The organism is Sporosarcina sp. E16_8 (genome assembly GCF_017347095.1).
Lineage (GTDB): Bacteria > Bacillota > Bacilli > Bacillales_A > Planococcaceae > Sporosarcina.
Genome location: NZ_JADPRZ010000001.1, coordinates 115,343 through 346,028 on the forward strand (window position 1 = coordinate 115,343; position 230,686 = coordinate 346,028).

The window sequence follows — 230,686 nt, forward strand, 5'->3', positions numbered from 1 at the left end:
AACGGATACTACTTTACCTGATTTCTCTATCTCACCGTCCAAATAGCCGACAAATTTGCCGATGAGCATACTCGCTTCAACTAGGCTGTTCGTTCCGCCTGCACTACCCATTACTTCAGATATATTACCTGGCGTCAATTCTTTTCTGTCATCCATAATGAAAATAACATTGCCATTATCATACTTGATGGACACAATCTGATTGATTCCTTCATTGACAACAGGTTTTCCATCTTCCCCTATCACCGGCTTTCCATCTTCACCAACCGCTAGTTCATGCCATTTGATCTCTTTGCCAACAAAACTGTTGTACTGAATCAGTTGTGACTGGTTTTGGGCTTCCGCGAATTTTTCAAATGACTTTGCCATGTTCATCGATTGTTCAAGTGCTGCCATTTGGGCCATCTGAGCGATGGTCTCACTTTCTTTCATAGGGTTCGTCGGGTCCTGGTTTTGCATTTGGGTGATGAGTAATTTCATGAAATCATCTTTCCCCATCACACTGTTCCCAGTTTGACGTTCTTCCTTTTTTTTGTTAGCTAGATACATGTCAGAATTTATTGGTTTTTGTCCTTCAATCGTCATTTGTTATACCCCCAGATCAATCATATATTCTTGGAACGTCATTTCTTCTTCATCTGTTTGTTCCTGTTGCTCGTCTGCTTCTTGTCCTTCTTTTCTGAAGTGCTGATTAAACGCTTGGTCACGATCGTTTTTCGTTGAATCCTGCAATGTTTGAGAAACATCGATTCGTTCTACTTGCAGGTTTTGTTGAAGAAATGCACTTCTAAGCTGATGCAACTGGCTATCGAGCATCTCTTTACCTAGTGCAGTGGATGCCAGAATCCGCGCTGTCATTATTCCATTTACCTGTAACAATTCAATTCGAACTTGCCCCAAATGTTCTGGATATAGTTTGATAAGCAGGCGATTCGTTCCACCAGTTTGACCGAAATTAGAACGTTTAAAAATAGTTTGCATTTCTTTCATTAAGGCTTCATTTCGTGCGTTATTACGATTTTCCACTTCAGTAAGTGTAAGTTCACCTTTAGCCGTTACCACAGTACCAAATGCGCTACTGGCAACTTGTTGCGATGCATCTTTGGTAGTTCCATCATCCGTCATTGTTCGCCCTGTTTCTACTGAAACGACAAATCGCGCGATATTTTTCGACTCCATCAATTGTACCATGACATTCTTCGCAGAGCTGCTGGAATTAAGTACTTTTTCGCAATGTTCACCCGCTGTAGTTAGATAATCTTGCAGCGTGAAAACGTGATGTTCCTGCTTCATTAACAAATCGGTTTTTGGCGCGACAAGTTCTGCTGTTTTTAACAACGTCAACAATTCAACCGCCTGTTGTTTTGGTATTCCGCCTTTTCCTTCAAGCGCATCCGACAATTGAGCGAAAAACTGAGAAGCCACTTTGTCAATGGCATTCAATACCGTCCAAAAGTCATTCGTATTAGCTACCGCTAACAGATCCTCTTCGTTAAGACCCGCTTCTTCCAAGAGTTGAAGTACACTTTCAACCAGATGTTTCGGTTCAATATTAAGTAGATCTGCAAGCTCTTCCAGATTACCTAGATTGGTAATCGATTCTAAATCACCTTCGCCATCTGTTAGGTCTTTAATAGCAGTCTCAAGCTCAACAATAGAAGTTGCATTAAAAATTGCCATAATCGATTCATCGGTTATCCCGCTGACAGGAAGTTCCTGTATAGGAGCGACAGTTAATGGGATATTTCCAGCGATACTACTGAAAATCGATCCAAATGAATTTGTTGTTGGCGGACCTGATTGCATATTATTCGACGAGGTTTTCATGTTCATTCCAGCCATTGCTTGTAATGATGCGATGTTCACTTATTCACCTCCCTTCAATAGTAAAGGTAATTTGTTTATTGCTTCGTCATCATCGTCATATATTTAGCTGCATCTTCAGGAGTCATTTTTTCGAGTATCGAAGCGAGAGTAGCAGATTTCAAGCTCGTCAATATCCTTATGGCTTCTGCATCACTCATTTTCGTAATGACAGGTGCGGACGATTTTGCAGACATTTGCTCAAACGTCTTTACGATTTCATTGAAATCTTGTTTGGAGTTATCTTTATCGCGCATCAGCACTGCAATTTCATCAAGGAGCTTTTCTTGTTCAATCAGCAATTTTTCATTTGCTATAGCTGATTTATCGAAATCTTGTTGGACCTTGAATAGTTGAGCTTCTTTCTCTTGAATTTCCGCCTGCATCGTTACAACACGCTCTTCAAGAACTAGATCACCAACAATTGGATCCTCTTCTTTTTTTTCAGTGACGAATGGCAAACTACCAGTCAACTCTTTCGCCTTGTCAAATACGTTGACATCTGCAAATTTCGCAATAATTAGAACGAGCGCCGTAGTGAATAACAACGGAATCAGTACCCAAAGCAAAAGTTTTTGGAATGTACCGCTTTTCTCCTCTTGTTCTACGTTAGATAGTTGTTCTGTTTGTTTAGTTTTTTTCACTAATTTATCACCTATTTTCTCTTCTTCGGAACTTCAGCGTCGACAATTCATCGAGCTGAATCGCTTCTAGCTGTTCCATTTCAGTACGATGATGTTCACGATCTTTTTCTTTCATCTTTTCAAACTTTCGAACTTCGAGCGTCTTTTCCAAAAGCTTATTTTCGTACCAATTCATTTTCGAGCGCGCTTGCATGACTTGCTGTTGCACTTCTGCAATTCTTTTCTCTAAGCTGCCGATGAAGCGCGAATAATAATGAATTTCATTAACCGAAAAACCGACCGCCATCTTGACCTGCTGTTCGGTAAGCGTATCTTCTTTCTTTTTCAACAACTCATACAGTTTAGTAGCCACTGTTTCGAATGCCTCAACTGATCCTTTAAATTCCACTTCAGTTGCGGTTTTTTCTTGTTCGCGAAATGTCAGTACTTTTTCAAAGCGGTAATTATAAGGTTTCATGCGCTACCGCCTCCTGCACCAAGTGACACCAGCTCAGCTATACTGTCTTCAATTAAAATATTATCTTTAAAGCCTTGTTTTAAAAAATTGGTAATGAGTGGTTCAAATTCAATTGCTTGATCAATTTCTTTAGACGTCCCGCGTTTATAAGCACCGATATTAATAAGGTCTTCGGATTTATTGTAGGTGTAATAAAGTTCGCGTAATCTTTCGGCTGCTTTTACATGCACTGGATCTGCAATGTGATTCATAAGCCGACTAACGCTTTTCAAAACGTTGATTGCGGGATATTGTCCTTTGTTCGCAAGTGTTCGATCTAGAACGATGTGACCGTCCAAGATTCCCCTGACCGCATCAGCAATCGGTTCATTCATATCATCACCATCTACAAGAACTGTATAAAACGCCGTTATGGATCCGTGCTCGTTGGTGCCTGTCCGCTCTAGCAATTTTGGCAAGATAGCAAAGACTGAAGGTGTATAACCGCGCGTAGCGGGCGGTTCCCCAACAGCCAGTCCTATTTCCCGCTGTGCCATCGCTACGCGTGTGACAGAGTCCATCATAAGCATGACGTTCATACCTTTGTCTCTGTAATACTCTGCGATCGCTGTTGCAGTAAACGCCCCTTTTATACGCATTAGCGCAGGCTGGTCCGATGTTGTAGCTACAACAATGGACCTGCTCATACCTTCGGGTCCAAGATCACGTTCGATGAATTCACGAACTTCACGGCCACGCTCACCAATCAATGCAATTACATTCAAATCTGCAGTCGTATTACGGGCAATCATCCCAAGCAATGTACTCTTTCCAACACCAGATCCTGCGAAAATCCCGACACGCTGCCCTTTTCCTACTGTTAACATGCCATCAATCGCCTTGACACCTACTGCAAGCTTTTCGCTAATTGGTGGCCGAGTCAGTGCATTTGGTGGGTCTTGTTCAATCCTAACAGTCGTCAACCCTCTCGGAAGGATGCTGTTATCGATTGGGTTTCCCATCGAATCAAGCACTTTCCCTACTAAATTCATACCTACCTTGATTTCAAGCGGTTTTCCCAAACTTTCAACAAGACACCCACTAGATATGTCACGGATATTCGTATAAGGCATTAGAATGACGATTTCTTCCTTGAATCCGACAACTTCTGCTTTAATAATCGAATCAGCCTTGCCTGTATGATTTAAATGGATATGGCAGACATCCCCAATAGAACTTTCAGGTCCTTGTGACTCAATCATTAAACCAACAACGCGGACAACACGCCCTAGCTTTTTGAAAGTTTTCACATTAGGTATGACCGCAATCAAGTCCTCTGCTTTTTTCATCGTCAATCACCACTTTCCATGATACCAATGAGTTTATCCCTTAATTCATTTAACTGTTCGTCAATACTGACAACAATCCGTCCATGATTAGTTTCGATATAGCACTCGGTTGATTCGAAATCATCATTTGCAAAAATAAGGAATGGTACATTCGGTGGGAAAATTGATGCAAGTTCAGAACGATTATCGGAAACAAGTTCAAAATAATCGAGAGAAACATACAACTTAATCTCTTTCATTTCACGTGTCTCTTTTAATGCTCTTTTTACAACTGATAAATAAACTTCATCATCGTCTTGGAGCGTTTGTCCAATAATTCGCTCTGTAGAAAGCATTGCAAGATCGAGAATGATGCGTTCCTGGCTTACAAGATATTGACGCGCATTTTCATAGGATAATTCCGTCGTTTCATTTGCAGTACTGATAGAAGCCGCCATATCGGATAATGACTTGCTATGCCCCTCTTCATAACCGACTTGAAACCCTTCATCATAGGCTTGTTGCTGAAGTGCCTTTTTTTCGTTCTGCCAGGCTGCTTGCATCGATAAGATATCTTCAGTAGCAGTTTGTCTTAGCCTTTCGATTAACTCTTTTTCCTGCTCGTTTATCGTGTTGGCCTCTTTTAACAAGCGGTCTCGTTCAACTAGTATGGAATCTAATGACAAAATCACTTCCGTGTCAACTTCCTGAGAAACCGAAAGGCTGCGGATGGAGATTTCTTTCGTTTCTCCTTCTTCCAATATTGTATTGAATGAACGAAATACGTTAGACAATGATGTCATCTCCTCCACCACGAGCGATTATGATTTCGCCGGCTTCTTCCAATCTACGAATAGTACTTACAATACGGGATTGAGCCTCTTCGACGTCTTTCAATCGTACAGGTCCCATGACTTCTATCTCTTCTTGGAACGACTCCGCCATCCGTTGGGACATGTTCCTGAACAAGACTTCTTTCACTTCTTCACTAGAAACTTTCAGTGATAGGATTAGATCTTCATTTTCACAATCGCGGATAATACGTTGAATTGAACGGTTGTCCAATGTAACAATATCTTCGAACACGAACATACGTTTCCGAATTTCTTCCGCGAGTTCCGGATCTTGAATTTCAAGTGCATCAAGAATCGTTTTTTCTGTTGTTCTGTCAACTCCATTTAGCACTTCGACGACAGCATCGATGCCACCCGTTTCCGTGTGATCTTGCGTTACAGTTGAAGATAGTTTCCGCTCAAGTACCGATTCGATTTCACTGATGACTTCCGGCGAAGTCGAGTCCATCGTCGCAATTCTTTTCGCGATATCTGCCTGCATTTCCTGGGGCAATGCAGATAAAATCATTCCAGCCTGTTCTGCCTCTAAGTATGACAAAATAAGCGCAATTGTTTGAGGATGTTCATTTTGAATGAAATTCAAAATTTGTGATGGATCGGCGCGTCTAGCAAAATCGAAAGGTCGTACTTGTAAGGATGATGTTAAGCGGTTGATTATTGCTTGCGCATGATCTTTACCAAGCGCTTTTTCAAGTATTGTTTTCGCGTAGCCTATACCACCTTGAGAGATATAATCCTGGGCAAGTGCTATGTTATGGAACTCTTCAATAATTTCTTCTTTCACGGATCCCTCAACTTTTTTGACGCCTGAAATTTCAAGAGTTAGACGCTCAATTTCGTCTTCATTCAAATGCTTATAAATTGCTGCTGATACTTCCGGACCGAGGGAAATGAGCAGAAGTGCTGCTTTTTGTTTCCCTGTCATCCCTTTTTGTTTCTTAACCACAGTTCATCCCTCCGTCATTCCTCGGCTATCCATGTACGCAATAGTTTGGCGAATTCTTCTGGTTTGTCTTTCGCCATCTTCTCAAGTTGTTTCCTACGGACAGTTCCTTCTGTTTCAAGTTCGTTATTAATGTCATCAATATCAAATGTCGCAAGTTGTTCTTCCATAACAAGTTCATCTTCCAACTCTTCTGCTTTTCGGCGGTTCCTAATGAACATAAATACAAGAATACCGATAATGAGAAGAAGTACCCCACCAATCACGTAAATCCACCATGGGATTACTGTCTTCGATGCAGAGATGTCAACCACCTTACCATTAAATGGTTGTACTGAAACAGCGATTTTTTCATTCAGTTCCTCCATCGTCAGCGCTCCGGCAGCTTCTTTATCGATGGATGTACGAATAATTGTCTCAATGATTCGTTGTACATCATCTTGCATTCCCGGTGGCATTGATGTTGGATCATCCGCAATTGGGGGTTCAACCATTACCTGAATTCCGATATCACGGATTTTGTAAGGACTTTCGACAATTTCTTTACGGATTTTGTTCACTTCGTTATTTACAGTTTCCTCTATTTTTTCATAATCGCCGTTAGAAAACGACCCTTCCACGAAGCCTGTTCTGTTGTCTGTTGGGTCTTCTCCTTCCGGAGTACCACCCGCGGCGCCTGGCCCATTTCCTGTAAAGGTCTCAGTGAGACGCTGTACACTTAGTGCAATCCCTTCCATACTTTCCTCGTCGACAGGCAATACAAGATTCTCTTCCCTGTTTTCAAGTTGGAAGTCGATATCTGTTGTGACTGAGACTACAACCTTGTCTTGACCCATCATTGTTCCAAGCATCATCTGTACTTGGCGTTGCAAATCACGTTCAATGGTCTTTTTAAGCGTCATTTGGTCCGTAATGCTAGGTCCGTAAGCATTATCGGAAGTTTTCAAATCAAAATACTCCGAGTACTGGTTCATGATTTGAATATCATCGGTCGACAGATTCGGTATGCTTTTTGATATTAGTTTATAAAGTCCAGTAATCTGTGGTTCAGTGAATTGGTGTCCCGCATCAGTTTTCAACATAATTGCCGCACTTGCCTGTTGTGTAGTCTCATTCAAGAAAACACTCTCTGTAGGCAATGTGATCATCACATCTGCATCTTTCACACCTTCGATTCCTTTAATCAGGTTCGCAAGTTCAGTTTGCATTGAAGCAAGTTTAATCATATTGAACTCGTTATCCGTCGTTCCAAATCCAGCATTTTCTGCAAAGAACGAGTAATCAATCATTCCTGAATTCGGATAACCTTCTGCTGCAAGAGACACCAGTAACGAATCTACGTTTTCACGTGGCACCAGTATCGATGTTCCACCTGGCGCAACCTTACTTTTAACCCCTTGAGCATCAAGTTGTTCCTTAATGCGCCCGATTTCTGCTCGGGATACCTCCGAATAGAGCGGCACATATTCCGTCCTTGATAGAAAGAACGTCAAGAAAGCGGCAATCAAAATAACGGCTACAGTAGTTCCGATATAAGTACCTTTTTGTTTTTTTGTACGACTTGACCAAAACGTTTGAATATCCGCTTTGATTTTCGTCAATCTTTCATTCATTGTAATCCCCCGGTCAGCTTACCTAATTCAAAAATGGACAACACAACTATCGCACAATAAAGTTAATCTTCAATCAGCCGGGGGTCTTAATCCCCCACTGTTTATTAGTTTAACCATTCGGGCTTTTACTGCCCGTTAATGCAAGATCAAACAGGCATTCTGATGATTTCTTGATAAGCTTCAATTACTTTATTCCGCACTTCCATCGTTGCATTTAATGCAATCGTCGCCTTTTGGGATGTAATCATAACATCATGAAGTTCGACATCTCCACCACGCACTAATTTCTCTGTCATCATATCTGATTCTGATTGTTTATTATTGACTTCTTGAATTGCATCTTTTAAATAGGTTCCGAAACTTTGTTGCGCCTCATAGGGTGTTGACGTTGGTTTCAGTTGATTTTCCATCTTAAGTACCCCTGCTGATTGTGCAGGATTAAAAATAGAGTGTATTGCCATTAAGGTAACCTCCTTCTATTATTATTATTTACCGATTTCAAGAGCTTTCATAAGCATTGACTTATTGGCATTAATCACAGTTACATTTGCTTCATAAGAACGTGTAGCGGACATCAGGTCTATCGTTTCCCGTAACGGATCGACATTTGGCATGGAAACATATCCTTCATCATTCGCATCGGGATGAGAAGGGTCAAAGACAAGTTTAAACGGTGTTTCGGTATCTTCTTTAATCCTAGAAACCGTAACGCCATATCCTGCTGAACCTTTTATTTGTTTACCCATCGAAGCATTTAACATCGATGAGAATTGCCCTTCTCGCGGTTGGAATGTAACCGATTTACGGCGATAGGCTTGCCATTCGCCATCAACCATTTTCCCGCGCGTTGTATCGATGTTCGCCATATTGGATGAAATAACATCCATCCGCATACGTTGCGCAGTCAATGCAGATGCGGACGTATTCAAACTATGGAATATCGTCAATGTCAGCGACCTCCTTTAATAACATTTTGTAACGAATTGAACTTTCCATTAATACGGTCGACAACTGCGTTATAGTAAATTTGGTTGGCCGCAAGGTCTGCCTGTTCTTTATCCATATCTACGCCATTTCCATCTTGCCGATACCGAAGATTTGAGTAATTAAAAACACCGGAATGCGTCGTATTAGTTTTGAAATTGATATGCCGCTCGTCTGTTTTATAAGCTTCAAACGACTCCGCTTTAGCATTTGCAAAAACTTCTTTAAAACTGACACTTTTCGCTTTATAATTCGGAGTGTCGATATTTGCTATATTCTGCGAAATCGTTTTAGCTTTTGTTGCAGAATAATCCAACCCTTGCTCCAATTGCGTTATCGTTGATCCAAATAAATTCACTGTTTTCACCTCTTGTTTCATCTATTGGTGAATCAAAATAGTATTCATTTCGCAGTACTAATCTAGTACTCTTAACACATACTTCTATTGTAGCGGATTTTGGTGAATCTTGTCTATAAGAGTAGGGTAATCTCTACTAGTCCGAAACAACCTATTTTAGGTTATTTTAGTTATTTTAATAAATTCTCCAGTTCCAAAGTCACCATTTTTCCATTACTTTTACATAATTCAAAATGATGTTAGTTAATTATTTTCGTACCATTATATAGTTAACAAAAAAAACACTTCTTTCCAAGTTCGGAAGAAGTGTTTTTTCATCTATTACATACTTATGATTTTTGTTTTTCAAGTTCTTCAAGGAATTTATTGTTAAGGACTTTGATATACGTTCCTTTCATTCCTAGGGAACGAGATTCGATTACGCCAGCACTTTCTAGTTTACGTAGTGCATTTACGATTACAGAACGTGTAATACCTACACGGTCTGCAATTTTAGATGCTACTAGAAGACCTTCATTGCCGTCAAGTTCATGGAAAATATGCTCAATCGCTTCGTGTTCACTATAAGAAAGTGAATTGATAGCCATTTGAACAACCGCTTTACTGCGTGCTTCGATTTCAATTTTCTCTGATTTCTCACGTAAAATTTCCATTCCCACAACAGTTGCACCATATTCCGCAAGAATCAAATCATCATCTTGGAAATCTTCTTTAAGTCTAGCCAAGATTAGTGTACCTAGGCGTTCACCGCCACCAACGATTGGAACAATTGTTGTTAAGCCGTCTTTGAAGAGTTCACGATTTTCAACTGGGAAGACCGTGTGTGAACTGTACACATCCAGATTCGAAGATGTTTCTCTTACTTCAAACAAACGATGTGTATATTCCTCTGGGAATTTACGATCAACGAACATTTGCTTCATGCGTTCATTTTCGATTTGATGGTGTATTTCTAAACCAAGTAATTTTCCTTTTCTGCTTACGATAAATGCATTACAGTCGATAACAGAACTAAGCTTCTCAGCCATTTCCTTAAAGTTTACTGGTTTTCCTGCCGATTCTTGTAGCATTGCGTTAATTTCACGTGTTTTTGATAATAAATTCATTTGTTTTTTTCCTCCTCATAATAGTTGCTATCGTTTAGTGAACATTCTAAAGGTTTTTAATCATTAAATAAACTAAAGCGTTTCAGTTAAAGTATAAAATGTGACAAATCTTTATTTTTTGCGATATCTTTCAGCTTTTCATCGACATACGCGGGTGTTATTTTGATTGTTGCCGGTCCGATATCAGCCGCTTCATACGATAATTCTTCGAGTAATTTCTCTAAAATTGTATGTAGGCGTCTTGCACCAATATTCTCCGTATCATCATTCACTTCAAATGCAATTTCAGCAAGTCGGCTGATTGCTTCGTCAGTAAAATCCAAAACAACATTTTCCGTATTGAGTAGTTTTTCGTATTGGCGGATAAGAGAAAAATCAGGCTCTTTTAAAATACGTTCAAAATCATTCTTCGTCAGCTTTTCAAGTTCAACCCGAATTGGAAAGCGCCCTTGCAGTTCCGGAATAATATCGGAGGGCTTTGACATATGGAACGCCCCTGCCGCAATAAACAAAATGAAATCGGTCTTTACTGTACCGTACTTAGTCGAAACAGTCGAGCCTTCAACTATTGGCAAAATATCCCGTTGAACGCCTTCTCGCGAAACATCAGCTGACGAACCACTTCCACCCCGACTTGCAATTTTGTCCATTTCATCAATGAAGATGATACCTGACTGCTCTGTAAGCTCGATTGCTCGTCTTGAGATTTCATCATGATCAATCAGTTTATCAGCCTCTTCTGCTTCAAGTGCGATTCGGGCATCTTTTACTTTCATCTTCCGTTTGACAGTCTTTTTCGGCATAAGAGAAGAAAGTGCGTCTTGCATATTCGCACCCATCTGTTCCATACCCGACCCTTGTAAAGCGTCAAACATGGATGGTTGCTGCGCAGAAACTTCTACAGTAACCATTTGCTCCTCAAGTTCTCCAGCTTTAAGGCTAGTCGCAATCTCAGAGCGTTTACGTTTAACTTCGGCTACTTCTGCATAATCAGGTTCTTCCTGCTCTGCTTTTTGGCCAAATAGCATTTCGAACGGGTTCTGCATTCCGCCCGTTTTCTTTTTTTCGGGAACAAGTAATTCAATCAGCCGTTCTTCCGCAAGAATAACCGCGTGCCCTTTCACAGCTTCACGCTGCTCTTCCCGAACAATTCGAACGCCCGCTTCTGTTAAGTCTCTTATCATCGACTCGACATCACGGCCTACATAGCCTACTTCAGTAAACTTCGTCGCTTCGACTTTCAAAAATGGAGCATTTACCAGCTTAGCGATTCTTCTCGCGATTTCAGTCTTACCGACACCTGTAGGGCCAATCATAAGTATGTTTTTTGGTATAATTTCACTTTTCTCGTCATCAGAAAGCAGACTTCTTCTGTACCTATTACGGATGGCTACAGCCACTGCACGCTTGGCTTTGTCTTGACCGATAATATATCTGTCGAGATGTGCAGTCAATTCCTTGGGTGTCAGCTCTTGTCTCTTTATCATTCGAGTACCTCCACAATAATATGATCATTTGTGAAAACGCATATTTCTGCAGCCGTCTCTAGCGCCGCTTGGGCAATTTCTGCAGCAGTGAGCGAATGCCCGCTATACTTTTTCAAAGCCCGGCCCGCCGCAAGTGCGTAATGGCCACCTGAACCGATTGCCAAAACACCATCATCCGGTTCAATCACTTCTCCTGTTCCAGACACGAGTAACAAACGCTCGTTATCCATAACAAGTAGCATTGCCTCAAGTTTCCGTAAAATCCTGTCACCACGCCATTCTTTCGCAAGTTCAACAGAAGCCCTTTGAAGGTTCCCATTGTACTCTGTCAGCTTGGCTTCGAATAATTCGAATAGCGTAAAAGCGTCCGCTACCGATCCCGCAAAACCTGCCAGTACCTTACCACCAAAAATTCGGCGGACTTTTTTTGCCGTATGTTTCATGACGACTGCGTTACCTACTGTCACTTGCCCATCGCCAGACATGGCACAAGACCCTTCATGGCGAATAGCAAAGATTGTCGTTGCATGGAATTCCATCAGATCATCCTCCTATGCTCGCGGATGCGTATTCATATATGTTTTCCGTAAATGCTCTTTTGTTATATGTGTATACACTTGCGTTGAAGATAAGTGACTGTGTCCAAGTAGTTCCTGAACGGTTCTCATGTCGGCGCCCCCTGCCAAAAGGTGGGTTGCAAAAGAATGGCGAATCATATGTGGATAGATTTTCGAGTGTAGTGAAGCGCGTTCCATCATCATGCTTAAGATATGGCGTACACCGCGATCAGTCAGTGGGTCTCCCCGTAAATTGACGAACAGCATGTCATGTTCTTTCTGTTTCATCAAATTCAGTCTGCTTTTCTCACGATAAGCATCCAGTGCAGATTGCGCAAAACTCCCGAATGGTACATATCGTTCCTTACGTCCTTTTCCCATTACCAAAACAATGCCAAGGTGGTCATCGATATCATGCATCTTAACAGATGTCAGCTCGCTGACCCGCATGCCAGTTGCGTAGAGTAATTCAAGGAGTGCATAATCACGCAAAGACTTTCTATCTTCCCCCTCGCAGGATGAAAATAAGGACTCCATTTCCTTTTCATAAAAAAAAGCCGGAAGCCGTTCTTCCTTCTTTGGGTGATGAAGAGAACGAAATGCGCTGTCGCTAATGCCGTACCTGTCATTCGAAAATTTAAAAAAGGATCGGATAGAAGATATTTTTCTAGAAATCGATGCTCTCGATAAACCCAAGTCATACAGTTCTGTAGCATAAAGTCTCGCTTCAGGATAAGTCACATCGTTCAAATCCGCAATTCCTTCAACTTCCAGGAACGACAGAAATGCATCAACATCTTTTTCATACTCTGATACTGTGTAAAATGAATAGTTCTTTTCTAAGCGTACGTACGAAATGTATTCATCACGGATGATAGAAGGTTGTACTGTCATACACTTCATTCCCCCAGAATAAAAAGCCTTTAAGTTATTAAAGTATTTCGAGTCATTTGAATAATAACACATTATTTACGAAACGCCATAGTAAAGCGAGTTGACTAATAGCCGAAAGATAGCGACTAATCCAGAAATTCGAAAGTCATCCACGATTCACTATACAATACATGTTGATCGTACGGCAACTATCAATTGCCAAGAAGTCTGACCTCTTTGGATTTGTTCGTGTTTCCGACACAATTTGTTCATATCCAGGACAAAAGCGCAGGTAACTGCCGTCTCAAAGCGCTTTAGTCTAGGCGTCAGTTCCCTAAGTTTCAACTTATTCACAGTATGAATCTTAATAATTTCCTAGACAATAAAAAGAAGAAGGCTAGGAATACTTCCTCTAGCCTTCTCCTTAAAAAAACAAATTATTCAGGATAGTGATACTAACTGAAACTCACTAATCGCTTTAAGCGCACGTTCCGCATGTTTCTCGGCACGTTCCAATTTGGTCCTAACGCGTTTACCAAGTTCCGGAAAAAGACCAAAGTTGATATTCATCGGCTGGAAGTTTTGCGGATTGGCTTCGGTAACATATCGCGCCATACTTCCAAGTGCTGTTTCGTGTGGAAAAAGGATTAGTTCTTTACCAAGTGCCAGATTGGCGGCGTTAATGCCGGCAATTAGACCTGAACCTGCTGATTCAACATATCCTTCCACGCCAGTCATCTGTCCTGCGAAAAAAACATTGGAGTTCGCCTTTAACTGATAAGTTGCATCAAGCACACGTGGCGAGTTAATAAATGTGTTGCGATGCATAACACCATAGCGGACGATTTCAACGTTTTCGAGACCTGGGATAAGGCTGATTACTTCCCTTTGTGCGCCCCATTTCATATGCGTTTGAAATCCTACGATGTTGTACAGAGTACCGGCAGCATCATCTTGACGAAGCTGAATGACTGCTTTTGCTAGTTTTCCTGTTACCGGATGTTCAAGTCCAACTGGTTTAAGTGCACCGAATAACAACGTCTGCGCACCGCGCTGGGCAACCACTTCCACCGGCATACATCCTTCGAAGTAGATTTCTTTTTCGAATTCCTTAAGCGGTACAATTTCTGCCGCCACAAGCGCATTATAGAAACGTTCGAATTCTTCCTCATTCATTGGGCAGTTTAAATAGGCTGCTTCACCTTTATCATAACGGGATTTCAAATAAACTTTATCCATATTGATTGAATCTTTTTCAATAATTGGTGCAGCGGCGTCATAGAAATATAGATATTCCTCGCCTGTCAGTTTACGTATTTGTTCAGCAAGTGCTGGTGAAGTCAACGGACCCGTCGCGATAATCGTAATGCCTTCTGGCAGTTCCGTCACTTCTTCATTAATAATTTCGATGAGCGGATGGTTTCGAATCGTGTCCGTAACATGGCCAGCGAACTCATGACGGTCGACTGCTAATGCCCCTCCAGCAGGAACTGCACAAGCGTCAGCTGCTCGAATAATGAGTGAGTCAAGCATTCTCATTTCTTCCTTGATAATACCAACTGCATTCGTCAAATTGTTCGCGCGCAATGAATTACTGCACACTAGCTCAGCAAATTTGTCTGTATGGTGTGCTGGCGTCTGTTTTACCGGTCGCATTTCATATAAACGTACATTTACTCCACGGCTAGCAATTTGCCATGCAGCCTCACTCCCTGCGAGGCCTGCACCTATCACATTTACGATGGGTGTCATCCCGTCACCTTCTCTCTAGTGTTCTTAAGGCGGTTCCGCTTTCCTCTTTTGTCTAGGCTCCAGGCGCCAGATGCTCGGGTCATAAGTCGTTTCAGCTGTGCGGCATAGTACGCCGCTTCGCCAAACCGTCTTATGCCTGTCGCGGGCCCACAGGATGTGGGTCACAAAGCCGTTGCCACACGATGTGGCAACGGCTTTGTTCATTTGTAGCGGCGCCCTCTGCTTTTCTTTGTTACTGCGTGTCTTCTTTATAATCACATTCTGTACATTGAATCTGTACGCCTTTTTTAAGTTTCTTTTCAACTAGTGGGCTTTCGCATTTCGGACATGGTCTTGTAATCGGCTTATCCCATGAAACGTATTCACATTCCGGATATCTATCGCAGCCATAAAAAATACGTTTTGTTTTACTTTTTCGTTCGACGACCTGTCCTTCTTTACATGTTGGGCAAGTCACGCCAATTGGTTTAATAATGGCTTTCGTATTGCGACATTCTGGAAAATCAGAACACGCCATGAACTTGCCGTATCGCCCCAATTTGTAAACCATTGCGGAGCCGCACTTCTCACAATCTTCGCCAGCTGGCTCATCTTTGATTTCAATTTTCTCCATCTCTGCATCTGCGATTTTCACATGCTTTTCAAAATCGCCATAGAAGTTGTCAATTACTTTTACCCATTTAATTAGACCATGCTCAACATTATCAAGTTCTTTTTCCATTTGAGCTGTAAATTCAAGATCGATAATATTAGGGAAGTATTGGTTTACGGCCTGGTGAACGATACCGCCAAGTTCTGTCGGAAGGAATCTTTTCGCATCCAGTACCACATATCCTCTTTTTTGGATTGTGTCGAGTGTCGGTGCGAACGTTGATGGACGACCTATCCCCTGCTCTTCAAGTGTTTTGACCAATCTTGCTTCTGAAAATCTTGGTGGCGGCTGAGTAAAGTGTTGTTTGGGATCGATGTCACTGAATTTTACTTGTTCGCCCTCTTCAAGCGGCGGGAGGATACGGTCTTTCTCCTCTTCTTTATCATCATCACCTTCAACATACACTTTCATGAACCCTTGGAATTTAACTTGCGAACCGTTCGCCCTGAACCGGACATCACCATTCACAAGATCGACTGCAACCGTGTCGAGTACCGCTGGCGCCATTTGACTGGCGACGAGTCGCTCCCATATAAGTTTATAAAGGCGTAGTTGATCCCGTGACAATACTGTCTTCATAGCAGCTGGTGGACGCATAACAGATGTCGGACGCACCGCCTCGTGGGCATCCTGCGTTTTTGCGGAACTTTTAGCTACTGGCTTTGATGTCGCTAGAAATTCTTGCCCATACATTGTTTCGATGAATGATTTTGCTTCCTCTTTCGCGCTATCGGCAATTCGAGTCGAGTCAGTTCTCATATACGTAATAAGACCAACTTGACCTTCTTTCCCGAGGTTGATCCCTTCATAGAGCTGTTGGGCAAGCATCATCGTTTTTTTCGCTCGGAAGTTCAGCTTTCGTGCCGCTTCCTGTTGCAGGGATGAAGTAGTGAATGGTAATGCTGGATTTCGTTTGCGCTCTTTTTTAACAACATTCGCAATATCGAATGTATCGCCGCTTAATTGGCTTAAGATTTCATCGACCTGCTGTTTGTCTGTAAGTTTCATTTTCTTCTTCGAATCGCCAAAGAATTCCGCTTCGAATGTGGTGTCGTCTTTTTCGAATTGACCGGAAATGCTCCAGTATTCTTCAGGGACGAATGCATTGATTTCATTTTCTCTGTCGATAATCATACGAAGTGCGACAGATTGAACCCGGCCCGCGGATAAACCTTTTTTCACTTTTTTCCAAAGTATAGGGCTGATGTTGTAACCTACAAGTCGGTCTAAAATGCGACGGGCTTGTTGAGCATCGACACGATCCATATCGATTGGACGTGGATTCTTAAATGATTCTTTAATTGCTTCTTTTGTTATTTCATTGAAGACAACTCGACAATCTGATTCGATATCTACGCCAAGTTGATTTGCCAAATGCCACGCAATCGCTTCCCCTTCTCTGTCGGGGTCAGCTGCAAGAAAGATTTTTTTAGCTTTTTTAGCTTCTTTTTTCAATTCTTGAAGAATCGGGCCTTTGCCGCGAATTGTAATGTATTTCGGCTCAAAATCATTTTCGGTATCTACGCCCATCTGGCTGCGCGGAAGATCACGTAAATGCCCGAGTGATGCACGCACTTTATATTTTTTCCCGAGATAGCGTTCAATCGTTTTTGCCTTTGCGGGTGATTCCACAATTACTAGGTAATCTGCCATTAAGTATATGCCTCCTTAAAGAGGTTTTGTATTTATTCATCAAAAGAGGTAGTTCAAAAAGTCCGGTAAAAATAGCCTCGGATTACAGGGGCAGCTTGCTCTATCGCTCCTTACGTATAAAAACATACGTTCCGATTCTTGGAGACTACGCTTCCTAGTACTCCTTGGCTCTTATTATCCTCCTCTTTGAAATTTAACTCAAAAGAATATCTGTTGCAAAATGTATACCAGTTTTAAGATTAAAGCAACCTTTTCAATGAAAAAGAGTTTTATTCAAACATTGAAAACGAGTGATTCGACGATTTGGAACCCATTCCACAACGGTCTCGCACCTTCATCTATCAACCTATTTGGCCCTGCTGACAATAGTGATGTGATGGGCCCGGGAACTGCATAGATATCTTTCCCGTGATCAAGTGCATGTTCGACCGTGCTCATCGTTCCGCTTTTATCTGCGGATTCGGTAACAACAATCACATCTGATAATCCGCTTATGATACGATTTCGCATTGGAAAAGTCCAACGTTCAGGACTTACATATGGTGGGTACTCTGTAATTAGAAGATGATTTAGTGCTATTTTTTCCGCGAGCGCATGATTCTCTTTCGGATAAAGATGGAACAATCCGTGCCCAAGTACAGCAATTGTTTTACCGCTGAATTTTAGTGCCGCTACATGCGCCATCGTATCAGCTCCTGTTGCTAATCCTGAAACGATAACGGCCCCATTTTCAACGAGTGGAGGAACGATAAGCGACATTGCTTCTTGTGAATAAACAGTTGCTTTCCGGGATCCAATAATTGCTACCTTAAATTGTTTAGCAAGTAATGTGTGGTCTCCTTTTGCATAGAGAACGACTGGAGGATCGATAAGTACGTGTAACTGGTCAGGGTATAAGGGATTTGAGAACGGGATTGGGGTGATTGCATTCCGCTCATATAACGCTTCGTAGGGGGTATCGGCGTTACGGTGTAGACTGTCTTTCAATTGACTTGCTTTTGATACTGAGATGTTTAGGATATGGGCAAGTTCAACAGCCTTGTAAACATATAACTTTTCGAGATTGGGGTCTATCTCAAAAAGCCTGTTTAATCTGTTTAAAGGCACTGGAAATACATAGTGAAGCGCTAGCAATCGCCTTTCGGCTTCTGTCAGTTCCATCGAATTCCTCCCTTATATAGTAGAAAAAAGATGCAGCGCATAAACTAGCACGCTGCATCTCTCATATTAATGTGTTTTACACTTTTCGTATAGACCTTTTTCTTTAATTACTTTAATTAATGTTTCGCCGATAACAGATGGCGTGTCTGCAACTTCAACGCCCGCAGCATTTAGTGCTTTGATTTTTTCAGCAGCTGTCCCTTTACCGCCAGAAATGATGGCACCAGCATGGCCCATACGTTTTCCTTCAGGAGCTGTTTGACCACCGATAAAGCCAACAACAGGCTTTGTCATGTTAGCTTTAATCCACGCAGCTGCTTCTTCTTCAGCAGTTCCGCCAATTTCACCAATCATAACAACCGCATATGTCTCTGGGTCTTCGTTGAATTCTTTTAGTACATCGATGAAGTTTGTTCCGTTAACCGGGTCTCCGCCGATACCAACAGAAGTTGACTGTCCGATTCCAGCATTCGTCAATTGAAGAACTGCTTCATACGTCAGTGTACCTGAACGTGAAACAACGCCTACATGGCCTTTTGTATTAATGTAGCCAGGCATGATGCCGATTTTACATTCGTCCGCCGTGATAACACCCGGGCAGTTTGGTCCGACAAGACGTGTTTTCTTGCCTTCCATGTAGCGCTTAACTTTGACCATATCAAGTACTGGGATATGTTCTGTAATACAGATTGTCATGTCAAGTTCTGCTTCTACTGCTTCTAGGATTGCATCTGCAGCAAATGGAGCTGGAACATAAATAACTGATACGTTTGCGCCTGTTGCTTTTACAGCTTCTTCAACTGTGTTAAAAACAGGAACACCCGCCGCTTCAGTTCCACCTTTACCAGGTGTAACTCCGCCAACAATTTTCGTTCCGTACTCTAGCATTTGTTCTGTATGGAAAAGTGCTGTAGCACCCGTAATTCCTTGTACGATAACTTTTGTATCTTTGTTAATAAAAATACTCATCGTTTGTCCCTGCCTTTCTTAACCTACTAGTTCTACAATCTTTTTAGCACCGTCTGCCATCGTATCTGCAGCGATGATGTTCAAACCTGATTCATTCAATAGTGCTTTACCTTTGTCGACGTTTGTACCTTCTAGACGAACAACAAGTGGTACTTGTAGACCTACTTCTTTAGATGCAGCAATAACACCTTCAGCAATAACGTCACACTTCATAATACCACCGAAAATGTTGACGAAAATCCCTTTGACATTCGCATCAGAAAGAATGATTTTGAACGCTTCTGTAACTTTTTCAGCCGTTGCACTACCACCAACGTCAAGGAAGTTAGCAGGTGAACCACCGAAGTAGTTAATCGTGTCCATTGTAGCCATTGCAAGACCTGCACCGTTAACCATACATCCGACGTTTCCGTCAAGAGAAATATAGCTTAGGTCAAATTTTGAAGCTTCGATTTCTTTTGGATCTTCTTCATCATAGTCACGAAGTGCTTGGATATCTTTATGACGGTATAGTGCACTGTCGTCAAAGTTGAATTTCGCGTCAAGAGCAAGTACATCGTCACCAGTTGTTACAACTAGTGGGTTAATTTCAACAATTGATGCGTCTTTTTCTACGAACACTTGGTAAAGTCCAAGCATGAATTTCGCTGCTTTGTTTACAAGGTGTGTAGGGATGTTCATTTTGTATGCCATACGACGTGCTTGGAATCCAGTCAAACCAACAATTGGGTCGATGACTTCTTTGAAAATCTTTTCAGGTGTTGCTTCCGCAACTTCCTCGATGTCCATTCCGCCTTCTTCAGAACCCATAAGTGTTACACGGTCTGTTGCACTGTCAAGGACAAGTCCAAGATAGTATTCTTTCTTGATATCAGAACCTTCTTCGATAAGAAGACGTTTGATTTCTTTACCTTCAGGACCTGTTTGGTGAGTCACAAGTGTCTTACCAATCAATTCTTTAGCATAAGCACGAACTTCATCAAGATTTCTTGCAATCTTAACGCCGCCCGCTTTCCCACGTCCACCCGCGTGGATTTGTGCTTTAACTACGATAATGTCTGTACCTAGTTCCTTTGCAGCTTTTACTGCTTCCTCAGGAGAGAAAGCAACAAGGCCGTTAGAAACTGCTACACCATATTCTCTTAGTAGCTGTTTGCCTTGATATTCATGGATATTCATCTTACATCCTCCATTCGTACTTCTAAGCTATTTAATTTACTGCCTTATCCATTGTAGTAAACATGTCAAACAATGTCCACAATTGAATTCCAAATGTAGAAATTTGTCGAATCTATTTCAAACTTCTTTTTTTATTTTCCCACCATGTTGACGGTCAATCTGATAAATATAGGCAAATACTTCGGATACCGCTTTGTACAATTCTTCTGGAATCGATTCATTAACATTCAGTTGCCCTAAAATTTCAACGAGGCTAGGATCTTCTTGAATGGGAATATTATTCGCCTTCGCTTTTTCCAAAATGTTTTCGGCGATTTTCCCTTTCCCTTTCGCGACTACTTTTGGGGCCCCTTCCGAAAATGGTTCATACGAAAGAGCGACTGCCTCTTTTCGGGTATGACGTTCATTTGTCATATGCGGAAGTCAACTCCTTGTCCATCGATTTTCATCGATTTCTTTTGTTTCTGCAGGATTTTTTCTTCCTCGATAAAGTTCTTAAAGAATACCCCAGACAATTTATAGCCCGTCGACTCAAGTCCAGCTTTCAACCTGTCCTGAAGAGGTCCTCCGCCAATCGATTTAAGTGTCTCATCTGCATTAAAAACGGTTACCATTACGACCCTATTCTGGACTTGCATATCGATAATCGTCTTGTCAATCGAGTCGAGTTCAAGATAAAAAAGAATCCGGGCAAAGTCAGCATCGATTTTTCCATCCTTTTGCATTTGTCCATTCCACTGCAATGTAGCTTCGATACGCTTACCGAAAAACTCAAGTGGTACTTGCATAATTAGTTGATGTTGCACACCGTTTTCCCCCGACTGAAGTAGCGGTCCATTCATCCTCGTGACGACGGTTTCTGCCGCATCGCGGAGAGCTGCCGATACAATTGGGTCATGTATAAGAGCGAGTAGCTGCGGTTTCAACATTTCCGCAAGACGTCCGAAATCAGGCTCTTTTCCGAGCAGACCCGCTTCATAATTGAGCCCAAAAGAACGCATGACTGTTTGGAGCGCATCTTTTACGGCTTTTCCATCAATCATCGAAGCAACGGCAACTTCTGCTGCGTGCACCGTTTTCTGGATAGCTGGGTTATCAGATAGTTCCGCCGTTTGCAGAAGCGCCGCTAACTTCTCAGTCCCTTGTTGACCGAGTAGAGCTAGCAATTGTTCTCTAGGACCTTCTACTAAAGGATTAGCTTGGAAAGGGGCTGCAACCGCATTTTTCGCTGTTATCCGCGTTAATGCCTGACTGAACTCTTGGACGAACTTCGTTGGCGATTGTGCAATCGGCTGTGCATTTGCAACACGGTCAATCATTGCCGTGAGCACCGTTTTCTGCTGTGAATTTGTCGCCGAATCGGATGAAATCAAAGCTTTTAAATTTTCCATTGGGACCTTCTGTTGGGCTGGTGAAGCCTCTCCAATTTGCTTTAGTTCTGTCAGCACCTGCTGCACAATCCGCGGCGACACTGAAGGCGCTTCGGGCGCGGTAGCAGCCTGCCTATTCATACTTGCGGCGAGAACGCCCTGTGGCCCTACTGAGACTGGTTGTGATGCTAGCAAAGCATTACTTGGACGTGCAGTGCCTTCTCCCGAAATCAATGAAGCAAGCACTTGCGGTAGGTTTGCAAGAGATGTCCGTTCCGGTAAAACACTTGCACTTTTCAGCATTTGCAGGATAGCAAAACGGTCTTCTCCGGGCGCAGAACGATCAAGTAATGTGAGGATCGATTGACCCAGTAGCGCTCCTCCTGTCGCCTGCGAAAAGGGCTTGGCCATCTTCTCTAGCGCAGTTAAAATAGCATCTTTGACCTGCGGCGTGACCGTGTTATCCAGGGCCAACGCATTTCGCAGCGAAGTCAAAACACTATGCAAACCTTCTTTCGTTTCGACTCCTAAGAGTGACCGAAAGATATTCTCAGTAAGCGGCAATTTCAGCTCAATCATCTTCTGAAGTGACGCAAGCGCTTCATTCCGCGCCGCTGGCGGTACACCTTTTAATAACGCTTCCGCCTCTACCAAACTATCCCGCGTCATCGGGATTTTGTTTTTCATGACGAACGCCAGCAACGCTTGCATTTCTGGCGTCTTTGGCAATTGCATCGCATCCATTAATCCACCGAGTTGACGTGCCTGACCTTCCGTAGCTCGAAGGGGTCCTGAAATGATTTTCAGTTGCAATTCCGGCTTAACTGCATTTACTTGAAAGTAGTAGGAGTCACCCGCCTTCATCGGGACCTCCAGTTTAGCGAATACCTTCTGACCCCCAATTTGGACTTCTGCCATTTGCCCAGGGAAAAGTTGCTTAATTTGCCCATGAACCATTTGACCTTCATTCAAGGCAAGCGGTCTATTCGGGACGGCGCTCGCCGCCTGACTTCCTGATACTGCCGCAGTCGGAAAATTCATCGGTTTCCCCTCCTTCCCTCCAACATTGATTTAACAGGTTCGAAAGTTGTACGGTGATGCTCACACGGTCCGTGTGTTTGAAGTGCTAGAACATGTTCCGCAGTCCCATATCCCGCATTTTTCTTGAAATTATACATAGGAAAGTCGTTATGTAAATTATCCATAATATCATCTCTTGTTGTTTTTGCAATTATCGATGCCGCAGACACAGCTAAACTCAACGCATCACCTTTAATGACCGATTCTGTAGGACAATCTGTAGCAAGTTTCATGGCATCCGCAATAACGAAATCGGGATTAACAGGAAGACCCTTTACCGCCTGTTCCATAGAATCCCTTGTTGCGGCATAAATATTCATTTCATCAATCATATGGGCGGATTGGATATGTGCGGAATAAGCGATAGCGACGCTTTTTATTTGTTCTGCAAGACGTTCTCGTTCTGCCTTTGATATAGCCTTTGAATCATCCAACCCAACAAGTTCCGGCGTATCGCGCGGCAGAATAACCGCTGCAGTGACCACAGGACCCGCTAACGGCCCTCTCCCCGCTTCATCAACCCCAGCAATCAACGCCCCTTCAAACGGCGCAAACGACTTATCAAACGCTTCTTTCAGCATATGATTGTGTTCTATTGCTTTCTGCTTTTCATACTTGCGTTTCCAGCGACTAAGTGCATTTTGCACACCGGTTCTTGAATCCTGTGCAAGCTCTTCCATCCAGAATTCCGGCTCTTTAACATGCGTCAGCCGTTCCGTAATTTCCTTTATCGTTTTCATTGAAATCACTCTCCATTAACAGACGACTTATCGATCCATCTCTTTGTTAGTATATCGGCTATCTTTGCCACTTTTCGACTCTCATAAAAGAAAAGGCCGATTGCCGCGGAATTAATTCCGTGCCGGCATCGGCCTAGTCATTTTGTGATTGTTGTGCTGTGAAGTCGAAGGTCAGTTTGCCTAGGTATTCGTTACGAATATCACGAACAACCAACTCTGCCACTTTGTCATAATCGATTTCCCCGCCAACAGTATACACTTTACGAAGTGAACCAATCTTTTCAAAAATCGGAAGGATTTCGTCCCCGACAGTTGTTAGTCCATATCTGTCTGTTAGCCTAGCTGGATAATTAGCCTCTAGGAAACGAAGGCCATACACTGCCAAGTCTTCCATATTGACGATTTTATCCTTAATGGCGCCTGTCAGTGCAAGCTTAAAGCCAACTTCTTTATCCTCGAATTTAGGCCATAGAATACCTGGCGTGTCTAGAAGTTCGAGCTCTTTTTCATATTTAATCCATTGCTGTGCTTTTGTAACGCCAGGCGTATTACCTGTTTTAGCAATGTTTTTCTTGGCGAGCCTGTTAATAAGTGTCGATTTTCCAACGTTAGGGATTCCCACGATCATCGCACGCATCGCGCCTGGTCGAATGCCTCTTGAACGCATTCTCTCCAACTTCGGCTCCAATATCTCTTTCGCAGCTTTTATAACTGTCTGAAGCCCTCTACCTTCAAATGAATTGATGGCAACTGCACGCATTCCTTGCGCTTCAAAATAGCGGATCCAGCGTGCTGTTTCCGTTTCATCCGCAAGGTCCATCTTGTTTAGGATAAGAAGTCTTGGTTTTTGATGAATGACTTCGTCAATCATCGGATTTCTAGAAGATAGTGGTAGCCTAGCATCGATTAATTCAAAAACGATGTCAACAAGCTTCAGTTTTTCGGTTACTTCTCGGCGAGCTTTCGCCATATGTCCGGGAAACCATTGAATTGTCATGTTGTTAGTTCCTCCCGTCAGTTAATAATACCAAAATCTTTAATCGGCCAGAAAACGACTTTTGTGCTCCCAATGATTTCATCGATGGCAACAGCTCCAATATGTCTGGAGTCTTTACTCTTTCTTCTGTTATCCCCCATGACAAAAACATGATCTGCCGGGACAGTTACACTGCCGACCTGTGTCTCTTCAAGCGTGAAATCTCCAGTCAATGGCGCGTCTGCCACTTCCGATTTGTATTGGTCAAGATAAGGTTCTTCGAACGGTTTACCATTAACGTATAAAACATCATCCCGATACTCTACCTCGTCGCCAGGAAGTCCAATTACCCTTTTTATGTAATCTTTCTCTTCAGGTGCATGAAACACAACGACATCAAACCGTTTAGGTTCTCCGATTGTATAACCAATTTTATTAACAATCATTCGATCGCCGTTCTCGAGTGTCGGCATCATTGAAACGCCATCGACAACGATTGGTGTAAAGAGGAAAACTCGGATGATTGCTGCAAGGCCGAATGCAATTAAAAGTGCCTTCACCCATTCCCATGTCTCATTTTTCTTCTTCTTTTCATCATTCATTGGCAAGGCCTCCTGCTTACTACTGTCTTTATTGTACAGTCTATTTATTTTTGAGGCAAAAAGAAAGGAGGCCGTTTGTGGGCCTCCTGCATTTTTTATCGAAGTTCTTTGATACGTGCAGCTTTTCCGCGCAATTCGCGAAGGTAGTACAATTTCGCGCGACGTACTTTACCACGGCGTATTACTTCAAGTAGTGTGATTTTTGGTGTGTTTACAGGGAATGTACGTTCAACACCTACACCGTTGGAGATTTTACGGACTGTGAATGATTCACTGATTCCGCCTCCACGACGTGATATAACAATTCCTTCAAATAGCTGAATACGCTCGCGCGTTCCCTCTACGATTTTTACGTGCAAACGAACTGTATCTCCTGCACGGAAAGCTGGATGATCAGAACGAAGCTGATCTTTAGTGATTGCTGAAATAATATGTTGCATAGTTAATCTCTCCCTATCCTCAGGTGCTCTTACACTTCTTGCCTTTGCAGCGGAACATCTGTCAGTATGTACTTACATAGAAGTACATACTAGATAATACCACAAAACACAAGTTGTTGCAAGGTCGTCTACTTATTTATTTTCTCGCTTTAATTGATGGAGATACTTACGTTGGTGTTCGGTAAGTGGTGCATCTTTCAGCAAATCTTTTCTGCGTTCAAATGTTCGAAGAAGCGACTGCTGTTCACGCCATTTATCGATTTCTGCATGATTGCCGGATAACAGTACATCCGGTACTTCCATTCCATTAAAATTGGATGGTCGTGTGTATTGCGGATGTTCAAGCAATCCTGTCGAAAATGAATCGAGTACTGGTGAATCAGCATTACCAAGAACATTCGGCAACAGTCGAACAACACTGTCAATCACAGCCATTGCAGCGATTTCTCCACCCGTTAGAACGAAGTCACCAATGGATATCTCATCCGTGACCAGATACTGGCGTATACGCTCGTCATAGCCCTCATAATGGCCGCATATGAACACGACATGTTCTTCAGCAGAAAGTTCTTCCGCTTTCTTCTGTGTAAATCGTTCCCCCTGGGGACACATCAGAATGACACGCGGTGGTTTTTCTAGCCCTTCAGATATAGCTTCGACTGCCGCAAAGAGCGGTTCGGGTTTAAGGACCATACCCGCTCCTCCGCCATATGGATAATCGTCAACTTTACGATGCTTGTTTGTAGAATAATCACGAAAATCGGTTACACCAAATGTGACTGCACCGTTCGCCTGCGCCTTTTTCATGATTGAGGAATGAAGAACTCCTTCAAACATTTCTGGAAACAGTGAAAGGACATCAATTTTCATCATGAAAGAAGTCCTTCCATCGGATCAATGATGATTTTCTTGCTAACTATATCAACTTCTTTAACGATGTCTTCGATATAAGGAATATAGTGAGGCTTGCCTTTTTCAGGCGTTACCGTCCACACATCATTCGCTCCGGTTTCAAGAATTTCAGTCACTTTACCTAGTTCGATACCTTCAGTCGTGAACACTGTACAACCAACGATTTCGTGGTAGTAGAATTCATTTTCATCCAAATCACCAAGTTGGTTTTCCGGTATCATAAAAATACCGTTACGATACTTTTCAACATCATTAAGATTTGGATGATTTTCAAATGTTAACAAATCAAAAGTCTTGTGCTGGCGATGACTTGCCACAGTTAAGTAAATTGGTGTTTTGCTGTCCGGCATGAACAAGGCAAGCTTGTTTCCGACCGTATAGCGTTCTTCTGGGAAATGAGTACGGGAGATAACACGGACTTCTCCACGAATACCATGCGTATTAACAATTGTACCAACGTTGAACCATTGCATAAAAATCACACCTTCCATTATTCAAAAAAATAATGCTTATATAGATATGTTGAGATAGAGAATCCTATTGAATCCGCTGCGGCGCTGGGGATGCCTCTCGCCATAAGCCGAGTAGCTTCGCTGCCAGTCTTATGGCTACGTCTACCCCTTTGAGGCGCCTTCGCTTAGTTGGTTTAGGCATTCAAGTGTTCAACTTATATAGACAAAAAAGGAAGGAACATAGGCTCCCTCCTTTTCTGTATCAATCTATAATATCGATATAAACCTTCTTGCCGTGGTGACTGCCTGCCGCTGAGTAAACAATGGTGCGTATCGCTTTCGCAACTCGCCCCTGCTTTCCGATAACTTTTCCCATATCTTCGGGATTAACAGATAGTTTATAGATGACACGATTATCGTGTTCATCCATTGCAATCCGTACATCCTCTGGATAATCGACTAACGGTTTAACGATTGTCTCAATCAGCTGCTTCATGTACACCCCTCCTGATTACTTACCGAGTTTAGCGTTATGGTATTTTTCCATGATGCCTTTGTCGGAAAACAGGTTACGGACAGTATCAGATGGTTTCGCACCTTCTTGAAGCCATTTAAGAGCTAGCTCTTCATTGATTTTCACTTCAGCCGGTTTTGTAAGCGGGTTGTAAGTACCAACCGTTTCGATTTGACGACCATCACGTGGTGAACGTGAATCTGCTACTACAATACGATAGAAAGGAGTTTTCTTTGCTCCCATACGTTTAAGACGAATTTTTACTGACATTTTTACTTGCACCTCCGAATAGTTTCACACAAGATAGTATATTATCAAGCTTTCTGTTGTTTGTAAAGTGTTTTTTCTTAACACCTTGAATTTCTTTCGAAAATCCGGGATTTTATTTAAAAAACGAATCCAATCCGGGCATTTTCATCTTCTTTTTACCTTTTTGTTGCATACCGGTCATTTGTTTGACCATTTTCTTCATGTCTTCAAATTGCTTTAATAGTCGATTGACATCTTGAATGGTTGTTCCTGACCCTTTTGCAATTCGCTTGCGACGATTTGCATTAATGATCTCAGGTGTATTGCGCTCCGCCGCAGTCATCGATTGGATGACTGCTTCAACGCGCCCCATTTGGCCTTCGTCAACTTTAGCATTGTCGAGACCTTTGATTTTATTGGCACCGGGCATCATTTTCAAAATTTCGTCGAGTGGTCCCATCTTCTTGACTTGCTGAAGCTGTTCCAAAAAATCATCGAGCGTAAATGATTGCGTCAGGAACTTTTGTTCAAGTTCCTTCGACTTCTCTTCATCGACATTTTCCTGCGCTTTTTCGATGAGAGACATGACATCGCCCATACCAAGAATTCGAGATGCCATACGTTCCGGATGAAACGGTTCGAGTGCATCCATCTTCTCGCCCATCCCGACAAATTTAATCGGTTTGTCTGTGACAGCGCGAATGGAAAGCGCCGCTCCACCTCGAGTATCCCCGTCGAGTTTCGTCAGGATAACGCCTGTTATTCCGACAGTATCATCGAAACTTTTAGCGACATTTACAGCATCCTGCCCCGTCATTGCATCAACGACAAGGAAGACTTCATCCGGAGTACTAAGGTCCCGAATATCCTTCAGTTCCTGCATTAGTAACTCATCAACATGTAGCCTTCCAGCTGTATCAATGATAACGACATCATGATGCTCTTTCTCCGCCTCTACAAGCGCCTGGCGTACAATTTCAACAGGTGAAATGTCAGTTCCCAGTGCAAACACAGGCATCGTCAACTGCTTACCAAGTGTTTCCAACTGCTGAATCGCAGCTGGTCTGTAAACGTCTGCCGCGACTAGAAGCGGCTTTTTATTGTGCCGCTTGCGAAGTACGCTTGCCAGTTTTCCCGTGGTGGTTGTTTTACCCGCACCTTGCAGACCTACCATCATAATGACGGTAGGTGATTTCCGTGCAAATTGGATTGGGTTCTGCTCGCCGCCCATTAGATTCGTCAGTTCATCTTTAACGATTTTAACAACCTGTTGACCAGGCGTTAGACTCTTCATGACGTCATGTCCGACCGCGCGTTCACTTACTGTTTTGACAAACTCTTTGACAACTTTCAAGTTAACATCGGCTTCAATAAGCGCAAAACGCACTTCACGCATCATTTCCTTGACATCAGCTTCGTCAATTTTACCTTTGCCCCTAATTTTCTGTAGCGTCCCTTGCAGGCGCTGGGCTAATCCTTCAAATGCCATGCACAGAGCCTCCTACTCATGATTTCTTAACGCACTTAACAATTCTTTGATTGTTTCCGATTTTTTATCTGTATCGGTTATGAGCTGCTCAAGATAATCCACAATTTCTGCTCGCTTCTGGAATTCCGAAAATAAATTCAACTTCATTTCATAATCTTCAAGCATCGCTTCCGTCCGGCGAACATTGTCATAGACAGCCTGACGCGATACGCCGTATTCACCAGCAATCTCACCGAGTGAAAGATCTTCCAAATAGTAAAGTTGCATATAAAGTCTCTGTTTATCCGTCAAAAGTGACTGATAAAAATCAAAGAGGAAGTTGATGCGTGTCGTTTTTGCAAGCGTCATACGCTTTGCCTCCCCGCTGTGTTCTTCCTAAGTCATCATAATATGACGACCTCGTGCTGTCAAGTCATTTTACTTGTCTGTATCACATTAAAAAGCGTAAACGCCTTGTTTAGGAGCGACAGACACAAACTACTAGACATTGAAGCCTAGGAGTTATCTTCTTGTTCAAGCCCATCCGCAAAAAGACCGTATACATACTTTTCTGGATCAAACGGTTGTAGATCATCCACACCTTCACCGAGTCCAACAAATTTAACAGGGATATTTAATTTTTTCCTAATAGCAAGTACGATACCGCCTTTTGCTGTACCATCCAACTTGGTTAAGACAATACCCGTAACATTCGTTGCTTCTTTGAATGTCTGCGCTTGGATCAATGCATTTTGCCCTGTAGTTGCATCGAGAGCTAGGAGTACTTCATGTGGTGCGCCTTCCACTTCTTTACTAATGACCCGGTGCACTTTTTGAAGTTCGTTCATCAAATTCACTTTATTTTGGAGCCTTCCCGCGGTATCGCAAATTAGGACATCCACTGACCGATTTTTTGCAGCACGGATTGCGTCGTACATGACCGCAGCAGGGTCAGACCCTTCCGATTGACGGATAACTTCTACTCCAGCACGTTCGCCCCAGATGACGAGTTGATCGATGGCACCAGCACGGAATGTATCACCGGCCGCAAGCATAACAGTCTTGCCCTCTGCAATAAGTCGCGCCGCCAACTTCCCTATTGTCGTCGTTTTCCCGACTCCATTAACCCCTACCATCAAGATAACAGTCAAACCATCTTCTTGAATGTTCAGCTCACTATCGAGGTCTTCGCCAGCTTGGTAGATTTCAACAAGTTTTTCAGAAATAACCGATTGTATGCCCGCTGTATCTTTAATATTTTTTCGCTGTACTTCAACTTTGAGTAATTCGATGAGCTCCATGACCGTTTCAAAACCTACATCGGCCTGCAACAGTAACTCTTCCAATTCCTCGAAGAATTCTTCGTCAATTACTCTGAAGCGCGCAACAAGATCATTCACTTTGGATGTGAACTGATTTCGTGTTTTTGATAAACCATCTTTAAATTTTTCAGTTACTGCTTCGTTCGTACCCGTGATTTTTTCCTTAAGCTTCTTAAAAAAAGACAACTGTAGTCACTCCTTTACATGATTGCTTCTTCCGGCACCTCGGAAATTTTGACCGAAATGACTCTGGACACGCCTGATTCCTGCATCGTGATTCCATAGAGCACATCCGCACCTTCCATCGTACCCTTCCGATGTGTGATTACGATGAATTGTGTCTTCTCTGAAAACTTCTTCAGGTATTTACTGTAGCGTATGACATTCGCTTCGTCGAGCGCAGCTTCGACTTCATCTAGAATACAAAACGGTACTGGTCGTACTTCGATGATTGAAAACAGCAACGAAATCGCAGTCAATGCACGCTCTCCACCTGATAGAAGGCTTAGACTTTGCAGTTTTTTCCCCGGCGGTCGCGCGACAATTTCCACACCTGTTTCAAGTAAATCACCAGGTTGCGTAAGTATCAAATCTGCCTCGCCGCCGCCAAACATTTCCTTAAATACATGTCGGAAACGGTTCTGGACAGCATTGAACGTCGTCAAAAACCGCGTGGTCATTTCAACGTCCATCTCACTCATCGCTTCGTGAAGTGTCATTTTCGCTTCTAATAAATCATTGCGCTGTTCATCCAAAAAGAGGTGACGTTCAGATACTTCTTCAAACTCCACAATAGCTCCCGGATTAACCGGACCCAAAACTGCCAGTTGGCGTTTTAAGGAGTCAACTTTTTCTCTGGTCTTCATTTCATCAAAATCATCCGCAATAATTCCATCTGCAAACAATCCGTATTCAGTTAGAAGCTGTTGCGTGACTGCTTCATATTTCACTTCGAGTCGTGATAGCACTATAGATACCGCATTCAACGCTGAGACAGTTTCTCCTGTACTACCTCGAAGGTTTTGAAGCGACGCACTTTTCTCTTCAAGTAAATTTGCAAGCTTCGTGCGGATTTCCCTGTCTGTCCTAATTGATTTCTCAACCAATTTCTTGTCAGCAGATGCCCTTTCAATCTCGGTTGCAATTTGTTCAGCGTTCAACTCTCCACCATTTTCGCTACCAGTGAAATACTGCATTTCATCGCGCAAGGAAGTCAATTTTACTTTGGCTTGGGTAGATGCAAGTTCCATTTCATCAATTGACACTTGCAGATGTGCTTTTTGTTCACGCAAAACAGCTATGCACTCCCGAAGCTCATTGTATCGACTTGTTAATGTGGCCTCTTCGTTCCGCCGATTAGTAGCTAGACGTTCAAGCGATTCCACTTTTGATTGAATTGCTTCTAGTTCACTTTTCACGCGTGTATGATTTTGATGTAATGCCGCCTTCTTTTCTAACAATTCCGATCCAGTACTCTCGGCACCGCGTCTTCCCATCTCAGTCGATGCTATCTCTATTTCCACCGATTTAATGGCGATATCAGTTTCACGAATACCTGATTCCGCTGCCGCAATTTCAATTTGCAGGCTATCTGTCATTTTACGAAACTGATCCACTTCGAATATCTGCTTTGCAACTCCCATTTTCGTGTCGCCGATTTTCTTAGTAGCGGACTCAATTGAATCAGCCATACGGGTTAATTGCAGTTGCAACGTTTCGAGTTCAGCTTTTCTTGTGAAGACGGATGCCTGTCCTTTGACTCCACCACCTGTAAGTGAACCGCCAGCATTCACAACATCCCCATCAAGCGTTACGACACGAAAACGATAGCCAAGTACTCCCGCAATGGCCGATGCCCCTACAAGCGTTTTTGCGACAATCGTATTGCCAAGTAGGTTTTCAGTTATAAGTGTATATGCGCCATCAGTCTGCACAAGACGATCGGCAGTTCCAATGTATTCGGGATGCTGTTCAACCGGGCGCAATGCGGCTGGTTGAATTTTTCGGGACTTCATCACGTCTCTCGGCAGGAATGTTGCCCGTCCGGCGTTCTTCGCTTTTAAGTAGCCGATTGCTTTTCTCGCTTCCGTTTCAGTTGCCGTCACAATATGTTGCATCGCACCGCCAAGTGCTGTTTCCACCGCTTTTATATACTCTTTTTCGACGGAAATAAGTTCTGCGACTGCGCCGTCAATACCGGCTAGTTTCCCTGACTTTTTCGCAACAAGAATCTCTTTTACACCTGAGTAGAAACCAGAAAAATCCGCTTCCATACTTTCAAGAGCACGGACCCTTCCATGCATTTCATGTTGCTTGTTAAGTGCTTTTTGCATGAGTTCCTGCTGTGATGCAAGTTCATCTTCAGTCTTCCGTAATACCTTTGATAATTCGCGATAAGCCGTATCTGATTCCTTCATTTTTCGTTTCAAAACAGTTAACGCATTCGCTTTCACAGACTTTTCCTGTGTAAGTTTTTCGTGACGTTCCTGCAAAATAGATGTCTGAAGTATAATTTTTTCGGATGAAGACTGTTCCCCTTGGAGACGCTCTTCCGCATGCTTCAAGTCGTTGCGAATCGTGGCTTCCTCGTTCAGTCGATCGATATAAGCCGATTTCAATTCATCAATTTCTTTTTCTGTCTCTTTGACGGAGCGTTTCAATATTTGAGAAATACCATCCATCTCAACTCTTGTTTTTTCATATTCTATTTCTGATAGTTGCTGCTTTTCACGGGCTGTAACAATTTTTTCCGTTAGTGTCGCCAACTCAGTTTCAGTAGTAGCAAGTTCAGTTCGGGACCTTTCAATCAACTGGTCCGCATTGCGACGTTTTTCAAGTGATAATAGACGTCTTCCTTCCCACTTCTCTGTCTCTGCACTTGTCACCACAAGTTTTTTTTGTAATGCATCCAGTTGTTCGTCCATTTTCGCAAGTTCTTTCTTTGCAAACTCGGACGCTTCCTCAGCTTTCCTTGATTCAGCTTCAAGGAAAACCTTCTTCTCCTGAAACTTTTCGGCTTCTTTCGACCTTTTAAAAATTTCATTACGGAGATTTCCTGCATCAAAGGTTAGCAGAGACACATCTGCTTCACGTGTCTCTTCCGAAAGTATTTTATGTTGTTTAGCAGCTTCTGCACTTTTGCGTAATGGCTCGATTCTCGATTCAAGTTCTTTTAAAATGTCAAGCACACGGTCAAGATTATCTTCTGTCTCGAATAATTTGTGTTCCGCTTTCTTTTTCCTCGTTCTATATTTCAGAACTCCCGCCGCTTCGTCAAAAATGCTTCGTCTGTCTTCTGGACGGCTATTTAAAATTTCATCTACGCGCCCCTGAGAAATCATTGAAAATGCTTCTTTCCCAAGTCCCGAATCCATGAACACATCATTGATATCTTTCAGCCGACACTGTTGGCCATTTAAAAGGTAAGCACTCTCCCCAGATCGAAAAACACGTCTGCTGACGCTGATTTCCGTATAGTCAAGTGGAAAAAGCCCTTTACTATTATCAAGAATAAGCGTCACCTCTGCAAAATTAAGTGATTTACGTGAATCACTCCCTGCAAAGATGACATCTTCCATTTTAGAACCACGGAGCGATTTCGCCGACTGTTCGCCAAGAACCCAACGAATAGCATCTGTAATATTACTTTTTCCACTTCCATTTGGACCAACTACAGCTGTAACACCAGGGACAAAATCTATCGCAATCCGTTCAGCGAATGATTTGAACCCCATAATTTCAAGTCTTTTCAAAAACACGATTAATTCTCTCCTTCAGCCTGCCGCCTCTTTAAATCTTGAATTGCATGGCGGGCTGCTTCTTGCTCGGCCTCTTTTTTCGATTTCCCGAGACCACTTCCAAGCTGTTGATCGCCAAGTCGCACGACAGTAACGAAACTCTTCGCATGTGCAGGACCTTTCTCTTCAACGATTTCGTACTGTAATTGACCATTGTTCGTCTGTTGAACGATTTCCTGAAGACGGCTTTTATAATCCATCACATGCGAAAAAGCACCGACACTAATTTTAGGGAAGACGACTCTTTCAAGGAATGGGATAACCGCCTCCATCCCTTGATCTATGTACAGAGCACCTATAAACGCCTCAAACACGTCAGCGAGCAATGCAGGGCGCATTCGTCCGCCGGTCTGCTCCTCACCCTTCCCCAGAAGGATAAAGCGACCTAACCCAAGTTCGTTAGAAAACTTAACGAGAGACGGTTCACAGACAATCGCTGCCCTCAGTTTCGTAAGTTCCCCTTCGGTCATATCAGGCTCAGTCGAATAAAGGAATCGGGACACACCTAATTCAAGGACTGCATCACCTAAAAATTCCAATCTTTCATTATCCGTGAAATTTTTTCTCCGATGCTCATTCACATAAGATGAATGTGTAAATGCATTGTACAGTAGTGAATTGTTTATGAAATGGACGTTCAATTCATTTTGTAATTCATCAAATTTGTTTCGAACCGCTACGGGTAATAGTGCAATTGCTTTTTTTCCTTTGAAGTTGTTTGTATGGGTCATCATCGATTCTGCCTTTCAGTACATAATGTTTATAATTTTACCCTTTTCAACGCCACAGTGCAAAAAAAGTTTGCTATAAACCCGAAAAAAGACACTTTCAATCCTTTCAAGTAGAAAGGATGAAAGAGTCTCAATCAGAATAGCAATTATTTCACTTTCGTTTCGATATGCGAAACTGCGTCACCGACAGTTGCAATCTTTTCAGCTTCATCATCGGAAATTTCCAATTCGAACTCATCTTCTAATTCCATTACTAATTCTACGACGTCCAATGAATCTGCGCCTAGATCATCACGGAAAGAAGCTTCCATTTTAACTTCACTTTCATCGACGCCAAGGCGGTCGACAATTACTTTAGTTACACGTTCAAGTACTGTTGACAAATTTGTCACCTCCTCTCAAGAAAAGTGGAAGCGCCTGGTCAGAGGCGACAGGCATAAGACGGGCCGGCGGAGCAGCGTTCTTTGCTGCATAGCCGGACCGACTTATGACCCGAGCCTCTAGGCGCTGGAACTGGACAACAAAGAAATGTGGAAGGCGTCGTTTAGATGCGGCAGACATAAGACAGATAAAGGAAGGCAGTCTAAGTGCGCGACGTCCTGTCGCAACGACTGCATGACCTGCATCCTGAAGGCCCAGCGGCGTACTTTGCCGCACGGGCGAGCTGGCTTATGACCGAGCATCTGACGCCTGGAACTGGACAATAAAGAAAAGCGTAGGCGGCCGCCTTGATGCGACAGGCGCTGGAGGGCTTGAAGATAAAGGCGCTTTTTGCCTTTATCAGCAAGACCGAAGCGACCCGAGCATCTGGCCGCCGGAGCTAGACAACAAAAGCGTGTAAACGCCTCTATTACATTACCATACCGCCATCTACATGAATCGTCTGACCCGTAATATAAACCGCATCCTCCGATAATAAGAACAAGACAGTACGTGCTACATCTTCGGGTCTGCCAAGCTTACCAAGCGGGATGACCGATAACATCTGACTCTTCACTTCTTCACTAAGTGCATCCGTCATATCCGTCGTAATGAAACCAGGTGCTACCGCGTTTACATTAATGTTGCGTGAAGCAAGTTCTTTTGCCGCTGTCTTTGTAAAACCGATGACGCCAGCTTTTGCTGCTACATAGTTTGCTTGTCCAGGATTTCCAGACACACCGACAATTGATGCAACGTTGACGATTCTTCCCGCGCGTTGTCTCATCATTTGACGCGTGACACCTTTTGTACAAAGAAAAACGCCTTTTAAATTGATATTAATGACATCATCCCACTCGTCTTCTTTCATACGCATGAGCAAATTGTCTCTCGTGATTCCTGCATTATTGACAAGGATGTCAATTGACCCAAACATCTCCAAGGTTTTATCGACCATGTTTTTAACATCATCAGCATTGGATACATCTGCCTGAATAGCAAATGCTTCTCCGCCCGATTCTATAATCAACTTAACGACGTCATCTGCTTTATCCTTACTACCACTGTAGTTGACAGCAACACGAGCGCCTTCTTTAGCAAGAAGCAGTGCAATTTCACGGCCAATTCCACGTGACGCTCCCGTGACAATCGCGGATTTTCCATCAAATCTACCCATTACGACCACCCTTTCGAAGCTTTGATTACAGTTTGTAATGTCTCTTCATTATAGACTGGGAATACCGTTGCACTCCGGTCAATCTTTTTAATGAGACCACTCAATACTTTTCCTGGACCACATTCGATGAAATGCGTAACGCCAAGGTCAAGCAATGTACGTACAGAATCTTCCCAAAGCACCGGGGAATAAAGTTGTTCAACAAGGAAGCCTTTTATATCATCGCGATTAGTAACGACAGAAGCATTCACATTAGCAACAACAGGAGTGGATGCATCCTTCATCTCGACCTCATCAAGCGCCGACCGCAGTTTTTCTGCCGCCGGTTGCATAAGTGAAGAGTGAAATGGTCCACTTACATCCAGAGGAATCGCTCTTTTCGCGCCCGCTTCTTTCAATTGGACACACGCTATCTCGACGCCTGCTTTCGTACCGGAAATAACAATTTGACCCGGACAATTCAAGTTTGCCGGTTGGACGGCAAAGCCATCTGCTGTAATGGCATCTGTTACTTCTTTTAACTTCTGCCCATCAAGTCCAAGAATTGCCGCCATTGCCCCTTCACCAGCAGGCACAGCCTCATTCATGTACAAGCCCCGCTTATGAACGACTGACACACCGTCTTCAAATGACATTACACCTGACGCAACGAGCGCTGTGTATTCTCCAAGGCTGTGCCCTGCCGTAAAGTCTGGCGTAACGCCTTCGTCTATCAATCGCGAAGCAATCATCGATCCGACCGTAAGAAGTGCTGGCTGCGCATTGTATGTCAGCGTCAGTTCATCTTGAGGTCCTTCTAGAATTAATTGACTAAGTTGGAAATCAAGTACATGATCTGCCTGTTCTAAGAACTGCTTACTTTTATCATACGTTTCCACGAACTCTTTTCCCATACCAACCGATTGTGAACCTTGTCCTGGGAAAATGAATGCAATCTTCGTCATCAATTTTCCACCTTCCTTATCGTTTCACGAATTGTTCCACAAACATCATACTCCACCATCGTTCTCGCTTGCCGAACGGCGTTCAATATAGCATTTGCGTTTGAAGAACCATGTGCTTTGATAACAGGTGAATTCAAACCAAATAAGCCTGCCCCGCCATATTCCGTGTAATCCATTTTGTTTTTCAGTCCGCGCAAATCATCTTTCACAAGTGCTGCAGACAGTTTTGATTTCAATGAAGCGCCATACACTTCTTTCAACATAGAGAAGAAAGCAGATGCAGTTCCTTCAAGCGTTTTGAGAACCATATTACCCGTGAATCCGTCTGTAATAACGACGTCCGCAACGCCTGTTAGCAAATCACGTGATTCGACGTTACCGACAAAATTAATGGGCGCTTTTGAAAGCAGGTCAAAAGCTGCCTTCGTCAATTCATTCCCTTTTCCTTCTTCGGTTCCGATATTTAGTAAGCCGACGCGCGGATTTACAAGCCCCCGTACCTTTTCGGCGTAGATACTTCCCATAACCGCATATTGTTCAAGATGAGATGGCTTCGCATCTGCATTTGCGCCAAGATCCAGCATGACAAATCCTTTTCCGTCAATTGTAGGAAGTGTCGGTGCTAAGGCAGGTCTCTCAATACCGTCAATCCTACCCACGATGAATAGCCCTGCCGCCATTAAAGCACCTGTATTGCCTGCAGAAACGCAAGCTGAAGCCTCGCCATCTTTAACAGCTTGAGCCATCCTTACCATTGACGCATCTTTTTTTCGGCGGATAGCACGAACCGGCTCATCGTCTGGTTCAATTTTTTCTGTACAGTGAATGACTTTTAGTCGGGCATGTTCCTTCAGATAAGGCGCCATTGCCTGTTCATCACCATAAATATGTATGCTTATATCATCGAATTCAGCGAGACTTTTAAGTGCGCCGGCAATAATTTCACCAGGCGCATGATCTCCGCCCATTCCATCTACAGCTATGATCATTTTAATTCCCCCTGCTTCCTATCAGTCGTCCGGTACATGTGAAATTCGCCAGTGAATACCGTTTCGTCATTGACCGTCGATGCGACCATAACTAATGTCCGCTTCTCTCCCAGACTTTCTTTCTTCACTTCTGCACGTGCAACAACTCTATCGCCAGCTTTCACCGGTTTCAAAAAGTTAATGGTCGACTTCACAGTCAAAGCAAGATCATCATTCATAACGGCGACAGCAAGCGAGTTTGCCTGGGCAAATAGATGATGTCCACGCGCAATTCCGTTACGCTGAAACACATGATCTTCGGTCACATCAAATATCGACAACGCCCTCTTATCGAGTTCCATATCAACGATATCCCCAAAGACTTCGTCGGAATGAAGGGACTTCACTTCTTCTTTCATCGTTCGGGACGCAACCGTTTTCAACCGTTCCCGCAGTTCAGGAATTCCACGCTCAAGCCTATCCAATCGGATCGTCTGGACACTTACAGTAAAATGTTCCGACAATTCTTCATCTGTCAAGAACGGATTTTCTTCAAGCAACTTTCCAAGCAGTCGTTGCCTTTCCTTTTTAGGCATTCTCAATCGTTTCACCTTCCGGATTAGCACTTGGTACTAATAGCAGTATATAAAAATAGGAAAAAGAAAGCAAGCACTGAAATGCGGAAGCGCCTGTTTAGCCCCGAAAAGCGCTGGAAGTCCACAGGAAAAAGGCGTACTTTGCCTTTATCCTGTGGACTGAAGCGACTCGAGGGGCTGACGCCTGAAGCTAGACAGCATTGAAAAGCGGAGACGACCGTTTTGATGCGACAGGCATAAGACAATTTGGCGAAGCGGCGCTATTTGCCGCGCAGCCGAAGTGGCTTATGACCCGAGCATCTGGGAGTCGGAGCTAGACAGCATTGAAAAGCGGAGACGACCGTTTTTAAGGAATGCAGCCTAAGTTCGCCACGTCCTGTGGCAACAAGGAGGGATGTAGTTCAATCCCTCCTTGTTGCATGACCTACATCCTGTAAGCCCGCGTCCCGCAGGCCCTCAATCAATCCTATCGCCACTAAGTGCACCCGATTCTTCAAGATGTGACCGAAGAATGCCGTATTCCGGCCCCTCCCAGAAATGGCGTGATTCCAACAATTGTTCTGCGTCTTTCCTTGCCGTTTCAAGTGCCCTGTAATCGTGGACGGGATCCGCCACTTTAAACTCTGGCATCCCGCTCTGCTTTTTCCCAAAGAAGTCGCCAGCACCTCTTAGTTCAAGGTCCTTTTCTGCTAAAACAAATCCATCATTCGTTTCTGTCATTGTTTGCATTCGCTCTTTTCCTTCTTCGGTCTTAGGATCAGCAAGCAGAACGCAATACGATTGGTCAGCACCCCTACCTACACGTCCCCTAAGCTGATGGAGCTGAGCAAGTCCGAAGCGCGTCGCATCGTAAATAAGCATGAACGTCGCATTTGGCACGTTGACACCGACTTCCACGACAGTCGTCGACACAAGAACATTGATTTTACCTTCACTAAAATCACGCATGATGGCATCTTTATCGTCCGAATGAAGACGGCCATGCATTAAACCGACTGTGTATTTACCACTAAAATGAGTCGAAAGCTGACTATGGACATCCACTGCATTTTGGACATCTAATTTGTCTGATTCCTCGATTAATGGACAAATAACATACGCCTGACGTCCGGCACTTAATTCATTTTCCATCTTCCGCAAAACGGGAAGAAGAGAATCCTCTTTCAACCAATGTGTTTCGATGAGTTTCCTACCAGCCGGCAACTCATCGAGTATGGAGACATCCATCTCACCGAAAGCCGTGATAGCAAGCGTTCGTGGAATCGGAGTTGCTGTCATGAATAAAACATCAGGATTCAATCCTTTATCCCGTAAAACACGCCGTTGTTCGACACCGAAACGATGCTGTTCATCCGTAATAACCAACCCTGGATTTTTAAAGATGACATCAGGCTGAATGAGGGCGTGTGTACCTATAAGCAAATCCACTTCGCCTGACTCAAGTTTTTCAAGCAAATCCCTTCTCGCCTTCGCCTTTGTCGAACCAGCAAGGAAAGCCACGGTAATGCCATGTGGTTCAAGCCATTCAGCAAGCGTAGTTGCATGCTGTTCAGCAAGGATTTCTGTAGGCGCCATAAGAGCCCCCTGAAATCCCGCCGTGATAGCAGCATACAAAGCGATTGCCGCAACGACCGTCTTACCAGAACCAACATCTCCCTGAAGGAGGCGATTCATCCTAGTCGGACTTTTAAGTTCCCCACATAATTCATTGACAACCCGCTTTTGCGCCCCTGTCAATTCAAATGGTAATGCCGCGATGAAAGTCTTTACTTTGGCAAGGTCATAGTCGATAACTACACCCTTCTCCGCTTCTTTTCGCGCTTTTTTCATGCCCAACATCTTCAGCTGGAACATGAGCAGTTCCTCATAGACAAAACGTCTTCTCGCATGTTTTACATCTTCAGGGCTCGTTGGAAAATGGATCATCTCAAGGCCATTTCCGATGCTCGGCAATCGATACATTTCACGAATATCAGTGGGTAATGATTCTGCGTGCTGACCGACAGCTGCATCCAGCGCGCTCCGCATGAAGCGTCTAAACGTCTTCTGATGCATTACACCTTTTAAGCTGTAGACTGGCTCAAAATCTGCTTGATCTGTTTTTGGGCCATCCTTAAAGTTACTCACATTGATTACTTGCCTGCCCCTGTCCCACTTACCGGTAACTGTAACAATCGTCCCAAGTGACAGACGATCTTTTAAGTAATGCTGATTGAAAAAAACCGCCTTCACAAGATGCCTTCCGGCAAGAAGACGGATTTGTAAACGGGATCTATTTTTCCCTAAAAAAAGAACTGAAGGCTCACTTTCGACTCTTCCTTCAATTGTGACTCGTTCATTATGTGGGGTTTCAGTCAAATCTTTCAACCTGAAGTCTTCATGACGATACGGGAACGTCATAAAGAGGTCTTGAAGCGTTGAAACTCCAAGTGCCTCAAGCTGTTCGCCGGCCGCTTTTCCGACCCCTTTTATCGTCGTGACAGAATCATGAATTGACAGTGTCACTATCTACCTTACCTTTACCAAATATCTTCGCTTCAAGTGCTTTTCCAGTTGGCGTAGCAGCCAATCCGCCTTTAGCTGTTTCCCGTAGCGCTGAAGGCATCGACTTACCTATTTTATGCATTGCTTCAATAACTTCATCTGTCGGAATTCGGCTAACTACGCCCGCTAGTGCCATATCTGCTCCAACGAGTGCTTTTGCCGCTCCCATTGCATTTCGTTTCACACACGGTACTTCGACAAGTCCAGCGACCGGATCACAGACAAGACCTAACATATTCTTCATAACAATAGAAAATGCTTCTGCACTTTGTTGTGGAGTTCCGCCCGCCATTTCGACGATTGCAGCTGCAGCCATTGACCCCGCTGAACCTGTTTCGGCTTGGCATCCGCCTGCCGCGCCTGATATTGATGCATTATTCGCAACGACAAATCCGAAAGCACCTGACGTAAATAGATAATTAATCATTTGTTCCCGTGTAGGATTCAATTTGTTTTTCACCGCAAACAAAGTACCCGGCACGATACCTGCTGCACCCGCTGTTGGCGTCGCACAAATCGTCCCCATTGCTGCGTTTACTTCATTCGTAGCGACTGCCTTACTAACAGCGTCCATGACTACATCTCCACAAAGGGATTTTCCTGATGCCATATACTTTTGAATAAGAACCGCATCGCCGCCCGTAAGACCAGATGCCGAATGTACACCCTGTAATCCTCTTTCTACCGCTTTTTCCATCACTGTTAAGTTATTGTCCATCTGTGCAATGATTTCTTCTCTTGTACGTTTTGTCATAAGGATTTCTTGTTCAATCATGATTTCTGAAATAGGCTTGTTCTGTGACTCGGCAAGTGCAACTAGTTCTTTAACGTTACTGAATAAAACGTCCATCTATGTTTTCCTCCTATTTTACTGCTCTTTAGTTTGCCAACGTTGAAACTTGCGTTACATTCGGCAATGATTCCAACTCATTTATCAGTGCAGCGTCGATCATTTGGTCGACTTCAATTACCATAAGGGCCATTTCCCCTTTTTCTTTCCGGTCAACTTCCATATGTGCAATATTTATATTCAGTTTCGCAATCGCGTTGGAAACGCTTGCAATAACACCTGAACGGTCATTATGAACGATGAGCAACGCTGGGTAATGACCTGATAACCTAAGCGGGAATCCGTTAAGTTCAACAACTTCCATCGTTCCGCCACCTATAGAAATTCCAGTCAGTTCCATAACACCCTGACTGTCCCCAATTACAAGACGGGCCGTGTTTGGGTGTACCGCCTCTTCCTCTTCGGGAATAAATTCAAAAGTCATTCCAAGTTTTTCTGCATCAGCAAACGCAGATTTAATACGCTCATCGAATGTATCATAATCTAATAATCCACCGATAATTGCTACATCTGTACCATGTCCTTTATACGTTTCTGCAAAAGAACCATAAAGATGAACCCGCGCCCATTCCGGCTGTCTGCCAAACAGTGTTCGTGCAACACGGCCGATTCTCGCAGCGCCGGCAGTATGTGAAGATGATGGCCCTATCATAACTGGTCCAATGATATCGAAAACTGATCTGAATTTCATAAACGCTACCCCCTATTAATAAGCACGTACTATTATTCATTTTACATGAGATTTGCTGTAAAGACAAAAGATGTTTTTCCTTGTCGACGCATTGAAAAAGCAGTGCGGCTTTCTACAGGCGCACTGCTCGTTACTTATTTATTCAACTGAAATGATATACGGATACAATGGTTGTTTTCCGTTATAAAGTTCAACTTCTACATGGTCAAAGTTATCCTCTACATAACTTGCTATTGCTGAAGCATCTGCCTCGCTAACATCTTCGCCATAAATGAGTGTAACAATTTCATCGTCTTCATTGATGATTGATTTCAACAGCGTTTTCATGACATTTTCAAGTGAAGGTGCAGATGTGATAATCTTACCTCCTGAAATACCCATGAAGTCGTTTTTTGTAATTTCAACGCCGTCAATTGACGTATCTCTTACTGCATGTGTAACTTGTCCAGTTTTCACGAACGAGGCAGCCTCAGTCATCGCTGCAACGTTTACACTCACTTCAGCTTCCGGATTGAATGCAAGTATAGCAGCAAGTCCCTCTGGTACTGTTTTTGTAGGAACGACTGCCGCCTCGATACCGATCACATCGGCCGCTTGCTGCGCTGCCATAATGATGTTTTTATTGTTCGGTAAAATGAGAACTCGTTCAGCCCCAACTGCTTCAATCGCCTTGACGATATCTTCTGTCGACGGATTCATAGTCTGCCCACCTTCAATAATGGCAGAGGCACCTACGCTTTTCAGTAATTCAGAAATCCCGGCTCCCATAGCAACTGTTACGACCGCGTATGGATGTTTTACAACTTCTTTTTTCGCCGCATTTTGTACTGAATAATTTTCTCCGACGATTTCGAGATGCTGCTGACGCATATTTTCAATTTTAATTTTAATAAGGGAACCGAATTTTTGCCCGTAACTAAGTGCGTCTCCCGGTTCTTCTGTGTGGATATGTACTTTCGCAACCTCATCATCAGAAATAACAAGTAAAGAATCACCGAATTGACTCAGCCCTTGTCGAAATTCGGATTCGTCATATGAATTCGTTTGCAGTTTATCATCCTCGAACTTCACCATGAATTCCGTACAATATCCGAATTCAATGTCTGCCGTATTCATGAAACCTTGGATAGTACGATGATGTTCTGCACTCACTAAATCATCCATAGACTCGACAACAGTTCTTGCTGGAAGTTCTTCGCCTTTCAAGCATGCCAAGAAGCCCTCATATACGTAAACGAGACCTTGTCCACCGCTATCAACGACGCCAACTTCCTTCAATACCGCCAATAAATCCGGCGTTCGTTCAAGTGAAGCATGTGCTTCTTTTACTACAGCTTCCATTACCTCAATAATGTCATCTGTCGACGCAGCTTTTTCAACTCCGATAGTAGATGCATCTTTTGCGACAGTTAAAATCGTTCCTTCTACAGGTTTCATAACCGCTTTATAAGCTGTTTCAACACCATACTTCAAGGCAGCTGCAAATTGTGCTCCATTGACAGTCGCTTCATTTTCAATCGCTTTTCCAAAACCACGGAATAACTGTGAAAGAATAACGCCAGAATTACCACGCGCCCCCATCAGCAATCCTTTCGATAACGCTTGTGCAGTTTGACCGATATGGGCAACAGCATTTTCTTCAGTTTCCTTCGCTCCTGAAGTCATCGATAAATTCATATTCGTACCGGTATCACCATCGGGTACCGGAAAAACATTTAGTGAATCAACATAATCGGCATTTTGATAAAGATGATGTGCACCTAACTTTATCATTTCCGCGAATTTCAAACCATCTATGGTCTTCATAGAAATTATTTCCTCCTTCTACAGGTTCGTCACTCGGACTCCCTGGACAAAAATATTAACAGATTTCACAGTCATGCCGACTGTCTTTTTCAATGTATACTTCACTTTTGATTGTACTTGGTAGGCAACTTCTGATATTTTAGTACCATATCCAACAATGACATACATATCGATATGCGTATCATCGCCAAGATTACGGACGATGACTCCCCGCGTGAAATTTTCTTTCCCAAGGATTTCAGTAAGGCCATCTCGGATCTGATGCCTTGAAGCCATTCCGACAATGCCATAACATTCAATAGCCGCCTCCCCAACCACTTGGGTAATGACGTCATTCGTAATATCGATTTTGCCGTATTCGTTCTTCACTTCGATTGACATGTGTAATCCCCCCGGATCCTTTTTCACTAACCCCATTGTACTATACCTGTTATAATAATAAAAGAAAGCGATTTTATGACTATTAAACGTGTAAAGGTAATTACCTTGAAAGATGTCACAAAAAAGGTTGCAACACGTTTACGCATATGATACATTATTATGGTATGCGAATAAAGAAGTAAATCACTTAATCAACATTCGCAAGGAGGTACTATTATGTCTAAAGAATGTGTTATCACAGGACGCAAAGCTCGTGCAGGCAATGCGCGCTCTCACGCAATGAACGCAACTCGTCGTACATGGGGTGCGAACCTTCAAAAAGTCCGTATTCTCGTTAACGGTAAACCTAAACGTGTATGGGTCTCTGCTAGAGCCCTTAAATCAGGTAAAGTTCAACGTGTGTAAAGGACTGTAATTAAAGTTTAAACGCCTAGGTGCTTAAACTTTAAAGAAATAAAACGCCGGGCTGAATTTCTTCAGCCCGACGTTTTTTCTTTTTTCCTTTTTTTATTCTTGGTGTTGCTTGCAGTAGCCTTTGGTGAATCATCTTTCTGAAAAACAACCATACACTTCCGTACGACTCCACTTACAAACTTTGGCATTGTAAAAGTATAAACCCGCAATTCCCCACTCCTTTCAGGAATCTGAACTCCTTACCATTAAGCATATGCCTTCATGGTACGAGATAGTACAGACTTCTTCAGTCAGTTCATTGCTAGTAAATAACGTCATGCCAGTTTCGAGCACTGCATCTACCATTTCGTATTTGAAACCGGTAAGTGTAAGTCCTGAAACAACCCCACCGAATGAGAAAAAGGATATGTATTTAAAACGCTCATCCGGCGTCACTTGATAGTTTCCAGGTGTAAGTATAGAAAGTTCATTCGTCCCATTACGAATTGAAAATGACGTATGGTTATGAGTTGTTTGAAGCCGGTATAGAAGATGAAGAGCTGATTCCATATGATCCAGCCTCCCTCCTGTAACCCCCGTCAAAATGACTCGCTCTGGACCGTAGGAAAGGGCACGTTCTACCGCAAGTTCCGTATCGGTCTCATTTTTCTCCGAACGGTATCGACCGATTATGCGGACCGCGGCGGCTATTTCATCGTATTCACTTTTCGTTACTGAGTCAAAATCCCCCACTGCTTCAAGAGGAATAATTCCTCTTTGCAGCAAGTGAAGCGCACCCCTATCCGCCCCGATGAACACCGTATCTTTATGATGAAATTCCGTCAAGTCGGCTATTTCTGAATCAGGCCCGCCCGCACAGACGACAGCAACCTTCATTTTCTTAGCGCACCTTCACCAGCAGCTTTTATACGGCGTAAAGCTTCTGCACGATCAGGTGCATTGTAGATAGCCGATCCTGCGACAAAAATTGTAGCGCCCGCTTCAACACAAGGAATTATCGTTTCTTCATTAATGCCGCCATCGATTTCAATTTCAATCGAAAGTCCTCGCTCACGAATAATATCGGCTAGCTGTTTCACTTTCGGTACGACAGAATAAATAAATTTCTGACCACCGAATCCCGGATTGACCGTCATAAACAGGACTAAGTCAATTTCATCTAGCACATGAAGAATCGTTTCAACCGGTGTATGCGGATTCAAAACAACGCCCGATTTCACCCCGTAAGACTTAATCAGCTGTAGCGTGCGGTGCAAGTGAGGGCACGCCTCTACGTGGACCGTAATATAATCAGCCCCGGCTTTTGCAAATTGTTCAATATATGCATTTGGATTTTCTATCATTAAATGGACATCAAGCGGTAATTTCGTTACTGGTCGAAGTGCCTCAACAACAATTGCCCCCATTGTAATGTTCGGAACGAAATGCCCATCCATAACATCGATATGGATGAGTTCCGCGCCTGCGGCTTCTACTTCTTTTACTTCTTCGGCAAGTTTTGAAAAGTCTGCCGCTAAAATTGAAGGTGCAATTTTAATCATGTTTTTCATACCTCGGCTTTCGGTCAAGTATTTCTTGCATGAACTGCAAGTAATGATCATAGCGATGACGCGGAATTTCTCCTGTCTCCACCATCTCTTTTACTGCACACTTAGGTTCTTTCAGGTGCAAGCAACCTCGGAATCTACAGTTTGGTGCAACTTCATCCATGTCTACAAAGTATCGAGACAGTTCTTCTTTTTCGATATGATCGAATTCCAGTGAGCTGAAGCCCGGGGTATCTGCGACAAGGCCACCTAATATCTCCAGCAACTCAACATGACGCGTCGTATGCTTTCCGCGTCCAAGTGCTTCTGATATTTCCCCTGTTTTCAATTCAAGCATAGGCAATACCGTATTCAACAATGTTGATTTTCCAACACCCGACTGCCCAGCAAGAACCGTAGTCTTCCCTTCAAAATAGGGAGTCAACAAGTCAGTCAACTTAGGGTCATCAATAAAAGTCTCGATAACGTCATAACCGATTTTCTTATAATACGCCGCTGATTCAGCTACCATTTTCAGTTCATCAGCATTCGCAAGATCTTTTTTCGTCAGGCAGATAATTGGTTTCACATCGAATGATTCGACGACAACAAGAAACCTGTCTAACAGATATTGACTGAATGCCGGTTCCACTATGGAGAATACGAGCAATGCCTGGTGAACATTCGAGATCGGCGGGCGGACAAGTTCATTGAACCGCTCATGGACTTCAGTGACTGTTGCATCATTATCTTCAACACGTACATAGGTCACGAAATCTCCGACCAGCGGATGAATACCACGGTTTCTGAAAACACCGCGTCCTCGACATTGAATGATTTCCCCATCATTTTCCACATAATAATACCCGCTGATTGCTTTTCTGATTTGTCCTTCTGGCATTCTTTCACCCCTTTTATTTGGTATCGTTGTAATTGACCACTTCCGCAAAGATTTTTTCAGAATCGCGCATAACCTTATACGCTCCGTTTTGGCCATCTTCCAAGGTAAGTGATATTGTTTTCTCCACCGTTTCCGTGATTGGAAACTCTTCGAAAATAGTCGTCATCTTATTATTCTTGTCCTGAATGTAAATACGAATAAGTTGTGGGACAGGAGCAGGCTGTTGCACAACTTCCGAGTTATTTCCATCATCCTCTTCATCACTTTCGTCACCGTCTTCCTCACGAGGGACAGCTTCAACAATGTCAGGGACATACTCAATTGTCACCTTTTGAACAATTAACTTATCAGGTTTTTTCGCCGGACCTTTAGAAACGACAACCTCGACTTTTCCACCTTTTTCAATTTCTGTTTTCCCATTTGGTGTTTGTGAAATGACACGCCCTTCAGACACAGTTGATGAATACTCTTTTCTTATATTTATTTGAAAACCCGATGACTTTTCATAATCATCTAGCCTACCCTCGTCATACCCTATTAGATTGTCAAGAATTTTCATTTCAAGTCCTTTGCTGACAGTAAACAGTAATTCTGTTTCACTTGGAATTACTTCCCCCGCATCCGGTTCTTGTCCAATGATTGTCCCCTTAGGCTTGTCAGAAAATTCTTCTTCGGATTCAATCGACTTAAATTGACCTTCTAAAGAAGCCATAGTTGTTTCGGCATTAGAACCAATGTAATCAGCAAGTAGGCTTTTTTCTTTACCTATACTAATATACAAGGTGATCTCAGAGTCAACAGCCCGTTTCTTCCCTGCCTCGGGAATCGTTTTAATGACTTCGCCTTCTTTAATATCATCAGACTGTAGTTCTTGGCTTATAAATGAATTGAAACCACTTTCTGTAAGCACATCCTTAGCTTCCGCTTCTTCCATTCCGGCCACAGTCGGAATAACAGCCTTTTTAGGGCCTAGCACGCCTGGGATAAGAGACAACACAAGTAGCAGGATAGCTACTCCAGCAATTCCACCAACAATGAACGGCCATTTCTTCCGTTTTTTCGGTGACGGCGGAGATTGTTCAAGCTTAACTGGCTCAATTTTCTTAGTCACTTCAACGCTATCAAACTTTGGCGTTTCACTAACGATTGGTATTGCTCGCGTGCGATCATCATCGAACAAAATGGCGAACCTCTGCTCATTAGCCCGTTCGGGTGACAATACAGTTAGCAAATCATCATACATTTCGTCTGCCGAATCATATCGATATGTAGCATCTTTCATAGTCGCCTTCAAAATAACATTTTCTAAACTTTGTGGAATTGAAGGGAATATCGATTTCACCGAAGGTGTTTCTTCTTGTAAATGCTTCAATGCAATCGCAACTGCAGTATCTGCTGTAAATGGCAATTCACCTGACAGTAATTCGTAAAGTACGATTCCTAATGAATAGATATCGGACTTTTTCGTTGCCATTCCGCCACGTGCTTGTTCGGGCGACAAGTAATGAACTGTACCAATGACTGAATTCGTCTTTGTATGGGCTGTTGCACTTAGTGCCATCGCGATACCGAAATCAGTGATTTTCGCATTCCCATCCGAATCCATTAAAATGTTCTGCGGCTTAACATCACGATGGACAATGCCATTATGATGAGCATTCGCAATTGCAGATACAATCTGTAGCATAATCGGCAAAGCTTGCTTTGGAGTCAAGGCCCCATTATCTTGGATAAACTTCTTCAAGGTTTGTCCTTCGATATATTCCATCACCAGATAATGCAATTCACCCTCCTCACCCACATCGAATATATCAACGATGTGCGGGTGCGTCAGACTCGTCGCAGAAAGTGCTTCACGTTTAAATCTTCTTTTTAATGACTCTTCATTCGCAAAATCATAATTAAGGACTTTTATTGCAACATCGCGGTCCAGGATGACGTCATGTGCTAGATATACTTTTGACATGCCGCCGTCGCCAATATTCTTTACAATTTCATAACGTCCACCTATTCTTGATCCAATCATGGATTAATCGCCTCCACTTCAGTCGAGTCGATTAGAATAACGGAGATATTGTCTTCCCCGCCCATCTTGTTCGCTAAATCCACAAGTTCTTCGGTCTTTTCTCGAAGCGCAGCGCCAGATAGAACAATGTCACTCATCGATTGTTGATTGACTTTATTGCTCAGACCATCTGTACAAATAAGCATGTACATGTCATCTTCCAGCTCAAGCGTATATAGATCCGGCACAATCGTCTTTTCCGAACCAATCGCTTTCATAATCCAGTTTCGTTGTGGATGAACTGCCGCCTCTTGCTCGGTAATTTCCCCACTGTCAAGAAGAGCATTTACGTAGGAATGGTCTCGTGTTACTTGGCGTACGCCTTGTCCATCGATTGCATATACACGGCTATCTCCAGTATGTGAAATAAGACAAGAACGTCCACGAATAAGGGCAGCTTCAAGTGTCGTTCCCATTCCTTTATACGCTTCATTTTCGTTTGCATGTGTGTAAAGTAAGTCGTTTACGTAAATGACTGCTTCCCGCAGCCACTGCGCCCAGTTATCTTCTGCTTCAAACTTTGAACTATCAAGTTCCATGAATTGCTCGCCAATTACTCTGACCGCTGTTGAACTGGCGTAATCACCCCCGAGGTGACCACCCATTCCGTCCGCTATCACAGCAAGCATAATGCCGTTCGGAAGTGTGTATACGGCCGCACTATCTTCGTTGACTGTTCTTTTTCTGCCGATATCCGTCAAGACTTCAAATCGCAACGACTATCCCCCCTTTTGCCTCGAATTCTTAGCTCAATTACCTTTTTTTCGGAAAGCTGCAACAAAAAAGCCGTCGCTGCCGAAGTGTTGCGGAAGTACTTGAAGAGTATTATCTTCGATCGCTAATTTCTCGTTTCCAGTGAGTTGTGGCAAAGGGATTTTTTCCATATCCTTATGACGTTGTAAGAACTGTTCAACCATTCCCTGATTTTCGGCATACTCCACTGTACAGGTACTGTAGACAATGACCCCGTCCGGTTTAATCAATTCACGGGCCGTATCAAGCAGGTCTGATTGAATCGACGTCAACGCATCGAAATCAGCTTGCGTTTTGTTGTACTTAATTTCAGGCTTTCTTCGGATAACACCAAGACCACTACAAGGAGCGTCGACAAGGATACGGTCGAACGATGACAACTCGTATAGTTCAGTTAGTTTCCTGCTGTCACCGCTTAATGCTTTGATTGACGTTAAGCCTAGGCGAGTCGCATTAGCTTCTATAAGCTTCAGTTTATGCTCATGTAAATCATGTGCGAAAACTTCCCCTTTATCATTCATTTTTTCAGCGATGTGAGTTGTTTTTCCACCCGGTGCAGCACACATATCAAGCACTTTCATACCTGGTGATACATTAAGAGCAAGGACAGGTAGCATTGAACTTTCGTCTTGAATCGTGATAAGCCCCTTTTTATAGGCTTGTGTATTTGCAGGATTGCCACTATCTGAAATGATACACTCCGGTACAACCTCGCCTTTTCTTACTTCAACGCCTTCTGATTCGAGTAAAGCAATGACTTCTTCTGTCGTAGCTTTTGCTGTATTGACACGGATCGTCATCGCTGCCGGATGGTTATTTTCATGTGCCATAATAGCTGCGTCTTCCTCACCAAATTGTTCAATCCAACGCTTGATCAACCATTCTGGATGACTCGTTTCGATAGAGGTTTTCAACGTACCGTCCTGCATTTCATCAAGTGAACGAACACCTTTGCGCAATACGGAACGAAGAATACCGTTTACAGTTGGCGCTATCCGTTTATGACCACGTCTTTTAGCAATTTCAACTGCTTCGTGAACAACTGCATGCGGAGGAATTTTTGTTAGATAAACGATTTGATATAACGATAACCGAAGAAGCTCTCGAACCCAGCCGTCCAATTTTCCACGGACAAATGGCTCAAGATAATAATCCAGTGTCATACGGTGTTGGAGCGTGCCATACGTCAATTCAGTTAACAAGCCACGGTCTTTCGTTTCAATGCCATACTTTTCAATTGTTCTATGCAGCAATAGATTGCTATAAGCTTGATGATCATTTATTTCCATCAATATTGAAAGGGCTGCGTCGCGGACGTTGCCGTTCCATATTTTCTTTTTCGGTCTAGTGTTCATTGAAAACGATCCCCTTTACTCCATTTAGATCCGGTTCCGCGAATAAATTCATCCGCTGGCATCCGTTTTTTACCGGCTGGTTGAAGATCCGTTAACGCTACAGCGATATCATCGCCTGCTTTTACAATAATACGATCACTTTCGATGGCAATAATTGTCCCTGGTAACGCACTGTCATTTGTATGGATTTTCTCACTCCACCAAATCTTGACGTTTTCATCTTGGAATACAGTATAGGCAACTGGCCAAGGATGAAGTCCACGGATCTTATCATAGATTGCTTTTCCACCTGTAGACCAATCAATCCGTTCTTGTTCACGGGAGATGTTACGCGCAAACGTCACGAGCGATTCGTCTTGAACTATTTGCTTATTTGTTTCGTTTAAAATAGATGGCAATGTCTCTTTTAGTAGTGCCGTCCCTGCCACAGATAGTGCCTTGAACATACTTCCAGTGTGATCCGTATCAGAAATAGGCACAGTCACTTGTGAAATGATATCGCCTGCATCAAGTTTTTCGACCATATACATGATTGTGACACCCGTTTCGGTTTCACCATCCATGATCGCCTGGTGAATCGGCGCACCGCCGCGATATTTTGGCAGTAAGGATGCGTGTACATTTATGCAACCAAGCCCAGGAACTTCTAACAGTTCCTTCGGTAAAATTTGGCCAAATGCTGCAGTCACGATTAAATCTGGTTTGAGCGCAATAATTTCCTCAAGCTCAGCGGAACCTCTCAGTTTTTCAGGCTGAATAATCGGCAGTCCAAGTCGCAGTGCTTCAACTTTTACTGGTGGAGGTGTTAAGACGCGCTTTCGTCCGACTGGTCTGTCCGGCTGAGTGACGACCGCCGCGATAGTATGTCCTTCATCAACGAGCATTGTTAGAACAGATACAGAAAACTCTGGCGTTCCCATAAAAACGATCTTCGTCATTGCAGCTCACCTCCACCGTTTTCCCCTACTATTTCTGCTTCTTCTAATTCAGAAGGATCGACAACACGAATAATTTTCGAATCAAATAACACGCCATTTAAATGATCAATTTCATGAAGAATAGCACGTGCTTCATAGTCTTCAGCTTCTAATTCATAAAGTGCGCCACTCCGTTCTTGCGCTTCAATACGGACGAAAAATGGTCTTTCCACTTCACCAAATAAATCTGGAAAACTGAGACAACCTTCTACTTCTATTTCGGATCCTCCGGTTGCTGTTACAACAGGATTTACCATTTCAATGACATCCTGTCCTTCGCCCATATCAACTATTGCAACACGAATAGCTTCACCAATTTGAGGTGCAGCAAGGCCAATACCATCCGCCGCCACCATTGTGTCGTACATATCATCTAACAGCTTTGAAAGTTTCTTATCAAATTTCACTACTTCTTTACATTGTTGTTGAAGAACCGGAGCCGGATGCTTCACAATTTCACGTATCGCCAAATCTATTCCTCTTTTCTGTGTTGTTCTCTAAGATGTTATACATCCTTGTACTGCGGATCGGGGCTGACATGGTGATTCCTTGTCTAGACTTCAGGCGCCACCCCCTCGGGTCATAAGCCGTTTTGCTGCGGGGGCTGAAGTACGCCTCCTCGTAAACCGTCTTATGCCTGCCGGGGCTGGACGGCGCCTTCCGCTTTTCTTATTAATAAATCGACGCGGGTTCTACATCAACGGTCATTATCAGTCCTGATTTAATCCAGTCCGTCCGGTAGTACTTAATGAGCTGTTGCAGCGTTTCTGTCAACTTCGGCTCTTTTTTGTATTTTATCAAACATTGGTAGCGATATCTATTGTTCACTCGACTGATAGCGGAAGCAGTTGGCCCAATGACAACTGTGCCCGCTGATAAGTTCTGTTTCAGGTAACCGGCACCTTTTTCTGCAAAGTCAGCTACTTTCAACAAATCCTCGTGCGAAAACTGAACAAGCGTGACAAAATAGAATGGTGGATAGCCATATTGTCTTCTGGCCGCCATTTCCATGTTATAAAAAGGTTCATAATGCTGTGCTTTCGCTAATTCGATTGCGTAATGTTCAGGGGAATAGGTCTGGATGAAAACCTCTCCAGGCAATTCGTGGCGGCCAGCTCGTCCACTTACTTGCGTCATCAGTTGAAAGGTTTTTTCAGCGGCACGGAAATCGGCTAAATGGAGTGTTGTATCTGCGGCAAGCACACCAACAAGTGTAATATTCGGGAAATCTAACCCTTTCGCAATCATTTGCGTCCCGAGCAGGATATCCGCTTGTCCTTCACTGAACTGCCTAAGAAGACGCTCGTGTGAACCTTTTTGCCTTGTTGTATCGACATCCATTCGAAGGACACGTGCTGTAGGAAATAGTTTCGCAATTTCTTCTTGTGCTTTTTGAGTCCCTGTTCCAAAGAATCGAATATGTTCACTCTTACATTCCGGACACACGAGCGGCACTCGTTCTTCGTGACCGCAATAATGGCATTTCAGTTGTTCGTGCGCCCGGTGATAGGTCAGCGAAATATCACAATTTGGGCATTCAACAACCGTACCGCAATCCCTGCAGAGTACAAAAGATGAAAAACCTCGCTTATTCAGAAACAGCACGATTTGTTCCCTTTTTTCCAATCGGATACGGATTGCTTCCGCAAGCGGCAATGAAAACATCGAACGATTTCCTGTTTTCAATTCCTCTCGCATATCAACGACTGTTACCGTTGGTAGTGCCTGCTCTTTTGGACGTTTCGTCAGTGTAAGCATTGTATACACACCCTTTGATGCACGTGCATACGATTCCAGTGATGGCGTTGCACTCCCTAGAATAACGGGACAATTGTAATATTCCGCACGTTTAATCGCAACGTCTCTTGCATGATAGCGCGGTGTATCGTCTTGCTTGTACGTCGATTCATGCTCTTCATCGAGAATAATGATACCAATATTTTCAAACGGGGCGAATACCGCCGATCTTGCTCCGACGACAACCTTTACTTCTCCCCGTTTTATTTTCCGCCATTCATCGTACTTCTCACCAGCAGACAAACCACTATGCATGACCGCCACAAGCTGACCGAAACGTTCCTTGAAGCGTGACGTCATTTGCGGAGTCAATGATATCTCCGGGACTAGAACGATTGCTTCTTTACCTTTATCCAAAACGCGTTTAATGGCACGTAAATAGACTTCTGTTTTCCCACTACCCGTTACACCATGTAGTAGGAACGTTTCTGCTCGTTGTCCATCTGCCGACGCTGCTATATAATCAACTGCGATTTGCTGTTCGTCTGTCAAATGTTCAGGTATAGCCGTATCTTTCAGTTGGGGTGCATCGGGTTCACGGTACACTTCAGCAAGTTCTTCGAAGGCTGCCCCTCTTTCTATGACAGTCTTCAGCACAGCCGGTTGAATTCCCGATTGTTCCATCAGTTGTTTCGCGCTGATTGTTTTCCTTGCATGTTCCAACATCCAGCGAAGTAATTCGGCTTGTTTTTTCGCATTCGAGTGACTAGAATCAAGCAAAGATTGCAGTGTTACCTCATCCGCCATTCGTATCATGCGCACTTTTTTCACAGCAGTTTGCTGTCCTACAGCTGTATCGACTGTGACAATCCCTTCAGCCGCATACCTTTTCAACATTTTCATCAATTCTGCTGAGTCTACTTCTTTCAACTGAATCCGTTTCCTACCTGCAAGAAAAGCTTTAAAATCAGCGTCTTCAATTCTTTCCGGGTCCTCAACGATGATGAACTTTTCATATTTAGCACGCATCGCAGCAGGTAACATCACTTGAAGTGCATCAATTTCATAGGACAACGTCTCAACCGCTAACCAGCGCGATAATTCGAGCAGTTCATGAGAAATGACCGGGTCCAAATCAATAAGTTCATCAATGGGTTTAATTTTGCCTAGTGCAAGTTCGCTTTTTTCTTTCAACCTTGTTACATAACCAAGCACTTTTCTTGGCCCGAACGGTACTTTCACTCTGGTTCCAGGTTCAATTACGGATTCCAATGTTTCTGGAACAAGGTAATCAAACGGCCTGTCGATTGGATAAGCTGATACATCTACAATGACTTCAGCGATCATTTAAATGATCACTTTCTTCTTTAATAATTGTTTCCAGTAGTAAAATAGCGAGTTCTTTTTTCGGCATTGCTAGGAATGGCTTGTGTGTGCCATTTTTCGAAAGAAGAGTTACAACGTTCGTATCCTTCCCGAATCCCGCATCCGGATCAGTCACGTCATTAATGATAATATAATCAAGGTTTTTACTTTTCAGTTTATCTATGCCATAACCAACTGCATTTTCGGTTTCAGCAGCAAAGCCAACAAGGATTTGATTTGTTTTCATAGAACCGATTGTTTTCAAGATATCAGTTGTCCGTTCAAGTTCAATAACTGAGTCGCCTGCTTGTTTCTTCATCTTTTGGGGGTGAATCTCTCTTGGACGATAATCCGCTACAGCAGCGGCTTTGATAACGATTGCCGCATCACCGAATTGTGTTCGAACGGCTTCAAACATCTCCGCTGCGCTCTCAATATCGATGACAGTTACTCCCGCTGGCTTGTCCAATCCGACAGGTCCCGAAATAAGGACTGTTTCAGCGCCGAGCATAGCTGCCGCTTCCGCCATTGCATAACCCATCTTGCCGCTTGAAAAATTCGATACATATCGGACCGGATCAATCCGTTCTCGTGTCGGTCCTGCCGTGATTACAACTTTTTTCCCGGAAAGTGGAAGGCATTTGGACGTTGTGAACCGTTCTGTTATCAGTGCTACAATCTTTTCGGGTTCTTCCAATCGCCCTTTTCCTACATAACCGCATGCCAAAAAACCTTCAGAGGGCTCGATGAATTTATAGCCATCTTTGTGCAACGTAGTAATATTTCGTATAACTGATTTATTTTCATACATGTGGACATTCATTGCAGGGGCAATCCAGACCTCAGCCTGAGTAGCTAAAAGTGTGGTCGTTACCATATCGTCAGCAATACCATTCGCCAGTTTACCAATTACATTGGCTGTAGCTGGTGCAACGACGACAAGATCAGCCCAATCCGCCAAATCAATATGCGCAATCACATGTGAATTCTTTTCATCAAACGTATCAAAAAAAACATCATTTCGTGACATCGCCTGGAATGTAAGTGGCGTGACAAATTCCTTTGCCGATTCAGTCATAATGACCTTTACGTCCGCTCCTGCCTGCGACAACTTACTTACAAGCGCAACAGCTTTATAGACCGCGATTCCGCCAGTTACACAAAGGAGGATTTTTTTATTCAACAACATGATCTCATCCCTTCTAAAATGACAAACTCCCAAAGAAAAACTCGTTTCTAAGGGAGTATCACGTTTACTTATTATGATATGAAAAGCGTAAGGAGCCGTTAAAAAATGAACGCAGCCTAAGTTCGCCACGTCCTGTGGCAACAGCTGCATGACCTACATCCTGTAGGCCCGCGACAGGCATAAGACGGACCGGCGAAGCGGCGTTATTTGCCCGGGAAGGATGCAGTTCAATCCTTCCTAGCTGGGCTGACTATCAGGGAACCCAGCCTAAGTGCGCCGCGTCCTGCGGCAAAGGCTGCGTAACTCACTTCCTGTGAGCCTCCGAGCGTCTGGCGACTGAAGCCTAGACACCATTTAAAATCGAAAACCCCACTGTTTTTTAAATACAAAAATAGCGGGTCCTATTAAACTTCGTCTTCATAGACGATTGAATCGTCCGATTTCTTTTTAGAAAGTACGCCCGCCGCTACTTCTTCAAGTGCTTTGCCGACATTTTTATTCGAGACATAAGAATTAAGAAGCTTAGTGCCTTCTTCTTGCATTTGACGCGCACGTTTTGAAGCGAGTGTTACAAGTGTGTATTTCGAGTCGATTTTTTCTTTTAGAGAATCAATTGATGGAGTTAACATTGTTTATTCCCCTTTCAGCATACCTAGATAGATTTTTTCTACACGTTCTCTGCGGCAATGTTCGGCAGTGACAATGGCATTGATGCGATCGCATGCATTTGCCACTTCGTCGTTTTCTACGACGTAATCGTACAAGTTCATCATTTCGAGTTCTTCACGCGCTTTCAATATACGTGATGCAATGACATCGGCTTCTTCAGTACCTCTTCCTACAAGTCTGTCTTCGAGTTCTGACAAACTTGGCGGTGCGAGGAAAATGAATAATCCGTCTGGAACTTTGGCGCGCACTTGTGCCGCACCGACAACCTCAATTTCGAGGAATACGTCTCTACCCGCGTCAAGTGTTGCATTAACATAATCAAGCGGCGTTCCGTAATAATTGCCTACGTACTCGGCATATTCAAGAAGTCTATCTTCCTCAACCAACCGTTCGAATTCAGCTCTTGATTTAAAGAAGTAATCGGAGCCATCCACTTCACCTTCGCGCGGACTTCTCGTCGTCATTGAAATCGAGTATTCATAATTCGTATCCGGTTGTGTAAAAAGCTCTTTTCGGACCGTCCCTTTGCCTACACCGGAAGGTCCAGACAGCACAATTAGAAGCCCACGTTGTTTGTACATGCAATCCCTCTTCTTATCTAATCTAATTTTACAATGGAGCTTCGGCACAATCACGCCGGCTCCGATCGTTATTGATCAAAACAATCTGTTCATATTATAACATATATGCTTGTTGTAGTGCTAAAATAGGGAAAAACGATTTGAAAGAGGAATCCTAATGGCATTTGATGGTTTATTCACAACGGCTATGGTGCAGGAGCTGCAAGTCTTGAAAAATGGACGCATCTCTAAAATTCATCAGCCGAACGCACAAGAAGTCGTATTTCTTATCCGTGCAGACGGTAAAAATCAAAAACTACTTATTTCAATTCACTCAGCGTATTCACGTATCCAATTGACAGAAGAAGCGATTACAAATCCTTCTGAACCACCTCTGTTTTGCATGGTTTTGCGTAAACATTTAGAAGGTGGGTCGATTACTTCTATCGGGCAATTCGGGACAGATAGGATTATCACAATAGACGTTAAAGCAAAAAATGAAATTGGAGACGATATTAACAGACGGTTGTATGTTGAAATCATGGGCAGGCACAGTAACTTGCTGCTTGTAGACCCCGACCGCGATATCATCGTTGATAGCATGAAACACTTACCGCCATCAGTGAATAGTTACCGTACAATATTACCGGGGCAACCTTTCATACCAGCCCCCCCGCAGGATAAAACGGATCCATTTGCGGTAACAGAAGAACAATTTAACGGGTTGCTACCAGAGCTAGAAAGTGCCCGCGAAGTCGTCCAACGATTTTCAGGCTTTTCACCAATTAATGCAGAAGAATTATTATTTCGCTTAAAAGATACTTCGGCCGCTGATAAATTCATCGTTTTCACATCACTGCTTGGGTCATTTAAAGGAATAGCTAGCACACCAAACATTTCGGAAATCGGGACAAAAACCGTATTTTCAGCGACGGCGCTGACACATGCTGATAAGACGATTGCGGAATACGAAACGCTAGGTGATTTGCTGGATAAAGTGTATTTCGCTCGGGCTGAAAGAGAACGTGTGAAGTCACAAGCTGCGGACTTAGAGCGTTGGCTCGACAATGAAGTTGCTAAACTGAATTTGAAAGTGAAGAAGCTCGTAAAAGAAAGAGAAGCTGCTGGAAAGCTAGATACTTTCCAACTTTATGGAGAATTGCTTACTGCCAATAGTTATGCCATTGATAAAGGTGCAACAGAAGCGACTGTCGCCAATTATTACGATGAAGGGACAACGGTAACCATCCCGCTTGATCCTAGAAAATCACCAATCGATAACGCGCAGCGGTTTTATTCAAGGTATTCAAAAGCAAAAACTGCTCTTATCATGATTGCTGAACAGCTTGAAAAAACGGCAGAAGATATCGCTTACTTTGAAATGATTAAACAGCAAGTATTACAAGCATCCCCTATAGACATAGCAGAAATACGTGAAGAGTTGGCAGAACTTGGTTTTCTGAAGGCTCGCAAGTCGAAAAAGAAATTAAAACCGAAAAAACCAGTTCCTGAAACATTTGTATCGTCTACAGGCGTGACTATTTCGGTCGGCAAGAACAATAAGCAAAATGACTATTTGACGTTCAAAATTGCTTCAAGGGACCAAACTTGGCTACATACTAAAGATATTCCCGGATCTCATGTATTGATTCATGATACGAATCCTGATGAAGAAACGATCCGTGAAGCGGCAGTCCTTGCCGCCTATTTCAGTAAGGCACGCGGATCTTCAGCCGTACCAGTTGACTACACCGAAGTGCGACATGTGAAAAAACCGAACGGCTCTAAGCCTGGTTTTGTTATTTACTTTGAGCAGAAGACGCTACTTGTTACACCTGATGAAGATGTAGTTATAAAACTGAAGAAGTGATAAAAGGCTATTCCATGATGGTGACATCCATCGTGGAATAGCTTTTTCCATTTTACAGACTGCTACTTTTTGGTATGGCATCACGCACGAGCTCCCGACAATTTACTCTGATACCTTTTTACTTTTATCGATTCGATTATACTCTGACAGTTGAATCACTCGAACATCACGGGTATTCAGCTCGTGGTAAATCCCCCTGCTGTCCTGGAACGAAATGTAGCGGTCTCGCTCGCTTTGAATCTGCTCTTCTGCTTTTTCTTGAGACTCCATATAGATAAACCTTCTGATATAATGATCTTCATCAAAGAAGTAGGTTACTTTGAATTCTTTCATACCATTTACCTCCTGATACGCTGAAAAATTCAGCCTGTCCATTTCCTTTCGTGCCTATTCTTCAACTTCAAAAAGAGATTTCAGTACTAAGTTGTAGATGGTTATTTTTTCATGCAATATTTTGACAACTGATTATTGCTATGGTTTGATTATAGAATAGATGGTCTTTTAAACTAGCCGTGTTGAAATAAATAATCTCATAGAGTCCACTGCGACGCTAAGGGACGTCTCCCGCCATATAAGCCCGACCGTTAAGGCGCCTTCGCTCAGTTTATATTTATATAGGTATCGTAGGCTCAATATAACTAGCTATTACTTCTTTTAGAAAGTAGGGAAAAACCTAAAATGACAATTCATACTGCCGAATTAAAAAACTTATCAATCGGATTACCGAAAATAATGAAATACGGTACGGATAAAGAAATGGATACCGGCATATGCAAAGAAGCGATTGAGATGGTCTTTTTATCAAAAGATGGCTTTCGAGGCGATGGTGTAGCAGACCTTCGGCATCATGGGGGGCTTGACCGCGCTGTTTGTGTTTATCCGCATGAGCATTATTCGTTTTGGGAACAAGAATTTAACAAGCCCCTACCACGTTCGGCTTTCGGTGAGAATATAACTGTTACCAATATGTTGGAGCAAAACGTTCATATTGGAGACATCTTTCGTCTTGGGGATGCTGTCATTCAAATATCGCAAGGCAGAATTCCATGTAGCACGATTACAAAGAGAACTGATATGCCTCCCCTTCTCAAAAGAATGGTGGAAACCGGTTTCACGGGTTATTTATGCCGTGTTTTAGAAGAAGGCTCTGTACAAAAAGATTCGAAAATTGCATTAGTAGAATCTCATCCAAAACAGGTGTCCATCCTTTTTGCGAACCAGATTTATTTTCATCATCCAATGGATATTGAAGGTATCCAAAAAGTATTAGACGTTCAAGAATTGGCTCTTGATTGGCGAGAGCGGTTGACCAAGCGATTGGAGACATTAACAAATTCAGTTTGAAATTTTTCTGGATGTTCTTATTTGAGTTACTAGAAAAAAAGCTATTCCACATGGATTTCACACCATGGAATAGCTTTTTAATTTATTTCAACAAACCAGCCTTCAATTTCCCATGCCACTTAAGCAAACTAGTCATCGACTCTTCATGAATGGCTCCTTTTTCTTGTGCGACTTCAGCAAGCGCACCGAAATCAGTCAGGCTCTTGTAAGTGAGTCCTGCAGAAGCGAATGTTTCATCTGCACTTTGCAGTTCGTATGTAAAGATAGAAACAATACCAGTCACTTCAATTCCTTCAGAACGTAGTGCTTCTGCCGCATTCAAGCTACTGCCGCCCGTTGAGATTAAGTCTTCGATAATTACCGCTTTATCTGCAACATCCACTTTGCCTTCGATTTGACGACTGCGACCATGTCCTTTTGCTTTTGAACGGATATACACCATTGGTAATCCGAGAATGTCCGCAACCCAAGCCGCGTGTGGAATCCCCGCTGTTGCTGTCCCTGCAATGACCGTTGTTTCAGGATAATTTTCACGAATTAATCCTGCAAGGCCTTGCGCAATCTTTTTCCGTCCAACCGGATCTGACATCGTCAAACGGTTATCACAGTAGATTGGGGACTCAATGCCTGATGCCCATGTAAACGGCTCTTCGGGGCTTAATTCAACTGCACCAACATGTAACAGAATTTCAGCAACCTCTTTTTTCACCATTGTTATTCCGTCCCCTTCCAAAGTGCATGTATGTTTTCGTATGCTGCACGCGGATCTGTTGCCCCCGTTATTGCCCGTCCAACCACGATATGTGTAGATCCTGCCAGACACGCTTCTTCAGGTGTCGCAATCCGTATCTGATCATGTGCTCCGCCATCTGCAAGGCGTATGCCAGGCGTCACTTTAAAAAAGGGTTTTCCGCAACTTTCTGCGATCGCTCTCGCTTCATGGACAGAACAAACAACACCGTCGAGACCTGCTTCTTTCGTCAGCTTTGCATAATGAAGGACAGATTCTTGAAGTGAAACGCCTATCAACTGCTCTTCCCGAACTTGACGCTCATCTGTAGACGTCAGTTGCGTAACTCCGATTAGTGATGCCCGTTTTAATCCAGCTGGCGTCCCTTTATCTAATCCTTCAAGAGCCGCCTCCATCATTGCCTTACCACCAGCTACATGAACATTCACTAGGTCAACGCCAAATCCCGCAAGCACTTCCATAGCGGATTTCACAGTGTTTGGAATGTCATGCAATTTCAAATCAAGGAACACATCATAACCTTGTTCTTTCAACCGAGCCACAATCGCAGGCCCTTCTTTATAATAAAGTTGCATGCCCACTTTGACATTGACGTCTCCATCAAAAGCACGTAGAAAGTCGAATGTCTTTTCAGCAGAATCAAAATCGAGCGCTATAATCGGGGATGTTTTCATAGACGATGACTCCTCCCTATCAGTTCAGAAATATGATTAATGCCAAGCTCGTCCAACTTAGCTGGCAATTGTTCAATGATCTGCGGACAAACAAATGGATTGACGAAGTTCGCAGTTCCTACTGCAACGGCACTTGCACCCGCGGACATAAAGTCGATAATATCAGCCACCTCTGTCACCCCACCCATTCCAATAATCGGAATGTTGACTGCTTTGCTCACTTCATAAACCATCCGAATAGCAACCGGTTTAACAGCTGGGCCAGACAATCCGCCTGTACCATTTGCAATAACCGGACGGCCTGTTTTCTGATCAAGGCGCATCCCAATCAATGTGTTAATCATCGTAATGCCGTCCGCCCCGCCTGCTTCAACCGCCTGTGCAATTTCCACGATAGTAGTGACATTTGGAGATAGTTTTACATAAACCGGAACTGAAGACACTTCTTTTACCGCCCTGGTCAGCTCTTTTGCAATTTCAGGATCCGTTCCAAATGTAATTCCTCCGCATTTAACGTTTGGACACGAGATATTCAACTCAAGTGCCTTAACGTTTGGAGCCTGAGAAATCATTTTCGCTACTTCCACGTAATCTGCTGTTTCAGTCCCCGCAACGTTCGCGATAATTGGCACATCAAACTGTTCCAGCCACGGCAACTCGCCTTCCAATACGCCTTTTAATCCCGGATTTTGCAGTCCAATCGCATTCAGCATACCTGAAGCTGTTTCTGCAACACGCGGCGTCGGATTGCCAAGCCTCATTTCAAGTGTTGTGGATTTGATCATTATCGCGCCAAGCAACGATAAATCATACAGTTGGCCATATTCTTTACCAAATCCGAAACAACCGGATGCGGGCATAATTGGGTTTTTTAATGATAAACCTGGTAATTCAATCGATAGTCTATTCATATTGCCACCACCCCCGCCGGGAATACTGGACCATCAGAGCATACTTTAATATATGCTTTTTCCGACCCTTCCGTCGTTTGACAAACACATGCGAAACAAGCACCGATTCCGCAGCCCATTCGTTGTTCGAATGACAGAAAGCCTTTTTTTCCTGCGTACATTTTTTCAATCGCTTCCAGCATCGGCATCGGACCACAGCTGTAATACGTTGAGAATTCATTGCCAAGTTCCTCCATAACTGTGGTCACGAAACCTGCCGTTCCACGCGATCCATCGACTGTCACGATATGTGTTTCGCCGAGTTTACTAAACTCTTCTTCGTAAAATACTGCATCCTTTGATTGGAATCCTAAGACATGCGTGCATTTCACGCCCTTCGCCGTCAATTGCTTCGACAGCTCATACAATGGTGGTACACCTATTCCTCCGCCAATTAAAATTGCAGTTTCTCCAGTTGCGGTTTCTTCAACAGGAAAACCATTACCTAGCGGACCAAGTACATCTACTTCATCGCCAGCACGTCTTTGTGAAAGGATTGTAGTCCCTCGACCTTCTGCACGATAGATAATGGTCATTTCGCCAGCATCTTGATCAATGGAAGCGATTGAAATTGGACGTCTTAATAGTGGTTCAAACGAGTCAGACACACGAATGTGGACAAACTGGCCTGGGGAAGTAATTTCCCCAACCAATTTACCGTTTAACTTCATTTCAAAAATATTATGGGCAATTTGCTGTTGTGAAGTGACCGTCATTCGATCTTGGATGATCATATAGTTCCCTCCACTTTCCCCATTTCCTCAGTTTGGAATGTCATTGATTCAATAACACGCAGCATTGCATCTGCCGTATCAAGTGAAGTGAAGCAAGGAATGCCATTTTCAACTGATTCACGGCGAATTCTAAAACCGTCACGTTCAGGCTGTTTTCCTTTTGTCAGCGTATTGATAACAATTTGTGCTTCTCCTTTTTGAATAACATCCAGAAGCGTTGGCCCTTCAGAACCAATTTTACCGATTGTCTTCACGCGGATGCCAGCATTCTCTAACACGGATGCAGTACCACCTGTTGCCAAAATACGGTATCCGATATCCGTAAAGCGTTTAGCAATGCTGACCATCTCTTCTTTATCTTTGTCAGCGACAGTCATTATTACTGAACCGTATTCTTTTATCTCCATCCCCGCTGCAACAAGACCTTTGTACAAGGCTTTTTCAAGCGTAGTATCTTTACCCATTACTTCTCCGGTCGATTTCATTTCAGGTCCAAGCGTGATATCTACTCGACGCAATTTCGCAAACGAGAACACCGGTACTTTAACGTAGACGCCAGATGGTGCCTGAGCAAGTCCATTTTTGTAACCTTGTTCGATAATTGATTGACCCAGAATGGCTTTTGTCGCAATGTTTGCCATTGGAATGTTCGTGATTTTACTTAAGAATGGAACCGTACGACTTGACCGTGGATTCACTTCGATGACGTAGACTTGCCCTTCTGAGATGACGAACTGGATATTGAGCAGACCTACAATTCCAAGTCCTTTTGCAAGGCGTGTCGTATAATCAGTGATTGTTTCCAATTGAGAAGCTGATAAATTTTGTGGCGGGAACACGGCAATCGAGTCACCTGAGTGAACACCTGCACGTTCAATATGTTCCATAATACCTGGAATTAACACGTTTTCTCCGTCGCATATACCATCGACTTCGATTTCAGTTCCTGTCAAGTAGCGATCGACAAGTACCGGATGATCCGGGCTAGCTTCAACTGCATGCTCCATGTAATAAAGCAGTTCTTCTTCATGATAAACAATTTCCATCGCACGCCCGCCAAGTACATAAGAAGGTCTAACGAGTACAGGATAACCGATTTCATTGGCAATCGCGACAGCTTCTGGTACTGAAACAGCTGTTTTTCCAAGCGGCTGTGGAATTCCGATTTCTCGCAATGCTTTTTCAAACTTATTACGGTTTTCTGCACGGTCAATATCTTCTAGAGATGTTCCTAAAATTTTCACGCCGCGAGCTTCGAGGCCAGCCGCTAGGTTGATAGCTGTTTGTCCACCGAACTGAACGATAACGCCTTCAGGCTGTTCTAGGTCAACGATATGCATAACATCTTCGATTGTCAGCGGCTCAAAGTATAATTTGTCCGAAATCGAGAAGTCTGTTGACACCGTTTCAGGGTTGTTGTTGATGATGATCGCTTCATAACCAGCTTCTTGAATTGCCCAAACAGAGTGGACTGTCGCATAGTCGAACTCGACGCCTTGACCGATACGAATCGGGCCAGAACCTAGAACGATAACACTTTTCTTGTCTGTTCTAATCGATTCATTTTCATCTTCGTACGTGCCGTAAAAGTACGGTGTATCCGATTCAAATTCACCTGCACATGTATCAACCTTTTTATAGACTGGAATTAGGCCATGCTCTTTACGCCAATCGTAAATCGCTCGCTCATCTGTGCTCCATAGTTCTGCAACTGTTACGTCAGAGAAGCCCATGCGTTTTGCAGTGCGCAACGTTTGATAGTCAAACGGATTTGCTTGTAAGACTAGTTCAAACTGGACGATTTTCTGGAACTTGCGTAAGAAAAAGGCGTCGATTTGACTCCATTCGTGAATCGTTTCAACTGTCGCGCCTCTGCGGAATGCTTCACCGATGAAGAACAAACGCTCGTCGCCTGCACGACGGATACGTTTTTCAATCCATTCGTCCGTCATTGTCGAACCATTTTTCAATGATAAGCCAAATTGTCCTGTTTCAAGTGAGCGCACTGCTTTCAAAATGGACTCTTCGAATGTACGACCGATTGCCATTACTTCGCCTGTCGCTTTCATTTGAGTACCCAAGTTTCGTTTAGCAGATTCGAATTTATCAAACGGCCAGCGTGGAATTTTCGTCACGATGTAATCGAGTGACGGTTCGAAACAAGCATACGTTGTCCCCGTAACTGGATTCATCATTTCGTCGAGCGTCATGCCAACTGCAATTTTCGCTGCAAGTTTCGCAATTGGATAGCCTGTCGCTTTCGATGCGAGTGCCGATGATCGGCTAACACGCGGGTTCACTTCGATAATGAAGTAATCAAAGCTATGTGGATCAAGTGCAAGCTGGACGTTACATCCACCTTCAATTCCGAGCGCACGGATAATTTTAAGTGACACATTTCGAAGCATTTGGTTTTCACGGTCTGTCATCGTTTGGCTTGGAGCCGCGACGATTGAATCGCCCGTATGAATTCCGACTGCATCGATATTCTCCATGTTACAAACGACGATCGCATTGTCCGCTGAGTCACGCATTACTTCATATTCAATTTCTTTATAGCCGGCAATCGATTTTTCCAGCAAACATTGTGTAGCTGGGCTATATTTCAAACCGCTTGTCACGATTTCTTCCAGATCTTCATCGTTGTAACACATGCCGCCGCCTGTACCGCCAAGTGTGAATGCAGGACGAACGATAACTGGATAGCCGATTCTATCAACAAAAGCATGTGCTTCTTCAAGGTTATGGATAATATCGCTGTCAGGAACAGGTTCACCAAGTTCATTCATTAGCGTCCGGAACAAATCACGGTCTTCTGCCTTATGGATTGCATCGAGCTTAGTACCAAGGATTTCAATACCTAATTCTTTCAATATTCCCGATTCATCCAGTTCAATCGCCATATTCAAACCAGTCTGACCACCCATTGTTGGAAGAAGTGCGTCAGGGCGTTCTTTACGAATGATGCGGCTGACGAATTCAAGCGTGATTGGTTCAATATATACTTTGTCTGCGATTTCTGTATCTGTCATAATCGTTGCAGGGTTAGAGTTTATAAGAATGACCCGGTAACCCTCTTCTTTCAATGAAAGACATGCTTGTGTTCCGGCGTAGTCAAACTCTGCCGCCTGACCAATAACAATCGGGCCTGACCCGATAACTAATATAGTTTCAATATCTGTACGTTTAGGCATTGAAATTCCCCTCTCGGCTGCTTGTTTTCATTATATCCATGAATCGGTCAAACAGATGTTTCGAATCTTCTGGTCCTGGTGACGCTTCCGGATGAAACTGTACGGAAAACGCTTCGTATTTCGTGCTTTTCACGCCTTCAACCGAGCCGTCATTTAGTGCTTTATGTGTTACTTCGAGATCCGTACCTACAAGTGATTGTTCATCTACTGCGTAGCCATGGCATTGTGAGGTCAATTCCGTCCTACCTGTAGTCAAATCTTTTACGGGATGATTGCCGCCCATATGACTGTTTTTCAATTTTACTGTACGTGCTCCACATGCAAGGGCTAACAACTGATGGCCAAGTCCAATCCCGAAGATTGGAGCTTTTCCTAGCAATTCTTTAATTACTTCAACTGTCCCTTCAACATCCAACGGATTCCCCGGTCCATTTGACAACACAATGCCATCTGGTGATAAAGAAAGGATTTCTTTCGTCGATGTATTATATGGAACGACGATAACGTCGCAATCTCTGTCATTTAATTCGCGTAATATACCATGTTTCATACCATAGTCGATCAGGATGATTCGCTCTCCGCGACCTGGGCTTGGATACGGTTTCTTCGTCGAAACGCGTGCAACAAGATCTGTTGGCAAGTTGTAAGATGCGACATGTGCAACCGTTTCCCCAACATTTACTTCTTCTCCTGCAGCAGTAAGAATCCCTTTTAACGCACCTTTGTCCCGCAGCAACCGAGTTAATTTACGTGTATCGATTCCTTGAATTCCAGGAATACCCTTCATCGTTAACAGTTCGCAAAGCGTCATGCTGCTACGGAAGTTCGATGGTTCGTCTGCTAGTTCACGAACCACTAAGCCGCTTGCCGCCGGCTCAATTGATTCGAAATCGTCCCGGTTAATGCCATAGTTGCCGATTAGCGGGTAGGTCATCACAATGATTTGTCCAGCTCCCGACGGATTTGAAATGGTTTCTTGATAGCCTGTCATACCTGTTGTGAATACTGTTTCACCGATTGAAGCTTCATCAGAACCAAAAGCGATTCCTTCAAAAATTGTTCCGTCTTCTAAAATAAGCATTCTTTTTTTCATCATTGTCCATCCTCCCAAACTACTTTTCCACCGAAAATCGTTTTAACTGGCCAGCCTGTGCATGTCAAACCATCAAATGGTGTGTTCTTACCTTTAGAGACAAATGTTGTGCGATCTATTTTTGCTTCTTTGTTCAAATTGAGTAACACTAAATCCGCAGTGGCTCCAACTTCGATTTTACCGTATGGTAAGCCGAATACATCAGCCGGTTTTTTCGTCATCCAATCGATGAGCTGTTGTAATGTCCATGTTCCTTTTTTAACAAAGTTCGTATAAAGAAGTGGGAATGCTGTTTCAAAACCAGTAATGCCGAATGGTGCTTTTGCAAAGCCAACAGCTTTTTCTTCTGCACTATGTGGTGCGTGATCTGTTGCGATGAAATCCAGTGTGCCATCGAGCAATCCTTCGCGCAGTGCTGCTAGGTCTTCTGTTCCGCGAAGCGGAGGATTCATCTTCCAATCGGCATCATCGCCAGGAATGTCCTCTTCCGACAGTAGAAGGTGATGTGGACTTACTTCAGCAGTTACATGAACTCCTGCTTTTTTCGCGTCGCGGATTACCCGAACTGACTCTTTCGTACTGACGTGACACACATGGTAATGAGCGCCAGCCGCTTCAGCCAGTAAAATATCACGGGCGATATGGACCGATTCTGCTATAGAAGGAATTCCGGGAAGACCCAGTTCTTTATTACGTTTGCCTTCGTGCATCGCACCACCGTAGATAAGCGTATTATCTTCACAGTGCGCAACAATTGCCATCCCAATTTCAGCTGCATCTTGCATTGCTTCGTACATCATTCCTGCCTGTTGTACACCGACGCCATCGTCCGTAAATGCGAAAGCTCCGTGTTCTTTCAGTTCAGTGAGATTCGTCCGTTCTTTACCAGCTTCCCGTATCGTAATTGAAGCGTATGGAAGGACACGAATTATGGACTTCTGTGCGATTAAGTCATTGACCAGTGTAAGATTTTCTTTGGTATCCGGTACAGGCCGTGTATTCGGCATTGCACAGATAGTCGTATAACCGCCTTTTGCTGCTGCCAGTGTTCCGCTTTCGATTGTCTCTTTATGCTCCCCGCCTGGTTCACGAAGATGCACGTGGACATCTATGAAGCCCGGTGCAAGTAAAAGTCCCTTGCCCTCGATTACTTCTGCGTTTTCTACTGGTAGCTGATGACCGATTTCTGTGATCTTATCACCCGTTATTTTCACGTCTGTTGTAACAAGTTCCCCGTCACCGTTTAGCATCTGAACCCCTTGAATAAGTTTCATCATGTCAATTCCTCCCTTTCAATACTGATTCCAATACGGCCATCCGTATGTATACACCATTTTCCATTTGTTTGAAAATCCGTGATTTCGAGCACTCGATTAATGGTTCTGCAATTTCCACGCCTCGGTTAAATGGTCCCGGATGCATGATGATTGCATTTTCCTTCATCAGCTGCTCGCGGGCTTCTGTTAGACCATATCGTTCATGATAACTTTCTCCTGCAAAAGTTATTTCTACCTCATGTCTTTCATGTTGAACCCGTAGCAGCATAACCACATCGCTATTTTTAATCACTTCATCCCAAGAATCCACACTGTCGAACTCACCTGCCCATTCAGCCGGGCAAAGGAATGTCACGTTTGCGCCAAGTGTGACAAGCGCATCTGCATTAGACCGCGCTACACGGCTATGTGTAATATCGCCTGCAATAAGTACGTTCAATCCTGTAAATGAACCAAACTCTTCTCGTATTGTGAATAAATCCAGCAATGATTGCGTAGGATGCTGACCTGAACCGTCTCCTCCATTAATGATGGAAACTGACGTTCTACCAATCAACTGATCATAGTAACCATCTTCTGGATGGCGGATAACAAGTGCATCTACACCGATTGCTTCGAGCGTTTTGACTGTGTCATAGAGCGTCTCTCCTTTTAATGTGCTGGAGAAGCTCGATTCGAATGGCAATACATCAAGTCCAAGTTTCCGCTCCGCCATTTCGAAGCTCATTTTTGTGCGCGTGCTTGGTTCAAAAAACAAGTTACTGACACTATATTTCCCAGGCAATTCTCGAGCTCCAAACTTTTTGAATGTATCAGCCCGATCAAGGATTGTCATTATTTCTACTTCAGTAAGGTCTTTCATCGAAACAAGATGCTGCATTCGGTTTGTCCTCCTTTTATCGAAATGTGGAAGGCGCCGCCCAGCCCCCACAGCAAAACGGCTTATGACCCGAGGGGTTGGCGCCTGGAGTCTAGACAACGACCCGAGTAGAAAAAACGTATACTTTCTTACATATGAAAAAACGAGCCTTCCCGATTGACGGAAAAGCTCGTTAAGTATGACAATCCAAACCCTACACTTATAGTGCAGAATGGGTGTCAAACGAACCTTTCCCTGACTCTCGGAACAGTGTTAAAAGGTTTTCTATTCTTTTTCATCAACTAGACTTTCATTTGTTCTTCCTGGCAAGGCCAAGTTGAGTATCACGCCGATAATTGCCGCTAGAGCCATTCCTTCAATTTGGAAATTTTCATTAAATTTGATGCTCGCACCACCGATTCCGATGACTAGGATGACTGAAGCGATAACAAGGTTTCGTTGGTTGCCAAAATCAATTTTGTGATCCACGAGCATGCGTAAGCCGGATGAAGCGATAATTCCGAACAAGAGAATCGAAACCCCGCCGAGCACCGCCGTCGGAATCGTCGCAATCAATGCCATCACTTTTCCTAAGAATGAGAAGGCTATGGCGAAAACAGCAGCTCCTAAAATGACATAGACACTATAGACCCGAGTAAGCGCAAGGACACCGATATTTTCACCGTATGTCGTTTTAGGTGGACCTCCTACAAGACCACTTATTAGTGTTCCAAGTCCATCACCTAGTAATGAGCGATTCAAGCCAGGATTTTTTATGTAATCTCTTCCAACGATTCGTCCAAGGACGAGTTGATGGCCGATATGCTCCGATATAGTGACAATCGCAATTGGCACCATAAGAAACAGGAGCGTAGGTGTAATGACGAAATCATAATCCACACCTGGAATTAGCATTTCAGGAAATTCAAACCACTTTGCTTCCACAACTTTTGTAAAATCCAATATTCCAATGAAAGCCGAGTAAATGTAGCCAACGCTGATGCCGATTAGTATTGGCATTAGGCTGATGATTCCTTTGAAAAACATGAGGCAGACAATAGCAGCCGCTAGTGTGACAATCGCTGCTGAGAAATGAAGAAGATTGTATACCCTGTCATCTCCAACTTGGATTGTACTTGCCATGCTGATTGCAGTTGGTGAAAGTGCCAGTCCAATTACGATAATAACAGGCGCTACTACAATCGGAGGCAATACTTTCATGATCCAATTATAGCCCGTTTTCCAAATGAGTAATGAAATGATTCCGTAGACAAGTGCCACAAACATACTTCCAATCATCGCACTGCCAATTCCACCCGTTTCAGTCGCGACTTGTATCGGAATGATAAAGGCGAAAGATGAGCCTAAGTACGCTGGTACTTGGAAACGCGTAACCAGGATAAAGACGATTGTTGCAATACCACTTGTTAGTAGGGCGATTGCAGGACTTAATCCGACGAGTTGAGGAACTAATATTGTTGCTCCAAACATGGCAAACATATGTTGTAAACTAAGTATAACCCACCTGGTTGGTGCTGGTTTTTCATGCACATCTAATACTTTTTCATCCATTGCCAATACCCCCGTGCGGACTACTTTATTTTGTATTTTTTATATTTATTCTGTTGAAATAAAGAATTCCATTAAATCTACTTCGGTGCTAGGGTTGCCTACCGCCCCAAGTAAGGCGCATTCGCCTAGTTTATATAAGCGTTGATTTGTTCAACTTATACCGCCTTCAACCGAATCACACTTTTATTTCGAATGAATCGACACGCTATCTTTACCATCCTTTTCTTCTACACTCACAACGACCCGCTCATCGCTTGATGTCGGAATGTTTTTACCGACGAAGTCTGGTCTTATTGGTAATTCACGATGGCCCCGGTCAACAAGTACTGCTAGTTGAATAGATGCCGGTCTTCCAAGGTCCATAACTGCATCCATCGCTGCCCGAACTGTTCTGCCTGTATAGAGAACGTCGTCTACCAAAATCACTTTCATATTTGTCACGTCATGCTTGATGTCTACCTGCTGGACGAGTGGTTCGTTATTGCCATGTTTCAGCATTAGATCATCCCGATACAGTGTAATATCAAGTTCACCGGCTTTAATCGATTTCCCTTCGATAAGTTCAATCTTTTCAGCAAGCCTGTTCGCTAAGAAAGCGCCGCGTGTTTTAATGCCGACAAGAATACACTCGTCAATTCCTTTGTTGCGTTCAATGATTTCATGTGCAATTCGTGTTACTGCCCTGCCAATTGCCTGTTCGTCTAGAATATTTGCTTTTTCAGTCATTTCAACATCCTCCATTTCCCTTGTCTACTTTGGTCTTTCGGTCAAATGCCCTCCAGGAGCCGGTCGGATTGGATGTTTTTCATATTATAAGCACAAGCCGCATGGCGACTGGAGCTAGACATAAAAAACCTCCCGGCCTTGGATGGCGGGAGGGTATACGTGCAGAAATAAATGTACATAGAAACTGCGCGCAGCAGTTTGACTGTACTTCCGTGCAACCTTCCCAGCCTCTCTGGACTGATTTTAAAGGTATCGCTATTCAATTGCTTCGTTCAGTATACATTTCACTCTTCCTTTTTGTCAACGCTTTTCCTAACTTTATCGACCAACTCTATAAAATCTTCAGGTAGGGGGCTGCTGAATTCCAAGTACTCCCCTGTTACAGGATGATCAAAACCGAGCGTTCCTGCATGCAATACTTGTCCGTTAAATTCAAGTGTTTTTTTCGGTCCATATTTCGGATCTCCAACAAGCGGATAACCAATATATTTCATATGCACGCGAATTTGATGTGTTCTACCTGTTTCTAATCTGCATTCCACAAGAGTGTAATCGCCGAATCGCTCCATTACTTTGAAATGCGTCACCGCATGCCTTCCTTTATCAACGATCGCCATATTCTGACGCTCCCGTGTGTCACGGCCGATTGGCGCTTCAATTGTTCCATTATCGTGTGGAATATGGCCATGGACAAGTGCAGTGTAAACACGTGTTACAGACCTTTTAACAAGTTGGTCTACTAACGACACATGCGCCTTATCATTTTTAGCGACCATCAAAAGCCCAGACGTATCTTTATCAATACGATGAACAATTCCAGGACGAACTACACCGTTGATGCCAGAAAGGTCCGTGCAATGGTGCATAAGCCCGTTGACAAGCGTTCCCGAAGGATGGCCCGGTGCAGGATGAACAACCATGCCACGTGCTTTATTGACAACGAGTACGTCTTTATCTTCATAAACGATATCGAGATCTAGTTCTTCCGCAACAACGTCAAGTTCTTCCAGTTCAGGTTCTTCCACCGTCACTGTATCTCCCAGTCTTACTTTATAATTCGGTTTCACTGTAATACCGCCAACAAGAACAAGACCATTCTTTAGCCATGTTTGAATTTGTGTACGTGACCATTCAGGATTGACTGCAGACAATGCTTTGTCTATACGGCTTCCTTTGTGTTCTTCAGTTATTTCAATTTCAGTTATTTCATTTTCATTTTCAATTTCAATTTTATCCATTACGACACCTTTTTCTTATTCTTTTTTTCATCCAAAATAATATGGATGATGATCATAATCACACCGACCGTTAAGGCTGCATCTGCAACATTAAAGATTGGAAAATCGTAGTTGATAACCGGGATTGTGACATCGACAAAATCGACAACTTCCTTGCGCCACAGACGATCGATAAAGTTACCAATCGCTCCACCAAGAAGAAACATTAAACTGACTCCAAAAAGCGGTTGCCCTTTCGCTTCTTTATGGAAGAAATAGATAATACCAATTGCAACGACAACTGTGACGATATAAAATAACCACATTTGTCCTTCAAGCATGCCCCAAGCCGCTCCCTTGTTACGGTGAGATAGAAGCCCTAAATAAGGATCCGCAATGCTAATTTTTTCGCCAAGTTCCATATTTTTAACGACTAGCCATTTCGTAAACTGATCCAAAATAATGACGAATGCCGCCAATCCGTAATAAATGAACAATCCAAATACCCCCGTCCGACAGATTACGTTCCATTTTAACACATCGACACCTATATGAGCGCGTTTCAACGCTAAATGAGTAATATAAGAAAAGCGCAAGGCGCCGTTAATCCCCGACAAGTAGGAGGCATGAAGTTCATTCCCCCCTGCTGGAAGTCTTGATGATAAAGGCGTACTATGCCTTTTCAGCAATAATAAAGTTAAAGGAAGGCAGTCTAAAGTCACGATGTCCTGTCGTAGGGCTGGCGTCTGGAGTCTAGACACTGATCCACGTAAAAACTTTATACTTTCTCATCTTTTAAAAAACCGCTGCAACCAGTCTTATATAAAGACAGCAGCAGCGGCTTACAGTTTGACAATTTTATGAATAATGCACTTTCACTACTTCTGCACAACGCGTACATAGTGTAGGATGTGTTTCGTCTGATCCGATTGTTTCAGAAATCGTCCAGCAACGCTCACATTTTTCGCCATCTGCATTTTCAACAAGAACACTTACAGTATCTAGTTTCAAAGTACCTTCCGGCATGTTAGAGATATCTCCTTCAACAAACTTCGAAACGATGAAGAATTGTGCGAAGTCGATATCGTCCGCTGCGAATACATCTTTCAGATTTTCAGGAACAGCAACTGTTACTTTCGCTTCAAGCGATTTCCCGATAACTTTACCATTACGTGCTTCTTCAAGTGCCTTCAGAACGTCATCACGTACAAGCATCAAAGTAACAAACCGTTCACGCAACGCCTGTGCTTCTGCTCCTAGATCTTGTGCTTCTGGCATATCTGTTAGCTGAATACTTTCTTCAGTCTTATGCTCGATAAATGCCCACATTTCATCTGTCGTATGCGGCACAATCGGCGTTAATAATTTCAACATCGTAATCAGCGTTTCATACATCACTGTCTGCATTGCACGACGATGTGAATGGTCTGCCCCTTCGATATAGACAACATCTTTCGCAATATCAAGGTAGAACGAGCTCAATTCGCCCGTACAGAAATTATTTACCGCATGGTAAACAGTAGCGAACTCATAGTTTTCATAGGCATTGCGCACTTCTTTGATTAAGTCCTGTAATTTAACATAGACGAATTTGTCGACTGTACGAAGATTTTCAAACGCTACTGAATCTGTAGCCGGATTGAAATCTGATGTATTCCCGTGTAGGAAACGAAGTGTGTTACGAATTTTTCTATACACTTCAGATACTTGCTTGAAGTTAGAATCAGAAACCCGCACGTCCGCTGTATAATCAACAGACGATACCCACAGGCGAAGAATATCTGCACCAAGTTGGTTCATTACCTTTGCAGGGATGATGACATTACCAATAGATTTACTCATTTTACGTCCTTCGCCGTCAAGAGTGAACCCGTGGCTTAGCACACCTTTATAAGGTGCATGGCCATTGATGGCAACACTTGTCGTAAGCGATGAGTTAAACCATCCACGGTATTGGTCAGATCCTTCAAGATATAAGTCAGCCGGGTAAACAAGATCATCTCGTTCTACTAGCACACCTTGGTGCGTTGAGCCTGAATCGAACCAGACGTCCATGATGTCCGTCTCTTTTGTAAACTCTCCGTTCGGGCTTCCTTCGTGCGTGAAGCCTTCTGGCAGTAAATCTTTTGCTTCTCGTTCAAACCAGACATTTGACCCGTTTTCACGGAACAGTTCCGAAACGTTTGCAATCGTTTCATCTGTAATGATTGGTTCACCGTTTTCAGCGTAAAATACTGGAATTGGAACACCCCATACACGCTGACGAGAAATACACCAGTCACCACGGTCGCGAACCATGTTATACAATCTCGTTTCGCCCCATGAAGGAGTAAATTTCGTATTTTTGATAGCGTCAAGTAATTCCGTGCGGAACGATTCGATTGAAGCGAACCATTGTGCAGTCGCGCGGTAAATTACCGGTTTTTTCGTGCGCCAGTCATGTGGATACGAGTGCGTGATAAATGATAATTTCTTAAGTGCGCCCACTTTTTCGAGCGCTTCTGTCACTGCTTTATTTGCATCTTCATAAAATAGACCTTCAAAGCCTGGTGCTTCATCAGTCATGACACCACGGTCATCGATAGGAGAAAGGGCATCAATGCCATAAGATTTAGACACGTAGAAGTCATCTTCACCGTGGCCTGGAGCTGTATGGACACATCCAGTACCCGCTTCAGCTGTAACGTGTTCGCCTAACATGACAAGTGAGTCACGGTCATACAATGGGTGCTTCGCAACAACACGGTCAAGTTCAGAACCTTTCAGTTCACGCTCAACAGCATGGTCTTCCCAACCAAGTTCCTCTGCAACAAATGTAAGCAGATCTTTAGCAATTAGGAATTTCTCTTCCCCAGCTTTAACAATGACATATACGAATTCAGGATGTACAGTAATTCCAAGGTTTGCAGGAATCGTCCAAGGAGTCGTCGTCCAGATTAAGAAGTTAACATCTTCGTCAATAATGCCCAGTCCATCTTTCACAGGGAAACTAACATAAATAGATGCTGATTTCTTATCTTGATATTCGATTTCTGCCTCAGCAAGTGCAGATTCACTTGATGGTGACCAATAAACCGGTTTCAACCCTTTAAAGATATATCCTTTTTTAGCCATCTCACCAAATACTTGAATTTGACGCGCCTCAAAAGCTGGTTTTAGCGTGATATATGGATTATCCCAATCGCCCCTTACACCAATCCGTTTGAACTGGCTACGCTGATTGTCAATCTGGCCAAGTGCATATTCCTCACACATTTTACGGAATTCTGCTACTGACATTTCTTTTCTTTTTACACCCTTGTTCACTAATGCCTGCTCAATCGGCAGTCCGTGTGTATCCCAGCCTGGGACGTATGGTGCGTGGAAGCCTGTCATTGATTTATGACGAACAATCATATCTTTCAATACTTTGTTCATGGCATGACCCATATGCAGGTCACCATTCGCATATGGAGGCCCATCGTGTAAGACGAAGAACGGGCGTCCCGCAGTTCGTTCCTGTACTTTTTTATAAATATCCATCTCTGCCCACTTTTCTTGCAGCAACGGCTCTTTGTTAGGTAAGTTACCTCTCATCGGGAATTCTGTTTTCGGCATTAGTAATGTATCTTTGTAATCCATGTTTTTTTCCTCCTTTAAAATTGAAAAGCGTAAGGCGCCGCACAGCCCCGACAGGCATAAGTGATAAGGAAGGCAGTCTAAGTGCGCGACGTCCTGTCGCAACAAGGAGGGATGTAGTTCAATCCCTCCCCACTGCATACCTGCATCCTGTAGACACAAAAAAATCCCCGCCCCTAAAAAGGGACGAAGAATTATTCTCGCGTTACCACCCTACTTGTAGCAAACGAATTTGCTACCACTCAGACACCATAACGGGGTGTTTCCGGGATTACGTAAATCATTCCGCAATCCGGCTCAAGAGTGATTTTCATTTCCAATCCGTTGACCGGGCTTCCACCACCCCCGGCTCGCTGTTCTCAGATTTGGAAGGTACTTTCTCTTTCATCGCCTGTTCTAAATATATGCCTATAAGTATATGTGTGAATTAAGACCAAAGTCAAGTTTCCTTACGAATCCAGGTCGGCTGCCATTTCTAAACGCTCCGCATCGATTTCATACTCAAGTAAAACATCCCAATCATCTGACTGAATCAGATCAAGTTGCGCTTCAATGAGCATTTTGAAACGTGTACGGAAAACCTTAGACTGTTTCTTAAGATCTTCAATTTCCACAGAAATTCTACGTGCGCGGGAAAGTGCCTCATTAACAATCCGGTCCGCATTTTTTTCCGCTTCCCTGACAATCAGTTTCGATTCTTTCATAGAGTTGCGACGAACGTCTTCAGCGGCTTCCTGTGCGATAAGAATTGATTTTTGAAGCGTTTGTTCTATTGAGTTAAAATGGGAGACTTGAGCTTCCGATTGTTTCAAATTGCTTTTTAATGTTTTATTTTCCTCAATAATATTTTCAAAGTCTTTCATGATTTGTTCCAAAAACTCATTTACTTCATCCTCATCATATCCACGAAACTTATTGGCAAATTCTTTATTATGTATATCAAGTGGTGATAAAGCCATTTAAAGCATCTCCCCTTTAACTTATTCATTCTCTATTATACATGTTAGGACTTCAGATAACAGTTCTTTTTCAAACTATTATCTGATAAAGTGAAACTTCAATCAATGGAGAAGTTCCATTCCATTGATTGTTAAGGAACTCAGATTACGAACGCCGCGTCCTGCGGCAACATCTGAGTGACAAACATCCTTTTAGCCCGAACCAATCGGGCTTTTACGGGCAGTTGCCCCCCACTTACGTTTCCATGCTGAGGTTAAAACTTAATACAGGGGGCTTATGACGTACAGGATGTACTAATGCCGACCTTGCCACAGGACGTGGCGATTTTAGTCGGCCTGCCAGTTAATGCGGGGAAAGTCATTCTAATTTCCCAACAATGAGCCGAATCTTATCTTTACGCGTTCTTCCTTCAATTGCAATCACTTTAAAACGCCCCGAACCTCTAATTGATAACATATCTGATTCTTGAAGTTCGAATGCAGGCTGATCCCTAACAGCCCAATTCACTTTCACTTTTTCCCCGTGCACAAGTGATGCCGCTTTTTGACGGGGAATAGTAACTAATGCCGCGGTTACTACATCGAGTCGTAATGAACTGACGATATGCATTTCCTCAGTCCATGTATCTGTCGTGACTATCCAGTCTTCCGGACGATTACTTTCTTCAACCGTGACTTTCGCTTTCCCTATTGATAAAAAATTAGCCTTCATATAATCCTTTAACTCATCCGCGACCGCAAACTGTACTTCATCATTAACCACTCGGATGTCTCCGAATTTCGAACGGTCGATGCCTAAAGACATCATCGAACCTAGGATGTCCTTATGATCCAGTTTTAAAAACTTAGAAGCATACTTCACATCAAACATAGCTATTCGATAATCCGCTGGTTCCGGCACAAAATAATCTGGATAGATAAGAACTCTTTTTCTTTCCGCTTCTGGAAAAGCTCCGTACAATCCGACCAACAGCATCGAACCACCCGCTAATGATTCTACAATGCGCTGTTGCCTAGGATCCAGAAACCCCGTTAATTTAGGAGAATAAGTATCCTCCACTTCACGTATCCAGCCAATCGACATTTCGATGAAAGGCTGTTCATCTTTTCTGAAATGCTGCAGTATTGTTTCCATTTCACAGGCTCCTTATAGAAAAATCCTCACATAAGTGAGGACAACATAATCATTTATAAAACCAAATCAAATATTGCTTCAACACCACTTGAGATAAACCTCAACGCGAATATGCCAACGATTGGTGAAATATCAATCATTCCAAGAGGCGGAATGAATTTTCTGAAAAACCCTAAATATGGCTCGGTAATCTTTCCAAGCATTATACCAAATTTCGTCTCACGCGAAGCAGGTACCCATGACATTAGTATATAGATAATAAGAAGTATTGAGTATATAGATATTGCTCCTAAAATGCCTTCTTTAATTAACTCTAAAATATTTTCCATTCTGTTTGGTACACCTCATTCAATTTCTATCGTTCAAAGTAATCGGAAATTGCACCAGCAACCTCCACATTTTCCGGCACGCAAAGGAAAATATCCGTTCCAATTCGCTGTATGTCTCCACCAAGCGCATAAACAGTACCGCTTAAAAAATCGACAATTCGAATTCCTTGATCACGCTCAATTCGTTGCAAATTCACAACAACTGCCCGTTTATTTTTCAAGTGCTCAGAAATATCTTGCGCCTCCGCATAGACTCGTGGCTCAATTAGTATGACTTTAGAAGACTTCTGAACACTTTGCAAGCTGACAACCGTTGCTGATTGTTGTGGTTCGCCAGCTATTTGCTTCCTCATTGGTGCCCTGCTACGTGGCTGTTCCTGCGCAGGGCGCTGTTCTTCCCGGCGTGGCTGTTCTTGTACTTCTTTTTCTTCATCGTCCAGGTAAAACCATTTCTCAAACTTGTTTTTAATGCTCATACGTCTCCCTCGCTTTCTGCTCCGACAAGTGCTGACCCGATTCTTACATGGGTTGCACCTTCTTCAATAGCGATAATGAAATCATTTGACATTCCCATGGACAATTGAGTACAAGGCGCGTGTGGCAAAGTTTTCGCTGAGATCCCATCTCGAAGTTCCCTTAATGAACGGAATACAGAACGTATCTTATCCGTATCCTTTGTGAATGGAGCCATTGTCATTAAACCTATAATTCGAACTTGATTATAAGCCGCCACTTCTTCAACGAAGCTATCAAGTTCAGCTGGCGTTACGCCTGATTTACTTGATTCACCTGAAACATTTACTTGAATGAAACAATCAACAACATGGTTGGCACGTTTATGGATTTCTTTAACCAAACTCATTCGATCAACGGAATGTAAATAGTCAATTCGATTGATAATTTCTTTCACTTTTCTGCTTTGAACATTACCTATGAAATGCCAAATGGCACCACTTTGTATCGTTTCCTGTTTCCCTAGAAGGCCTTCAGGACGATTTTCACCAAGATGTCGGATATGTTCCTCCAGCACTGAAGACGTTCTTGCTGTCGAAACTTCCTTCGTAACAGCAACGACCGTAATTTCAGATCTGTTTCGACCTATGCGGTCACAAGTTGCTTGTATATCTTGTTCGACTTTTTGTATTCGTTGTTGTAGATTCCCCATTTTCATCACTACTTTTCCTTAATCTTTCTCTTCATTGTACCAACCTAGGCTGAACATATCAATAATGAATCATTTTTCTGCATTCTTTTTGCCCACAAGCACAATATCTTTACCGATTGTTGTAATCTCTTTAAGATTGACTCGTTTGGTATCCTTGTCTTTTGTATCAAAAAAACTGTTCCGTTCTCCACCGCCGACATGTAAGGATTCAACTTTTCCAGTTACAGTGTCAATTGTTGCATCCTGGACGAATCCAAGGAGTGTCCCCTTAGTAGCGTCGATAACTTCTTTTTTTTGAATTTCTGAAAACCTCATAAAATCCCTCCTTACAATGAATATATGCACATAGGCGCAAGAAAAAACGCAATGCAGTTAGCGCATTGCGTTACATTTATCATTATTGTTCCATTCCTTCCCGAATGGTTTGAACTGCACTCTTCTCCAATCGGGAAATTTGGGCTTGTGAAATGCCGAGTTCCTTGGCAATTTCGGTCTGCGTTTGTCCCAAATAAAACCGTTTTGAAAGGATTGATTGCTGTCTTTCATCCATAGTAGATACTGTTTCTTTTACTGATACATACGTCAGCCACCGTTCTTCTGAAACCGTTTTGTCTTGTATCTGATCCATCATGAACACTGGATCACCGCCGTCACCATTCATAGGCTCATGAAGAGACATGGGATCTTGAATTGCATCAAGTGCAAACAGAATGTCGTCAGCAGGTATACCTGTCGCTTCAGACAAATCCGATATTCGCGGTTCTCTTTGATTATCATTAATGAACTGCTCTTTCGCCCTTATTGCTTTATATGCGGTATCTCGAAGCGATCTCGATACCCGTATTGAATGATGATCACGCAGATGTCTTTTAATTTCTCCGATAATCATCGGGACTGCGTATGTTGAAAATCGGACATTATGTTTCAAATCGAAGTTATCAATTGATTTAAGCAAGCCGATACAGCCGACTTGAAATAAATCATCCGCTTGTTCCCCCCTGTATGCGAATCTTTGGACTAGACTGAGGACGAGTCGCAAATTGCCAATGACTAGCTCTTCTCTGGCTGAATGATCTCCGCTCTGTAACCTGATAAACGTTGCTTTCATCACGTCGTTTGTGAGTAACGGCAATTCGGACGTATCTATTCCACAAATTTCAACTCTTGTACGCACCATTCGCTCTTCCTCCGCATTCTGTAGATGACTGTACAAGATAGTCTGTCCGCAGTCGTCCAGAATATGCGGGAATTCGCATCGCCAATTTCACCCATTATGCAATCGGATGATTCAAGCTTTCACGCAGTTCTGAGATGATTTTCTTTTCGAGCCGAGAAATATAGGATTGAGAAATTCCAAGCAGTTCCGCCACTTCTTTCTGCGTCATTTCCTCTTGTCCTGTCAAACCGAAACGGCATTCCATAATATAGCGTTCTCGTTCATCGAGACTCGTAATCGCTTCAATCATATGCTGACGTTCAATTTTTCTTTCGACATCATCGATGATAATATGCTCATCTGTGCCAAGAATATCCGATAACAGTAATTCATTGCCATCCGCATCTGAATTTAACGGTTCATCAAATGAAATCTCAGATCGCGTCTTGTTTGTTTTTCGAAGATGCATTAGAATTTCATTTTCAATACAGCGAGATGCATAAGTGGCTAACTTAATATTTTTATCGGTCTTAAATGTTTCGATTGCCTTTATAAGTCCGATAGCACCTATGCTGATGAGGTCTTCGATATGTGTATTTGTGTTGTCAAAACGACGTGCAATGTAAACAACGAGACGAAGATTTTTTTCAATTAACCTGTCACGCGCATTCATATCACCTTCCATAAATGCTTTGATTGTTATTGCTTCTTCTTCCCGAGTCAACGGCTTTGGAAGGGACTCATGACCTCCGATATAATATGTGCCGCTTTTCCGTTTAAAAAAGCTGGTGATTATCGACATCCATTTTCTAAATTTATACAGCATAAGCAGTTCCCCTCTCTCCATTTAATGACTCCATTGCGGATACATGCAAAATTGCTCCCGCGCCGTCCGGATAACGGCGGTCATTTTTTGTCACTACAATATAACCAGGTTGCAGCGCGCTATTTCCTTCTAAAACCCATTGTTTAAAACGAAAGCCAACTGCCCAAGACTGTCCTTGTACCGTTATTAATCGAATCAACCGTATTTGTTTGTGATAGCCATCAGGAAACCCCGACATTGAAGGTGTCCCCTGGGGATTCCAAGCAAGCAAAGGCTTCATCAAATCTTCTGGTATATGGTTTTCCAGCACCTTTAACGATACAAAATGGACAGGCGAACCAGACAATGGCTCCGTGCAACCGTTCCCCGAATCGATAAATACATCAACCTCAACATCTGCATCCCAAATCGAGAGTACGGAAGAAGCCCGAAGCGCAGATACATGGCGTGCAGTTCTAACATCAAGCCACTTTTTTTTCATGAAATAAAGGGAGACGTATGCGACAACTGCATAGATAAGAACTGTAAACGATGAACCGGCCATATGGATGCGGTATTGAAAAGCCGTTAGTAAACCACCAGCAAAAACCGCCCCTATCAAAACCATTGTTGCGGATTTTTTCCACAGCTCAAAATTCTTTCCAAAAGCGCAAATGGTCATGCAAATAAAAGATAAAACCACAACACTCACCGATGATGAAAAGATAACGACAGGCACTGCTCCCGCAAAAGAGGCGAACAATAGACGTCCGCGAGCGGCTTGTACGTTTCCTACTTTGTTGGCGAATGAAAGAATTGCATAATTGAATAGCATATTCACTCCGACAATTATTTCCCCGTACATAAGCCGCCCTCCCTGACAACAACGATAGCACCTATACCGTAAAATGTTTGTCGGAACTAGGGGCAGGCAAAAAAAAAAAATCGACAGGATTCGATTTTGGGTTTTGGATAATTTAGTTGGTTGGGTGAGAAGATATGATCGGTCGGTTGGGTTATATGATTGGTCAGCCAGGCTTTTTGATCGGTTGGCACGTTATATGATTGGTCCGTCATGCTTTATGATCGGTCGGCACGTTATATGATCGCTCAGCCACGCTTTTTGATCGGTTGGCACGTTATATGATCGCTCAGCCATCACATAACCCACCTCATACCGAACCTAACGTAAAAAAGCTTTCCAGAAAGTGCGATTGCACTTTCTGGAAAGCTTTTGATTTTTCATTATTAACGACGACGATTGCGTAAAAACGTCGGAATATCGAGCGTATCATCCTGTTGACTACTTTGAGGTTGGCGTGTCGGTTCCGGTTGTTGGAACTGTGGCGCTTCCTCTCTGCTACGCTCTCGCGTCGCAGGCTGTTGTGTTGGCGGTTGCTGCTCACGCGTTTGTGGACGACTAGCACCGAAGCCAGGGCTTCTTGCAGGACGTGCTACGGTAAGCTGTTCTTCACTGAAGCCTGTTGCAATGACTGTTACGATAATTTCATCCTTCAAGTTGTCATTGATGACAGAACCGAAGATCATATTCACATCTTCATCTGAAGCTGAAGCAACGATATCTGCAGCTTCTTGCACTTCGAATAGACTCAAGTTTGAACCACCTGTGATATTCATAAGTACACCTTTTGCACCGTCGATTGACGTTTCGAGAAGTGGGCTTGAAATAGCTTTTTTCGCCGCTTCAGCCGCACGATTTTCTCCCGTCGACATCCCGATTCCCATAAGAGCTGAGCCTTTATTAGACATGATTGTCTTAACGTCGGCAAAGTCCAAGTTGATAAGTCCAGGAACCGCGATCAAGTCGGAAATACCTTGAACCCCTTGACGTAGTACATTATCAGCTTCACGGAAAGCTTCTAGCATCGGCGTATTTTTATCTACGATTTCAAGCAATTTATCATTAGGTATAACGATAAGAGTATCCACAGATTCTTTCATAGATGTTATACCACCAATGGCCTGTGTCTGACGTTTCCGTCCTTCAAAAGTGAATGGTCTAGTTACAACCCCAACAGTCAGTGCACCCAGATCTTTCGCAATTTGTGCGATGACCGGAGCAGCCCCAGTACCTGTTCCACCGCCCATTCCTGCAGTAACAAATACCATATCAGATCCACGCAATGCTTCTTCGATTTGTTCTCTGCTTTCTTCAGCAGCTTTTTTACCAACTTCCGGATTCGCACCTGCTCCAAGTCCGCGTGTCAATTTACCACCAATCTGTAATTTCACTTCAGCCGTAGATAGGTTTAATGCCTGTGCATCAGTATTCACCGCGATAAACTCCACACCTTGCACACCATGTTCAATCATTCTATTTACAGCATTATTACCGCCGCCGCCTACACCAATTACTTTGATGACTGCTAACGCGTCAACATTAGTATCAAATTCTAGCATCGTCTCTCCTCCTAGTCCATTTCATACAATTGTTTATTGACTCATTCGAAAAAATTGTCAAAGACTTTCTTTGCTTTATCTAAAATACCAGGTTTCTTTTCTTTGTTCCGGTCTACTGACTTTTTCTTGTTGACCGGAGCCGGCGTATGATTATCAGAAGCCGAAACTGTCGCTGATTCTGGGACATGGCCAAAATAAGAATCTTGCATATGTGCATAGCGTATAAGACCTACCGCAGTTGAATACATCGGTTCTCTTACCCCGATATACTCCGGTGTATGGATACGGACCCTAGTTTTCAACACATGTCTTGCTAGTTGTAGGAGACCATCCATCTTCGTTATACCACCGGTCAATACGACTCCGCCTGGTAGATCATGCACGCCCATGCGGTACAACTCTTCCAGTACAAGATCAAAAAGTTCTTCAAGCCGAACACCGATAATTTCCGATATGTATCTTTGGCTGTATTGATCTTTTGAATCAGCACCGATGACAGGTACTTCAAAAAATTCATCATCCGATGCATCATCTGAAAAAGCATGTCCATACTGGTGCTTAATTTTCCTTGCCTGTTCAGTTGGCGTTTTCAATATAATTGAAAGATCTTTTGTAATATGATCCCCACCTACCGGTATGACCGCTGTCGCCATGAATCGGTTTTCGCCAAAAATGGAGACTGTAGTGGAACCTCCTCCGATATCGATAAATGCACTGCCGTGATTCTTTTCATCATTCGTCAGGGCAAACGTACCCGCAGCCAGCGGTTGCAAATAGATTTCTCGAATCACAAGACCTGCTCGCTCCACGCAGCGTAGTATATTATGAATAAGTGTTTTTGATGTAGTGATAAGCGTTCCGTCCATTTCGAGACGGACACCAATCATTCCTCGTGGATCCGTTATTTCATCATAATCGTCAACGATGAATTGTTTCGGAATGATATTAACGATTTCTCGATCAGGCGGAACTGACATGACTTGTGCAGATTTCATAACCCGATCGAGGTCATCATCGGTAATTTCACGATTTTCCGAGTTAACTGCTACAACTCCTTTGACGTCCTGTAACAAAACGCCATTTGCAGGAATGCCCAGAATGACTTCGCGGATTTGCATCCCAATCATTCTCTCAGCCTGCTCAACCGCTTTTCGGATAGATTGGACAGTTGCATCAATATCGATGATTGTCCCTTTCCGGATTCCCGCAGATTGAACATTGCCAACTCCGATTACGTGCAAGGATCCGCCATCCACTTCACCTACTAACACTTTAACCGACGAAGAACCTATATCAAGTGATACATATAATTCTGATTGGCTCAATTACTGGCACCTCCCAAATCAACTCTTAACTCCCATTCTATTGCATTGGGAGTGCATTGTCTAAATATTTTCGACATCTGTTATTCAAACCCCTTCATTAATGTGCATTTGTGTTGGTAACTTTACCCCGCTCTGTCCATTTAACAAGCAGAATTCTTCTAATAACAGCGATATTTTGGAATAACCTAACGCCAAATGCGAAAATTGCCGCAAGATATAAATCTACTCCTAGATGCACCCCCAAAAAGGCCAGTGCGGCCGCGAGTGCTATGTTGAAGAAGAATCCGGATATAAACACCTTATCATCGTATACTTGCTGTAAATGAGCCCTGATGCCCCCAAATAGCGTATCAAGGGCAGCGAGTACAGCAATCGATAAGTAATTGTCATATACCTGTGGAATTTGAATGTCTGATAATAGACCCAGCGAGATTCCGAGTACAAGACCAAGTAATGGTAACCACATAAGTCATTCCCCTTTCGGCAATTCCTCTAAAAACTGATTTTCCAACCTTTCCGGATAACCGCGGATTTCCACCGCCATTTCTGGTTCCCCAACTTCAAGAATTAAATCATCCAGATAAAAGTCATCATGAATCGCCGAGGCTACTAAATAATTGTATATTTTCTCACTATCTGCATAGGTCGGGGAAATGATTTTCATAGAAAAAGGCGGTGTTGAAACATTCAAGCCATTTACAGTCGTCATTCCATTAATATCTCTGATGGAGCTCAATATCGAATATCGTTTGCCATCAATTTCGAAAATGATGCTTTTAAAACGATTCAACTCATTGACAAAACGTGTGAGTAGATCTGGAGATATTCCGGTGATGGGCAAACCTAAGGCTACACTTTCAGCAGATGGCCGAACTTTGATAATAATCCCCGGCCCTTCAACGTCAGTAACACCCGCTTGCCGATAGAGCTTGTCCACTGTTTGAGTTAGAGCCCTTCCCGTGTTTTCTATATTTAACGATTTGTATGTAAGTATTGTCTTGTCCAACTCACGTATTTCAGAAAGTAATTCAGAGTGGAATCGCTTTTCGCTCGCCAAGTCTTGACGGATTGCCCAAATGTCCCTCGTATCTCGTTCTTTTGGGTTTTTCATCGAATTGAATTGGACGGCTGTCATAAACCCGACAAGGAGCAAGATCATTGTGAATCTCCAGTGTATTGTTTTTCTCATCCGTCCACCCCCCTACACTAATACTCAACTCTCATTGCGCAAAGCCGACAATCTGATATCCTTTGATTGTTCCGTAGTGACCACGATATTATCCCGAATAAGGCTATCGATCACACCACCTTTTAAATGTAAAGCTGATGAAAGGACGTTCATATCACCAATGGCTTCTATAACAAATGGTGCCGGATAAGTTCTTCCATCAACCATAATGACTGGCCCTGTGCATTTTATATACGTGTTTGATGTGATTCGGTGTCCATTTATCGCTAATCCTTGCGCTCCGGAAATCCTTAATTCATTGACGACCCGAAGAATATGACTTTCATGAACAATATAATCGTTCGGGTTCTGTTCAACGGGATCATAGTCGGCATCTTTCAAAGTAACCTTAACACCTTGTCCGATAGCAGGGATTACACCAAGCAGCAAGCGAAGATTTTTCGCCTCATCAACGAGGCTTGCATGATCCTTCTCCCCCATGGAGAAAGAACGTTCATACTCACGTATCTCTTCCTGCTTGGCGGCGATTTCATCGGTCAGTTCCTTATTTCGTTCCTGCTGAATGATTAGTCCTTCCCGGTAATCCTCTTCCTTGTTAAATGCAGGCGACCTAGTACTATCGATCTCCTGATTTATGCCGAGGGTTCGATATGAAAATGCGAGGATGAAGCCCAGTACTAGAAAGACAATCGAAAAAAGAATATTTCTTCCCCTCTTTTTGTATGCTTCATTCACCTTCTTCGTCAATCGGCTCCTCCTCCTCCTCTATTAACCCATATACCTTACTAAAAGGAGTGAAAAACGTCCCTACTTCCATGTCTATTATGCCTTTTTCATAGCTGTTCAATTGTGCTGTTACATCAGGATAATAAGCCATTTTTTCTGCGAACGTTGAGATGAATGCGCGGACCTCGAATCCATCGTCCATATAGACCGTAATACTATCTGAATCCTCTTCATCCTCTGCAACAATAATTTCTGAAATCAAGTGATAGACAGTGTCGTCCATTTTCAGCAACTGTGCTGTTATCCGCTTCCGCGTATCTGGATTCTTGAAATTATTCAAAATAGGCGATTCAGCCTCAGGCAACAACATGCCAGTTGGGAATGTTTCCCCACTTTCTAACAGTAAACTATATTGTCCACCGTCTTCAAGATAGGCAACCGTCTTCCATTCGGTAATTACGATTTCAATATTCCTAAACCATTCCCGTGACACTGACACCTTTTGTACGCCTTCGATTTTCTCCAGCGCTTCTTCGATGTCACCGGTGCTGAAGCTCCAAAGTGAGTTGTCTATTGTTAAACCACTTTGTTCTTCATAAAATGCCTGCTCATGGAGAACTGCACCGCTAACCTTAATCGTCTCAAGCTTACTAAGAGGTGATTGGAAATAAAGGATAGCTAGGAGCGCAACAACAAAAACAGTCAACATGAACAGGAATTTTTTATTCGTTTTTCTGCGACGTTTTTCCCGCAATGATGGAATTCGCTCCTCGATGTCAATGACTTTGTCCATTTTGCCCCTCCTCTATCAACTCGTTTTTCTACCCATTGTAAAATGCATGATGGTCCCAGCCGCTATCCACGTCGTCATCAGTGATGAGCCTCCATAGCTTATAAAAGGCAATGTGACACCCGTTACAGGCAAAAGCCCTGATACAACGCCGACATTCAAGAACGTTTGAAAAATGATCATCGAACCCATGCCTGCAACCATCAGAAATGAATGTCGTTCTTTCGTTCTGATTGCAATTCCGAAAGTTGATGCCAACAATACAGCAAATAGCAACAACACCAACGTCGCCCCAATGAATCCCGATTCTTCCGCGATAATCGAAAAAATGAAGTCATTTTGGGGTTCAGGCAAATAAAGATACTTCTGACGGCTATTACCGTATCCATGACCAACCAATCCTCCGGGCGCAATCGCAAACAACGACTGAATTCCTTGGAAGCCCTTACCAAGCGGGTCGCTCCATGGGTCGATATAAGATTTGATACGATCCAACCTGTAAGGCGCCGCGGCAATCAGTGCAACAAAAGCACCTATTCCAGCGAAACCAAGAAATGCGAAAAATTTTAGCGGGTAGCCTGCAATGAACAGAATAACGAACGCCGAGACAATCATAATAACCGCGGAACCAAGATCGGGTTGTAACATGATTAGAGCAGCAGGTAGCAGGATCAATCCGAAGTGGCTAAACCGGAAAATTCCTTTTCCTTGGATTTCATTCATACTGCACGCCAGTTTCCCAATGAGTGCGACTTTAACGAACTCAGCTGGTTGAATACTAAACGAGCCAAGTGCAATCCAACTTTGAGATCCATTCCTCACTGCGCCAACACCCGGAATAAGGACAGCAACGAGTAACAGGATCGTCATCCAATAAACAAACGTCCATGTTTTCGGACTGGATGTAAGAGGACTTTTCATAATTACAAGTGCAATGCCGATTGACACTGCCATATAAATTGCTTGTTTCACGATAAACGGCGAGGAGTCGGCATAATGGACCGCCCCCCAATATGAACCGGCGGAATGGACAAAAGCCAATCCGATGAATGATAAGGCTACGGCAGAAACGATAAATGACGTTTTCAACTTAGCTTCCAGTGAACGCATCCTTCCGCAAATTTGCTGAATCAAGTAAATAACTATATAAGTTGAAATACAGAACTCATTGATTTCACTGTGGCGCTAGGGGATGCCTCCGTTAGGCTTCTTCGCTCAGTTTACATAGAGAAAAATGCATGGTACCAGTTACCGAGACCGTTTGTGCCCTTCAAATTGTGGCAGCAGCTGGTACCACACACTGAGTACCCAAACACACACTGAACAATCTCCAGCAGCTAAATATCCCCATTAATACTTACAGTTCCATTACTGCATTGATAAATTGATCGCCCCTGGCTTCGAAACTTGGGTACTGATCCCAACTAGCACAGGCGGGTGATAGCAGGATAATATCCCCCGCTACAGTAAGCGGATAGGATTTTTGCACAGCTTCCTTCATATCTTCAGCCGCCATAATAATTTTGACGCCGCATGACGCTGCGAATTTTGAAAAATCCTCGGCTGTTTCTCCGACAGCGATGACAGCTTTTACATCGCTCATATGAGGCCGTAACTCTTCAAATGACTGTCCTCGATCCAACCCACCGGCAATTAGAATAGTCGGTATGTCAAACGCAGCTAACGCACTTTTCGTAGCCAGTGTATTCGTTGCTTTTGAGTCATTATAAAACTTCCGGCCTTTTAATTCTTTAACGAATTGCATGCGATGTCGAACACCAGTAAAGGAACTTAGCACGCTCTCAATTGCTTTTTTGTCACACCCTAAAAGGATTGCAGCCGCAGTTGCAGCAAGTATATTTTCGAGATTATGTTGGCCCGGCAACTTGATGACGGATCGCAATACATAAGGTTCCCCATTCCAGTATATTTTCTCATCATCGGCGGATATACCGGTTTCTTTCATGCCAGTTAAAGAAAAAGGGACTTTCACAGCAGATGAACAAGCCGCATGCTGTCGAAGCTTCGGCTGATCATCATTGTATATAAAGTAATCTTCTACCGTTTGATTTTTGGTGATGCCGTATTTTGCAATCGCATACGCTTCAGAAGTTCCATGATAATCGAGATGTGCATCATACAAATTCGTCCATATAGCGATTTTGGGTCGGAATGTATCTATCCCCATTAATTGGAAGGATGATGCCTCTAGGACGATAATGTCTTCTTCCGTAGCCTTTTCGGCAACCGTGCAAGCGACCGTCCCAATATTTCCCGCAATAAGTGGGTGCTTGCTACCAATATTAAGCATATGGTACAGCAACGTTGTTGTTGTCGTTTTACCGTTTGACCCTGTAATCCCCACAATCGGTGCTTCACTTATCCTGTAAGCAAGTTCAATTTCTGTCCACACCGGAATTCCTTTTCCGATTGCTTCCACAACTACTGAATTACTATAAGGGATTCCTGGATTCTTCACAATAATGTCATATCCCGCGTCAAGAATATCGGCAGGATGACCACCACATATAACTCGGATTCCTTTCAAACGAAGCTCTGCCGCCTCTTCATTGCCCACTTCTGGTGATGAATCATTAACCGTTACATGGGCACCAGCTGCATGCAAAAGCGCTGATGCAGCACAACCACTTTTCGCAAGGCCAAGAACAAGTATTTTCATTCCGTTAAACTGATTAGCATTTTTCACTTACATCACCTCCAACAAGACAGGGACTATTGCCGCCAAAAACGCGACTCCCCAAAAAACAATAACAATTTTCCATTCGGACCAACCTGATAATTCAAAATGGTGGTGAATGGGACTCATTTTAAATACCCGTTTACCCGTCGTTTTGAAACTTATGACTTGGATAATAACGGAAAGCGTTTCAATGACATAAACAATTCCAATGATGACAAGTAGGAATTCCTGTTTAATTAAAACTGACATCATCGCGAGTGCCCCACCTAGTGCCAAGGATCCCGTGTCCCCCATGAATACTTTGGCTGGCTTGACATTGAAAACTAAAAAACCAAGCATTGCTCCTGTAACCACAAACGCAAAGACTGCAATATCATGTTGGCCGTATATAAGGGCATGCACGCCAAAAGCAGCAAAGGCGATAGATGATGTCCCCGCAACAAGTCCATCCAGTCCATCAGATAGATTTACTGCATTGGAAAATCCTACAAGCCAAAAAATAAGGAATGCAACATAGAAAACACCCAGTTCAATTTCAAATTCTGTGAATGGTATTTGTACCGCAGTATCGAATGGTCCTAACTTCAATAGGAAGAATGCAGCAACTGCAACGATAATTTGGCCAATCAGCTTTTGAATAGAAGTGAGCCCAAGATTCCTTTTCAAAACGACTATAATAAAGTCATCTAGAAAACCGATGATGCCAAAACCTACAAAAACGAGCAACAAGACAATCGTCTGTGTCGTCAGCACGCCATATATGTATGAAAGGGCGAGCGTCGAAATGATGATTGATCCGATAAAAATAAGCCCGCCCATCGTAGGTGTACCAGCCTTTTTCTGATGGGTTTTAGGGCCTTCCTCCCGGATACTCTGTCCAAACTTCAATCTCCTAAGGGCTGGAATAATAACAAATCCCAATAGTATTGAAATGATAAACGCGACCGCAATGGCCGTCAATGTGGTGACAAGTGTCATAATATTTTTCTCCTTCTAACTTGTGATACAGCCACTTATTTATGCTGCATCAGACTTTGCATTTAAATGATTATTCAGTATAAACGTGGATAACATCATCAACCGTGATTAATGTTTCAGCAACAGGTAACTGGTATTTCACTTGTTCTCCAGAACCATGCCATTCGATACGATACGTATACAATTGGCTTGTGATTTTCCCTTTTGTCATTCCCGTCAGATCAGGGACTCGATGTGCTATTGGGTCGCCCCACCTGTATTCTTTTTCAATTTGCCCTTCCCTGCTCGTTATGCCGGCTAGCGGGGCGATTTCTTCAATAATTCGACCCACGATAGGCGCCGCTATTACGCCTCCGAACTGAATGGAGTTTTTCGGACTATCTATCGCTATATAGACAAGTAATTCTGGATCATCTGCTGGTGCAAAACCGATAAACGAAACGATATAATCGCCGTCTTTATAAACACCATCGACAACTTTTTGTGCAGTTCCAGTCTTTCCACCTACACGCAGTCCATCTGTGAACGCATTACGGCCGGAACCATTTGCAACAACTGATTCTAGCGCTTCCCTTACTTGCTTGGATGTTTCCTCACTGATTACCTGACGCTGCATTTCCGGACCAAATGATTGAAGCGTCTTTCCCTTATCATCTGTAATTTCCTTCACGATATACGGACGATAAAGATAACCGCCGTTTATCGCTGCTGCAACAGCTTGAACTTGTTGAATCGGCGTCACCGAAATCCCTTGACCAAATGCGGTTGTCGCCTGTTCCACAGGACCAAAGTTTTTTTCAGAAAATAGAATCCCTTTTGATTCGCCTGCAATTCCTGATCCCGTTGATTCTCCAAAACCGAAGTCCTTGATGTATTTACTTAACTTTTTAGGCCCTAATCTCTGCCCGATTTCAACAAATCCTGGATTGCATGAGTTTTCAACGACTTCGAGAAATGTCTGATCCTTATGTCCTTCTCTTTTCCAACAGCGCAATCTCGCTTTTCCGATCATTGAATAGCCAGGATCGTAAAAATGCTCCTTATCAAGGTCAATGACTTTTTCTTCGAGTCCAGCAGCAAGTGTTAGAATTTTGAATGTCGAACCAGGCTCGAAAGTCATCCAAACAGGTAAGTTGCGATTGTAAATACTTGGGTCTACGTTTTGATATTCCGCTGGGTGAAAAGTCGGTGCAGAGGCAATCGAAAGCAATTCGCCTGTTTTAGGGTTCATGACTATCGCAAGTGCTTGAGTGGCATCATACTTATCCATCGCCTGCAACAATTCACGCTCGACAACTTCCTGCATCCCCAAATCGATTGTCAACTCAACCGAAGCACCTTTTTCACCAGTTTTAAAACCGTCGTCCACATGTGGTAGCGGGATTCCTTTAGCATCCGTATATAAGCGGATCCTATCGCCCGTTCCTCGCAGAATTTCATCGTATGCGTATTCAATGCCTGCCAACCCATTACCATCATATCCCGTAAAGCCAACCAATCTCGATAGTAGCTCTCCGTTTGGATAATGCCTTGCAAAATCAACGCCTGTATATAAGCCATCTATTTGCAGAAGGGCTATTTCATCCGCTTGCTCTTTGGTAATATTTTTTCCTTCAGGCGCTATTTTAATCATAACTTCTCTTTTGGCCATTTTCTCTTCCAGTTTGGCTGCGTCTACATCTAGAATACTTGCAAGCGCAATCGCTGCACTTTTCACTTCACGGTTTTGAGATGGCATGAAATAAAGTGTCGGCGCCAATCTATTGCCGACAATTAGGCCACCATTGCGATCAACAATTTCCCCCCGCACTCCACCGAATGGGATTTCACGATCCCAACTCGCTTCCGCACGCTCTTTCAGCAATTCATGTTTAATGATTTGTACATAGAATAACTTTGCAACGACCATTCCAAGACAAATTAGAAATATGACAAATACTGCTCGTAACCTTTTTTTAGATTGCAATTGTATAAACGTCCGCAGCGGTTACACACCTCTCGTTTTTCTATCAACGTATGATGTGACATGGACGGCTATTCGTTAACCTCCTACAACGCTCTCTTCTTTGGTGTCTTCCTCTATGGGTTTATGGATCTCTGACGGCGACTGCAGCTTAATAACAACTGGATCTTCTAGTCCGATTACAGACCCTTTTGAAAGGCTTTGCTCAGTTACATAGCCATCGCCGTTAAGCCGTAAATCAAGCCCAGATAACATTTTATACGAAAGCACCATTTTTTTCGACCATCCAGTGAAATCAGGCAATGCGGTTACACCTTTTGTCTGCAATAGGACGACTGAGCCTTCCACGAGTTTCGTACCGGCATATGGATATTGTATATCGATTTCCCCACCCTCACCAATGATTTCAGGGACGAAGCCATCTGCCAACAATTTTGCAATTGCTTCAGTCGAATTTTTTCCAGTATAATTTTTTAGAACAGTTGCCTCAACTATGTCTTCTCCATTGGGTACGATGTTCATATAGCGTAAGCTGTTATCCATAATAGAGGTGAACAGTTTCGAAACCGGATCAGAACCGATTTCCCCAGCTTTCAGTTTCGGCTGCTGTACAAGTACATACGTTAACAACTGAGGATCTTCTGCCGGTGCCATACCGAGAAATGAATACAGATAATTCCCGTGTCCCGCTAAATAACCTCTCCCCGAAGGTTTCGGAATTTCCGCAGTACCTGTTTTACCACCTACTGTATAGCCATTAAGTGCAAACTTTTTACCGGTCCCATATTCAGACGTAACTGTCGAAGCAAGTAATTCCCTTACTTCTTTTGCGGTCTTTGCAGAAATCGGACTCCCATTTTCCTCTGGTTTCTGATCCTGTATGACTTTATCTGTATTCGGATCAGTAATTTTATCAATCACATATGGTTTCATCATAACACCATCATTAGCGATTGCAGTTGCCGCTTGCACCATCTGCATTAACGTAACAGTTGAACCTTGACCAAAAGATGTTGTCAATCGTTCAATCGGATACGTATCTAGAATTATTCCCGCCGCTTCATTAGGTAAATCAATTCCGGTCTTTTCTCCGAATCCAAACTTCCGTAAATACTCGATATATGTTTTATCGCCCATCCGTTCGAGTAAATAAGCCATCGATACGTTCGAAGAGCGTTGGAAGCCTTGCAAAAATGAAATATAACCCCAACCTGTAATATTGTGGTCGCGAATTGTATCACCGTAAAGTGTATAACTACCAGATTTATAGAAGTCAGTTGGAACCCATTTTTCTTCTTCAATCGCCGCAGCTACTGTGAACATTTTAGTTGTAGAGCCCGGTTCGATTGTTGTTTCAACAGCCTGATTCAACCAGTTCTCAGTAAGCCCTTCACGGGTAGATGGATGAAATGCGGGACGCTGACTCATTGCCAATATTTTGCCCGTCTTTGGATCCGCTACTACAGCCAGCATTTTTTTTGGTGAATATTCACTTTCAACACGATTCATCGCATCTTCCATGAAATTTTGAATAGTCTTGTCGAGAGTTAACTTAATTTCATAGCCGTCTTTGGCAGCGATAATTGCTTCTTCTGCTTTCGGTAACATGAAACCGAATCCATCTGATTTAAAATCTACTCTGCCGTCAGTACCGTTTAACTGTTTATTATATGTTTTTTCCAAACCCATTTTACCGACTGTGGATATATTACCTTTATCATCTTCTTCCTTCATCGCAAAGCCTATTAGATACGACGCAAATACGCCGTTCGGATAATATCTTTTTTGGTCTTCAATGAAATGGATTCCTGGCAGCTTCATCTTTTTTATCGCCAAAACTGTTTCGTGACTAATATCACGGCCAGCCTTTCCAAATTCCACTTGATATGTATCTGCTTTCACATTCGTCAGGCGCGATACAATTGCATCTTTTTCAAGGGGAATATAGTTGGCAAGCACTTCAGCCGTTTTTTTAATATCAGTGATATGTAATGGTTTTTTAGAATCTTTGCTTGCTTTTTCACTCAATACGGCGATGAGCCGGTAACTCAACGTATCAGAGGCAATTAGCTCACCGTTGCGATCGACAATCGTTCCCCTGTCCGCTTTCAATACCGATTCTCTCGCGTATTTCGACTCTGCAAGCGTCGCCATCACTTTTCCTTCCGCTTGTCCTGTTGCTTGAATGAATACTATTCTTCCAAACAAAAGGAAAAAGAGCCCTCCGTATACCAAAAACATCAGAAAGGCTCCCCATTGGAATCGAAACTTTTTTTTCATTGTCCAGACACAACCTTTACGTTGTTCTCGTTTGGATTCAAGCCAAGTTCCTTCGCTTTTTTCCATATCCGATCATATGTAGATTTTTCTTTCACTTGGATGGACAATTCCATATTTTGTTTTGTTGTTTCTGAAAAATCCCTGCCAAGCAATTGCACTTCCCTGTTTGTATAATTAATTTGGGATTGTGTATGTAGAATCATTGTTGAGAATAGGACTAGGATTGTTGCAAACAGCACGAACAGGAATTTCTCCCCGGCAGAAAAGACTTTTCGAGAAGGTCGTACTTGAGTCTGTTTTCTAGGAACTACTGGCGTTTCAACTTCACGTATAGCTGTCGACTGGAATTTTCTTTGTTCTAATGCCATTCACAAATTCCCCCTTTCATTTCTTTTCAACGATTCTGAGTTTAGCGGATCTTGCCCGCTTATTCTCTTCTATCTCTTTTTCACCGGGTACAATCGGTTTTCGAGTCACTAGCTTCAATATAGGTTCCATGCCTTCTGGTATTACTGGCAAGTTCGGTGGAAGATCTGGTAAAGAGGATGCTTCTTTAAATATCGTTTTACATAGTCTGTCCTCTAATGAATGGAACGTAATGACGCTAATACGTCCTCCTGGATTAAGCAATGTAATCGCATCCATTAAAGAGTCCTCGGCTGCACCAAGTTCATCATTAACGGCAATTCGAATAGCTTGGAACACTCTTTTCGCAGGATGTCCGCCCGTCCGTCTTGTTGCCGCTGGAATGCTTAGCTTGATCAATTCAGCAAGCTCGGCAGTGCTTTGGATTGGGGACTGCTGTCTTGCTTCTTCAACTTTACGCGCAACTCTTTTCGAAAATTTTTCTTCGCCATAACGGAAAAAGATGCGGACCAAGTCTTCATATGACCAGTCATTAACAACGTCATATGCTGTTAATAGAGCATCCGTATCCATACGCATGTCAAGTGGCGCGTCCAAATTATAGCTGAATCCTCGTTCAGCTGTGTCAAGCTGCGGCGATGAGACACCTAAGTCATAAAGAATGCCATCTACCCCGGTAATTCCAATTTCATTCAATTCTGATTTCAAATTTCTGAAATTTGAATGGACAAACGTTACTTGAGGAAGGTAATCCTTCAATCTTTCTTTCGCCACTTCAATCGCCGTTATATCTTGATCAAAGCAGATAAGTCTGCCTTCTGGTGATAACTTCTTAGCTATTTCTATGCTATGACCGGCTCCACCTAAAGTGCAATCGACATATATGCCATCATTTTTTATATTTAGGCCTTCGACGGCTTCATGAAGTAAAACTGTTGTATGGTTAAAAATTGGAACCGCCCACTTTCAAAAATTCTTTTTGTTTAAAAGTCAAAGTCGATAATATTTTCTGCAATTTCATTGAACGATTGTTCAGATTCATCATAATAGGCATCCCACAGTGCTTTAGACCAGATTTCAATACGGCCTGAAACTCCAATTACGACACACTCTTTTTCAACCTTTGCAAATTGGAGCAATGATGCCGGAATATTGATGCGACCTTGCTTGTCCAGTTCAACTTCAGTTGCTCCAGAGAAGAAAAACCTAGCAAATGCACGGGCATCTTTTTTCGTCACGGGTAAAGCTTTAAGCTTTTCCTCTAGACGTTTCCATTCATCCATCGGGTAACCGAAGAGACAGTTGTCCAGGCCACGAGTCAATACAAAGCCCTCTCCTAAATGTTCCCGAAATTTCGAAGGAACAATCAGGCGACCTTTTATATCGATAGTATGCTGATATTCGCCCATGAACATACTCTTCACCCCACTATATGAAATTAATGTACCACATCCCCCCACATTCCTCCACCTGTTTCCTAACATTTCTGCTTTTTTTACATAAAAATGTGTCAATAGTACTTGTTTCAGTGAGATTTTTCTGAATATGAAGAAAGACACCCTCGTAGCACAAATTGTGCTTGCAAGAGTGTCTTTCTAGTTCACCACTTATAAATAGATGATTTTGTGGGTCCCGTCCATTTCAAATGGTAATCCTAGAATATCCCGGATAAGGGTTGGTCCATAGCTATTCAAATAGGTGTACGGAGTATAAAGTCGTTCTTGCAACACACCTTCTGGGAACAATTCCCCTTCCAGAATGCCAAATGTGCGAAGTTCAGCGTCATGCTTCAGCAATACCGCTTCTTCTGCTTTTCCTTTAAGATAATCCAACTGTTTTAAGTGGAATCGAAGATTTTTATCGAGCAATTCTTGCATCATAGGTCCTTGCTGCTCTGCAAATTCAGCAATTTTATCATACTGCTGGCCCAATATTTTTTCCGTTTCATTCACAACCGAATCGAAACGTTCATCCTGTAACCCACTAACGAATTGCTCTCGTGCAGTCAATACCACTCCCGACATGACGTCATCAATCGTGAATGTTTTTTCGTCTAATGTATGCCTCACTTGTGGTGTTACCAATGTCATGGACATCCTTGGTACAATAATAGGCATTTTCATATCTAGATGATGGAACGCCTCTTTCAAGACTGCCCAATAAGCAATTTCTCCTGGCCCTCCAACGAATGCAAGTACCGGGAAGACCATGTCCTGCATCAGCGGTCTTGTCGCGACATTATTGCTTAACAGCCAAGGTTCTTCTTGAGCAATTCTGAGCATCTCGGCTTTTGAAAACCGGAGGCCTATACTGTCATTGACGAAAAAGCCATCTTTTCTTGAAAGAAGAACTCGACCCGTGTCATGAATATAGAAGAGATTAGCGGCATCCACTTCAGCGCCAATTGGAGAACCAAATCCTTTTTCTGCAAACAGATCTTCTTTGTTTGAAATTACTTCAGCAAGCAGCTCAGATTCTTCAATTAAATGAACAAAATAAGGTTTTTCGAGCTCCCGTAACTGTTTGGATGCTGAATCTATGAACAATAGACCTTCTTCTTTGAAAAGACCGTTCATAAGTTTTACAAAAAACTGTGTAAACGACTCTTCCTGCTCCACTGCACCTAGGACTTCATCCAACAAGTCTTTTGTATATGCGGTTTCGCCAAACTTGCCAAAAATGTCTTTTACTAACGATGCCATCACTTGTTTGTCATACTTCGCATCGGACGCCATCAGCTTCAGGACGAAATTTCCACGGTATTGATGCTTCGCCCCGCGGCCTTCCATTTCCGTATAGACATGGTTAATTTCATTCAAGTCATGATCCTCACCGGCGACCCAAAACACTGGGACAACAGGTACACCAAGCTTCTCCCTTTGCCTTTTTGCAAGCAGGATAACTGATATCGCTTTGTGAACAGAGTATAAGGGTCCCGTTAAAATACCCGCTTGCTGTCCTCCAACTACGGCAACTGCATTTTCCGCAAGTTCTTCAATATGCGTATTAGCATTCGCTGATATTCCAAAGGGCTCCATGAATGAACGGATTGTTTCTGCAAGCTGACGCCTTTCAAACGTACGACCTGCAAGTTCATTTAGCCTATCGGGATAAGAGCTTTCTTCATTTCCATAATCAAAAAAAGTATGTAAAAATTCTTTATCGTTATTATACGATTGCATCACTTGATTCTTTTCTTGTAATGCTAATGATTCTAATTCCATTATTCATGCCCCTTTGTAACTATCGGTATGAACAGAGTATAACATTTCAAGCTACAGGATTGAAAAATATACGCCTACACAATAAACTCCGATACCTATCTTACATACTCGACGATATTCATTACCATCCCAGTGATTAGAAGAATGACATAGGCGGCCAATAAAACGAGAAAGTAAAATCGCCATGTTTTCCTTAAGAGCCGGGCAATTTGGAATTCCTTAACTTTGCTGCGCTCAATGAAGGCGTAGAAAATGGCAATGATGATTGCAATCCCTATTATGTAAACCCATATTCCTTGTCCAAATACCGTCTGTGATACGACATAGACCGCTAGAAATAACAACGGGGTCGTAACGTCTGCCGCAAGCCCAAGAATGGATGCTGGAGCTTTACCTATCTTCCGCATAACAACCATGAAGGCCACCGTAACAATGAACGGAAACAAAATGATTATTCCTAGAAACACAGTCATTACTTCAATCATCGCTTTTCCCCTTTCCACTCAACAGCAAACAGCATTTGTTCATATGTCGCAAGAATTGGTAATGACTTGTTACGTCCATTCGCTTTTCGGATAACAGCAGTAACAATCGTCTCGATTTCCATCGGTCGGCCAGCTAAACGATCCACTAGCATCGAGGAGCGGTTTCGTGCGGTTTTTCTGCAGACATCCGCAACGTCTTCGTATGAGAGTATCAACCGCATTTCTGGAAACGCACTTATCAGCTCTTCATACAACCCATTGAAAAGTGTAAGGCAATAATCGTTTGTAAGTAACTCTCCATTTTTCACCTCGAGGATGGCTGTCAATGGATTGATCATGCAATTAATCAGTACCTTTCGCAGAAGGATCTGTTCCGCATCTGAATGGCGCCTTACTGGAAATTTGTCCGAATGTGCCTGTCCAATAAAATCGTATAGACTGTCGTCACCGTGGGCAGTTGCGATTGTTACCATTCCAACCCCATTATGCGAGACAGTTCGGTCATCTACCCGGCGCGCCCCATGCTCGACAGTCGCAAATGCAACATGCGGGAATCCACTATTTTTCACCAGTTCCAAATGCCCGATTCCATTCTGAACGAACAGGACAGGATTGATTATATGTGTTTCCTGCATTTCTGAAAGGAGGTCACGGAGACCTGCATATTTGACTGCCACAACCCAAAGCGCTGTAGCCGATAGATTTCGGATCTCCGTCGTCGCATGCACACGCAATATGTCTGTAGTAGTGTCTTGATTAATGCGTTGAATTCCTTCCGCTCGAATAAGTTCCGCTTGCTCTTCTCTTCTTACGAAGAACGTCACGTCGATTCCAGCTTCAGACAAAAATGATCCAAGCAGGAGTCCTATTGAACCTGCACCAGCAATGATTACCTCCATATATTTACCTCCTTCCTGAGAAAAGCGTAAGGCGCCGTCTAGACGCGACAGGCATAAGTCGATCCAGCGACGTGGCGCTCTTTGCCACATAGCTGGATTGCTTATGACCCGAGCGGCTGGCGCCTGAAGTCTAGACACTGTGAAAAGCGTAAGGCGCCTAAAAGGAACGCAGCTTAAGTGCGCCACTTCCTGTGGCAACAAGGAGGGATGTAGTTCAATCCCTCCCCACTGCATGACCTACATCCTGTTGGCCCCCGACAAGCATAAGTGAAAAGGAAGGAGTCTACGTACGCGACGTCCTGTCGCAACAAGGAGGGATGTAGTTCAATCCCTCCCCACTGCATACCTACTTCCTGTATGCACGAGGAGGCGCACTTCAGCCACCACAGCAAAACGACTTATGACCCAAGCGGCCTGCGCCTGAAGCTAGACACTATTCCGTTTCAAAGAATTATACTTGTTTTTCATTAATTGAAAAGGTCCACCTGAATTCAAGTGGACCCTTTTTTTGTTCTTTGTTTGATTATACAGGATATACTGGATGTTTTCTCGGTGGTTGTGGAACATCTTTTGTACTGTAGAAACGATATCTATCTGCAAGCACGCCTCTTAAGCTTGACGGAGCTACAATTTCATCAATAATCAGTTCAGATGCCAACTTATAAATATCGATTTCTTCTTTGTATTCCTTATGCTTCTCCTGAACGAATGCAATCCGCTCTTTTGGATCTTCAATCTCTTCGATTTTATTCGAATAGACTGCGTTTACCGCCGCTTCAGGTCCCATAACCGCAATTTGAGCAGTCGGTAACGCGATACAGACATCTGGTTCAAACGCTGGACCAGCCATCGCGTATAGACCAGCTCCATAAGCTTTACGGACAATAACTGAGATTTTCGGCACAGTCGCTGAACTCATCGCCATAATTAATTTAGCACCGTGGCGGATAATTCCCGCTCGCTCAACTTTTGTCCCAATCATAAAGCCTGGAACGTCAGCAAGGAACAATAGGGGAATAGAGAATGCATCACAAAGGTTAATGAATTTTGTCGCTTTGTCTGCAGAATCCACAAACAAGACTCCACCTTTTACTTTTGGTTGATTGGCAATGATACCGACCGGCTGGCCTTCGATTCTAGCTAAACCTGTAATAATTTCGCCTGCAAACAATTTTTTAACGTCAAAGTAACTGCCTTCATCAATCAATGCATCAATCGCTTCGTACATATCAAATGGCGCGTTTTGGTTTTCCGGAATGATCGCTTCAAGCGTCCGGCCTACTTTCGCCTCCACAGTTTCTTTTAAAGCAGGTTTCTCTGTAAAGTTTGCAGGGAAAAATGCTAGATAACGACGCGCTTCGGCAATAGCTTCTTCCTCATCTACCGCAAGAACGTCGCCACAACCACTAACTGAACAATGCATGCGAGCGCCGCCCATTTCTTCTAATGTTACTTTTTCACCGATTACTTTTTCGGCCATGCGCGGTGACCCTAAATACATCGAAGCATTACCTTCTACCATAATTACGATATCGCAAAATGCGGGTATGTACGCGCCTCCTGCAGCGGATGGACCGAATAGGATACAAATTTGAGGGATGAAACCCGATAATCTCACTTGGTTGTGGAATATCTTTCCTGCTCCACGACGGTTCGGGAACATATCCAGCTGATCTGTAATACGAGCTCCCGCTGAATCAACAAGATACAGCATCGGTACACGGTTCTTCTCTGCAATTTCTTGGATACGAATAATCTTCTCAACCGTACGGGCTCCCCACGACCCTGCCTTCACCGTTGAATCATTCGCCATCACGCAAACCGTTTGGCCGTTCACTTTCCCCATCGCCGTAACGACACCATCCGCTGGTAAATCCCCTGCTTCACAGTTGGCAAACCTGCCGTCTTCTGTATATTCCCCGTCATCGAAAAGAAGTTCCAATCGATCACGCACGAAAAGTTTGTTCTGTTCTTTCAACTTCTCATGATATTTTGGATGGCCTCCTGCAAAAATCCCCTGCAGTTTTGCTTCAAGTTTTTCATTGTAAGCCGTCTGTTGTGTTACTTTTGTCATTTTCAAAACCCCTTTCGTCAACCATTTCTACGCATTTCCCTTATGTCCTGCTCCAGGCGCCTCCGCTTTTCTATGTCTAGACTCCAGCGCCTAGCCCCTGGGCCCACACGAAGTGGGTCATGCAGCGGAGAGGGATTGAACTGCATCCCTCTTTGTTGCGACAGGACGTCGCGAACTTTAGGCTGCCTTCCCCTGTCGCTTTAGTCCTAAAGTTAAAGGCAAAAAGCGCCTTTCTCTTAAGGCCCTCCGACGTACAGGACGTACTAGTGCCGACGTTGCCACAGGACGTGGCGAATTTAGTTGGCCAGCGCTTTTCGGGTCTACCAAGGCGCCTCCGCTTTTCTATGCTTCGATTGTAGCTAGAACGTCTTCTTCGTTAACGAAATCGCCGACTTGTACATTAATCGCTGTAACTTTTCCAGCGGTTTCTGCTTCAATCGGAATCTCCATTTTCATCGATTCGAGTACGATGATAACTTGGCCGGCTGTTACTTCTTCCCCTACCGCTGCGTTTACTGTAAATACTGTACCTGCCATCGTTGCTTTTAATGCTGTCATTTTATTATTTCCTCCTTTTGTTTTGCGCTCCAAGTCGTTAAAACAGATGTCGAATAGTCACCTGTAAGGAATTCCTCAGATTTTAGAAAGCTATTAAAGAACGGTATATTCGTTTTCAAACCTTCAATTTCTACTTTCGAAAGAAAGTCCTCCGATTTTTGAATGGCTTCTTCCCGTGTTGCTGCGTGGACGATTACTTTTGAGATAAGTGGATCATAGAAAGGCGTCACTTTTCCACCCTCGACATATCCTGAGTCAATACGGATACCTATAGTATCTCCCCAGTCCAGCTTCTGTATCGTTCCTGGTGACGGCATGAATTTGATCGGATCTTCAGCATAAATACGGAATTCGATGGCATGGCCCGTCGACTTGATGTTCGTTTGATTAATCACAGGAAGCTTATGGCCTTTCGCAATTTCAAGCTGCCATTCGACGAGGTCAAACCCAGTCACTTCTTCAGTCACCGGATGTTCGACTTGTAGTCTAGTATTCATTTCTAAAAAGTAGTGTTCGTTATTTTCATCGACAATGAATTCGACCGTTCCTGCATTTTTATAAGAAACTGCTTTTGCCGCATCAACTGCCGCTTTATAAAGACGATGGCGCGCCTCTTCCGGCAAGTGTGGTGAAGGTGATTCCTCAATCACTTTTTGGTTACGTCGCTGTACTGAACAATTACGTTCAAACAAATGAACAACATTTCCGAAGTTGTCTCCGAAAATCTGCACCTCTATATGACGTGCATTCGCTACAAATTTTTCAAGGAAAACAACATCATCCCCAAAATAGGCTTTAGCGCGAGCCTTTACGGATTGAAATTGTTGACTGAGCGCTTGCTCATCTTCACAACGAACCATACCGATTCCACCGCCGCCAGCACTTGCTTTTAGCATAATCGGATAACCAATTTCAGCTGCAGCACGCACGGCGTCTTCCAAAGTTGCAATTCCCTCATCAGTTCCAGGCACGACCGGCACCCCTGCCGCTTTCATCGTTATACGTGAACCGATTTTGTCACCCATCTTATCAATCGTGTTCGCATCTGGTCCGATGAATTGGATGCCCACAGCTTGTACTTTACGTACAAATTCCGCATTCTCAGAGAGAAGTCCATACCCCGGATGAATACCATCCACTCCCGCACGAACTGCAATTTCGATTATATCATCCGCTTTTAAATAAGATTGTTGCACTTGTGCAGGTCCTAGCAAGAACGCCTCGTCCGCTTCTTTCACGAACGGCATGTCCGCATCCGCTTCCGAATAGACAGCTACAGTGGCTATGCCTAGACGCTTACAAGTCTTTATGATTCTAAGAGCGATTTCCCCACGATTCGCAATCAGTATTTTATCCATATTAATCCCCCAAACAATTTGATGTGTATTTCTCCATCCCCCTCTAGTTTATACGATGAATGAAAGCGATTTCAACCTTTGTCTGAAAAAAACATCTTTTCATGCCATTTCGACTAGTCCAAAGTCGTTTAGCAATACTACATAAAAACCGCCATACATGCGTAAGACATGTACAGCGATTTTTATGTAGTATTTTATTTTTTCGATAAAAACTGCGCCACCGCTTCATGGTGTGCATCACTTCCCCAAAGAATTGAGCATTGTCTTGATTCTTCAATCATTCGGTCACGAATAAAATCAGCCGTCCACTTTCGGATAGCAATCGTTTTATACGCCCGGTGGACAGCTGGATGATGAGCAGACATTTTGGCAAGAAATCGTTGAAGTCCTTCTTGAGTAGTGCCCTCATAAATTTCTGTTGCCCAACCCGCTTCAAGCATTTGATCAGCCGTATGCACCCCGGCTTCAGATAGAAGGCGTAATACGCGGTCATGCTTGCCATCTTTTTCAAACAGCAGCGTAGCGCCGCCCCACCCGGTTGTAATAGCAAGTGTTCCTTGAATGAAACCAGCCTTGGCAGCAGATGACATGACCCTGTAATCACAAGCCGTAGCAATTTCACAACCACCACCTACAGCAGCACCATTGACGAGCGCAATGACAGGCATCGGCAGGGTGGCAACCCTATATAATAGGCCCGCCATTTTGCTTAGCATTGGATAGGCCTCATCGGCTGTACGCAAGGAATGGAATTCAGACAAATCCCCACCCGAACAGAATGCCCGATCTCCCGCACCCGTAATGACGGCGTATTCAACATCTTCATTATTTTCAATACGATTTAGAAATTGTTCGAGTCCATCCATGACAGCATAGTTGATGGCGTTGCGCATTTCAGGACGGTCGATTGTAAATGTAGCAATTCCATTTTCGATAGCAATGTTGTAAGACATGTCGATTCCCCCATTGTATATAGTATGTTGAAATAATGATTCCCTTCAAATCCGCTTCTGCGCTCGGGGATGCCTCCCGCCATAAGCCTACGCTCAGTTTGTACATTTATCCAAACACTACACCCCGGTATTAGAAAAAATGGGTATAGAAAAAAGGCCACCGTGAGCCATGGTCTCACGGTAGCCTTCATAGGCAAATCTTACTTATTCGCCTACAACTTCTTTTCCTTTGTAATGACCGCATGATTTACAAATGCGGTGAGCCAATTTGATTTCGCCACAGTTAGTACAAGTAGTCATTCCCGGTACTTGCAATTTATAATGCGTACGGCGCTTGTTTTTAACTGTTTTGGATGTTCTTCTTTTTGGTACAGCCATCTGGGGCACCTCCTTACGTTCGCCTATTCGTCCTTGGATTCAAAGAACTTAGCTAAATCAGCAAGTCTAGGATCCACTTTCGTTTCCAGTTCCTTACGGAGTCTGGCATTGTACACCTCGTCGGTCGCATATGACCAGCCTTTTCCTTCAGCCTCTTGCATATCATCAGCATTTTCGCCGAAAATTTGAAGCGGCACTTCGAGGAGGACGAGCTCCTCAAATACAGGGGTCGGATCGACTACCTCACCCACAACAGGATGAATTTCATCATCTGCCGCGAGAGTCTCTTCATCCCAGCTGAACTGTTCGTCAGCTTCGATTACGAATGGTAATTCGACGTCTTCCCATGTTCGTGAACAGGGCAATGTCAACGTACCTTCAAGCCGGAATCGGCATATCAATTTCTTGGAGCCGATTGTACAACTTCCGGTCACTCGGACAGGCGTAATATTCCGGATTTCCGGATTCCGTTTTTTCACGGATTCAAGGTCGACAGCTTCGTCAAGCGGCATCGCACCTTGTCTGTATCTCTGCAATTGATGGATTGACCATTTCATGTCTATCACCTCAAGACAACAATGTTGATTATATAATGGGCGAAAAGGGATGTCAAGATATTTTCTTGTCACTTCGTCAGCCGCATAGGTATAATTAATATTCATTGTAGCAAAGGAGTGTCGAATTTGAAAGCTTCAGGAATTATAGTCGAATATAACCCGTTCCACAACGGGCATCTTTATCATGCGATTCAAGCGAAAATAACAACTGGGGCAGATATTGTTATTGCCGTCATGAGTGGTAATTTCCTTCAACGAGGGGAACCTGCCTTTGTTGATAAATGGGCCCGTGCGAACATGGCCTTGAGAAACGGCGTGGACATCGTTTTGGAGCTTCCTTACGCATTCGCAACATCTAATGCCCCAACCTTTGCCCGAGGCGCTATTCAACTACTGGACGCTGCTCAGTGCAGTGCCTTCTGCTTTGGCAGCGAGGATGGTGAAGTAGAATCTTTTGAAAGAAGTCTTCTTCTTCTAAAACAAGCCGGCGACAATTATGAACAAACTGTGAAAGATGCTGTCAGACGAGGAATCAGTTATCCGAAAGCGTTAAATGAGGCTTATATCATGGCTACCAATTCTTCAACAATTGTAGGACCGCTAGCCGACCTCTCAAAACCGAATAACATTTTAGGTTTTCATTACATGGAAGCTGCTGAGAAGATTTGCTCCGAAATGAAAGCTGTCACAATTCCGCGCATTGTCGCCCAGTACCATGACGACGCTGTAGCAGGTAACCCAATTGCGAGCGCAACGGGAATCAGAAAATCCTTTTTTGAATCAGATACTCTCGGGGCGATAATAGACTTCATGCCCGATACAGCACACGACATACTACACGGCTGGCACGCCGAAAATCAATCATTCGGAAACTGGTCGACTTTCTATCCCCAGCTCCGTTTCACAATTTTACGTGAAGGGCCTAAACGTCTCGCTGAGATTGCAGACATCACGGAAGGAATTGAGAATCTCTTGTACCGCGCTGCAGCAAATAACGGCACCTTTGAAGGCTTCATGAAGGATGTGAAATCCAAAAGGTACACTTGGACTCGACTCCAGCGCATGCTTACTCATATATTTACCGGGTTCACGTACGATATACGGAGCAGTATGAAAAACCCATCCTATCTACGTTTACTTGGAATGACCTCTTCCGGAAGATTATATTTGAATGAACATAAAAAAAGGCTGAAGCTTCCTCTTGTCAGCAAAGCAGCCGCCTTCTCCAATCCTTCACTTGATTTCGATATCCACGCAGCGGATATGTACGCACTTGGGATCGGCAACGGGACTTCTAGTTCCCGAATTGGAGTCGATTACACCACACATCCCATAATCGTTCAGTGAAGATATAAAAACAATCTCTAGGAGCACGAAGAAAAATGCATTGTACCAGTTACTGACACCACTCATGCACTTCGAATTGTGGAAGCAGCTGGTACCACACTCTGGGTACCAAAGCACACACTAAACAATCACCAGTAGCACGAAGAAAAATGCATTGTACCAGTTACTGACACCATTTGTGCCCTTCAAATTGTGGCAGCAGCTGGTACCACACACCGGCTACCAAAGCACACACTAAACAATCACCAGTAGCACGAAGAAAAATGCATTGTACCAGTTACTGACACCATTTGTGACCTTCAAATTGTGGCAGCGGTTAGCACCACACACTAGGTACCAAAGCACACACTAAACAATCTTTAGGAGCGTAAAGGACATGAAGATTTACTTCTCTTCCAGTGTCTCCAAATAATCAAGTGCATCATCTACGGTTTTCACCGGCACGATTTTCATTTTCGTGCCGATTTTCTCTGCCATGTTTACAGCTTCTTCGTAATTAGTCAATATTCCAGGATTTGCCGCCCTTACTTCATCAGGCAAATCATCTGCTGGTGCGAAGAATATTTCCACGTCTTGGCGGGATGCCGCAATAACTTTAAAATCCGCTCCCCCAATTCTTCCAACGGTTCCATCCTCCAACATTTCTCCAGTTCCAGCAATGTTATATCCTTTTGTGAGGTCTTCATCAAGCAGCTGATTCATAATTTCAAGCGTGAACATCAATCCCGCAGACGGTCCACCTATATCCGATGTTTTGAATTCGACTTCCGGCTTGGTCGTGAGTGTCCGATCCTCTTCAAAACGTACGCCGAGCCCTGCACGCCCATCACTATCGGGTATCTCTTTCAAGACAAGCGTTACATCGAGCTTCTTGCCATCCCTATCCAACGATATCTTTACCTCATCTCCCAATTTCTTATCTGCGATAAGTGTAAAGAATTGTCCCGATTCCTTCAGTTTCACGCCGTCAACCACATGAATCTTGTCTCCAAGTTCCAAGATACCATCTGCCGCTCCCCCTTCGAGGACCATCATGACAAATACACCATCATACTGAATATCAACAGGAATACCCGCTTTTTCAAAAGCAACTGTAATTGCATTAAACTGTGAACCAGTCATGAGTTTCTTCTGCCGGATTTTATATTCCTTATCATTTTCTCCATCTCTTCTTACATTTTCAGCAGGAAGAAGCTTCTTCTTATCGGTGAATTTTGATAAAACATAAGAAGCTGGTGTTGCTTTTAGTACGGAAATTGTCATAAGACTGAACGTCCCCTGATCGTTGTCATCTCCGCCTATCACCTCGACGAGTGGATCCAAGTCATAAGCTCCTCCCGGCTGCGATATATAAGAATCGAGCGGGTAAATGAACAAAATGGCTAAGATGACAAGCAAAACACCTATCATACCGAATTGTTTCTTTCTCATTTTAGGTACACCTCCGTTAATAGCCTGTACTTTCTTTACATATATATAAGTGTAGCACCAAAAAAAGACTGACAAAAGATTTATAACTAATTTTTCGTCATGCTTGGAAATCGAAAGGAGCCGAGTGCGTGGTCAACGGAATACATGCACGCCTATATCATATGATAAATCTTTCAGTCGTTTGGGGACTTATCATTCTGTTCATTTTACAGCCAAGCGTCGCACATGCCGGGGCCGAAGCTGGCGCACAGTTATTTATCCATGCACTGCTTCCTTATTTGCTGCCCTATATTATATTGACACAATGGCTTTTAAAAATGCCAATTCGTACACGGAAAGCACCGAAGTGGAAGCGTTTTTTGAAAGCATACGTACTCGGATCTTTTGGCGGATTCCCGGTCGGTGCCGTAACAGTAACCGAAATGATGAAAAACGGTGAATTATCTCAGAAGCAAAGCGGTCTACTTCTAGCTGCATGCCATGCACCCGGACCGATGTTCATCATTGGCTTCGTCGGAACAGAACTATTTGGAAATGTAGGCTCAGGGTGGAAGTTGCTTGCAGCCATCCATATCGCAAATATTATATTCTTTTTACTGGCAGTAGCTTTTCTGCACCGCGAAAGCGATTTAGATATACCTCTTTCGCAACTTCCGAAGAAAGTAAAAGGGGTACCGCTTCTTGACGCTATCAAGGAAAGTTCGACAATCATTATTCTTGTCGCAACGACCGTCATTTTCTTTTCTTCTCTCGGAACCGTGCTGTCAACAGTCTTTACTTCGGCATTCACTGTGGAAATGGGAATTTCAAAGACAATCGCCTTAGCCATTTTCGAAATGACATCAGGTGTTCAATCAGCAACAGATCATTTTTATGGCTTGCCGATTTTCCCTTTTCTTATCGCCGCAATCATTTCAATGAACGGAATGAGTATCCATATGCAAGTTTTTGTCATCGCAAAGACCTGCAATATCTCTATGACCCCTTACGTAATAGGTCGAATTTGGAGCGTCATTGTCGTTCCTATAATCTTCTACCTTATCTATTAAAAAATGGTTATGATGAAAATTCAATTTCATCATAACCATTTAACAATCAACGAGTTTGGTATTTCTTTTTCAATGCTTCTTCAACTTGCATCGGCACAAGTCCTGAGATTTCACCGCCGTACTTTGCCACTTCTTTGACAATACTCGAACTCAGGAACGAATACTGATTGTTGGTCATGATGAAAAACGTCTCGATACTCTCATCGAGGAATCTGTTCATGGACGTAATTTGCATTTCATATTCAAAATCGGAAACAGCACGCAATCCGCGAACAATTGCAGATGCTCCAACACTTTTGGCATAATCAACAAGCAATCCAGAAGACGACTCCACTTTCACGTTCGGAATCACAGACGTCACCTCTACAATAAGCGCCATACGCTCTTCAACAGTAAACAATGAGTTTTTTGACGAGTTATTCATCACCGCAACTCTAACGTCACCGAAAACCCTCGCTGCCCTTTTGATAATATCTAGATGTCCGTTCGTCAACGGGTCAAAACTTCCGGGCACAACTGCAATTTTCGACATTATTGAAACCTCATTTCTCATAAATAGATACAGCGCTATTTCCATACACTGAACTTTTTATCTTATTATAAATACCATACGCTTCTGGTAATTCCAATTGCTTTTCATGTTCACATACGATGACAGCGTTTTCAGTCAGAAGGTCCGCCACTACAAATTTTAGCGCTAAATCATAAAATGCTGTTTCCGCATACGGAGGATCGATAAAAAGAATCTTTGCTTTCTTCCCTTGCACCTGCAAAACGTTAACCGCATTTTTAGCATCCGTACATTGGATATGTAATTCTTCCGTAAATCGGCATTTTTCCGCGTTCGCTTTTATTATCTCACATGCTTTCGCACTTTTTTCAAATATGAAAGCCTCATCGATTCCTCTTGATAAAGCTTCGAGGGACAGAGATCCACTACCGCCGAACAATTCCACGGCAACTCCACCGTCAAAGTAGGGCCCTATTATATTGAAGACGGACTCTTTCACTTTATCAGATGTTGGGCGTGTATCTGTCCCCTGTAAAGATTTCAAGGGGATACCTTTTCTAGTTCCTGCAACAACTCTCACTTGTCGACCTCCTCTACCTGTGTTGACATTCTGACGATATCAATCGTATCTGCCGTTTTATCGATACCTAATAGGAACAACCGTTTAAACCAGCTCTCTTCAAAATAAAAATCACCTTCTAGCACTTCAAATGGCATCGTTACAACATCGTATCTTTGTTCATTGTAGACATAAAAAAGTTCTTTCTTGGGGAATCTAAAATTCCTAATACCGTTTTCAATGTAAATGGACCGCGCATTCGATTTGATGGTATAGCCCGCAAGGTTTAAGATCTTCTTCGCAGGATACAGGGTTTTTCCATCTATCAATAGGATTCGAATATCTGTAGTGCTTGTGCCATCAAACTTGATTTCTCGCGGATCTTCGATGAAAAACGGATGGGCAGCTGTATCATCATGAATATTTTTCATGAAGTACGATGTTTTAAAGCCAGTTACCTCTCCGACTAACGCGTCCAAAACAGATGCATTAAGCTCTTGCCCTGTCATATTATTCAACATTTCTTTGAATTCTTCAAGTTCCTTTACTGTAATTGATTCCGTAAGAACCTGATAAGCTTTACGTGATTTCCCAAGTCCTATTGGCGTCTCCCCTAAAATCGAAGCTACCAGTTCGGCCGTCATGCGTTCGTTTTCCGGTATTTTAAATCGTGCATACATACTTTCCCTTAGTAATCGGACAGATACTTTATCCACATCCACATTTTTCGAAACGATAAACCGCGTAGCATTAACCGCAGGACGTGTATCATCAATTACAATCGTTGAATGGTTGGCATCAATTGCTTTAAGTACGTTATCCACTTCCCCAAGTCGCTCAGTACTGCCGCTTTCTCCAAATACCGAAAACCTATCCCCAGCATAGAGTATGGGTAAATTATTCCGCTGCCAATAAAGATCCTTGACCTCACCATTGCCACGGAATAACGCATAATTGATGTTGGTCATTTTTTTAGTACCAACCCGCTCCAAGCCATTTACCCATAACCCACCAATCCCTGTTTCGTCAGTCATATGGAATAATGTGTACGAGGCAGAAGAACCATGTAGACCAGCGAACGGTTCATTGAATAAAGCTGTTTGTTTCATAGGGCCCTTTTTGGGTATTTCATACGAAATGGATTGACGTTCATTGTCCCCTTCAAGAAAGGCTATCGAATTCTCGTCCAATCGATTACAGGACGTTGCGTCCGCAAGATAACAAGTACGATTGGTGCTAGCTTTTGGCCATACAATCTCATGGCGTGCGTCAGATAAGCCGCTGAAGTGCTGGCGGACATGAAGGGCATCGGGACGATTTATTACTTCAATCTCTTGGGTGAACGTTGCAGCACTAAGCCCTTTGCTATCTGCGCCAACCGCTTGATAATAATGCATATAAATTAAAAGGCCGTTCACAATCAGTAAAAGAATCATACTCCTTACGATAAATTTCAAATCCTACCCCCCTTAGAATGGATTGATGAATGCGCCTTCGCGTTCACAATGGTATGATGAGTCTAGATTTACGTATTCAGAGAGGTAGTGTTATGTATGATATTAAACCAACGATTCATAGAGCTCGGCGAAGGATATGGAGACGTTTATGAACTATGTGAATTAATCAAGACAAATAGCGACCGCCTGCATAGGACATTCATCTTATCCTCAGAAACGCCATCAGGTCATGCACTGTCACTTGCAGCAGCCTTCGAACCTGCAAATGACGGTAAGTTCATGCCTATTTACATTTGCCGAGAAGGAATCATCCAGCAAGATACCATCAAATCGAAAAGAAGATTGCTCTTTGAAGAAACAGCGGAAAGAGTTGGTAGCACACCAGCTGTTATCGTGTTGAAAAACTCTTCAGTATTTGCTGAACGGGAGTTGTTCTTTCAATACACAATTGGTATTCTACGCATCAACAAACTGCTTCCCCCGTTAAGATAATTCTTATAATCCGGTTTTATAATCATATTCTTTCGCTTTATCCGGTTTGGCATTTTCATATTCTGTTTTCACAAATGGGCGGTATGATGGCAAAACCTTTTTTACAGATGGCAGACGTTCTATTTTTCCCATGACCGTATCGACATCCTCCATATTGCAATAAAGGACAACATACTTCATAGTACGTGATATATAATGGACATGACCGTATTTTCGAAATGATTTTGCTTGTTTCAAATGATGAAGATAGACAATAATACCTTGACGATCGATCATAGATTTCCCCTCTTTTCCTAACCCATACAATACCATAGGACTGAAAAGCCCTGCAACAAAAGAAAAGCGTAAGGCGTCGTGTAGCCCCGACAAGCGCTGGAGGGCCCCAGGAAAAAGGCGTTCTTTGCCTTTATATTCAAGAAGGAAGGCAGTCTAAAACGCCACTTCCTGTGGCTACGACTGCATGACCTACATCCTGTAGGCCCAAGCGACTCGAGGGGCTGACGCCTGAAGCTGGACAAAAAGAAAAGCGGAAGGCGTCGTGTAGCCCCGACAAGCGCTGGAGGGCCCCAGGATAAAGGCGCTCTTTGCCTTAATATTCAAGAAGGAAGGCAGTCTAAAAACGCCACGTCCTGTGGCAACGACTGCATGACCTACATCCTATAGGCCCAAGCGACTCGAGCATCTGGCGCTATAGCTAGACACTGAACATTGCTGACAACTTTTATTTTTTGCACTATAATAGGGGAAATAGAGCTGATTCATAAGGAGGCATCTAAATGGGTAGAAAAACAAATGTGGCTCTTACAGTAGGTGCGGCAGGCGTTGCCGCGTGGGCGGCTTCGAAAGTTGTCGCAAAACCGGTACCACGTGAAGGTAAAAAAGCACTTGCTTTCGATAAACCAGTCATTCTTGCCCACCGAGGTGGCCTAGCAGAAGCTCCTGAGAATACATTAGCCGCATTTTCAAAATCAGCCGAGCTTGGCGTGCATGGATTTGCGGTCGATATCCGGTTAACAAAAGACGAGGAAATCATCGTTTTCCACGATGATTTTGCAGATCGAACAACAGATTTCTCTGGAAGAATTGCCGACTATACCCTAAGCGAATTGAAAATGGCTGATGCAGGTTATCAGTTTGAAGACGAGGGCGGAAATCATTCTTATCGCGGAAAGAATGTAGAAATCCTTTCCCTTCGAGAGCTGATACAAAAGTTTCCGCATATGCTAATTGCTATCAATCTGAAAGATCCTCCTGATACATACGAAGGAAGCTTGATACCTTCCAAACTCTGGAGACTTCTTGAAGAGCTGGGTGCTGAAGACTGTGTCGCTGTTACAAGTTCATATGATGAACAGACTGATAGATTCAACTTATATGCACAAAATAAAGTAGCTACCGGTGCGGGTGATAACGAAGTAAAAAAAGCATATGCCTCTTTTACAAGTTTGTTTGGTCATCTCTATAGCCCGCGTGCCGACTTGTTCAGTATTCCAGAAAAACTGGGCGTATTTTCTCTTGGCACTGAAAGTTTCATCAAGTTTCTCAGCCAAATTAATATTCCCGTTTATTTTGAAGGCGTGAATGATAAAGAGTCATTCGTTAAACTTCTACATGTTGGAGCAGCAGGTTTCATCACAGATAGACCGTCTATCGCTATGAAAGTCGTGCAAGAAAACATAGCTGAATAAACGAAAACAGGTTGCACCCCATGTCGACTTTCCGACACGGATGCAACCTGTTTTTTAATGTCTAGACTCCAGGCGCCTGTTCTTGCTTTGGAAATCATAAAATCTCGTACTGTGGATAAACTGCGAAAGGCGATATTTCACGTCTAGACTCCAGCGCCTAGAGGCTCGGAGGCCCACAGGATGTGGGTCACGCAGACATTGCCCCAGGACGCGGCGTACTTTGGCTGTGTTCCTTTATTTGTCGGTCCGGCTAGGAAGGATTGAACTGCATCCTTCCCGGGCAAAGAACGCCGCTTGGGGATGCAGGTCATGCAGTCGTTGCGAACTTAGACTGCCTATCCTTTACCCGTCTTATGCCTGCCGCGGGCCTACAGGATGTAGGTCATGCAGCTGTTGCCACAGGAAGTGGCGTACTTAGGCTGCGTTCATTTGTAACAGGCGCTTCCGCTTTTGTTTTTAAGCCGAACACGAACAGCCTCCGCCAGTGCCGCAACTTCCACCACAAGATGAGTCGGAAAAGAATGCACTGCCAGCTGGAACTTTTACTTCATCCGAAACCGATTTAGCGATGATTGAACCAATTTCGTCAAATATATATTGAACGTCATTCTCAGCCAATCGAAGCGCCGCAACCCTGTCGTTCATATCAAGCTCACGTTTTTGAACTCGGATGCTTTTCATTACTATATTATGATCCGGATGGTATCTTCCGAATCGTTGGACTTCTTCATAACGTTCCTTCATTGTCGCGAACTCTTGAATTGATTTCACAAGTTCCGTGTCCGAATAAACATCATCATGGGCTTTACGGTATTCAGCCACCGCTTCAGAAGAAAGCAGCATTGCCGTTAGGTCTTCTGCATCTTCAATGATGGTGATCCATTCGTCTGTCATCATAGAATGATCCCCTCCAATCATCCATATATCATAACAGAAGAGATGGTATACATGCACCTATTCAATATTTATTTCTTTAATATCCAAAAATGTTTTTTCAGAAAGAGCACGTGCTGCTTCATCAAGATCAGAAAATGGTATCAGGCCATCAGCAGTGTGCTGCGATTTTTCATGACCTTTGCCAGCAATAAGGACGATATCACCCGGTGCTGCACAGAAAATCGCTTTCCGAATCGCATATTTCCGATCGAGTACAGCTTCAATCGACGAACACTCTCCTCCGAAGCCCTCCATAATATCCGAAATAATTGCTTTAGGATCTTCATTTCTCGGATTATCTGATGTCACAATGACACTTGAAGAATACAGAACAGCGAGTTCGCCCATCTCAGCTCTTTTTCCTTTATCTCGTTGGCCGCCGCAACCAAAGACTGTAATCAGTCTTCCGTAACATGAATTGGACAGCGTCTGCAATACCGCTTCGAGCGCATCTGGCGTATGGGCATAATCTACGTACACTTTTACACCATCGCGCTCTAATTGCTGCAATCTACCTTCTGGAAGCACCAGAAGTTCGCAGTGCACTAAAATGTCATCTAAGTAATAGCCAAGGACAAGAAGTGCACTAATTGCCGCTAATGTATTCATCCGATTATAATGACCCAGTATATCCGGATTCATTTTCAGTTCTGGGACTCGGACGTCAGCCGACGGATTCACCCCAAAATAAACCAGTGGAACAGTTGCATTTTTAACCATTTTCACACATTGTTGATCATCATTGTTAACAATGATTGTTTTCGCCATTTGGATTAAACGCTTTTTAGCATTAATATAAGCAGTTTTTCCACCATGTTCTTCGAAATGATCCGTACCAATATTCAAAAATATCCCTATATCGATGTCGCAATGATCTAAACGATTTGAAGACAATCCAAGTGAAGATGCTTCAAGAACAATATGACTAACATTTTCATCAACACATTTTTTTAGTAATGGATGAAGATATTCCGCGGGTAATGTTGTCATTTTTGGGCAATCATAGTCAATCTTAATGCCATCGATAAAAATGCCCGTCGTACCGATAACAGCCACCCGATTTCCAAATTTGCTTAGTAACTGACCGATGAAATGTGTGACTGTCGTTTTTCCATTTGTTCCAGTCACAGCGATCACCTTCATTCTTTTAGAGGGGTTACCAACTAATTGTGCACTTGCATGGGACATGAATTTTGTGCAATCCGAAACCGTAATGACAACAACACCAGCAGGTATTTCAGACAAATTCGTTCTATCAATAACAATAGCTGCAGCACCTTGTTCAATCGCTTTTTTAATATACATCGCACCATCGCTTTGATTGCCTTTCCTCGCTACAAACACAGATCCTTTCTTTACCCGTGAAGAATCCTCGGTTATTCCCGTGACAACAATCCTGAGTTCCCCGCCATTGACTGTACAAGGCCAGTCTTTTATAAGCTCCGTTAAAAACAGCACCACTCTCCCCTTCCCGAACATTTTTCTGTGAAAATGAATATATTGAGAGCGAACATACTTTATCGTATGAAAAGAACTCAATGAACGTCACGAAGAAAGTTGGGAGCTTATGATCATCCAGAAATTCGGTGGGGTAGCAATGAAAAATGAAGCAATGAGATTGAATTGCATTAACCATATAAAAGATGGACTGAATGAGTTTGGCGATGTCGTCGTAGTCGTATCTGCAATTGGTCGCTATGGCGATCCTTATTCGACGGACAGCCTTCTTCAGCTCACGGATGCCTTTTCATCTTCAGCAGCCGCAAGCGACCTTGCAGTGTCGTGTGGTGAACTCATTGCTGCTGCAGTTATGTCTGCTGAACTAACACGGGCTGGCGTCCCAAACACGGTCCTGCACGGCATCCAGACTGGTATAATGACTTCTGGAGAATTTGGTGATGCCACGATTGACCACATCGACCCTGCCACTATTTTTGAATTCCTTAAACAAACCCGTTGTGTCATTATTCCAGGCTTTCAAGGAATTGATAACAACGGGCATGTCATGACACTTGGAAGAGGTGGCAGTGACTTATCTGCAATCGCGCTTGCTGCAGCACTCCAAGCCTCCCATGTAGAATTCTTTAAAGATGTACCTGGCGTTATGACTCATGATCCGCGCAAAGTAGAGAATCCCCGTAAAATTGACCTGCTGACGTTGGACGATTTCATTCAACTTCTAGATTGTGAAAGACCCGTCATTCAAAAACGGGCTGCATTACATGCAATAAAAACAGCGACACCTCTTTATATAAGAGGTGTCGCCAGTACGGAGACGGGAACATGGATTATTCCGTGAGCAGCAATGAATTTCATTGCTGCCTTTTTTCTTCTGCAATCTCACGAATCATAACTTGTGTAAAATACTTTCCATATGCACCTGTCCCAAGATGCGTGACTTCTTTTTCAAACAGGACTTCACGGTGAGCGGGAGAATTAAGCCAACCATGGACCGCCTCTATTGCATCCACATAGTCAAAAGCAATATTTTCCCGGGCTTTACGATGTTCAATTCCCACTTCTTTTAACCTATCTGCAAGATTACCGGTCACAGGAGATTCATGGGAAAAGTAATTTTCATGCGCCATATCCTCACTATGTTTTCGCGCCACAACAGCTAGATCATAATCGCTCAAAAGTTCATTAAATCCATGATTTTTTCGATAAAGGTTAGTTAAATCGAAAATCTGACGCTCCATTGCCCGATCCACTTCCATCTGCATTGTTGACGATGGACGATTAGAACTGACGATTTCGCCCATATAAGCCATGTCATAGGGTTGGTGTAGAATTAGTGTAATTGGATCAATAAAACGAATCGCTTCCAATACCCCATCCACACCGTCAATATATAGCTGTGCATAGACATTTTCATATTCAATAAGCAATCTATTTTTCACATCTTCACTGTTCAATGTAAATGTATAGATACTTTCCCCAATTTGTACAGCCACTTCTGACTCAACAATCGTAAATCGATGGATGTCTTGCACATCCTGCCCAATCTCAAAAGGTTCAATATGGGAGGATAAATCTGCAGTATAAACTTGGTTTACTTTTCCTTCCCAAACACCTACCATTAACTCCTGTTTTTGTTCATATATCCACCAATCGTACCCATAGTTCGACGGCTCAATGCGGTCTGGTTTACCTATCTGTTCAAATAGACCGTCTACACTCTTACCAACAAGCAAGGATAGGCCAGTTTCAGGCCGCGCAGCTTGCTGTAGCGGCAAACCATCTCCGCTTCCAGGTACTGGAATGGCCGTTCCATGTTTCACAGGTGACTCAAGTGGTTTATTCTCTTTTACTCGATCATCCATAATATAAAATATCAATAGGACGATGATAAGCAAAAGTATTATTTTCCAAAGTACTTTCATTTTTCGACCTACTTTCGTGAGTACATAGTTTTGTCGGTTCTTTTAAGGTTAACACTACTTTATATATTGAACACATGAATACCTATATAAAACGAGCGCAGGCACCTTACAGGGGTAGCCAACCGAACAACGAAGAGTTCGGTTTGTATAATTTCTGCGTTCTTCGCAGAAATTATACAGTTAATGCCAAGAGGTTATTCTATATAGGCTTATCTAGCATAGGGCGGCAGGCACCCCCTTGCGCCGCAGCGGATTCAATAGGATATCTTTAATTAAGCATATATAACCGATGTCCTCTTTCATTATACTTCGTCATCCTGTTAAAAATGTTGAGTATTAACTTATTTATTAAATCATATGTTTCTTGACACAATGTTGTCATTGCAACTATTGGTGATTTGTTCTATTATAAATAGGTATAGGGAATTGGCTCAACGATATATAAGGAGGATATAAACTATGTATATTGAAGATACAGGCATCGAAAATATTGTTACCGACTTATCAATACTTGATGAAATCATGTTAAAACACGACCTAGTCCGCGCGGGTCAATGGGACTACGAACGGGCAACATTTGATAAGAAATATATGATCAAAGAAGGTACGTATTATTTGCGTGTATTCAGTTATACAACTGATGGCGATGTTGACACACGCCAAGCGACTATGATCCTTAAAAAACCGGTTGTCGGCAAGCATTACTATCCACATGGTGTTGAATATGGCGAAGGGGAACATTTCCCTGAAAGCTTACTTAAAGACTGTGTTGCAACATTGAAAGCAGTAAGTGCAGCACTAGAACCTTATAATCTTAAAAAGTAATTTTGCACTGAAGACTGGCGAACTCAATGTTCTCCAGTTTTTTTATAGCCATTTTGAAGTAAGACAACATCTTCTATACTTTACTACTCAATCAGCGATCCGTTGGTTATAATTGAAACAGCGAATTAATATGGAGGAGTGCCCATTGTCCAAATGGCTTACAAAACGTAATTTAATCATAACACTTACTTTAATAGTCATCATCTTGGTTAGTATGTTTATCTTGCCCGTTTCATTACCAATCATTTTCGCCCTGCTTACTGCGCTAATAATTGATCCCTTGGTAAGAGTGACTGAAAAGAAATTCAAATGGAATCGTAAAGTCTCAGTTATCTCAGTTTTCATTTTCATCCTCGCAATTATTACGTCCTTGTTCTATTTCACAGTCACACAATTGATTGGTAAAATTATTGATCTTACAATAGCAGCTCCCGGCTATTTTAATTCACTTTCAGGAATATGGATTGACAGTCAAAGTAAACTTTTACAATATACTGCAGGAATGCCCGAAGAGGTCGTCATTGGCGTCCAGAATGAATTTAAAAATGTCTTTGAATCAATACGCGAATCTATCCTTAATTTACTGAGCTATTCCAAAATTATGTCCCTTATGGCAGAGATCCCAAACTTCCTTGTCAGTTTTATCGTCTTCATAATTGCATTATTTCTATTTATGCTTGAATTGCCTGAATTAAAAAAGACACTATTCAGACATCTGACTACCTCGACAGCAGAAAAAGTTCGATTTATGATTACCAAACTTAATTCCGTAATATTCGGATTCCTGAAAGCACAACTGCTTGTCAGCTTCATCATTCTAGCAACCACTTTTGTCGGTCTCTTACTGATCATACCCAAATATGCAATTGTCATGTCGCTAGTCATTTGGATTATCGACATTATCCCTATTTTGGGTTCAATCATCGTTTTAGCGCCTTGGTCACTCTATATGTTTATCAGTGGTGATGTAGCGACCGGGACACAATTGGCCATTCTAGCAGCTGTCTTGCTGATTATACGACGAACTATAGAACCTAAAGTGATGGGATCTCAAATCGGCTTATCACCGCTCCCAACACTAATCGCCATGTTTATAGGACTGAAGCTATTCGGCTTCCTCGGGTTTTTTATTGGGCCATTAGCTGTCATTCTCTTTACAACAGCACGTGAAGCCGGAATCATCAAAATTAATTTTAGGATATAAAACAAAAAAACGTCTGTTGATTAACCAGTTACTTGCATAAAAAACGGGTGAATAGGGCTTGATATCCTCCATTTTGCTGAAAGTTCCTGCTCACTTTCAGCAAAATATTCATGACACGTTTGGCGAGGAATTGCAGTTCATTCCTCATTTGAGGGAAAAGTGTAGCGAATAGTTACCTGTCGCGTACCTACACTGTTCAAGTGAAAAATGCAGGTATGTTTGAAAGAAACGAATAGAAGACTTTCTATAGAGATTGTAAGTGCCCGAAGATACAATTTCGGGCACTTTTGCACGTTGTACAATGTTCTTCTTGCTTACTTTTAGCAAAGTTTAGGCATCTAGTCATGTAGCACCCAGTTTGTGGAGTGGTTATTTTTAGTTAATCAACAGACACACAAAAAAACGCTTTCACAAATGTGAGAGCGTTTTTCATCGTTAAAAACCAAGGATTGCTTTAAACATGGACGTTACTTCTCCACCCTTATAAAAAACGTAAAGAAGTAAATAAACAGCAACACCTGTAATGGCTGTGAAGAACCATATAACACTGGTGATTGGACCTAGCTTCCGATGCCTCACCAAATTATTCTTCAGCCCTGCATTAATCGTCACAGCACCAAATACGGCACCTGTTGTCGCAAGCACTATGTGAAATATTAGGAAAACCGTATAATAGATTTTCAAATCATCCGGACCGCCAAACGACGTATTACCAACCAATATAGTTCTTGATACGTATATGATTAAAAATAGAATAGCTGATACCGCGGCTGCCAGCATCGTTTTCTTATGCGCTTCTATTTTCTTTTTTCGTATTAAGTTCCATCCTATTGCAACTAACACAGCTGACAAAACAATAAAAAACGTACTGATTGTAGGTAGAATTGGCAGATTCATTCATTATTCCCCCTGTTGGTAAAATGTCTCTGTATTTAGCCTATTATCTGTACAACGTCATTCTTTGACGTTCCAATAATGCGTTAGCAGTAATTTCTTCTGCATTGTCCTGTTCTTCTCTATGCCATTTTATAAAAATACTGCCAAGGACACCAACATAAATGATTTCTTGGAATACTTTCATAATAATTCCGCCAAGTTGCTGATCAACTAATGTAGGCATATTGGTGAATAATTCAGGGCCTGAAATGCCTAAGCCCGCTAACCCTGAGAGTGTACTCGCGGGTACACAAAGCGCCATTGCCCGTAACCAAGATTCGCCAGATTTATATGTCTCATATACAGGTACATCTACAAAAATAATAAGTGAACACGCGGGTGTGATTAATATTGCGCTTAATATAATATAGCCTATTTTTTTCAAGCCATGAAGCTTTGGCTGCCCCTTCAACGTATTAATGATTGGCCACCAAAAAAACACTGCTGAAACAAATAATGTTAATGTAAAAATTGTATGCAGTGGAGCGCTCAATTTCACATTATCTAAAACAAGTGGAATATGGTAAATGGAAAACATACCACAGAATAACAATAGGCTGAGAACTGGTTTGGTGAAGAATGTCATTATGCGGTCAAGAATCTTAATATCAAAAACTTTTTTCCACATCCAATTAGGAATCCCCATCATGATTAATGGAGCAATCGCAAGCAATAGAACCGCCATTTGTACCATGTGAATTGAAAATAAGATATGACCAAGTAAATCTACAGGTGAACCTTTAACAACGTAAAGTAGAACCATCCCGGACATGAATAAGATTATTTGGTTTCTAGTAACGGGATGCGTATCTTGAAATCGATGACGCATTTTAGTCGTTAGTAATAAATATAAGACCATACCAAGTATGATAATCAGTAAGAACCACGGACTCCACAAAGCTCGAAATCCAAATATACTTAAAGGCATTGCCATCGCTCCCTTTTTAAAGTCTTTCTTTATTATAAAACTAAAAGCGCTGTAACTCAATGTACGAACTATGACAATTGATAAGTAAAGCTCAAGGCGCCGTCCAGCGCCTTAAGCTAGACACTGCTCCATGGTGAAAAACTCATACTTTCTTATCTTTTAAAAAGAAAAAGCCTATGGAGAATAAAATCTTCCATAGGCTTTCCCATCTATTAATACTACCACCAAACAATTGTTAGAAATGTTAACACAACAACGAATGCAAAAATGACTCCCGTATACATAAACATTTGTGGAATACCATGCCCTTTTTCATTCATGTGCATGAAGTAATACAATTGTAGACCAACTTGCACGGCTGCAAATAGCATCAGCGTTGGGATAATCAAGTATTTAGAAAATCCAATTACGTCAGCTTGATAAGCCATAACCATCGAGAACGACATAATCGTTAAGAAAATCATAAGCGAAAACATCATAATCTGACCGCGCATTGACTTACGTGCGCGTCTTTGCCCTAAGTTAAATTCAGCTGGTGACTTTTTATAAACGTGTACGTCCGACATGTTAACCTATCACTCCCATCAAGTAGACTACAGTGAAGATGAATACCCAAACAACGTCGATGAAGTGCCAGTATAACGAGAAAGTGTAGTACTTCGGCGCGTTATACAAGTTCAGGCCGCGCTTAGAGTTACGGAAGATGAGTAACGTAAGCCAGACAAGTCCGATCGCTACGTGGAAACCGTGTGTACCAACAAGCGTGTAGAATGCAGAACTGAATGCACTGTTGTCAAATGTAAAGCCTAATTTAATATAGTGTACAAACTCGTACACCTCGAGCGCAAGAAAACCAAGCCCAAGGAATGCAGTGATGACAAGCCATAGCTGCATTTTCTTGAAATTGTAGTTTTTCAAATGATACATCGCATATACACTCGTCAAAGATGAAGTTAATAAAAGCAACGTCATGACGAAGACAAGCGGTAATTCAAAAAGTTCTTGTGTCGAAAACTTAAATCCACTTGGTCCTTTGTTCTTTAAAGCAAGATAGGTCGCAAAAAGTGTTGCGAACAAGATTGTCTCTCCGCCAAGGAACAGCCAGAATCCAACAAATTTATTCTTTGCCTCTAACGTTGCTTTTTCCGGATGATCAGGCCACGTCTCAGGGGTGAATTTTTTATTCAAATCCATTATTTTTGTCCCCCTTTACGTTTCATATCTTTTAAGATGTCTTCTTTCTTAACATAGTAGCCAAGATCGTCTTTCAATGAACGCATTGCCATTGCAGCGAAAGTCCATACAAGACCAATTACAAGAACGGCCATTCCCCATGGTTCCTCAGTACGGAACATTGCACCAAATCCTGCAATGAACAGACCTAAACTCAACATGAATGGAATGAAAGAACCGTTCGGCATATGGATATCTTGAACGGGTTCAGCCGGAGTAATTCCCGACAGATTACCCTCCATTTTTTCGATGTACACTGTATCAAGACCACGTACTAGTGGTGTCTGCGCGAAGTTATAGAATAGCGGTGGAGATTCAATCGCCCATTCAAGCGTACGCCCATCACCCCAAGGGTCATTTGCTACACGTACATTTTTAATGGAAGTTACGATAATGTTATAAACCATAACCGTAATCCCGATAGCCATAAGTAATGCTCCTACAGAACTAATTACGTTTGCTGAGTTCCAACCTTGACCATCCATGTATGTAAATACACGACGCGGCATTCCCCAGAAACCTAACCAGTGTTGAATTAGGAACGTTAAATGGAAACCGAAAAAGAAGAACCAAAACGTCACTTTACCGAGTGTTTCATTTAACATTGTACCGAACATTTTCGGCCAATATAGATGAGTACCAGCAAGTATACCGAATACAGTACCACCCACGATTACATAGTGGAAGTGAGCAACAACAAAGTATGTGTCATGCAATTGGTAATCAAGTGGTGCAGTACCAAGCATAACACCCGTAACTCCACCCATAACAAACGTTGGGATGAAGGCCAATGCCCAAAGCATCGGTGTTGTTACTTTTATACTTCCGCCCCATATGGTGAGCAACCAGTTAAATATCTTAACTCCAGTAGGTATGGCAATTGCCATTGTCGCTACAGAGAAGATCGCGTTTGCTGTTGGCCCAAGACCAACTGTAAACATATGGTGAGCCCAAACCATGAAGCCTAGGAACCCAATAAGGACGGTAGCAAATACCATCGCTGAATAACCAAAAAGTCGTTTTCTAGAGAAGATCGTGAAGATCTCTGAGAAAATACCGAATGCCGGTAAAATTAGAATATATACTTCAGGGTGACCAAATATCCAGAATATATGCTCCCAGATAATCGTATTTCCACCCATCGTAGGATCAAAGAAGTTAGCACCAAACATTCTTTCAAATGTCAGAAGGAATAGTCCTACTGTAAGTGGTGGGAATGCGAACAGAATCATAGCCGATGCAACGAACGTAGTCCATGTAAATAATGGCATACGCATGTACGTCATCCCTGGAGCACGCATATTGATAATCGTTACGAGGAAGTTAATCCCCCCTAATAACGTACCACCACCGGCAATTTGAAGTCCTATTGCATAAAAATCAACACCATGTCCTTCTGATGCCATTGCTAGCGATGCGTAAGAAGTCCAACCTGCATCGGGAACTTGACCAAAGAACCATGATATGTTTAGGAATACCCCACCGAAGAAGAACATCCAAAAACCTAGTGAGTTAAGAAATGGGAATGCTACATCACGCGCTCCAATTTGGAGTGGCATAATGGCGTTCATAAATCCAATTAATATAGGCATGGCCGCCAGGAAAATCATTGTCGTTCCGTGCATCGTAATAATTTGGTTAAATATCCCCGCACTGACGAGATCGTTATTTGGCGTTAAAAGTTGCAAACGAATGATCATTGCTTCTATACCGCCGACTATGAAGAAGAATCCTCCACCTAGGAGATAAAGGATACCAATCTTCTTATGGTCGACTGTTGTAAGCCAGTCCCATAGCGTTGCGCCAAAACCTCTTTTTTGAGCAACTGAACTCAATTTGTTTACCTCCTCTTCAAATTCACGTTAATCGTTATTTTTCTACTGAAAGTCCCATGAGGTACTCAGCAATTGAATTTATTTCCTCGTCAGAAAGTTGTTCACCGAATGACGGCATCAAGTTTCCTGGCTTTTGTTTTTGAGTGTCAGAAATCCACTCAACTAGTTTTTCTTGCGTGTGATCCATGAATCCTGCAACGCGATTACGGTCACCAAATGACGCTAGGTTTGGTCCAATTGCTCCGCCTTCACCGACTGCAGATGTCGCATGACATGCAATACAGCTTTGTTGGAACAATTCTTCACCTTGACCGGCTGCAGCAACATCTGTCGCTTCTTCGCCTGTTGCTTGCATTGCTGTAACCCATTTGTTGAATTCAGCACGTGGCAATGATTTTACTTTGAAATCCATAAGTGCGTGTGATGGACCACAAAGCTCTGCACACTTGCCGTAAAATACTCCGTCTTTCAGGTCTTTCGATGCTTTATCAAACGTTAAATAAAACTTGTTTACGTTTTCAACGTTTGTATCGAGTTTACCACCGACTGCTGGAATCCAGAAGGAGTGCTTAACATCTGCTGCAAGAAGGTTGAAATATACTTTTTCTCCAGTTGGTACAACAAGTTCTTGTGCTGTAACAATTCCGAGTGTAGGGTATTCAAATTCCCACCAGTACAATTTCGCCGTAACATCAACAACCAGGTTTTCTGACTCTCCATCCTCATTGACTTCATTCATCGCACTGACATCGCTTAGTTTATATGTGTAATAAACTGTAGGGACAGCTAGAAGTAATACAAGGAGAACAGGAATAACCGTCCATACAAGTTCTAATGTATGGCTTCCTTCAACTTCTTCAGGAACAAAGTCCTCACCCAGTTTCGAGCGTCTAAAACGAACAATTGCAACTACATAAATAATCACAACTACTAGAATAACCAGTAACATGATTCCTGATGATAACATCAGCAATTTGAATTGGTCTTTCCCGACTTGACCGGCTGGAAGAAGTGTGGATAGTCCCTCCTGACCACATCCCGCAAGAAACACGGTAAGAGCTGCTAATAAAGAAAAAAGACGCCACTTTTTGAGTCCTTTCATCATCGCTTAATGATACCTCTCTTTCTAAAAAAATGTTTTTCTTGGTGCGAGGACTGCTGACCTCTTTATGTGAATTCCTATGCAAAGAAAGAATTCCAATATGTTAGATGAATATCGAGAAGATAATCATGGCAACAAAAAGGATCGTCATATAATTCAATGAATAGATGAACATACCCGTTGCCCATTTTATATCATCTTTCGCTTTAAATCCTTTAAGTGCTAAAAACAGCCACCCTATATTCAACGCGGTCGCAAGTACTAAGAAGCCTACCCCTAGTTCAGTAAGTAGAAACGGCAATGGAAATAAAAACAGAATCCAAGCCAACATCGATTTCTTCGTTCTTGCAAAACCTTTTACAACAGGCAGCATTGGAATATTTGCTGCACGGTATTCGTCTGTCCGACGCATCGCTAGCGCATAAAAATGCGGCGGTTGCCAAACAAACATAATCAGGAATAACGCCAAGGCACCTGCACCGAGTGCTGGTTCAACCGCAGCCCATCCGATTAAAGGCGGTATTGCCCCTGAAATACTTCCAACTACTGTATTAGCGACGTGCCTACGTTTCGACCACATCGAATAGAGTACAACATAACTGAAGATACCTGCAAGTCCCCAAAGACCAGCTGCTACAGAAGCAGAAAACAAAAGCACTTCGCCTACTACGATGAAAGTCAGCGCAAGTGTCAATACAGCCGGCGCCTTGAAACGTCCGGTAACTGTTGGTCTGGACTTCGTTCTCGTCATGACAGGATCAATATCACGGTCGATCAAGTTGTTAAGTGCCGCAGATCCAGCAATTATCAATCCTGATCCGAGAAGAGCAAAGACGAGCAAATCTATATTATGAAGAAAGTTTTTACCAGTGAACTGAAAAGCAAGGAATAGTCCCGTAAAAGTTGTGATCATGTTCGAATTAACAATGCCGATTTTAATGAGCGCAAGGAAGTCCTTATAAAGAGACGCTGTCACTACATTCGATTCGACAGGTGTGGAAATTGTATGACCGTTTGACAAGTTACCCCTCCTTCCAAAGTGGTGAGCGTTAACCGCTATAGCTAACTATAGCGAAATTCGGGTAGTATTTCTATACATATACAAAATTTCTACCGAATTCCTTGAAATATCGACACATTTATTACTGAACCCCCTCTATAGTAAATCATTTCGGTAGGTCTTTTGTGAAGTTAAAGCGTCTTCTTTATGAACAATTTGTGAAAAGGATCATTACTGAGGCATTTCCAGCCGTTCTTCGTTGTCTTTTTACTATTTTTTCGTTATCATCAAAAAAGCAGGGACCTTTTATACAATGGTCATCAATAAAAAAGTAGGTGTCATTTTTTTGCAATCTAATAGATATTTAAAATGGTTCGCCGTCGCTTCAACTGTCGGTATGCTTTTAATCTTACTCGGAGGCGCGCTTGTTACTAAAACCGATAGCGGTATGGGCTGCGGAAGACATTGGCCTGGATGTAATGGGCAACTTATTCCTGACGAGATTACAGCAGAAGTACTTATTGAATTTTCACATCGGCTTGTAACCGGATCTGTCGGAATCTTGATTGTCATATTAGCTGTCTGGTCATGGAGATCAATCGGACATATAAGGGAAACAAAATTCCTAGCAATCGCAGCAGTGTTCTTCCTTATATTACAGGCATTGATAGGTGCCGCTCAAGTATTATGGGGTCAAGGTGATTTCATACTCGCGCTTCATTTCGGCATTTCACTTTTAAGCTTTGCATCAGTACTTCTATTAACCCTTCTCATATTTGAAGTGGATCGAAAGTTTGATGCAGATAAGTTACAAATAGGTAAACGGTTAAAATGGCATACAATAGGTGTATCCATTTACTCATACTTTGTCGTTTATACCGGAGCACTCGTCCGTCATACTGAGTCTGGTCTCGCCTGTCTAGACTGGCCGCTGTGCAAGAACAGTGCATTCACCCTTCCGCGTAACATGTTTGAATGGGTTCAGATGGGTCACCGTACTGCCGCAGCACTTATCTTCATTTGGTTATTAGTCATCATGATTCATGCAATTCGTCATTATAAAAATCAGCGTGTCATCTATTGGGGCTGGAGTATCGCATTTATACTTGTAGCGCTCCAAGCAACAACAGGAATGATGGTTGTTCTGACAAGACTAAACCTTTATATTGCTTTGCTTCACTCTTTGTTTATCACGTTGTTATTTGGTTTGTTAACGTACATGATCCTACTTGTTTCGAGAAGTAAACTATCCAAATGAATGTAAAGGACTGGCCCTAGGCCAGTCCTTTCTACTTGTCTACCCAACTTATTAACATAAAAAACAAGGGCACCCGAATATAATTCGAGTGCCCTTGTTTTTTTATGTTAATGCTCCAATTCGATGAGAAGATCACCTGTAGCTATCGATTCTCCAGCAATTACATATATTTCTTTTACTATACCATCGAAAGGTGCTTGAATCGTTGTCTCCATTTTCATAGCTTCTGTGATGAGCAAATGTTCTCCTCTTTTCACTTTCGCTCCCTTTGAGACTGCAACTTTCAATACAGTTCCCGGCATAGTGGCAGCAATATGCGCAGCATTTGAAGTATCCGCTTTTTGTTTCCTAACTGTGACAGACTCAACACTCATGTCTTCAATAATGACTTCACGTGGTTGCCCGTTCAATTCGAAATAGATGACTCTTGTTGCATCTGATTGCGGTTCGCTAATCGACACTAGTTTAACAATCAACGTTTTCCCTTTTTCTATCTCTACTTCAATTTCCTCACCGAGCCGCATTCCATATAGGAATTCAGGCGTATCAATAACAGATACATCCCCGAACTGCTTATTGGTTTGGGAATATTCTTCGAAAACTTTCGGATAAAGGGCATAAGAAAGTACTTCATGAATGGTAACTGGACGTTCTAATTTAGTATTCAATTCATCCCGTAGCTTTTCAAAATTAACATCTTCCAATAGTTCTCCAGGACGTACAGTAATCGCTTGGCGATCTTTTAAAATGATTTTTTGAAGTTCAGCTGGGAATCCGCCATACGGCTGTCCGATATACCCTTCGAAAAACTCAATTACTGATTCCGGGAAGTCAATGGACTTTCCGCGTACAAGGACTGACTTTTCATCAAGTTCGTTTTGCACCATAAATAAGGCCATATCGCCAACAATCTTCGATGAAGGTGTCACCTTCACAACATCTCCGAATAACAGGTTAACCCGAGAATACATGCCCTTCACTTCTTCCCAGCGCTCCCCTAGACCTACCGCTTTCGCTTGTTGCTGTAAGTTAGAATACTGGCCACCAGGCATTTCATGAACATAGATTTCCGAATGTGGACTCATCATGCCACTTTCAAAGTGCTGATAATACTTCCGAACATCTTCCCAGTAGTACGATAAATCTTCAAGTGACTTCACGTTTGCACGTACATTGCGTTTACCGCCTTGCAGCGCGTAGTGTAGCGAACTTGCCGACGGTTGTGAAGTTAGACCTGCCATTGACCCTAAAGCCGTGTCAACGATGTCCACGCCAGCCTCAATCGCTTTGGCATACATATAAATACCGTTGCCACTCGTATCATGCGAATGTAGATGAATTGGGATGTCCACTGTTGCTTTCAATTCAGAAACAAGTCGATAGGCCGCCTCCGGTTTTAAAAGACCAGCCATATCTTTAATAGCTAGGATATGGGCTCCAGCCGATTCAAGTTCTTTTGCCATCTCTTTATAATAATTAACCGTATATTTCGCTCGAGAATCGTCAAGAATATCCCCTGTATAACAAATCGCGGCTTCCGCGACTTTCCCTGCTTCGCGTGTTGCGTCAATTGCAACTTCCATGCCTTTAATCCAGTTCAAGCTGTCGAAAATACGGAATACATCAATCCCAGCATCAGCTGACTTTTTAACGAACTCACGGATAACATTGTCAGGATAATTCGTATAACCTACAGCATTTGCCCCTCGGAACAGCATTTGGAAAAGTACATTTGGAATTTGTTCTCGCAGTTTTAATAACCTATCCCATGGATCTTCTTTCAGGAACCTATAAGCAACATCGAATGTCGCGCCTCCCCACATTTCATAAGAGAACAGATCTGGCATCAGTCTTGCCGATTCAGCCGCAATTGACGTCATATCGGAAGTACGCACACGTGTAGCCAACAAAGATTGATGTGCATCGCGGAATGTTGTATCCGTCAAAAGCACATCGTCTTGTTCTTTAATCCATTTGATTAGTCCTTCAGCACCGCGTTCATCTAAAATCTGTTTTGTACCCGGTTTTGGCGGTGTTAGAAGGTCAACTATTGGTTTTCTTACAGGATGAAGGACTGGCTTCGATTGTTTTCCGATTCCTGGGAATCCATTAACAGTAACATTACCAATATAATTCAACATTTTTGTTCCACGGTCTTTGCGTGCTGGGAATAGGAATAATTCAGGTGTTGAATCAATAAAGCTCGTATTATAGTTACCTGTTAAGAAGTTTTTGTGCTTTACGACATTCTCAAGAAACGGAATATTCGTTTTGATGCCACGAATCCGGAATTCCTGTAAGTTCCTGTCCATTTTTGAAGCAGCTTCTCTGAACGTCATACCCCATGTAGATACTTTAACAAGTAATGAATCATAGTACGGCGTGATGATAGCCCCTTGAAACCCGTTCCCCGCGTCAAGACGGACGCCGAATCCCCCGCCCGATCGGTAAACTGAAAGTTTTCCAGAATCTGGCATGAAGTCGTTCAATGGATCCTCTGTTGTCACGCGAGATTGAATTGCAAATCCAAATAACGGGATCTTGTCCTGTGTTGGAATACCCGTTTCACTATCATGAAGGCTTTTCCCATCTGCAATATGAATTTGCGCGTGAACGATATCAATACCCGTCACCATTTCTGTGATTGTATGCTCAACTTGAATTCTAGGATTTACTTCGATGAAATAAAATCGTCCATCCGATACAAGAAATTCCACGGTTCCAGCGTTTTTATAATTAACGTTCTTCATCACTTTTACTGCTGCTTCGCAAATTTCTTCCCTTAATCCATCCTCAAGCGAAATCGAGGGTGCTATTTCCACGACTTTCTGATGACGGCGCTGAATTGAGCAATCTCGCTCGAATAAATGGACGATATTGCCATATGTATCTCCAAGTATTTGAACCTCGATATGTTTTGGTTTATCAATGTATTTCTCGACATACATTTCATCCGATCCAAATGCAGATTTCGCTTCTGACCGCGCACGTTCAAATGCTTCGTTGACTTCTTCGGCAGAATTCACGATCCGCATGCCGCGTCCTCCACCACCAAGAGATGCTTTAATAATAATTGGATAACCATTGGATTCGCCAAACATTGCGACTTCTCTAACTGTAGAAACCGGACCGTCACTGCCTGGGATTACTGGAATTCCCGCTTTAACGGCTTGCTCACGAGCCTTTACCTTATCTCCAAACATATCAAGTTGCATTGAACTTGGACCAATGAAAATGATTCCTTCTTCTTCTAAACGCCTTGCAAATTCTCTGTTTTCGGCAAGAAATCCATAACCAGGATGAATCGCATTTGCACCAGAGTCTTTCGCTATCGCGATAATCCCCTCAATATCGAGATAAGCATCAATCGGCTTCTTACCTTCTCCGACAAGATACGACTCATCTGCCTTGTAACGATGGAATGACCCACTATCTTCCGTTGAATAAATACCCACCGTCGGTATATATAGTTCGGTACAAGCGCGAAAAACTCGTATTGCTATTTCTCCACGGTTGGCTACAAGGATTTTCTTAATCTGTTCCATCACAAGGCACTTCCTTTTCTAATTGTTTTTTTCATATTTTACGAACATTGAGACATTCGTTAATATTCCTAAAGCTAAAGATAACAGAATAACGGATGTACCGCCATAGCTAATAAACGGCAAAGTAACCCCTGTAAGCGGTAACAACCCTGTTAGGCCGCCCAAATTAACGAATGTTTGAATTCCTATCATACTGCCAATTCCTGCAGCAAGCATGCGCGCATGGGGATCTTTTGCCTGAAGCGCAATAGATAAAGCCCTCAAAACGATAAAACCAAGTCCACCGATTACGATAATAGCACCGATAAGGCCTAATTCTTCCGAAATTACCGCCATAATTACATCCGTTTGTGGTTCCGGCAAATAGCCCCTTTTTTGAATAGAATTCCCGAGCCCTCGTCCTTGTAATCCTCCAGAACCAATGGCAATGTAGCCGTTCGCAATCTGATAGCCAGAACCTTGGATATAATCGAACGGATTCAAAAATGACAGTATACGACCTGCTCGACCTGGGGTCACAATCGTTTCCCATTTGAAATAAAGGATAAGAGCAGCAAAGACCAGTCCAACAGAAATTATTCCGCTAATTTTCATAAAGGTTCTTTTTTTAATACCACTTGCTGCAAGGACAGAAAGTGCAGTGATGATAATAATGAACGAACCTCCGATGTCTGTTTCGAGCATAATAGAACCGACTGCTATTACTAAAATGACAACGGGCGGTAATATTGATTGGTTAATATTGTCGATTGTACCAGACTCGTATTTTTTTGCAAAAACACCTGAAAAATAGACAATCAGGACCAATTTCGCAACTTCCGAAGGTTGTAGATTACCAAATGGCGTTTTTATCCAACTAGTCGCTCCGACATGATCACCTGCACCAATGAAATGAACAAGAAACAATAGAACAAACATGCCCAATACAGCAAAAATCATCAAATTTTTCCGTTTATAATTTTTGTACGGAAAAAAAGCCGCCAAAAAGAAAGCGGGAATGGCAAGTTTTAAATTTAACAACTGCTTTTGATAAAAAGCATCAGCCGGAAGATCATACCTACCTACCGCAACAACCATGCTTGAACTGTAAATCATGACCAGCCCGAACAGACAAAGTAACAGGTAGACAAAAAACAGTGGGAAATCAAAATAGCGTAATAGCTTTTTAGTATATGTTTTCATAGGGTTACCTCTTTTTCATTAAACAAAAAACTCAAACCATTATGTCAGTTTGAGTTTTCGGCTTATTTTCTCGTATATACTTCGTGCAACACTGTCATTTCTTTCTCAAGTAAAGAAAGAATTTCATTGCCTTTCGGACGATCAATCAAACCAAGCTTTACAGCAAAGTCAATTTCACGAGACAAGCCATACATTTGTGTATCCAGCACTTCTTCATAGAGTGGGCACTGCGGCATCGTCAAATGGTCCATCTGTACTTTTATAAGTTGACCAATCTTATCAGCATCGGCTTGAAGCTGTTTCAACGCCTTTTCCTGATATGTTTCCTGCAATTCTATATCCATGAGGACGCCCCCATCAAACTTTTATTTCTTAATGGCTATTATCAATAAATTGTATCTTTCAAAACAGGAAAAAGCAAGTGTTTTCCCTTTGACTTTGTGTGTCAGGAAGCAAAAGCTTTTCCTGAAGACATCAAAGCGTTATACTAGAATCAAAAGATAATTTAATTCAGTAGGGGGATATTCATTTGGAATCAATAATTCCGATTAAAGGAAATGTACGTCATATCATCACACTTGACCCGACCGTCTGGATTTTCGATGATCGTCGCGTTGATTTGAAAACGTACTTTACAGAAAGCCACATCGAAAAAGATGAACTAGAAGAATATAAAAGAGAAATGGGGAAACATTGGTCCCGTGAAATAATGGAAGGCGCAACATTCCCACCTACCCTGGAAACAGAAAAGAAGTTTGAAAAACGGAAAGTCCTTACCGGAACATACGGCATTCAATTAAGCCACTTTTTAAAAATCGCAGAGCCAGCCGAGGATGCACAAACATTAGCATTTGAAACATCAGACGGCGAAAGTCACTCATTCCCACTGACGAAAGTCGATGATATTATTTTCAAATTCAGCGACGAAGGTAAGCCGCTACTTGAGGGTGGGCCCGTTCACGTTATCTTCAAAGACGGTACGAACAATGATAATCCGATTCGCAACGTCATTGCGATCCGAGTTGACTGAAGGAGGATTTCCAATGCGTGTAAAATGTGTTATCTGTGACAACATCGGGCAACTCCCTGACGATTTACCACTAGCCAAAACACTTCGGAATCGCCCTATCCATACGTATATGTGTCAAGAATGCAATGATCGGATTGCAGAAAAAACGATTGCACGAATAGAGACTGGTAACTTTACTTTTTATCGTAGTTCACATTCCATCGAAAAAGAATTCTGAGTAAAGAGTAACGTGCGTGTAGCCTAGACATTGTTCCGCGTCTAAAAACGTATACTAGCTAACACTTCTGTTGATTAACCATTTTCTTGTAAAAGAGAATGGTGAGAAGAGGTTGACAGCTTTCATTTTCACTAGGACCATTTCCGGCTCACTTTCGGCTAACTATTCATGACAGATTTACTAAGGGGTCCTAGTGTGAATAGTTGCCCGTCGCGTTCCTGCAATGTTCAAGGGAAAAATACAGTTGTTTGGAAGAAATGAATAGATGACATTCCATAGATAGTGTAAGTGCCCGAAGATTCAATTTCGGGCACTTTTGCACGTTGTATAATGTGCTTCTTGCTTACTTTCAACAAAGAGTATGCATCTAATCACCTGGTGCCTAATAGAAGGTGGCACTTATTTAATATATAAAAGAAAATACTATAGCGAAAGTTTCAGCACTACGTATACTAATGCATTTGGAGCAGAGCGGATGAAGGACCACGATACGATTACCGAAAAGACTGTGTAGGGATTGATCAAGTTTTTTACTGGTTATTTTTAGTTAATCAACAGACGTGACTTTCTTATACTATCCAAAAAGAAGACTCCATCAAATGATGGAGTCTTCTTTCGTTTCTTTATACTCATTCATCCTGCGCACTCGGTAGATAATTAAAATAAGAGCCGCCACAATGAGAGCCTCCACAATCGGAAGGAAAAAGCCAAGAAACGTCAAAATTAGACAGCCGATAAACAGGAAGGCATAGATGAAAAAAGTCTGTAATGGCCTTAGTTTTCTAGCAAATCCCAGTTTATAAACAATTGCCGACATGAGGAAGACGAGGGCGAAAAGTACATAACCGGCAGCCGTATAGGAAGGCATCACTTCGTAAATAAAGCGTGCAATACCCGACATCTTTCCGAATACGAACTCTGTATCCCCAACACTAGCACTCATTCAACACATTCCCTTCTGTAAAGCTTTTCTAATTCGCCGGGATACTAAATGATCCATGGCGCTGTCAAAGGGTCCCAGAAAGCCGTGCCTGACCTGTCAGTCGACTAGATCTGCATGTGGTAAGACACTCGAGATGCTTTCTTTTTCTATAAAAGTCGAAATAAAGAATCCCGTTGAATTCGCTACGGCGCTAGGGAATGCCTACCACCTTCACTCAGTTTACTCTGGTATTCCGCTTTTCAACATCTATAAGAACACTTTTATTTAAGCAGTGATTATTTCTTTTTCTGAACACGTTCGCGTTCGTTTTTATCAAGTATCTTCTTGCGGAGCCTGATCGATACTGGCGTCACTTCGCAATACTCGTCATCATCCAGATATTGTAACGCTTCTTCAAGCGACATAATACGTGGTTTTTTAGTCGTGACTGTTTGGTCTTTAGAAGCTGAACGTACGTTTGTCGCTTGTTTAGCTTTTGTTAAGTTGATTGTCAAATCGCTTTCGCGCGTATTTTCACCAACAACCATTCCAGCATAGATTTCAGTTCCAGCACCAATGAACATAATACCGCGATCTTCTAGCTGCATTATGCTGTAAGGCGTAGCTGTACCGTTCTCCATTGAAACAAGGACACCGTTTCTGCGGCCGCCGACTTTACCTTTAGCCATAGGCTGGTAAGAATCAAACGTATGGTTCATAATTCCGTAACCTCTTGTCAATGTAAGGAATTCAGTTGAATAACCGATCAATCCACGTGCAGGTACATTGAATATTAGACGTACTTGTCCATTACCATTGTTGATCATATCAAGCATTTCGCCTTTACGCTCACCGATTGATTCGATAATAGAGCCTGTATGCTCTTCAGGAATATCAATTTGTAATCGTTCGATTGGCTCACAACGAATGCCATCAACGTCTTTTACGATTACTGTTGGTTTCGAAACTTGTAATTCAAATCCTTCACGACGCATGTTTTCAATTAGAATTGAAAGGTGAAGCTCACCGCGACCTGAAACAGTCCATGCATCAGGCGAATCAGTTGGATCTACACGAAGAGATACATCTGTTTGCAATTGTGATTGAAGGCGTTCGTCGATTTTTCTTGACGTTACCCATTTACCTTCTTTACCTGCAAACGGGCTATTGTTTACAAGGAATGTCATTTGTAGCGTAGGTTCGTCAATGAACAACTCCGGAAGTGCTTCCAGATGATCTGCTGGACAAATTGTTTCACTTACGTCAATGTTCTCCATTCCAGATACCGCAACAAGATCTCCCGAGAAAGCTTCTTGAATATCAACACGTTTCAATCCAAGGAATCCAGACATTTTCGTAACACGGTAGTTTTTCACAGTACCATCACGTTTTATAACGGCAACCGACTGTCCGACTCGCATCGTTCCACGGAAAATCCGTCCGATACCGATACGACCAACATAATCGCTGTAGTCAAGAAGTGATACTTGGAACTGTAAAGGCTCGTCGCGATTATCGACTGGAGCAGGGATATGTTCTAGAATCGCGTCATAAAGTACGCGCAACGTTTCTTCTTGTGTTGAAACGTCTGGTGATAGGCTTGCAGTACCGTTGAATCCTGATGCATAAATAACTGGGAATTCAAGTTGTTCGTCGTTCGCATCAAGTTCGATGAATAATTCAAGAACTTCATCAACTACTTCTTCAGGGCGTGCAAATTCACGGTCAATTTTATTAACGACAACGATTGGTTTCAAGTTCTGCTCAAGCGCTTTTTTCAGTACGAAACGCGTTTGTGGCATACACCCTTCGTATGAATCGACAACAAGAATTACACCATCTACCATTTTCAAGATACGTTCCACTTCTCCGCCGAAATCTGCGTGACCCGGTGTATCCAAAATGTTGATTTTTGTATCTTTATATTCAATTGCCGTATTCTTTGCAAGAATCGTAATTCCGCGTTCACGTTCAATTTCATTTGAGTCCATTGCACGATCATCTACCTGTTCGTTAGAACGGAAGATTCCCGATTGTTTTAAAAGTTGATCGACAAGCGTCGTTTTTCCGTGGTCGACGTGGGCGATAATAGCTATGTTACGTAAGTCATTTCTAAGTTTAGTCATGATTTCACTCCATTATTCTTTTTTCAGTTGATTAACTGTGTTATTATAGCACATGTATTGATAATTCGAAAACATTTAATTGTAGATGGAGGTATTTTTTTGAAAAACATCAAATGGATTTTCGTTTTTTACGCCATTGCCGCTGTTGCTTCAATGTGCGCAATCGGCGTTGCTGTCGGTATGAGCAGCCCTACAATTGGGATCGCAGCAATCGTTGCATTGATTCTAATTATGGGTAACGGATTTAAAACGAAAAAGAAATATAGAGAACAAGGACTTCTTTAATAAAACACTTTTCAATTGTGACGTTTCAGGCTAATCGGACTTTCCGGTGCCTGTAACGTCCTTTTTTTATTGTTTTAGGTGGATATAGTCTGTCACTATTTCTTGATGCAATCCAGGCCTCGCGACTATAAATGTATCCTGCCCAAGAAGGTGCGGGGAATCCCCTTTCATGTTTGTTGCGACAGCACCGACCTCCTGCGCTATAACAATGCCCCCAGCAACATCCCATGGCGACAGCCTCATAGACATATATGCATCCAGCCTGCCTGACGAGACATATGCCAGCTCGAGGGCTGCAGAACCATATGATCTTGTCCCTCTGCATTTTTTTATCAACTCAATAATTTTTTCGTTGTCAACGTAGCGATTCGGAGCCACCCAACTTGCATTAATACCAATAACGGCTTCAGCTAGTGGCGTAACCTCCAATTGCGGTAGCCGTTCATCATTGAAATAAGCCCCTTCATCTTTAGCAGCATGATAAAAATCATCGCGCATCACATCATAAATATAACCAAGCATACCGACGCCTTCTGCATATATTCCGAGTGAAATGGCAAAGTTCCGTTTTTGGTGGATGAAATTCATCGTACCGTCAATTGGGTCAAGCATCCAAACGATTCCATCAAGCGTCTGAACAATATCGCCAAATCCTTCTTCACCTAGAATCTTATGGTCAGGAAAATCTCTTTTAATCCTGCTGATGAAGAATTGCTCGATTTCTTTATCAATATTTGTCACAAGGTCATTAGCATTCGATTTTGTATCGATATCGATTTGATTGAAAAAAGACACACGGATTTTATGACCCGCTTCTTTAATCAACGACTTTGCATAACGATCGATAATTCCCCACTTCATAAAGCCACCCCTTCCAAAACAACCATCTATAGTACACTATATCGAAAAAGGCATCCCATTACACTATCCCTGTTTCCAAAGGATGTGTATGAATGCCTTTTCTGGTGCCCAAGTCAGAATCATGCGAAGCCATTTAGTATCTCCAGCTCACGGTGAATCTCCATAAGTCTATGCTTGCTTTTCATTTTCTGCTTTGCATCATCTTCTTGTACAGCATCGAATAGTGTTGCAAGTTCGTAATCGAGTTCTAGGTTAAGCAGCTTCACATACTCCTTCTCTACATCGGCTTTGCGAATTACATGGACGACTTGTTTCATAGTTGACACCCCTTTTTCAGCATATAGTCCAAATTTTCCGTTAGTTATAATTAAAATATGCTACGACCAGAGTTCGCTCTAGTTATAAGCCTTGTTATTAAAGATTGTTCCCCTATTTCTGTTATGATAAACGTGTAAATGTAATTGGGGGTAATGAATATGGTTGGTCGTTTTTGGGAAATAGATGATTTTAATGTATTTTCAATTGAAGGGCTAGAAAACCGAATGGAAGGATTGCAAAATCGAATCCAGCCCAAGTTCGGAACACTAGGTACGCACTTTGCGGATCGCCTTTCAGCACATGGGACTGATGAGTTTTTTCCACATGTCGCAAAACACGCAAGACGGACAGTAAATCCACCAAATGATAGTTGGGTCGCATTCGCGCCTGCAAAACGAGGATACAAAGCATTGCCTCACTTTCAGATTGGCTTATGGGGAACACATTTATTCATTATTTTAGCGGTAATTTATGAGAATCCAGATAAAAAAGGGATTGCCGAGCGACTAGATAGAAAACTGGATGTTATAACTTCCCTTCCTAGCGCTTATATCGTTTCTGGCGATCACATGAAACCTGAAGCTGCAACTATTGAACAGGCAGGAGACCATGGACTCGAACAACTTTTAGAACGGCTACAAACTGTCAAAAAAGCGGAGTTCCTAGTCGGTCGTCATTTGCCACGTGAAGACGCGGTTAAACTTTCTACTGCAGAATTCATGGCATTTGCAGAAGAGACTTTTGACCAACTGCTACCTGTTTATGATGTAGTCATTAATAAGAAAAGCGCAAGCACCTGGTAGACCCGAAAAGCGCTGGCCGACTAAATTCGCCACGTCCTGTGGCGAATTTAGTCGGCACTAGTACGTCCTGAACGTCGGAGGGCCTTAATATAAAGGCGCATTTCGCCTTTATATTATTGACTGAAGCGACAGAGGAAGGCAGCTTCAGATTGCGACATCCTGTCGCAACAAGTTCAATCCCTCTCCACTGCATGACCCACGTCGTGTGGGCCCACGGGTTAGGCGGTGGAGTCTAGACACTGCTCCAAGTGAAAAACGTATACTTAATTATCTTTCAAAAAAATAAAAGGAATGCTCCCGCTTAGCGCGAGGGCATTCCTTTTATTATTTCTTCGCCATTTGAATCTTTTGCCATTTGAACTACACGGTAACAGACGTAACCGCTCGCTTCCTCAAATTCCTTGCACAACGTTTTTTCTTCCGCCATGGAAGGGACCACTTTTTTAAATCCCTGATAGGTCTCCATCAGTTTTTCTCCTGCAATACCTGATTCATATGCCTTTTCAACTGCCTCGTAAAATGCCGCGACTGCAATAATTTCTGCGGTCGACCAGTCATGCCTAATTGGATAATTATAATCCATGCTAATTCTCTCCCTTTACTCTCTTTAGTTCCATCTTTTACGGATTGTTTTCGCTTCATTCACCATACGCTCAACTAATTCTGCAACGGATGGTACATCGTTGATAAGCCCAGCAACCTGACCAGCCCATCCAAAACCATTATCAGCATCTCCATCATGAATAAAACGGCGATTCGCTTCACCGCTGATTAAATCTTTCATCGCTTCATAATCAGCATTTTCGGCTTCCATGTCAATTATTTTCTTCGTCCAACTCCCCGTCAACGCTCGGGCAGATGCTCCTAGTTTTCTTTTAATGACAGTCGTATCGGTTTCACTACTTGCAAGAAGCAGATTTAAATAAGCTTGAGATGCATGGACACACTCTTTCGTCGCAATAAATCTTGTTCCCATCTCGATTCCCTCGGCGCCAAGTGCCTGAGCAGCCATCCAACCACGACCATCCCCGATGCCACCAGATGCAATAACTGGGATTGAAACAGCATCTACAACTTGCGGCACAAGCACCATCGTTCCGATATCGTCACGCCCAAGATGTCCCCCACCTTCTTGCCCAACTACCATTACTGCATCAGCTCCAAGTGATTCTGCTTTCTGTGCCTGTCTTTTAGCAGCAACTAGCACGAGCTTTTTAACGTTTGTATTTTCAAGTTGAGCAAAAAACTGCGCGGGATTTCCACCCGTTACCGACATTACTGTAACACCTTCTTCCAGTGCAACTTCCACCATATGGGCATATGGTCGTCCATGTTGTCCAATCGCAAAGTTCACGCCGAACGGTTTATCAGTCAGCACTTTCACTTTCTTTATCTCAGCGCGTAGCGCTTCTGGAGAATCCAAACTCATCGCAGTAATTTGCCCAAGTCCTCCAGCTTCCGAAACGGCAGCTGCCAGTTGTGCATAAGCCAAGTACGCGAGCCCGCCCTGGATGATTGGATAATTGATATCAAGCAGTTCCGTTACTTTTGTTTTCCATTCCATTTGAATCCCCCCCGTTAATGCATTGACTCTCTTCTTCATTCACATCTAGTAAACCTGCATAAAAAGGTAAAAGAAGTTGGGTCATGCTAATCCAGATACCAGTTTCATAGCCCGATTTAAACTAAAAAACCGTCGATGAGGATATCTTGCTGCCTCATCGACGGTTTTAATCTCGTACTCTAGATACTTATTTCGAAATCATATGAATTGGTTTACCCAAAGCAACTTCCGCCGCTTCCATTGAGATTTCACTCAATGTCGGGTGAGCATGAATTGTCATTGCGATATCTTCAAGTGTCATTCCCGCTTCAATAGCAAGAGCAAGTTCAGAGATCATATCTGATGCACTTTCACCCACGATTTGCCCTCCAAGCAGAAGTCCGTCTTCTTTACGGGATACAAGTTTGACGAAACCTTCTGGAGCATCAAGCGCAAGCGCACGTCCATTAGCTGCAAATGGGAATTTCCCTACTACCGTTTCATAACCTTCGTCTTTTGCTTGTTGCTCGCTCAAGCCAACAGCTGCAAGTTCAGGATCAGTGAAACAAACAGCAGGAATCGCCAAGTAATCAACTTCAGACTTCTCGCCTGAAATTGCTTCTGCTGCAATTTTAGCTTCATAAGAAGCTTTATGAGCAAGCTGAAGTCCTGGAACGATATCACCGATTGCATAGATATTTGGAATGCTTGTACGGCATTGTTTGTCTACTTCAATAAGACCGCGTTCAAGGAACTTGATGCCGATCTCTTCTAATCCGATTTCATCCGTATTCGGACGACGACCTACAGTAACAAGTACGTAATCAGCTTCGACTTTCTTCTCTTCTCCGCCTACTTCGTATGTGACCGTAACGCCAGTAGCTGTCTCTACAACGCCTTTTGCAGACGCTTTAACGACTACTTCAACGCCTTTTTTCTTCAAGCCTTTTTTAACGATTTGTGTCATTTGTTTTTCAAAGCCTGCAAGGATATCATTGCCGCCTTCAATAATCGTTACTTCTGATCCAAGATTCGCATATGAAGATCCTAGCTCAGTACCGATATAACCGCCACCAATAACAACAAGTTTACCCGGTAATTCTGTAAGAGCCAAAGCGCCTGTAGAATTAATAACGCGTTTTGTAAATTTGAACGTCGGGATTTCAATCGGACGTGAACCCGTTGCTATGATTGCATTTTTGAATTTATATGTTTGTGCAGAAGTTTCGTCCATCACACGTACTGTGTTGCTATCGACGAAATAAGCTTCACCTTGAACATAATCAACCTTGTTGCCTTTAAGAAGTCCTGCAACTCCACCAGTCAACTTGTTGACTACGCTATCTTTGAACGCTTGTGCTTTAGTGAAATCTAGTTTCACTTCTGTTGCTGTAATCCCCATTGAATCAGAATTTTTAGCATTGGCAAAACGATGTCCAACAGCAATTAGTGCTTTGGAAGGAATACATCCTACGTTCAAGCACACGCCACCAATATCTCCTTTTTCAACAACGATTACTTTTTGGCCCAATTGTGCCGCACGAATTGCTGCGACATATCCTCCTGGTCCAGAACCTACAACAAGTGTATCTACTTCGATTGGAAAGTCTCCTACTACCATTGTTTTACGCCTCCATTAATAAAAGTTCCGGATTTGCGAGCAATCTCTTAAGGTGATTCAACGCATGTTGTGCTGTCGCGCCATCGATCATCCGGTGATCGAATACCAATGACAATGCTAACATAGGTGCAGCTACAATTTCACCATTTTTAACAACTGGTTTTTCTGCAATGCGACCAATTCCTAGAATTGCAACCTCTGGATGATTAATGATTGGTGTAAACCATTGTCCTCCTGCAGACCCAATATTCGTGATTGAACAAGATGCACCTTTCATTTCAGCAGGTGATAATTTACCATCGCGTGCTTTTACTGCAAGGCTGTTGATTTCATCTGAAATAGCGAAAATCGATTTGCGGTCCGCATGCTTGATAACAGGGACAAGAAGTCCACGGTCAGTGTCTGCAGCGATACCAATATTGTAATAATGCTTCTGAACAATTTCTTGCGTAGCATCATCGAGTGAGCTGTTAAACGCTGGGAATTCACGCAATGTCGAAACGAGTGCTTTTACAACATATGGCAAATACGTAAGTTTGATATCTTTTTCTGCAGCAATGTCTTTGAACTTTTTGCGATGTGCAACAAGTTCTGTAACATCCACTTCGTCAAGCAACGTAACATGCGGAGCAGTATGCTTTGAATTGACCATCGCTTTCGCAATTGCTTTTCGGATTCCGGACATTTTTTCGCGTGTTTCCGGGAAGTCGCCTTCAAGATGAACTGGAGCCGGAGCAGAAGTTTCTTGTGCAACGCTCTCAGCTTGACCATCTTGTTCCACCGCTTCGGGAGCTACCGCTTGTGTTTGTCCACCATTCTTGAATGACTCGATATCTTCTTTCAAGACGCGGCCGTTTTTGCCTGATCCTGCAACTTGCTGGATTTCGACACCCTGCTCACGCGCAAATTTACGCACGGAAGGCATTGCAATAATTCGACGATTCGGATCGACGTCTGTTTGTGCTTGCACACTTCCAGATGCAGCAGCTACTGTTGCCACCGGTTCGTCCTTAGGCGCCTCTTCTTTTCCAATCGGTTGACCTGCTTCAGCTGTTGCTTGAACTTGTGCTTCAGTTTCAGCGTTGTCATCCTCTTCAGATCTCACATTTTCATAACCAGGTGCGTCGAAGCGAATTAATACATCCCCTACGACTGAAACTGTTCCTTCGGAAACGAGTATTTCTTCTACAGTACCCGTAACCGGTGATGGAATTTCCACAACTGCTTTATCGTTCTGGATTTCAAGAAGTATGTCATCTTCATTGATTTTATCGCCTTTAGCGACGAACCATTTTACGACTTCACCTTCATGGATTCCTTCTCCGATATCTGGTAAACGGAATTCAAATGCCACGCGATTCACCCTTTCTTAGTTCAGTCTTTATTTAGAACGTCAATACTTTTTTAGCTGTTTCCATAATAACTTTCGCATTCGGAAGCCAAGCGTTTTCACCTTGTGCAAATGGATAGATTGTATCCGGTGCAGTTACGCGAAGAACAGGTGCTTCAAGGCTTAGAATTGCACGCTCTGTAATTTCAGCTACGATATTTGCAGCGATTCCTGCTTGTTTCTGTGCTTCTTGTACAACGATTGCACGGTTTGTTTTCTCAACAGATGCAATGATTGTTTCGATATCCATCGGCTGAATTGTACGCAAGTCGATAACTTCAACTGAGTAGCCTTCTTTTTCAAGCTCTTCAGCCGCTTTCAAACTTTCATGAACCATTGCGCCATATGTGATAATTGAAAGATCTTTCCCTTCACGTTTCACATCTGCTTTTCCAAGTGGAATCGTGTACTCTTCTTCAGGAACTTCTTGTCTAAATGAACGGTACAGCTTCATATGTTCAAGGAAGATGACCGGATTATCATCGCGGATTGCAGATATTAAAAGCCCTTTTGCATCATAAGGAGTTGAAGGAATAACAACTTTCAAACCCGGCTGTGAAGCTACAAGACCTTCAAGGCTGTCAGCGTGCATCTCAGGTGTTGCTACGCCACCACCGAATGGTGAGCGAATTGTAACCGGCGCATTGAATCGACCTGCGCTACGGAAACTCATGCGTGCAAGTTGACCACTAACTGAGTCAATTACTTCATAAAGGAAACCAAAGAACTGGATTTCCATAACTGGACGGAAGCCAGTAAATGCCAATCCGATTGCTAGTCCACCAATACCGGATTCTGCAAGCGGTGTATCGAATACACGCACTTCCCCAAATTCTTTTTGTAGACCTTCAGTTGCACGGAAGACTCCACCGTTATTTCCAACGTCTTCACCGAAGACGAGGACGTTTTCATCATTTTTCAGCTCCGTACGTAGAGCATCAGTTATTGCTTGAATCATCGTCATTTGTGCCATCGGTTACTTCGACTCCTTCTCTGTGTAAATGGCAAGCTGTTCTTGCAAGTTGTATGGTAGCTCGCCTTTGTACATGATGTTGATAAAATCGCTCACTTTTTGTTTAGGAGCTGCATCTGCTATTTTGATTGCTTCTTTAATTTCTTCTTTAGCACGTTCAATTACTGCGTTTTCTGCTTCTTCATTCCAGATACCTTTTGCTTCGAGGTATGTACGGAAACGGATTAGAGGATCACGTTTTTCCCACTCGCTGTCTGTTTCTGAAGTCCGGTAACGCGTAGGATCGTCTCCTGCCATCGTGTGTGGTCCGTAGCGGTAGCAAAGTGCCTCAATCAGTGTTGGTCCATCGCCATTGATCGCGCGCTCGCGTGCATCGCGTGTAACCGCATACACCGCAAGTGGGTCCATACCGTCAACAAGAATACTTGGTATTCCTGCTGCAATACCTTTTTGTGCAAGCGTTTTTGCAGCTGTTTGCATTTCACGTGGAGTCGAAATCGCAAATTGGTTATTCTGAATGATGAAAATCGCTGGAGAACGATATGCTCCTGCAAAGTTAATCCCTTCATAGAAGTCACCCTGCGATGTTCCGCCGTCACCTGTGTATGTCAGAGCAACTGCTTTCGTTCCGCGTTTTTGGAAGCCAAGTGCAATACCTGCTGCTTGAATATATTGTGCACCAATAATAATTTGTGGTGGGAATACATTGACACCTTCAGGAATAGCGCCCCCTTGGAAGTGGCCGCGTGACCATAAAAATGCCGTAGCTAATGGTAATCCGTGGAATAACATTTGTGGTACGTCACGATAACCAGGGAGGATGAAATCCTCTTTTTCTAATGCGAACTGAGAAGCTAGTTGTGAAGCTTCCTGTCCTGCTGTCGGTGCGTAGAATCCTAGACGCCCTTGACGGTTCAATGAAATTGAACGTTGATCCAAAATACGTGTATATACCATGCGTGTCATTAATTCGATAAGTTCTTCATTAGATAAATTCGGATCTGCATCCTTATTGACGATTTCGCCTTCTTCGTTCAAAATCTGGAACATTTCAAACTTTTCTTCAATCGCGTGAAGTATTTCCACCGGATCGAACTGCTTGTCTTTTTTTGCAGCCATTTCGGCAACTCTCCTTTATAACTGTATTATGAACCATTAGTGTATTGATTGGTACAATCCATTCCCTTCATAGTATATCTAATCAGAACTGAATGGTCAAACATAGTAATCGCAGGTCTCACTGCAGTTAATAGCTAGTAGAATTAATAGTTAACACCAATCTGTATTAGCACAATAAGTCGCCTGTATTATAATAGAGTACCATTTTCCAATACTTTATAAGTATAAAAAAAGGCAGTGAATTTACTCTCCTGCCTAGCTACTGCTTATTTTTCTTGCTGTAAACCGGAAATAGTGTCGTCCTTCAACACATTCACTTTAACCGTTGCATCATTAAAAGAGATAACCGCAAATTGGACTACCTCATTCTGCTCATTCACTTCTCCGACTTTATCCTTCAATCCCTCCAGTTCAACGCCTTCAGCAATCAGTATTCCGTATAACTCCTTTTGCAGGCTGGTAAGTTTTTTATATTCAACAACGAAAGCTGAATGGAGCTCATAGCGTTTAGTAACCGCTTTTTTTAGTTCTTCTATATCTTTTCCAACATTACCATCGACTTGTTCTATGATTGCATCGAGCTCGTCTACGAATTTACTTGCTTTTCTTACAGACTTTACTTCTCCTTCTATAAGAGTAAGTCGTTTTACCAGCAATTCTTCAAGTTCAGTTACCTTTATTTCCAGTTCATCAAACTGTTTTTGCGTCAATTCCATAGTCTGATTAAATATTTCCTGTTCCGATTTTTCAAGCTCCGTCAATTCAGCTAGCGCATCCTGATACACGTGTTCAGCATTATTCATTTTTGTTAAAGTAACTGACAGTTGATTTTCAATCGACGAGTCAGAATTACATCCAGAGAGCACCAGAGTTACTGATAATAGGAATCCCATACTAATTTTCTTCAAGATTGCTAACCTCCAATTTCCCTCTACACTATAACGTTTTACATTTCACTATTCAACTTCGCGATCAATTTCTTTCACCCCTATTCACATTCGTTTATACTATTGAGTAGAGTAAAGTCGAAAGGAAGATTGCACGATGATTTTAATGGAACATATTGTCAGGGACGGGCACCCCGCTCTCCGCGCACGAGCCGAAGAATTAAGTTTCCCATTATCCCAAGTTGACCGAGAACTCTGCGAAGATTTGATGGGATATGTTATCAATAGCCAAGATCCGGAACTTAGTGAAAAATTCGACCTCCGCCCCGGAATCGGCCTGGCCGCACCACAATTGGACAAATCAAAAAGAATATTTGCGCTGCATATTACAGACGACGTTCAGCAAGCAATTAGTTTTATTGCTGTTAACCCAAAAATCGTCAGTCACTCTATCGAAAAAACCTATCTCCCTTCAGGTGAAGGCTGCCTGTCTGTGGATCGCGACGTAGAAGGATATGTACCTCGCTATGCACGGATTACAATTAAAGCATACGATGCCGATGGGAATGAATTCAAAAAAAGATTGAAAGGACTTGCCGCTATTGCTTTTCAACACGAACTTGATCACTTGAATGGCGTCATGTTCTATGACCATATTGATAAAGAAGTACCTTTTAGGGATATCCCCGGTGCTACTCCCCTTGTGCGCGATTGAAGCTAGTACCAGTTCCTCGGCACCGGGGTACATATTTAAACCTAGCTGCTGTCACAATTTGAAGGGCACAAATGGTGTCAGTAACGGGTACAATGCATTTTTTCCACGTTACTAGAGATTTCTTTATTCAAGGAATTTGAGCGAAGGCGCCTTTCTAGTGGTAGCCGAAGCGATAAGACCGGCAGTCGTTTTCTGACGGGCTTATCGTGGGAGGCATCCACAAAGCGCCGAAGCGAGTTGAACGGAATCTTTGTGTCCTACATGCTCCTAGAGACTATTCATTGTGTCGTGATTGCTTGGACCTTTCTGCTATACCGAAATTCCTTCTTGACAAAATGTTCTGACTTTAGTATAATGATTTCGAGGAGTGATGTCGCCATGTACAAACGCCTAAAACGAAAATGGTTGAAACGGCTAAATGGCATACTCGGAAAAAAAACTATCGCTTAATTATGTTAAGTCCGCCATCAAATTGGTGGGCTTTTCTTTATTTTAAACAAGTGTCATGCTAATATAAAGAGAATCAGTTCAAACGAACGTAAAAAGGAGAGCAAACGATGATTTATAAAATTTATTATCAAGATAACTTGCTTCAAATTCCAGTCCGTGAAAATACAAAAAGCATGTACATCGAAGCGGATTCGGAAAGGGCAGTCCGTGCGAAGTTGAAAGACCGTGCTTTTAACATTGAATATATCCAACTTCTTGAAGGTGTTCATCTTGAATACGAACAGGCTGCACCCTATTTCGAGCTTGAAGAGGTTTAAACATGAAATCTATTAAAAACAATGAAACAGCCGTTTTCGCTTTAGGCGGACTAGGTGAAATCGGCAAAAACACATATGGTGTACAATTCCAAGATGAAATTATTTTAATTGATGCGGGTATTAAATTCCCCGATGACGCATTACTCGGTATCGACTACGTCATTCCGGATTACACGTATCTTGAACGAAATGTGGACAAGATTAAAGGCCTATTTATTACACACGGTCATGAAGATCATATTGGCGGTATTCCTTATCTACTTCGCAAAATTAATGTTCCAGTATACGGCGGAAAACTCGCACTTGGACTTTTGCGTAATAAACTGGAAGAGCATGGTCTGTTACGGACTACGAAGTTGATTCCATTTGGGGAAGATGACGTATTCAAGTTCCGTAAGACAGCGGTATCATTTTTCCGGACCACACACAGTATTCCAGATGCATTCGGTGTTGTAGTTAAAACACCTTCCGGTAATATTGTTCACACAGGTGACTTCAAATTCGATTTCACACCAGTTGGGGAACCAGCAAACTTAACGAAGATGGCGAAAATCGGTAGCGAAGGAGTACTTTGTCTGTTATCGGATAGTACAAATGCTGAAATTCCTAACTTCACAATGTCTGAACGAAAAGTCGGCGACAGCTTGAATGAGATTTTCAGAAAAGTCGAAGGCCGTATTATATTTGCAACATTCGCATCAAATATTCATAGACTGCAACAAGTGATTGAGTCTGCCCAGGTATTGGGTCGTAAAATTGCGGTGTTCGGTCGTAGCATGGATAATGCCATTACAATCGGGCGTGAACTGGGTTACATCGATGCACCGAAAGAATTATTTGTCGATACACAATCATTGAATAAGCTACCAGCCAACAAAGTATTAATTCTTTGCACAGGTAGTCAAGGGGAACCGATGGCTGCACTTTCACGTATTGCAAACGGTACGCATAGACAAGTTCAAATCCATCCTGGCGATACGGTGATTTTCTCGTCTTCACCAATTCCAGGCAATACACTTAGCATTAATAAAGCCATTAATGCTCTATTCCGTGCAGGTGCTGATGTGCTTCATGGTTCTTTAAATAATATCCATACTTCCGGTCATGGTTCGCAGGAAGAACAGAAATTGATGATCAGATTAATCAAGCCTAAATTCTTCATGCCGATTCACGGTGAGTATAGAATGTTGAAAATCCATACAGATCTTGCCGTCTCATGTGATGTTCCTCGAGAGAACACATTCATCATGGGGAATGGTGATGTACTCGCTCTTACACAAGATGAAGCGCATCTTGCAGGCCGCATTCCTTCCGGGGATGTCTATATTGACGGAAGCGGAATCGGGGATATCGGCAGCGTTGTTCTGCGTGATCGCAGAATTCTGTCTGAAGATGGTCTTGTAATTGTTGTGGCAACAGTGGATCTAAAGCGCAATCGTGTCGTATCGGGACCAGATATCATTTCCCGTGGATTCGTTTATATGCGTGAATCTGGTGCAATGATTCACGAAGCACAACAGATGCTATCCAAACAGATGCAGCGCAAGCTTGCAAGCTCGCCCGCAGATTTCGATGCTCTAAAAAGTGAAATCATTGATGTTCTCGGACCTTATTTATATGATAAGACGAAACGTAAGCCAATGGTGCTTCCTGTTATTATGGAAGTGTAATAAGGGCAAAAAAAATATCCCGTCGCGCTCAATACAGCGTGACGGGATATTTTTATTAATGTAAAGCTTTCTTTTCAAACTTATGAATTTCCTCATCCGATCCAATGACAATCAAGATATCTTCAAGTCGGATTTTTTCAATCGCTTGAGGGGATACAAGAATATGCTTACCCCTTTTGATGGCAACAATATTGACACCATATTTGGCCCTGATGTCCAAATCAATTAATGTAGAACCAACGAGTTTATCATTCGCCTTTATTTCCGCAATAGAATACTCATCTGACAATTCTAGATAATCGAGTATATTATTCGATACCATATTGTTCGCAATTCTGATTCCCATATCACGTTCGGGGTGTACTACCTGGTCAGCTCCGATTTTACGCAATACTTTCTCATGGGAATCATTTTGAGCTTTCACTGTGATTTTTTTTACGCCGATTTCTTTCAACATAAGTGTCGTCAAAATACTTGCCTGGATGTTTTCGCCGATCGCAACGACTACATGCTCGAAATTTCGGATACCAAGTGATCTGAGAACAGACTCATCAGTCGTATCTGCCGCTACCGCCTGTGTGGCAATGTGAGCATATTCATCCACTCTATCTGATGAAATATCGATTGCCATGACATCAGCATCGAGTTCAATTAACTCTCTTACGATACTCCCCCCAAAACGACCCAACCCAATCACCGCAAATTCCTTTTTCATAGAGCACCCTCCCCTATCCAAGTACTGGATTCGATTAGTGTATCATACTGAATTAGCACGCTCAAATATTCGCCGATTACTTAGGTCACAGAACAAAACGCAAGCGCCTGTACAGCCCCGACAGAGAAAGTCAGCTTAGGTTCGCGACTTCCTAAGCAATAAGGAGGAATGAAATTCAATCCATCCCCACTGTATGACCTACATCGTGTGGCCCAGGAGCTAGGCGCTGTAGTCTAGACGTAAGCAAAAGCTCAAGACGCCGTTTTAGCCCGGACAAGTAGGAGGGAGACAGAGCAATCCCTCCCCGCTGGGAAATGGATGGTAATGGCGCACTTTGCCCTTGTCGTCAATTCTGAAGCGACTCGAGTGGCTGGCGTCTTGAGTCTAGACGAAAATCACTACGTTACAACTTATCCACAGTGCCAGATTTCATAATTTCCTAGGAAATTAAAAATACCCGATGTCGCAAATGCGTAATCGGGCTGATTTCCTACTCTTTTTTCATTTCATCTAGCACGCGGTTAACACGCTTTTCAAGCATTTTCATGCCTCCGCCGCCCGCTTGGAAATGACGTAACTGTCCGTCTTTATCAAATACATAATAAGCCGGAACGTATTGGTTATCGAATTTATCTGTGAGTATCGCTTCACTATCGACAAATATCGGTTGCGTAATGTCGTGTTCAGCCGCTACTGATGTGATTTGAAGTAGATCTAAATCGTCTTCGGAACGTGGCATATGGACTGCGATGACGTTTAAATCATCTTTATATTTGTCTCTAAATTCATTGACTTCAGGCATTGCTTCCTTACATAAGTGACAGCTGACAGACCAAAAATGGATCAGCGTTGGTTTTTCACCAACCAATTCCTCTCTTGTTCTTTCTCCATTCAACCATGCTGTTGCACCTACAAGTTCCGGTAATTGTTCACGTAGTTTCATGCTTTTTCCTCCTTCATTTTTCAAAAAAATCCCCACTGCTAATATATGCACGGGGACTTCATTTGATATAATTTCAACTGTTACTTATAGTGTCTTCTGACCAGGTCTCCAGTTAGCCGGGCATAGTCCGCCAGTTTGAAGAGCTTGAAGCACGCGCAATGTTTCGTCTACATCACGGCCAATATTGTTGTGGAATACTGTTTGGTACTGAAGTTCACCTTCAGGGTTGATGATGAATAGACCGCGTAGTGCGATACCTTCTTCTTCAATCAACACACCATAGTCGCGTGAAACTTGGTGGTTTGTATCAGCTGCCAGTGGGTATTTCAACTGCTCTAGGCCGTTATTTTTACGGTCTGTGTTGATCCATGCAAGGTGCGTATGGATTGTATCCGTAGATAGACCGATAATTTCTGTATCCAAATCTTCGAACTCATCATAACGATCAGACATTGCTGTAATTTCCGTTGGACATACAAATGTAAAGTCCATTGGATAAAAGAATAATACTGTCCATTTATCGTTTTTCATATTTTCTTGAAGGCTTACTTTACCAAAAGATTTATCTGCTAGTACCGCATCCAATGTGAAATCTGGTGCTTGCTTACCTACCATACGGTTAATCATTAAATAACCCCTCCACTAATTCTTTTGTGCCAGGACATCCCCTGCACAATCCTTATCAAGACTAACAAAAAATTGGCCTCATTTCAAACAGAGCGCCTTGTCCAAACAGCGCTCTGTTTAATATGTGGCAATTCCATGACGTATATACAGTCATTATGTTTACCCTTCTCCCAATTAAGGGAAAAGGGTTATAAGTGTTATTTACAATTAGAAGGTTTCGCTGGTCGCGCTAGGCAATATTCACAGGTTGGATCACTACAAGAGCTCTCACGCCATTCATCGCACGATGGGCAAAATATGGAATCGTGTTCGTCATTATAATCTAATGGATCAAGGCAGATTCTGCAGTGATTGGGCAGTTCTACTAAATTACGGATCTTTCCATTTTTCATAAGAAAGATGCCTTCGATTTCTTTTTTATCTCTCCTCAGATCACCAATTGATTCCCAACTAAGTCCGAGGTCTTCCATTGTCCATTTACGGTCATCAGGATCCAAATAAAAAACTTTCTTTTTTCCCAATCAAAGCCCCCCTTTATTCGCTATATTGTACCATAAAACGCCAAAATTTCAATTGATGAAGGATGAACGAAAATGCAGAAAACTATTCCAATTACTAAACTTGACATTCAACAAACGCATATGTCTTTTACTCTTCCTTTAAGATATGACAGTACGAGAATGGATGACCTTGCGCTAACACTCAAGGCAAATGACTATTCTTTTTTTCAGATAGACAAGCCTTTAATTGAAAGTAGCGTCAACGTAGATGAAATCCCTGTTAATGAAAAAGAACTCAAACAGTATTTTCTCCCCTATATCGAAGACAAACTTTTTCCTGCTTCGTTACATGAAAATGGATTTCACAGGTTTACAAAGTCTATCATGAAACGCTTTGAATACAAACTTAGAGATACGAATATACCTTTCGTTATCCAGAGTGTCAATCTAATACTCGGCCCTTTCGACATTGCTTTTTTAACTGTCAAAGTTGAATTAGATTGTCCCAGAACTGAACTTGCAGATGTTCTTGATTTCATGCATCATTTCAGGGCAGTAGAACCTCAATTAGCAGAGGAACAAGGTATGGTAATAGTCTGTCCTGACAATGGAAGTATTTTATCTGTTCGACATCTACTGTTTGAATGTCTCTGTCCCTTTTTGGAAAAATTCATCTTGCACGATGATAAGTCGAATAGCTATTCTGGCTCTCTACCTTATTTTGAAGATAAGAGGATGTATGTTACTGCTTTCCTTTTCAGCCAGCAAGATTCTCTTATTACAGATGATCAATTGTATCGAATGGGTGCTTTGGACGGTAGATTACCAAATGGTCATCTATTCATATCCGCTAATAATCCTGACTATATCCAACGTTCTCTGAATCAATCACTTCACGATAGATGGGCTCCCAACAGGTATACAGTTATAACTGAACATGCATTTGTAACAGTAACAAACTGCTTGCCTAACGATATGTCCAGGGAACTTTCACAATACACGGGTACTCATTATTATAATTTTATTCTCCACTACTTTTATAAGATTATGTTACTGCGAGTGTCTTTCGAATATAGTCAAATCGAATGGGGAAAAGATGAGGAATATGTAAAATCACTGATTAAGTTCATCACGCTATTTTCAGCCGGCTATTATTCACAGGAAGTGAGTACACGTTCAGAAGGCAAAGAACTCTCGCATATGTTCCGACAAGCATTCAATATCGATTGCCTTTACAAAGAAGTGAATACAACTTTGCACGAACTGTACAAAAGCCAAGAAAATCATGCTTCCGACAAGATGAATATGCTTCTTTTCATTCTCACTATTTTCACCGTCATTTCTGGAATTTATGGCATGAACCTCGTTATTGAAGACTGGGAATCCCCTTCAGGCTGGCGGGAGTTTTCCTCCTACACGTTTTTTGAGTGGATATCACTTGTCACTGCACTGAGTGGTATCGGTCTTTCTGCATATTTAGTTGTTACTACATTTGGCAAGATGATGATGAGTAAACTGCGCCGAAAGAAATCAAAGTCTCGTATGTGAAAATGACCGGTTCCTCTTTTTTTAATAAGAGGTTAATCCGGTTTTTATTTTTTATCAACCACGCCATTTATAGAAGTGGGAGACTTCTGCTGAATGAAATTAAAATAACGCTTGATTTCCGCTTAATATTTTGTATAATTAGAAGGGTTTTCAGTAAACTTCAAGTATAGTATTACTAAACTCCATTACGTTAGGGGGATGTCCGTGGAGATTGGAAGTAGGATTAAAAGCCTTCGCTTAAAAAAAGGGCTCACTCAGGAAGAACTTGGAGAACGGACTGATTTAACGAAAGGGCATATTTCACAGTTGGAACGTAATTTGAACTCCCCTTCGATTGAAACGCTTTTCGCATTATTAGAAGTGTTAGGAACAACACCTAAAGACTTCTTTGACGAACCCAAGAAAAATGTACAAGTCGTCTACTCGACTGATAATCAGACAATCCATACGGATGATGAGATGAAATATAGCATCCGATGGTTAGTGCCCAGATCAAATGAGAATGAAATGGAACCTGTCCACATCACATTTCACGCACAGGGCGAATTCAAAAAGTTCGAGCCATCTCTTGCAGAAACATTTATATACGTCTTGAAAGGAAAAGTCGCTGTTGTAATTGGCAAGACTCAGCACATCGCTTCAAAAGGTGATGCAGTCTACTATGACGCATCCGAGCATCACTGTTTATCAAATGCATTCAACGGAACGAGCGAAATACTGCTCGTCGCGACGGAATCTTACTTATAAAGAAAAGGAGTGTCAACATGACGACTCAGCCAATTATTCGATTCGAAAATGTTACAAAGAAATATAATCATGATACAACTGTATTGAACAGTGTTTCCTTTGAAATGGAACGTGGGAAATTTTACACATTACTAGGCCCATCAGGTTGTGGGAAAACGACAATCCTTCGTCTCATCGCAGGTTTTATCGAACCCACAGACGGGACTATTTTCTTCAATGGTAAAAAAATCAACAACGTACCTGCCAATGAACGACAAGTAAACACGGTTTTTCAAGATTATGCGCTGTTTCCGCATTTGAATGTTTTTGAAAATATTGCATTCGGATTGCGTATTAAGAAAGTGAAACAAGACGAAGTCAAACGTCGTGTTATTGAAGCACTGAAATTCGTCAATTTGGAAGGCTATGAAAATCGGGAAATCGCAGAAATGTCAGGTGGGCAACGTCAACGCGTCGCCATTGCACGTGCAATCATCAATGATCCAGAAGTTATTTTACTGGATGAGCCGCTATCAGCACTCGATTTGAAACTGCGTTCTGAAATGCAATACGAACTTCGAGAATTACAGCAACGTTTAGGTAAAACGTTCGTATTCGTTACACATGATCAGGAAGAGGCACTTGCAATGTCCGATGAAATTTTTGTCTTGGATGCAGGTGAAATCCAACAATCAGGAACTCCACTCGATATTTATGATGAACCTATCAACCGTTTTGTCGCTGATTTCATTGGCGAGTCTAACATCGTTCCAGGCATAATGATTGAAGATTTTGTCGTTCAATTTACCGGGAAGACATTTGAATGTGTAGACGAAGGGCTAAATCCAAATGAAAAAGTTGATATCGTCATCCGTCCAGAAGATTTGGAACTCACAACTGTCGATAAAGGTAAACTAAACGTGACAGTTGATACCCAATTATTCCGCGGTGTTCACTACGAGCTATCCACATACGATGCCGATGGCAATGAATGGCTTGTGCATTCAACTAAAAAAGCAGAAGTCGGTGTAACAGTCGGACTCGATTTCGATCCGGAAGACATTCATGTCATGCGCTTAAACGAATCTGAAGAGGAATTCGACGCTAGACTTGAGGCATATGGGGTATCGGATAATGAACAATAAACCGCTACGCCCGCTGTACACAATACCGTATACAGCATGGATTCTGCTTTTTGTCATAGCGCCGATTGCACTTATCGTTTACTATTCATTTTTTGACTTAGCGGGCCATTTCACCTTGGACAACTATATAAACTTTTTCTCTTCTGTCTATTTGAAACTAACTATCAGTTCATTTTGGTATGCGTTTCTTATTACGTTATTCACGTTGCTGTTTGCCTATCCAACCGCTTATTTTCTGACAAAAACGAAGCATAAGCAACTATGGCTTTTGCTCATTATTATTCCATCTTGGATAAATCTTCTCCTAAAAACATACGCGTTCATTGGCCTTTTCGGACTTTATGGTCCAATAAATGCATTGTTAGAAACGGTTGGTATCGGCAGCCAGCAAATTCTATTCACCGATTTCAGTTTCGTTTTCGTATCCGTTTATATTTTCATCCCGTTTATGATCTTACCGATTTTCAATTCACTTGATAAACTAAATCCAGCGCTTATCGACGCGTCACATGATCTCGGTGCTAATTCATGGACGACATTCAGACGTGTCATATGGCCTTTAACGTTAAACGGTGTTAAATCTGGCATACAAGTTGTTTTCATCCCTGCCCTGTCGCTGTTCATGATCACTCGACTGATTGCAGGTAACAAAGTCATTACACTTGGAACCGCGATTGAACAACAATTTCTTGTCACGCAAAACTGGGGAATGGGTTCAACCATCGCCGTATTCCTAATTTTATTTATGTTTATCATCATGTTGATTACGAGCAGTAACGATAGGGGGACGACAATCAATGGAAAAACTAAGTAAGCTTCCAAAAATCTACTTGGTAGTCGTGTTCATTATTTTATATGCTCCGATTTTCTACTTGATTTTTTACTCGTTCAATTCAGGTGGCAATATGTCCAATTTCGAGTCATTTACGCTTGAGCACTACGCAGCAGTTTTTGAAGATACACGGCTGATTGTTATTTTAATCAACACAATTGTCGTCGCGCTATTGTCTGCACTCATCTCTACCGCAATCGGTGTGCTCGGTGCATTGTCTATTGTTTTCATGCGCAATAAAGCGATGCGTAATGCCGTGTTGTCACTCAACAACATTTTGATTGTTAGCCCGGACGTTATCATTGGAGCATCTTTCCTAATTTTATTTACAATGATTGGCGTCAAGCTTGGATTTGCTTCCGTACTTATTTCGCATATTGCCTTCAGTATTCCGATTGTTGTCATTATGGTTCTGCCTAAGCTACAGGAAATGAGTCCAACGCTAATCGATGCAGCACTCGATCTTGGGGCTTCAAAACGCGACGTCTTGACACGCGTTATAATTCCATTTATTAAGCCGGGAATACTTGCAGGGTTCTTCCTCGCATTGACGTATTCTCTAGATGATTTTGCCGTAACATTCTTCGTCACTGGAAATGGGTTCTCCACGCTTTCTGTTGAAATTTATTCAATGGCACGCGCTGGTATTACGTTGACAATCAACGCATTGTCGGGACTTATTTTCCTAGTAACAGTTATACTTGTTCTTGGCTATTACACCATTAGCCGTAAAACCAAAGCACCGCTTTCGGGGGTGAAGAAATGAAAGGTATTTTACGTGGTGCCATAGTGATTATTATTATTTCCGCTATTTTACTGCTCATAAATAGCAAGTTAAATGAAGGCGGAGGAAGTGCCAACAAGAACTCGATCACCATATATAACTGGGGTGAATACATTGACACTGATTTACTCAAACAGTTCGAGCAAGAAACAGGCATCAAAGTCACGTATGAAACGTTCGATTCAAATGAAGGAATGATGGGTAAAATTGAACAAGGTGGCACATCATACGACATTTCTATGCCTTCAGAATATATGATTGAAATGATGAAGGAAAAAGATTTACTGCTACCACTCGACTACAGTAAGATTCCAAACGTCAAAAATATCGATCCTTATTTTCTCGATTTACCATTTGATCCTGGCAATAAATATTCACTGCCTTACTTTTGGGGGACAGTCGGGATTGCATACAATTCTTCACTTTTAGAGGGACAGACATTTGAAGAATGGGATGATTTATGGAACCCGACTCTTACGCAACAAGTTATTCTAGTCGATAGCGCACGCGAAACAATCGGAATGGGGCTAAACTCATTAGGCTATTCATTGAACTCCACCGATATGGACGAATTGCGTGAAGCGACAGATAAGTTGAAAACACTTAGCCCTAATATCAAAGCCGTCATTGGGGATGAAGTGACGCAACTGATGATTAACGGAGAGGCTGCCATTTCACTTACATGGTCTGGTCAAGCTGCAGATATGATGTATGAAAACGAGGATATCAATTATATCGTTCCTGAAGAAGGTTCAAATTTGTGGTTTGATAATATGGTTATTCCACGCACTTCAAAAAATATCGAAGGTGCTCATGCTTTTATCAACTTCATGCTCGATGCTGAAGTTGCGGCACAAAATGCCGATTACGTCGGCTATTCCACACCGAATTTAGCAGCTCTCGACCTGATGGATCCTGAAGTGACTGAAGATGAACGTTTCTATCCCGATGAAGAAACGCGCAATCACCTTGAAGTATATAGAAATCTCGGGCTTGAGATGCTGGGCCATTATAATGAATTGTTCCTGGAATTTAAAATGGATATGAAGTAAGAATGTGATCTATATAATCAGCACTTAACAAATAGACTGCTCTTCCAACACCGCTTTGTCGCTTGGTGATGGCCTTACGCAATAAGCCCGTCAGAAAATCACTAGGGAGGGATTGAACTACATCCCTCCTAGGTCTTATTGCTCCGGCGCCTGCAGGATGCGGGTGTGCAGCCTTTGCCGCAGGACGCGGCGATATTGGGCTGCCTTTCATTAGTGTCGCTCCTTCGCTAGATTTGTTCGTTATACTAGTGAGGTTTACCACCTAGTTAATTATAAATAAATAGTGCCGAATATAAAGACGACTTTCGCACATGCGGAAGTCGTCTTTTTTTTTTGTACACAAGTCGCAAACAAGGTAACCACATACAGATTGTGGTACTATACTTTAGTGACACGAAACAGTTTGGAAAGTTGGGATACTTATGGCAGTCAAATCTACTAATTTTGCCTTATACGTTTTAATGTTCAATATGTTCATTGCCATGTCAGGCATCGGTCTTATCATTCCAATTATGCCTGAATATCTGGGCACATTTGGCGTTGCTGGCCAGGCTCTCGGCTTTCTGATTGCAATGTTCTCATTTTCTCAATTTATCTTTTCACCAATCGCCGGCGATTTATCCGATAAACATGGTCGCAAAAAGTTGATTATTATAGGATTAATCATTTTTGGTCTATCACAACTTGCATTCGGACTCTCCACCGAATTATGGATGCTGTATGCCTCACGATTCTTTTCTGGTCTTGGCTCTGCATTTATCGTACCGCCTATGATGGCATTCGTTGCCGATATTACAACTTACGAAAACAGAGGAAGAGGAATGGGTCTACTAGGCGCTTCCATGTCGCTAGGATTTATGATTGGACCTGCAATCGGCGGATTCCTTTCAAAGGTTAGCTTACAATTCCCTTTTTATATTGCAACAGCAGCTGCCCTAACGGCGGCGGTTATCTCCATTTTCGCATTACCGAACCCAACGCCGCGTAGCGCAGACAAACCTGGAAGTGAGACAAAGAGGGAAAATCTTTTCAAGCAGATGAAACGCTCTGCGAAAACTCCTTACTTTGTTATGCTAATTGTTATGTTTGTCTTTTCATTCGGTTTGGCTAACTTTCAATCTACAATCTCACTTTACGTAGATCATAAATACGGCTATACACCTGCTCAAATCGCCATCATCATTACAGTTGGAGGATTTGTTGGAGTGATTGCTCAGACATTCGTCATCAATAAACTGTTCAATCGATTTGGAGAAATGCGCGTCATTCAGGTAAATCTTATTATTGCAGCTTTTGCAATGCTTGGTATCGTATTTGTCAATTCTTTCTTTATGATTCTATTCGTAGCAACGATTTTCTTCACTGCCACATCACTCCTGCGCCCTGCAGTTAATACACTCGTTTCGAAACTCGCTGGTGAAGAACAAGGTTTTGCAGCGGGCATGATGACTGCATACATGAGCCTCGGAAATATGATTGGACCTGCACTTGCAGGTATATTATTCGATATCAATATCATCTATCCATATATTATCGGCACAGTCATCCTACTCATCAGTTTTGTCATTGCATCTTATTGGGCAAAACGAAACGGAGCTTTACTTACTGGTCTATAAACATTTTTAATAAAGCCCCATCACACCAGATAGATTCCAGTGTGATGGGGCTTTTTCGGATGTAACAGTGACCGTCCGTGTCGTTATGACCGGCATGGAGCTTGTTATGCTCGCCACCGATGTAGTTATGACCGCCATGAAGCTTGTTATGACCGCCACTCGTAAAAACCTTTACAAATACAGCCACCACAAGTGTGGAATCTCTCGTTCCACTTATAAAGATGATATCTTTCTAATCATCTCTTCTTCTTCGCCTTCAATAATTCAGAAATACTCTCCCCTGCTGTCGATGTCTCCTTGACTACTTGTTCGCGTACTACACGTTTCTTCGTAAGCCCTTTGAACATACCGAAACGGCGCAATGTAATATCGATAAAGAACAAAATCATCGAGGCTAAAATTAGCCATTCTGAAATCCGTATCTTTTCACCACTTGTAAAAGGATGATCGCGGAATGCTTCTGTCGGTTCTTCCAACACTTTTCCACCTGTTCGTTCAGCAATTTTAGTCATCAGTGCTGCGTTCGGAGCTGCCGGTTTATATTCATCGCTATACGGCACCGAAAGACCAGCTTCGAACAATCCGCCTTTATCATCCGAAACTCCGAAAAATACAAGACCCGGTTTAGCATCAACAGTTACACGTACTTTACCGGGAGCAAGTGGCTCTGAGGTAAATGGCACTTCTTTCCCCGCTTCATCCACGACGGCTATGTCGAGGAATGCTGCCTTACGAGAACTGTCTGTCACCGTATAGGTGCCGCCTCTTTCATGCGTGATAATATAAGGGACTTCCTCATAAGACGGCAGTAATCGTGCCACCGCGGTATTCCAAAACTCTGGGTAGCCGCCCCATCTTGCTAAGTCCCCCGTCCACTTCCCTGTTGAATCAGATGTGAATGCAACTGTCCTGCCAAGCCCATACATCCATTCAGCAATGACAGGGTCATCTTTATGACTAAGCCCCGCAATCGTTGCTGTAGTCTTCGCAGTCGTCGCAATATAGGCATTCATTTGCGGAACCCCTTCGCTAAACAAAGACGTCCATTCAGGAATTCCACCCAGCGTCATATAAAACGGATTATCCTCGATATATGTCCGCGTCATCATCGATGTTTCTCTAGCCAGTATTGCCGGTACTGTCGACTCATCGACCACATCGTAAAACCGTCCACCACCATTTTCCGCAAGATCTTCTAATAGCGACCAGTCCGCATCTGAACCGATAGCAACCGTCGACATCGTAATATTATTTTTTCGGCCTTCCTCAATCACCTCTTCATAATCTGAAGGCATCGGTGATTGGCCATCTGTCATTAAAATGATATGTTTCCTTTGTAGCTTTAAATCTGCAAGATCATCATATGCTTTTTGCATGCCAGGAAAGATGTCCGTCCCCCCACCCGCTGGAACGGAGAGGATTTGTTCGACTGCATCCTTCTTATCTTCCAGCTTACCGATTGGAATGACTTCCCATACTTGATCGTCAAATGCAGTGAATCCAAATGTATCATCATCACGGAGAAGCTCTACCGACCGGGCAGCCGCTTCTCTTGCCAAGATGATTTTTGAACCGGACATACTTCCCGACCTGTCCATAACAATCATTAGGCCGAGCGAAGGAAGTGATTCTTTTCCTTTCACTTCCATCTCAACTGGAAGAAGCCGTTCGATTGGAGACTTGAAATAACCGCCAAGCCCGAAACTTTCTTCTCCTCCGACCATCATGAAGCCTGTACCAAAGTTTTTCACGACCTGTTCAATGACCGTCATCTTATCTTCACCAACGACATGCCCTGGCACATTATCAAAAATAATTGCGCCGTAGCCTAGATAACCCGACAGCGTTTCCGGTAATTGTTCCGCATCGACAACATCTACAGTCATTGAGTTTTTATCAAGAAGTGTTGGGATGACTGATGGATTACGGCTCGTCTGAACAACGAGAACACGCGGGGAACGCTCCATCATCGTGACGGAGAGCATTCGGTTGTTTTCTAAAAAGCTATCATCCGATACAAGGAGTTTGGCTTCGTATTTTAGCAGCCCGCTCCCGGTTGCCGATGTCCGAAATGAAAAAGTGTTCTTACCAGGCTCAAGTGTAACCGGTTCTTTGATAATTTCCTTATCATTTTGATAAATGAGCAGTTCACCAGTAGTTCGAGTAGATGATTCCACTTCAACTTGTAGCAGCTGCTTCTCGCCTTCATAAGCGGTTAGTGGCGTATCAAAAATAGAAATTGAGGCGTCTGCATTGCCTGGTCGTTCAAGCAATACAGTGTCAATGCTAACACGACCTTCATTATATTTAGGCAATAATTCTTCGACCTTGTCCTCCGTTTCCAAACCATCAGATAGTAACACGATCCGAGTCGCACTATTCTTTTTAGCCACTGCAGCTGCAAGATCAATCGCTTTCGCAATGTCGGTTGCACCTTTTGGTTCCATCTGTCCAATTACCGGAAGCGCTACGTCTGCATCCGTCAGCTGTAAATCTGTTCGGAACGCCTCTGCGAATGAATACAGTCCAACTGACTGATTCTCTTGACGGCCTTTCAAACTTTCTGTAATCCATTTATCCGCCATATTCCCAGCACTTTCAATAGATACAGAGCGGTCCACGACAAATAAAATTTGTTCTTTGTCTGCACGCAGCGTCACAAAAGGAGTTGCCAGTGCAAAGATGAGAGCAGCAATCGCAGTACATCTCAGGACAAAGAGAATGGTCCCTTTTCCAACAAGCCGCATGCCCGATGATTTCCATGTATACGCCATATAGAGCGCAATTGGAATGAACAATAAAAGCCATAATGGCTGATCAATTCGGATATCCACGTCTTCTTTGCACCTCCCATTCAATTAGTAGAAGAAACAAAAGTGGCACGAGGAATAACCAACCAATCCTATTTTTCCCCTCTTCATTCCCTTTCCCATTTTCCGTGTGCCCGATTTTATAGGATGAGCCCTGATCCAACTCTTTTTCTGAACGCTCAAGCTGAACAGCAAACATCTTTTCGATTCCTCCGTCCAACGCTTTGTAAATACCCGGACGTGTTGGCGCGATGAAACTCGAGCCATCCGCAATTGTCGTGACATATTCATCATCTATCGTATAGATTTCCAGTCCATTCTCTGTTCCACCTGAAAGAACCGCTTTGCGTTCATTCGGCACAAATAATCCTAAAGAATCGGTTTCAGAACGCAACAATTCAGCGGAACTCCAAACAAATAACGGGTAGGATGGGTGTAGTGGCCAATCGGTGAGTTCAATATCAGCAAGTACGACAATGTCGCCACGCTTCGATTTTTGGATGAACGGTTTATCCCCCACAGTTGCGATTGTCGTATACGATTTAAATGGCGGATACAAAGCACTTACGTATATGTCACTAATATCTGCAATCGTAAACAGTGGATCTGAGGTATTTCTTACTGCGCCTGCAACTGGTTCAGTGGATTTATCATTCCTTCCAATGATTATCACCGGCTTAGTTCCCTTTTTAAGGAATGATACATCGTTTGTCACGATAATGGACCTGTCCTGAGCTGCAAGCATTTCAGTCGTAGAACCGGTCGTAACGGTTAATCCCGCAGCCTCAAATGCTCGCTTTACCAACTCATGCAATTGCCCGTCGACAACAGCTTCCCCTGTCTCATTACCTAATAAGACGAATGCCGTATTATCAGCTTCATAATCATCCTCTACAACGATTTCGGCACGCAACGATTTACTTTCGGGTAATTCCTTGAACGATAAAAGTGCTTCTTCCCCACCTTCAATCGAAAAAGTTTCATCTATCAATGAGTTACCGGTTAGTAGATCCTTAATATGTACGGTTCCAGTTTGAGCATCAGCGGAATCATTGGTAATCCTGATAATGGCTTCCGTTCCTTCAGACGTCTTGACCGCTCCGAATTTATCGATAGATACATTGACTTTAGGTATTTCTTCACCATGAATCGTCCACGCGACGGCGCTTTCGCCTTCAGAAAAAACGGCTCGATCTAGCGAATCCGTATAAATATGGATAGCAGCACCACCTGTTGCGGTGATTGACTTTGCGAACTCAATCGCCCGTTCCATATATTCATGCTCATATGTAACGGCTAATTTGTCGATAGCGGTCGTGATTGCTTCACCGTCTGTTTCCTCTCGTATGACGATAATTGGCTCTTTCCCAGTCGTCATAATTGTAATTGGTTCTCCCGGGAGACCCGCGACAAGTTTCTTCATTGCTTCCTGATTGCGCGCAAATAGTGAAGTTCCTTCATTGCTAGCAAGCATAGTCGCAGACGTGTCCACTAGTAGAATAGTATGACCACCGACCGCCTCTTCTTTAGTAAGATATGGTCCTACTAAAATAAATACTAAAAGTAGAAGTGCCGCCATTTGCAGATAAAACAAGGCATTCCGCTGCAAGTTTTTCAAGTAAGGAGACACTCGTGTTTCCCGCATCGATTGTTCCCAGAACAATGTCGATGATATCGTTGTCGTTTCGTAGCGTTTCCGGAAAAAGTAATAGAGTAGGACGGCCAATGGAAAAACCACCGTCCAACCATTCACTAACTTATCAAATCCCACTTAGCCGCCTCCATCTATCGCACCCATCCTGCGTGGCGCATTTTTTTTGTTACGGTTTCCATGACCCCTTCAGCAACTTCTGCACGAATAAGTTGAATACCGAATTTGCGGGCAAGCGCTATCATTTGTGCTTCATGTACCGATTTCTTTTCCAGGTAATCTTGGACCGCACGCCTCGTCATGGTTACTTCAATTCCGTCACCGCTCTCGATGTCTACAAATCGGATATCTCCTTCGTAATTAGGTGCTTCTTCCGCTTTCGAATGAATCGTTACAACACGTACATCACTGCAAATCCCAGGAAGACGACGGAAAAGATGTTCCCACTTTCCGACCACTTCAAGTCCATCAGTCAGGATGAACAACACCGTTACTGCTTTTGGAATAGACGCAAGTGCTCGGTCAGTGAATTTTTCTGTTGACCCCGGAGCGTCAATCCCCGAAATGAATTTCGTCACTGAAGCCCGATGCGCAGCCCCTTTCTTTCTAAAAAAGTAATCCTGTCCATCAGTCCACGTGGAAAATGACAGCGTATCTCCACTTTTAAGTGCTAACTGCCCAAGCGCAATTGCCAGTTGACGGGCATAATTCCATTTTCCATCTGCCCCCATGGACTTCGTTGGGTCGAGTAAAATATGGATGCGCATCTCTTGTTCATCAAGAAACTGCTTAATGTAAGGCTTGTCCGTTCGTGCATAGACATTCCAGTCGATATGGCGCAAATCATCACCCGGATGGTATTCCCGGAAATCAGAGAAATCAAGGGAAGAACCGGTCTTTCTTGAGCGATGTGTCCCTTTATGATGCCCAAGACGGCCTGACCGAGATAGAATCGATAATGCGCCAAGCCTCTTCGCTAACCCGTTAGGAAATAGTTCACCATTCATTGCACCGATGCTCCTTGCCGGACTTCTTCAAGCAACTTAACAATCAAACCATCTACGTCAACGCCCTCTGCTTCCCCCTCATAGTTGATGAGAATGCGATGACGTAACGCAGGTTTAGCAACTGTCTTAATATCTGCAATGGATACATGATAGCGACCTGACAAAAGCGCACGTGCTTTGGCGAGTCTGATAATTGACTGAAGTCCCCGCGGACCGCTTCCATACTGGACATATTTTGCCCAGTCATCCGAAGAACCGCTGTTGTTGTGGGTTGCTGAAACAAGATCGACCGCGTAATTAATCATTTCATCCGCAATAACGACTTCTTTGACCATTTCTTGCGCCATAACAATTTCTTCTGCATCCATTACTTTTTGAATTTCGATATGTTGCGATCCCGTTGTACGCAGAATAATCTCCTTCAGTTCTGATTTCGCTGGATACGGCAAAATTATTTTACAAAGAAAACGGTCCATCTGTGCTTCCGGCAAAGGATAAGTTCCTTCCATCTCAATCGGGTTCTGCGTTGCAAGAACGAAAAATGGACGTGCCATTTGTCGTGTCTCTCCCAGTACCGTTACTGTTTTCTCACCCATCGCTTCAAGCAAGGCGCTTTGCGTTTTCGGCGTAGCTCGGTTAATTTCATCCGCCAGTACCATCTGGCTAAAAATCGGACCTTCTTTAAAAGCGAAGCGCTGCATCCCTTCTTCATTGCGTTCCAAGATGCTTGTCCCCGTTATGTCAGCCGGCATTAAATCAGGCGTGAATTGAATTCGTGAAAATGACAAATCGAGCACTTCTGAAATCGTTCGAATTAGCATTGTCTTTCCAAGACCGGGCAGCCCCTCCAACAGTGCGTGCCCATCTGCCAAAATCGAATAGAGAGAAAACTCGACCGCTTCCTGCTGGCCAACGATGAATTTCCCGATTTCCTCCTTAACTAAAACTAGTTTCCCGCTCATTTCTTCAAACTGCTCTGGTGTAAATGGCATACATACACTCCCATTCTGTCTTCATTCGATTGAGGAAAAGTAATCAGAGAGGATGTGCTGCAAATCTGGCGGCAGCTTCATCTTATCCGCACTCTTCAGGTAAGAATCTTTATAATCTCCAACAACTTCTTTGTAAGGACGGATTGTTCCTTTGTCAACTGGACCCTCTGTTTCGCGTTCCTCGATGAAATCCCCTTCACCAAGTTCCCCTCCAACAACGGACGAATCTCCTTTTTTACCTACACGGTCATTCGGAATTGAAAGGAGACTCCTTCCTCCCGAACCTTGACCGGCACCGGATCCTCCTTGGCCTTGGCCTTGGCCTTGGCCTTGACCTTGACCTTGACCTTGACCTTGACCTTGACCTTGACCTTGACCTTGACCTTCGCCTTGACCTTGACCTTGACCTTCGCCTTCGCCTTCACCTTCGCCTTCGCCTTCACCTTGACCTTCGCCTTCGCCCTGGCCTTGGCCTTCGCCAGTTCCTTCAGATGTCCCCGGTTTTGTGTCACTCGCTGTTGCCGATGAATTATTCCCTGAACTTGCAAGCGCGGGTAGTGCGGGTGCTTTACCGATTTCATTCAACGCGCTATGTGCTTCCCCTGCATTTTGCGCAAGTATATCCGAAAGTTTCCCAAGCTCACCAAGTTCCTTTTCTTCCGCATCGCTTATCGAATCAGCAGGATCACCAGATGTCTTAGCTAACTCTTTTTTGTCTACTAGACGCTGTTCTTGCAATCGTAATTCCTTCTGTTTCTTAACAAGTTCCTTCAATGCCTCTTCCGACGTTTCCGCTTTCAAAAGCTTTTCAGCGAGTTCCAACAATTCCTTTTTCACTTTAGGAAGTTGTTCCTTTTTAATCAGATCTTGCACTTCTTTTTTCATCTCTTCAATAATCTCTTTTTCCTTTTCAATCGCTCCCGCTTCCAACTGCGCTTCAGATGGGAACGATATTAATAGGGCAAGACAAGCAGATACAATAATGAACCCACCTAGCATTTTTGGATTTACATACCGTTTCTCCCTTTTTTTAAACAGCTCAAATGCATCCGCCACTTTTGACTCGGCTGCAACAATGATTGCAGGAGCAAGATGTGTTTCATTGACCTTGACATCCATCGCTGTTATAAGAATATTATCTGCCATAAATTCGTCAAGCTGCCGTACCGCTTCATCGTTCTTGTATCTTTTGTAGTTAATGAAAACAATTGTCGCAATGAGTAGCAATATAGCCCCGCCAAGCGCGATACGTCCATAATAAGGAAGGACAAATAGTCGAGAAGCGACGACAATAAGGACCGCGAAAAGGGTGGCAGCAAACATTCCAGTTTGCACCGTATAGATTGTTTTTTCAAAACGCAGCCGGTACAAAGTAGCCCGTATATATTTTTTCAATAATGATTTCCTTTCCATTCGCCCACCTCCCTATTATTTTGAACGTTTCATATTAACTCGTAGTTTTTTTACTGAAATTAATAGTGAAATAACCGTTAGTGACAAATAGAAAATAAGATAGCCAATCCAAATCGGGAATTTCACTTGCGTCATTTCCGAAATACTATCCCCCATTCCCTGCGAAAGGAATGAAGCGAAAAGAATCGCCGGATTTATTGACGCGAGAATATGCCCGAGGTATGAAGTTGTCGGCGCACCTGTTCCCGTGTGATTGAACGCTGTCATTTGCAGTACAATCAAGAATATAAACCCGGTGACGACCGATAGGAACAGCATTGTTCCATACGTTGCAATCATCGAAACAATCGTCCGGCGAATGAGCGTGGAAAACATAACACCCACACTGCCAATCGCAAGAAGCGTTACAAATAAGAACAAGAACACTTTAACAAAGTCCAATGGAGAAATACCGCCGAATAAGAACACTAAACTATAGACCGGTAATCCCGCCACAATGAGCAACAACAGGAAAGCAATTGACGACGACAACTTTCCTGAAATGATTTGAAATGAGCTTTGTGATGTCGTCAATAAAATTGACAATGTTTGTTTTTCTCTTTCCGAACTGATTGCTCCAGCTGTCAAACCCGGTGTGATGAATAACACAAGTCCTAGTTGGATAAATGCCAACAGCCCAAACAAGATGAAACTTTCACTAGGTCTGAAATAAGACGTCCCTGACACCGTCATTGTCGCATAGATGAAACCAAAAACAAAAATACACATTGCTATCAAGTAGAATAGGATACCTATGAAGCTTTTGGGTGATCGAAATCTTAATTTCAATTCTTTAAAGAGGACCGGATTATTGAAATTCATTTTCATATTAATCGGCTCCTTTCGTAATTTCCATGAACACATCCTCCAGATTGGTCACATGTTCCATGAATGAAAGGATTGGAATATTATTCATGATAGCTCGCTTCAACAAAATGACCTGATCTTCTTCTGTTCCTTTATATGAAAAACTGATGCCATCGTTAGCATCCAGCTGTTCGATATTCGTTACGTACGGATCTTCTTCGAAAAATGCAATCGTGTTATCAAGCTGCCCAGCCAAACGGACCGTAATGACTCTCTCGCCGCGAAGTTTATCCTGAATTTCGGCAACGGAGCCATGCGCGATGAGACGGCCATTATCAATCACCCCTATTTCATCACACATTTCCGCAAGCTCAGGCAAAATATGCGACGAAATTAAAATTGTTTTCCCCATCTTTTTCAATGTTCTTAGAATGTCTCTCATCTCAACACGTGCACGCGGATCAAGTCCAGATGCAGGTTCGTCAAGAATAAGCACTTTAGGATCATGGATAAGACTGCGCGCCAAGCAAAGTCGCTGCTTCATCCCCCGCGATAAAAGGTCTACGTATGCATGACGCTTATGTGACAAATTGACAAGTTCCAGCAATTGCGGAATAAGCTTTTGACGCTCCGCTTCAGGAATTCCGTAGCTCGCACCGTAAAAGTCTAGGTACTCATCCGCCTTCAGCTGATCATAGACACCAAAAAAGTCAGGCATATAGCCAATCATTTTACGCACTGCCTGCGGATTCTTCCGGATATTAACCCCGTCGATGAAGACATCCCCTGCTGTCGGTTGCAATAAGGTCGCAAGAATGAGGAATGTCGTCGATTTCCCAGCTCCGTTCGCACCAACAAACCCAAATACTGTTCCTTCACTCAACGTCAAATTCAAATTATCAAGCGCTTTGAATTGCCCGTACTTTTTTGTAAGTCCTTTGATTTCTATCATTCCGACACCTCCCCTTTCAGCTTCAGCATCGGTGCACGGCCTTGATTGCCATTCTTTTCATCATGAAAAGTGATTTGGACAACAACTTTTCCATCAGGTGTTATATAGTCGTTTGTATTTTCCGTCTTCACCAATTTTCCTGACTCTGACTGTTCGAATTGGCCAGACCGCACATTTAATAGGCTGACATCATATAGCTGTTTTTGTATTTTCGAAAGTTCTAGCGATGTCCATTTTATGTTCTTCCCTATTAATCCCTCTGGTAATTGCCATGTTTGATTGTAGACGGACTCATTAAAGTAATATTCGTCTGTACCATATCCCTGTGAATCAGGCTGAAACTGTCCATCCTCCGACAGCATCGACATCTCCATCATCTCAGGTTCAACTGTAAACGCATCAGTCAACGTCACATCCACCATTGCCGGTTGGATGAGCATCGTTAATGCTGATATGGAAGGTTTCACCTTAAGTAGTTCAATAGGAACAATCTGTGTATCCGTATAACCGATTATGACAGGATTCGAAGTCTTGTTCATATAATCACCGGAAAACGAAAGAAGGCTGTCTTTCCTCATCTTCGTCAGGTCATCCATATTGACTGGTGAAGGATTCATGTACGAATTAAACATCGATTTTCTTGGAAGCAATGTAGAAGTTTTCAACGTTTCATCCACTTGAGCCGTTTCCCCCGGCCCAAGATCACCAATTGGAATCAGTTTTTTTCCTGACCAAATCGCTACATCTGTTAATGCAAACGGAAATTCATTCGTCACTGAGCCCGTCAATTTTTTATCCGTGACATTCAATTGGATAGCGTAATTCCCTTGCTTTTCGACCCTTGTTTCCCCATAGACTGTCCCTACATTCCAATAGCCGATATTGCGAAGGTGCATCGTTGTACCCGCTGCATCCTTTTCAACAATTGCCTGCTTATGAATAGTCCCTTGAGTGGACGTGAAAGGATCATTATTTGGCAACGAAGCACCAAGCGTTGTTTCAGCAGGTGCGGAAAATGTAAAGTTCCCAGATTTATTGGTTAGAATAGACTCCGCATAAAACCCCGTCAAACTACCATCCTGTTCAACATTTAATAGTGCGGTATGTTGAATTTGTGCTCTTCCAATTCGATCTTTCGCTCCGTATGCAAATATGGCAATAGACGCCAGTATCGCAATGGAAGGAATAATCCACCATGCATATTCTCGTTTGTCTTTCCGTTTAAGAATAAAGTAAAGCACTGGTATAATAAGAACAATATAGAAAATAATTATTCCGAAAATTAACGGCGCTGAGACTTTGAATGAAGGAAACAATTCGTTGGTACTGCCTACCGTCTGGACAATCGCATTACTCGGATTGTCATGAGGATTCTGCCCCAATTGATTTGAATGTCCCGTCTTATCGAATAATGTACCCCAGAATGCCGGCATTCCAACCATTTTAGCGATTGGGTCATCGCCGAGCGAGAAAGCCGTCTGGACAATCTGTCCCTGGCCCAAATCGGAATAGGCAACTAGGACATTGCCTTCATCTTCGAGTAGTGACAATGCACCCGGATTTAATTCTGATAAATAAGAAGGGATAGTACCTTCAAATCCTTTTGTTCCTGCCCACTTATTCAAAACATCAGGATTCGCATCGGAACTCCCTTTCAACGTCAGGGGCAACCGGTCTGAAAAGATACCCGTCTCCGCTTTCACGTTGTCAGAACCTCCGATTACTAAGATGCCTCCTGAACGAACCCATCCTACCAACGCATTCTGTTTCTTTTCAGATAAATCAGCAAGGGGATATTCATCGATAATGATAAAATCTGCCGCTCCCCATCCTGCTGCTTCTTCCGGGAAATTGGGTTCCCCCATTTTCGACGCGCTTATGATTTGGCTAGTCGAAGCATTCGAAACTCGGCTATTTTTCAAAGCGCCAAGACGATCCGGATTATCCGTAAACGTTACGATGAATTTCGAATCATCATAATACATGGTCGTTGTTAACTTTTGTGCACCTTTATGTACAATTTCCTTGCCTTTTTCCCATCCACCTTCATATAGGAAAATCGTTTTCGTGTTCGCCATTCCCCCATACATATTATTCATATCAGTCATATTCGGGATAACAAGCGAAATCGTTTTGGTCTCTCCAGCACCGACATCAAGAGGTATCGCTTCCCCACTTCCTGTCGTGAAATAACTCGGTACATCGATTACAAGATCCCCGCTAAATGCAGTTCCACTGTTTTCGATCACAATTATTATTGGTGCACCTTTTCCTTCCTTCGCTTTACCGTCGATGCCTGCCGAAACACTTACTTTTAAATCTGGAGCTGCAAGAGCATTGACTTCCGGAATGAAGACAATCAATCCGATTAGCAGAACCAAAAACATCGAAATCTTTCTCCACATACCATTCTCCTCCTGTCATGTAGACTTATAGTTCTCATCTATTAGTACGAACGAGACAACCTAAAGTTCCTTTAATTCTCAATAATTGTAATCTTTTTGTAATCTTTCGGCATGACTTTGTACAATTTGTGTGAAAGCATCCACTTGTTTTAGTGCAAATGAAGATTCATAGCCGATTAACCATGTATCTCGCGTCAGTTCAAACTCCTCTTCATTATTCAAAAGTGGCATTTTATTGACATCTTCATCACCTGTCAATGTAATTGACGGTAATATCGCATAGCCGATGCCGTTTAATGCTAGTTGCTTACAAGTCTCAATCTGATCGACTGTGATTTGACGCCCTGGTTTTTGGTCGAAATGTCGCTGCCACCAACGCTGAATTTCCATATGGTAATTCGAGTCACTCTTAAATTGAATAAATGGACGTGTCGTATCTTTCAATTCTTCGATTGTCGTAATTTCACGGTCCACTAAATAGAGGCGGTCACGGAATAAATACGTTTTTTTACTCTTCCAATCTACCTGGCCACGCACAATTCCAACATGAGCTTCTCCTTCATATAAGGCTTTAACAATTTCTGAACTCCATCCCGTTATGAGCGAGATTTTGGCATCTGGATACATTTCAACGTACTCTTTCAATACTTGTGGCAACCACGTCTGCCCTACGATTGACGCACATGCAATTTTCAATGTGCCGTGCACTTTATCCGCCATCGATGCAATCATTTCAAAGGTTTCTTCCCGTTTTACAATCGCATCACGTGCATAATCGATGACCAGTTCTCCCGCTGGCGTCGGCTCAAGCCCTTTCTGCGAGCGGATGAACAATAACGTTCCCCACTCCTTTTCAATTGACTGTAATCGCTGGGAAAGTGCCGGTTGCGATAAAAAAAGTCGCTCTGCAGCCTTTCGCATATTCCCTTCTTCTGCTAATGCTTTAATGATTTCAAGTTCTGTCGTTGTCATTCAAATACCCCTTCCCACGTGGAATTTTCAATATTAGGAGCAAGCTGATAACAGCAAAAATGGCTACAGTAATATACACCCATTGCAACGAACCATCAAGCGCATTTTGTAACAGCTGTACTTTTGTTGCGGGTATAGTTTGTCTCATTTCATCCGTCAAAAGTAAATTGACATCATCTAAACTATAATTCAAATCATCATTTTTGAAACGAGCCATTAACATGCCATTTAAAATCGCGCCGAATAATGCCGCCCCTACCGTATTTCCAAAATTCCGCATGAACATATTGGCAGCCGTCGCGGATCCCCGCGTCTCTCTCGGAACCGCCCCTTGGATTGTGACGGTGAACGATGTACTTGTCAGACCCATACCGATGCCTACAAAAAAGCTCGCCATTGCAGCCCACCACGGTCCTGATCCAGCATCCATCATGACAAATAAAGTTGTTCCAAGAATAAGCGATATCCCCCCCACAAAAGATACGTGAAACGTACCGTAGCGGATTAACAAATGTCCTGCCATAGACGAAGCTATCGGCCAACCAATCGACATTGCAGTCAGGGTGAATCCTGCGATAATCGCTGGCTGTTCCATCACACCTGTTACGAATGTCGGCAAATAAGAGGATACACCAATCAATATGATACCTGTCGTTAACGACACAAGATTCGCATACAAGATCACGGGGTTTTTCCATAGGGCAAACGGCATGACTGGATCAATTGCTTGTCGTTCGACCCTAACAAATAACGCTAACGATCCAAGTCCTACAATAATGAAGGTGATACCGTAAAACGACATGTGACCGAATGCCTGACCCCCTTCGACAAGCCAATATATAATAGTGGATAACGATAGCGTAAGTAAGAAAGCACCTTTATAATCAATCGAAACTTTTTTCTCCCGCTTTGGTTCATGAAGAAACAGATAGATACCTACCATCGCGAGTATTCCAAGCGGCACATTCACCCAGAAAACAAATTGCCAATTCATATAGTGGACAATCAGCCCACCAATTACCGGACCAGATACAGCCGAAATTCCCCATACACTGGATAAGTACCCTTGGACTTTTGCCCGCTCTTCCGTCGTATATATATCGCCAACAATCGTCGTAGCTATTGGCATGACCGCCCCCGCACCAAGGCCTTGAAGTAACCTGAATACGATTAACTGCTCCATTGAATCGGCAAAACCACATAATATAGACCCAATAATAAATATCGTCAACCCAATAAACAAAATCGGTTTTCGGCCAAATAAATCCGCCAATTTACCATAAATGAGTACAGTGACCGTACTCATCAATAAATACGAAGAAAAAACCCAACTATATCTTGAAAAACCACCAAGGTCTGAAGCAATCGAAGGCATTGCTGTAGTTACAATCGTCGCTTCAACCGCACCGACAAACATTGCCAGCATGACAGAAATAAGCACAAGCGGGCGATTCGTTATTTTATTATTTTCCACTGTTTTCATTCTCCTTTTAAACAAGTAAAGCGCAAGCGCATGGTTAGACCCGAAAAGCGCTGGAGGGCCTTAAGATAAAGGCGCTCTTTGAATTTAACTTATGGACTGAAGCGACTCGAGGGGCTAGGCGCTGGAGTCTGGACAATTAAGGAACGCAGTCTAAAGGCGCGACGTCCTGTCGCAACGACTGCATGACCTACTTCGTGTAGGCCCAAGCGCAAGGCGGCGCTCAGCTCCGACAGGCATAAGACGGTTTTCGAAGAGAGCGTACTTCAGTCCTCGCAGTAAACTGACTTATGACCCGAGGAGTTTGCGCCTAGAGCTAGACAACTATTAAAGCGAAATCGCTTGTTAGTAATGAACGCAAGCTAAAGTCGCTGCGTCCTACGGCAACGAGGAGGGATGCAGTTCAATCCCTCTCCACTGTATGACCAGCCTTCTAGGCGCTGAAGTCTGGACGTGGAATATCGTCTTCGTAGATTATCCACGGTCCGAGAACTTTATAGTTTCCTAAATACAGAAAAGGGCCCCAATTAGGAGCCCGCAATTTAACCATAACGATTATTCGACTGAGTAAATATATCTTTTAAATTGTTTCATTATGACTCTTCGCGTTAATATGCCTGCAAATGTGCCGTCTTCTTCCGTCACACAAAGAAATGTATGGTCAATTAATAAATCGAGCCCTTTTTGGAATCGATCCGTCGTTTTTATGGATGGCAAATCTGTTTGCATAATTTCATCAACTTTTAATTCGGCAAGACGTTCATATTCAATACGTTCAAGGCCTAAAATAGAATCAGTAATCATCCCCATACTGAGTAACCCTTTTAAACGGTATTTCGCATCAAGGACTGGTATAGCTGAATAACCTGTTTTTGTTAGAACAAGGAGGGCGTGCTCTGCATTATTTCCAACCTGAACATGCGCAACTTTTTCAGATGAAATGATAAAATCCGCTATCGGTGTGAAAAGAAAATCCCTATTTTTTATAGAAATCATGTAAATCTACTCCTTCTTTAGCTATGCTAATCACCTTAAAACTACATATCTATCATATCATAAGAAGAACTTTCTATCCGTGAAAACGAAAAAGAAAACCCCTTCTGTTAAGAAGAGGCCGCATAATAGAAAATGACAATTCCGATGAAAAAGACAGCAACAAGAGCAATCCAAATAATTGGATTTAATGTAAATGGATGCTCTTCAATTGGACCAGGAATCTGATTATCCTGCACCTCGACAACAGGCACCTTGCTCCATTTCTTCACAGCGATAAAGCCGATTATACAAATGATCAAAACAATGGTGATTAGTGGAACGGTCCATATATCCAATGTATATCTCTCCTTTGGGGAGTAGGATGCGCAAAACAGCTACATTCTATCCTTAAAACGGAGATTTGTTAAGCCATTGCCCACCGTCGAGTGTCACAATTTCTCCATTCATATAAGATGCCTTATCTGACATGATGAATGCCGCTAGTTCGGCAATCTCCTCCGGCTTTCCAAGACGTCCCAAAGGAATCGATTCAAGTGTACGCTTAGCTACTTCATCTGACTGCCATAACTTCTCTGCGCCGCCAGTACGTTCAATCGGACCAGGTGCAATACCATTCACACGGATGCCATATTGACTTCCCCATTCAACTGCCAAAGTGCGAGTTAACGACATGACACCTGCTTTGGCTGCCGCGGAATGAATGACGCCCGCGCCCGCATCCCATGCATATGTTGCAAGCATATTCAAAATAGATCCTTTTTGACCTTTTTCAATCCAGTACTTTCCAACCGCACTCGAACAATAAAATGTGCCATTTAGTACAATATCGATAACAGACTTCCAGCCGTTTGGTGATAAATCTTCTGCTTTGACGATGAAGTTTCCTGCCGCATTATTTACTAATCCATCAATTCTGCCAAACTTTTCATCCGTGAAAGCGACAAGCGCTGCAACTGATTCAACACTCCGCACATCCATCTGGAATGGATGTGCTCGATCCCCAATTTCTTCTTGTGCCGCTTTTAACCTATCTAAATCTCTACCCGTAATAACGACTTGCGCACCTTCGTCGGCAAATTTCTTCGCCATGTATTTCCCCATCCCATTCGATCCGCCAGTTACAATTATGACTTTTCCATCAAACACAACAATTCCCCCTTTGTATAATGAATGAATACTCACTCATAATTGTAACATGTTATTTAGTACCTGACGAGAAAAAAAGTAAGCGCTCAACGAAAAATGGACAACAAATCTTCTCCGCTGTCCATTTACACCATTACTGATTACATCCTAAATACTTTTCTACAATCTCCTCTACTGGAACCGCCTTACTGTACAAAAAGCCTTGCGCCTTCTGACATTTAGCCTCAAGTAGTATCATTGCTTGTAACTCCTTTTCTACGCCTTCTGCGATGACTTCCATCCCAAGACTATGAGCCAAACTAATAATTGTCTTAGCTATCGCTTTATTTTTCACATCAATTTCAATATCTTTTATAAATGAACGGTCAATTTTAATGATGTCAATTGGATATTGCTTCAAATAACTAAGTGATGAGTAACCCGTTCCAAAATCATCTACAGAGATGAAAACGCCGATTTCTTTTAATTTATTTAATGTCACTAACGTCTCATCAATTATCGTCAATGCCCCTTCTGTGATTTCTACCTCTAGTGATGACGGTACAATGCCATAGTAAGAAATTTTCTCTGTCAATTTACCTACAAAATTCTCCATTCTAAATTGCTTTGGCGATATATTCACAGCTATCCTGACAGCTTTGAACTGCTTGTCCTGCCACTCTTTCAACTGTTTACATACCTGGTCTAATACCCAATCACCAATTCCATGTATAAGGCCTGACTCCTCAGCAATGGGGATGAATTGCACCGGTGATACAAACCCGAATTTACCGTTGTTCCATCTAAGAAGCGCTTCGAAACTGCTAATATGTCCCGTTTTCAAATCGACTTGCGGTTGATAGTGGATTGTCAATTCATTTAATTCAACCGCCCTGCGTAAATGCGATTCCATCAGTGCTTCATCTGGGAAGCTAGAATTCATCGCTTCTTGATAGAAACGATAATGAGAGCGGCCACGGTCTTTCACAAAGGTAAGTGCTTGCTCTGACTTCCGTAGTAGGTCCTCAAGCTTTTTTCCATCTTCAGGATAAACAGCAATTCCTATGGATGCGGAAATGAAATACTCCTGATGATTATGATAAAATGGTTTCCCGAAATCATTCAGTAACTGCTGCGCAAACTTCTCTGTCTTCAGCACTGAATGATTTTGCAATGAAACGATAAATTCATCGCTGCCATTGCGATATAATCTGGCGGATGCAGGACAAATTATTTTCAATCGTTCCGCAACCATTTTTAATATTTCGTCCGCCCCATTATGGCCAATTGATTCATTTATTAATTTGAATCGATCAAGTCCTAAATGGACGAAAGACAACCTATTTTCGCTTTTTAATGCATATAGAGAATCCTCCATGAAGTGCTCGTTCATAGCCTGACGATTCCACAGACCTGTCAAATGATCATGATAACTCAGGAAAAGAAGTTTTTCATTATTTTTCTGATGAATAGATGTATCTCGTACAATCAATTGAACTTCTTCTACATATCCATCAACAAAAACGGGAATTGCCTTCAAGTGTGTGGGTAATAAATATCCTTTTTTATGAAAAAAAGTCGAATCTTCCATCTCAATTGATTCACCCGCAAGTGCACCGGACAGGAAGAGCTTGAATTCTTTCATTTTATCCTCTCCGGTAAGATTCAAAATTGAACGTCCGGAAAGTTCTTTGGATCGATAGCCGAATCCTAAATGGACTGCTCGATTCGCGTAAATAATTTTAAAGTTTTGATCCATGGTTATGATGGGGTCAAGATTATGTTCGATGACAGAAATATATTTATGTTGCAACTCCGTCTGCGACTTTCTTTCCGTTATGGTATCTAGCCGTTCACGCAATTCAATGACGATAATTTCTCGTTCATACTTTTCGGTATGGCGTTGAAAATCCAGTTCGAATAATACGTTTGACCCTGCTCGCATTGATTCTATTTCAGTCGTAAAGGTAGTTTGATTTTGTAATTTCCGCATCCTGCGCTTGATTGGTATCCACAATTCACAAAAAAAACTAGCAGCTGATTGTTCGATATCAGCAGAAAAGTATTGCATGGCTAATGAGTTGGCATAAAGCACATCAAATTTCCCTTGCTTGTTTTTCTCGACAAATATGGTCATCTTAAACGAATGGTTAAAAATATATGATTCTATAACTTTTTCTAAGCGTTCTTTAATCTTAAAGTTTCCCATGTGTGCCTCCGTTTGTTGTGCTTTTAGCCATATTTTTATCGAGTAATCCAGGCAAATGAGCACTAATTGCCCGAGTACTTTACTTACAGCAATTTGTAGTTGATCTTGAATAGATTGCACTGATATCGAAAAAGTATGTATCGAAATAAATATATACTCAATTCTATAGTTACATAACACCCTTCAGAGTAATCAGTACTTTTAACCAATTTTCAGTTTAGAAGTTGTACAATTCTTTCATTCTTGGTATTATATGAAATATATGTAATCATTCAATCTTCCAATGAAGGAGGCCCATTTTGAAAAACAAGCATTCCATCCGTCAATTGGCAATTGCCATCTACACAGTAAACCGACATGCAAAAACAGCGCCTGACAATAGACAACTTTACGCTTTAAAAAAGACAGCGATCGACAAACTTCTTAGTTCGGGCACTGCCGAAAAAATCGGATTGCATTTTGTCGACAATCCGAAATTCAGCAAGCAGCATTCCACGGTCCTCGTCCGATGTGACGAATTCCTCTTTCATACAATCCCGGAAAAAGAAGACTTCAATACACTTCCACACCTCGGACAACAAGATCCAACTTCTCGTAACCCGCAAGAACGGATGAGCTTGAAAACAGCGCGTGAGCTTCTCTCTAAATATGTGGGACCCATCCAACAGATAATACCTGAGAAGAAAAAAACAGTACCAAAAAAGTCTATCCACAGTATTCAGGGTACACAAAATTTCCGTTCATCTTATTTAGATGGTAAATAAGAAAAGCGCAAGCGCCTTGGTAGACCCGAAAAGCGCTGGAGTCTAGACACTAAGAAAAGCGGAAGCGCCTGCTCTGCTCCGAAAAGCGCTGGAGGGCCTTAAGAGAAATGCGCCCTTTGCCTTTAACTTAAGGACTGAAGCGACTCGAGGGGCAAGGCGCAGTAGCTAGACACTGCTTCAGGCGATAAACTTATACTAACTTATCTTATATAAACGGGCTACCCCTGCTGGCTACCAGCGGGAATAGCCCGTTTTTTCTTCTATTATTTGATTTGCTCCGCGATTACTTTTTCGAAGTCAACGAGAAGGATCATTCCGTTGTCACGCTTGATAACTCCCGAAACAGGTACTTTATTACCGGTATACATATCAGAAGCAGGTTCAATTTCCGAAAAATTGATACGCTGGATTTGGGTAACGGCCGTCACATCTAAGACAACTGTTGTCCCGTCGAATTCCGCAACGATATATTTTGATTCGTCACTTTCATTGATATCTGTAACTCCTGTTACTTTCTTCAAATCAATGACAGGAAGTACTTCTCCTCGTAATTGAATAATCCCTTCAATATACGGATGCGCATGTGGCAATACAGTAACTGGAACGGGTTGAATAATTTCACGTACATGCTGAATACCAATTCCAAAATTACTTTTACCTACTTGAAACTCTACAAATTCAAAGACTTCATATGTTACTGCATCGGATTTTCTTGTATCCACTTATTCAGCTCCTACGTTTTAATAATATTATTATATAGGTATCCCATTGAATCCGCTTCGGCGCTAGGGGATGCCTCCCGCCATAAGCTTCGCTCCCAATGTTACGGCTTCAGCTACCCCTTGTAGGACGCCTTCGCTCAGTTTATTTAGGTATTCATCTGGTCAACATACATAGCACTAATTAAATTAATTGAACACTTATATCTATTTTCGGCTTATTTTTATAATTATTTAGGTTTATTAATAATTTTTGTAAAGGACTTGTGTCCCTTTCTCTCCAAATCCCTTTTCAACAAGCTTCTCATACATTTCACGTGCAAGCTCTAGGCCGGGAAGTGATAGCTGCATTGCTTCAGCTTCTGTCAGAGCAATGTTTATATCTTTCAAAAAATGCTTAACATAAAATCCTGGTTCAAAATCTCCATCTAACATCCGTGGAGCCAAATTTGACAATGACCATGAGCCCGCCGCTCCTGTCGATATAGACTTCAGCACAGTTTCAGCATCGAGTCCCGCTTTTTCAGCATATATTAGCGCTTCGCAAACACCGATCATATTGGTTGCAATGGCAATTTGATTGCACATTTTCGCGTGCTGCCCAGACCCTGCCAGCCCCTGATAAACAATTTGTTTTCCAAATACCGACAAAATCGGTGAAATGGCATTGAATACATCTACTTCGCCGCCACACATAATTGACAACGTCCCATTCTTCGCGCCAATGTCTCCCCCTGAAACGGGTGCGTCAATTGCTGCCATCTGCAACGTAGCACCTGCCTTCGCAATCCGTATAGCCAGTGCTGGGCTAGAAGTCGTCATATCAATAAGAATCTGACCCGCCTTACCAGATGAAAAAATACCACCATCTCCAAAGTAAATTTCTTCGACATCTACCGGATACCCAACCATCGTGAATATTAATTCTGCATCCTTCACCGCCCCAGCGACTGTGTCCGCCCAAACAGCACCTGCTTCAATTAGAGACCCAGCCTTTCCTTTTGTACGTGTATATATGGCCACTTCATAATTACTGCCTAAGAGGTGCTTAACGACGCTAGCGCCCATAACTCCTGTCCCGATAAATGCGATCTTTTTGACTTCCATTTCAATTCCCCCTATATCAACTGTGCCTCGGCATATTTTCGTCCAGATTAAATATAGAAATTAGCCTAAGAACTGACCCGCATCATGGAGGCCAGAGCTTGCTCAATTAACTCTATTCAAAAACTGTGACGTCCGCCGGAGCCTTTACCTTTTATCGTACCAAAGAATTTGTATTTTTCCATCATTGATTTCTACTTTCAATAGGAAGAGTGCAAGACACTTGGAACTAGACACTATACTAGGTCAAAAACTTATTTTCCCGAAAAAAGGAGGACGGAACCCTGTAATAGGGATCCGTCCTCAAAAGGGGGAAATGAGAATGTTGCTGTGTTCTACCTTAATTTCCCCGCTTTTCTTGATTATTAAACATTGTTCACTAAATATTTTTAGGTTTTAGCGATTTCTTCTATAAAGTGGTTACCCTCTTCATAGGCACGCAATAGTAGCCACACCTTATTAACCAATTATCGGCCTTTTTTTAACCCTTCGTATTGATCCATGAGATTATCAAGTTTCCTGCTGAATTCTATCGTTTCAACATCAGTCAGTCCGTTTTTAGACGCTACGTTCATCATCTCTTCGCGTAATAATTCAATTTTTTCTTCTAAATTCCACTCCAAGATAATCCCTCCATGGAATAACAAATAGCTAACTTTATATTATACAGGAATAATCTCATAATAAGTAGTTTAATTCGCGACATATTCCGACAACTCGAAATGGTCAGCAATAGAAACGACTTTACGTTATACTACTTTTAAGGCACACTATAAAAGATTCAATAAACTAAGGTCTATATATATGTTGAATTAGAGAATCCCGTTGAAAGTTGCCTTCGCTCAGCTTATATAGGTATTCATTTATTCAACTTATATATAATGAAACATTACGGCGTCTCAAACGTCAAATTTAACCAAGGAGGGGTTTACGATGAAAAACAGATGGAGTCTCTTATTCGCAGCAATTGCGACCACTTTATTACTTACCGCTTGTGGTACAAGTACCAACAAAGACCAAGAAAGTATAGATGGTTCAGCGGATGTTGTTGAAAATGCAGACAAAGGTACAGTCACTGAAGACAAGGAACCGGAAACAGAAATTGTTGAAAGTCAAGAGAACATAATGAAAGATGCGAACCCTATAGAAAGTGATGAACAAAGTTATGCTATTTCAGTACTTCCTGACTATTCATTAATTAGCGAAGAACCTGGTAAGGACAGCCTTATTTCAGCAAACAATGAAGAAGTGTTTATGCGCATTGAGACTGTTGCTAAGGAAGACAGCACATATGACTACTTAGCTGAAAACATGATTGCTGTACTTGAAGCATCTGGGGACGGCAGCGCCCCAATTGAAGTACTAAATGAGAAGTCAATCCCTGCAGCTGAGGGCATTGAAAATGCAAAAGTTCTTGCCATAAAAGCTGAAACCGCATCTATTACGGGAATTGTTTTCGAACGCGACAATATGGTTGTTAGACTTACAATCTACGACTCTCCAAAAGAAGAATATTTCGAGCAATTTCTTCGTATGGCTGAAACGATTGTTACTAAATAATAGAACATAAAAAAAGCCAAATGGATAACCATCCATTTGGCTTTTTTTAACACTAACAAGAGCGCTGTAGTCTAAGCAGGATATACCACCTTTCAAGGTGATTCATTGGCCAAGAATTACAGAATTTCCTATGCATAAAAAAACGCTGCACTCGTTAGACGAGTTGCTGCGTTTTACGATAAACTCTTTATCGAAAGACCCAATTTCCGTACCAATTCAATTGCCTGGTCTTGTTCTTCAGCAGTAAGAGAGGACATGATGGTTTTAATATTATTCGCATGCTCCGGGAAGATAGATGTCATCAAGTTAACTCCATCCTGGGTAATCGACATATATGTCACCCGCTTATCTTCTTCGCAAAAGACGCGTTCCAATAACCCTCTTTTTTCAAGCTTATCGACAACGTAAGTCATCGAACCACTTCGAAGTAAGATTTTCTGCCCAATCTTCTGGATGGGCTGTCTCCCCCTGTGATGAAGCAATTCAAGGACGGCGAATTCAGTCGGATTAAGCCCATGTTTTTCACTCGGTTTATGCGCTTCCTCCAAAACCACCTTACTTGCCCTTGAAAGAACAATAAATAATTTCAGTGCACGTTCTGTATCTTTTGTCATAATTCAGTGCCCCTTCTATAATTCCGCTCAATAGTCGCCCTCATTATAACGGTAAACATGTCTTCGTGTCAAAAGACCATGAAGGCGTTTCGCAACTTTAATTACAAAGAGAGCACTCTTTTTTCAGCTGTATCTGTCACCGAGGTACATCCCATTGCCGATGGAAATGTTACAATGAAGGTTGTGCCAATGTCGACTTTACTCTCAACTGTAACCGTTCCACCATGTTCTTCGATGTTTTTCAAAACAAATGGCAATCCGAGTCCTGACCCATCTGACTTGGTGGTAAAGAATGGAATAAAGACTTTCTTTACTTGATATTTATCCATTCCTTTACCAGTATCCGAAACCCCCAAAATAACTTTTCCGGGGCTGTCCAGATTCACAAAAATTGAAAGATTCCCTCCAGGTGTCATCGCTTCAATTGCATTTTTAAACAGATTTAAAAGAACTTGTTTAATTTTATCAGAATCACCGACAATCAATGAATCTTTAAGTATATTATCTTTTTGTGTAATTGTAATTCCATCCATCAACGCTTTCGGGTAGACGACCTGAATCATATCTGCAACCAGTACCCCCAAGGAAAATGTCGTTTTTTCATTCAATCCGGGCTTAGATAGGATAAGCATTTCGCTTAATATAGACTCCATTCTATCGATTTCTTCATCGATAACGGATAGGTATTTCATCGTATCCGCTGTCGCGGAAATCTTAAGTAATTGAACAAACCCTTTCAAAGTCGTCATCGGGTTTCTGATTTCATGCGCTATACTTGCTGCCAGTTCACCAATCGTCGATAATGAGTTTGAATGAGCCAAACGCTTTTCCATGGCCATTTCTTCTGTTCGATCATTCATTCTTATCAAGTATGTTTGTGACTCGCAATCGTATAATGTTGTTATTTGATAATAACTCACATCATTCACATTTCTTATATACTTGGTTGTTATTTCAGCAAAACCATACAGATTTACTTCTTTAAAATAATTTACTATTAATTCGGTGTCATTCGGAAATAATTTAACAATTGCTCCCACTGTTTTGCCCACAAAATAGTCTTTTGGCAAGTTGAAATACGAAGTATGCAGATCATTGACATCGTAGATTGTCCCATCCCGATCAATAACAACCATGAAACTATCTGAATTACGAAAAGCGTGTATATAGGTTTTTTCCGCTTTATCAACAATACTTTGTGGTACATCAAATAGTGCAATCACCTGTTGAACATCTTCAAAATACGCAAGGTGCATTTTAACGACATCTACCCTATTTCCGACTAATCGAATGTTCACTTCAAACGTTTTATTCTCTGATCTTTTTATATTACTAATGGCATCGTCCCAAAGATTAATAATCGGATTAATGAAAAAATCTTTGATGTTTTCTTTTCCATTAGTGACAAATTTTTCGCAAAATGAGTTATTTACATGTAAAAGCCCACCTTCAAGATTAAAAACGGCACCGGGTCTGATTGTATCATCCAATAGAAAAGTGATATGCTTCATTACGTTTATAGTTTTATATTTCAAGTGTATTCCTCCACATCCCATTTTTAAACAATATGAAAAATAGCACTGATTCATGCAGAAAGGTCAAAATCATACAATAATAAGCTTACTCAAATTATTCCATATTAACGGTGTGATAGGAATGGTCCTTTCTGCCCGAATAAAATGAATACTCGGTATACTAAAACGTTAGATAGAAAAGAGGAAGAGCGATGAACATAGTACTATCAACATTAAACGCAAAATATATTCATACAAATCTAGCCATTCGCTGTTTAAAAACATATGCAATGCCTGAGTATAGCCCAGTCATTGCAGAGTACACAATTAAAGATCCAACCATGAATATTGTATCAGATTTATATCAAAAAATGCCAAATGTCGTCGGTTTCAGTTTGTATATTTGGAATATTGAAGAAACGATAAAGGTGATGCGTATGTTAAAAAAGGTGAAACCCGATGTAAAAATCGTCGCAGGTGGACCAGAAGTAACATACGATTATGATTATTGGTTAGAACGTGTACCCGAAATTGATGTCATCGTGATCGGAGAAGGAGAAAGAACGTTTAAACATCTACTTGACGTCTATGCAGGGAAAGAAAACATAACCGCTGTCCAAGGGATTGCCTATAGAGAAAGTGAAAAACTGAAGATTACGGCGCCCGGGCCCAAATTGGATTTACGTGAACTTCCCTCCCCTTTCCAATTTGCCGAGGACATACCTGAGCTTGGCAAAAGAGTGACGTATATTGAAACAAGCCGCGGCTGTCCTTTTTCATGTCAATTCTGTCTATCCTCTATCGAAGTAGGCGTCCGCTATTTCAACCGCGAAGCCATTAAGGAGGATATTCGATATTTAATGGCCAATGGTGCAAAAACAATCAAGTTTGTGGATCGCACATTCAATATCAGCAGAAGCTATGCGATGGAAATGTTCCAATTTTTGATTGATGAACATGTACCAGGTACCGTTTTCCAGTTTGAAATAACGGGAGACATTATGCGCCCAGAAGTCATCCAATTTCTCAATGACAATGCACCAGCTGGGCTATTCAGATTTGAAATCGGAGTTCAATCCACAAACGATTTAACAAATGAATTAGTACAGCGCCGCCAGAACTTCGAAAAACTTTCCCGTACCGTAATGATGGTGAAAGAAGGCGGAAAGATTGACCAGCATCTGGACTTGATTGCAGGGCTACCTGAAGAAGATTATAATTCTTTCCGGAAAACATTCAATGAGGTTTTCGCAATGAGGCCTGAAGAGATGCAGCTAGGGTTCCTTAAGTTATTGCGTGGAACTGGCTTGCGTATTCAAGCAGAAAAATACGGTTATCAGTTTATAGACGAAGCGCCTTATGAAATATTTTCAAATAACGTATTAACGTTTGATGATATCCTGCGCATTAAACAGACCGAGGACGTTCTAGAAAAATATTGGAACGACAACCGTTTACCGCGAACGGTGGAATACCTTGTATCAGAAGTCTTCGAAACTCCATTCGATTTCTTCCAACAATTCGGCTCCTATTGGGAGAGTCGTGGTTGGTCCAGAATCGGACATCAACTTGAAGACCTCTTTACACGCTTGAATGATTTTTTGACGGAAGATGGTCGTGCTGATATGGATATTGCACGTAGCCTTCTGAAAATCGATTATCTTGCACACCACAAGTTCCAACCGCGCAAAGTTTGGTGGGCCGAGGATATGCAGGTTGAAGAACGCTCAGCTATCGAGCAGATGCTGCTTTCAAATCCTGCATTATTGGGGGAACGATTCAGTTCTTTAGGTTTAACTAACCGAAATATTCGTAAGCAGACGTTCATCACACCGATTGCTGTCCAACCTGAAGATGTGGAATTCGGCATTGTACAAAAGGATGCTGGCTATCTTGTCACCGTCTTCAGACATGATGATACACCGTTCTTTATGTTCCTTGAACAATTAGGAAACGCGGCTGGCGCCTGAAGCTAGACACTATTCTAAGTCGAAAAGTATACTTCCTAAAACTATTGAAATAAGGCTGTCCCAAGTTTAACTTGGGACAGCCTTTTATTAACCGATAATAACCCTTTCTTTCGGGTAATGATATTTCAATTTATTTGTTCTCCCTCCTAATGTAAAGAGGAACGAAATAAGCCCGACCCTGCCTATGAACATTAGTAACATGATAATCACTTTCCCTGCCACTGAAAGATCCGATGTGATACCAAGCGACATACCGCACGTTCCAAATGCGGATGTTATTTCAAACAGCAGTGCAACGACTGGCACGCCGGGTTCAGTAATGAGCATAATGATAAGTGCGGTCATAACCATCAGCAGTGCCAGAATGATCACAGCATAAGAGCGAAACACATCTATCAGCTTTATTTGTCGTTTAAACACATTAATGACTTGATTACCGCGTGCAAAGTTTATTAGAAATAGAACCGCAATTGCAAATGTCGTCGTACGAATTCCACCACCTACAGAACTTGGTGATGCGCCTATAAACATTAGTGAACTGATGAAAATATCTGTCGCTTCGCTAAATTTCGTCACATCATGCGTTGTTAAACCTGCCGACCTAGATGACACTGAATGAAATAAAGCAGTGAATAGCTTCTCATGCCATACCATTCCTTTAAAAGAATTCATTGATTCCAAAACAAAGATCATGACCGCACCGAAAACGAGCAGAAAGCCGAACGTCGCTGTCGTTATTTTGGTGAATAATGAAAAACGGAAATGAGGTACTTTTTTCGAAAAGTAACTTTTCACTTCGATAAGAACAGGAAAACCGATGGCACCGAGTATGACTAAAATCATTGTCAACGTCTGAACGAAGTAATCATTGAAATACTGTGTGAGTGAGGTTCCAGTAATATCAAAGCCTGCGTTAGTTGTCGCAGAAACGGACATGAACATCCCATTAAGAAGTGCTTCACTAAATGAATCATAAAATCGCATAATATATAGTGTAAATAGTAAGCCGCCAATAATTTCGATTAAAAATATAATTTTAACGATTTCCCGAATTAGATGAACAACCCCGGCGAGACTGTACTGATTATGATCGACCATGATTAATTGTCTTTCTCGTAAACCAATTCGCTTTTTGACGAGCAGCCAAAAAAACGTACCGATTGACATGATTCCGATTCCACCAATTTGCAACACAAGCATAAGCATGCAAATACCAAAAACCGAATAGGTACTCCCAATACTAATCGGCGTTAGTCCCGTAACGCTGACGGCACTGACCGCTGTAAACAAACTGTCAATAAAGCTGACCTTTACACCAGGTAAATAAACCCCCGGCAGATTCAACAGTAAAAACGAAAAAGCAATAGCCAAAAAATAATAAAACACAATAACTTGAGCAGGGGTGAACCTGCGTAAATTCTCGCGATTGAATTTCATCGAATTCACCGTTCCTTTCACCACTGATAGGGTGTCGTACCTATTTTAGAGAAGTCCAATGAAAAAGGAAAGGAAGAACTTGATAAAAATTGAAAACAGCCGTGCAATTACACGGCCGCTTGTCAAGTTATTCTTTTTTCTTGTTATTTCGAACCCCAACCAAATAACCACTTAGTGCAATACCAACTAGAACTATCCAGAATGTCACTTGCCATAAAGTTGAATGTGGGAAGCTTTCATCAAGGATTCCCAAGCCAGGGTGTGACAGTGTAAGAACAGCCAATTTGACACCGACCCAACCTACAATAAGAAATGCTGCCGTTTCCAAAGAGGGAAACTTTTGCAAAAGACCAACGAATTGACGTGCAGCAAAACGCATGATGACTAAGCCAATAATACCGCCTAAAAGCATGACCATGAACTGTCCGCCGTTAATGCCACCTATGTCGAAGTTACCAAGCTTTGGTAACGTTACAGCAAGCGCTACCGCCGCCAGCATTGAATCGAGCGCAAATGCAATGTCCGCAAGTTCTACTTTTACAACTGTCATCCAGAAACCGGACTGTTTCCGTTTTTTAGCGTCCGGATGTGATTCCTCACTTTTTCGCTGATCTATAATGCTCTTAATGGAAATGAATAATAGGTATATTGCTCCAATTGCTTGGATTTGCCAAATGTTCACGAGAATCGTGATCATGAACAATGCTGCAAAACGGAAGACAAACGCTCCCATCAATCCGTAAAAAAGTGCTTTCCGCTGTTGTTCACGCGGTAAATGCTTGACCATTACCGCCATAACAACAGCGTTATCTGCTGCCAGTAATCCTTCTAGTACGATGAGTACAACGAGTACCCATGCATATTCCAATAATATTGCTTCCAAATCAATTCCTCCTATTTTTGCAAAACAAAAGAGACCCTCACCTAATAAAAGGCAAAGGTCTCGCTAAGTCGGAATTTTTGTTTTGCAAAAATCCAGCTATCATAACCGATGGCAAAAGCCATGTATTGACGACTATGAAATAGGTTTCCCTATAGCTACTCCCCCTTGACATAAAGTCAAAAGTTATTAAGTTCGGGTTCTTTTGTTTGATTATACCATAGTTGGTCAAAAAGTAAATGGGGAATTACCCGATTTTTATATGATAATTACTATTTTTCTTATTTTCTTCATAAAAAGCAGTCATGGATGGAATTGACGCCAAAAAATCAGCACACTGTATGCCGCTTCCTATCAGTAGCGCCTCTGCAACTGTCGTATCGAATGTGGCATCCCACATCATGTAAGCCAATGTCTCCGCCTCAACACCCAATCTGCGCTGCAAACGGATCGAAGCAAGGCCTTTTTCAGCAAAGAGCCGCGGCAATCTACCTTTAGGCTTTTTCCCAGTCAATTCAACGACCATTGCGCTGTAAATCTCTTCAATTGGGTGCGGTGATGGATCCGTTAAGTGGACTGTTTTACCAGCAGCTCCTATGTGATTAGATAAATACACTGAAGCGTCGATTATATAATCAACCGGCACAACATTTATGCATGCCTTCGTTTTACCCACATAAGGAATAATTGGCATCCAACGTAATTTGTCAATCATATTCATAAAAAAGTATGGACCGTCAAACTTAATCGTTTCCCCTGTTTTGGAGTGACCACGTACAATTCCAGGGCGGATAATTGTCACAGCCACATCCTTCTTCAGTTCTTCTACAAGTAGTTCTGCTTCAAATTTGGTTTCTTCATAATGATTTTTAAATGAAGACGGACGAATCAGCTCAGTTTCAAGCAACTTGCCGTCCCGTTTACCTGCAACATACGCTGTACTAAAATACATGAAGCGTTCGATAGAAGGATGATTCCGGACGAATTCAATCACTTGTCTCGTCCCTTCAACATTTACTTGCCAAGCAATTTCAGCCTTTACCGCAAGATCATATACGGCGGCTAGATGCCAGACAGTTAGCCTTTCCTCATGTAAATCATTACTTATCTTCTGCGGCATCCCAAGCCCTGGTTGCGTAATATCCCCGACCAAAATTTCAAACGGGAATGCCACATTCATCTCTTTCATAATTGATTTAGCCTTTTCCTTTGCTAGATCTACTTGACTAGATTGAACTATTGCATAAACCTTCTCCACTTCTCCAACACGTACCAATTCTTTTATCAATTGCGTAGCTATAAATCCAGGAAAGCCGGTAAAAAAATGAGTTCGCATATAATCCCCCCCTTATTTTAGTAGTATAGCATCGAAATAAATCGGTTGAAAGAATATTTCGTTTACTAGTTAATACGTAACACAGTGCCAGTTCATGACACCGGATTCAATGTAAAAAAAACCTCCCAAGAAAGGGGAGGCTCTACGGTTATTTAGTTTCGACTGCGCGTTTTCTCGTTTGTCGATCAAATAAACTATAAATGATTGGGACAATATACAGCGTCAACAAGGTCGAGCTAAGTAACCCACCGATAACTGCAATTCCCATCGGTTGGTTCATCTCTGTACCCTCGCCAATACCCAGCGCAAGAGGTAGCAAGCCGAGAATAGTTGTCAGTGCTGTCATAAGGATTGGACGCAACCGATCCCTAGTAGAGGCAATAATAGCGTCATAAGAGCTTAGCCCCGCCTCTTTTCGTTGATTAATATAGTCAACTAGGACAATCCCGTTGTTGACCACGATACCAACGAGGACGAGAACCCCGATTATCGCTGTAACACTGATTGGCGTGCTTGTCAGGAATAGGCCTATCGCTACCCCGATGATCATAAGTGGCACAGAGAACATAATTACAAATGGATATTTAAATGATTCGAACTGCGCAGCCATGACAATGTAAACAAGGACAACGGCTAGTAATAGCGCCATGACCATGTCATCTATCGCACTTTCGAATAATTCTCTGTCGCCGCCAAATGTAAGCTCAATTTCTTCCGGCAACTTAAGTTTGTCAATTGTATCATTCACTTTAGCCGTCATCTCACCAAGCGACTTAGACGATTCATATTTCATATTAAATGTAACCGAGTGTGCTTGATCGACTCGTTGGATAGAAACGGGTCCTTCCGCAATATCAATCTTCGCAACTTCTCCAAGTGTCACAAATGCGCCTGATGGAGTACGGAGTTCCAATTTTTTCAACTGATCCATACTGTTACGGAATTTCTTATCGTATTTCACGTACACAGCAAACACTTCATCATTTTTCCCAATAATCTGCGTGGCTAATGAACCGCGTGTGACACTGTTTACTGTCTGTGCAATTTGATAAGGTACCAATCCTTTGTCAGATGCTTTTTGACGGTCCACTTCGATTTGAATCTCTTGAACAGTATCTTGAAGATTATTTGTCATTTCCGTTACGGAATCAAGTTCGACCAGTTCACTGTTCAATTTAGTAACTGCTTCATTCAGACGTTCTTCGTTAGTATCTTTCAATGAGAACGTCAACGTATTCGGACTTGAGCCCGCAGCTGTCTGCATAACGAAGCCAATTTCCGCAGCGTCCCCGATAGTTTTCAATACTTCGGGTTGCACATCATCTACGAACTTAAAAATCGAACGTTCCCTATCCGCAAGTGGTACAAGTTTCACGGATATTTCTGCAATATTAGCTTTAGATGTACCTTGCGCGATATCCTGTTGTGTTCCACCAACAAGACTTACGTATACTTCCACATCACTTTCTTCTTTCAATTGCGCTTCGATTTGTTTTACTACTTCATTTGTCGCAGTTGAAGATGAACCATTCGGCAACTTCACGGTAATGCTGACAAATCCCTCATCAGTCGCAGGCAAGAATTCTGTCCCGACCTTGGTTAAAGCAAAACTACTTAACACCAGCACGATTAGTGTAGCTAACAGGACGACAGAACGATGTTTCAGTGCCCATTTCACCGATCTTTCAAAGTTATTCAGTCCTTTTGAGCGCCGTCTCCGAGCTGCTACATTTTTCGTTGGTTTTTTTAACATACGGCTTGCCAACATAGGGACAACCGTCAAAGCAACGACAAGAGAAGCAAATAAGCTAAAGGAAATCGTCAAAGCAAATTCTGTGAAGATCTGTCCGATTAGTCCGCTGATGAAAATAACGGGGACAAAGACGGCTAGCGTCGTTAACGTTGACGCAATAATAGCGCCACCAATTTCCTTCGAACCATCAGAAGCTGCAACCTTCGGATCCTTCCCCATTGCGAGATGTCTTTCAATATTTTCAATAACAACAATCGAGTTATCGACTAGCATCCCTATACCAAGTGCAAGCGCACCAAGAGTCATAATATTAAGCGAGAAATCAGCAAAGTACATAAGAACAAATGTCACAATTACCGAATATGGAATTGCAATACCAATAATGATTGGGCTTTTTATGCCACGCAGGAAAAAGAACAACACCAGCATGGCAAAAATACCGCCCAGAAGTAACGATTGGCCAATATTTCCGATGGCGAGTTTTACATAATCCCCCTGGTCAAATAAAATATCTGACTCGACACCTTTGAATTCTTCTTTTTCCAGTAGGTTGTCTAGAGCCTCTTTGAAGGCGGTTGAGACATCCGCTGTATTTGCACCAGATTCTTGCAACACGGACATCAGAACAGCCTGCTGGTCATTTGCACGCGTTTCTGTGGCAGACTCTGCTTCAACAAGTGCTACATCCGCCACATCGCCGATTGTTACTGTAGCGCCATTCAACGGATTCGCACCAATTGTGATACTACGAATATCGGATATAGTCGTTAATGTACTGATTATACGGGTTGTGAGTTGCTTGCCAGCTGTCGTTTTAACTGGTTCACCAGGCATAGACACATTATTTGCTTGAACCATCTTAACGATATCAGCTTGTTCAAGGCCATTCGCTACCAGTTTTTTCTGATCGACAATGATTTGTACTTCTTCTATCAATTGACCCGAAACAGAAACACTTGCTACGCCTTTCGTCCGGCGTAATTCAGTCTCCAACTGATCCGCAACTTTGCGGATATCAGTATCTTCCGCTGTGGCACGCAGTGATAATTGAATAACAGGGAACTGGGACGGATCAAATTTCATGAAACGCGGTTTAGTCGCACCTTCCGGGACCGGGATCTGATCAACTCTTTGCATAATATCGAGCTGGACATCATCGATTTTAGTCGACCAGTCAAACATGAGTAAGATGAAATTGGCACCTTCCTGCGAGGTGGATTGCATCGATTTCAATCCAGGTGCAGTCGAAAGACTCGCTTCGAGCGGTTTTGTTAGTTTCTCACTCACTTCAGCCGGAGAGGCGCCTGGATAACTTGTCACAACGACAGCAATCGGCGGGTTCAATTCCGGAATGAGCGTCACTGGAATACGGAAAAATGACACTGCTCCGAGAATGATAATAAGAAACATAATGACAATCGTAAATACGGGCCTTTTTATAGAAAAATCACTGATTTTCATGAACACATTCCTTTCTTATTTGGAAAAGCGGAAGGCGCCGTCTAGCCCCCACCGCAAAACGACTTTCAAGGAACCCAGACTAAATACACCGCGTAACTCACATACTGTGAGCCTCCCAGGGGGCGGCGCCTGGAGTCTAGACAACAACCCTAGTAGAAAAAACGTATAATTTCTTATCTTTCATAAAAGTCTCATTTCATTAATCATAATGAAAGATGGTGGCGACTACAAATAAGAACGTCTACTAGATAAGAAAACCCGACAGGATGGATGAACCGTCTTGTCGGGTTTGAGTATTATAATAGGCTATATAACTCGATTTCAGGATACTTGTCATGGAACCAACGCATCGCAAAATCGTTTTCAAATAGGAATACACGTTTGTCGTGGCGATCTTTAACAAGCATTGCACGTTGCCCTGCCATTGATTCATTAACGTCGTTTTCGTTGACAATCCAGCGCGCAACCTTTGAACCGACATGCTCCATGCGCACTTCAACGTTATACTCATTCTTCATGCGGTGCTCGAATACTTCGAATTGAAGTTGACCAACTGCACCTAGAAGTACTTCCTCAGTATGGAGCGTCCTGTAATACTGAATCGCTCCCTCTTGCACAAGCTGAAGAATCCCTTTATGGAAATGCTTAGACTTCATAACGTTTTTTGCTGTTACTCGAACAAAGAGTTCCGGTGTAAACTGTGGTAACGCATCGAATAGGAAGTTTGATTTACCACCGATTACCGTATCACCGATTTGGTAGTTACCTGTATCGTGAAGACCAATAATATCGCCCGCAACTGCTTCCTCCACTATTTCACGATCATCCGCAAGAAATTGCGTTGTCTGTGTCAGTTTGAATGTCCTAGAAATACGCGGAACGGTTACAGTCATCCCTCGTTCGAACTTACCAGAAACAATACGGACGAATGCAATACGGTCACGGTGCATTGGGTTCATATTTGCTTGAATTTTAAAGATAAATCCTGAAAACTCTTCCGAATACGGATCAATTTCTGTTTTATCTTTTGTAATTCGTGGTTGTGGTGGCGGTGAAAACTGTAAGAATGTCTCCAAAAATGTCTGCACACCAAAGTTCGTCAACGCACTACCGAAAAATACAGGTGTCAGTTCACCTATCGCTATTTTCTCTTCATCAAAATCATTGCCTGCTTCATTAAGAAGTAGAACGTCTTCAAGTGCTTGCTTATAATAGGATGTTTCCATCATCGGATGGGGTTCTGCAAGCCCTCCGTCTTCATTTATCGCAAGAAAACGTTTGTCATCATCGACTCTTACTTGTTCAACACGTTTGTTAAAACGATCGTAAATACCAACGAACTCCTTGCCCATTCCAATCGGCCAGTTCATCGCGTAAGACTGGATGCCAAGCACTTCTTCCAATTCTTCCATTAGGTCAAGCGGTTCTTTCCCTTGGCGGTCCATTTTATTAATGAACGTAAAGATTGGAATCCCACGCATACGGCATACTTTGAATAATTTAATTGTCTGAGGCTCGATTCCTTTTGCTGAGTCGACCATCATGACAGCCGCATCAACGGCCATAAGTGTACGGTATGTGTCTTCACTGAAATCTTCGTGTCCAGGTGTATCCAGGATGTTTACGCGCTTGCCATCGTAATCGAACTGCATGACGGATGATGTTACCGAAATCCCACGTTGTTTCTCAATTTCCATCCAGTCCGAAGTTGCAAACTTCCCTGATTTCTTACCTTTTACTGTTCCGGCATCACGGATTGCACCGCCAAAATAGAGTAGTTTTTCGGTGATTGTTGTTTTCCCGGCATCCGGGTGAGAAATAATTGCAAACGTCCGGCGGGATGCAATTTCTTCATGTATTGGTTTGTCCATTATATATTGTCTCCTTCTGTTCTGCTTTTCTTAGCATAGACACATTAGAGAATGATTTCAACAATTTTTTATCGGAATTAGCGAAGCGCAGGTAAAACTGAAGGACGGATTCCCGAAACCCTACGATAACAGCAGAACCGCAACGATTTCCATTCCATCAAAAAGAGCTATCCAAAAATCAGGACAGCTCTCTTCAATCATTTTTCAACTAACCCAGTACCAAATTTCTTTTCCGCCTCTTCCAATGCGATTTCTGCGTCCGAATGCGGATATTTCACAGAGCCAATAATTTGATAATCTTCATGGCCTTTCCCTGCAAATATGATGATGTCTTCAGGATTTGCAACCGCTATCGCATGGCGCACTGCTTCCGTCCGATCACCTATACAAGCATATTGATCATGCTTCATACCCGCTTCTAATTCTGAAAGTATGGATTCATATGGCTCGTCCCGCGGATCGTCCGTCGTTAAGATTACATAATCTGCGATAGATGCTTTATCTGCCATAATTGGACGTTTTATCCGATCACGGTTGCCGCCAGTACCAATGACGAAGATTAGCCGACTTCCTTCCTTCTTATAAGGAAGGACTGCATCAATCGCTTTTTCAATGGCATCAGGTGAATGTGCATAATCGACATACATTGTGATCGGCAATTCTGTCGGTACTTGTTCCATTCGCCCTTTGACGGCTGAAATCTTCCCTAGATAGTTAATAATATCTTCAGACATCATTCCTTTGGCATACAAAGTAGCGATGACCGCGAGCGCATTATAGACACTGAATTCACCAATGAGGCTCATGTCAACCCGGAATTCACCATCGGGTGCGGTAAGCCTGAATGTCGTACCATTTGCCCGTAACTCAATCTGTGATCCACGAAAGACTGCTTTATTTCGGATGCCGTATGTGAAAACTGGGTAAGACGTCATCTCCAACAACTTATTGCTCCACTCATCATCTGCATTGACGACAGCAAACTTACGCTTCTCTAAGTCTTGTCCAAGCTGTGAGAACAACAGTCCTTTCGCTTGTCCATAATTGTCCATCGTGCCATGGAAATCGAGATGATCATGCGTTAGATTTGTAAAAACAGCGATATCGAATTCCGTACCAGCTAGACGACCTTCCACTAGACCATGTGAAGATACCTCCATCGTCATCGTTGTACATCCCTCTTCCGCCGCTCGAGCAATCATCCCTTGTGTAGTCAGTACATCTGCCGTCGTGTTCTCAGTCCCATAAAGAGTTCCATCCAAATCGAAACCGATTGTTCCGGTAACGGCAGATTTCTCACCCGCCCGCTGAAGAATTGCTTGGATGATGCCACTGACACTCGTCTTGCCATTCGTGCCCGTCACTCCAATCATCGTCATTCGCTTCGATGGATAATCGTAAAAACGGGACGCCAACAAGCTGATAGCCCTTGACGTATTTTCAACCATAACAACCGCGACTTTATCCAAATCGACATCGACTTGCTTCGAAGCAACGATAACCCTTGCTCCATTCTCCACCGCTTTTCCAACGTAATTATGGCCATCCACCGTAAATCCTTCGATACAAACGAAAATTCCCCCTGCATTCACCGCGCGTGAATCAATCGCAATATCCGTCACAGTCCGCGGAACAACTCCCAGTACCTGTTTAACCGGCAACATTGAAAGCAATTTTTCTGTTTCCATTAAAACCCTCCGTTCAGTCCATCATTGCTGAAGTTACGTATCCGTGAAGCAACTGTGCTGATGCTTTTAGCGAATCGATATGTGTCCGTTCCAATGCATGTGAAGATTCGATGCCTGGACCAAATAAAGCATGTTTCACGTCAAAGCCCGCTCGGATTGCAGCAGATGCGTCTGAACCGTAAAACGGGTAAATATCAAGTTTAAATGGAATGTTACCTTCTTTGCAAAGACCCGTCAAATGTTGTGTCAACGCATAATGGTATGGCCCGCTTGAATCTTTAGCACAAATCGATACTGTATATTCGTCCGAAGTTTGGCCATCACCAATCGCTCCCATATCAACCGCGATATACTCAACAGTCTCTACTGGAATATTAGAGTTACCCCCATAACCGATTTCTTCATTGTTAGAAATATAGAAATGCGTCGTATGTGGAAGTGTAACCTTTTCTTCCTTTAATGAACGAATTAATCCCAGTAAAAGGGCTGTACTCGTTTTATCATCAAGGTGACGTGACTTAATGAAACCGCTATCCGTCACTTCAAAACGCGGATCGAATGATACAAAATCGCCCACTTCAATACCCAGTGCTCGTGTTCCAGCTGCATCCGTTACTTTCTCGTCAATACGCACTTCGATATTTTCCGCGCTTCGTTCTGCCGTTCCAGCGTTTTTGTAGACATGGACAGTTGTTTGGTGCATAAGGATTGTTCCACGTACTTCTTTCCCTGATGCTGTATGGATGAGGCAGTATTCCCCTTCAACCGCGTTCCAATTAAAGCCACCAATCATTGTCAACTTCAGGCGACCATCGCTTTTAACTTCTTTCACCATCGCGCCGAGCGTGTCCGTATGCGCCGTAAGCAGACGATGGCGCGTTGAATCTGTTCCTTCAATCGTTGCAATAATTGCTCCTTTGTTTGTTTGCTTATGCGTTACCCCGATTTCATTGAGTTCCTTCGCTATCAGTTTCATCACTTTCTCCGTATAACCTGATGGACTCGGTGTCTCCACAAGTCTTTTAAGTAGGTCAACAATACGTTTTTCATCAAATCCTGTTGTCATTTCTATTTCCCCTTTCCCTTACGCGTCGAAATAGGTTATTCTATCCCCATATGGAATCATGTATGATAAGTATAAAGATAGTTTATGGGGTGCCAAATGAAAAATTCGACTGTGGTCCATTCACGCAATATGTTTATTATACTTTTTTTTGTCCCTAGCGTCATCGTACACCTTTTCATGTCCTATTATTTAGGTTTTTCTAGTGAAATGATTGCAGCCCTTTTTGGATTGTTTATCGTTACTGTGCTGTTTGTCTTTTATAAATCGGGGATGAATTCTCTTACTTTTCGAATCCCCCTAATAATTGGGTACATTCTATATATATTTATTACAAACTTACTAAATCCTGATTTAGTGCAATTATTTTATCTTATCTTCCCTGTCGCCTTAGTGGCAGTCTACAATATCACTTGGTTAAACGTACTGATTACGCTCATCACAGGTATAGAAGTTTTTGTTTTATTCTACTTATTCAGTCCGATTTATAGATCAGTGGATGAAGCTCAACTTCTCCCAAATATAGCTTTCATTTTTAGCATGGCGGTAGTCCTATGCCTACTGTATACGTTCAGAATCACGCCTTTTTGGAACACTATCTTCAAGGAAAACAAGAAGATGAATGTTTTACTTACATCTAAAGAATGCTATCTCGACCTTTTTATTGAGCATTCAGAAGATGCAATTGTCATGTTCGACCTAGATCAGAACATCGTCGCAATGAATCCCGCGTTTGAAAAAATGTATGGCTGGAAGCGTGAGGAATGCATGGGGCGTGCGCCGCGACTCTTCCCTTCATCCGAAGATTCAATAATAGCCGAGAGGACTCAGAACTTATTGGATGGAAAAAGCTTTCATTTTCTGCGAACGAAAGAAATGAGGAAAGATGGTACTATATTTAATGCCGAACTGACATTAGCGCCCATCTATGATGTCGATAAAAAGTTGGTCGCTACATCCTTCATCGCACGCGACATCACGCTTAAGTTACAAGCAGAACAATTCCAAATCGATACAGAAAAACTAAAAGCAATCGGTGAGATTGCTGCAAGCGTCGCCCATGAAGTACGTAACCCTATGACGGCAATTTCAGGATTCGTACAGATGATGAACAACGATCCCGCTAATCAATATCGAGCATACACCGAAATTATGTATAACGAAATAAACCGTGTTGATTTGATAGTCAGTGAGTTTCTCGCTCTAGCAAAACCAAATTTAAAAAAATGCACCGAGTTCTACATAGAAAAGTCACTTCTAGATGTACTATCGATTTTTGAAACGGAATTTATTACTCGTTCTATTTTTTGTGATGTTCGGATTCCAAAGAATAATGCAATCATTAAGGGTAATGAAGACGGTATGAAACAAGTTTTCATAAACATTCTCAAAAATGCTTGTGAAGCACTTGTGAAAAACGGCGTAATCACTGTCGTTGTCACATTCCAAGACGACACGGTTTCCATTTTCATTAGCGATGACGGCCCCGGAATGGATCCTGAAACAATTGATAATCTATTTGAACCATTTTACACGACGAAAACAGAAGGTACTGGCCTCGGAATGCTTATTACAAAAAAAATCATCGTCGATCAAGGTGGAACGATAACCGTCAACAGCAAAATAAATCATGGAACCGAAACAACGATTATACTCCCGCTAAATAAATGAAAAAAACCGCCATCCATTATCGGATGAGCGGTTTTACTATTTTTAATTTATTGCCATATGGCGGAAATGCTAGTGTCATTGGAATGGACGTGCTTTTTTTCATCATGGATTTTGCATGCGTGAACGTATCGAAACTCGCTTTTCCGTGGTACGCACTCATACCTGATGAACCGACCCCTCCAAATGGTAAATTCACGTTGCCAACGTGGGCAATCGTATCATTGATGCACCCTCCACCGAAGGGCAAGTTTTCAATGAAATAATCTGCCGCCTGACCGTTTTCAGTAAACATATATGCTGCAAGTGGTTTCGGCAATTGACGAATTCTCTGAACCGCTTCACCGAGATTATCATATGTCAAAATCGGTAAGATTGGACCAAAAATCTCATCCTCCATTGAAGCACTGTTCCATGAAACATTATCAAGCAGTGTAGGTTCAATGAATAAGTCAGAACGGTCTGAATAACCACCACTAATCAAATGCACACGGTCGTTCTCAATAATTCCCACTAGACGATCGAAATGTTTAGTACTAACGATTCTGCCATAATCCGGACTTTGTGAAGCCTCTTTCCCGTAAAATTTCCGAACCGCAACATTCATTTTTTTAATAAGTTCCTCTTTGACGGAATGATGCACGAGGATATAGTCCGGTGCGACGCATGTCTGTCCGGTATTAACGAATTTCCCCCAGACAATTCGTTCAGCGGCTTTTTGTAAATCCGCTGTCTGATCAACAAGCGCAGGACTTTTCCCACCGAGTTCAAGCGTAATCGGAGTCAATCGTTCAGCCGCCGCCTTCATGACAACTTTCCCTACAGCTACACTGCCTGTGAAGAACATATAATCGAATGAGGCATGGATGAGCGCAGACGTCTCCTCGCGCTCGCCTTCTACAACGCGTATATAATCAGACGAAAATGTTTCCGTCAATATCTTTTCAACAATACGAGCCGTGTGAACAGCAATCTCGGATGGTTTGACAATTGAGCAATTACCGCCCGCAATCGCCCCGACAAGCGGTTCCATGACAAGTTGAAACGGATAGTTAAATGGACCAATGATTAGCACGGATCCGTATGGTTCACGAACAATGAAGCTTTTCGCTGGTTTCAAATGAACAGGCGTTTTCACCGTTTCATCTTTCATCCAATCTTCAAGGTGTTTAATCATATGTGAAATACTTGAAAGAACGAAACCTATTTCCGTTACATAAGACTCGAAAGGACTTTTACGAAGATCTTTATGTAATGCTTCCGTAATTTCCACTTCATTAGCGACAATCGCTTCTTTCAATTTTAAAAGCATTTCTTTGCGGAATGCAAAACTCCTTGTTTGGCCTGAAAAGTAGTATGCATGTTGGGAAGCAATCATCGTTTCTACGTCTTGTGCAGTAAAGTTCAATTTATTCCCTCCATTTCTTTGTACCTTCAATCATAGTTAGAATTGTTGCAGGATGCAAAAGTTAGCACTTTATCCCACTGTCAAGTCAATAGAAGATCAATCAACTTTTGTATTTCAAGTCCTTCATCAAATGACACGAGCAGCGCAGTTTCACCGTTAGCCGCAGCTATGCACTCATCCGTAAGCGTTTTCACTGTATCGAAGGAAGTCAATATCTCAAAAGGACTGTCTTTTTGTGCCATGCTAAGTTCCGACCAATTGCGCAGTTTCAGAACACCTTCATCTCCATATACTGTATAAGACAGTTCTTCTTGTTGACCAATTCCCGAAACTCCGTTCAAGAAGACCGGAATGTCATCCATAGTTTTTCCGATAGCAAGAACACTCGTTTCCGCAAGCGTTTCATCTTCAGGATAAACGGTTTGGTGGGAAGTAATCGCAAGTTGACCAAACATCCTGTACATAAGTTGAAGATAATGCGGGAATACTTCTCGTGTAAAGCCACCTTGTTTTCGCGTTGCAATCCAAGGGTTTTGTTGCCATACACGTGGCCAATGCGGGAAATAAGTTTGGAGTTCAATTCGAACGATTTGACCAATTTCACCCTCATTAATAAGTTTCATCATATGCCGAACAGACGAGCTATACATGAGTGGAAAATGCATCGCGGTTTGAATTTCATTGTTCTCTGCAGCTGTAGCCATCACTAGTCCATCTGAGGCGTCGTGTGCAAGTGGTTTTTCACAAAGCACATTCAAGCCTTTTGAAATCGCGGCCGTACTAAGTTCAGCATGCGATACAGGTGGAGTTCCAATATAGATCCAGTCGGGTTTCATCGCCAAAACCTCTTCATAAGAGGATGCCGCATATAGTCCGTATGTATCCGCCATTTCAGTAAGACGTTCATCATTTTCATCATACAAGGCAATAATTGTTGCAGATTCGTTGTTACGTAATTGATTGATGATTCGCTCGCCAACAATACCTGTACCGACTAGAGCAAATGTTGTTTTTTTCACTGATACAACCCCTTTTTATGGATAGTTTAGTAAAGGCGTAAGGATAGGTCGAACGATTCCTTTTCAACCTTTGACGTTTTGTATTATAGCATCGATGGGAATAGAATATTCAACTAACAAAGAATTTAAAGGAGGAAATGGACATGACAACAACTGATACTTGGTGGGAAACGATCTTTGAAGGAAATCTTTCATTGGGAATTAATAAAGAGCGTCTTGTTGAACTTGAAGAAGAAAATTTCCTTTATTTTGATGAAGAGCAGCAACTGCAGGTGCCTGCACACTGATAATTAGTGTAACTAACATGACAACGACACCCATTTCCAATGGACCCTAAAAACAGCTTTTCCTTGAATTTAAAATGGGAAAGCTGTTTTTTTTCATGTGTAAGAATGGTGAGTTGTGTTTTTTTGGTGGTGCATTGCGTTGTTTAGTTTCTGGCTTTTGTAGTTTAGTTTCGTTGATACGCTGGTTAGTTTTCTGCTTATGTTGTTTACTTTCCCATAAAACGTTACTCAATACTGTGCCATAGATAAAGCGCTGCATAACTTAAGTACGGTGACCACTCTGGAAAGCGGGCAAGCATTTCATCTTGCGTTGGCTTACGATCCATATTCCATACCTTTTTCAATGCGTTTTGCAAACCAATATCCGCAAGTGGGAACAAATTCGGACGTCCGAGCCCAGACATAAGAAACCCCTGTGCAGTCCAAGGTCCCACACCACGATAAGCAACAAGTTTTGAAGTTACTTCATCGTCATCCATTTGCCTGAATCGCTCAAGGTCAAGCGTCCCATCTGCTATCGATTGCGACAAACCAATGACATATTCAGCCTTTCGTGTGCTAAACTGCAGATCTCGAAGCGCTAGGACGTCAAGCGATGCGATACGCTCAGGGGATGGATAACGCCAGACATCATCCACCCTCTCTCCAAATGATTCTACAAAACGTTTCGTCAGCGTATGTGAGAATGACAAATTAAGTTGCTGGTGAATGATACTTTTCATGAGCGTTCCATATAATGAAAAACTTTTAATAAGCGGAGTTCCTTCATATTCAAGAAATAGCGGCCCAAGATCTGTTCCCGCAAAATGCAGCCCGATTGCATCTAACGGTTTATCAAAATGAAAGATCGATTTAACTGCTTCAATTTGAATGTCATCAATTGCATTTCCCACTATAAATGAAGGTAGTTGTTTCGTGCCTATACTTTGTAGCATGACACTATTCCCTTCTTCCATAGGAATGCGAACTGAACGGCCTTGCAAATCCACTGAATTGACCGGGTCCCCCGCCAACCGAACAATTGCCCGATCGAAGTCATAGACATAGGGCAATGAAAATTGAACGTCGATTAGAAACACCCCTTTATACATCGTTCTAGAACCTATTATACTCGTTTTTAAAAAACTTTCCCTAAAGGTGTTGACTTCTATTACAGAACCGCTATAATAGAAAATGTGCAGTAAGCAGAAACACAATTTAATTCCCGGTTCCGTAGCTCAGCTGGGAGAGCACTACCTCGACAAGGTAGGGGTCGCTGGTTCGAGCCCAGTCGGGACCATTGGGTGCCAAACCCACAGAAAACCTTTAGGAACAAAGGTTTTTCCGAGAAAACATCATCTCTTCGGAGGTGGTGTTTTTTTATGTTCAGGACTAACTCAATTACAATATATAAAGGGATGAAAGATATAAAAAGTTGTAAGGAAGTATATCTTCCAGCCTAGATTATAAGTTACTCATTATTCACTCGTCTTAACTAAAACTGAGTTTCTTGTTATTCAATAGGACCCATGAATTCTGGATTAATAACATACCCTTAGCCCTAACATCCACATTCTTCATTTCAGTCTTAACATCGACATCTCCACTTTTTATACTCGTAGGAGTATCAGTTTTTGCGGATGGCATATTGAAAGATAGTCGAACATTGAGTAAGGAATGGAGAAGTGATTTTAAATCGGTTCAGATGTTATATGCTCGGTCTGCCGCGATATATGCTCGGTGGCAAGCTTATATGCTCGGTCACCACGTTATATGCTCGGTCACCACGTTATATGATCGGTGGCAAACTTATATGCTCGGTCACCACGTTATATGCTCGGTGGCAAACTTATATGCTTGGTCACCACGTTATATGATCGGTAGCAAACTTATATGCTCGTTCACCACGTAATATGATCGGTAGCAAACTTATATGCTCGGTCACCACGTTATATGATCGGTGGCAAACTTATATTCTCGGTCACCACGTTATATGATCGGTAGCAAACTTATATGCTTGGTCACCACGTTATATGATCGGTGGCAAAACCCATGTGCTCAGTCGTTCGCCAATTCCTTAAACTAAAAATCCCTTCGCCTGATAAAACTCACAGCGAAGGGATTTTCACGTTCTATTAAGCTACAGAGACCTTCTTACTATCGTCATCTTTCTCCCGTGTCATCCACTGGAGTGCGACCATTACCACGAACAATACAATCCCGATAATGTCTGTAATAGTTTCTGGGAAAATAAGAAGCATTCCTGTCGCTAAAGCGAACAGGCGCTCAATCCAATTACATTTTCGATACCAGAAGCCAATCATTCCTGCACCGATCGCAATCATCCCAATAATGGCGGTGAAAACGACCCATAAAATCTCTGTAACAGGGGCCCCCATCATGAGCATCGCAGGATTGAATACGAACATGTACGGAATGATAAATGCTGCGATAGCGAGCTTCGCAGAGGTGACGCCTGTTTTAATTGGATCCCCGCCAGAAATACCTGCTGCTGCGAATGCTGCAAGTGCAACAGGTGGTGTAATGTCTGCAATAATACCAAAATAGAATACAAATAGATGTGCGGACACAGCCACAACGATTGGAACAGTTGCTCCAGGGTTATCAAGCATAAGAAGCGTGATAATCGCAGGAGCGGCGATTGTTGACGTTATGACATAGTTCGCTGTTGTCGGTGAACCCATGCCCAAAACGATTGCAGCAATCATTGTAAAGAACAGAGTCAGGAAGACGTTCCCACCTGCCGCCGAAATCAATCCAGTAGCAAGGCTTAAGCCTAAACCTGTCTTCACAACAACACCAACGATAATACCGGCACAAGCTGTTGCTGCCGCGACACCAAGCGCTGTACGCGCTCCATCTACCAGTGCATCGATCATGTCTTTAAATCCAAGACGCGTTGACTTATCGAATGAGCTGACGATAATCGTTAAGACGATTCCGAGCAACGCTGCTTTCATCGTAGGGATACCAATTAATAAAAACACGATAATACCGATAATCGGTAGGAGTAAATATATTTTCTTTAATGTCTTTTTACGGTCAGGAATTTGGTCTTCAGTCATTCCTTTCAGACCTACACGCTTCGCTTCAAAGTGTGTCATAATCCAAACTCCTGTGAAATAAAGGAGTGCTGGAATCGCTGCTGCTTTTGCAATTTGCCAGTAGGTAACGCCGCCTATGAATTCAACCATAAGGAAAGCGGCTGCTCCCATAATCGGAGGCATAATTTGCCCACCCGTCGACGCTGCTGCTTCAACACCGCCAGCAAATTCCTTTTTATAACCGAGTTTTTTCATCATCGGAATTGTATATGAACCTGATCCGACAACGTTTGCAACCGAACTTCCTGAAATCGTACCTTGTAAAGCACTTGAGAAGATGGCAACTTTAGCCGGTCCACCTACTAAACGACCTGCCAACACAACCGCAAGATCGTTGAAATAAGCTCCAACCCCTGTTTTGACAAGGAATGCTCCAAATAACAGGAACACGAAGATGAATGTAGAAGATACACTAATTGGCGTACCTAAAATTCCATCTGTCGTGAAAAACATTAATTGAACGACACTTTTTAGATCTTGTCCACGGTGTGCAAGGAATCCTGGGAAATAAGGTCCAAAAAATGCATAGACTAAAAATACAGCTGAGATAATTGTAATCGGCATTCCAACCGCTCTTCTTGCGGCCTCCATGGTCAAAAGGATAGCTAGTACCCCGACGACTATATCAAGTGTCGATACACGACCAACACGTAACACCAGATCACCGATGAGTAGCGGCCAATAAAGTCCGACTCCTATTGCCAATAGCGCCAAAATCATATCGTAAAATGGTACCTTATTTCGCTCGCTCTTAATTTTTTTCTTAGCTGGAAACAGGATAAAGATTAAAGATAATGCAAATCCTAAGTGAATTGAACGTTGAATGTACGCCGTAAAAGGAGTCCCAATCGCTGTGTACAATTGAAATATGGAAAATGCCAGTAAACCAAAAAATACGATTTTCTTAAATATTCCTGTAACATCACGTGTATTCGATTCTGGGTCAAACTTTTGAAGAATTTCAAGTTGTTCTTCTTCTGACAGCATTTTAAACTCTTCTGTTTGCGTTTCTAGCTCTAGTTCATCGTTCCGTTTTGGTTGTTTTTCCATTCATATTAACTCCTTTAAGCATTTGATAAAGAGAGAGTTTCGCAACACGAAATGTGTAGGATTTTCCCCTCACCAACTGTTTCTTTAAATTTAGTTCATTGCCTAAGTATCGAAAAGCTAATTCTGCATCTACATCGCCAATTAACATGACAAATGAATCTATAACATTGTCATCGTATGTAAGCGTGTACAAACCATCTTTCATCGTGAAGGTTTCTCCATCTTCCTCGTTACCCGGTAGCCCGATAGCAAAATCTTCATATTGCATTGACAAGAGCCGAATTTCATTATCCATAGTCGCTTCATATGATTCTATGACGTTAGACAAATGTATGGAATGGACATATCTAATTTGAAATTCATTGTCACTTTCTAAAGGTACATAAAATACTTTTGGATTCTCCACACGATGTTCAGTAAATGTAAATGCTGTTTTTATCGGAATAAATAAAACTAGAAAAACTAGTAATATAAAACAAAGAATTAGCGGTACAACTTTTTTTTTGTTCACCCGCCTCTTCCTTTCTGATTATATAAAAGAATGGGCGGCTGAAGCATAAAGCCTCGCCACCCCGCTAAAAAACATTAATTATTACTTCAGTTCATCAAAGTATTTCTGAGCCCCTGGGTGAACCGTTATTCCGATACCATTAAGACCATTTTCAGCTTTGATTAATTTCCCTTTTGCATGTTGAAGTTTAGAAGCGTTATCGTAAATTGCTTTTGTAATTTCATAAGCCAAGTCTTCAGGTATCTCATTTTGAATAACCAACATAGCACCAACTGAAACTGCTGGCGTTTCAGCTGCCATTCCGTATGTGCCTGAAGGAATTATTTCTTTAGCATAGTAAGGATACTTTTTGATCAATTCATCTGCTTTTGCATCTTCAACCGGAACAACATATACAGACGCAACGGCATTTAGGCCTTCAACCGCCCCTGTTGGCGTTCCTGCTGTTATGAAAGCAGCGTCAATTTGACCCGCTTGTAAACTTTCTGTAGATTCACCAAAGTCAAGACTTTGTGCCTTGATATCATCCATTGTTAGTCCATGGATTTCCAGTAACTGTTCTGCATTTGCGTAAGTACCAGAACCTGGCGCACCTACGGATACATTTTTTCCTTTTAAATCAGCGTATGTTTTGATTCCGCTTTTTTCAAGTGTTACCAATTGAACAGTTTCAGGGTACAATGCACCAATTGCCGAAACATTGTCAATCTTTTCTCCCTCAAACATCAACTCACCTTTTGAGGCATAGTAAGCGATATCCGTTTGAACAAATGCAATATCGCCTTTACCATCTTGAAGTGCTGTCATATTCGCAGCAGATGCTTGTGAAACTTCAGCAGTTGTTTTAACGCCTGTTGCTTCTGTAATATAGTCAGCAAATGACCCACCAAGCGGATAATATGTTCCTGTTGTTCCCCCAGTTAAAACACTAAGAAACTTGTAATCTTTTTTATCTTTACCAGCGTCGGCTTCTTTCTCAGTAGTCCCTGTATCGCCTGAGTTACATGCTGATAGTACTAGTAATGCAATCATCATAATAAATGCAAACAATCGCAATTGCTTTTTCTTCATTCAATTTCATCCCCTTAAGTGTGATAATTCTCTATTAACCTAAAATACATCTTACCATGAAGTCTCTCTATTTTGTCAATAAAATTTAAAAATTAATCAGATTTCTGCAAGCGTTTACAAGTCTTTCTACATACACTCTTCGTCAAATTCAAAAAACACCCGAAAGGAAGATCCCCTCGGGTGTGTGCAATTAGTCACTATATTTTTGCACCCTTCACTTTCGTTTCAGGCATCGTTTCCTCAGGTAGAATGTCTTCAAATGTTTCGCCCGCTTCTTGAAGATCGCGTGTTCTATGTGCGATTCTTGAAGCTGCACAAGCGGCAACACTAGCAACCAGGTCATCTAGAAACGTATGGATAGCTTGACCTTTTTTCGTGTCTAGCTCGTTAATGATACCCATTTTATTTTTATCGAGATGACCAAATGTCGTTACCGCAATAGAACCATATGTAAACACGGCACCTAGTGCGATTGTTTCATCAACCCCAAACAAACCTTCGTCCGATTCAACAATTTGTTGTAATGGCGCTGACAATTTTCCTTGTTCTGCCAACTCGTCTAATTCAATTCCCACAAGAATCGCATGCTGAAGTTCCCGTTTTCGCAGCACACCTTCAATAGATTCAATACAGTGGGCCATTGTAAGACCTTCGTTATACGGGTATTGCAGATCATAGACGATTTCAGCAATGGCTTCCAGTGTCACACCGCGCCGTTTCAAAGCCGCTTTCGTCGCTTCAGTCACAACTTTTGAATGTACAATTTTTGTATCATCATGCATTCCCGTCCAACCCCTTTTATAGTTAGTATATAAACAGAACACAACTATTATACCTGACCTTGACGTTATGATACAATTTCAATATACACGCAATTTGAGGAGGCAACCAGAGTGAAATACGGAAAAATAGAAGATATAACAATTTACAGTAAAGCACTAGACGAGGAAATGCAGTTGCTCATTCATTTGCCCAACAACTTTTCTCCTCTCTATAAATATTCAGTGCTGATCGCATCTGATGGTAAAGATTATTTCCAGTTTGGACGTATAGGACGGGTCGTTGACGAATTGATTGACGCCGAAGAAATTGAAAATGTTATTGTAGTAGGTGTTCCTTATAAGAGTGTCAAAGAACGCAGGCGCATGTATCATCCGGATGGTGACAGACGCGTTGCCTATACCCGCTTCCTGGCTCATGAACTTGTACCGTTCATTGACGACAATTATCCAACTTATCAAATTGGTGCAGGCAGGGCTCTTATCGGTGATTCCTTGGCAGCAACGATATCTCTTCTTACTGCATCCAAGTATCCCAATATATTCGGGAAAGTAATCATGCATTCCCCTTACGTCAATGATTTAGTGCTTGAAAAGGTGGAAGCTTCGGAAGACCCTTCCCGTTTCTCGATTTATCATGTGATTGGGAAGGAAGAAACCCACGTAAACACGCAAGTTGATGGCGTTCAAGACTTCCTTACGCCTAACCGGTCATTAAACGAATTAATTGAAAGAAAAGGCTTCCCTTATTTCTATGATGAATTCAATGGAGACCATACCTGGAAACATTGGCAACCCGATGTCCGCCGCGCCATTCAAATGGTTTTTGGGCATTAATTCAGACAAAACGGACATATTTTCAGTTATTCTGCTATAATCAAATTTATAAAGTAAAAACAATTATTCTAGGAGGTTTTCATTATGAAATACGGCGTCGTTGCATTCCCATCAAAGAAACTACAGGACTTGGCAAATGCTTACAGAAAAAGATATGATCCGCATTATGCACAAATCACACCGCATTTGACTGTTAAAGGTGTATTCGAAGCCAATGATCAAGAGATTGAAGAAGTTGCAAAGGCAATTAAAGAAGTAACAAAAAAACACGGTCCTTTTGAATTGAACGTTTCAAAAGTGGGAACATTCGCTCCTATCACAAATACAATTTATTTTAAGGCTATTCTTAATGATGAATTAGCTGCTTTGCATAAAGACCTGAACAACGATTTCTTCGGTGATAAACCTGAGTTTACATTCGTTCCCCACGTGACGATTGCACAAAAACTTTCTTCTGGCGAACACGATGATATTATTGGTCAACTGAAAATGGTTGGTGTCGATCACTCTGAAACAATTGATCGTTTGCACCTTACTTATCAGCTTGAAGACGGCTCATGGACGGTTTATGAAACATTCCGCCTTGACGAGGATAACTGAACATTGTTTGAAGTAAGATTCGCGACTTCTGACCTTGAACAAGAAGATGCTTTTTCTGTCAGAAGGAAAGTGTTCGTGGAAGAACAAGGCGTACCACTCAACCTTGAACTAGATCATTTCGATAAAACTGCAGCACACTTCGTTGTCTATTCATCAGAATCTCCAATCGGCGCAGGCCGTATTAGGGAAATCAACGATGGAATCGGGAAAGTTGAACGTGTCTGTATTTTAGCCGAGTATCGGGGAAAACATTTAGGAAACCTTGTCATGCATGCACTTGAAGAGCATGCTGAAAAAACTGACATGAATAAAATTATTTTGAATGCCCAATCATATGCAGTTCCTTTTTATGAGAAGTTAGGCTATGTCATTACTTCGCCTGAATTCATGGATGCGGACATCCCGCATCGTGCAATGGAAAAAGTTATGGCGAGAAAAGCGTAAGGCACCAACAAGCGCAAGCGCCATGATTAGACCCGAAAAGCGCTGGAGTCTAGACAACGACCCTAGTAGACAAAACTTATACTATCTTATATTTTTAGTTAAAAAAGTTCGCATTGCTTAGATAAGCAATGCGAACTTTTTTTTTATAATCAGTTATACATAGGCATTTATCGCGATGCCTTTCCCTACTACCTTGGCAATTAGCGGTGATAGATTAACTGGATTGGGATGGATAAACCCTTGATATTCCAAAGGAGCTGATACAATAGGCTTACCTTCCTCTTCGTCCTTTTCTCGCTCTTGATGCGAGGACTCTTTAAATTCATCCAAAAAGTCTGAATTTAATTTAATTTTGTTCACTCGTTCGATATATGCAAAATTATAAGCTTCCATACTTAATCGATTCGCATATATTTGAGATTGAATTGGTTGAATTGGTAATATATAACCCATTGTAAACACCTCCATTTTCACTAGTACTATTACTATATCCACAAGTTGGTATTATTAAACCTATTATTCTATTTTTTCGCGATTTTTTTTTATTGACGGCCAAGCATATCTTGAATATCTTTAATATTAACTGCTTTGCCATTTTTCACGATAGAATTAACAAGCTCATCTTCTGTCTGCTGAGGTACTTCTTTTTTCGCAAGCTTCCCGACTTTTCGAATAATTTTCCTCACTTGCCGTTCATCATTGAAATCCGCATATTGGATTGCATTCGCAAGCGCAAAAACCTCTTCCATCGGGACCCCTGTTTTTGATTCGATTTTCCGGAAAAATGAATCATTCATCTATTATCCCCCCCTTTTTATACACAAAAAGTGCGGCCCACAATGATAAGCAAGATGAATAGAACCACAATCAGGCAAAATGTCGAACCGCTGCCTCTTTCATTTTCACAACCGCCACAACCGCCGCCGTATCCTCCACCGTAAGAATTACATCCTCCAAACATAATAATACCCCCTTCCTTTCTTCGTATCCTATGCGGACACATGAAGAATGAAGAGGGCGCATGACTATTAAACCTTTCCTTTCGATTTAAAAATAACAGATGCAATGAATCCAAATAGAATTGCTGAACTAATTCCTGAACTTGTTACTTCAAACATACCCGTCACAACACCAATGAGACCGTGTTTTTCAGCTTCTGCCATTGCACCATGCGTCAAGGCATTGCCGAAAGATGTAATTGGTATCGTTGCTCCCGCTCCAGCAAAATCGATGAGCGGTTCATAAAGACCTAAGCCGTCTAACACCGAACCCGCGACGACCAAGATACACAATGTATGTGCCGGGGTCAGTTTTGCCACGTCAAACAACAGCTGTCCCACAACGCAAATGAGTCCCCCTACAATAAATGCTGTAATGAATATCGAAACCATAATCCACACTCATTTCATTGTTAATTCGATTGCATGCGCAATGCACGGAATCGTATCACCTTGTTGAAATGATAACGGTGATAATAGCGCGCCCGTCGCAATTAGAAGGACCCGTTTATAGTCACCCGCCCTCATTTTATCAATTACTTCCGTTAAGAAAATGGCGGCAGAACAACCTGCACCACTTGCCCCCGATAAAAAGGACGGATCTGCACCGTAAAATTCTTTGCCTGCATCCCGGAAGTTTTTAGTCACGTCAATGCCTTGATTGCCTGCAAGTTTTTTATATAACTCAAAACCAGTTTTCCCAAGGTCTCCTGTCATGATCACATCATAGTCTTTCACATCTTTATTGTGACCTGTAAGATGGCGGGTAAGCGTATCTGCCGCTGCCGGTGCCATCGCTGCCCCCATATTTAGCGGATCGGTCATTCCCAGATCTATTACACATCCGATTGTTCCGCATTCTATAGAAGGAAATCCTTTTTTATAAGGTGTAACAGCTGCTACCCCTGCTGCTGTTACGGTCCATTGAGCAGTCTCAGGTTTCTGAGCACCGTACTCGTTAGGATAACGAAATTGTCGTTCAACTGCATTATGCTGACTAGATGCCCCCGCAATAGCGCATTTCGACATGCCCGTTTCTGTCAGCAACGCCGCCATTAAAAGCGAAGATACTGATGTTGCACAAGCTGAAAACAGGCCAATGTACGGAATTCCCACCGTTGCAGCCGCAAAATTTGAGGGTGTCATCTGGTTAATAAGGTCACCAATTAACATGAAATCTGCGTCGCTTGGTACAGAATCCACTTTGCTTAACGCAATCATGCACGCATCTTCCATCATTTTTGCGTGACCATGCTCATTTGTTTTCGCTTCACAGCGCTCATCCTCGTATATTTTATCAAATTTATCGACGAACTGACTTTTCTTTTCTAACGGACCCGCTGTAACACCTGTTGCCACAATGGATGGTGTCGTTTTGAATGTCAAGAGACCGCGCGCTACCATGATACAACACCAAACTTTACAAGTATCGTCTTAATGAGCGCTACGATAAATGCAGAAAATACGCCGAAGAGAATGACCGACCCCGCCAGTTTGAACATATTCCCACCTACTCCAAGAACATATCCTTCTGTCTTATGTTCAATTGCTGCTGAAATGACAGCATTTCCGAAACCTGTAATTGGAACGGCACTCCCCGCCCCTCCAAATTGGGCGATTTTCTTATACAATCCAAAACCCGTTAACAGCATCGCAAAAAATATCATCGTTGCGACAGTGGGATTACTGGCTGTCTGTTGCGTAAAATCAAAATATGTCATATAAAATAGTGACACAAATTGGCCAACTAAACAAATTGTTCCTCCCGTCAGAAACGCAAAAATGATATTCCGCATCAATGGTCTTTTAGGGGAAATTTCCTTCTCTAACTTCGCATATTTTTTTTCGTCCATCATGTCTCTTCCTTTATAAGCGATTTCAATTTTTCAATCTTTTTTCCCTTATCCTTGTTATCATCCAACTCAATAAGCTTATTTGTTTCCATCCATATTTTACTGTCTGCTGAAACGGTAACGTCCAACTCTGGATAGCTATTTTCTAATTTTTTCTTGAGTTCCTTTTCAATCTTTTCTTTTTTGAAGCGGGAAAAAGTTTTAAGCGTAACGCCAGTTAGCAAGTCATTTTCATAAAATACAGTGACCGCTGATGTGAGACGTTTGTCATTTCTCAATACTTCTTCCGCTTTCGCATGATCCTCGCTGGAATTGTTGTCTATCCGGAATCCGCTTCCTGAACAACCGGATAGTAAGACAACTGCGAAAACAACAAGACTAAGTTTCCGGATATGCATCCCCTCCATTTTTATACAGTATGCCTTTTCATTCATAACTTTATTCATAATCCACCTGTGCGCCCTAACACTCCGTAATTCCCCGCATAAAGTATAAAGAATTGAGAAAAGGAGGTGGAATTAATGGGATGTGGAAGAAATGATGAAGTTAGTGAAAGAAAGCACCAAGAAGACTGCGTATGTGAGGTTGTCAGGTTCATCAAGCGTTTACAGGATGCTGGAACAGACGATGAGTGCGTAGAATGTGAAACAGATTGTTTCATGGCTCCGCTTGGTAGCATATCCAGCCCTGCACGTCACCGTGTCAATACACGCGTATTCATGCTATTGACGAAGAACGGTGATCCGTTCAAAGCAATGTTCCGTCCGGAAAGCCGAAAGCATTACCTTCACAATTGCTTCTCTACTTTTTTCAGAGTCCAAAACGTCTTTGACGGTTGCTGCGCAACATTGCAAGTACTAGCACCGTTAGACGGTCACAATAATCCAGTGGACATAATTAAAAACGGTAAATTGGATCTTGAAGAACTCTGTAAAGTTGAAAAGTTTGGTGCGACAGATTCATGCATCACAGTCGACTTGAATTGTTTCTGTGGAATCCAATGCATTAAAGATACGTTTATCGACTTTTGTGACGTAGATTAATTAATACCCTGCAATGCCCAAACAACCCAACCGATTTAGATCGGTTGGGTTGTTTTAACTTTTCTTTATCAACGTAAAAAGACAGGACGGTTAGATTCCCGTCCTGTCTTTTTACGTCGATAAGAAAGTATACGTTTTTCACTTGGAGCAGTGTATAGACTCCAGCGCTATTCTTATTTAGTTTCATCAAACGGCTTACCACGCCATAAAACTTCTTCAATCTTACCGATTTCCACAGCTATTAGTTTATGTTCGGCTCCTTCCAAATCAATCCACACTGTTTCCTCTTCAATTTTCTCAATCGTTCCAGACAGTGTTTCTTCCTCTAGCACAAATTGGAGCGGCTGATAAGCTTGGCGGCGGAAGGAATTGCTTAAATAAATAATTTTACGTTGGATGCCTGGATTCGTCGGCAAGGCTTCGGTAACACTCACTTGTTCCTCATTTTCGAGCACAGATTGCTCTTCATTTTCCAGTATAAATACTGACGTGCTCTCCTCCACAATAATCGCAACTTTAATAAAGATTGGTGGCGCGTCAACGAACAATAACGGTTTATTTTGATAAATGTTAAGCACATCCTTTTTAACACAGTATATGCGCCCATGTTTCGGACGTTACCCATACCAGTAAGAAAAGCGCTGAAGTCTAGAAACCGTTGCAGGTTGAAAAACGTATACTTTCTTATCTTGTAAAAAACGGTTCCCACCAATGATCTAAAGATCACTGATGAAAACCGTTGCAAGACCAAGATAAATAATAACGCTAATAACGTCATTTAGTGTTGTAATGAAAGGACCAGACGCAACTGCGGGGTCGATTTTCAATTTATGCATAAGCAATGGAATGAACGATCCTGAAATCGTTGCGACAAAAATCGAGACAAAAATCGCCGCGCCTACTAATAGACCGATTACAAATTCATCCTTCCAGACGTAAATAAGTCCAACTACAAACAGTGCGCAGATGAATCCAGTCATAAGTCCTGTTCCCGCCTCGCGGATAAGCAGCTTGAATTTACTTTCGTCTTCTACATCACCTGTTGCAATCCCGCGCACTGCAACCGCTAGCGCTTGAGTTCCACTATTGCCGGCAGTACCTGCAATAAGAGGAATGAACGCAGCTAGAAGTGCCACTTTTGAAATGGTTTCTGTAAACAAATCTATTAGATTCGCAGTAAGCATTCCGAGTACTAGTAGAATCAGCAACCAAGGAAGCCTTTTTTTCATGGCTGAGAATGAGTTTTTGTCGAATGTATCCATATTGGAAACCCCGGCAAGTTTAGAATAGTCATCTGATGCTTCTTCAGCAAGTACATCGATAATATCATCGACTGTAATAATTCCAAGTATATGCTGTTGGAAATCAACGACCGGGACGGCAAGAAAATTATAGTCCTTGATCATCTTTGCAACGTCTTCCTGATCTTCTGAAACGAGAACGCTTACGACTCTTTCGCTCATAATCGAACTAATGAGTGTATCTTCATGTGCAATGATCAAATCACGTAGCGATATAACACCCGTCAGGCGATTATTGTCGTCAACGATAAATATATAATAAATGGTCTCCGCTTTTGGTGCTTCATTGCGCAAAATTGTCATGGCAGAACGGACTGTCGAATTCTGTGGAATTGTAACATATTCCGTTGTCATAATTGACCCTGCCGTATACTCTTCATAATGAAGTAAGGCTTTGATCTCGGCTGCGGCTTCTTTATTCATCAGCGTCAAATAGCTGACAACTTGTGATTTGTCGAGTTCATTCAGGACATCTACCGCGTTATCCACAAACATAAATGAAATCATGTCTGCTGCATACGTCGTGTCCATCTCCTGAAGGAACTGTTTATATTCATCATCGCTGATTTCACTAGTCTCAAATATTTCCGCCAATTCTTTCGGTGATAAATATTGATAGATGATGCCACGGAGATCTGAACCGATTTTCTCGTAAAAAATTGCCCGATCATACGGATGAAGGCGTAGGTACTCATTTCGGAAAGATTTTATGTCGTGCTGGACAAGCGTCTCTTTCAACTTCTCTTCATCGAAAACAATTTCTTCTTTTTGCTCTTCTCTTATGTTCACAGCTACACCTTCCTTTCTATTTCTATCGTGGATTATTAAAGTGATAAAGGGTACCCTATATGAATACATATTGGAAAAAAGGGTGATAAAATATGAACTTCGATATCGTCGGTGATATTCACGGTTGTTACGATGAATTCATGCAGTTGATTGACAAATTAGGATATGAGATGGATACAGGTATCCCTCTACATCCTGATGGCAGAAATCTAGTATTCGTTGGAGATACAATGGATAGGGGGCCTCATTCGATTAAGATGTTACATCTACTTTTCAACATCCAAGATGAGCACACACTTTACTATTCCCCGGGAAATCATTGCAATAAATTATATCGATTTGCCAAGGGAAACCAGGTACAGCCCACACATGGGCTTGAAACGACAGTAGCTGAACTCGATGCATTATCAGGTGATTCGCGTAAACGCTTCTTGACCAGATACCGTCAGTTTTACGAATCGCTACCATTATACCATACCCTTAATGAGGAGAATCTCATCATTGCACACGCAGGTATCCGTGAAGAAATGATTGGTGCACCCTATTCGGAAAAAATCCGGGTATTCGTTCTCTATGGAGATATCACAGGCCAAAAATTACCCGATGGTAGACCCCTTAGACGTGATTGGGCTAAACACTACAAAGGAGCTCCCTTCATAGTATATGGTCATACGCCTGTAAAGGAAGTACGCTTTGTAAATAACACCGCCAATGTTGATACAGGTTGCGTATTCGGCGGTAAACTTACAGCCCTTCGCTATCCTGAAATGGAAATTGTGTCAGTGCCCTCTCTTCAGCCATTTGAGCCAGATAAATTTACTACGTTTGATTGATTTCAGTGCTGATTAGACGCTTCATATCTAGTGGAATATCGCATCTAAACTCAACTTTTTCACCTGTAAGCGGATGTGTAAACTCAATCATCGCACAGTGTAAAGCTTGCCGTCCAATCAGCCCATGAGAACCGCCATATAAATCATCACCATGTAGCGGATGACCTGCCCACCTCATATGGACACGTATTTGATGCGTCCTTCCTGTATAAAGGGTTAGTGCAATTTTTGTTAACTGATGACCTTTTATCTCCGAACGGCCCAGTACCTCTACATCTGTCCGAGCGAATTGGCCATCTCCTCGCACAATTCGCTCGATAATGCTACCGTCTTTTCTGCCAATTGGTTGCACAACGCTGAATTGTTCCCTTTCAACATGTCCTTCAACCAGGGCTACATACTGTCGATGAAAACCGGAATTTGTCATCTGTTCACTGAGCAGATGATGAATATGCCGGTTTTTTGCAATACAAATTAAACCCGATGTATCCTTGTCGAGACGCGTGACGACATGTACTGTTGCCGGTAGTCGTTCCTTAGCGAACTTTCCAGCAACGGCATTCGCCATGGTTCCAACGGGGTGGTCGCGCGACGGAATTGTACTTTGCCCAGCTGGCTTATCGACGATGATTAGCGCTTCGTCTTCATAAACAATCGTTATATGACCAGACTCTGGAAGTAAACCCACACTTGGCTCTTCCGACGGGAAAATAATGAGTACTTCATCACCCGATTGCAACGGATGCCGCACATTGCGTTCAAAACCATTCACACTGATTTCTCCGCCATCGTATTTAGTTGCAGTTAATGTCCTTTTGGATATTCCTTTTGCATGCAAGAATTCGCGTAGCAATATGCCGCCTTCATCCACCTGAAATACAAGTCGAAATCTACGATCCAACTCATTTCCCTTAGACATCGCTGTCGATGAATGAATCATGCACACGTCTCCAAAATGGAAACGGCCTGAACCTGCCAAAACGCACTTTCTCCTTTGAAACTTGGTATTCAATCGATTTCACATCTTTATGAAGAAGTTGCAAATGGTCGACCGTTACCATGAAATCTGGTCCTTTTACAGGTGTTAGCACACATTTATGATGCGCTGGTAGCACTAGCGGTGCACCAACTGTACGGAATACCCTGTTGTTAATAGATGCCATTTCTGTCAATTGCATTGACGGTAGAGAAGGGTGGATAATTGCTCCGCCCAGTGCCTTATTGTATGCAGTAGACCCCGAAGGTGTTGACATACATAACCCGTCGCCACGAAAACGTTCAAAATGATTGCCATTAAGTTCGACATCCATGACGAGCGTCACATCAGGAGATTTCACCGTCGACTCGTTCAGTGCAAGAAACAGAGCGCTATCCTTATCGTTTCGGTAGTTAATCTTCACATCAAGGAGCGGGTATTCGAAAACTTCGAATTCTTTTCGAGCAATAGAAATGACTAGCTTCTCAATTTCAGCCGGCTTCCAGTCTGCGTAGAATCCTAGATGGCCTGTATGGATTCCAACAAATGCGGTATCTTGCAAGCGATATTTATATTTATGAAAGGCGTGGAGTAATGTACCGTCTCCGCCAATTGATAAAACGATATCGGGTTCTTCTTCATCGAAAACAAGCCCGAAATCTGTCAAATATTCTTTCGCTTCATCCATAAGCTTGTTCGACAACGAATCGTTTCTTGTCTGGATTGCAAACTTCATCATTTCTCTCCTCCTTTCCCGTTCGTATCACCATAGCGTCTTGTCGCCGTTTCTTTAAATGCACTGAAATATTGTTGCGCATCCTGGATTTCATTTCGAATCTGCGACATTTCTTCATCTAGCTGGAAGGCGGCTTCTGCTGCACGTTCTAGACGATGCCTGATTTCATCTGGCATTTCGCCATCATATTTATAATTCAATGAGTGTTCAATTGACGCCCAGAAATTCATTGCTAACGTACGGATTTGAATCTCAGCAAAAATTGTCTTCTCTCCATGAATCGTCTGAACAGGGTATTTTATAATTAAATGGTAAGACCTATATCCACTTGGTTTATTATGTGCAATATAATCCCGTTCTTCAATCACTTCGAGGTCTTTCCGCTGTCGCAAGTTTTCTACGACAGTACTAATGTCATCGACAAACTGGCACATCAGACGAAGGCCCGCAATATCAGGCAATTCGGCAGCAAGTTCAGCCGATGGTTCGAATGGAATCCCCTTTTCAAGTGTCTTGTCATAGATACTGGCGAGCGGCTTAACCCTGCCTGTCACAAATTCAACAGGCGTATGTACATCTTCCAATTCATACTGGGCTCGCAAGCCTTTCAATTTTACTTTCAGTTCATCTACCGCTTGTTTATAAGGTTCAAGAAATTGACTCCACTGCCTCATTCGGACCCCTCCCAGCTGTTATTCCATTTGTTGAAGTATCGAGCTGAATGCTTTCTCCACTGCCGAGGAGAATGCTTCCCCATAATTATCATTACCCTCAATATTATAAATAAGCATTGTCAATTCATCTTTGAATCCGGGAAGCGAGATTAATTCATCCTTCCACGAAATCATAGGATTTAAATTCGTTGTTAATACATCGACCATAAGCGGCCATACAGCCTGTGTAAAATGAAGGTGCTCGTACCCTTCTTCTGCTTCTAAAAGATAGACAAACGACAAGTTGTCTGAATCTGTAATCATCTTTCCAGATGGTATACCATGAGGCTTCTCTACTTGTTCTGCTACTATAAAGAGGATTTGTTCATCATTTCGAAGCCCACTATCAATTCGATTTTTAATGTTCACAATTTCTTCTTCCCTTCATGCGTCATTACGTTTATTCTATCATATGCTGCACGGCCTTGCAGTCTAGAAAATGCGTTTACCTACATAAATTGGTATACTAAAGTTAAGTTATTATTTCGCAAGCCAACAGCTTAACGTCAGAAGGGACAGATCATGATGGATACGCGCACAATTCGTACATTAATGGAAATAAATACACTGCAGTCTCTCGGAGCTGTTCAGACGCAAACTGACCAGAATAGCACATCCCCATCACTCTTTAACACACTTTTGGAGGAGATGTTAGGTAGTACATCCGTAACAGATTCCCTTTCTTCCGTTTCATCTACACTACTCGGTGAAGTCAATAATATAGATAGCTTGCGCTATGACGGAATAAAGGGTGTGTTTGAACCTTCTTCACTCAACGCTATCCTTTCCGCGGCGCAACAAAGTTCACCTGTTCCCATGAAAAACACAACTTTTGGGAATGACAGCTATCGCGACATTATCAGCCAAGCTGCAAACAAATATAACTTGCCCGATAAACTGATCTCTGCCGTTATCAAACAAGAATCGAACTTCAACAATGGCGTTGTCAGCCACGCCGGTGCACAAGGTCTTATGCAATTGATGCCCGGAACAGCGAAATTCCTAGGCGTCAAAGATAGTTTCGACCCCGTCCAAAACGTAATGGGCGGTGCAAAATACTTAAGACAAATGCTTAATCAGTTTGGCGGAAATATCGAACTTGCCCTTGCTGCCTATAATGCAGGTCCTGGAAACGTAAAAAAACATGATGGGATTCCTCCTTTCAAAGAGACACAGCAATACGTAAAAAAAGTGCTCGGCTATTTTAATGCATAAGATTGATAATCTAACCTGCTGTTTCATAAACAGAGCGCTTTATTTGTGAAAAGAGTGCAGGGTTGATAGAATATCATTACAGTCAGAGCAAAGGAGATTGACATAATGATGCGAAAACCTTTGATCCCTTATGAGGAGATCGGTGCTACAAAGTTGTCGGAACTCATCGACCTGTTTTACGCTAAAGTGGCCGTACACCCGGACCTATACCCGATTTTTCCAGATGATCTGACAGAAACAGTACGTAAACAAAAACAATTCCAAACACAATATTTAGGTGGTCCCAATTTATATACTGAAGAACATGGTCATCCGATGATGAAAGCTCGTCATATGCCATTCCCGATTACTCCAGTTCAAGCGGAAGCATGGCTAGCGTGCATGGCAGAAGCAATGGACGAAGTCGAACTTGAAGGTAATATACGTGATATTTATTATAAACGCCTCGTCTTGACCGCCAATCATATGGTGAACAGGGCTGGGGAGGAGAAAACGTGAATCGACAAACATTACTGGAGAACCCAGTCAGTCCTTCCACATGCATAAGGCCAATCGAGCTATATGTTTTCATCGATCCATTATGCGGAGATTGTTCGTCACTCCCGCCTTTACTCCGAAAATTGCAAGTTGAATATGATCGCTATTTCACACTGCGTATTGCATTGCGCACTTCATTGCCTAAGATGAATCTTCAATACCTTCATAAAGATGAGGATGAGTTGGCTTGCGAAAAAACACATCCCGCTTTCCCGAGTATTGCTGTTAAAACTGCAGAGTTTCAAGGCAAACGTGCCGGCTTTCGATACTTATCAAAAATGCTTGAATATTCATTTTTAAAGTCAAGAAATGTATCGTCTTTTTCCGTACTCGTCGAAATCGCAAAAAAACTTAATCTTGACGTAGACGAATTCATCCGAGACTTTTCTTCCAAAAACGTCTTGCGCTCTTTACAAGTCGATTTGTACATGGCCAAAGAAATGGAAGTCGACAAAGCACCTACTTTCGTCTTTTTCAATGAAAACATTGAAGATGAAGGATTAAAAGTGAGTGGCTTATATGACTACGAAGTCTACGAACAAATTTTAGAGGAATTAGTCGGCGGGCCGATTCTAGCTGACATTCCGCCTCCACTTGAAGATTTGTTCCAACGTTTCGATACACTCTCTACAACAGAGATTGCTAGTATTTACAACATCTCTGAAAAGTCTGCCGAACGCGAACTAAAAAAACGCCTCCTTCAACAGCATGTCGAACGGATTCACTTCCAGGACATGACATTGTGGCGTAAAAAGTTAATATGAATAGTGAGAGCTGCTTCATTTCCTGGGGATAACGGGGAATGGGTGGCTTTTTTTGACGGTTTTTTTGTTAGGTTTTTTTTGTTCTGTTGATGATTTTTTTTGGCAAGGGGCCGTGAACTCAACGGTGGGCCATGACTATCTTCGGGGGAGCCATGACTAACTGACTCATTGCCATGAAGTCATCGCCGGGCCATGACTATCTTCGGCTGGGCCATGACTAACTGACTCATTGCCATGAAGTCAACGCCGAGCCATGACTATCTTCGGGGGAGCCATGACTAACTGTCCCATTGCCATGAAGTCATCGCCTAGCCATGACTATCTTCGGCTGGGCCATGACTAACTGTCTTTTTGCCATGAAGTCAACGCCGGGCCATGACTATCTTCGGGGGAGCCATGACTAACTGTCCCATTGCCATGAAGTCAACGCCTAGCCATGACTACCTTCGGCCGAGCCATGACTAACTGTCCCATTGCCATGAAGTCAACGCCTAGCCATGACTATCTTCGGCTGGGCCATGACTAACTGTCTTTTTGCCATGAAGTCAACGCCTAGCCATGACTATCTTCGGCCGAGCCATGACTAACTGTCCCATTGCCATGAAGTCAACGCCTAGCCATGACTATCTTCGGGGGAGCCATGACTAACTGTCCCATTGCCATGAAGTCAACGCCTAGCCATGACTAACTGCCTTATTGCCATGAAGTCATCGCCTAGCCATGACTATCTTCGGGGGAGCCATGACTAACTGTCTTTTTGCCATGAAGTCAACTCCTGCCCATGACTATCTTCGGCCGAGCCATGACTAACTGACTCATTGCCATGAAGTCGTCGCCTAGCCATGACTATCTTCGACCGAGCCATGACTAACTGTCCCATTGCCATGAAATCACCGGCGAGACATAACTTTCTTCGACCATCCCCTGTTCACCATAGCAATATTGCGCATCATAAGAAAAAAGCCTTCCTAAAGCGAAAGACTTTTTTCTACCTATTAATGATGGATTTTCTTAATACCTTTAATGTAAAATGTCCCGGTAGACTTCCCCTTTTTCACAAGTAACGATGAAGACAATACATACCGTGCTGCATTGGAATCTTTCAAGTCGAGAAACTTACGGCACTCTTCGTTCGTAATGGAATTCTTCACTAGCATAAACCAATCATTAATACCTTTTTCATATGGACTTTTGACATCTTTTTCGCAACCGCTACAGCACCATGTCCTCAAACTTTTTCGTTGAAGTAACTGATTACAATAATGACATATAAATCCTGTCCGCAAATCCTGTTGATCAATATGAAAATAAGAACATAATGGAAAAGGGTTAAACTCCTGTTGCTCTTTATCTATTTCCCTTGAAATCTCTTTAACTTGGGCAGACGATAGAACCTTTTCGAACGGTCTAAAATTTTGTAAATAGAATGGAATTTGCTTTTTATAGATAATAGGAAAACCTTCGGGCACATCTTTCACTTTCGTGTTAGGGTTTGCCAGAACAACTAAACCTGTTGTTTTCAGACTAATTCCCCGCTGGAGGAACCATTCATCTAAATTCAATTTATTCGATTCAACTTGATAAACTGGGCAATCGATAACTGCTTCATCACCAGTTTCTAGTATTTGTTCAAGATGTGGGGGGTTCTGGACAAATCGAATTGTCCCTTTAATATTTTTCACTTCTACGATTAAGACATACCGTTCTGTGATAATCAAAGTGTCTATCTGAAATGTGAACTTGGGGGAAATGCGTAATTGAACATCAGTAAACACTTGGGTACTTTCAGGAAATCGACTACGTTCGATGTATGAATCGACGTTACACTCTCCTGAATAGCCTGCACTGATCCGGTAAAGTTGTTCTTTTAAATGCTGAACTTTCCAATGATCTGGGGGTATGCGGGCAATCAAGCGCGGTATTCCTTTGAGCAGAGCAGGGGTACTCCTTTTAATGGGAATTAGTATTTTATTCACCCCTTTATATAACTGATAATTCTAATTAATTATACAGAATGCCGGTGGATATGGCAATAGTCTACAGTAAATCCTTTTTTACAACACTTCATAAAGTGTCAATTGCGTCATGATTATTCAAATTGTCCATGACTACTTTCCCGATATCCCCTACCATAAAACAAAAGAAAAGAGCATTCGCTCCTGGGGGGGAGGGAATGCTCTTATTCAAAGGGAATGGGAGAAATGTTCACGTTCAAACAAAAGGGGTGTATGTTTGGTATGTGATTTATTTCACATCCTTACCTTATCATAAAATAATAGTAGCATCAAGAATTCACAATGATTTTCACATGACTGT

General features: G+C 42.5%; 222 protein-coding genes, 1 tRNA gene and 1 other annotated feature (1 of these 224 only partly in view). Of the genes, 39 read left to right on the top strand and 184 right to left on the bottom strand.

Translation table 11 applies throughout. The annotated features are described in order from the left end of the window. The 45 genes from I2484_RS00550 to I2484_RS00770 all read right to left on the bottom strand — a co-directional run. A protein-coding gene (locus I2484_RS00550) for a flagellar hook capping FlgD N-terminal domain-containing protein (protein ID WP_207149074.1) crosses the window boundary here: on the bottom strand, positions 1-585 show its 5' portion. 132 nt of this gene lie to the left of the window's left edge; 585 of the gene's 717 nt are visible here — the first part of the coding sequence; it begins with the start codon at positions 583-585; the stop codon falls past the left edge of the window. A 3-nt stretch (positions 586-588) separates the two neighbouring features. Next, a complete protein-coding gene (locus I2484_RS21780) occupies positions 589-1,866 on the bottom strand; it encodes a flagellar hook-length control protein FliK (protein ID WP_207149075.1) in 1,278 nt (425 codons plus the stop codon). Positions 1,867-1,901: 35 nt separating this feature from the next. Next, complete coding sequence (locus I2484_RS21785; RefSeq protein ID WP_207149076.1) at positions 1,902-2,507, bottom strand: magnesium transporter MgtE N-terminal domain-containing protein; 606 nt, start codon at positions 2,505-2,507, stop codon at positions 1,902-1,904. A gap of 7 nt (positions 2,508-2,514) precedes the next feature. Beyond that, positions 2,515-2,964: a flagellar export protein FliJ gene (fliJ, locus tag I2484_RS00565; protein WP_207149077.1), complete on the bottom strand. Its 450-nt coding sequence runs from the start codon at positions 2,962-2,964 to the stop codon at positions 2,515-2,517. Then, positions 2,961-4,292, bottom strand: coding sequence for a flagellar protein export ATPase FliI (fliI, locus tag I2484_RS00570; RefSeq protein ID WP_207149078.1), 1,332 nt, complete (start codon positions 4,290-4,292; stop codon positions 2,961-2,963). The genes fliJ and fliI overlap by 4 nt, the downstream gene beginning before the upstream one ends. Before the next feature lie 2 nt (positions 4,293-4,294). Then, positions 4,295-5,065, bottom strand: coding sequence for a flagellar assembly protein FliH (gene fliH, locus I2484_RS00575; RefSeq protein ID WP_207149079.1), 771 nt, complete (start codon positions 5,063-5,065; stop codon positions 4,295-4,297). Continuing rightward, the gene (gene fliG, locus I2484_RS00580; protein WP_207149080.1) at positions 5,058-6,071 is read right to left on the bottom strand and encodes a flagellar motor switch protein FliG; all 1,014 of its coding nucleotides are present in this window, start codon (positions 6,069-6,071) and stop codon (positions 5,058-5,060) included. Before fliG ends, fliH begins: the two co-directional genes overlap by 8 nt. Before the next feature lie 14 nt (positions 6,072-6,085). Further along, complete coding sequence (gene fliF, locus I2484_RS00585) at positions 6,086-7,681, bottom strand: flagellar basal-body MS-ring/collar protein FliF (RefSeq protein WP_207149081.1); 1,596 nt, start codon at positions 7,679-7,681, stop codon at positions 6,086-6,088. 146 nt (positions 7,682-7,827) lie between these two features. Next, the gene (fliE, locus tag I2484_RS00590; RefSeq protein WP_207149082.1) at positions 7,828-8,142 is read right to left on the bottom strand and encodes a flagellar hook-basal body complex protein FliE; all 315 of its coding nucleotides are present in this window, start codon (positions 8,140-8,142) and stop codon (positions 7,828-7,830) included. Between the two features lie 24 nt (positions 8,143-8,166). Further along, entirely contained in the window at positions 8,167-8,628 is a 462-nt protein-coding gene (gene flgC / locus I2484_RS00595; protein ID WP_207149083.1) for a flagellar basal body rod protein FlgC, read from the bottom strand. A 2-nt stretch (positions 8,629-8,630) separates the two neighbouring features. Then, complete coding sequence (flgB, locus tag I2484_RS00600) at positions 8,631-9,023, bottom strand: flagellar basal body rod protein FlgB (protein ID WP_207149084.1); 393 nt, start codon at positions 9,021-9,023, stop codon at positions 8,631-8,633. Positions 9,024-9,352: 329 nt separating this feature from the next. Further along, a complete protein-coding gene (gene codY / locus I2484_RS00605; protein ID WP_207149085.1) occupies positions 9,353-10,129 on the bottom strand; it encodes a GTP-sensing pleiotropic transcriptional regulator CodY in 777 nt (258 codons plus the stop codon). A gap of 86 nt (positions 10,130-10,215) precedes the next feature. Continuing rightward, positions 10,216-11,613: an ATP-dependent protease ATPase subunit HslU gene (gene hslU, locus I2484_RS00610; protein ID WP_346014139.1), complete on the bottom strand. Its 1,398-nt coding sequence runs from the start codon at positions 11,611-11,613 to the stop codon at positions 10,216-10,218. Continuing rightward, positions 11,613-12,158: an ATP-dependent protease subunit HslV gene (gene hslV / locus I2484_RS00615; RefSeq protein WP_156476072.1), complete on the bottom strand. Its 546-nt coding sequence runs from the start codon at positions 12,156-12,158 to the stop codon at positions 11,613-11,615. Before hslV ends, hslU begins: the two co-directional genes overlap by 1 nt. Before the next feature lie 9 nt (positions 12,159-12,167). Further along, positions 12,168-13,067: a tyrosine recombinase XerC gene (gene xerC, locus I2484_RS00620; protein ID WP_207149087.1), complete on the bottom strand. Its 900-nt coding sequence runs from the start codon at positions 13,065-13,067 to the stop codon at positions 12,168-12,170. Positions 13,068-13,487: 420 nt separating this feature from the next. Then, complete coding sequence (gene trmFO / locus I2484_RS00625; protein WP_207149088.1) at positions 13,488-14,798, bottom strand: FADH(2)-oxidizing methylenetetrahydrofolate--tRNA-(uracil(54)-C(5))-methyltransferase TrmFO; 1,311 nt, start codon at positions 14,796-14,798, stop codon at positions 13,488-13,490. 232 nt (positions 14,799-15,030) lie between these two features. Further along, positions 15,031-17,103: a type I DNA topoisomerase gene (topA, locus tag I2484_RS00630; protein WP_207149089.1), complete on the bottom strand. Its 2,073-nt coding sequence runs from the start codon at positions 17,101-17,103 to the stop codon at positions 15,031-15,033. A 273-nt stretch (positions 17,104-17,376) separates the two neighbouring features. Continuing rightward, positions 17,377-18,264 (bottom strand): DNA-processing protein DprA, encoded by an 888-nt coding sequence (gene dprA, locus I2484_RS00635; RefSeq protein ID WP_207149090.1) that lies wholly within the window; start codon positions 18,262-18,264, stop codon positions 17,377-17,379. 66 nt (positions 18,265-18,330) lie between these two features. Next, complete coding sequence (gene sucD / locus I2484_RS00640) at positions 18,331-19,233, bottom strand: succinate--CoA ligase subunit alpha (protein ID WP_207149091.1); 903 nt, start codon at positions 19,231-19,233, stop codon at positions 18,331-18,333. A gap of 18 nt (positions 19,234-19,251) precedes the next feature. Then, positions 19,252-20,412: an ADP-forming succinate--CoA ligase subunit beta gene (gene sucC / locus I2484_RS00645; protein ID WP_207149092.1), complete on the bottom strand. Its 1,161-nt coding sequence runs from the start codon at positions 20,410-20,412 to the stop codon at positions 19,252-19,254. A gap of 117 nt (positions 20,413-20,529) precedes the next feature. Further along, complete coding sequence (locus I2484_RS00650) at positions 20,530-20,826, bottom strand: EscU/YscU/HrcU family type III secretion system export apparatus switch protein (RefSeq protein ID WP_207149093.1); 297 nt, start codon at positions 20,824-20,826, stop codon at positions 20,530-20,532. Further along, entirely contained in the window at positions 20,823-22,823 is a 2,001-nt protein-coding gene (locus tag I2484_RS00655) for a hypothetical protein (protein ID WP_207149094.1), read from the bottom strand. Before I2484_RS00655 ends, I2484_RS00650 begins: the two co-directional genes overlap by 4 nt. Further along, the gene (locus tag I2484_RS00660; RefSeq protein ID WP_207149095.1) at positions 22,820-23,602 is read right to left on the bottom strand and encodes a ribonuclease HII; all 783 of its coding nucleotides are present in this window, start codon (positions 23,600-23,602) and stop codon (positions 22,820-22,822) included. The genes I2484_RS00655 and I2484_RS00660 overlap by 4 nt, the downstream gene beginning before the upstream one ends. A 133-nt stretch (positions 23,603-23,735) precedes the next feature. Then, a complete protein-coding gene (ylqF, locus tag I2484_RS00665) occupies positions 23,736-24,599 on the bottom strand; it encodes a ribosome biogenesis GTPase YlqF (RefSeq protein WP_207149096.1) in 864 nt (287 codons plus the stop codon). A gap of 17 nt (positions 24,600-24,616) precedes the next feature. After that, positions 24,617-25,180, bottom strand: a complete 564-nt coding sequence (gene lepB, locus I2484_RS00670; RefSeq protein ID WP_207149097.1) for a signal peptidase I — start codon at positions 25,178-25,180, stop codon at positions 24,617-24,619. Positions 25,181-25,275: 95 nt separating this feature from the next. Further along, positions 25,276-25,620, bottom strand: coding sequence for a 50S ribosomal protein L19 (gene rplS, locus I2484_RS00675; protein WP_186671263.1), 345 nt, complete (start codon positions 25,618-25,620; stop codon positions 25,276-25,278). 132 nt (positions 25,621-25,752) lie between these two features. Beyond that, entirely contained in the window at positions 25,753-26,490 is a 738-nt protein-coding gene (gene trmD / locus I2484_RS00680; protein ID WP_207149298.1) for a tRNA (guanosine(37)-N1)-methyltransferase TrmD, read from the bottom strand. Beyond that, positions 26,490-27,005 carry a ribosome maturation factor RimM gene (gene rimM / locus I2484_RS00685; RefSeq protein ID WP_207149098.1) on the bottom strand — a complete coding sequence of 172 codons (516 nt, stop codon included), beginning with the start codon at positions 27,003-27,005 and terminating at the stop codon, positions 26,490-26,492. The genes trmD and rimM overlap by 1 nt, the downstream gene beginning before the upstream one ends. A 241-nt stretch (positions 27,006-27,246) precedes the next feature. Next, positions 27,247-27,480, bottom strand: coding sequence for a KH domain-containing protein (locus I2484_RS00690; RefSeq protein WP_067211298.1), 234 nt, complete (start codon positions 27,478-27,480; stop codon positions 27,247-27,249). Between the two features lie 15 nt (positions 27,481-27,495). Beyond that, entirely contained in the window at positions 27,496-27,768 is a 273-nt protein-coding gene (gene rpsP, locus I2484_RS00695; RefSeq protein WP_067211301.1) for a 30S ribosomal protein S16, read from the bottom strand. Positions 27,769-27,880: 112 nt separating this feature from the next. Then, a complete protein-coding gene (gene ffh / locus I2484_RS00700) occupies positions 27,881-29,236 on the bottom strand; it encodes a signal recognition particle protein (protein WP_207149099.1) in 1,356 nt (451 codons plus the stop codon). Positions 29,237-29,248: 12 nt separating this feature from the next. Continuing rightward, a complete protein-coding gene (locus I2484_RS00705; protein ID WP_067211307.1) occupies positions 29,249-29,584 on the bottom strand; it encodes a putative DNA-binding protein in 336 nt (111 codons plus the stop codon). Positions 29,585-29,730: 146 nt separating this feature from the next. Further along, positions 29,731-30,723: a signal recognition particle-docking protein FtsY gene (gene ftsY / locus I2484_RS00710; protein ID WP_207149100.1), complete on the bottom strand. Its 993-nt coding sequence runs from the start codon at positions 30,721-30,723 to the stop codon at positions 29,731-29,733. 14 nt (positions 30,724-30,737) lie between these two features. After that, positions 30,738-34,295, bottom strand: a complete 3,558-nt coding sequence (gene smc, locus I2484_RS00715) for a chromosome segregation protein SMC (protein ID WP_207149101.1) — start codon at positions 34,293-34,295, stop codon at positions 30,738-30,740. A 2-nt stretch (positions 34,296-34,297) separates the two neighbouring features. Further along, a complete protein-coding gene (gene rnc, locus I2484_RS00720) occupies positions 34,298-35,065 on the bottom strand; it encodes a ribonuclease III (protein ID WP_207149299.1) in 768 nt (255 codons plus the stop codon). A gap of 146 nt (positions 35,066-35,211) precedes the next feature. Beyond that, positions 35,212-35,448: an acyl carrier protein gene (locus I2484_RS00725; RefSeq protein ID WP_207149102.1), complete on the bottom strand. Its 237-nt coding sequence runs from the start codon at positions 35,446-35,448 to the stop codon at positions 35,212-35,214. Between the two features lie 467 nt (positions 35,449-35,915). Continuing rightward, the gene (gene fabG / locus I2484_RS00730; RefSeq protein ID WP_207149103.1) at positions 35,916-36,662 is read right to left on the bottom strand and encodes a 3-oxoacyl-[acyl-carrier-protein] reductase; all 747 of its coding nucleotides are present in this window, start codon (positions 36,660-36,662) and stop codon (positions 35,916-35,918) included. Further along, on the bottom strand, positions 36,662-37,606 hold the full coding sequence (fabD, locus tag I2484_RS00735; RefSeq protein WP_207149104.1) for an ACP S-malonyltransferase: 945 nt from the start codon (positions 37,604-37,606) through the stop codon (positions 36,662-36,664). The genes fabG and fabD overlap by 1 nt, the downstream gene beginning before the upstream one ends. Continuing rightward, on the bottom strand, positions 37,606-38,595 hold the full coding sequence (gene plsX, locus I2484_RS00740) for a phosphate acyltransferase PlsX (protein ID WP_207149105.1): 990 nt from the start codon (positions 38,593-38,595) through the stop codon (positions 37,606-37,608). Before plsX ends, fabD begins: the two co-directional genes overlap by 1 nt. After that, positions 38,592-39,176, bottom strand: coding sequence for a transcription factor FapR (fapR, locus tag I2484_RS00745; RefSeq protein WP_207149106.1), 585 nt, complete (start codon positions 39,174-39,176; stop codon positions 38,592-38,594). Before fapR ends, plsX begins: the two co-directional genes overlap by 4 nt. A gap of 450 nt (positions 39,177-39,626) precedes the next feature. After that, a complete protein-coding gene (recG, locus tag I2484_RS00750) occupies positions 39,627-41,669 on the bottom strand; it encodes an ATP-dependent DNA helicase RecG (protein ID WP_207149300.1) in 2,043 nt (680 codons plus the stop codon). Beyond that, positions 41,656-42,564 (bottom strand): L-serine ammonia-lyase, iron-sulfur-dependent, subunit alpha, encoded by a 909-nt coding sequence (gene sdaAA, locus I2484_RS00755; RefSeq protein WP_207149107.1) that lies wholly within the window; start codon positions 42,562-42,564, stop codon positions 41,656-41,658. The genes recG and sdaAA overlap by 14 nt, the downstream gene beginning before the upstream one ends. Positions 42,565-42,592: 28 nt before the next feature. Next, positions 42,593-43,255: an L-serine ammonia-lyase, iron-sulfur-dependent subunit beta gene (gene sdaAB / locus I2484_RS00760; protein ID WP_207149108.1), complete on the bottom strand. Its 663-nt coding sequence runs from the start codon at positions 43,253-43,255 to the stop codon at positions 42,593-42,595. 138 nt (positions 43,256-43,393) lie between these two features. Then, a complete protein-coding gene (locus I2484_RS00765) occupies positions 43,394-45,061 on the bottom strand; it encodes a DAK2 domain-containing protein (RefSeq protein WP_207149109.1) in 1,668 nt (555 codons plus the stop codon). 18 nt (positions 45,062-45,079) lie between these two features. Continuing rightward, positions 45,080-45,442, bottom strand: coding sequence for an Asp23/Gls24 family envelope stress response protein (locus tag I2484_RS00770; RefSeq protein WP_207149110.1), 363 nt, complete (start codon positions 45,440-45,442; stop codon positions 45,080-45,082). A 216-nt stretch (positions 45,443-45,658) separates the two neighbouring features. Between I2484_RS00770 and rpmB the strand changes: the two genes are divergently transcribed. Continuing rightward, positions 45,659-45,847: a 50S ribosomal protein L28 gene (rpmB, locus tag I2484_RS00775; protein WP_186671276.1), complete on the top strand. Its 189-nt coding sequence runs from the start codon at positions 45,659-45,661 to the stop codon at positions 45,845-45,847. Positions 45,848-45,918: 71 nt separating this feature from the next. Here the strand turns inward: rpmB and spoVM are convergent, their stop codons facing one another. From spoVM to gmk, 13 genes are all read right to left on the bottom strand, one after another. Then, entirely contained in the window at positions 45,919-46,065 is a 147-nt protein-coding gene (spoVM, locus tag I2484_RS21915; protein WP_418064629.1) for a stage V sporulation protein SpoVM, read from the bottom strand. 13 nt (positions 46,066-46,078) lie between these two features. After that, a complete protein-coding gene (locus I2484_RS00780) occupies positions 46,079-46,732 on the bottom strand; it encodes a thiamine diphosphokinase (RefSeq protein ID WP_207149111.1) in 654 nt (217 codons plus the stop codon). Continuing rightward, positions 46,729-47,397 carry a ribulose-phosphate 3-epimerase gene (gene rpe / locus I2484_RS00785; protein ID WP_207149301.1) on the bottom strand — a complete coding sequence of 223 codons (669 nt, stop codon included), beginning with the start codon at positions 47,395-47,397 and terminating at the stop codon, positions 46,729-46,731. Before rpe ends, I2484_RS00780 begins: the two co-directional genes overlap by 4 nt. Continuing rightward, the gene (rsgA, locus tag I2484_RS00790; RefSeq protein WP_207149112.1) at positions 47,390-48,283 is read right to left on the bottom strand and encodes a ribosome small subunit-dependent GTPase A; all 894 of its coding nucleotides are present in this window, start codon (positions 48,281-48,283) and stop codon (positions 47,390-47,392) included. Before rsgA ends, rpe begins: the two co-directional genes overlap by 8 nt. Before the next feature lie 13 nt (positions 48,284-48,296). Further along, the gene (pknB, locus tag I2484_RS00795; RefSeq protein ID WP_207149113.1) at positions 48,297-50,309 is read right to left on the bottom strand and encodes a Stk1 family PASTA domain-containing Ser/Thr kinase; all 2,013 of its coding nucleotides are present in this window, start codon (positions 50,307-50,309) and stop codon (positions 48,297-48,299) included. Beyond that, positions 50,306-51,064, bottom strand: coding sequence for a Stp1/IreP family PP2C-type Ser/Thr phosphatase (locus tag I2484_RS00800; protein ID WP_207149114.1), 759 nt, complete (start codon positions 51,062-51,064; stop codon positions 50,306-50,308). Before I2484_RS00800 ends, pknB begins: the two co-directional genes overlap by 4 nt. 33 nt (positions 51,065-51,097) lie before the next feature. After that, positions 51,098-52,456, bottom strand: a complete 1,359-nt coding sequence (gene rsmB / locus I2484_RS00805; protein ID WP_207149115.1) for a 16S rRNA (cytosine(967)-C(5))-methyltransferase RsmB — start codon at positions 52,454-52,456, stop codon at positions 51,098-51,100. Beyond that, on the bottom strand, positions 52,453-53,394 hold the full coding sequence (gene fmt, locus I2484_RS00810; RefSeq protein ID WP_207149116.1) for a methionyl-tRNA formyltransferase: 942 nt from the start codon (positions 53,392-53,394) through the stop codon (positions 52,453-52,455). Before fmt ends, rsmB begins: the two co-directional genes overlap by 4 nt. Further along, the gene (gene def / locus I2484_RS00815) at positions 53,391-53,903 is read right to left on the bottom strand and encodes a peptide deformylase (protein ID WP_207149117.1); all 513 of its coding nucleotides are present in this window, start codon (positions 53,901-53,903) and stop codon (positions 53,391-53,393) included. Before def (I2484_RS00815) ends, fmt begins: the two co-directional genes overlap by 4 nt. A gap of 202 nt (positions 53,904-54,105) precedes the next feature. After that, the gene (priA, locus tag I2484_RS00820) at positions 54,106-56,517 is read right to left on the bottom strand and encodes a primosomal protein N' (RefSeq protein WP_207149118.1); all 2,412 of its coding nucleotides are present in this window, start codon (positions 56,515-56,517) and stop codon (positions 54,106-54,108) included. Further along, a complete protein-coding gene (gene coaBC / locus I2484_RS00825; protein WP_207149119.1) occupies positions 56,507-57,724 on the bottom strand; it encodes a bifunctional phosphopantothenoylcysteine decarboxylase/phosphopantothenate--cysteine ligase CoaBC in 1,218 nt (405 codons plus the stop codon). The genes priA and coaBC overlap by 11 nt, the downstream gene beginning before the upstream one ends. A 404-nt stretch (positions 57,725-58,128) precedes the next feature. Further along, positions 58,129-58,353, bottom strand: a complete 225-nt coding sequence (rpoZ, locus tag I2484_RS00830; RefSeq protein ID WP_186671286.1) for a DNA-directed RNA polymerase subunit omega — start codon at positions 58,351-58,353, stop codon at positions 58,129-58,131. A gap of 3 nt (positions 58,354-58,356) precedes the next feature. After that, the gene (gmk, locus tag I2484_RS00835) at positions 58,357-58,974 is read right to left on the bottom strand and encodes a guanylate kinase (RefSeq protein WP_207149120.1); all 618 of its coding nucleotides are present in this window, start codon (positions 58,972-58,974) and stop codon (positions 58,357-58,359) included. A 157-nt stretch (positions 58,975-59,131) separates the two neighbouring features. Between gmk and I2484_RS00840 the strand changes: the two genes are divergently transcribed. After that, positions 59,132-60,823: an Rqc2 family fibronectin-binding protein gene (locus I2484_RS00840; protein ID WP_207149121.1), complete on the top strand. Its 1,692-nt coding sequence runs from the start codon at positions 59,132-59,134 to the stop codon at positions 60,821-60,823. A gap of 102 nt (positions 60,824-60,925) precedes the next feature. Here the strand turns inward: I2484_RS00840 and I2484_RS00845 are convergent, their stop codons facing one another. Further along, complete coding sequence (locus tag I2484_RS00845) at positions 60,926-61,156, bottom strand: hypothetical protein (RefSeq protein WP_207149122.1); 231 nt, start codon at positions 61,154-61,156, stop codon at positions 60,926-60,928. A gap of 345 nt (positions 61,157-61,501) precedes the next feature. Here I2484_RS00845 and I2484_RS00850 point away from each other — a divergent pair, with 345 nt between their 5' ends. After that, a complete protein-coding gene (locus tag I2484_RS00850) occupies positions 61,502-62,167 on the top strand; it encodes an MOSC domain-containing protein (RefSeq protein ID WP_207149123.1) in 666 nt (221 codons plus the stop codon). Positions 62,168-62,249: 82 nt separating this feature from the next. On the opposite strand, the gene pyrE is transcribed toward I2484_RS00850, so the two are convergent. The 45 genes from pyrE to I2484_RS01075 form a co-directional block, all read right to left on the bottom strand. Beyond that, positions 62,250-62,879: an orotate phosphoribosyltransferase gene (pyrE, locus tag I2484_RS00855; protein WP_218627877.1), complete on the bottom strand. Its 630-nt coding sequence runs from the start codon at positions 62,877-62,879 to the stop codon at positions 62,250-62,252. A gap of 2 nt (positions 62,880-62,881) precedes the next feature. Continuing rightward, on the bottom strand, positions 62,882-63,592 hold the full coding sequence (gene pyrF, locus I2484_RS00860) for an orotidine-5'-phosphate decarboxylase (protein WP_207149124.1): 711 nt from the start codon (positions 63,590-63,592) through the stop codon (positions 62,882-62,884). Then, on the bottom strand, positions 63,589-64,503 hold the full coding sequence (locus I2484_RS00865; protein ID WP_207149125.1) for a dihydroorotate dehydrogenase: 915 nt from the start codon (positions 64,501-64,503) through the stop codon (positions 63,589-63,591). Before I2484_RS00865 ends, pyrF begins: the two co-directional genes overlap by 4 nt. Further along, positions 64,500-65,276, bottom strand: coding sequence for a dihydroorotate dehydrogenase electron transfer subunit (locus I2484_RS00870; RefSeq protein WP_207149126.1), 777 nt, complete (start codon positions 65,274-65,276; stop codon positions 64,500-64,502). Before I2484_RS00870 ends, I2484_RS00865 begins: the two co-directional genes overlap by 4 nt. Then, a complete protein-coding gene (gene carB / locus I2484_RS00875) occupies positions 65,273-68,470 on the bottom strand; it encodes a carbamoyl-phosphate synthase large subunit (protein ID WP_207149127.1) in 3,198 nt (1,065 codons plus the stop codon). The genes I2484_RS00870 and carB overlap by 4 nt, the downstream gene beginning before the upstream one ends. Beyond that, complete coding sequence (locus I2484_RS00880; protein ID WP_207149303.1) at positions 68,463-69,563, bottom strand: carbamoyl phosphate synthase small subunit; 1,101 nt, start codon at positions 69,561-69,563, stop codon at positions 68,463-68,465. The genes carB and I2484_RS00880 overlap by 8 nt, the downstream gene beginning before the upstream one ends. After that, positions 69,563-70,840, bottom strand: coding sequence for a dihydroorotase (locus I2484_RS00885; RefSeq protein ID WP_207149128.1), 1,278 nt, complete (start codon positions 70,838-70,840; stop codon positions 69,563-69,565). The genes I2484_RS00880 and I2484_RS00885 overlap by 1 nt, the downstream gene beginning before the upstream one ends. 1 nt (position 70,841) lies before the next feature. Then, positions 70,842-71,720, bottom strand: a complete 879-nt coding sequence (locus I2484_RS00890; protein ID WP_207149129.1) for an aspartate carbamoyltransferase catalytic subunit — start codon at positions 71,718-71,720, stop codon at positions 70,842-70,844. Positions 71,721-71,984: 264 nt separating this feature from the next. Beyond that, entirely contained in the window at positions 71,985-73,271 is a 1,287-nt protein-coding gene (locus tag I2484_RS00895) for a uracil-xanthine permease family protein (protein ID WP_207149130.1), read from the bottom strand. Between the two features lie 183 nt (positions 73,272-73,454). Continuing rightward, complete coding sequence (pyrR, locus tag I2484_RS00900; protein ID WP_207149131.1) at positions 73,455-73,997, bottom strand: bifunctional pyr operon transcriptional regulator/uracil phosphoribosyltransferase PyrR; 543 nt, start codon at positions 73,995-73,997, stop codon at positions 73,455-73,457. 284 nt (positions 73,998-74,281) lie between these two features. Then, the gene (locus tag I2484_RS00905; RefSeq protein WP_207149132.1) at positions 74,282-75,235 is read right to left on the bottom strand and encodes an RluA family pseudouridine synthase; all 954 of its coding nucleotides are present in this window, start codon (positions 75,233-75,235) and stop codon (positions 74,282-74,284) included. Beyond that, positions 75,235-75,711 carry a signal peptidase II gene (gene lspA / locus I2484_RS00910; RefSeq protein ID WP_207149133.1) on the bottom strand — a complete coding sequence of 159 codons (477 nt, stop codon included), beginning with the start codon at positions 75,709-75,711 and terminating at the stop codon, positions 75,235-75,237. The genes I2484_RS00905 and lspA overlap by 1 nt, the downstream gene beginning before the upstream one ends. A 361-nt stretch (positions 75,712-76,072) precedes the next feature. Beyond that, positions 76,073-78,835: an isoleucine--tRNA ligase gene (gene ileS, locus I2484_RS00915; protein ID WP_207149134.1), complete on the bottom strand. Its 2,763-nt coding sequence runs from the start codon at positions 78,833-78,835 to the stop codon at positions 76,073-76,075. A 176-nt stretch (positions 78,836-79,011) separates the two neighbouring features. Then, positions 79,012-79,229 (bottom strand) — a binding site (T-box leader). Positions 79,230-79,281: 52 nt separating this feature from the next. Further along, the gene (locus I2484_RS00920; protein ID WP_207149135.1) at positions 79,282-79,791 is read right to left on the bottom strand and encodes a DivIVA domain-containing protein; all 510 of its coding nucleotides are present in this window, start codon (positions 79,789-79,791) and stop codon (positions 79,282-79,284) included. A gap of 358 nt (positions 79,792-80,149) precedes the next feature. Further along, positions 80,150-80,926 (bottom strand): YlmH family RNA-binding protein, encoded by a 777-nt coding sequence (locus I2484_RS00925; protein WP_207149136.1) that lies wholly within the window; start codon positions 80,924-80,926, stop codon positions 80,150-80,152. Positions 80,927-80,979: 53 nt separating this feature from the next. Next, complete coding sequence (locus tag I2484_RS00930) at positions 80,980-81,255, bottom strand: YggT family protein (RefSeq protein WP_207149137.1); 276 nt, start codon at positions 81,253-81,255, stop codon at positions 80,980-80,982. Between the two features lie 26 nt (positions 81,256-81,281). Next, the gene (locus I2484_RS00935; RefSeq protein ID WP_207149138.1) at positions 81,282-81,731 is read right to left on the bottom strand and encodes a cell division protein SepF; all 450 of its coding nucleotides are present in this window, start codon (positions 81,729-81,731) and stop codon (positions 81,282-81,284) included. Next, a complete protein-coding gene (locus I2484_RS00940) occupies positions 81,728-82,420 on the bottom strand; it encodes a YggS family pyridoxal phosphate-dependent enzyme (RefSeq protein WP_207149139.1) in 693 nt (230 codons plus the stop codon). The genes I2484_RS00935 and I2484_RS00940 overlap by 4 nt, the downstream gene beginning before the upstream one ends. A 69-nt stretch (positions 82,421-82,489) precedes the next feature. Beyond that, positions 82,490-82,735, bottom strand: a complete 246-nt coding sequence (locus I2484_RS00945; RefSeq protein ID WP_207149140.1) for a PRC-barrel domain-containing protein — start codon at positions 82,733-82,735, stop codon at positions 82,490-82,492. A gap of 82 nt (positions 82,736-82,817) precedes the next feature. Beyond that, positions 82,818-83,597, bottom strand: coding sequence for an RNA polymerase sporulation sigma factor SigG (gene sigG / locus I2484_RS00950; protein WP_207149141.1), 780 nt, complete (start codon positions 83,595-83,597; stop codon positions 82,818-82,820). Positions 83,598-83,691: 94 nt separating this feature from the next. Continuing rightward, a complete protein-coding gene (gene sigE / locus I2484_RS00955) occupies positions 83,692-84,402 on the bottom strand; it encodes an RNA polymerase sporulation sigma factor SigE (protein ID WP_207149142.1) in 711 nt (236 codons plus the stop codon). Then, entirely contained in the window at positions 84,392-85,246 is an 855-nt protein-coding gene (locus tag I2484_RS00960; RefSeq protein WP_207149143.1) for a sigma-E processing peptidase SpoIIGA, read from the bottom strand. Before I2484_RS00960 ends, sigE begins: the two co-directional genes overlap by 11 nt. A 383-nt stretch (positions 85,247-85,629) precedes the next feature. After that, positions 85,630-86,802, bottom strand: a complete 1,173-nt coding sequence (ftsZ, locus tag I2484_RS00965; protein WP_207149144.1) for a cell division protein FtsZ — start codon at positions 86,800-86,802, stop codon at positions 85,630-85,632. 41 nt (positions 86,803-86,843) lie between these two features. Continuing rightward, the gene (ftsA, locus tag I2484_RS00970) at positions 86,844-88,127 is read right to left on the bottom strand and encodes a cell division protein FtsA (protein ID WP_207149145.1); all 1,284 of its coding nucleotides are present in this window, start codon (positions 88,125-88,127) and stop codon (positions 86,844-86,846) included. Positions 88,128-88,224: 97 nt separating this feature from the next. Next, positions 88,225-88,593, bottom strand: coding sequence for a small basic family protein (locus tag I2484_RS00975; RefSeq protein ID WP_207149146.1), 369 nt, complete (start codon positions 88,591-88,593; stop codon positions 88,225-88,227). Positions 88,594-88,596: 3 nt separating this feature from the next. Then, the gene (locus I2484_RS00980) at positions 88,597-89,316 is read right to left on the bottom strand and encodes a DUF881 domain-containing protein (RefSeq protein ID WP_207149147.1); all 720 of its coding nucleotides are present in this window, start codon (positions 89,314-89,316) and stop codon (positions 88,597-88,599) included. 24 nt (positions 89,317-89,340) lie between these two features. After that, positions 89,341-90,063: a DUF881 domain-containing protein gene (locus tag I2484_RS00985; protein WP_207149148.1), complete on the bottom strand. Its 723-nt coding sequence runs from the start codon at positions 90,061-90,063 to the stop codon at positions 89,341-89,343. Then, the gene (locus I2484_RS00990; RefSeq protein ID WP_207149149.1) at positions 90,044-90,835 is read right to left on the bottom strand and encodes a cell division protein FtsQ/DivIB; all 792 of its coding nucleotides are present in this window, start codon (positions 90,833-90,835) and stop codon (positions 90,044-90,046) included. Before I2484_RS00990 ends, I2484_RS00985 begins: the two co-directional genes overlap by 20 nt. Before the next feature lie 15 nt (positions 90,836-90,850). After that, positions 90,851-91,942 carry a putative lipid II flippase FtsW gene (gene ftsW, locus I2484_RS00995; RefSeq protein WP_207149150.1) on the bottom strand — a complete coding sequence of 364 codons (1,092 nt, stop codon included), beginning with the start codon at positions 91,940-91,942 and terminating at the stop codon, positions 90,851-90,853. A 247-nt stretch (positions 91,943-92,189) separates the two neighbouring features. Then, on the bottom strand, positions 92,190-93,539 hold the full coding sequence (gene murD, locus I2484_RS01000; protein ID WP_207149151.1) for a UDP-N-acetylmuramoyl-L-alanine--D-glutamate ligase: 1,350 nt from the start codon (positions 93,537-93,539) through the stop codon (positions 92,190-92,192). After that, complete coding sequence (mraY, locus tag I2484_RS01005) at positions 93,540-94,511, bottom strand: phospho-N-acetylmuramoyl-pentapeptide-transferase (RefSeq protein ID WP_207149152.1); 972 nt, start codon at positions 94,509-94,511, stop codon at positions 93,540-93,542. A 70-nt stretch (positions 94,512-94,581) separates the two neighbouring features. Further along, a complete protein-coding gene (locus I2484_RS01010; RefSeq protein ID WP_481886366.1) occupies positions 94,582-96,495 on the bottom strand; it encodes a penicillin-binding transpeptidase domain-containing protein in 1,914 nt (637 codons plus the stop codon). A 57-nt stretch (positions 96,496-96,552) separates the two neighbouring features. Continuing rightward, positions 96,553-98,715, bottom strand: a complete 2,163-nt coding sequence (locus tag I2484_RS01015) for a penicillin-binding protein (RefSeq protein WP_207149153.1) — start codon at positions 98,713-98,715, stop codon at positions 96,553-96,555. Positions 98,716-98,750: 35 nt separating this feature from the next. Continuing rightward, a complete protein-coding gene (gene ftsL / locus I2484_RS01020) occupies positions 98,751-99,122 on the bottom strand; it encodes a cell division protein FtsL (protein WP_207149154.1) in 372 nt (123 codons plus the stop codon). 16 nt (positions 99,123-99,138) lie between these two features. Next, positions 99,139-100,071 (bottom strand): 16S rRNA (cytosine(1402)-N(4))-methyltransferase RsmH, encoded by a 933-nt coding sequence (gene rsmH, locus I2484_RS01025; protein ID WP_207149305.1) that lies wholly within the window; start codon positions 100,069-100,071, stop codon positions 99,139-99,141. A gap of 32 nt (positions 100,072-100,103) precedes the next feature. Further along, positions 100,104-100,535, bottom strand: coding sequence for a division/cell wall cluster transcriptional repressor MraZ (gene mraZ, locus I2484_RS01030; RefSeq protein WP_207149155.1), 432 nt, complete (start codon positions 100,533-100,535; stop codon positions 100,104-100,106). Positions 100,536-100,727: 192 nt separating this feature from the next. Next, on the bottom strand, positions 100,728-102,344 hold the full coding sequence (gene bshC, locus I2484_RS01035) for a bacillithiol biosynthesis cysteine-adding enzyme BshC (RefSeq protein ID WP_207149156.1): 1,617 nt from the start codon (positions 102,342-102,344) through the stop codon (positions 100,728-100,730). A 95-nt stretch (positions 102,345-102,439) separates the two neighbouring features. Beyond that, a complete protein-coding gene (locus I2484_RS01040; RefSeq protein ID WP_207149157.1) occupies positions 102,440-102,829 on the bottom strand; it encodes a DUF3397 domain-containing protein in 390 nt (129 codons plus the stop codon). Then, positions 102,826-103,728, bottom strand: a complete 903-nt coding sequence (locus I2484_RS01045) for a ketopantoate reductase family protein (RefSeq protein ID WP_207149158.1) — start codon at positions 103,726-103,728, stop codon at positions 102,826-102,828. Before I2484_RS01045 ends, I2484_RS01040 begins: the two co-directional genes overlap by 4 nt. 523 nt (positions 103,729-104,251) lie before the next feature. Beyond that, positions 104,252-105,802 carry an acyl-CoA carboxylase subunit beta gene (locus I2484_RS01050; protein WP_207149159.1) on the bottom strand — a complete coding sequence of 517 codons (1,551 nt, stop codon included), beginning with the start codon at positions 105,800-105,802 and terminating at the stop codon, positions 104,252-104,254. Between the two features lie 342 nt (positions 105,803-106,144). Then, positions 106,145-106,360: a biotin/lipoyl-containing protein gene (locus I2484_RS01055; protein WP_207149160.1), complete on the bottom strand. Its 216-nt coding sequence runs from the start codon at positions 106,358-106,360 to the stop codon at positions 106,145-106,147. Then, positions 106,357-107,718 (bottom strand): acetyl-CoA carboxylase biotin carboxylase subunit, encoded by a 1,362-nt coding sequence (locus tag I2484_RS01060; RefSeq protein ID WP_207149161.1) that lies wholly within the window; start codon positions 107,716-107,718, stop codon positions 106,357-106,359. The genes I2484_RS01055 and I2484_RS01060 overlap by 4 nt, the downstream gene beginning before the upstream one ends. A gap of 194 nt (positions 107,719-107,912) precedes the next feature. After that, the gene (locus I2484_RS01065) at positions 107,913-108,671 is read right to left on the bottom strand and encodes an enoyl-CoA hydratase/isomerase family protein (protein ID WP_207149162.1); all 759 of its coding nucleotides are present in this window, start codon (positions 108,669-108,671) and stop codon (positions 107,913-107,915) included. Positions 108,672-108,875: 204 nt separating this feature from the next. After that, on the bottom strand, positions 108,876-109,049 hold the full coding sequence (rpmF, locus tag I2484_RS01070; protein ID WP_067211505.1) for a 50S ribosomal protein L32: 174 nt from the start codon (positions 109,047-109,049) through the stop codon (positions 108,876-108,878). Positions 109,050-109,072: 23 nt separating this feature from the next. Continuing rightward, positions 109,073-109,606, bottom strand: a complete 534-nt coding sequence (locus tag I2484_RS01075) for a YceD family protein (protein WP_207149163.1) — start codon at positions 109,604-109,606, stop codon at positions 109,073-109,075. Positions 109,607-109,723: 117 nt separating this feature from the next. Here I2484_RS01075 and I2484_RS01080 point away from each other — a divergent pair, with 117 nt between their 5' ends. Beyond that, entirely contained in the window at positions 109,724-110,953 is a 1,230-nt protein-coding gene (locus I2484_RS01080) for a nucleotidyltransferase (RefSeq protein ID WP_346014137.1), read from the top strand. Between the two features lie 384 nt (positions 110,954-111,337). Here the strand turns inward: I2484_RS01080 and I2484_RS01085 are convergent, their stop codons facing one another. Continuing rightward, positions 111,338-112,384, bottom strand: coding sequence for a SepM family pheromone-processing serine protease (locus I2484_RS01085; protein WP_207149165.1), 1,047 nt, complete (start codon positions 112,382-112,384; stop codon positions 111,338-111,340). Positions 112,385-112,512: 128 nt separating this feature from the next. On the opposite strand from I2484_RS01085, the gene I2484_RS01090 reads away from it, so the two are divergent. After that, the gene (locus I2484_RS01090) at positions 112,513-113,433 is read left to right on the top strand and encodes a hypothetical protein (protein ID WP_207149166.1); all 921 of its coding nucleotides are present in this window, start codon (positions 112,513-112,515) and stop codon (positions 113,431-113,433) included. A gap of 46 nt (positions 113,434-113,479) precedes the next feature. On the opposite strand, the gene coaD is transcribed toward I2484_RS01090, so the two are convergent. From coaD to I2484_RS01105, 3 genes are read right to left on the bottom strand one after another with little or no spacing between them, the layout of a single operon-like run. Continuing rightward, positions 113,480-113,965, bottom strand: coding sequence for a pantetheine-phosphate adenylyltransferase (gene coaD / locus I2484_RS01095; RefSeq protein WP_207149167.1), 486 nt, complete (start codon positions 113,963-113,965; stop codon positions 113,480-113,482). Between the two features lie 10 nt (positions 113,966-113,975). After that, the gene (gene rsmD, locus I2484_RS01100) at positions 113,976-114,524 is read right to left on the bottom strand and encodes a 16S rRNA (guanine(966)-N(2))-methyltransferase RsmD (RefSeq protein ID WP_207149168.1); all 549 of its coding nucleotides are present in this window, start codon (positions 114,522-114,524) and stop codon (positions 113,976-113,978) included. Next, positions 114,521-115,960 (bottom strand): hypothetical protein, encoded by a 1,440-nt coding sequence (locus I2484_RS01105; protein ID WP_207149169.1) that lies wholly within the window; start codon positions 115,958-115,960, stop codon positions 114,521-114,523. The genes rsmD and I2484_RS01105 overlap by 4 nt, the downstream gene beginning before the upstream one ends. A 96-nt stretch (positions 115,961-116,056) precedes the next feature. On the opposite strand from I2484_RS01105, the gene I2484_RS01110 reads away from it, so the two are divergent. After that, positions 116,057-116,452: a DUF7147 family protein gene (locus I2484_RS01110; protein ID WP_207149170.1), complete on the top strand. Its 396-nt coding sequence runs from the start codon at positions 116,057-116,059 to the stop codon at positions 116,450-116,452. 3 nt (positions 116,453-116,455) lie between these two features. Here the strand turns inward: I2484_RS01110 and I2484_RS01115 are convergent, their stop codons facing one another. Beyond that, positions 116,456-116,728: a YlbG family protein gene (locus I2484_RS01115; RefSeq protein ID WP_067211526.1), complete on the bottom strand. Its 273-nt coding sequence runs from the start codon at positions 116,726-116,728 to the stop codon at positions 116,456-116,458. A gap of 500 nt (positions 116,729-117,228) precedes the next feature. On the opposite strand from I2484_RS01115, the gene I2484_RS01120 reads away from it, so the two are divergent. Then, on the top strand, positions 117,229-118,140 hold the full coding sequence (locus tag I2484_RS01120) for a glycerophosphodiester phosphodiesterase family protein (RefSeq protein WP_207149171.1): 912 nt from the start codon (positions 117,229-117,231) through the stop codon (positions 118,138-118,140). Positions 118,141-118,596: 456 nt separating this feature from the next. On the opposite strand, the gene I2484_RS01125 is transcribed toward I2484_RS01120, so the two are convergent. Both I2484_RS01125 and I2484_RS01130 read right to left on the bottom strand, forming a co-directional pair. Further along, entirely contained in the window at positions 118,597-119,037 is a 441-nt protein-coding gene (locus I2484_RS01125; protein WP_255550868.1) for a YlbF/YmcA family competence regulator, read from the bottom strand. A gap of 57 nt (positions 119,038-119,094) precedes the next feature. Beyond that, positions 119,095-120,537, bottom strand: coding sequence for a UDP-N-acetylmuramoyl-L-alanyl-D-glutamate--2,6-diaminopimelate ligase (locus I2484_RS01130; protein WP_207149173.1), 1,443 nt, complete (start codon positions 120,535-120,537; stop codon positions 119,095-119,097). A gap of 106 nt (positions 120,538-120,643) precedes the next feature. Here I2484_RS01130 and I2484_RS01135 point away from each other — a divergent pair, with 106 nt between their 5' ends. Continuing rightward, on the top strand, positions 120,644-121,375 hold the full coding sequence (locus I2484_RS01135) for an amino acid kinase family protein (protein ID WP_207149174.1): 732 nt from the start codon (positions 120,644-120,646) through the stop codon (positions 121,373-121,375). A 13-nt stretch (positions 121,376-121,388) separates the two neighbouring features. On the opposite strand, the gene I2484_RS01140 is transcribed toward I2484_RS01135, so the two are convergent. After that, positions 121,389-122,459, bottom strand: coding sequence for a CAP domain-containing protein (locus tag I2484_RS01140; RefSeq protein WP_207149175.1), 1,071 nt, complete (start codon positions 122,457-122,459; stop codon positions 121,389-121,391). A gap of 459 nt (positions 122,460-122,918) precedes the next feature. Here I2484_RS01140 and I2484_RS01145 point away from each other — a divergent pair, with 459 nt between their 5' ends. Then, a complete protein-coding gene (locus I2484_RS01145; protein ID WP_207149176.1) occupies positions 122,919-123,284 on the top strand; it encodes a YugN family protein in 366 nt (121 codons plus the stop codon). 145 nt (positions 123,285-123,429) lie between these two features. Next, positions 123,430-124,488: a sporulation integral membrane protein YtvI gene (gene ytvI, locus I2484_RS01150; RefSeq protein ID WP_255550869.1), complete on the top strand. Its 1,059-nt coding sequence runs from the start codon at positions 123,430-123,432 to the stop codon at positions 124,486-124,488. A gap of 435 nt (positions 124,489-124,923) precedes the next feature. Here the strand turns inward: ytvI and I2484_RS01155 are convergent, their stop codons facing one another. From I2484_RS01155 to cyoE, 7 genes are all read right to left on the bottom strand, one after another. After that, the gene (locus I2484_RS01155; protein ID WP_207149177.1) at positions 124,924-125,385 is read right to left on the bottom strand and encodes a DUF420 domain-containing protein; all 462 of its coding nucleotides are present in this window, start codon (positions 125,383-125,385) and stop codon (positions 124,924-124,926) included. A gap of 43 nt (positions 125,386-125,428) precedes the next feature. Then, the gene (gene ctaG, locus I2484_RS01160; protein ID WP_207149178.1) at positions 125,429-126,352 is read right to left on the bottom strand and encodes a cytochrome c oxidase assembly factor CtaG; all 924 of its coding nucleotides are present in this window, start codon (positions 126,350-126,352) and stop codon (positions 125,429-125,431) included. Positions 126,353-126,570: 218 nt separating this feature from the next. Continuing rightward, positions 126,571-126,918, bottom strand: coding sequence for a cytochrome C oxidase subunit IV family protein (locus tag I2484_RS01165; RefSeq protein WP_207149179.1), 348 nt, complete (start codon positions 126,916-126,918; stop codon positions 126,571-126,573). Position 126,919: 1 nt separating this feature from the next. Then, positions 126,920-127,546, bottom strand: coding sequence for a cytochrome c oxidase subunit 3 (locus tag I2484_RS01170; protein WP_207149180.1), 627 nt, complete (start codon positions 127,544-127,546; stop codon positions 126,920-126,922). Further along, on the bottom strand, positions 127,546-129,420 hold the full coding sequence (gene ctaD, locus I2484_RS01175; RefSeq protein ID WP_207149181.1) for a cytochrome c oxidase subunit I: 1,875 nt from the start codon (positions 129,418-129,420) through the stop codon (positions 127,546-127,548). Before ctaD ends, I2484_RS01170 begins: the two co-directional genes overlap by 1 nt. A gap of 34 nt (positions 129,421-129,454) precedes the next feature. Next, entirely contained in the window at positions 129,455-130,525 is a 1,071-nt protein-coding gene (gene coxB / locus I2484_RS01180; RefSeq protein WP_207149182.1) for a cytochrome c oxidase subunit II, read from the bottom strand. Positions 130,526-130,625: 100 nt separating this feature from the next. Continuing rightward, positions 130,626-131,543, bottom strand: a complete 918-nt coding sequence (gene cyoE, locus I2484_RS01185) for a heme o synthase (protein WP_207149183.1) — start codon at positions 131,541-131,543, stop codon at positions 130,626-130,628. A 325-nt stretch (positions 131,544-131,868) separates the two neighbouring features. On the opposite strand from cyoE, the gene I2484_RS01190 reads away from it, so the two are divergent. Continuing rightward, positions 131,869-132,780: a COX15/CtaA family protein gene (locus I2484_RS01190; RefSeq protein ID WP_275956868.1), complete on the top strand. Its 912-nt coding sequence runs from the start codon at positions 131,869-131,871 to the stop codon at positions 132,778-132,780. Positions 132,781-132,887: 107 nt separating this feature from the next. Here I2484_RS01190 and pyc read toward each other — a convergent pair whose 3' ends face one another. The 3 genes from pyc to I2484_RS01205 all read right to left on the bottom strand — a co-directional run bounded on the left by pyc (position 132,888) and on the right by I2484_RS01205 (position 137,851). Beyond that, positions 132,888-136,325: a pyruvate carboxylase gene (pyc, locus tag I2484_RS01195; RefSeq protein ID WP_207149185.1), complete on the bottom strand. Its 3,438-nt coding sequence runs from the start codon at positions 136,323-136,325 to the stop codon at positions 132,888-132,890. 18 nt (positions 136,326-136,343) lie between these two features. Further along, positions 136,344-137,507, bottom strand: coding sequence for an FtsW/RodA/SpoVE family cell cycle protein (locus tag I2484_RS01200; protein ID WP_207149186.1), 1,164 nt, complete (start codon positions 137,505-137,507; stop codon positions 136,344-136,346). A gap of 62 nt (positions 137,508-137,569) precedes the next feature. After that, positions 137,570-137,851: an Fpa/YlaN family protein gene (locus I2484_RS01205; protein WP_207149187.1), complete on the bottom strand. Its 282-nt coding sequence runs from the start codon at positions 137,849-137,851 to the stop codon at positions 137,570-137,572. A gap of 185 nt (positions 137,852-138,036) precedes the next feature. Between I2484_RS01205 and I2484_RS01210 the strand changes: the two genes are divergently transcribed. Both I2484_RS01210 and I2484_RS01215 read left to right on the top strand, forming a co-directional pair. Beyond that, complete coding sequence (locus I2484_RS01210) at positions 138,037-138,537, top strand: molybdopterin-binding protein (RefSeq protein WP_207149188.1); 501 nt, start codon at positions 138,037-138,039, stop codon at positions 138,535-138,537. 13 nt (positions 138,538-138,550) lie between these two features. Continuing rightward, positions 138,551-138,754: a YlaI family protein gene (locus I2484_RS01215; protein WP_207149189.1), complete on the top strand. Its 204-nt coding sequence runs from the start codon at positions 138,551-138,553 to the stop codon at positions 138,752-138,754. Between the two features lie 595 nt (positions 138,755-139,349). Here I2484_RS01215 and I2484_RS01220 read toward each other — a convergent pair. Beyond that, positions 139,350-139,697: a YlaH-like family protein gene (locus I2484_RS01220; RefSeq protein ID WP_255550874.1), complete on the bottom strand. Its 348-nt coding sequence runs from the start codon at positions 139,695-139,697 to the stop codon at positions 139,350-139,352. Between the two features lie 275 nt (positions 139,698-139,972). Continuing rightward, positions 139,973-141,802, bottom strand: coding sequence for a translational GTPase TypA (gene typA, locus I2484_RS01225; RefSeq protein ID WP_207149190.1), 1,830 nt, complete (start codon positions 141,800-141,802; stop codon positions 139,973-139,975). A gap of 99 nt (positions 141,803-141,901) precedes the next feature. On the opposite strand from typA, the gene I2484_RS01230 reads away from it, so the two are divergent. Continuing rightward, entirely contained in the window at positions 141,902-142,087 is a 186-nt protein-coding gene (locus I2484_RS01230) for a YlaF family protein (protein WP_207149191.1), read from the top strand. 66 nt (positions 142,088-142,153) lie between these two features. Here I2484_RS01230 and I2484_RS01235 read toward each other — a convergent pair whose 3' ends face one another. Both I2484_RS01235 and I2484_RS01240 read right to left on the bottom strand, forming a co-directional pair. Continuing rightward, positions 142,154-142,948 carry an inositol monophosphatase family protein gene (locus I2484_RS01235; protein ID WP_207149192.1) on the bottom strand — a complete coding sequence of 265 codons (795 nt, stop codon included), beginning with the start codon at positions 142,946-142,948 and terminating at the stop codon, positions 142,154-142,156. Between the two features lie 119 nt (positions 142,949-143,067). Beyond that, positions 143,068-143,265: a hypothetical protein gene (locus I2484_RS01240; protein WP_067211583.1), complete on the bottom strand. Its 198-nt coding sequence runs from the start codon at positions 143,263-143,265 to the stop codon at positions 143,068-143,070. 159 nt (positions 143,266-143,424) lie between these two features. On the opposite strand from I2484_RS01240, the gene I2484_RS01245 reads away from it, so the two are divergent. Beyond that, complete coding sequence (locus I2484_RS01245) at positions 143,425-144,069, top strand: YktB family protein (RefSeq protein ID WP_481886362.1); 645 nt, start codon at positions 143,425-143,427, stop codon at positions 144,067-144,069. Between the two features lie 301 nt (positions 144,070-144,370). Here I2484_RS01245 and I2484_RS01250 read toward each other — a convergent pair whose 3' ends face one another. The 7 genes from I2484_RS01250 to I2484_RS01280 form a co-directional block, all read right to left on the bottom strand. Beyond that, on the bottom strand, positions 144,371-144,652 hold the full coding sequence (locus tag I2484_RS01250) for a UPF0223 family protein (RefSeq protein WP_207149194.1): 282 nt from the start codon (positions 144,650-144,652) through the stop codon (positions 144,371-144,373). A gap of 24 nt (positions 144,653-144,676) precedes the next feature. Beyond that, entirely contained in the window at positions 144,677-145,633 is a 957-nt protein-coding gene (locus tag I2484_RS01255; protein ID WP_207149195.1) for an NAD(P)H-dependent flavin oxidoreductase, read from the bottom strand. A gap of 187 nt (positions 145,634-145,820) precedes the next feature. Then, positions 145,821-147,233 (bottom strand): dihydrolipoyl dehydrogenase, encoded by a 1,413-nt coding sequence (gene lpdA, locus I2484_RS01260; RefSeq protein ID WP_207149196.1) that lies wholly within the window; start codon positions 147,231-147,233, stop codon positions 145,821-145,823. Between the two features lie 4 nt (positions 147,234-147,237). Beyond that, complete coding sequence (locus tag I2484_RS01265; RefSeq protein ID WP_207149197.1) at positions 147,238-148,587, bottom strand: 2-oxo acid dehydrogenase subunit E2; 1,350 nt, start codon at positions 148,585-148,587, stop codon at positions 147,238-147,240. A 31-nt stretch (positions 148,588-148,618) separates the two neighbouring features. After that, the gene (locus I2484_RS01270; protein ID WP_207149198.1) at positions 148,619-149,596 is read right to left on the bottom strand and encodes an alpha-ketoacid dehydrogenase subunit beta; all 978 of its coding nucleotides are present in this window, start codon (positions 149,594-149,596) and stop codon (positions 148,619-148,621) included. Positions 149,597-149,599: 3 nt separating this feature from the next. Continuing rightward, positions 149,600-150,715 carry a pyruvate dehydrogenase (acetyl-transferring) E1 component subunit alpha gene (pdhA, locus tag I2484_RS01275; RefSeq protein WP_207149199.1) on the bottom strand — a complete coding sequence of 372 codons (1,116 nt, stop codon included), beginning with the start codon at positions 150,713-150,715 and terminating at the stop codon, positions 149,600-149,602. Positions 150,716-150,981: 266 nt separating this feature from the next. Next, entirely contained in the window at positions 150,982-151,623 is a 642-nt protein-coding gene (locus I2484_RS01280) for a YkyA family protein (protein WP_207149200.1), read from the bottom strand. A 136-nt stretch (positions 151,624-151,759) separates the two neighbouring features. Between I2484_RS01280 and def (I2484_RS01285) the strand changes: the two genes are divergently transcribed. The 3 genes from def (I2484_RS01285) to rnjA all read left to right on the top strand — a co-directional run bounded on the left by def (I2484_RS01285) (position 151,760) and on the right by rnjA (position 154,754). Then, positions 151,760-152,317 (top strand): peptide deformylase, encoded by a 558-nt coding sequence (def, locus tag I2484_RS01285; protein WP_207149201.1) that lies wholly within the window; start codon positions 151,760-151,762, stop codon positions 152,315-152,317. Positions 152,318-152,874: 557 nt separating this feature from the next. Further along, complete coding sequence (locus I2484_RS01290) at positions 152,875-153,084, top strand: DNA-dependent RNA polymerase subunit epsilon (protein WP_207149202.1); 210 nt, start codon at positions 152,875-152,877, stop codon at positions 153,082-153,084. Positions 153,085-153,086: 2 nt separating this feature from the next. Continuing rightward, positions 153,087-154,754, top strand: coding sequence for a ribonuclease J1 (gene rnjA, locus I2484_RS01295; protein WP_207149203.1), 1,668 nt, complete (start codon positions 153,087-153,089; stop codon positions 154,752-154,754). Between the two features lie 55 nt (positions 154,755-154,809). Here the strand turns inward: rnjA and I2484_RS01300 are convergent, their stop codons facing one another. From I2484_RS01300 to I2484_RS01315, 4 genes are all read right to left on the bottom strand, one after another. Further along, a complete protein-coding gene (locus I2484_RS01300; RefSeq protein WP_207149204.1) occupies positions 154,810-155,469 on the bottom strand; it encodes a potassium channel family protein in 660 nt (219 codons plus the stop codon). A 490-nt stretch (positions 155,470-155,959) separates the two neighbouring features. Next, on the bottom strand, positions 155,960-156,412 hold the full coding sequence (locus I2484_RS01305) for a TlpA disulfide reductase family protein (RefSeq protein ID WP_207149205.1): 453 nt from the start codon (positions 156,410-156,412) through the stop codon (positions 155,960-155,962). A gap of 84 nt (positions 156,413-156,496) precedes the next feature. Continuing rightward, positions 156,497-157,039 (bottom strand): peroxiredoxin, encoded by a 543-nt coding sequence (locus I2484_RS01310; protein ID WP_207149206.1) that lies wholly within the window; start codon positions 157,037-157,039, stop codon positions 156,497-156,499. Between the two features lie 197 nt (positions 157,040-157,236). Then, positions 157,237-157,560, bottom strand: a complete 324-nt coding sequence (locus I2484_RS01315; RefSeq protein ID WP_207149207.1) for a hypothetical protein — start codon at positions 157,558-157,560, stop codon at positions 157,237-157,239. Between the two features lie 72 nt (positions 157,561-157,632). Between I2484_RS01315 and I2484_RS01320 the strand changes: the two genes are divergently transcribed. From I2484_RS01320 to I2484_RS01350, 7 genes are all read left to right on the top strand, one after another. Beyond that, entirely contained in the window at positions 157,633-159,087 is a 1,455-nt protein-coding gene (locus I2484_RS01320) for a hypothetical protein (RefSeq protein ID WP_207149208.1), read from the top strand. A gap of 204 nt (positions 159,088-159,291) precedes the next feature. Continuing rightward, positions 159,292-159,834 (top strand): helix-turn-helix domain-containing protein, encoded by a 543-nt coding sequence (locus I2484_RS01325; RefSeq protein WP_207149209.1) that lies wholly within the window; start codon positions 159,292-159,294, stop codon positions 159,832-159,834. A 17-nt stretch (positions 159,835-159,851) separates the two neighbouring features. Next, a complete protein-coding gene (locus tag I2484_RS01330; protein ID WP_207149210.1) occupies positions 159,852-160,958 on the top strand; it encodes an ABC transporter ATP-binding protein in 1,107 nt (368 codons plus the stop codon). Continuing rightward, complete coding sequence (locus I2484_RS01335; RefSeq protein WP_207149211.1) at positions 160,948-161,772, top strand: ABC transporter permease; 825 nt, start codon at positions 160,948-160,950, stop codon at positions 161,770-161,772. The genes I2484_RS01330 and I2484_RS01335 overlap by 11 nt, the downstream gene beginning before the upstream one ends. After that, the gene (locus tag I2484_RS01340; RefSeq protein WP_207149212.1) at positions 161,756-162,556 is read left to right on the top strand and encodes an ABC transporter permease; all 801 of its coding nucleotides are present in this window, start codon (positions 161,756-161,758) and stop codon (positions 162,554-162,556) included. Before I2484_RS01335 ends, I2484_RS01340 begins: the two co-directional genes overlap by 17 nt. After that, the gene (locus I2484_RS01345; protein WP_207149213.1) at positions 162,553-163,626 is read left to right on the top strand and encodes an ABC transporter substrate-binding protein; all 1,074 of its coding nucleotides are present in this window, start codon (positions 162,553-162,555) and stop codon (positions 163,624-163,626) included. Before I2484_RS01340 ends, I2484_RS01345 begins: the two co-directional genes overlap by 4 nt. Positions 163,627-164,048: 422 nt before the next feature. After that, the gene (locus I2484_RS01350; RefSeq protein WP_207149214.1) at positions 164,049-165,242 is read left to right on the top strand and encodes an MFS transporter; all 1,194 of its coding nucleotides are present in this window, start codon (positions 164,049-164,051) and stop codon (positions 165,240-165,242) included. Between the two features lie 236 nt (positions 165,243-165,478). Here the strand turns inward: I2484_RS01350 and I2484_RS01355 are convergent, their stop codons facing one another. The 14 genes from I2484_RS01355 to I2484_RS01420 all read right to left on the bottom strand — a co-directional run bounded on the left by I2484_RS01355 (position 165,479) and on the right by I2484_RS01420 (position 184,100). Then, entirely contained in the window at positions 165,479-168,076 is a 2,598-nt protein-coding gene (locus tag I2484_RS01355; protein ID WP_207149215.1) for a VWA domain-containing protein, read from the bottom strand. Then, a complete protein-coding gene (locus I2484_RS01360) occupies positions 168,060-169,823 on the bottom strand; it encodes a VWA domain-containing protein (RefSeq protein WP_207149216.1) in 1,764 nt (587 codons plus the stop codon). Before I2484_RS01360 ends, I2484_RS01355 begins: the two co-directional genes overlap by 17 nt. A gap of 14 nt (positions 169,824-169,837) precedes the next feature. Beyond that, complete coding sequence (locus I2484_RS01365; RefSeq protein WP_207149217.1) at positions 169,838-170,710, bottom strand: DUF58 domain-containing protein; 873 nt, start codon at positions 170,708-170,710, stop codon at positions 169,838-169,840. After that, positions 170,707-171,702: an AAA family ATPase gene (locus I2484_RS01370; RefSeq protein WP_207149218.1), complete on the bottom strand. Its 996-nt coding sequence runs from the start codon at positions 171,700-171,702 to the stop codon at positions 170,707-170,709. The genes I2484_RS01365 and I2484_RS01370 overlap by 4 nt, the downstream gene beginning before the upstream one ends. 21 nt (positions 171,703-171,723) lie before the next feature. Beyond that, positions 171,724-173,115 carry a hypothetical protein gene (locus I2484_RS01375; protein ID WP_207149219.1) on the bottom strand — a complete coding sequence of 464 codons (1,392 nt, stop codon included), beginning with the start codon at positions 173,113-173,115 and terminating at the stop codon, positions 171,724-171,726. Positions 173,116-173,130: 15 nt separating this feature from the next. Then, the gene (locus tag I2484_RS01380) at positions 173,131-173,982 is read right to left on the bottom strand and encodes an ABC transporter permease (protein ID WP_207149220.1); all 852 of its coding nucleotides are present in this window, start codon (positions 173,980-173,982) and stop codon (positions 173,131-173,133) included. A 1-nt stretch (position 173,983) separates the two neighbouring features. After that, entirely contained in the window at positions 173,984-174,913 is a 930-nt protein-coding gene (locus I2484_RS01385) for an ABC transporter ATP-binding protein (protein ID WP_207149221.1), read from the bottom strand. Next, positions 174,910-177,318 carry a hypothetical protein gene (locus I2484_RS01390; RefSeq protein ID WP_207149222.1) on the bottom strand — a complete coding sequence of 803 codons (2,409 nt, stop codon included), beginning with the start codon at positions 177,316-177,318 and terminating at the stop codon, positions 174,910-174,912. Before I2484_RS01390 ends, I2484_RS01385 begins: the two co-directional genes overlap by 4 nt. A gap of 78 nt (positions 177,319-177,396) precedes the next feature. Continuing rightward, positions 177,397-178,290: a LysR family transcriptional regulator gene (locus tag I2484_RS01395; protein WP_207149223.1), complete on the bottom strand. Its 894-nt coding sequence runs from the start codon at positions 178,288-178,290 to the stop codon at positions 177,397-177,399. Beyond that, entirely contained in the window at positions 178,271-179,773 is a 1,503-nt protein-coding gene (locus I2484_RS01400; protein WP_207149224.1) for an MDR family MFS transporter, read from the bottom strand. Before I2484_RS01400 ends, I2484_RS01395 begins: the two co-directional genes overlap by 20 nt. A 552-nt stretch (positions 179,774-180,325) precedes the next feature. Then, positions 180,326-180,766, bottom strand: coding sequence for a cyclic-di-AMP-binding protein CbpB (cbpB, locus tag I2484_RS01405; RefSeq protein ID WP_207149225.1), 441 nt, complete (start codon positions 180,764-180,766; stop codon positions 180,326-180,328). A 107-nt stretch (positions 180,767-180,873) separates the two neighbouring features. Next, complete coding sequence (locus tag I2484_RS01410) at positions 180,874-181,101, bottom strand: hypothetical protein (RefSeq protein ID WP_207149226.1); 228 nt, start codon at positions 181,099-181,101, stop codon at positions 180,874-180,876. Between the two features lie 52 nt (positions 181,102-181,153). Beyond that, the gene (gene fadH, locus I2484_RS01415) at positions 181,154-181,912 is read right to left on the bottom strand and encodes a 2,4-dienoyl-CoA reductase (protein ID WP_207149227.1); all 759 of its coding nucleotides are present in this window, start codon (positions 181,910-181,912) and stop codon (positions 181,154-181,156) included. A 133-nt stretch (positions 181,913-182,045) separates the two neighbouring features. Then, a complete protein-coding gene (locus I2484_RS01420; RefSeq protein WP_207149228.1) occupies positions 182,046-184,100 on the bottom strand; it encodes a putative bifunctional diguanylate cyclase/phosphodiesterase in 2,055 nt (684 codons plus the stop codon). Positions 184,101-184,399: 299 nt separating this feature from the next. On the opposite strand from I2484_RS01420, the gene I2484_RS01425 reads away from it, so the two are divergent. Further along, positions 184,400-184,864: a YkyB family protein gene (locus I2484_RS01425; protein ID WP_207149229.1), complete on the top strand. Its 465-nt coding sequence runs from the start codon at positions 184,400-184,402 to the stop codon at positions 184,862-184,864. A 263-nt stretch (positions 184,865-185,127) separates the two neighbouring features. Here I2484_RS01425 and I2484_RS01430 read toward each other — a convergent pair whose 3' ends face one another. The 3 genes from I2484_RS01430 to I2484_RS01440 form a co-directional block, all read right to left on the bottom strand. Next, on the bottom strand, positions 185,128-185,586 hold the full coding sequence (locus tag I2484_RS01430) for a chemotaxis protein CheW (protein WP_207149230.1): 459 nt from the start codon (positions 185,584-185,586) through the stop codon (positions 185,128-185,130). A gap of 240 nt (positions 185,587-185,826) precedes the next feature. Next, positions 185,827-186,690, bottom strand: coding sequence for an NAD(P)-dependent oxidoreductase (locus I2484_RS01435; protein WP_207149231.1), 864 nt, complete (start codon positions 186,688-186,690; stop codon positions 185,827-185,829). A 464-nt stretch (positions 186,691-187,154) separates the two neighbouring features. Next, positions 187,155-187,310 carry an aspartyl-phosphate phosphatase Spo0E family protein gene (locus I2484_RS01440; protein WP_255550895.1) on the bottom strand — a complete coding sequence of 52 codons (156 nt, stop codon included), beginning with the start codon at positions 187,308-187,310 and terminating at the stop codon, positions 187,155-187,157. Between the two features lie 310 nt (positions 187,311-187,620). Between I2484_RS01440 and I2484_RS01445 the strand changes: the two genes are divergently transcribed. Further along, on the top strand, positions 187,621-188,247 hold the full coding sequence (locus tag I2484_RS01445; protein WP_207149232.1) for a hypothetical protein: 627 nt from the start codon (positions 187,621-187,623) through the stop codon (positions 188,245-188,247). A gap of 173 nt (positions 188,248-188,420) precedes the next feature. Here I2484_RS01445 and I2484_RS01450 read toward each other — a convergent pair whose 3' ends face one another. Together I2484_RS01450 and I2484_RS01455 are read right to left on the bottom strand one after the other, a co-directional pair. Next, complete coding sequence (locus I2484_RS01450; protein ID WP_346014140.1) at positions 188,421-188,864, bottom strand: MarR family winged helix-turn-helix transcriptional regulator; 444 nt, start codon at positions 188,862-188,864, stop codon at positions 188,421-188,423. Positions 188,865-188,962: 98 nt separating this feature from the next. Beyond that, the gene (locus I2484_RS01455; protein WP_207149234.1) at positions 188,963-190,396 is read right to left on the bottom strand and encodes an ATP-binding protein; all 1,434 of its coding nucleotides are present in this window, start codon (positions 190,394-190,396) and stop codon (positions 188,963-188,965) included. Between the two features lie 191 nt (positions 190,397-190,587). Here I2484_RS01455 and I2484_RS01460 point away from each other — a divergent pair, with 191 nt between their 5' ends. Further along, positions 190,588-192,345, top strand: a complete 1,758-nt coding sequence (locus tag I2484_RS01460) for a B12-binding domain-containing radical SAM protein (protein WP_207149235.1) — start codon at positions 190,588-190,590, stop codon at positions 192,343-192,345. An 87-nt stretch (positions 192,346-192,432) separates the two neighbouring features. On the opposite strand, the gene I2484_RS01465 is transcribed toward I2484_RS01460, so the two are convergent. From I2484_RS01465 to I2484_RS01495, 7 genes are all read right to left on the bottom strand, one after another. After that, positions 192,433-193,782: a TrkH family potassium uptake protein gene (locus I2484_RS01465; protein WP_207149309.1), complete on the bottom strand. Its 1,350-nt coding sequence runs from the start codon at positions 193,780-193,782 to the stop codon at positions 192,433-192,435. Between the two features lie 127 nt (positions 193,783-193,909). After that, positions 193,910-194,665, bottom strand: coding sequence for a TerC family protein (locus I2484_RS01470; protein ID WP_207149236.1), 756 nt, complete (start codon positions 194,663-194,665; stop codon positions 193,910-193,912). Positions 194,666-194,909: 244 nt separating this feature from the next. Beyond that, the gene (locus I2484_RS01475; RefSeq protein WP_207149237.1) at positions 194,910-195,998 is read right to left on the bottom strand and encodes an SDR family oxidoreductase; all 1,089 of its coding nucleotides are present in this window, start codon (positions 195,996-195,998) and stop codon (positions 194,910-194,912) included. Between the two features lie 148 nt (positions 195,999-196,146). After that, the gene (locus tag I2484_RS01480; protein WP_207149238.1) at positions 196,147-199,212 is read right to left on the bottom strand and encodes an efflux RND transporter permease subunit; all 3,066 of its coding nucleotides are present in this window, start codon (positions 199,210-199,212) and stop codon (positions 196,147-196,149) included. A 296-nt stretch (positions 199,213-199,508) separates the two neighbouring features. Then, entirely contained in the window at positions 199,509-201,083 is a 1,575-nt protein-coding gene (locus tag I2484_RS01485; RefSeq protein ID WP_207149239.1) for a peptide chain release factor 3, read from the bottom strand. 197 nt (positions 201,084-201,280) lie between these two features. Next, on the bottom strand, positions 201,281-202,771 hold the full coding sequence (locus I2484_RS01490) for a UDP-N-acetylmuramoyl-L-alanyl-D-glutamate--2,6-diaminopimelate ligase (RefSeq protein WP_207149240.1): 1,491 nt from the start codon (positions 202,769-202,771) through the stop codon (positions 201,281-201,283). 13 nt (positions 202,772-202,784) lie between these two features. Next, positions 202,785-203,837 (bottom strand): M42 family metallopeptidase, encoded by a 1,053-nt coding sequence (locus tag I2484_RS01495; RefSeq protein ID WP_207149241.1) that lies wholly within the window; start codon positions 203,835-203,837, stop codon positions 202,785-202,787. 96 nt (positions 203,838-203,933) lie between these two features. Here I2484_RS01495 and I2484_RS01500 point away from each other — a divergent pair, with 96 nt between their 5' ends. After that, a complete protein-coding gene (locus tag I2484_RS01500; RefSeq protein WP_207149242.1) occupies positions 203,934-205,505 on the top strand; it encodes a two-component system sensor histidine kinase NtrB in 1,572 nt (523 codons plus the stop codon). Between the two features lie 16 nt (positions 205,506-205,521). Here I2484_RS01500 and I2484_RS01505 read toward each other — a convergent pair whose 3' ends face one another. Next, on the bottom strand, positions 205,522-206,910 hold the full coding sequence (locus I2484_RS01505; RefSeq protein ID WP_207149243.1) for an aldehyde dehydrogenase: 1,389 nt from the start codon (positions 206,908-206,910) through the stop codon (positions 205,522-205,524). A gap of 80 nt (positions 206,911-206,990) precedes the next feature. Beyond that, a complete protein-coding gene (locus tag I2484_RS01510; protein WP_207149244.1) occupies positions 206,991-207,929 on the bottom strand; it encodes a Gfo/Idh/MocA family oxidoreductase in 939 nt (312 codons plus the stop codon). Positions 207,930-208,072: 143 nt separating this feature from the next. Here I2484_RS01510 and I2484_RS01515 point away from each other — a divergent pair, with 143 nt between their 5' ends. Then, positions 208,073-208,216: a hypothetical protein gene (locus tag I2484_RS01515; RefSeq protein ID WP_207149245.1), complete on the top strand. Its 144-nt coding sequence runs from the start codon at positions 208,073-208,075 to the stop codon at positions 208,214-208,216. 224 nt (positions 208,217-208,440) lie between these two features. On the opposite strand, the gene I2484_RS01520 is transcribed toward I2484_RS01515, so the two are convergent. After that, positions 208,441-209,307, bottom strand: a complete 867-nt coding sequence (locus I2484_RS01520; RefSeq protein WP_207149246.1) for a DNA-3-methyladenine glycosylase family protein — start codon at positions 209,305-209,307, stop codon at positions 208,441-208,443. Between the two features lie 115 nt (positions 209,308-209,422). On the opposite strand from I2484_RS01520, the gene I2484_RS01525 reads away from it, so the two are divergent. After that, positions 209,423-209,495 (top strand) — tRNA-Val (locus tag I2484_RS01525). Positions 209,496-210,330: 835 nt separating this feature from the next. Here I2484_RS01525 and I2484_RS01530 read toward each other — a convergent pair. From I2484_RS01530 to I2484_RS01545, 4 genes are all read right to left on the bottom strand, one after another. Next, positions 210,331-212,370: a TRAP transporter permease gene (locus I2484_RS01530; RefSeq protein WP_207149247.1), complete on the bottom strand. Its 2,040-nt coding sequence runs from the start codon at positions 212,368-212,370 to the stop codon at positions 210,331-210,333. Beyond that, entirely contained in the window at positions 212,342-212,881 is a 540-nt protein-coding gene (locus I2484_RS01535; protein WP_207149248.1) for a DUF1850 domain-containing protein, read from the bottom strand. The genes I2484_RS01530 and I2484_RS01535 overlap by 29 nt, the downstream gene beginning before the upstream one ends. A gap of 81 nt (positions 212,882-212,962) precedes the next feature. Then, entirely contained in the window at positions 212,963-213,952 is a 990-nt protein-coding gene (locus I2484_RS01540; RefSeq protein ID WP_207149249.1) for a TAXI family TRAP transporter solute-binding subunit, read from the bottom strand. A 197-nt stretch (positions 213,953-214,149) separates the two neighbouring features. Further along, a complete protein-coding gene (locus I2484_RS01545) occupies positions 214,150-214,734 on the bottom strand; it encodes a phosphatidylglycerophosphatase A family protein (RefSeq protein ID WP_207149250.1) in 585 nt (194 codons plus the stop codon). A 111-nt stretch (positions 214,735-214,845) separates the two neighbouring features. Between I2484_RS01545 and I2484_RS01550 the strand changes: the two genes are divergently transcribed. The 3 genes from I2484_RS01550 to I2484_RS01560 all read left to right on the top strand — a co-directional run bounded on the left by I2484_RS01550 (position 214,846) and on the right by I2484_RS01560 (position 216,612). Continuing rightward, the gene (locus I2484_RS01550; RefSeq protein ID WP_207149251.1) at positions 214,846-215,568 is read left to right on the top strand and encodes an alpha/beta hydrolase-fold protein; all 723 of its coding nucleotides are present in this window, start codon (positions 214,846-214,848) and stop codon (positions 215,566-215,568) included. An 84-nt stretch (positions 215,569-215,652) separates the two neighbouring features. Then, positions 215,653-216,168, top strand: a complete 516-nt coding sequence (locus I2484_RS01555) for a YjcG family protein (RefSeq protein WP_207149252.1) — start codon at positions 215,653-215,655, stop codon at positions 216,166-216,168. Positions 216,169-216,171: 3 nt separating this feature from the next. Then, entirely contained in the window at positions 216,172-216,612 is a 441-nt protein-coding gene (locus tag I2484_RS01560) for a GNAT family N-acetyltransferase (protein WP_207149253.1), read from the top strand. A 153-nt stretch (positions 216,613-216,765) separates the two neighbouring features. Here the strand turns inward: I2484_RS01560 and I2484_RS01565 are convergent, their stop codons facing one another. From I2484_RS01565 to I2484_RS01595, 7 genes are all read right to left on the bottom strand, one after another. Continuing rightward, on the bottom strand, positions 216,766-217,065 hold the full coding sequence (locus I2484_RS01565; protein WP_207149254.1) for a hypothetical protein: 300 nt from the start codon (positions 217,063-217,065) through the stop codon (positions 216,766-216,768). Positions 217,066-217,154: 89 nt separating this feature from the next. Further along, positions 217,155-217,409 carry a stage VI sporulation protein F gene (locus I2484_RS01570; RefSeq protein WP_207149255.1) on the bottom strand — a complete coding sequence of 85 codons (255 nt, stop codon included), beginning with the start codon at positions 217,407-217,409 and terminating at the stop codon, positions 217,155-217,157. 17 nt (positions 217,410-217,426) lie between these two features. Next, a complete protein-coding gene (locus tag I2484_RS01575) occupies positions 217,427-217,573 on the bottom strand; it encodes a YjcZ family sporulation protein (protein WP_207149256.1) in 147 nt (48 codons plus the stop codon). A 67-nt stretch (positions 217,574-217,640) separates the two neighbouring features. Then, positions 217,641-218,003, bottom strand: a complete 363-nt coding sequence (gene spoVAE / locus I2484_RS01580; protein ID WP_207149257.1) for a stage V sporulation protein AE — start codon at positions 218,001-218,003, stop codon at positions 217,641-217,643. A gap of 9 nt (positions 218,004-218,012) precedes the next feature. Then, positions 218,013-219,014 (bottom strand): beta-ketoacyl-[acyl-carrier-protein] synthase family protein, encoded by a 1,002-nt coding sequence (locus I2484_RS01585; protein WP_207149258.1) that lies wholly within the window; start codon positions 219,012-219,014, stop codon positions 218,013-218,015. Beyond that, on the bottom strand, positions 219,008-219,463 hold the full coding sequence (gene spoVAC, locus I2484_RS01590) for a stage V sporulation protein AC (RefSeq protein ID WP_207149259.1): 456 nt from the start codon (positions 219,461-219,463) through the stop codon (positions 219,008-219,010). Before spoVAC ends, I2484_RS01585 begins: the two co-directional genes overlap by 7 nt. Then, positions 219,463-219,909, bottom strand: coding sequence for a hypothetical protein (locus I2484_RS01595; protein WP_207149260.1), 447 nt, complete (start codon positions 219,907-219,909; stop codon positions 219,463-219,465). Before I2484_RS01595 ends, spoVAC begins: the two co-directional genes overlap by 1 nt. Before the next feature lie 75 nt (positions 219,910-219,984). Between I2484_RS01595 and I2484_RS01600 the strand changes: the two genes are divergently transcribed. Then, positions 219,985-220,506, top strand: a complete 522-nt coding sequence (locus I2484_RS01600) for a CotY/CotZ family spore coat protein (RefSeq protein ID WP_207149261.1) — start codon at positions 219,985-219,987, stop codon at positions 220,504-220,506. A 173-nt stretch (positions 220,507-220,679) separates the two neighbouring features. Here I2484_RS01600 and I2484_RS01605 read toward each other — a convergent pair whose 3' ends face one another. Next, the gene (locus tag I2484_RS01605) at positions 220,680-221,084 is read right to left on the bottom strand and encodes a hypothetical protein (RefSeq protein ID WP_207149262.1); all 405 of its coding nucleotides are present in this window, start codon (positions 221,082-221,084) and stop codon (positions 220,680-220,682) included. A 138-nt stretch (positions 221,085-221,222) separates the two neighbouring features. After that, on the bottom strand, positions 221,223-222,632 hold the full coding sequence (gene mgtE / locus I2484_RS01610) for a magnesium transporter (protein WP_481886367.1): 1,410 nt from the start codon (positions 222,630-222,632) through the stop codon (positions 221,223-221,225). A gap of 56 nt (positions 222,633-222,688) precedes the next feature. On the opposite strand from mgtE, the gene prpE reads away from it, so the two are divergent. Next, a complete protein-coding gene (gene prpE, locus I2484_RS01615; protein ID WP_207149264.1) occupies positions 222,689-223,429 on the top strand; it encodes a bis(5'-nucleosyl)-tetraphosphatase PrpE in 741 nt (246 codons plus the stop codon). Here prpE and I2484_RS01620 read toward each other — a convergent pair. Genes I2484_RS01620 through I2484_RS01635 form a run of 4 tightly spaced genes read right to left on the bottom strand, consistent with a single transcriptional unit; the run spans position 223,416 to position 226,223 of the window. Continuing rightward, positions 223,416-224,369, bottom strand: a complete 954-nt coding sequence (locus I2484_RS01620; RefSeq protein WP_207149265.1) for an RluA family pseudouridine synthase — start codon at positions 224,367-224,369, stop codon at positions 223,416-223,418. The two genes, prpE and I2484_RS01620, sit on opposite strands and share 14 nt — an antisense overlap. Next, on the bottom strand, positions 224,341-225,141 hold the full coding sequence (locus tag I2484_RS01625) for an NAD kinase (protein WP_207149310.1): 801 nt from the start codon (positions 225,139-225,141) through the stop codon (positions 224,341-224,343). The genes I2484_RS01620 and I2484_RS01625 overlap by 29 nt, the downstream gene beginning before the upstream one ends. Then, positions 225,141-225,815, bottom strand: a complete 675-nt coding sequence (gene yjbM, locus I2484_RS01630) for a GTP diphosphokinase (protein WP_207149266.1) — start codon at positions 225,813-225,815, stop codon at positions 225,141-225,143. Before yjbM ends, I2484_RS01625 begins: the two co-directional genes overlap by 1 nt. Before the next feature lie 18 nt (positions 225,816-225,833). Beyond that, entirely contained in the window at positions 225,834-226,223 is a 390-nt protein-coding gene (locus tag I2484_RS01635; protein WP_207149267.1) for a UPF0738 family protein, read from the bottom strand. A gap of 153 nt (positions 226,224-226,376) precedes the next feature. On the opposite strand from I2484_RS01635, the gene I2484_RS01640 reads away from it, so the two are divergent. From I2484_RS01640 to I2484_RS01650, 3 genes are all read left to right on the top strand, one after another. Next, positions 226,377-227,069, top strand: a complete 693-nt coding sequence (locus tag I2484_RS01640; protein WP_481886363.1) for a lytic transglycosylase domain-containing protein — start codon at positions 226,377-226,379, stop codon at positions 227,067-227,069. Between the two features lie 105 nt (positions 227,070-227,174). After that, positions 227,175-227,567: a globin domain-containing protein gene (locus I2484_RS01645; protein ID WP_067211850.1), complete on the top strand. Its 393-nt coding sequence runs from the start codon at positions 227,175-227,177 to the stop codon at positions 227,565-227,567. Further along, entirely contained in the window at positions 227,564-228,370 is an 807-nt protein-coding gene (locus I2484_RS01650; protein WP_207149268.1) for a DsbA family protein, read from the top strand. The genes I2484_RS01645 and I2484_RS01650 overlap by 4 nt, the downstream gene beginning before the upstream one ends. 995 nt (positions 228,371-229,365) lie before the next feature. Here the strand turns inward: I2484_RS01650 and I2484_RS01655 are convergent. Continuing rightward, complete coding sequence (locus I2484_RS01655) at positions 229,366-230,283, bottom strand: nuclease-related domain-containing protein (protein WP_207149269.1); 918 nt, start codon at positions 230,281-230,283, stop codon at positions 229,366-229,368. Between the last annotated feature and the right edge of the window lie 403 nt (positions 230,284-230,686).

Coding starts and splice junctions, on each gene's coding strand:
- fliJ (WP_207149077.1), bottom strand. CDS start 2,964: ATGAAACCTTATAATTACCGCTTTGAAAAAGTACTGACATTTCGCGAA.
- fliI (WP_207149078.1), bottom strand. CDS start 4,292: ATGAAAAAAGCAGAGGACTTGATTGCGGTCATACCTAATGTGAAAACT.
- fliF (WP_207149081.1), bottom strand. CDS start 7,681: ATGAATGAAAGATTGACGAAAATCAAAGCGGATATTCAAACGTTTTGG.
- fliE (WP_207149082.1), bottom strand. CDS start 8,142: ATGGCAATACACTCTATTTTTAATCCTGCACAATCAGCAGGGGTACTT.
- codY (WP_207149085.1), bottom strand. CDS start 10,129: ATGAATTTATTATCAAAAACACGTGAAATTAACGCAATGCTACAAGAA.
- xerC (WP_207149087.1), bottom strand. CDS start 13,067: ATGACAGTACAACCTTCTATCATCCGTGATGAATACATTTCGTACGTA.
- trmFO (WP_207149088.1), bottom strand. CDS start 14,798: ATGACACCCATCGTAAATGTGATAGGTGCAGGCCTCGCAGGGAGTGAG.
- topA (WP_207149089.1), bottom strand. CDS start 17,103: ATGGCAGATTACCTAGTAATTGTGGAATCACCCGCAAAGGCAAAAACG.
- dprA (WP_207149090.1), bottom strand. CDS start 18,264: ATGGAACTGACAGAAGCCGAAAGGCGATTGCTAGCGCTTCACTATGTA.
- sucD (WP_207149091.1), bottom strand. CDS start 19,233: ATGAGTATTTTTATTAACAAAGATACAAAAGTTATCGTACAAGGAATT.
- sucC (WP_207149092.1), bottom strand. CDS start 20,412: ATGAATATCCATGAATATCAAGGCAAACAGCTACTAAGAGAATATGGT.
- I2484_RS00650 (WP_207149093.1), bottom strand. CDS start 20,826: ATGACAAATGAACGTCATACCCGAAAAGAGGCAGTCGCTCTTTCGTAT.
- I2484_RS00655 (WP_207149094.1), bottom strand. CDS start 22,823: ATGAATTTTCCGACTGCGGCAGTATCAGGAAGTCAGGCGGCGAGCGCC.
- I2484_RS00660 (WP_207149095.1), bottom strand. CDS start 23,602: ATGAAAACGATAAAGGAAATTACGGAACGGCTGACGCATGTTAAAGAG.
- ylqF (WP_207149096.1), bottom strand. CDS start 24,599: ATGACAATTCAATGGTTTCCCGGACATATGGCGAAAGCTCGCCGAGAA.
- lepB (WP_207149097.1), bottom strand. CDS start 25,180: ATGAATGATGAAAAGAAGAAGAAAAATGAGACATGGGAATGGGTGAAG.
- rplS (WP_186671263.1), bottom strand. CDS start 25,620: ATGCAACATATTATTTCAGCAATCACTAAAGATCAGCTTCGTTCTGAT.
- trmD (WP_207149298.1), bottom strand. CDS start 26,490: ATGAAAATTGATGTCCTTTCACTGTTTCCAGAAATGTTTGAAGGAGTT.
- rimM (WP_207149098.1), bottom strand. CDS start 27,005: ATGCAATGGTTCAACGTTGGTACAATTGTTAATACGCATGGTATTCGT.
- I2484_RS00690 (WP_067211298.1), bottom strand. CDS start 27,480: ATGAAGCAGCTGATTGAGACAATCGTTAAACCGTTAGTCGATTATCCA.
- rpsP (WP_067211301.1), bottom strand. CDS start 27,768: ATGTCAGTAAAAATTCGTCTTAAACGTATGGGAGCAAAGAAAACTCCT.
- ffh (WP_207149099.1), bottom strand. CDS start 29,236: ATGGCATTTGAAGGATTAGCCCAGCGCCTGCAAGGGACGCTACAGAAA.
- I2484_RS00705 (WP_067211307.1), bottom strand. CDS start 29,584: ATGACGCTTGCAAAAACGACACGCATCAACTTCCTCTTTGATTTTTAT.
- rnc (WP_207149299.1), bottom strand. CDS start 35,065: ATGACCCATACAAACAACTTCAAAGGAAAAAAAGCAATTGCACTATTA.
- fabG (WP_207149103.1), bottom strand. CDS start 36,662: ATGGGTAGATTTGATGGAAAATCCGCGATTGTCACGGGAGCGTCACGT.
- fabD (WP_207149104.1), bottom strand. CDS start 37,606: ATGACGAAGATTGCATTCATTTTCCCAGGACAAGGTTCACAATCGGTT.
- plsX (WP_207149105.1), bottom strand. CDS start 38,595: ATGATCATAGCTGTAGATGGAATGGGCGGAGATCATGCGCCTGGTGAA.
- sdaAA (WP_207149107.1), bottom strand. CDS start 42,564: ATGGACGTTTTATTCAGTAACGTTAAAGAACTAGTTGCACTTGCCGAG.
- sdaAB (WP_207149108.1), bottom strand. CDS start 43,255: ATGAAATTCAGATCAGTTTTCGATATCATTGGACCAGTTATGATAGGG.
- I2484_RS00765 (WP_207149109.1), bottom strand. CDS start 45,061: ATGAAGACCATAGATGGTTTGAAATTCGCGGAAATGATAAAGTTAGGT.
- I2484_RS00770 (WP_207149110.1), bottom strand. CDS start 45,442: ATGTCAATCGAAGTGAAGAACGAATACGGCAAAATCGATATTACGAAT.
- rpmB (WP_186671276.1), top strand. CDS start 45,659: ATGTCTAAAGAATGTGTTATCACAGGACGCAAAGCTCGTGCAGGCAAT.
- I2484_RS00780 (WP_207149111.1), bottom strand. CDS start 46,732: ATGAAGGTTGCTGTCGTCTGTGCGGGCGGGCCTGATTCAGAAATAGCC.
- rpe (WP_207149301.1), bottom strand. CDS start 47,397: ATGATTAAAATTGCACCTTCAATTTTAGCGGCAGACTTTTCAAAACTT.
- rsgA (WP_207149112.1), bottom strand. CDS start 48,283: ATGCCAGAAGGACAAATCAGAAAAGCAATCAGCGGGTATTATTATGTG.
- pknB (WP_207149113.1), bottom strand. CDS start 50,309: ATGATTGGATCAAGAATAGGTGGACGTTATGAAATTGTAAAGAATATT.
- rsmB (WP_207149115.1), bottom strand. CDS start 52,456: ATGAACACTAGACCGAAAAAGAAAATATGGAACGGCAACGTCCGCGAC.
- fmt (WP_207149116.1), bottom strand. CDS start 53,394: ATGACGAAGATCGTTTTTATGGGAACGCCAGAGTTTTCTGTATCTGTT.
- priA (WP_207149118.1), bottom strand. CDS start 56,517: ATGATCGCTGAAGTCATTGTAGATGTATCAGCTTATCCAATCGACAGG.
- coaBC (WP_207149119.1), bottom strand. CDS start 57,724: ATGTTGTTGAATAAAAAAATCCTCCTTTGTGTAACTGGCGGAATCGCG.
- rpoZ (WP_186671286.1), bottom strand. CDS start 58,353: ATGTTAACTCCATCAATTGATTCTCTAAAAGAAAAAATCGACTCGAAA.
- gmk (WP_207149120.1), bottom strand. CDS start 58,974: ATGTACAAACAACGTGGGCTTCTAATTGTGCTGTCTGGACCTTCCGGT.
- I2484_RS00840 (WP_207149121.1), top strand. CDS start 59,132: ATGGCATTTGATGGTTTATTCACAACGGCTATGGTGCAGGAGCTGCAA.
- I2484_RS00845 (WP_207149122.1), bottom strand. CDS start 61,156: ATGAAAGAATTCAAAGTAACCTACTTCTTTGATGAAGATCATTATATC.
- I2484_RS00850 (WP_207149123.1), top strand. CDS start 61,502: ATGACAATTCATACTGCCGAATTAAAAAACTTATCAATCGGATTACCG.
- pyrE (WP_218627877.1), bottom strand. CDS start 62,879: ATGGTGAAAAAAGAGGTTGCTGAAATTCTGTTACATGTTGGTGCAGTT.
- pyrF (WP_207149124.1), bottom strand. CDS start 63,592: ATGAAAACATCCCCGATTATAGCGCTCGATTTTGATTCTGCTGAAAAG.
- I2484_RS00865 (WP_207149125.1), bottom strand. CDS start 64,503: ATGAATAGACTATCGATTGAATTACCAGGTTTATCATTAAAAAACCCA.
- I2484_RS00870 (WP_207149126.1), bottom strand. CDS start 65,276: ATGATCATCCAAGATCGAATGACGGTCACTTCACAACAGCAAATTGCC.
- carB (WP_207149127.1), bottom strand. CDS start 68,470: ATGCCTAAACGTACAGATATTGAAACTATATTAGTTATCGGGTCAGGC.
- I2484_RS00880 (WP_207149303.1), bottom strand. CDS start 69,563: ATGAAAAAAAGAATGCTTATTTTAGAAGACGGAACAATTTTTGAAGGA.
- I2484_RS00885 (WP_207149128.1), bottom strand. CDS start 70,840: ATGATGAAACTTATTCAAGGGGTTCAGATGCTAAACGGTGACGGGGAA.
- I2484_RS00890 (WP_207149129.1), bottom strand. CDS start 71,720: ATGCAGCATCTTGTTTCGATGAAAGACCTTACTGAAGTAGAAATAATG.
- I2484_RS00895 (WP_207149130.1), bottom strand. CDS start 73,271: ATGGATGAAAAAGTATTAGATGTGCATGAAAAACCAGCACCAACCAGG.
- pyrR (WP_207149131.1), bottom strand. CDS start 73,997: ATGACTGAAAAAGCAAATATTCTAGACGAACAGGCAATTGGCAGGGCA.
- I2484_RS00905 (WP_207149132.1), bottom strand. CDS start 75,235: ATGGATAAAATTGAAATTGAAAATGAAAATGAAATAACTGAAATTGAA.
- ileS (WP_207149134.1), bottom strand. CDS start 78,835: ATGGATTACAAAGATACATTACTAATGCCGAAAACAGAATTCCCGATG.
- I2484_RS00920 (WP_207149135.1), bottom strand. CDS start 79,791: ATGGCTTTATCACCACTTGATATACATAATAAAGAATTTGCCAATAAG.
- I2484_RS00925 (WP_207149136.1), bottom strand. CDS start 80,926: ATGGAAACAATACTGCAGCATTTCAGAAAAGATGAACAGCCTTTCATC.
- I2484_RS00930 (WP_207149137.1), bottom strand. CDS start 81,255: ATGGAAAATATTTTAGAGTTAATTAAAGAAGGCATTTTAGGAGCAATA.
- I2484_RS00935 (WP_207149138.1), bottom strand. CDS start 81,731: ATGAGCATTAAAAACAAGTTTGAGAAATGGTTTTACCTGGACGATGAA.
- I2484_RS00940 (WP_207149139.1), bottom strand. CDS start 82,420: ATGGGGAATCTACAACAACGAATACAAAAAGTCGAACAAGATATACAA.
- I2484_RS00945 (WP_207149140.1), bottom strand. CDS start 82,735: ATGAGGTTTTCAGAAATTCAAAAAAAAGAAGTTATCGACGCTACTAAG.
- sigG (WP_207149141.1), bottom strand. CDS start 83,597: ATGGTGCGTACAAGAGTTGAAATTTGTGGAATAGATACGTCCGAATTG.
- sigE (WP_207149142.1), bottom strand. CDS start 84,402: ATGCTGTATAAATTTAGAAAATGGATGTCGATAATCACCAGCTTTTTT.
- I2484_RS00960 (WP_207149143.1), bottom strand. CDS start 85,246: ATGTACGGGGAAATAATTGTCGGAGTGAATATGCTATTCAATTATGCA.
- ftsZ (WP_207149144.1), bottom strand. CDS start 86,802: ATGCTAGAATTTGATACTAATGTTGACGCGTTAGCAGTCATCAAAGTA.
- I2484_RS00975 (WP_207149146.1), bottom strand. CDS start 88,593: ATGTGGTTACCATTACTTGGTCTTGTACTCGGAATCTCGCTGGGTCTA.
- I2484_RS00980 (WP_207149147.1), bottom strand. CDS start 89,316: ATGAGAAAAACAATACACTGGAGATTCACAATGATCTTGCTCCTTGTC.
- I2484_RS00990 (WP_207149149.1), bottom strand. CDS start 90,835: ATGGACAAAGTCATTGACATCGAGGAGCGAATTCCATCATTGCGGGAA.
- ftsW (WP_207149150.1), bottom strand. CDS start 91,942: ATGCGTTCACTGGAAGCTAAGTTGAAAACGTCATTTATCGTTTCTGCC.
- mraY (WP_207149152.1), bottom strand. CDS start 94,511: ATGACACTTGTCACCACATTGACGGCCATTGCGGTCGCGTTTATCATT.
- I2484_RS01015 (WP_207149153.1), bottom strand. CDS start 98,715: ATGTTTTTGGTATACGGAGGGCTCTTTTTCCTTTTGTTTGGAAGAATA.
- ftsL (WP_207149154.1), bottom strand. CDS start 99,122: ATGGCATTAGAACAAAGAAAATTCCAGTCGACAGCTATACGTGAAGTT.
- mraZ (WP_207149155.1), bottom strand. CDS start 100,535: ATGTTCATGGGCGAATATCAGCATACTATCGATATAAAAGGTCGCCTG.
- bshC (WP_207149156.1), bottom strand. CDS start 102,344: ATGGAATTAGAATCATTAGCATTACAAGAAAAGAATCAAGTGATGCAA.
- I2484_RS01040 (WP_207149157.1), bottom strand. CDS start 102,829: ATGATTGAAGTAATGACTGTGTTTCTAGGAATAATCATTTTGTTTCCG.
- I2484_RS01045 (WP_207149158.1), bottom strand. CDS start 103,728: ATGGAGGTAATCATTGCTGGTGCAGGTTCAATAGGACTCCTGCTTGGA.
- I2484_RS01050 (WP_207149159.1), bottom strand. CDS start 105,802: ATGACAAAAGTAACACAACAGACGGCTTACAATGAAAAACTTGAAGCA.
- I2484_RS01055 (WP_207149160.1), bottom strand. CDS start 106,360: ATGACAGCATTAAAAGCAACGATGGCAGGTACAGTATTTACAGTAAAC.
- I2484_RS01060 (WP_207149161.1), bottom strand. CDS start 107,718: ATGGATAAAATACTGATTGCGAATCGTGGGGAAATCGCTCTTAGAATC.
- I2484_RS01065 (WP_207149162.1), bottom strand. CDS start 108,671: ATGTCTTACAACATTGCTATCGAAAATGGAATTGCTACATTTACAATC.
- rpmF (WP_067211505.1), bottom strand. CDS start 109,049: ATGGCTGTACCAAAAAGAAGAACATCCAAAACAGTTAAAAACAAGCGC.
- I2484_RS01075 (WP_207149163.1), bottom strand. CDS start 109,606: ATGAAATGGTCAATCCATCAATTGCAGAGATACAGACAAGGTGCGATG.
- I2484_RS01085 (WP_207149165.1), bottom strand. CDS start 112,384: ATGAGAAAGAAACAATTCGGTATGATAGGTGTTTTGCTTGTCATCTTA.
- coaD (WP_207149167.1), bottom strand. CDS start 113,965: ATGTCGAAAATTGCAGTTGTGCCCGGAAGTTTTGACCCGTTGACGAAC.
- I2484_RS01110 (WP_207149170.1), top strand. CDS start 116,057: ATGATATTAAACCAACGATTCATAGAGCTCGGCGAAGGATATGGAGAC.
- I2484_RS01115 (WP_067211526.1), bottom strand. CDS start 116,728: ATGATCGATCGTCAAGGTATTATTGTCTATCTTCATCATTTGAAACAA.
- I2484_RS01120 (WP_207149171.1), top strand. CDS start 117,229: ATGGGTAGAAAAACAAATGTGGCTCTTACAGTAGGTGCGGCAGGCGTT.
- I2484_RS01125 (WP_255550868.1), bottom strand. CDS start 119,037: ATGATGACAGACGAATGGATCACCATCATTGAAGATGCAGAAGACCTA.
- I2484_RS01135 (WP_207149174.1), top strand. CDS start 120,644: ATGATCATCCAGAAATTCGGTGGGGTAGCAATGAAAAATGAAGCAATG.
- I2484_RS01140 (WP_207149175.1), bottom strand. CDS start 122,459: ATGAAAGTACTTTGGAAAATAATACTTTTGCTTATCATCGTCCTATTG.
- I2484_RS01145 (WP_207149176.1), top strand. CDS start 122,919: ATGTATATTGAAGATACAGGCATCGAAAATATTGTTACCGACTTATCA.
- I2484_RS01155 (WP_207149177.1), bottom strand. CDS start 125,385: ATGAATCTGCCAATTCTACCTACAATCAGTACGTTTTTTATTGTTTTG.
- ctaG (WP_207149178.1), bottom strand. CDS start 126,352: ATGCCTTTAAGTATATTTGGATTTCGAGCTTTGTGGAGTCCGTGGTTC.
- I2484_RS01165 (WP_207149179.1), bottom strand. CDS start 126,918: ATGTCGGACGTACACGTTTATAAAAAGTCACCAGCTGAATTTAACTTA.
- I2484_RS01170 (WP_207149180.1), bottom strand. CDS start 127,546: ATGGATTTGAATAAAAAATTCACCCCTGAGACGTGGCCTGATCATCCG.
- coxB (WP_207149182.1), bottom strand. CDS start 130,525: ATGATGAAAGGACTCAAAAAGTGGCGTCTTTTTTCTTTATTAGCAGCT.
- pyc (WP_207149185.1), bottom strand. CDS start 136,325: ATGGAACAGATTAAGAAAATCCTTGTAGCCAACCGTGGAGAAATAGCA.
- I2484_RS01200 (WP_207149186.1), bottom strand. CDS start 137,507: ATGAAAACATATACTAAAAAGCTATTACGCTATTTTGATTTCCCACTG.
- I2484_RS01205 (WP_207149187.1), bottom strand. CDS start 137,851: ATGGATATAGAATTGCAGGAAACATATCAGGAAAAGGCGTTGAAACAG.
- I2484_RS01215 (WP_207149189.1), top strand. CDS start 138,551: ATGCGTGTAAAATGTGTTATCTGTGACAACATCGGGCAACTCCCTGAC.
- I2484_RS01220 (WP_255550874.1), bottom strand. CDS start 139,697: ATGAGTGCTAGTGTTGGGGATACAGAGTTCGTATTCGGAAAGATGTCG.
- typA (WP_207149190.1), bottom strand. CDS start 141,802: ATGACTAAACTTAGAAATGACTTACGTAACATAGCTATTATCGCCCAC.
- I2484_RS01235 (WP_207149192.1), bottom strand. CDS start 142,948: ATGAAGTGGGGAATTATCGATCGTTATGCAAAGTCGTTGATTAAAGAA.
- I2484_RS01240 (WP_067211583.1), bottom strand. CDS start 143,265: ATGAAACAAGTCGTCCATGTAATTCGCAAAGCCGATGTAGAGAAGGAG.
- I2484_RS01245 (WP_481886362.1), top strand. CDS start 143,425: ATGGTTGGTCGTTTTTGGGAAATAGATGATTTTAATGTATTTTCAATT.
- I2484_RS01250 (WP_207149194.1), bottom strand. CDS start 144,652: ATGGATTATAATTATCCAATTAGGCATGACTGGTCGACCGCAGAAATT.
- I2484_RS01255 (WP_207149195.1), bottom strand. CDS start 145,633: ATGGAATGGAAAACAAAAGTAACGGAACTGCTTGATATCAATTATCCA.
- lpdA (WP_207149196.1), bottom strand. CDS start 147,233: ATGGTAGTAGGAGACTTTCCAATCGAAGTAGATACACTTGTTGTAGGT.
- I2484_RS01270 (WP_207149198.1), bottom strand. CDS start 149,596: ATGGCACAAATGACGATGATTCAAGCAATAACTGATGCTCTACGTACG.
- pdhA (WP_207149199.1), bottom strand. CDS start 150,715: ATGGCTGCAAAAAAAGACAAGCAGTTCGATCCGGTGGAAATACTTCAC.
- def (WP_207149201.1), top strand. CDS start 151,760: ATGATTTTAATGGAACATATTGTCAGGGACGGGCACCCCGCTCTCCGC.
- I2484_RS01290 (WP_207149202.1), top strand. CDS start 152,875: ATGATTTATAAAATTTATTATCAAGATAACTTGCTTCAAATTCCAGTC.
- rnjA (WP_207149203.1), top strand. CDS start 153,087: ATGAAATCTATTAAAAACAATGAAACAGCCGTTTTCGCTTTAGGCGGA.
- I2484_RS01300 (WP_207149204.1), bottom strand. CDS start 155,469: ATGAAAAAGGAATTTGCGGTGATTGGGTTGGGTCGTTTTGGGGGGAGT.
- I2484_RS01305 (WP_207149205.1), bottom strand. CDS start 156,412: ATGAAACTACGTGAACAATTACCGGAACTTGTAGGTGCAACAGCATGG.
- I2484_RS01310 (WP_207149206.1), bottom strand. CDS start 157,039: ATGATTAACCGTATGGTAGGTAAGCAAGCACCAGATTTCACATTGGAT.
- I2484_RS01320 (WP_207149208.1), top strand. CDS start 157,633: ATGCAGAAAACTATTCCAATTACTAAACTTGACATTCAACAAACGCAT.
- I2484_RS01330 (WP_207149210.1), top strand. CDS start 159,852: ATGACGACTCAGCCAATTATTCGATTCGAAAATGTTACAAAGAAATAT.
- I2484_RS01335 (WP_207149211.1), top strand. CDS start 160,948: ATGAACAATAAACCGCTACGCCCGCTGTACACAATACCGTATACAGCA.
- I2484_RS01340 (WP_207149212.1), top strand. CDS start 161,756: ATGGAAAAACTAAGTAAGCTTCCAAAAATCTACTTGGTAGTCGTGTTC.
- I2484_RS01345 (WP_207149213.1), top strand. CDS start 162,553: ATGAAAGGTATTTTACGTGGTGCCATAGTGATTATTATTATTTCCGCT.
- I2484_RS01350 (WP_207149214.1), top strand. CDS start 164,049: ATGGCAGTCAAATCTACTAATTTTGCCTTATACGTTTTAATGTTCAAT.
- I2484_RS01365 (WP_207149217.1), bottom strand. CDS start 170,710: ATGAATGGTGAACTATTTCCTAACGGGTTAGCGAAGAGGCTTGGCGCA.
- I2484_RS01370 (WP_207149218.1), bottom strand. CDS start 171,702: ATGCCATTTACACCAGAGCAGTTTGAAGAAATGAGCGGGAAACTAGTT.
- I2484_RS01375 (WP_207149219.1), bottom strand. CDS start 173,115: ATGGAAAGGAAATCATTATTGAAAAAATATATACGGGCTACTTTGTAC.
- I2484_RS01380 (WP_207149220.1), bottom strand. CDS start 173,982: ATGAAAATGAATTTCAATAATCCGGTCCTCTTTAAAGAATTGAAATTA.
- I2484_RS01385 (WP_207149221.1), bottom strand. CDS start 174,913: ATGATAGAAATCAAAGGACTTACAAAAAAGTACGGGCAATTCAAAGCG.
- I2484_RS01390 (WP_207149222.1), bottom strand. CDS start 177,318: ATGTGGAGAAAGATTTCGATGTTTTTGGTTCTGCTAATCGGATTGATT.
- I2484_RS01395 (WP_207149223.1), bottom strand. CDS start 178,290: ATGACAACGACAGAACTTGAAATCATTAAAGCATTAGCAGAAGAAGGG.
- I2484_RS01400 (WP_207149224.1), bottom strand. CDS start 179,773: ATGAAAACAGTGGAAAATAATAAAATAACGAATCGCCCGCTTGTGCTT.
- cbpB (WP_207149225.1), bottom strand. CDS start 180,766: ATGATTTCTATAAAAAATAGGGATTTTCTTTTCACACCGATAGCGGAT.
- I2484_RS01420 (WP_207149228.1), bottom strand. CDS start 184,100: ATGGGAAACTTTAAGATTAAAGAACGCTTAGAAAAAGTTATAGAATCA.
- I2484_RS01435 (WP_207149231.1), bottom strand. CDS start 186,690: ATGGAAGTCAAAAAGATCGCATTTATCGGGACAGGAGTTATGGGCGCT.
- I2484_RS01445 (WP_207149232.1), top strand. CDS start 187,621: ATGAAAAACAGATGGAGTCTCTTATTCGCAGCAATTGCGACCACTTTA.
- I2484_RS01460 (WP_207149235.1), top strand. CDS start 190,588: ATGAACATAGTACTATCAACATTAAACGCAAAATATATTCATACAAAT.
- I2484_RS01465 (WP_207149309.1), bottom strand. CDS start 193,782: ATGAAATTCAATCGCGAGAATTTACGCAGGTTCACCCCTGCTCAAGTT.
- I2484_RS01475 (WP_207149237.1), bottom strand. CDS start 195,998: ATGCGAACTCATTTTTTTACCGGCTTTCCTGGATTTATAGCTACGCAA.
- I2484_RS01480 (WP_207149238.1), bottom strand. CDS start 199,212: ATGAAAATCAGTGATTTTTCTATAAAAAGGCCCGTATTTACGATTGTC.
- I2484_RS01485 (WP_207149239.1), bottom strand. CDS start 201,083: ATGGACAAACCAATACATGAAGAAATTGCATCCCGCCGGACGTTTGCA.
- I2484_RS01490 (WP_207149240.1), bottom strand. CDS start 202,771: ATGGAAACAGAAAAATTGCTTTCAATGTTGCCGGTTAAACAGGTACTG.
- I2484_RS01495 (WP_207149241.1), bottom strand. CDS start 203,837: ATGACAACAGGATTTGATGAAAAACGTATTGTTGACCTACTTAAAAGA.
- I2484_RS01500 (WP_207149242.1), top strand. CDS start 203,934: ATGAAAAATTCGACTGTGGTCCATTCACGCAATATGTTTATTATACTT.
- I2484_RS01515 (WP_207149245.1), top strand. CDS start 208,073: ATGACAACAACTGATACTTGGTGGGAAACGATCTTTGAAGGAAATCTT.
- I2484_RS01520 (WP_207149246.1), bottom strand. CDS start 209,307: ATGTATAAAGGGGTGTTTCTAATCGACGTTCAATTTTCATTGCCCTAT.
- I2484_RS01530 (WP_207149247.1), bottom strand. CDS start 212,370: ATGGAAAAACAACCAAAACGGAACGATGAACTAGAGCTAGAAACGCAA.
- I2484_RS01540 (WP_207149249.1), bottom strand. CDS start 213,952: ATGAAGAAAAAGCAATTGCGATTGTTTGCATTTATTATGATGATTGCA.
- I2484_RS01545 (WP_207149250.1), bottom strand. CDS start 214,734: ATGCATGATGATACAAAAATTGTACATTCAAAAGTTGTGACTGAAGCG.
- I2484_RS01555 (WP_207149252.1), top strand. CDS start 215,653: ATGAAATACGGCGTCGTTGCATTCCCATCAAAGAAACTACAGGACTTG.
- I2484_RS01565 (WP_207149254.1), bottom strand. CDS start 217,065: ATGGGTTATATATTACCAATTCAACCAATTCAATCTCAAATATATGCG.
- I2484_RS01570 (WP_207149255.1), bottom strand. CDS start 217,409: ATGAATGATTCATTTTTCCGGAAAATCGAATCAAAAACAGGGGTCCCG.
- I2484_RS01575 (WP_207149256.1), bottom strand. CDS start 217,573: ATGTTTGGAGGATGTAATTCTTACGGTGGAGGATACGGCGGCGGTTGT.
- spoVAE (WP_207149257.1), bottom strand. CDS start 218,003: ATGGTTTCGATATTCATTACAGCATTTATTGTAGGGGGACTCATTTGC.
- I2484_RS01585 (WP_207149258.1), bottom strand. CDS start 219,014: ATGGTAGCGCGCGGTCTCTTGACATTCAAAACGACACCATCCATTGTG.
- spoVAC (WP_207149259.1), bottom strand. CDS start 219,463: ATGGACGAAAAAAAATATGCGAAGTTAGAGAAGGAAATTTCCCCTAAA.
- I2484_RS01595 (WP_207149260.1), bottom strand. CDS start 219,909: ATGAATAAAGTTATGAATGAAAAGGCATACTGTATAAAAATGGAGGGG.
- I2484_RS01600 (WP_207149261.1), top strand. CDS start 219,985: ATGGGATGTGGAAGAAATGATGAAGTTAGTGAAAGAAAGCACCAAGAA.
- prpE (WP_207149264.1), top strand. CDS start 222,689: ATGAACTTCGATATCGTCGGTGATATTCACGGTTGTTACGATGAATTC.
- I2484_RS01620 (WP_207149265.1), bottom strand. CDS start 224,369: ATGATTCATTCATCGACAGCGATGTCTAAGGGAAATGAGTTGGATCGT.
- I2484_RS01625 (WP_207149310.1), bottom strand. CDS start 225,141: ATGAAGTTTGCAATCCAGACAAGAAACGATTCGTTGTCGAACAAGCTT.
- yjbM (WP_207149266.1), bottom strand. CDS start 225,815: ATGAGGCAGTGGAGTCAATTTCTTGAACCTTATAAACAAGCGGTAGAT.
- I2484_RS01640 (WP_481886363.1), top strand. CDS start 226,377: ATGATGGATACGCGCACAATTCGTACATTAATGGAAATAAATACACTG.
- I2484_RS01645 (WP_067211850.1), top strand. CDS start 227,175: ATGATGCGAAAACCTTTGATCCCTTATGAGGAGATCGGTGCTACAAAG.